The sequence below is a fragment of the Aquibacillus salsiterrae genome, from assembly GCF_028416595.1.
Classification (GTDB): domain Bacteria; phylum Bacillota; class Bacilli; order Bacillales; family Amphibacillaceae; genus Aquibacillus_A; species Aquibacillus_A salsiterrae.
This window is the reverse complement of record NZ_JAMQKC010000003.1, coordinates 115,344-346,029: the sequence shown is the minus strand read 5'-3', so window position 1 is coordinate 346,029 and position 230,686 is coordinate 115,344. Positions and strand designations below refer to the sequence as shown.

The 230,686-nt window shown below is 37.4% G+C and carries 229 protein-coding genes, 2 pseudogenes and 1 other annotated feature (2 of these 232 only partly in view); of the genes and pseudogenes, 213 read left to right on the top strand and 18 right to left on the bottom strand.

Annotation, left to right across the window (positions count from 1 at the left end):
* Positions 1-265: the 5' end (the start) of a mechanosensitive ion channel family protein gene (locus NC799_RS06365; protein WP_272445542.1), read on the bottom strand. It extends 560 nt beyond the left edge of the window; only the first 265 of its 825 coding nucleotides appear in the window; it begins with the start codon at positions 263-265; its stop codon lies off the left edge, out of view.
* A 253-nt stretch (positions 266-518) separates the two neighbouring features.
* On the opposite strand from NC799_RS06365, the pseudogene NC799_RS18400 reads away from it, so the two are divergent.
* The 4 genes and pseudogenes from NC799_RS18400 to NC799_RS06350 form a co-directional block, all read left to right on the top strand.
* Positions 519-1,373: pseudogene (locus tag NC799_RS18400) on the top strand (ABC transporter transmembrane domain-containing protein); the annotation flags it as partial.
* A 12-nt stretch (positions 1,374-1,385) separates the two neighbouring features.
* Positions 1,386-2,270 (top strand): ABC transporter ATP-binding protein, encoded by an 885-nt coding sequence (locus tag NC799_RS18395; protein ID WP_417006670.1) that lies wholly within the window; start codon positions 1,386-1,388, stop codon positions 2,268-2,270.
* Positions 2,271-2,287: 17 nt separating this feature from the next.
* Positions 2,288-4,126 (top strand): ABC transporter ATP-binding protein, encoded by a 1,839-nt coding sequence (locus tag NC799_RS06355; RefSeq protein WP_272445540.1) that lies wholly within the window; start codon positions 2,288-2,290, stop codon positions 4,124-4,126.
* Positions 4,127-4,249: 123 nt separating this feature from the next.
* Positions 4,250-4,924: a potassium channel family protein gene (locus tag NC799_RS06350; protein ID WP_272445539.1), complete on the top strand. Its 675-nt coding sequence runs from the start codon at positions 4,250-4,252 to the stop codon at positions 4,922-4,924.
* Between the two features lie 163 nt (positions 4,925-5,087).
* On the opposite strand, the gene rnjA is transcribed toward NC799_RS06350, so the two are convergent.
* The 3 genes from rnjA to def form a co-directional block, all read right to left on the bottom strand.
* Positions 5,088-6,755 carry a ribonuclease J1 gene (gene rnjA, locus NC799_RS06345; protein ID WP_272445538.1) on the bottom strand — a complete coding sequence of 556 codons (1,668 nt, stop codon included), beginning with the start codon at positions 6,753-6,755 and terminating at the stop codon, positions 5,088-5,090.
* Between the two features lie 3 nt (positions 6,756-6,758).
* Positions 6,759-6,968: a DNA-dependent RNA polymerase subunit epsilon gene (locus tag NC799_RS06340; protein ID WP_272445537.1), complete on the bottom strand. Its 210-nt coding sequence runs from the start codon at positions 6,966-6,968 to the stop codon at positions 6,759-6,761.
* A 591-nt stretch (positions 6,969-7,559) separates the two neighbouring features.
* Positions 7,560-8,114: a peptide deformylase gene (def, locus tag NC799_RS06335; protein ID WP_272445536.1), complete on the bottom strand. Its 555-nt coding sequence runs from the start codon at positions 8,112-8,114 to the stop codon at positions 7,560-7,562.
* A gap of 204 nt (positions 8,115-8,318) precedes the next feature.
* On the opposite strand from def, the gene NC799_RS06330 reads away from it, so the two are divergent.
* The 6 genes from NC799_RS06330 (at position 8,319) to NC799_RS06305 (ending at position 15,691) form a co-directional block, all read left to right on the top strand.
* Positions 8,319-8,975, top strand: coding sequence for a YkyA family protein (locus NC799_RS06330; protein ID WP_272445535.1), 657 nt, complete (start codon positions 8,319-8,321; stop codon positions 8,973-8,975).
* 745 nt (positions 8,976-9,720) lie between these two features.
* Positions 9,721-10,803: a pyruvate dehydrogenase (acetyl-transferring) E1 component subunit alpha gene (pdhA, locus tag NC799_RS06325; RefSeq protein WP_272445534.1), complete on the top strand. Its 1,083-nt coding sequence runs from the start codon at positions 9,721-9,723 to the stop codon at positions 10,801-10,803.
* A 3-nt stretch (positions 10,804-10,806) separates the two neighbouring features.
* A complete protein-coding gene (locus NC799_RS06320) occupies positions 10,807-11,784 on the top strand; it encodes an alpha-ketoacid dehydrogenase subunit beta (RefSeq protein ID WP_272445533.1) in 978 nt (325 codons plus the stop codon).
* Positions 11,785-11,811: 27 nt separating this feature from the next.
* Entirely contained in the window at positions 11,812-13,092 is a 1,281-nt protein-coding gene (locus NC799_RS06315; protein WP_272445532.1) for a dihydrolipoamide acetyltransferase family protein, read from the top strand.
* 4 nt (positions 13,093-13,096) lie between these two features.
* Entirely contained in the window at positions 13,097-14,506 is a 1,410-nt protein-coding gene (gene lpdA, locus NC799_RS06310) for a dihydrolipoyl dehydrogenase (protein WP_272445531.1), read from the top strand.
* Positions 14,507-14,800: 294 nt separating this feature from the next.
* Positions 14,801-15,691: a polysaccharide deacetylase family protein gene (locus tag NC799_RS06305; RefSeq protein ID WP_272445530.1), complete on the top strand. Its 891-nt coding sequence runs from the start codon at positions 14,801-14,803 to the stop codon at positions 15,689-15,691.
* A gap of 157 nt (positions 15,692-15,848) precedes the next feature.
* On the opposite strand, the gene NC799_RS06300 is transcribed toward NC799_RS06305, so the two are convergent.
* Positions 15,849-17,321 (bottom strand): aminotransferase class I/II-fold pyridoxal phosphate-dependent enzyme, encoded by a 1,473-nt coding sequence (locus NC799_RS06300; protein WP_272445600.1) that lies wholly within the window; start codon positions 17,319-17,321, stop codon positions 15,849-15,851.
* 191 nt (positions 17,322-17,512) lie between these two features.
* Here NC799_RS06300 and NC799_RS06295 point away from each other — a divergent pair, with 191 nt between their 5' ends.
* Positions 17,513-17,779: a UPF0223 family protein gene (locus NC799_RS06295; RefSeq protein ID WP_272445529.1), complete on the top strand. Its 267-nt coding sequence runs from the start codon at positions 17,513-17,515 to the stop codon at positions 17,777-17,779.
* 79 nt (positions 17,780-17,858) lie between these two features.
* Here NC799_RS06295 and NC799_RS06290 read toward each other — a convergent pair whose 3' ends face one another.
* Complete coding sequence (locus NC799_RS06290) at positions 17,859-18,476, bottom strand: YktB family protein (protein ID WP_272445528.1); 618 nt, start codon at positions 18,474-18,476, stop codon at positions 17,859-17,861.
* Positions 18,477-18,625: 149 nt separating this feature from the next.
* On the opposite strand from NC799_RS06290, the gene NC799_RS06285 reads away from it, so the two are divergent.
* Positions 18,626-19,432 (top strand): inositol monophosphatase family protein, encoded by an 807-nt coding sequence (locus NC799_RS06285; protein WP_272445527.1) that lies wholly within the window; start codon positions 18,626-18,628, stop codon positions 19,430-19,432.
* A 58-nt stretch (positions 19,433-19,490) separates the two neighbouring features.
* On the opposite strand, the gene NC799_RS06280 is transcribed toward NC799_RS06285, so the two are convergent.
* On the bottom strand, positions 19,491-19,667 hold the full coding sequence (locus NC799_RS06280) for a DUF5325 family protein (RefSeq protein ID WP_272445526.1): 177 nt from the start codon (positions 19,665-19,667) through the stop codon (positions 19,491-19,493).
* 107 nt (positions 19,668-19,774) lie between these two features.
* Between NC799_RS06280 and NC799_RS06275 the strand changes: the two genes are divergently transcribed.
* Positions 19,775-20,143 carry a YlaH-like family protein gene (locus NC799_RS06275; RefSeq protein WP_272445525.1) on the top strand — a complete coding sequence of 123 codons (369 nt, stop codon included), beginning with the start codon at positions 19,775-19,777 and terminating at the stop codon, positions 20,141-20,143.
* Between the two features lie 145 nt (positions 20,144-20,288).
* Here the strand turns inward: NC799_RS06275 and NC799_RS06270 are convergent, their stop codons facing one another.
* From NC799_RS06270 to NC799_RS06260, 3 genes are all read right to left on the bottom strand, one after another.
* Entirely contained in the window at positions 20,289-20,492 is a 204-nt protein-coding gene (locus tag NC799_RS06270) for a YlaI family protein (protein WP_272445524.1), read from the bottom strand.
* A 180-nt stretch (positions 20,493-20,672) separates the two neighbouring features.
* On the bottom strand, positions 20,673-21,266 hold the full coding sequence (locus NC799_RS06265) for a YhcN/YlaJ family sporulation lipoprotein (RefSeq protein ID WP_272445523.1): 594 nt from the start codon (positions 21,264-21,266) through the stop codon (positions 20,673-20,675).
* A 182-nt stretch (positions 21,267-21,448) separates the two neighbouring features.
* Positions 21,449-21,931, bottom strand: coding sequence for a ubiquitin family protein (locus NC799_RS06260; RefSeq protein ID WP_272445522.1), 483 nt, complete (start codon positions 21,929-21,931; stop codon positions 21,449-21,451).
* A gap of 187 nt (positions 21,932-22,118) precedes the next feature.
* Between NC799_RS06260 and NC799_RS06255 the strand changes: the two genes are divergently transcribed.
* Both NC799_RS06255 and ftsW read left to right on the top strand, forming a co-directional pair.
* Positions 22,119-22,400 carry an Fpa/YlaN family protein gene (locus NC799_RS06255; protein ID WP_272445521.1) on the top strand — a complete coding sequence of 94 codons (282 nt, stop codon included), beginning with the start codon at positions 22,119-22,121 and terminating at the stop codon, positions 22,398-22,400.
* A gap of 200 nt (positions 22,401-22,600) precedes the next feature.
* Positions 22,601-23,803 carry a putative lipid II flippase FtsW gene (ftsW, locus tag NC799_RS06250; RefSeq protein WP_272445520.1) on the top strand — a complete coding sequence of 401 codons (1,203 nt, stop codon included), beginning with the start codon at positions 22,601-22,603 and terminating at the stop codon, positions 23,801-23,803.
* 197 nt (positions 23,804-24,000) lie between these two features.
* Here ftsW and NC799_RS06245 read toward each other — a convergent pair whose 3' ends face one another.
* Positions 24,001-24,900 carry a COX15/CtaA family protein gene (locus tag NC799_RS06245; protein ID WP_272445519.1) on the bottom strand — a complete coding sequence of 300 codons (900 nt, stop codon included), beginning with the start codon at positions 24,898-24,900 and terminating at the stop codon, positions 24,001-24,003.
* 481 nt (positions 24,901-25,381) lie between these two features.
* On the opposite strand from NC799_RS06245, the gene cyoE reads away from it, so the two are divergent.
* From cyoE to NC799_RS06205, 8 genes are all read left to right on the top strand, one after another.
* Positions 25,382-26,320 (top strand): heme o synthase, encoded by a 939-nt coding sequence (cyoE, locus tag NC799_RS06240; protein ID WP_272445518.1) that lies wholly within the window; start codon positions 25,382-25,384, stop codon positions 26,318-26,320.
* 70 nt (positions 26,321-26,390) lie between these two features.
* A complete protein-coding gene (gene coxB / locus NC799_RS06235; protein ID WP_272445517.1) occupies positions 26,391-27,452 on the top strand; it encodes a cytochrome c oxidase subunit II in 1,062 nt (353 codons plus the stop codon).
* A gap of 45 nt (positions 27,453-27,497) precedes the next feature.
* Positions 27,498-29,354, top strand: coding sequence for a cytochrome c oxidase subunit I (gene ctaD / locus NC799_RS06230; RefSeq protein WP_272445516.1), 1,857 nt, complete (start codon positions 27,498-27,500; stop codon positions 29,352-29,354).
* Positions 29,354-29,971: a cytochrome (ubi)quinol oxidase subunit III gene (locus tag NC799_RS06225; protein ID WP_272445515.1), complete on the top strand. Its 618-nt coding sequence runs from the start codon at positions 29,354-29,356 to the stop codon at positions 29,969-29,971. The genes ctaD and NC799_RS06225 overlap by 1 nt, the downstream gene beginning before the upstream one ends.
* Before the next feature lie 3 nt (positions 29,972-29,974).
* Positions 29,975-30,295, top strand: a complete 321-nt coding sequence (gene ctaF / locus NC799_RS06220; RefSeq protein WP_272445514.1) for a cytochrome c oxidase subunit IVB — start codon at positions 29,975-29,977, stop codon at positions 30,293-30,295.
* Positions 30,296-30,628: 333 nt separating this feature from the next.
* Complete coding sequence (locus NC799_RS06215) at positions 30,629-31,084, top strand: DUF420 domain-containing protein (protein ID WP_272445512.1); 456 nt, start codon at positions 30,629-30,631, stop codon at positions 31,082-31,084.
* Positions 31,085-31,134: 50 nt separating this feature from the next.
* The gene (locus NC799_RS06210) at positions 31,135-31,611 is read left to right on the top strand and encodes a GNAT family N-acetyltransferase (RefSeq protein ID WP_272445511.1); all 477 of its coding nucleotides are present in this window, start codon (positions 31,135-31,137) and stop codon (positions 31,609-31,611) included.
* A gap of 1 nt (position 31,612) precedes the next feature.
* Positions 31,613-32,788, top strand: coding sequence for a GNAT family N-acetyltransferase (locus NC799_RS06205; protein WP_272445510.1), 1,176 nt, complete (start codon positions 31,613-31,615; stop codon positions 32,786-32,788).
* Between the two features lie 67 nt (positions 32,789-32,855).
* Here the strand turns inward: NC799_RS06205 and ytvI are convergent, their stop codons facing one another.
* Together ytvI and NC799_RS06195 are read right to left on the bottom strand one after the other, a co-directional pair.
* Positions 32,856-33,944 (bottom strand): sporulation integral membrane protein YtvI, encoded by a 1,089-nt coding sequence (ytvI, locus tag NC799_RS06200; protein WP_334313845.1) that lies wholly within the window; start codon positions 33,942-33,944, stop codon positions 32,856-32,858.
* Between the two features lie 336 nt (positions 33,945-34,280).
* Positions 34,281-34,643 carry a YugN family protein gene (locus tag NC799_RS06195; RefSeq protein ID WP_272445508.1) on the bottom strand — a complete coding sequence of 121 codons (363 nt, stop codon included), beginning with the start codon at positions 34,641-34,643 and terminating at the stop codon, positions 34,281-34,283.
* A 229-nt stretch (positions 34,644-34,872) separates the two neighbouring features.
* Between NC799_RS06195 and NC799_RS06190 the strand changes: the two genes are divergently transcribed.
* From NC799_RS06190 to coaD, 7 genes are all read left to right on the top strand, one after another.
* Positions 34,873-35,301, top strand: coding sequence for a CBS domain-containing protein (locus NC799_RS06190; RefSeq protein WP_272445507.1), 429 nt, complete (start codon positions 34,873-34,875; stop codon positions 35,299-35,301).
* Between the two features lie 224 nt (positions 35,302-35,525).
* A complete protein-coding gene (ylbD, locus tag NC799_RS06185; RefSeq protein ID WP_272445506.1) occupies positions 35,526-35,951 on the top strand; it encodes a YlbD family protein in 426 nt (141 codons plus the stop codon).
* Positions 35,952-35,965: 14 nt separating this feature from the next.
* Positions 35,966-36,199 (top strand): YlbE-like family protein, encoded by a 234-nt coding sequence (locus NC799_RS06180; RefSeq protein WP_272445505.1) that lies wholly within the window; start codon positions 35,966-35,968, stop codon positions 36,197-36,199.
* Between the two features lie 60 nt (positions 36,200-36,259).
* Complete coding sequence (locus tag NC799_RS06175) at positions 36,260-36,703, top strand: YlbF/YmcA family competence regulator (RefSeq protein WP_272445504.1); 444 nt, start codon at positions 36,260-36,262, stop codon at positions 36,701-36,703.
* 25 nt (positions 36,704-36,728) lie between these two features.
* Entirely contained in the window at positions 36,729-37,004 is a 276-nt protein-coding gene (locus NC799_RS06170) for a YlbG family protein (protein WP_272445503.1), read from the top strand.
* A gap of 451 nt (positions 37,005-37,455) precedes the next feature.
* Positions 37,456-38,028 (top strand): 16S rRNA (guanine(966)-N(2))-methyltransferase RsmD, encoded by a 573-nt coding sequence (rsmD, locus tag NC799_RS06165; protein ID WP_334313844.1) that lies wholly within the window; start codon positions 37,456-37,458, stop codon positions 38,026-38,028.
* 5 nt (positions 38,029-38,033) lie between these two features.
* Positions 38,034-38,513, top strand: a complete 480-nt coding sequence (gene coaD / locus NC799_RS06160; protein ID WP_272445502.1) for a pantetheine-phosphate adenylyltransferase — start codon at positions 38,034-38,036, stop codon at positions 38,511-38,513.
* 45 nt (positions 38,514-38,558) lie between these two features.
* On the opposite strand, the gene ylbJ is transcribed toward coaD, so the two are convergent.
* Positions 38,559-39,776, bottom strand: a complete 1,218-nt coding sequence (gene ylbJ, locus NC799_RS06155; protein WP_272445501.1) for a sporulation integral membrane protein YlbJ — start codon at positions 39,774-39,776, stop codon at positions 38,559-38,561.
* 203 nt (positions 39,777-39,979) lie between these two features.
* Here ylbJ and NC799_RS06150 point away from each other — a divergent pair, with 203 nt between their 5' ends.
* Together NC799_RS06150 and NC799_RS06145 are read left to right on the top strand one after the other, a co-directional pair.
* Positions 39,980-40,768: a patatin-like phospholipase family protein gene (locus NC799_RS06150; protein WP_272445500.1), complete on the top strand. Its 789-nt coding sequence runs from the start codon at positions 39,980-39,982 to the stop codon at positions 40,766-40,768.
* Positions 40,765-41,790, top strand: coding sequence for a SepM family pheromone-processing serine protease (locus tag NC799_RS06145; RefSeq protein WP_272445499.1), 1,026 nt, complete (start codon positions 40,765-40,767; stop codon positions 41,788-41,790). The genes NC799_RS06150 and NC799_RS06145 overlap by 4 nt, the downstream gene beginning before the upstream one ends.
* A 152-nt stretch (positions 41,791-41,942) precedes the next feature.
* Here NC799_RS06145 and NC799_RS06140 read toward each other — a convergent pair whose 3' ends face one another.
* Positions 41,943-43,160, bottom strand: a complete 1,218-nt coding sequence (locus NC799_RS06140; protein ID WP_272445498.1) for a nucleotidyltransferase — start codon at positions 43,158-43,160, stop codon at positions 41,943-41,945.
* A 239-nt stretch (positions 43,161-43,399) separates the two neighbouring features.
* On the opposite strand from NC799_RS06140, the gene NC799_RS06135 reads away from it, so the two are divergent.
* The 44 genes from NC799_RS06135 to pyrE all read left to right on the top strand — a co-directional run bounded on the left by NC799_RS06135 (position 43,400) and on the right by pyrE (position 89,760).
* The gene (locus NC799_RS06135; protein ID WP_272445497.1) at positions 43,400-43,930 is read left to right on the top strand and encodes a YceD family protein; all 531 of its coding nucleotides are present in this window, start codon (positions 43,400-43,402) and stop codon (positions 43,928-43,930) included.
* Positions 43,931-44,002: 72 nt separating this feature from the next.
* Positions 44,003-44,176, top strand: a complete 174-nt coding sequence (rpmF, locus tag NC799_RS06130) for a 50S ribosomal protein L32 (protein ID WP_272445496.1) — start codon at positions 44,003-44,005, stop codon at positions 44,174-44,176.
* Positions 44,177-44,508: 332 nt separating this feature from the next.
* Entirely contained in the window at positions 44,509-44,988 is a 480-nt protein-coding gene (locus NC799_RS06125; protein ID WP_272445495.1) for an RsfA family transcriptional regulator, read from the top strand.
* A gap of 223 nt (positions 44,989-45,211) precedes the next feature.
* Complete coding sequence (locus NC799_RS06120) at positions 45,212-46,093, top strand: ketopantoate reductase family protein (protein ID WP_272445494.1); 882 nt, start codon at positions 45,212-45,214, stop codon at positions 46,091-46,093.
* Between the two features lies 1 nt (position 46,094).
* Positions 46,095-46,478 carry a DUF3397 family protein gene (locus tag NC799_RS06115; protein ID WP_272445493.1) on the top strand — a complete coding sequence of 128 codons (384 nt, stop codon included), beginning with the start codon at positions 46,095-46,097 and terminating at the stop codon, positions 46,476-46,478.
* A 77-nt stretch (positions 46,479-46,555) separates the two neighbouring features.
* Entirely contained in the window at positions 46,556-48,178 is a 1,623-nt protein-coding gene (bshC, locus tag NC799_RS06110; protein WP_272445492.1) for a bacillithiol biosynthesis cysteine-adding enzyme BshC, read from the top strand.
* 488 nt (positions 48,179-48,666) lie between these two features.
* On the top strand, positions 48,667-49,098 hold the full coding sequence (gene mraZ, locus NC799_RS06105) for a division/cell wall cluster transcriptional repressor MraZ (RefSeq protein ID WP_272445491.1): 432 nt from the start codon (positions 48,667-48,669) through the stop codon (positions 49,096-49,098).
* 66 nt (positions 49,099-49,164) lie between these two features.
* Positions 49,165-50,139, top strand: a complete 975-nt coding sequence (gene rsmH / locus NC799_RS06100; RefSeq protein ID WP_272445490.1) for a 16S rRNA (cytosine(1402)-N(4))-methyltransferase RsmH — start codon at positions 49,165-49,167, stop codon at positions 50,137-50,139.
* Positions 50,139-50,525 (top strand): cell division protein FtsL, encoded by a 387-nt coding sequence (ftsL, locus tag NC799_RS06095; protein WP_272445489.1) that lies wholly within the window; start codon positions 50,139-50,141, stop codon positions 50,523-50,525. The genes rsmH and ftsL overlap by 1 nt, the downstream gene beginning before the upstream one ends.
* Before the next feature lie 33 nt (positions 50,526-50,558).
* Positions 50,559-52,745: a penicillin-binding protein gene (locus NC799_RS06090; protein ID WP_272445488.1), complete on the top strand. Its 2,187-nt coding sequence runs from the start codon at positions 50,559-50,561 to the stop codon at positions 52,743-52,745.
* Between the two features lie 92 nt (positions 52,746-52,837).
* A complete protein-coding gene (locus tag NC799_RS06085) occupies positions 52,838-54,775 on the top strand; it encodes a stage V sporulation protein D (RefSeq protein WP_272445487.1) in 1,938 nt (645 codons plus the stop codon).
* A 73-nt stretch (positions 54,776-54,848) separates the two neighbouring features.
* On the top strand, positions 54,849-56,321 hold the full coding sequence (locus NC799_RS06080; protein WP_272445486.1) for a UDP-N-acetylmuramoyl-L-alanyl-D-glutamate--2,6-diaminopimelate ligase: 1,473 nt from the start codon (positions 54,849-54,851) through the stop codon (positions 56,319-56,321).
* Between the two features lie 40 nt (positions 56,322-56,361).
* Complete coding sequence (locus NC799_RS06075) at positions 56,362-57,717, top strand: UDP-N-acetylmuramoyl-tripeptide--D-alanyl-D-alanine ligase (RefSeq protein ID WP_272445485.1); 1,356 nt, start codon at positions 56,362-56,364, stop codon at positions 57,715-57,717.
* A 41-nt stretch (positions 57,718-57,758) separates the two neighbouring features.
* Positions 57,759-58,745, top strand: a complete 987-nt coding sequence (gene mraY, locus NC799_RS06070; RefSeq protein WP_272445484.1) for a phospho-N-acetylmuramoyl-pentapeptide-transferase — start codon at positions 57,759-57,761, stop codon at positions 58,743-58,745.
* Complete coding sequence (murD, locus tag NC799_RS06065; RefSeq protein ID WP_272445483.1) at positions 58,742-60,091, top strand: UDP-N-acetylmuramoyl-L-alanine--D-glutamate ligase; 1,350 nt, start codon at positions 58,742-58,744, stop codon at positions 60,089-60,091. The genes mraY and murD overlap by 4 nt, the downstream gene beginning before the upstream one ends.
* Positions 60,092-60,195: 104 nt before the next feature.
* Positions 60,196-61,269 (top strand): stage V sporulation protein E, encoded by a 1,074-nt coding sequence (gene spoVE, locus NC799_RS06060; RefSeq protein ID WP_272445598.1) that lies wholly within the window; start codon positions 60,196-60,198, stop codon positions 61,267-61,269.
* 380 nt (positions 61,270-61,649) lie between these two features.
* Complete coding sequence (locus tag NC799_RS06055) at positions 61,650-62,450, top strand: cell division protein FtsQ/DivIB (RefSeq protein WP_272445482.1); 801 nt, start codon at positions 61,650-61,652, stop codon at positions 62,448-62,450.
* Positions 62,434-63,126 carry a DUF881 domain-containing protein gene (locus NC799_RS06050; protein ID WP_272445481.1) on the top strand — a complete coding sequence of 231 codons (693 nt, stop codon included), beginning with the start codon at positions 62,434-62,436 and terminating at the stop codon, positions 63,124-63,126. The genes NC799_RS06055 and NC799_RS06050 overlap by 17 nt, the downstream gene beginning before the upstream one ends.
* Positions 63,127-63,141: 15 nt before the next feature.
* Positions 63,142-63,861, top strand: a complete 720-nt coding sequence (locus tag NC799_RS06045) for a DUF881 domain-containing protein (RefSeq protein WP_272445480.1) — start codon at positions 63,142-63,144, stop codon at positions 63,859-63,861.
* Positions 63,861-64,211 carry a small basic family protein gene (locus NC799_RS06040; RefSeq protein WP_272445479.1) on the top strand — a complete coding sequence of 117 codons (351 nt, stop codon included), beginning with the start codon at positions 63,861-63,863 and terminating at the stop codon, positions 64,209-64,211. The genes NC799_RS06045 and NC799_RS06040 overlap by 1 nt, the downstream gene beginning before the upstream one ends.
* Positions 64,212-64,402: 191 nt before the next feature.
* Entirely contained in the window at positions 64,403-65,683 is a 1,281-nt protein-coding gene (ftsA, locus tag NC799_RS06035) for a cell division protein FtsA (protein WP_272445478.1), read from the top strand.
* A gap of 100 nt (positions 65,684-65,783) precedes the next feature.
* Complete coding sequence (ftsZ, locus tag NC799_RS06030) at positions 65,784-66,923, top strand: cell division protein FtsZ (protein WP_272445477.1); 1,140 nt, start codon at positions 65,784-65,786, stop codon at positions 66,921-66,923.
* Between the two features lie 367 nt (positions 66,924-67,290).
* On the top strand, positions 67,291-68,211 hold the full coding sequence (gene spoIIGA, locus NC799_RS06025; RefSeq protein WP_272445476.1) for a sigma-E processing peptidase SpoIIGA: 921 nt from the start codon (positions 67,291-67,293) through the stop codon (positions 68,209-68,211).
* 101 nt (positions 68,212-68,312) lie between these two features.
* On the top strand, positions 68,313-69,032 hold the full coding sequence (gene sigE, locus NC799_RS06020; RefSeq protein WP_272445475.1) for an RNA polymerase sporulation sigma factor SigE: 720 nt from the start codon (positions 68,313-68,315) through the stop codon (positions 69,030-69,032).
* Between the two features lie 120 nt (positions 69,033-69,152).
* On the top strand, positions 69,153-69,932 hold the full coding sequence (sigG, locus tag NC799_RS06015; RefSeq protein ID WP_272445474.1) for an RNA polymerase sporulation sigma factor SigG: 780 nt from the start codon (positions 69,153-69,155) through the stop codon (positions 69,930-69,932).
* Between the two features lie 222 nt (positions 69,933-70,154).
* A complete protein-coding gene (locus tag NC799_RS06010) occupies positions 70,155-70,421 on the top strand; it encodes a YlmC/YmxH family sporulation protein (protein WP_272445473.1) in 267 nt (88 codons plus the stop codon).
* Between the two features lie 68 nt (positions 70,422-70,489).
* Positions 70,490-71,299 carry a peptidoglycan editing factor PgeF gene (gene pgeF, locus NC799_RS06005; RefSeq protein WP_272445472.1) on the top strand — a complete coding sequence of 270 codons (810 nt, stop codon included), beginning with the start codon at positions 70,490-70,492 and terminating at the stop codon, positions 71,297-71,299.
* A gap of 15 nt (positions 71,300-71,314) precedes the next feature.
* The gene (locus NC799_RS06000) at positions 71,315-71,989 is read left to right on the top strand and encodes a YggS family pyridoxal phosphate-dependent enzyme (RefSeq protein WP_272445471.1); all 675 of its coding nucleotides are present in this window, start codon (positions 71,315-71,317) and stop codon (positions 71,987-71,989) included.
* Between the two features lie 14 nt (positions 71,990-72,003).
* Positions 72,004-72,432, top strand: coding sequence for a cell division protein SepF (locus tag NC799_RS05995; RefSeq protein ID WP_272445470.1), 429 nt, complete (start codon positions 72,004-72,006; stop codon positions 72,430-72,432).
* Between the two features lie 4 nt (positions 72,433-72,436).
* Positions 72,437-72,700, top strand: a complete 264-nt coding sequence (locus NC799_RS05990; RefSeq protein ID WP_272445469.1) for a YggT family protein — start codon at positions 72,437-72,439, stop codon at positions 72,698-72,700.
* Positions 72,701-72,929: 229 nt separating this feature from the next.
* Positions 72,930-73,703 (top strand): YlmH family RNA-binding protein, encoded by a 774-nt coding sequence (locus tag NC799_RS05985; protein ID WP_272445468.1) that lies wholly within the window; start codon positions 72,930-72,932, stop codon positions 73,701-73,703.
* Positions 73,704-73,867: 164 nt separating this feature from the next.
* The gene (locus tag NC799_RS05980) at positions 73,868-74,389 is read left to right on the top strand and encodes a DivIVA domain-containing protein (protein WP_272445467.1); all 522 of its coding nucleotides are present in this window, start codon (positions 73,868-73,870) and stop codon (positions 74,387-74,389) included.
* An 85-nt stretch (positions 74,390-74,474) separates the two neighbouring features.
* Positions 74,475-74,702: a binding site (T-box leader), on the top strand.
* 154 nt (positions 74,703-74,856) lie between these two features.
* On the top strand, positions 74,857-77,610 hold the full coding sequence (gene ileS / locus NC799_RS05975) for an isoleucine--tRNA ligase (protein ID WP_272445466.1): 2,754 nt from the start codon (positions 74,857-74,859) through the stop codon (positions 77,608-77,610).
* A gap of 191 nt (positions 77,611-77,801) precedes the next feature.
* Positions 77,802-78,272 carry a signal peptidase II gene (gene lspA, locus NC799_RS05970; protein WP_272445465.1) on the top strand — a complete coding sequence of 157 codons (471 nt, stop codon included), beginning with the start codon at positions 77,802-77,804 and terminating at the stop codon, positions 78,270-78,272.
* On the top strand, positions 78,269-79,180 hold the full coding sequence (locus NC799_RS05965; protein WP_272445464.1) for an RluA family pseudouridine synthase: 912 nt from the start codon (positions 78,269-78,271) through the stop codon (positions 79,178-79,180). Before lspA ends, NC799_RS05965 begins: the two co-directional genes overlap by 4 nt.
* Before the next feature lie 197 nt (positions 79,181-79,377).
* Complete coding sequence (pyrR, locus tag NC799_RS05960) at positions 79,378-79,920, top strand: bifunctional pyr operon transcriptional regulator/uracil phosphoribosyltransferase PyrR (RefSeq protein WP_272445463.1); 543 nt, start codon at positions 79,378-79,380, stop codon at positions 79,918-79,920.
* 373 nt (positions 79,921-80,293) lie between these two features.
* Positions 80,294-81,226: an aspartate carbamoyltransferase catalytic subunit gene (locus NC799_RS05955; RefSeq protein ID WP_272445462.1), complete on the top strand. Its 933-nt coding sequence runs from the start codon at positions 80,294-80,296 to the stop codon at positions 81,224-81,226.
* Entirely contained in the window at positions 81,183-82,478 is a 1,296-nt protein-coding gene (locus tag NC799_RS05950) for a dihydroorotase (protein ID WP_272445461.1), read from the top strand. Before NC799_RS05955 ends, NC799_RS05950 begins: the two co-directional genes overlap by 44 nt.
* Positions 82,460-83,575, top strand: a complete 1,116-nt coding sequence (carA, locus tag NC799_RS05945; protein ID WP_272445460.1) for a glutamine-hydrolyzing carbamoyl-phosphate synthase small subunit — start codon at positions 82,460-82,462, stop codon at positions 83,573-83,575. Before NC799_RS05950 ends, carA begins: the two co-directional genes overlap by 19 nt.
* Positions 83,554-86,754, top strand: coding sequence for a carbamoyl-phosphate synthase large subunit (gene carB, locus NC799_RS05940; protein ID WP_272445459.1), 3,201 nt, complete (start codon positions 83,554-83,556; stop codon positions 86,752-86,754). The genes carA and carB overlap by 22 nt, the downstream gene beginning before the upstream one ends.
* Entirely contained in the window at positions 86,754-87,524 is a 771-nt protein-coding gene (locus NC799_RS05935) for a dihydroorotate dehydrogenase electron transfer subunit (RefSeq protein WP_272445597.1), read from the top strand. The genes carB and NC799_RS05935 overlap by 1 nt, the downstream gene beginning before the upstream one ends.
* Positions 87,524-88,459 (top strand): dihydroorotate dehydrogenase, encoded by a 936-nt coding sequence (locus NC799_RS05930; RefSeq protein WP_272445458.1) that lies wholly within the window; start codon positions 87,524-87,526, stop codon positions 88,457-88,459. The genes NC799_RS05935 and NC799_RS05930 overlap by 1 nt, the downstream gene beginning before the upstream one ends.
* On the top strand, positions 88,431-89,144 hold the full coding sequence (gene pyrF / locus NC799_RS05925) for an orotidine-5'-phosphate decarboxylase (protein ID WP_272445457.1): 714 nt from the start codon (positions 88,431-88,433) through the stop codon (positions 89,142-89,144). The genes NC799_RS05930 and pyrF overlap by 29 nt, the downstream gene beginning before the upstream one ends.
* The gene (pyrE, locus tag NC799_RS05920) at positions 89,128-89,760 is read left to right on the top strand and encodes an orotate phosphoribosyltransferase (RefSeq protein WP_272445456.1); all 633 of its coding nucleotides are present in this window, start codon (positions 89,128-89,130) and stop codon (positions 89,758-89,760) included. Before pyrF ends, pyrE begins: the two co-directional genes overlap by 17 nt.
* A gap of 25 nt (positions 89,761-89,785) precedes the next feature.
* On the opposite strand, the gene NC799_RS05915 is transcribed toward pyrE, so the two are convergent.
* Complete coding sequence (locus NC799_RS05915; RefSeq protein ID WP_272445454.1) at positions 89,786-91,492, bottom strand: Rqc2 family fibronectin-binding protein; 1,707 nt, start codon at positions 91,490-91,492, stop codon at positions 89,786-89,788.
* A gap of 191 nt (positions 91,493-91,683) precedes the next feature.
* On the opposite strand from NC799_RS05915, the gene NC799_RS05910 reads away from it, so the two are divergent.
* From NC799_RS05910 to spoVM, 14 genes are all read left to right on the top strand, one after another.
* Positions 91,684-92,571 (top strand): YicC/YloC family endoribonuclease, encoded by an 888-nt coding sequence (locus NC799_RS05910; protein WP_272445453.1) that lies wholly within the window; start codon positions 91,684-91,686, stop codon positions 92,569-92,571.
* Between the two features lie 127 nt (positions 92,572-92,698).
* On the top strand, positions 92,699-92,959 hold the full coding sequence (gene remA / locus NC799_RS05905) for an extracellular matrix/biofilm regulator RemA (RefSeq protein WP_272445452.1): 261 nt from the start codon (positions 92,699-92,701) through the stop codon (positions 92,957-92,959).
* Between the two features lie 15 nt (positions 92,960-92,974).
* Complete coding sequence (gene gmk / locus NC799_RS05900; RefSeq protein WP_272445451.1) at positions 92,975-93,595, top strand: guanylate kinase; 621 nt, start codon at positions 92,975-92,977, stop codon at positions 93,593-93,595.
* Positions 93,592-93,798, top strand: coding sequence for a DNA-directed RNA polymerase subunit omega (gene rpoZ / locus NC799_RS05895; protein ID WP_272445450.1), 207 nt, complete (start codon positions 93,592-93,594; stop codon positions 93,796-93,798). The genes gmk and rpoZ overlap by 4 nt, the downstream gene beginning before the upstream one ends.
* Before the next feature lie 188 nt (positions 93,799-93,986).
* The gene (coaBC, locus tag NC799_RS05890) at positions 93,987-95,192 is read left to right on the top strand and encodes a bifunctional phosphopantothenoylcysteine decarboxylase/phosphopantothenate--cysteine ligase CoaBC (protein ID WP_272445449.1); all 1,206 of its coding nucleotides are present in this window, start codon (positions 93,987-93,989) and stop codon (positions 95,190-95,192) included.
* Positions 95,189-97,597 carry a primosomal protein N' gene (gene priA / locus NC799_RS05885; protein ID WP_272445448.1) on the top strand — a complete coding sequence of 803 codons (2,409 nt, stop codon included), beginning with the start codon at positions 95,189-95,191 and terminating at the stop codon, positions 97,595-97,597. Before coaBC ends, priA begins: the two co-directional genes overlap by 4 nt.
* A gap of 13 nt (positions 97,598-97,610) precedes the next feature.
* Complete coding sequence (fmt, locus tag NC799_RS05880; RefSeq protein WP_272445447.1) at positions 97,611-98,558, top strand: methionyl-tRNA formyltransferase; 948 nt, start codon at positions 97,611-97,613, stop codon at positions 98,556-98,558.
* Position 98,559: 1 nt separating this feature from the next.
* On the top strand, positions 98,560-99,909 hold the full coding sequence (gene rsmB, locus NC799_RS05875) for a 16S rRNA (cytosine(967)-C(5))-methyltransferase RsmB (protein WP_272445446.1): 1,350 nt from the start codon (positions 98,560-98,562) through the stop codon (positions 99,907-99,909).
* Positions 99,910-99,979: 70 nt separating this feature from the next.
* Positions 99,980-100,741: a Stp1/IreP family PP2C-type Ser/Thr phosphatase gene (locus tag NC799_RS05870; protein ID WP_272445445.1), complete on the top strand. Its 762-nt coding sequence runs from the start codon at positions 99,980-99,982 to the stop codon at positions 100,739-100,741.
* Positions 100,735-102,732, top strand: coding sequence for a Stk1 family PASTA domain-containing Ser/Thr kinase (gene pknB / locus NC799_RS05865; RefSeq protein WP_272445444.1), 1,998 nt, complete (start codon positions 100,735-100,737; stop codon positions 102,730-102,732). The genes NC799_RS05870 and pknB overlap by 7 nt, the downstream gene beginning before the upstream one ends.
* Positions 102,733-102,736: 4 nt before the next feature.
* Complete coding sequence (gene rsgA / locus NC799_RS05860; protein WP_272445596.1) at positions 102,737-103,618, top strand: ribosome small subunit-dependent GTPase A; 882 nt, start codon at positions 102,737-102,739, stop codon at positions 103,616-103,618.
* A 2-nt stretch (positions 103,619-103,620) separates the two neighbouring features.
* Complete coding sequence (rpe, locus tag NC799_RS05855) at positions 103,621-104,268, top strand: ribulose-phosphate 3-epimerase (protein ID WP_272445443.1); 648 nt, start codon at positions 103,621-103,623, stop codon at positions 104,266-104,268.
* Between the two features lie 181 nt (positions 104,269-104,449).
* Complete coding sequence (locus NC799_RS05850) at positions 104,450-105,103, top strand: thiamine diphosphokinase (RefSeq protein ID WP_272445441.1); 654 nt, start codon at positions 104,450-104,452, stop codon at positions 105,101-105,103.
* Positions 105,104-105,232: 129 nt separating this feature from the next.
* Positions 105,233-105,313: a stage V sporulation protein SpoVM gene (gene spoVM, locus NC799_RS05845; RefSeq protein ID WP_272445595.1), complete on the top strand. Its 81-nt coding sequence runs from the start codon at positions 105,233-105,235 to the stop codon at positions 105,311-105,313.
* A gap of 47 nt (positions 105,314-105,360) precedes the next feature.
* On the opposite strand, the gene rpmB is transcribed toward spoVM, so the two are convergent.
* The gene (gene rpmB, locus NC799_RS05840; RefSeq protein ID WP_272445440.1) at positions 105,361-105,549 is read right to left on the bottom strand and encodes a 50S ribosomal protein L28; all 189 of its coding nucleotides are present in this window, start codon (positions 105,547-105,549) and stop codon (positions 105,361-105,363) included.
* A gap of 313 nt (positions 105,550-105,862) precedes the next feature.
* Between rpmB and NC799_RS05835 the strand changes: the two genes are divergently transcribed.
* The 9 genes from NC799_RS05835 (at position 105,863) to rnc (ending at position 114,801) form a co-directional block, all read left to right on the top strand.
* Positions 105,863-106,225, top strand: a complete 363-nt coding sequence (locus tag NC799_RS05835) for an Asp23/Gls24 family envelope stress response protein (protein ID WP_272445439.1) — start codon at positions 105,863-105,865, stop codon at positions 106,223-106,225.
* Between the two features lie 85 nt (positions 106,226-106,310).
* Complete coding sequence (locus tag NC799_RS05830; RefSeq protein ID WP_272445438.1) at positions 106,311-107,978, top strand: DAK2 domain-containing protein; 1,668 nt, start codon at positions 106,311-106,313, stop codon at positions 107,976-107,978.
* A 261-nt stretch (positions 107,979-108,239) separates the two neighbouring features.
* Positions 108,240-110,270 carry an ATP-dependent DNA helicase RecG gene (gene recG / locus NC799_RS05825; RefSeq protein ID WP_272445437.1) on the top strand — a complete coding sequence of 677 codons (2,031 nt, stop codon included), beginning with the start codon at positions 108,240-108,242 and terminating at the stop codon, positions 110,268-110,270.
* Positions 110,271-110,370: 100 nt separating this feature from the next.
* Complete coding sequence (fapR, locus tag NC799_RS05820) at positions 110,371-110,952, top strand: transcription factor FapR (protein ID WP_272445436.1); 582 nt, start codon at positions 110,371-110,373, stop codon at positions 110,950-110,952.
* Positions 110,949-111,953, top strand: a complete 1,005-nt coding sequence (gene plsX / locus NC799_RS05815) for a phosphate acyltransferase PlsX (RefSeq protein WP_272445435.1) — start codon at positions 110,949-110,951, stop codon at positions 111,951-111,953. Before fapR ends, plsX begins: the two co-directional genes overlap by 4 nt.
* A gap of 1 nt (position 111,954) precedes the next feature.
* On the top strand, positions 111,955-112,896 hold the full coding sequence (fabD, locus tag NC799_RS05810; protein WP_272445434.1) for an ACP S-malonyltransferase: 942 nt from the start codon (positions 111,955-111,957) through the stop codon (positions 112,894-112,896).
* Between the two features lie 2 nt (positions 112,897-112,898).
* Complete coding sequence (fabG, locus tag NC799_RS05805; protein WP_272445433.1) at positions 112,899-113,639, top strand: 3-oxoacyl-[acyl-carrier-protein] reductase; 741 nt, start codon at positions 112,899-112,901, stop codon at positions 113,637-113,639.
* A gap of 128 nt (positions 113,640-113,767) precedes the next feature.
* Positions 113,768-114,001, top strand: a complete 234-nt coding sequence (locus tag NC799_RS05800) for an acyl carrier protein (RefSeq protein ID WP_272445432.1) — start codon at positions 113,768-113,770, stop codon at positions 113,999-114,001.
* 110 nt (positions 114,002-114,111) lie between these two features.
* Positions 114,112-114,801, top strand: a complete 690-nt coding sequence (rnc, locus tag NC799_RS05795; RefSeq protein ID WP_272445431.1) for a ribonuclease III — start codon at positions 114,112-114,114, stop codon at positions 114,799-114,801.
* A gap of 66 nt (positions 114,802-114,867) precedes the next feature.
* Here the strand turns inward: rnc and NC799_RS05790 are convergent, their stop codons facing one another.
* Entirely contained in the window at positions 114,868-115,089 is a 222-nt protein-coding gene (locus tag NC799_RS05790) for a DUF1128 domain-containing protein (RefSeq protein WP_272445430.1), read from the bottom strand.
* A gap of 211 nt (positions 115,090-115,300) precedes the next feature.
* Between NC799_RS05790 and smc the strand changes: the two genes are divergently transcribed.
* The 114 genes and pseudogenes from smc to NC799_RS05220 form a co-directional block, all read left to right on the top strand.
* A complete protein-coding gene (gene smc, locus NC799_RS05785) occupies positions 115,301-118,867 on the top strand; it encodes a chromosome segregation protein SMC (RefSeq protein WP_272445429.1) in 3,567 nt (1,188 codons plus the stop codon).
* A gap of 18 nt (positions 118,868-118,885) precedes the next feature.
* Entirely contained in the window at positions 118,886-119,887 is a 1,002-nt protein-coding gene (gene ftsY / locus NC799_RS05780) for a signal recognition particle-docking protein FtsY (protein WP_272445428.1), read from the top strand.
* Positions 119,888-119,962: 75 nt separating this feature from the next.
* Positions 119,963-120,289, top strand: a complete 327-nt coding sequence (locus NC799_RS05775) for a putative DNA-binding protein (RefSeq protein WP_272445427.1) — start codon at positions 119,963-119,965, stop codon at positions 120,287-120,289.
* Between the two features lie 13 nt (positions 120,290-120,302).
* Entirely contained in the window at positions 120,303-121,655 is a 1,353-nt protein-coding gene (gene ffh, locus NC799_RS05770; protein WP_272445426.1) for a signal recognition particle protein, read from the top strand.
* 77 nt (positions 121,656-121,732) lie between these two features.
* Positions 121,733-122,005 carry a 30S ribosomal protein S16 gene (gene rpsP / locus NC799_RS05765; RefSeq protein ID WP_272445425.1) on the top strand — a complete coding sequence of 91 codons (273 nt, stop codon included), beginning with the start codon at positions 121,733-121,735 and terminating at the stop codon, positions 122,003-122,005.
* 14 nt (positions 122,006-122,019) lie between these two features.
* The gene (locus NC799_RS05760) at positions 122,020-122,247 is read left to right on the top strand and encodes a KH domain-containing protein (RefSeq protein WP_272445424.1); all 228 of its coding nucleotides are present in this window, start codon (positions 122,020-122,022) and stop codon (positions 122,245-122,247) included.
* 115 nt (positions 122,248-122,362) lie between these two features.
* Positions 122,363-122,749: a YlqD family protein gene (locus NC799_RS05755; protein ID WP_272445423.1), complete on the top strand. Its 387-nt coding sequence runs from the start codon at positions 122,363-122,365 to the stop codon at positions 122,747-122,749.
* An 11-nt stretch (positions 122,750-122,760) separates the two neighbouring features.
* Positions 122,761-123,276 (top strand): ribosome maturation factor RimM, encoded by a 516-nt coding sequence (gene rimM / locus NC799_RS05750; RefSeq protein ID WP_272445422.1) that lies wholly within the window; start codon positions 122,761-122,763, stop codon positions 123,274-123,276.
* Complete coding sequence (trmD, locus tag NC799_RS05745) at positions 123,276-124,028, top strand: tRNA (guanosine(37)-N1)-methyltransferase TrmD (RefSeq protein WP_272445421.1); 753 nt, start codon at positions 123,276-123,278, stop codon at positions 124,026-124,028. The genes rimM and trmD overlap by 1 nt, the downstream gene beginning before the upstream one ends.
* A gap of 172 nt (positions 124,029-124,200) precedes the next feature.
* Positions 124,201-124,545 carry a 50S ribosomal protein L19 gene (gene rplS, locus NC799_RS05740; RefSeq protein ID WP_272445419.1) on the top strand — a complete coding sequence of 115 codons (345 nt, stop codon included), beginning with the start codon at positions 124,201-124,203 and terminating at the stop codon, positions 124,543-124,545.
* A 147-nt stretch (positions 124,546-124,692) separates the two neighbouring features.
* Positions 124,693-125,250, top strand: coding sequence for a signal peptidase I (gene lepB / locus NC799_RS05735; RefSeq protein ID WP_272445418.1), 558 nt, complete (start codon positions 124,693-124,695; stop codon positions 125,248-125,250).
* Between the two features lie 16 nt (positions 125,251-125,266).
* Positions 125,267-126,112, top strand: a complete 846-nt coding sequence (gene ylqF, locus NC799_RS05730) for a ribosome biogenesis GTPase YlqF (protein WP_272445417.1) — start codon at positions 125,267-125,269, stop codon at positions 126,110-126,112.
* A gap of 257 nt (positions 126,113-126,369) precedes the next feature.
* Positions 126,370-127,146, top strand: a complete 777-nt coding sequence (locus NC799_RS05725) for a ribonuclease HII (RefSeq protein ID WP_272445416.1) — start codon at positions 126,370-126,372, stop codon at positions 127,144-127,146.
* 15 nt (positions 127,147-127,161) lie between these two features.
* The gene (locus tag NC799_RS05720; protein WP_272445415.1) at positions 127,162-128,727 is read left to right on the top strand and encodes a hypothetical protein; all 1,566 of its coding nucleotides are present in this window, start codon (positions 127,162-127,164) and stop codon (positions 128,725-128,727) included.
* Positions 128,724-129,002, top strand: coding sequence for an EscU/YscU/HrcU family type III secretion system export apparatus switch protein (locus NC799_RS05715; protein ID WP_272445414.1), 279 nt, complete (start codon positions 128,724-128,726; stop codon positions 129,000-129,002). The genes NC799_RS05720 and NC799_RS05715 overlap by 4 nt, the downstream gene beginning before the upstream one ends.
* Before the next feature lie 118 nt (positions 129,003-129,120).
* Positions 129,121-130,281, top strand: coding sequence for an ADP-forming succinate--CoA ligase subunit beta (gene sucC, locus NC799_RS05710; RefSeq protein ID WP_272445413.1), 1,161 nt, complete (start codon positions 129,121-129,123; stop codon positions 130,279-130,281).
* Positions 130,282-130,336: 55 nt separating this feature from the next.
* A complete protein-coding gene (gene sucD, locus NC799_RS05705; protein ID WP_272445412.1) occupies positions 130,337-131,239 on the top strand; it encodes a succinate--CoA ligase subunit alpha in 903 nt (300 codons plus the stop codon).
* Between the two features lie 183 nt (positions 131,240-131,422).
* Positions 131,423-132,343, top strand: a complete 921-nt coding sequence (gene dprA, locus NC799_RS05700; RefSeq protein WP_272445411.1) for a DNA-processing protein DprA — start codon at positions 131,423-131,425, stop codon at positions 132,341-132,343.
* A 203-nt stretch (positions 132,344-132,546) separates the two neighbouring features.
* Positions 132,547-134,625, top strand: coding sequence for a type I DNA topoisomerase (gene topA, locus NC799_RS05695; protein WP_272445410.1), 2,079 nt, complete (start codon positions 132,547-132,549; stop codon positions 134,623-134,625).
* A 351-nt stretch (positions 134,626-134,976) separates the two neighbouring features.
* Positions 134,977-135,888: a tyrosine recombinase XerC gene (xerC, locus tag NC799_RS05690; protein WP_272445409.1), complete on the top strand. Its 912-nt coding sequence runs from the start codon at positions 134,977-134,979 to the stop codon at positions 135,886-135,888.
* A 23-nt stretch (positions 135,889-135,911) separates the two neighbouring features.
* Positions 135,912-136,457 carry an ATP-dependent protease subunit HslV gene (gene hslV, locus NC799_RS05685; protein WP_272445408.1) on the top strand — a complete coding sequence of 182 codons (546 nt, stop codon included), beginning with the start codon at positions 135,912-135,914 and terminating at the stop codon, positions 136,455-136,457.
* A 62-nt stretch (positions 136,458-136,519) separates the two neighbouring features.
* Positions 136,520-137,917, top strand: coding sequence for an HslU--HslV peptidase ATPase subunit (hslU, locus tag NC799_RS05680; protein WP_272445407.1), 1,398 nt, complete (start codon positions 136,520-136,522; stop codon positions 137,915-137,917).
* Between the two features lie 31 nt (positions 137,918-137,948).
* Positions 137,949-138,728, top strand: a complete 780-nt coding sequence (codY, locus tag NC799_RS05675) for a GTP-sensing pleiotropic transcriptional regulator CodY (RefSeq protein ID WP_272445406.1) — start codon at positions 137,949-137,951, stop codon at positions 138,726-138,728.
* 464 nt (positions 138,729-139,192) lie between these two features.
* Complete coding sequence (flgB, locus tag NC799_RS05670) at positions 139,193-139,588, top strand: flagellar basal body rod protein FlgB (RefSeq protein ID WP_272445405.1); 396 nt, start codon at positions 139,193-139,195, stop codon at positions 139,586-139,588.
* Positions 139,589-139,590: 2 nt separating this feature from the next.
* Entirely contained in the window at positions 139,591-140,046 is a 456-nt protein-coding gene (flgC, locus tag NC799_RS05665) for a flagellar basal body rod protein FlgC (protein WP_272445404.1), read from the top strand.
* A gap of 25 nt (positions 140,047-140,071) precedes the next feature.
* Positions 140,072-140,374: a flagellar hook-basal body complex protein FliE gene (gene fliE, locus NC799_RS05660; protein ID WP_272445403.1), complete on the top strand. Its 303-nt coding sequence runs from the start codon at positions 140,072-140,074 to the stop codon at positions 140,372-140,374.
* A 76-nt stretch (positions 140,375-140,450) separates the two neighbouring features.
* Complete coding sequence (fliF, locus tag NC799_RS05655; RefSeq protein ID WP_272445402.1) at positions 140,451-142,052, top strand: flagellar basal-body MS-ring/collar protein FliF; 1,602 nt, start codon at positions 140,451-140,453, stop codon at positions 142,050-142,052.
* A 13-nt stretch (positions 142,053-142,065) separates the two neighbouring features.
* A complete protein-coding gene (gene fliG, locus NC799_RS05650) occupies positions 142,066-143,079 on the top strand; it encodes a flagellar motor switch protein FliG (protein ID WP_272445401.1) in 1,014 nt (337 codons plus the stop codon).
* A complete protein-coding gene (gene fliH / locus NC799_RS05645; RefSeq protein WP_272445400.1) occupies positions 143,072-143,836 on the top strand; it encodes a flagellar assembly protein FliH in 765 nt (254 codons plus the stop codon). The genes fliG and fliH overlap by 8 nt, the downstream gene beginning before the upstream one ends.
* Positions 143,833-145,146: a flagellar protein export ATPase FliI gene (gene fliI / locus NC799_RS05640; protein WP_272445399.1), complete on the top strand. Its 1,314-nt coding sequence runs from the start codon at positions 143,833-143,835 to the stop codon at positions 145,144-145,146. Before fliH ends, fliI begins: the two co-directional genes overlap by 4 nt.
* A gap of 2 nt (positions 145,147-145,148) precedes the next feature.
* A complete protein-coding gene (fliJ, locus tag NC799_RS05635; RefSeq protein WP_272445398.1) occupies positions 145,149-145,595 on the top strand; it encodes a flagellar export protein FliJ in 447 nt (148 codons plus the stop codon).
* A 4-nt stretch (positions 145,596-145,599) separates the two neighbouring features.
* A complete protein-coding gene (locus NC799_RS05630) occupies positions 145,600-146,181 on the top strand; it encodes a MotE family protein (RefSeq protein ID WP_272445397.1) in 582 nt (193 codons plus the stop codon).
* 190 nt (positions 146,182-146,371) lie between these two features.
* Positions 146,372-147,562, top strand: a complete 1,191-nt coding sequence (locus NC799_RS05625; protein WP_272445396.1) for a flagellar hook-length control protein FliK — start codon at positions 146,372-146,374, stop codon at positions 147,560-147,562.
* Between the two features lie 10 nt (positions 147,563-147,572).
* Entirely contained in the window at positions 147,573-148,010 is a 438-nt protein-coding gene (gene flgD / locus NC799_RS05620; protein WP_272445395.1) for a flagellar hook assembly protein FlgD, read from the top strand.
* Between the two features lie 14 nt (positions 148,011-148,024).
* A complete protein-coding gene (locus tag NC799_RS05615; RefSeq protein WP_272445394.1) occupies positions 148,025-148,396 on the top strand; it encodes a TIGR02530 family flagellar biosynthesis protein in 372 nt (123 codons plus the stop codon).
* Between the two features lie 82 nt (positions 148,397-148,478).
* On the top strand, positions 148,479-149,381 hold the full coding sequence (gene flgG, locus NC799_RS05610) for a flagellar basal body rod protein FlgG (protein WP_272445393.1): 903 nt from the start codon (positions 148,479-148,481) through the stop codon (positions 149,379-149,381).
* A gap of 45 nt (positions 149,382-149,426) precedes the next feature.
* Positions 149,427-149,648 (top strand): flagellar FlbD family protein, encoded by a 222-nt coding sequence (locus NC799_RS05605; protein WP_272445392.1) that lies wholly within the window; start codon positions 149,427-149,429, stop codon positions 149,646-149,648.
* Positions 149,638-150,060 carry a flagellar basal body-associated FliL family protein gene (locus tag NC799_RS05600; RefSeq protein ID WP_272445391.1) on the top strand — a complete coding sequence of 141 codons (423 nt, stop codon included), beginning with the start codon at positions 149,638-149,640 and terminating at the stop codon, positions 150,058-150,060. Before NC799_RS05605 ends, NC799_RS05600 begins: the two co-directional genes overlap by 11 nt.
* A 30-nt stretch (positions 150,061-150,090) precedes the next feature.
* Positions 150,091-151,089, top strand: coding sequence for a flagellar motor switch protein FliM (gene fliM, locus NC799_RS05595; protein WP_272445390.1), 999 nt, complete (start codon positions 150,091-150,093; stop codon positions 151,087-151,089).
* Positions 151,086-152,240 (top strand): flagellar motor switch phosphatase FliY, encoded by a 1,155-nt coding sequence (gene fliY, locus NC799_RS05590; protein ID WP_272445389.1) that lies wholly within the window; start codon positions 151,086-151,088, stop codon positions 152,238-152,240. Before fliM ends, fliY begins: the two co-directional genes overlap by 4 nt.
* A gap of 21 nt (positions 152,241-152,261) precedes the next feature.
* On the top strand, positions 152,262-152,624 hold the full coding sequence (locus NC799_RS05585; protein WP_272445388.1) for a response regulator: 363 nt from the start codon (positions 152,262-152,264) through the stop codon (positions 152,622-152,624).
* Between the two features lie 12 nt (positions 152,625-152,636).
* Complete coding sequence (locus NC799_RS05580; RefSeq protein ID WP_272445387.1) at positions 152,637-153,290, top strand: flagellar biosynthetic protein FliO; 654 nt, start codon at positions 152,637-152,639, stop codon at positions 153,288-153,290.
* Positions 153,283-153,948 (top strand): flagellar type III secretion system pore protein FliP, encoded by a 666-nt coding sequence (gene fliP, locus NC799_RS05575; protein WP_272445386.1) that lies wholly within the window; start codon positions 153,283-153,285, stop codon positions 153,946-153,948. The genes NC799_RS05580 and fliP overlap by 8 nt, the downstream gene beginning before the upstream one ends.
* A 46-nt stretch (positions 153,949-153,994) precedes the next feature.
* On the top strand, positions 153,995-154,264 hold the full coding sequence (gene fliQ, locus NC799_RS05570) for a flagellar biosynthesis protein FliQ (protein WP_272445385.1): 270 nt from the start codon (positions 153,995-153,997) through the stop codon (positions 154,262-154,264).
* 2 nt (positions 154,265-154,266) lie between these two features.
* Complete coding sequence (gene fliR / locus NC799_RS05565; RefSeq protein WP_272445384.1) at positions 154,267-155,046, top strand: flagellar biosynthetic protein FliR; 780 nt, start codon at positions 154,267-154,269, stop codon at positions 155,044-155,046.
* On the top strand, positions 155,047-156,126 hold the full coding sequence (gene flhB / locus NC799_RS05560; RefSeq protein WP_272445383.1) for a flagellar biosynthesis protein FlhB: 1,080 nt from the start codon (positions 155,047-155,049) through the stop codon (positions 156,124-156,126).
* A 25-nt stretch (positions 156,127-156,151) separates the two neighbouring features.
* Positions 156,152-158,185 (top strand): flagellar biosynthesis protein FlhA, encoded by a 2,034-nt coding sequence (flhA, locus tag NC799_RS05555; RefSeq protein ID WP_272445382.1) that lies wholly within the window; start codon positions 156,152-156,154, stop codon positions 158,183-158,185.
* Positions 158,182-159,300, top strand: coding sequence for a flagellar biosynthesis protein FlhF (flhF, locus tag NC799_RS05550; RefSeq protein ID WP_272445381.1), 1,119 nt, complete (start codon positions 158,182-158,184; stop codon positions 159,298-159,300). The genes flhA and flhF overlap by 4 nt, the downstream gene beginning before the upstream one ends.
* The gene (locus NC799_RS05545) at positions 159,293-160,153 is read left to right on the top strand and encodes a MinD/ParA family protein (RefSeq protein WP_272445380.1); all 861 of its coding nucleotides are present in this window, start codon (positions 159,293-159,295) and stop codon (positions 160,151-160,153) included. The genes flhF and NC799_RS05545 overlap by 8 nt, the downstream gene beginning before the upstream one ends.
* A 176-nt stretch (positions 160,154-160,329) precedes the next feature.
* A pseudogene (locus NC799_RS05540) lies at positions 160,330-161,571 on the top strand (chemotaxis protein CheA); the annotation flags it as partial.
* Positions 161,572-161,709: 138 nt separating this feature from the next.
* Positions 161,710-162,489 (top strand): FliA/WhiG family RNA polymerase sigma factor, encoded by a 780-nt coding sequence (locus tag NC799_RS05535; protein WP_272445378.1) that lies wholly within the window; start codon positions 161,710-161,712, stop codon positions 162,487-162,489.
* A gap of 178 nt (positions 162,490-162,667) precedes the next feature.
* Positions 162,668-163,177 carry a DUF6115 domain-containing protein gene (locus tag NC799_RS05530; protein WP_272445377.1) on the top strand — a complete coding sequence of 170 codons (510 nt, stop codon included), beginning with the start codon at positions 162,668-162,670 and terminating at the stop codon, positions 163,175-163,177.
* Positions 163,178-163,327: 150 nt separating this feature from the next.
* A complete protein-coding gene (rpsB, locus tag NC799_RS05525) occupies positions 163,328-164,074 on the top strand; it encodes a 30S ribosomal protein S2 (RefSeq protein ID WP_272445376.1) in 747 nt (248 codons plus the stop codon).
* A gap of 260 nt (positions 164,075-164,334) precedes the next feature.
* Positions 164,335-165,219, top strand: a complete 885-nt coding sequence (tsf, locus tag NC799_RS05520) for a translation elongation factor Ts (protein ID WP_272445375.1) — start codon at positions 164,335-164,337, stop codon at positions 165,217-165,219.
* A gap of 97 nt (positions 165,220-165,316) precedes the next feature.
* Positions 165,317-166,039, top strand: coding sequence for a UMP kinase (gene pyrH / locus NC799_RS05515; protein WP_272445374.1), 723 nt, complete (start codon positions 165,317-165,319; stop codon positions 166,037-166,039).
* 1 nt (position 166,040) lies between these two features.
* Positions 166,041-166,598: a ribosome recycling factor gene (frr, locus tag NC799_RS05510; protein ID WP_272445373.1), complete on the top strand. Its 558-nt coding sequence runs from the start codon at positions 166,041-166,043 to the stop codon at positions 166,596-166,598.
* A gap of 151 nt (positions 166,599-166,749) precedes the next feature.
* Positions 166,750-167,511 (top strand): isoprenyl transferase, encoded by a 762-nt coding sequence (locus NC799_RS05505; protein ID WP_272445372.1) that lies wholly within the window; start codon positions 166,750-166,752, stop codon positions 167,509-167,511.
* A gap of 15 nt (positions 167,512-167,526) precedes the next feature.
* Positions 167,527-168,315, top strand: coding sequence for a phosphatidate cytidylyltransferase (locus tag NC799_RS05500; RefSeq protein ID WP_272445371.1), 789 nt, complete (start codon positions 167,527-167,529; stop codon positions 168,313-168,315).
* Positions 168,316-168,343: 28 nt separating this feature from the next.
* Complete coding sequence (gene dxr, locus NC799_RS05495) at positions 168,344-169,489, top strand: 1-deoxy-D-xylulose-5-phosphate reductoisomerase (RefSeq protein WP_272445370.1); 1,146 nt, start codon at positions 168,344-168,346, stop codon at positions 169,487-169,489.
* 15 nt (positions 169,490-169,504) lie between these two features.
* Entirely contained in the window at positions 169,505-170,761 is a 1,257-nt protein-coding gene (gene rseP / locus NC799_RS05490) for an RIP metalloprotease RseP (protein WP_272445369.1), read from the top strand.
* Positions 170,762-170,919: 158 nt separating this feature from the next.
* Positions 170,920-175,212 (top strand): PolC-type DNA polymerase III, encoded by a 4,293-nt coding sequence (locus NC799_RS05485; RefSeq protein WP_272445368.1) that lies wholly within the window; start codon positions 170,920-170,922, stop codon positions 175,210-175,212.
* Between the two features lie 449 nt (positions 175,213-175,661).
* Entirely contained in the window at positions 175,662-176,135 is a 474-nt protein-coding gene (gene rimP, locus NC799_RS05480; RefSeq protein ID WP_272445367.1) for a ribosome maturation factor RimP, read from the top strand.
* Positions 176,136-176,148: 13 nt separating this feature from the next.
* Positions 176,149-177,270 carry a transcription termination factor NusA gene (gene nusA, locus NC799_RS05475; RefSeq protein ID WP_272445366.1) on the top strand — a complete coding sequence of 374 codons (1,122 nt, stop codon included), beginning with the start codon at positions 176,149-176,151 and terminating at the stop codon, positions 177,268-177,270.
* A 14-nt stretch (positions 177,271-177,284) separates the two neighbouring features.
* Entirely contained in the window at positions 177,285-177,563 is a 279-nt protein-coding gene (gene rnpM, locus NC799_RS05470; protein ID WP_272445365.1) for an RNase P modulator RnpM, read from the top strand.
* A complete protein-coding gene (locus tag NC799_RS05465) occupies positions 177,560-177,877 on the top strand; it encodes a YlxQ family RNA-binding protein (protein ID WP_272445364.1) in 318 nt (105 codons plus the stop codon). The genes rnpM and NC799_RS05465 overlap by 4 nt, the downstream gene beginning before the upstream one ends.
* Before the next feature lie 4 nt (positions 177,878-177,881).
* Positions 177,882-180,017 (top strand): translation initiation factor IF-2, encoded by a 2,136-nt coding sequence (gene infB, locus NC799_RS05460; RefSeq protein ID WP_272445363.1) that lies wholly within the window; start codon positions 177,882-177,884, stop codon positions 180,015-180,017.
* Positions 180,014-180,292 (top strand): DUF503 domain-containing protein, encoded by a 279-nt coding sequence (locus NC799_RS05455; RefSeq protein WP_272445362.1) that lies wholly within the window; start codon positions 180,014-180,016, stop codon positions 180,290-180,292. Before infB ends, NC799_RS05455 begins: the two co-directional genes overlap by 4 nt.
* A 41-nt stretch (positions 180,293-180,333) precedes the next feature.
* Positions 180,334-180,684 (top strand): 30S ribosome-binding factor RbfA, encoded by a 351-nt coding sequence (gene rbfA / locus NC799_RS05450; RefSeq protein ID WP_272445361.1) that lies wholly within the window; start codon positions 180,334-180,336, stop codon positions 180,682-180,684.
* Between the two features lie 192 nt (positions 180,685-180,876).
* Positions 180,877-181,776: a tRNA pseudouridine(55) synthase TruB gene (gene truB, locus NC799_RS05445; RefSeq protein WP_272445360.1), complete on the top strand. Its 900-nt coding sequence runs from the start codon at positions 180,877-180,879 to the stop codon at positions 181,774-181,776.
* A 5-nt stretch (positions 181,777-181,781) separates the two neighbouring features.
* The gene (gene ribF / locus NC799_RS05440; protein ID WP_272445359.1) at positions 181,782-182,726 is read left to right on the top strand and encodes a riboflavin biosynthesis protein RibF; all 945 of its coding nucleotides are present in this window, start codon (positions 181,782-181,784) and stop codon (positions 182,724-182,726) included.
* 147 nt (positions 182,727-182,873) lie between these two features.
* Complete coding sequence (gene rpsO / locus NC799_RS05435) at positions 182,874-183,143, top strand: 30S ribosomal protein S15 (RefSeq protein ID WP_272445358.1); 270 nt, start codon at positions 182,874-182,876, stop codon at positions 183,141-183,143.
* A 266-nt stretch (positions 183,144-183,409) separates the two neighbouring features.
* Positions 183,410-185,524 (top strand): polyribonucleotide nucleotidyltransferase, encoded by a 2,115-nt coding sequence (pnp, locus tag NC799_RS05430; RefSeq protein WP_272445357.1) that lies wholly within the window; start codon positions 183,410-183,412, stop codon positions 185,522-185,524.
* 364 nt (positions 185,525-185,888) lie between these two features.
* Positions 185,889-186,851 (top strand): polysaccharide deacetylase family protein, encoded by a 963-nt coding sequence (locus tag NC799_RS05425; RefSeq protein ID WP_272445356.1) that lies wholly within the window; start codon positions 185,889-185,891, stop codon positions 186,849-186,851.
* A 35-nt stretch (positions 186,852-186,886) separates the two neighbouring features.
* Positions 186,887-188,104, top strand: a complete 1,218-nt coding sequence (locus NC799_RS05420) for a M16 family metallopeptidase (protein WP_272445355.1) — start codon at positions 186,887-186,889, stop codon at positions 188,102-188,104.
* Between the two features lie 83 nt (positions 188,105-188,187).
* Positions 188,188-188,418 (top strand): YlmC/YmxH family sporulation protein, encoded by a 231-nt coding sequence (locus NC799_RS05415; protein WP_272445354.1) that lies wholly within the window; start codon positions 188,188-188,190, stop codon positions 188,416-188,418.
* A 196-nt stretch (positions 188,419-188,614) separates the two neighbouring features.
* Positions 188,615-189,508, top strand: coding sequence for a dipicolinate synthase subunit DpsA (dpsA, locus tag NC799_RS05410; RefSeq protein ID WP_272445353.1), 894 nt, complete (start codon positions 188,615-188,617; stop codon positions 189,506-189,508).
* Positions 189,509-189,512: 4 nt separating this feature from the next.
* Positions 189,513-190,097, top strand: a complete 585-nt coding sequence (locus NC799_RS05405; RefSeq protein WP_272445352.1) for a dipicolinate synthase subunit B — start codon at positions 189,513-189,515, stop codon at positions 190,095-190,097.
* 186 nt (positions 190,098-190,283) lie between these two features.
* Positions 190,284-191,333: an aspartate-semialdehyde dehydrogenase gene (gene asd / locus NC799_RS05400; protein WP_272445351.1), complete on the top strand. Its 1,050-nt coding sequence runs from the start codon at positions 190,284-190,286 to the stop codon at positions 191,331-191,333.
* A 15-nt stretch (positions 191,334-191,348) separates the two neighbouring features.
* On the top strand, positions 191,349-192,578 hold the full coding sequence (dapG, locus tag NC799_RS05395; protein WP_272445350.1) for an aspartate kinase: 1,230 nt from the start codon (positions 191,349-191,351) through the stop codon (positions 192,576-192,578).
* A 90-nt stretch (positions 192,579-192,668) separates the two neighbouring features.
* Positions 192,669-193,535 carry a 4-hydroxy-tetrahydrodipicolinate synthase gene (gene dapA, locus NC799_RS05390; RefSeq protein ID WP_272445594.1) on the top strand — a complete coding sequence of 289 codons (867 nt, stop codon included), beginning with the start codon at positions 192,669-192,671 and terminating at the stop codon, positions 193,533-193,535.
* Positions 193,536-193,811: 276 nt separating this feature from the next.
* Positions 193,812-194,531, top strand: coding sequence for a ClpP family protease (locus NC799_RS05385; RefSeq protein WP_272445349.1), 720 nt, complete (start codon positions 193,812-193,814; stop codon positions 194,529-194,531).
* Positions 194,528-194,740 (top strand): YlzJ-like family protein, encoded by a 213-nt coding sequence (locus NC799_RS05380; RefSeq protein ID WP_272445348.1) that lies wholly within the window; start codon positions 194,528-194,530, stop codon positions 194,738-194,740. Before NC799_RS05385 ends, NC799_RS05380 begins: the two co-directional genes overlap by 4 nt.
* A 155-nt stretch (positions 194,741-194,895) precedes the next feature.
* Entirely contained in the window at positions 194,896-197,238 is a 2,343-nt protein-coding gene (locus NC799_RS05375) for an FtsK/SpoIIIE family DNA translocase (protein ID WP_272445347.1), read from the top strand.
* Between the two features lie 230 nt (positions 197,239-197,468).
* Complete coding sequence (locus NC799_RS05370) at positions 197,469-198,185, top strand: GntR family transcriptional regulator (protein ID WP_272445346.1); 717 nt, start codon at positions 197,469-197,471, stop codon at positions 198,183-198,185.
* A 169-nt stretch (positions 198,186-198,354) separates the two neighbouring features.
* Positions 198,355-199,488: a BMP family lipoprotein gene (locus NC799_RS05365; RefSeq protein ID WP_417006669.1), complete on the top strand. Its 1,134-nt coding sequence runs from the start codon at positions 198,355-198,357 to the stop codon at positions 199,486-199,488.
* A 277-nt stretch (positions 199,489-199,765) separates the two neighbouring features.
* Complete coding sequence (locus NC799_RS05360) at positions 199,766-201,274, top strand: ABC transporter ATP-binding protein (protein ID WP_272445593.1); 1,509 nt, start codon at positions 199,766-199,768, stop codon at positions 201,272-201,274.
* On the top strand, positions 201,274-202,323 hold the full coding sequence (locus NC799_RS05355; RefSeq protein WP_272445344.1) for an ABC transporter permease: 1,050 nt from the start codon (positions 201,274-201,276) through the stop codon (positions 202,321-202,323). Before NC799_RS05360 ends, NC799_RS05355 begins: the two co-directional genes overlap by 1 nt.
* Position 202,324: 1 nt before the next feature.
* Positions 202,325-203,284, top strand: a complete 960-nt coding sequence (locus NC799_RS05350; protein ID WP_272445343.1) for an ABC transporter permease — start codon at positions 202,325-202,327, stop codon at positions 203,282-203,284.
* A 161-nt stretch (positions 203,285-203,445) separates the two neighbouring features.
* Positions 203,446-204,732: an EF-P 5-aminopentanol modification-associated protein YfmF gene (gene yfmF / locus NC799_RS05345; RefSeq protein ID WP_272445342.1), complete on the top strand. Its 1,287-nt coding sequence runs from the start codon at positions 203,446-203,448 to the stop codon at positions 204,730-204,732.
* Complete coding sequence (gene yfmH / locus NC799_RS05340; protein ID WP_272445341.1) at positions 204,725-206,014, top strand: EF-P 5-aminopentanol modification-associated protein YfmH; 1,290 nt, start codon at positions 204,725-204,727, stop codon at positions 206,012-206,014. The genes yfmF and yfmH overlap by 8 nt, the downstream gene beginning before the upstream one ends.
* 2 nt (positions 206,015-206,016) lie before the next feature.
* A complete protein-coding gene (gene ymfI / locus NC799_RS05335) occupies positions 206,017-206,724 on the top strand; it encodes an elongation factor P 5-aminopentanone reductase (protein WP_272445340.1) in 708 nt (235 codons plus the stop codon).
* 126 nt (positions 206,725-206,850) lie between these two features.
* On the top strand, positions 206,851-207,111 hold the full coding sequence (locus NC799_RS05330; protein ID WP_272445339.1) for a DUF3243 domain-containing protein: 261 nt from the start codon (positions 206,851-206,853) through the stop codon (positions 207,109-207,111).
* A 161-nt stretch (positions 207,112-207,272) separates the two neighbouring features.
* The gene (locus NC799_RS05325) at positions 207,273-208,064 is read left to right on the top strand and encodes a YmfK family protein (RefSeq protein ID WP_272445338.1); all 792 of its coding nucleotides are present in this window, start codon (positions 207,273-207,275) and stop codon (positions 208,062-208,064) included.
* Positions 208,065-208,082: 18 nt separating this feature from the next.
* Positions 208,083-208,982: a helix-turn-helix domain-containing protein gene (locus NC799_RS05320; RefSeq protein ID WP_272445337.1), complete on the top strand. Its 900-nt coding sequence runs from the start codon at positions 208,083-208,085 to the stop codon at positions 208,980-208,982.
* A 72-nt stretch (positions 208,983-209,054) separates the two neighbouring features.
* Complete coding sequence (gene pgsA, locus NC799_RS05315; protein WP_272445336.1) at positions 209,055-209,633, top strand: CDP-diacylglycerol--glycerol-3-phosphate 3-phosphatidyltransferase; 579 nt, start codon at positions 209,055-209,057, stop codon at positions 209,631-209,633.
* Positions 209,630-210,880 carry a competence/damage-inducible protein A gene (locus tag NC799_RS05310; RefSeq protein ID WP_272445335.1) on the top strand — a complete coding sequence of 417 codons (1,251 nt, stop codon included), beginning with the start codon at positions 209,630-209,632 and terminating at the stop codon, positions 210,878-210,880. Before pgsA ends, NC799_RS05310 begins: the two co-directional genes overlap by 4 nt.
* 185 nt (positions 210,881-211,065) lie before the next feature.
* Entirely contained in the window at positions 211,066-212,106 is a 1,041-nt protein-coding gene (gene recA / locus NC799_RS05305) for a recombinase RecA (protein ID WP_272445334.1), read from the top strand.
* Between the two features lie 318 nt (positions 212,107-212,424).
* Complete coding sequence (rny, locus tag NC799_RS05300) at positions 212,425-213,987, top strand: ribonuclease Y (protein WP_272445333.1); 1,563 nt, start codon at positions 212,425-212,427, stop codon at positions 213,985-213,987.
* A 213-nt stretch (positions 213,988-214,200) separates the two neighbouring features.
* On the top strand, positions 214,201-214,998 hold the full coding sequence (locus tag NC799_RS05295; RefSeq protein WP_272445332.1) for a TIGR00282 family metallophosphoesterase: 798 nt from the start codon (positions 214,201-214,203) through the stop codon (positions 214,996-214,998).
* A gap of 106 nt (positions 214,999-215,104) precedes the next feature.
* Positions 215,105-215,365, top strand: a complete 261-nt coding sequence (gene spoVS, locus NC799_RS05290; RefSeq protein WP_044157499.1) for a stage V sporulation protein SpoVS — start codon at positions 215,105-215,107, stop codon at positions 215,363-215,365.
* Between the two features lie 82 nt (positions 215,366-215,447).
* Positions 215,448-216,374: a dipeptidase gene (locus tag NC799_RS05285; protein ID WP_272445330.1), complete on the top strand. Its 927-nt coding sequence runs from the start codon at positions 215,448-215,450 to the stop codon at positions 216,372-216,374.
* Between the two features lie 210 nt (positions 216,375-216,584).
* The gene (gene miaB / locus NC799_RS05280) at positions 216,585-218,162 is read left to right on the top strand and encodes a tRNA (N6-isopentenyl adenosine(37)-C2)-methylthiotransferase MiaB (protein WP_272445329.1); all 1,578 of its coding nucleotides are present in this window, start codon (positions 216,585-216,587) and stop codon (positions 218,160-218,162) included.
* A 2-nt stretch (positions 218,163-218,164) separates the two neighbouring features.
* Positions 218,165-218,599 carry a YlbF/YmcA family competence regulator gene (locus tag NC799_RS05275; RefSeq protein WP_272445328.1) on the top strand — a complete coding sequence of 145 codons (435 nt, stop codon included), beginning with the start codon at positions 218,165-218,167 and terminating at the stop codon, positions 218,597-218,599.
* A 399-nt stretch (positions 218,600-218,998) separates the two neighbouring features.
* Entirely contained in the window at positions 218,999-219,562 is a 564-nt protein-coding gene (cotE, locus tag NC799_RS05270) for an outer spore coat protein CotE (protein WP_272445327.1), read from the top strand.
* Between the two features lie 331 nt (positions 219,563-219,893).
* On the top strand, positions 219,894-222,488 hold the full coding sequence (gene mutS / locus NC799_RS05265) for a DNA mismatch repair protein MutS (RefSeq protein WP_272445326.1): 2,595 nt from the start codon (positions 219,894-219,896) through the stop codon (positions 222,486-222,488).
* Positions 222,489-222,501: 13 nt separating this feature from the next.
* Positions 222,502-224,373, top strand: a complete 1,872-nt coding sequence (gene mutL, locus NC799_RS05260; protein ID WP_272445325.1) for a DNA mismatch repair endonuclease MutL — start codon at positions 222,502-222,504, stop codon at positions 224,371-224,373.
* Positions 224,374-224,528: 155 nt separating this feature from the next.
* Positions 224,529-224,852 (top strand): DUF2680 domain-containing protein, encoded by a 324-nt coding sequence (locus NC799_RS05255; protein WP_272445324.1) that lies wholly within the window; start codon positions 224,529-224,531, stop codon positions 224,850-224,852.
* Positions 224,853-224,885: 33 nt separating this feature from the next.
* Positions 224,886-225,179 (top strand): hypothetical protein, encoded by a 294-nt coding sequence (locus NC799_RS05250; RefSeq protein ID WP_272445322.1) that lies wholly within the window; start codon positions 224,886-224,888, stop codon positions 225,177-225,179.
* Positions 225,180-225,329: 150 nt separating this feature from the next.
* Positions 225,330-225,782 carry a Dps family protein gene (locus tag NC799_RS05245; RefSeq protein WP_272445321.1) on the top strand — a complete coding sequence of 151 codons (453 nt, stop codon included), beginning with the start codon at positions 225,330-225,332 and terminating at the stop codon, positions 225,780-225,782.
* Positions 225,783-225,891: 109 nt separating this feature from the next.
* Positions 225,892-226,827 carry a tRNA (adenosine(37)-N6)-dimethylallyltransferase MiaA gene (gene miaA / locus NC799_RS05240; RefSeq protein ID WP_272445320.1) on the top strand — a complete coding sequence of 312 codons (936 nt, stop codon included), beginning with the start codon at positions 225,892-225,894 and terminating at the stop codon, positions 226,825-226,827.
* Between the two features lie 38 nt (positions 226,828-226,865).
* Positions 226,866-227,090: an RNA chaperone Hfq gene (gene hfq, locus NC799_RS05235; protein ID WP_272445319.1), complete on the top strand. Its 225-nt coding sequence runs from the start codon at positions 226,866-226,868 to the stop codon at positions 227,088-227,090.
* Between the two features lie 181 nt (positions 227,091-227,271).
* Positions 227,272-228,399: a tyrosine-type recombinase/integrase gene (locus tag NC799_RS05230; protein ID WP_272445227.1), complete on the top strand. Its 1,128-nt coding sequence runs from the start codon at positions 227,272-227,274 to the stop codon at positions 228,397-228,399.
* Positions 228,389-230,383: a tyrosine-type recombinase/integrase gene (locus NC799_RS05225; RefSeq protein WP_272445226.1), complete on the top strand. Its 1,995-nt coding sequence runs from the start codon at positions 228,389-228,391 to the stop codon at positions 230,381-230,383. Before NC799_RS05230 ends, NC799_RS05225 begins: the two co-directional genes overlap by 11 nt.
* Positions 230,383-230,686 carry the 5' portion of a DUF6262 family protein gene (locus NC799_RS05220; RefSeq protein WP_272445225.1) on the top strand. It continues 77 nt past the right edge of the window, so 304 of the gene's 381 nt are visible here — the first part of the coding sequence; it begins with the start codon at positions 230,383-230,385; the stop codon falls past the right edge of the window. The genes NC799_RS05225 and NC799_RS05220 overlap by 1 nt, the downstream gene beginning before the upstream one ends.

Genomic DNA, 230,686 nt, shown 5'->3' with positions numbered 1-230,686 from the left:
GACCTAAAGGAAGTCCAATGATTCCAAATATAGTGACAATTAAAATGAAGAATAGAGCATAGGAATATAAGTTTATCAGTAGTTTCTCTAACGTCTTGATTCTCCCGGCAGAAACATTCTCTCTATTACTAGCTTTGGCAAGTGTGGAAGTAATTATTTTTTTTCCAATTGGTGATGCGATAAAGTAAGCAACGAGAAAGATAATAATTTCTAGACCGGTTTTAATAAAACTCTCCAAATCAATGTCTAGTATGTTTCCTGGCATAAGTATTGTAATCTCCTTTCAAATATAGCCTGTTTGTTTTTATTTTTCATACCTTAATAACAAATACACTATAAGAATAAGCGAAAATCGACATATTAATCAAATCATTGACATTAATTTATCTACTCATTTACTGCCGACAACTTGTACAATAAATTTTTTTCGGAAAGTTAAGTAAAAAGGGTGGAAATTTATTTCGGAACCCGATATATTAATTAATACGGTAAAAAAACATCTTAAGGAGGGAGACAGTTTGGAAACTTTTAAAAAGCTTAAACAATTTTACTGGCCATTTAAGAAATATTTCTTTTATTCCTTAATTTTTATGTTGCTGGTAACAGGAATAACTGTCTTATATCCAATTATTTTGCAAATTACAATTGATGAGGTGGTGTTAGGTTCAAATTATGGGTTAATTCCCTATCTAGCTGTTGGATTTATCTTCGTTATGATTGTTAAAGGAATTGCTAACTTTTCGCAGCAGTACTTAGGTGATTTATTTGGTGTTAAATCAGTTTACACGTTAAGAAATGGTCTGTACAAAAAATTGCAAAGGCTTTCTTTTACTTATTACGATAACGCTCGGACCGGGGATTTAATGTCCCGCTTAACAATGGATGTGGAAGGGTTTAAATTCTTCCTTGCTGCTGGATTCAAGGAATTATTAAAAGTCTCTTTATTAATTATCATTAGTTTAAGCGTTATGTTTTGGTACTCGGTACCTTTAGCACTTGTTACAATGGCAGCAATGCCTTTTTTGGCAGTTGTAGTGTATCGTTTTGATCGAAAGGTCCATCCAGCATTTAGGGCTATTAGAAAATCGCTTGGGAGATTGAACACACGAATTCAAGAAAATGTGAGTGGAATGAACACGGTAAAATCTCTATCTAAGGAAGATTATGAGATTGATAGGTTTACAACCAATAATGGAAATTACCGAGAAGTTAACATCGAAACAAGTAACATTTGGGCAAAATACTTTCCGTTTATGGAGTTCATCGGGAACATTTGTATGGTGGCATTGCTTATTTATGGTGGTCATTTAGTCATAACAGAACAACTCCAACTAGGTGAGCTAGTTGCCTTTTTTAGCTTAGTAACGTATATTTTAGGGCCGTTAATGCAATTAGGATTTATTGTTAACATGTTCTCACAGGCAAAAGCATCAGGCGAACGTCTGTTAGAAATTTTAGAAGCGAAAGAAGATATTGTTGAACAAGAAAATCCCGTATATCCTACCTGCTTAAAAGGGCATGTGACTTTTAATAACGTTACACTAAGTTATACAACTGAGGACGATGCAGCATTAAGAAATATTTCCTTTGATGCACCCCCAGGAAAGGTTATTGGGCTAATTGGACCAACTGGATCGGGTAAAACAAGTATTACGCAATTAATTACCCGTTTTTATGAGCCAGAACTTGGCGAAGTGCTGATTGATGGTGTACCAACATCAGAATATAACTTAAAAGAATTAAGAAAGCATATCGGTTTCGTTCTACAAGAGTCTTTTTTATTTTCTACTACAATCAAAGAAAATATTGCTTACGGTAATCCAAATGCATCAATGGACCAAATCGTTGATGCGGCAAAAAGAGCTCAAGCACATGATTTTATTATGGAGATGCCAAAAGGATATGACACAATGCTCGGCGAACGAGGAATGGGACTGTCTGGTGGTCAAAAGCAACGAATTGCGATTGCACGTGCCATTTTAATTGACCCAAGTGTACTTATTTTAGATGATGCAACTTCGGCAGTTGATATGGAAACAGAGTTTAAAATTCAAAAGGCATTAAAAGAGGTTATGAAAAACAGAACTACTTTCATTATTGCCCACCGAATATCCTCGTTAAAACATGCAGATGAAATTTTAGTTCTTGAAAATGGAGTAATAGTGGAGCGCGGTAAACATGAGCAATTGCTCAATAATGGAAAAACATACCAACGAATTTATGATATACAATATCAGGATAAGCAAGCGATTATGAATACTGCAAATTGATGAAAGGGGGAGAGAGTATGGCTAAACAATTAACTAGTCGCCTATCCAAAAAAGAAAGTCCACATTTGAAACGGTTTTATTACCCTTTGGACACAGCAGTAGAGAAACCCTTTAACTGGAAACAAATGTTAAGATTGTTGGGCTACATTAAGCCCTATAGAAAAACATATTTACCTGGTGCGATGCTTGTGATGTTAATTTCGACAATCATCCGTTTAGTTGTACCAATATTGATTGGTAAAGTTGTTATTGACGTTGCGATAGCTAATCGTGATGTTGGTTTATTAACACAACTAGTTATTGGGATTTCCCTGCTATATTTAGTAAGTTATCTTGCGAATATGTTTAGGATTAAATGGGTGAATATACTTGGGCAACGAGTTATCTATGATTTAAGAAAAACATTATTTTCTCACGTACAACGATTATCCCATAACTTTTTTGATAAGCGGTCTGCAGGCTCTATTCTTGTTAGAATTTTAAATGACGTTAATTCTTTACAAGAATTGTTCACGAATGGGATTATCAATTTATTGATGGACTTAGTTATGCTAGTCGGTATCGTTGTTATCTTGTTTGTTCTTAGTCCACCGCTAGCGTTAGCTGTATTAGTCATTTTACCGATTATGTTTTATATATCTACAAAGTTACGTCGGAACATTCGTCGTGCTTGGCAAGATGTACGAATTCAAAAATCAAGGTTGAATTCACACCTGAATGAGAGTATGCAAGGAATTCGAATCACTCAATCGTTTTCACAGGAACAAGAAAATACTGAATTCTTTGATGGTGTAAATACTGACAATTATGAAACAGAACGTAACGCAATGAAAAAAAGTGCTTATTTTGGTCCATTTGTGGAGATGAGTAATGCCATTGGTACAGTGATTTTAATTTCTTATGGGGCAAATTTAATCATTTCAGAACAAATTGAAATTGGGACATTTGTTTCCTTTGCCTTTTTCTTAGGTATGTTCTGGGAGCCTATTTCAAGACTTGGCCAAATATACAATCAACTACTTGTCGCCATGGCTTCTTCAGAAAGGATTTTTGAATTCCTGGATGAGCAGCCAAATGTTGAAGAAAAGAAAAATGCTCTAGAATATTTAGATATGAAGGGGAATATCGTGTTTGATAAAGTTCAGTTCTCCTACGATGAGGACCGAATTGCCTTACATGAAATTTCCTTAGAAATGAAGCAAGGGGAGACAGTTGCATTAGTTGGTCACACTGGGTCAGGTAAATCAACAATCGCAAACTTAATTAGTCGTTTTTATGATCCAACTAGTGGTGTAGTTAAAATTGATGGCTATGATATTAGAGACATGAAGTTAGACAGTTTACGAAAAAATATTAGTGTAGTATTGCAAGATACTTTTATTTTTTCTGGTACCATTATGGAAAATATCAGATTCGGTAGACCAGAGGCAAGTGATGAAGAGGTCATCGAGGCTGCTAAAGTAGTTGGGGCCGATGAGTTCATTTCCAAGTTAGCTAAAGGTTATGAAACAGAAGTAGAGGAAAGGGGTAACATTCTGTCAGCCGGTGAAAGGCAGTTATTATCCTTTGCTCGTGCACTACTAGCAGACCCGAGAATTTTAATTCTTGATGAGGCTACAGCAAGTATTGATACAGAAACAGAAGTGAAAATACAAAAAGCGTTAAAAACACTGCTAAAAGGCAGAACAGCAATCATGATTGCTCACCGACTTTCTACAATAAGAGAAGCGGATAACATTATTGTGCTTGAACATGGTCGTATTTTAGAGCAAGGGAACCATCAGCAATTGATGGCTAAGAAGGGCGAATATTTCGACTTAGTCAAATCACAATTCCAAATGCTTGACGCTCTATAGTCAAAAAAGCCTTTATCGTACTATGTACTATGGTATGGTAAGGGCTTTTTACTATTCCATTTGGTAATAAACTTGTGGTAGACTAGTGAAAGCAAATGTTTCTTGAATATGGAGGAATTAATCGTGAAAAGAGAGTTCGCTGTTATTGGTCTAGGACGGTTTGGCGGAAGTATTTGTAGGGAATTGAGCAGTGAAGGAATGGAAGTCCTAGCAATTGATACAGAAGAAGATAAGGTTAATGAATTTAAAAATATTGCTTCTCATGCCGTCATCGCCGATGCAACTGACGAAAAGGTTCTAAAAGAATTAGGAATAAGAAATATTGATCATGTAATCGTAGCTATCGGTGACAATATACAGGCAAGTATATTAACAACGTTAATGCTAAAGGAGCTAGGTATTAAGAAAATTACTGTAAAAGCTCAAAATGATTACCATGAAAAGGTACTTAATAAAATTGGGGCAGACCAAGTCGTCCACCCGGAGCGAGATATGGGAAAACGGATTGCGCATAGCATAATATCTAATAACATTCTTGACCATTTAGAGCTTTCTGATGAGCATAGTATTGTCGAGGTGAAGGCTGGGGCGAGAATGAGTGGAAAAACATTGATTGACCTCGATATTCGTGCCCAATACGGATGTAACGTTGTCGCAATCAAACCAATAAACAAAAAAGAAATTAATGTATCGCCAATGGCAACAGAAGTTATAAATAAAGGGGACATTTTAATTGTTATCGGTGCAGATAAGGATATTTCTAGATTTGAAAAACAGTTAGTAGTAGATGATGAATAAAAGAATAAGTAACAAGAGGTGAGAGAATGCGCGTGATTTTTGTGCATTTTGTCCATTAAGGGTAACGTAAAAACCCCCGACCTAATCACTAATCAGGGTCGGGGGTTTTTTTAGAAGGATAAGGACTTTAAACATTCAAGAGCTGTCTAACTATCAGTTTTTCTTACACTTCCATAATAATTGGAAGTACCATTGGTTTACGTTTTGTTTTTTCGTACAAGAATGGCGCTATTGTATCAGTTATTTCATTTTTTATTTCAGACCATTGTGTTGTCCGTCTTTCCATCACTTTTTGTAAGTGTGAAGAAACTATTTTTTGCGCTTCATTAATTAAATCCTCAGATTCTCTCATGTAAACAAAACCACGAGAGATGATATCAGGACCAGAAGCAATTTTAAATTCCTTCATATTAATACTAACAACAACGATAACTAGACCTTCTTCAGACAGAATACGTCTATCTCTTAAAACGATATTGCCGATATCTCCTATGCCACTTCCGTCAACATAAATAGATCCAGATGGTATTTTACCAGCAATAGCTGCGTTATCCTTTCCTAGTGCAAGTACATCGCCGTTATCCATAATAAAACAGTTGCTAGGGTCTATATCGCACAATTGCGCCAATTTCGTATGTTCTTTTAACATACGGTATTCTCCATGAATTGGCATGAAGTACTTTGGTTTTATTAGGCGTAACATTAGTTTTTGTTCTTGTTGTCCACCATGTCCAGACGTGTGGATATCGTTTAGTGGACCATGAATAACGTCTGCACCTGCACGATAGAGCATATTGATTGTCTTACTAACACTGACGGTGTTTCCAGGGATTGGAGACGATGAAAATACAACCGTGTCACCAGGGATAATTTGAATTTGTCTATGAGTACCATTTGCAACTCTAGATAGAGCCGCCATTGGCTCTCCTTGTGATCCGGTACATAGAATGGTAACCTCTTGCGCTGGTAATCGGTTTATTTGTTGAGCGTCAATGAAAGTGTCTTTAGGTGCCCGAATATATCCTAATTCTAATCCGATATTTATTGCTGCTTCCATACTTCTTCCGAATACAGCAACCTTCCGATTGTGTCGAACTGCAGCTTCAACTACTTGCTGGAGCCGATGGATATTTGAAGCAAATGTAGCAAAAATGAGTCGACCTGATATTCTATTAAATATATCGTTAATACTTTCTCCAACTACTCGTTCGGACATAGTAAATCCAGGAACTTCGCTATTTGTACTGTCTGATAATAAACAAAGAACCCCTTCTTTACCTATTTCAGCCATTTTTGCTAAGTTAGCAGGTTCGCCAACTGGTGTGAAATCAAATTTGAAATCACCAGTATGGACAATGTTTCCTGGCGGTGTTTTGACAACGATTCCGTATGAATCAGGGATGCTATGGGTTGTTCTAAAAAAGGTTACAGATGTCTTTCGGAACTTGATAATATCATCTTCCTGAAAAGTATTAAGTTTCGCGCTCCGTAAAAGACCGTGTTCATCCAATTTATTTTTTATTAGTCCGATCGCAAGTTTTCCAGCATAGATTGGGATGTTGATCTCTCTTAAAAGGTAAGGAATACCTCCAATATGATCTTCGTGCCCATGTGTAATAAATAATCCTTTTATTTTATCTTGATTTTGCACCAGGTAGGTATAATCAGGAATGACATAATCAATACCTAAAAGTTCGTCCTCAGGAAATTTTATTCCAGCATCAATTAAAATAATTTCATCTTGAAATTGTACTGCATAAGTATTTTTCCCAATTTCTCCTAATCCGCCTAGCGCAAAAACAGCAGTTTGGTCATTTTTTACAAACTTCATCTGTTATGCTTTCTCCACAACAAAATCTTCAGATTGTTTCTCGTATTCTAAATGAGTTTCATCTAGCGACTGGATGTGTTCAATGTTTAATTTGCGATCGGAGAGTAGTTTACGCACTTGTCTTTCTGATTCTGCTTCAACGTACAAGCTTTTCGTACGTTCACGCACAGGAACTTCATCGGGAAGCTCCTGATAGAGTACTTTGTATATCATGTAAATCTCTCCTTAGTTGGTTCATCTAAATAGTGAGTTAGCATCTCGATTTAAAGTAGTAGTTTGGTTTTAGTTTATCAGTTATTAACGACTTTCATTTTTGTATGCATTTGGAACCCGTTGACGTCTTAACAATTCTTTCCACCGTTTCTTAAGCTTTTCTTTTAGTCGTTTTAACATTATTTCTTACAGCTCCTTTCTTTATACTATAAAAAAAGAAAAGCAAAAACGTATACCGATCCAATCCCTCTTAACTTTAGTATAGTATGAATTAGCTATTTTTGAAATAGAAACGTAAAAATATTTGTTAAAAATTACTAAGGAAAACTGAAAAAGCCGATGTTGGTAGGTCTATTTTTCACAAAAACTGCTAAAAATATGCACTAGTAACCCCAGCTTTATAGAGTTAAACACATTGCTGTTTTCGTAACGTTTGTTGCTTTTATCGCACATTAGATGACAACTGCGCAGGTAGGAACATTCCTTTGGAAAGCGGCCAACAAAAAAAGCTTAGTTGGTTATGACTAAGCTTTTTTTATATAGTAGTTTGATATGGAAGAAGATGTCATCGAAGAGTTTTGTCACACTCTTTTATCTGTCAACAGGTTTTGCGTCCTCTGGAATCTTAAAGGGGTCGTCTTTATCGATATGGTCAAAAAACATAACACCATTTAAGTGATCAATTTCATGTTGGAATACAATTGCTGCAAATCCTCTAAGCCGTAGTTTTATTTCGTTTTCATCGATATCTGTTGCTTTAACAGTTATACGTGCATACCTTGGGACATAGCCGGGCACTTCACGATCAACAGATAAACAGCCTTCCCCAGTGGAAAGGTAAGCCTTTTCTACAGAATGACTTATAATTTTTGGATTGAATAAACCGTAACTATAACTTTTTTCGTCAAAATCATCAAAATGGACAGCAATCATTCTTTTTGACAATCCAATTTGAGGTGCAGCTAATCCTACACCCGGTCTTAGTCCATATTTTGTTGCAATTTCTTCATCTTGGCTATTTTTTAAATACATTAGCATGTCTTGCAAAGTATCTATGTCTTCTTGACTTGCCGGAAGTGTTACTTCTTTTGCAACTTGATAAAGAATGGGGTTTTCTTCTCGGACAATATCGTCCATTGTAATCATGTTATCAGCTCCTTCTGCCACTAGCCTTTTTGCTGATTAATAGTGTATCACATGAGTGGTTAAAATGGATACAATATCGTCGTTTCAGTAGCATGTTTGACTAATTTATATCATACAATACATAGTAAAAATATATGATATGTTATACTTATCCAAAATGCAAGTCAACAATATCGACATGCAATCATCGAGGAGGAAATAGTAGTGCAAGGTAGAACAAAATTCATCTTATTAGCTTTAACGTTGTTGCTGTTAGTAGCTTGTAATGGAACATCTACTGCCGAAAAAATGTACGAGCATATGGAAGAGGCAGTTACTTTGGAAGAAACGTTTGCAAACCAACAAGCCCCTCTTGCACAATTGGAGGAAGAAGAGAAAAAGTTGTATGACGAGATTATAACTCTCGGAATGGAAGAAATGGACAAAGTCAAGGACTTAACCGAACAAGCATTAACCAATATTGAAGAGCGTAAAGAAATACTAGAAAAAGAAAAGCAAAGTATTAGTGATGCGAAAGAAGAATTTGATCTTGTAAAACCGATGGTAGAAGAGATAAAAGAAGATGAATTGAAGGCAAAAGCTAAAGAGCTTACTCAAGTAATGGATGAAAGATACCAAGCGTATGAGTCCTTAAACGACACATATTTAAAATCTTTAGATATGGATAAGGAACTTTATCAAATGTTAGAGCAAGAAGACTTACAAGAAGAATCGCTTCGTGCTCAAATTGACAAAGTCAACAAGACATATGATAAGGTGATTGCAGCAAATAACCAATTTAATGAAAAAACAGAAACATATAATCAGCTAAAAAAAGAGTTTTATGATCTAGCTGAGATTAATGTCAATTATAGTGAGTAACGAAAAATTAAAAAATGATTAATTGTTGTTGTACATTTAATAAATGGAATAGTGTTTCTTCATATAATCGCTTGGTTAGAGATAATCTAACTAAGTGATTATTTTTTATGAAGATCAGAAAGTGTAAAAGATTCAAGCGTGGATAACATCCAGCGACAGCCGCGTCACTTCATTCCCTAGCCCTCTTGAGGTTTATTAGTAGTTCAGTGCAATCTGTTATCCTAAGTATAACGGTCATATCAAGCAAAATGTATGTAGAAAACAGGGATTAGTACAGTGTTTACTTTGTTATGAAACAGATGCAATTGGAAGAGGGAAAAACTTGTGAATTTTTTCAATATTTCACAACAAAATGTTTTAAAAATGCTATCAAAGTGTTTGACCAGTCGAAATGAATGAGCTAAACTAATAAATGAATAAAAATTGTACCAGTCATTTTTATTTATCAATATGTAACAGTTTTTAATTTATCTATTGAATGATGGGAGATTAAAAAATAATTGTTAGGGGTATCGTAAGTATATTGATTGGTGCATCGCTTTGTAAATGAAATGAAGAGGTATCTACTTTGAGTTTAGGAATATTTTCATCTTTTTTCATTATTTCTACAAGTAGTTTCATTTCCAGGATGATTTGGTAAGATGCAAGTTAGCAATCTTATACTACATGGTTTAAATAGAGCACTTTCGGTGTTTCATAAACCGTGAATTAAATTAAAAGGAATCGAAAGGAAGAGGTGATCCACTTGGAACGTAAGCTTGAGAACATCGAAAATCAGTTTGAAACGTTTCAAATTCTGAATGAAGAAGGCAAAGTGGTAAATGAAGAAGCGATGCCTAATTTGTCAGATGAAGAATTAAAAGAATTAATGCAACGAATGGTTTACACTCGTATCCTAGACCAACGTTCTATCGCTCTGAACCGCCAAGGTCGTTTAGGTTTCTATGCGCCAACTGCAGGTCAAGAGGCTTCACAATTAGGAACACAATTTGCTCTTGAAAAGGAAGATTTTATCTTACCTGGATACCGTGATGTACCTCAATTAATTTGGCATGGTTTACCATTATACCAAGCATTCTTGTTCTCACGCGGGCATTTTCATGGAAATCAAATGCCAGAAGGTGTTAATGCTTTAAGTCCGCAAATCATAATTGGGGCACAATACATTCAAACTGCTGGTGTAGCTTTAGGGATGAAAAAACGTGGAAGTAAATCTGTAGCTATCACATATACAGGAGACGGTGGTACTTCACAAGGTGACTTCTATGAAGGAATGAACTTTGCGGGTGCTTATAAGGCTCCGGCGATTTTTGTCGTACAAAATAACCGCTTTGCCATTTCTGTACCAGTTGAAAAGCAAACAGCAGCTAAAACACTAGCACAAAAAGCTGTTGCAGCAGGTATCGAAGGTATTCAAGTAGATGGAATGGATGTACTTGCAGTCTATGCTGCAACAAAGCAAGCACGTGAACGCGCTGTTAATGGGGAAGGTCCTACGTTAATTGAGACACTTACTTATCGTTATGGCCCACACACGATGGCTGGTGATGACCCAACTCGTTACCGTACCGATGAATTAGACAATGAGTGGGAGAAAAAAGATCCACTTGTTCGTTTCCGTAAGTACCTTGAAGGAAAGGGATTATGGTCTGAGGACGAAGAAAATAAAGTAATCGAAAAGGCAAAAGAGGAAATAAAGGCTGCTATTAAAAAAGCTGATGAGCAACCGAAACAAAAAGTAAGTGATTTAATTAAAAATATGTACGAAGAACTTCCAGCTCACTTACAAGAACAATTGGAAGAATATGAAGCAAAGGAGTCGAAGTAAATCATGGCTCAAATGACAATGATTCAAGCAATTACTGATGCTTTGCGCACAGAATTGAAAAATGATGAAAACGTCTTGGTTTTTGGGGAAGATGTTGGTCAAAATGGTGGAGTTTTCCGTGCTACGGAAGGCTTACAAGCAGAATTCGGTGAAGACAGAGTATTTGATACACCTTTAGCTGAGTCCGGTATTGGTGGTCTTGCGTTTGGTTTATCCATGCAAGGGTTTCGCCCTGTACCAGAGATCCAATTTTTTGGCTTCGTATATGAAGTAATGGATGCTATCAATGGTCAAATTGCTCGAATTAGATATCGTTCTGGTGGAACGCAACATGCGCCAGTAACTTTCCGTTCTCCGTTTGGTGGTGGGGTACATACACCAGAATTACATGCGGACTCTTTGGAAGGCTTAGTTGCTCAACAACCCGGGTTAAAAGTTGTTATTCCTTCTACCCCTTATGATGCAAAAGGGCTTTTGATTTCGTCTATTCGCGATAACGACCCTGTTGTTTTCTTAGAGCATATGAAGCTATATCGTTCTTTCCGAGGGGAAGTACCAGAAGAAGAGTATACGATTGAATTAGGTAAGGCAGATGTGAAGCGTGAAGGAAGTGATGTAACGCTTGTCGCATATGGTGCAATGGTTCACTCATGCTTAAAAGCAGCAGAGGAATTAGAGAAAGATGGTATCCAAGCTGAAGTCATTGACTTGCGAACAGTAATGCCGATTGATTTAGAAACAATTTTAAAATCAGTGGAAAAAACAAACCGTGTTGTCGTCGTCCAAGAAGCACAACGTCAAGCGGGGATGGCATCTTATATTGTATCCCAAATCCAAGAACGTGCAATTCTACATTTAGAGGCACCTATATTAACTGTTGCAGCGCCTGATACCGTTTATGCATTTACACAAGCAGAGGAAGTTTGGTTACCAAACTACAACGACATCATTGAGAAAGTAAATAAAGTAATCAATTTTTAACAGAACATAAGACGGGAGGTAACAGAAATGGCATTTGAATTTAAACTACCAGACATTGGTGAGGGCATTCATGAAGGTGAAATCGTTAAATGGTTTGTAAAGCCAGGTGACGAGATCAAAGAAGATGACGTCCTTTGTGAAGTGCAAAATGACAAAGCTGTTGTTGAAATCCCTTCTCCAGTAGAAGGAACTGTAAAAGAAATTCATTTTGATGAAGGCTCTGTTGCTACAGTAGGTCAAACAATTATTTCGATCGATGCAGAAGGTTACGAAGACCAAGGGGCAAGTGAACCTAAAGCAGAGGAAGCGAAGGAAGAAAAATCTGAAACAGAGGAAAATACTGCTCCTGTGACAACAGATGAAAGTCCTGCAGAACCTAACAAAATTGTAATTGCTATGCCATCTGTAAGAAAATACGCGAGGGATAACAATGTTAATATCCAAAACGTACAGGGAACCGGAAAAAATGGTCGGATTCTTAAACAAGATATTGATCAATACTTAAATGGTGGTCAACCTGCTTCTGCCAAAACAGAAGAAACTGCTCAAACAGAAGAAGCTGCTCCTAAAGCAACGGCTTCAACACAAGCAGTTCCAACAGGTCAATATCCAGAAACACGTGAAAAAATGAGTGGAATCCGTAAAGCTATTGCCAAGGCAATGGTAAACTCTAAGACAAAGGCTCCACACGTAACATTGCATGACGATATTGACGTAACTGAACTTGTTGCACATCGTAAGAAATTTAAAGCTGTTGCAGCAGAACAAGATGTTAAATTAACTTATTTACCATACGTTGTTAAGGCATTAGTTTCAGCCTTGAGAAAATACCCAATTTTAAATGCTTCCATAGATGATGCAACAGATGAAATAGTTCAAAAACACTATTACAACATTGGTATTGCTGCTGACACAGAAAAGGGTCTTTTAGTCCCAGTGGTCAAAAACGCTGATGCCAAGTCAATCTTTGCTATATCAAAAGAAATTAATGAGTTAGCTGTTAAAGCTAGAGAAGGAAAACTTGCCCCTGATGAAATGAAAGGTGCTTCATGTACAATTTCGAATATCGGATCTGCAGGTGGCCAGTGGTTTACACCAGTAATTAACTACCCAGAGGCAGCAATCTTAGGAATTGGACGCATTGGTGAGAAACCTGTCGTTCGCGACGGTGAAATTGTCGTAGCTCCAGTATTATCATTGTCATTAAGCTTCGACCACCGTATCGTTGATGGTGCTACAGCACAATTAGCTTTAAATCAAATTAAGAGATTGTTGAACGATCCACAATTAATCATGATGGAGGCGTAAGGTTATGGTAGTAGGAGATTTTCCGATTGAATTAGATACTCTAGTTGTTGGTGCTGGTCCAGGGGGATATGTTGCTGCAATTCGTGCTGCACAAACTGGACAAAAGGTAACAATTGTTGATAAAGGTGCACTTGGAGGAGTTTGTTTGAATGTCGGTTGTATTCCATCAAAGGCATTAATCCAAGCTGGTCACCGTTATGAATACGCTCATGGTTCTGATGACATGGGGATTAAAGCTGAGAACGTAAGTGTTGATTTTAGCAAGGTGCAAGAGTGGAAGGCAAGTGTTGTAAATAAGCTTACTTCTGGTGTTGAAGGCCTATTGAAAGGAAATAAAGTGGACATCGTTAAGGGAGAAGTTTATTTCGTTGACAAGAATACAGTAAGAGTTATGGATGATAAGAGCTCTCAAACTTACACATTTAAAAACTGTATTATCGCAACAGGCTCAACACCAATCGAGCTACCTACTTTTAAATACTCAGAGCGTGTATTAGATTCAACAGGAGCGTTGAATTTAAAAGAAATTCCTGAGAAAATGGTTGTTATTGGTGGCGGATATGTTGGAACAGAATTAGGCACTGCATATGCAAACTTCGGAACAAAAGTTACAATTTTAGAAGGTGCAAGTGATATTATTAGTGGATTTGAAAAGCAAATGACTTCGCTTGTCAAACGTAACCTGAAGAAAAAAGGTGTCGAGGTTGTAACAGAAGCTATGGCTAAAGGTGTAGAAGAAACAAAAGATGGTGTTAAGGTTACTTATGAAGTAAAAGGTAAAGAAGAAACGATTGATGCTAATTATGTCCTCGTTACTGTTGGTCGTCGTCCTAATACAAAAGAGATTGGACTCGAGCAGGTAGGTATTGAACTGGATGATAGAGGACTAATCAAAATTGATAAGCAATGTCGTACCAACTTGGAAAATATTTTTGCAATTGGAGATATTGTTGCTGGACCTCCACTAGCACACAAGGCATCGTATGAAGGAAAGGTTGCTGCAGAAGCAATCGCAGGGGAAAATGCAGAAATAGATTACCTTGCAATTCCAGCTGTTGTCTTCTCTGAACCGGAATTAGCATCGGTTGGATATACTGAAGCAGAAGCAAAAGAGCAAGGATTTGAAGTTTCTTCTGCAAAATTCCCATTTGCGGCAAATGGTCGTGCACTATCATTAAATAATAGTGATGGTTTCTTAAAACTTGTTACTCGAAAAGAAGACGGCTTATTAATTGGTGCACAAATTGCTGGACCTGGTGCAAGTGATATGGTTGCTGAACTTGGTTTAGCTATTGAAGCAGGAATGACAGCTGAAGATTTGGCACTTACCATCCATGCACACCCAACCCTTGGTGAGATTGTAATGGAAGCTGCTGAAGTAGCAATTGGTTCACCGATTCATATTATTAAATAAAGAAAGATTATAGATTAAATAAAAGACCAGTGCTCTGAAATGATAGAGCACTGGTCTTTTTAGTTTAAAAAAATCCAAGAGCTGTCTTTGCTCCGGGCACCTAGCCCACCTGAGGTCTGCACCTCTGGGAAATGAACTCCTACGAGTTACCCATTTTTATAATTCCAGGCATATTGTCTTTACTTCTCTTAATAAAATAAATTAAGGGAAAAGTTGTCCTAAGTTAATTATTTATGCTCCGGAAAAGGACTTTTTCATTTATAATAAAATAAAACAAACGAGGGTGGGATAAAATTGAAAAGTAAATGGCACTATTTATTAATAGCTATCCTTGTACTACTCGTTGGTTGTGGACAGAGTGTGTCTAAGGGTGTGGAAGAGAAGGGAGAAACTACTTCACAACAACTAAGTAATGACCAAGAACAAAAATTAGAGAATGTAGAAAAGAAAAGAGACGATTCAGCTGACAAGGCGGAAGAGAAAGAAGAGACAACTGTAGATAAAAACGAAGACGAGCCAAATGAAGTTGATGAGCCAGAGGAAGCTGAAATAATAGAGCCTAAGTATCAGTTAACAGACTACTGGAGTGTTAAACCAATTGATGATGCACCTGAACAAGTTGTGTTACTAACTATTGACGATGCACCTGATAAATATGCATTACAAATGGCAACAACGTTGAAAGAGCTTAACGCAAAAGCAATCTTTTTTGTCAATGGACATTTTCTCAATACTGAAGAAAAAAAAGAAGTATTAAAACAAATATATGACATGGGTTTTCCGATTGGAAACCACACGATAAATCACCAATCATTACCGGATTTATCGGAACAGCAACAAAGGGAAGAAATTGTCAAACTAAATGATATAGTAGAAGAGGTAACTGGTGAAAGACCAAAGTTTTTTAGAGCACCATTTGGACAAAACACCGAGTTCTCCACTAAACTTGCCGCAGAAGAAAATATGCTGTTGATGAACTGGTCATTTGGATATGATTGGGAAAAGGATTATCAATCAGAAGAGGCAATAGCTGATATCATGATCAATACAGAACTTCTCGGCAACGGCTCCAATTTATTGATGCACGACCGGGAGTGGACTGCAAAGGCGCTTGATAAAATTGTTAAGGGATTAAGAGACAAGGGATATACGATGGTTGACCCAGCTCTAATAAAAACTCCTTAAGAAAAGTGCAAGTCGCGCTGTTCAAGCTTAAGACCTCAGGCAGGATAGGCGCCCGGAGCTAGACAACTCTTGATCTTTTAATACTATCTTATTTCTAAAAAGGCAATTACGGTATGACCCGTAATCGCCTTTTTAGGTTTTAAACATAGCTAAGTGGTTATCTAAATGGGTGATGCTCCTTAATCACGTAGATGTTTTTCAATGACTCATCCTCTAATCCTTGGACAGGCAACCCTGCATCAAGGTTTTGCTTGATGTATTCAATATTGTCAAAAGTAATAATTTCCCCTGGTATAAAGATCGGGATCCCTGGAGGATATACCATAATAGATTCTGCGCTAATTCGACCGGCGGCATCTTCTAATTTAACTGTTTCTGTTTCAGCATAAAAAGCATCGCGCGGAGATAGAGCCAATACTGGTATATCAGGGATTTGTACGTGAATTTCTCTTTGAACAGCAGTATATTCCTTGTCACTAGCTAATTTTTGAAGTGCTTCAATGAGTAAATCCGTCTGTTTTTTCGAATCTCCTGGAGTAATAATACATAAAATATTATATAGGTCTGACAACTCTACTTCAATGTTATAGTGTTTCCGTAACCACATTTCAACGTCGTAGCCAGTTATACCCAGATCTTTTACCGAAATAATTAATTTGGTTGGATCGTAATGAAAGGTAGATTGACTTCCAAGTATTTCTTCACCAGGACAGTATAAGTTAGGAATAAGGTTAATTTGTTCTCTAGTTGCTTTTGCAAGTTGAATTGTTTTGTCGATTAACTCTTTCCCATGAATTGCTAACTGTTTTCTCGCTGTATCAAGTGATGCGAGCAAAATATAGGATGTTGATGTCGTCGTTAGCATGGAAAGTACACTCTGAACACGTTCGTGTGAGACGAGACCTTCTTTTAGATTTAAGATAGAGCTTTGGGTCATTGACCCACCTAGCTTGTGAACACTAGTTGCTGCAATGTCAGCACCCGCTTGCATGGCTGACATAGGTAATTCATCATGGAAATGAATATGTACCCCATGAGCTTCATCGACAAGAACTGGAGCACCATGGTCATGTGCAATTTCTACTATTTTTTTTAAATCAGCTGCCACACCAAAGTAAGTAGGATTGATAACGAGAACAGCTTTTGCATCTGGATGTGCTTGAAGTGCATTTTGGACAGCATCTGGCGTAATTCCGTGTGATATACCTAATTTTTTGTCAATTTCCGGATGAATGAATATAGGTGTTGCACCAGAAAAAATAATAGCGGTAGTTACCGATTTGTGAATATTTCTAGGAACAATTATCTTGTCACCGGGTCCACAAACACTAAGTACCATAGTCATGATTGCTCCACTCGTTCCTTGGACTGAAAAGAACGTGTGGTCAGCATGAAACGCTTGTGCAGCTAAATCTTGTGCTTGTTTGATCATTCCGTGTGGGTGATGTAGATCATCTAGCGGTTGTATATTAATTAAATCGATAGACAGGGCATTTTCACCGATAAACTGACGGAAGGTAGGATCCATTCCTGTACCTTTTTTATGTCCAGGAATATGAAATTGGGTTGGATTTTTTTTTGCGTGATCGAGTAATCCAGTAAATAATGGCGTGTCATATTGTGAATACATCATTGTAACACCTCTTCAATAATTCTTGAAAACAAAATTATAGCAAATACTGCGGCTAATAGCTAGTTTTAGCCAAAAATGCCACTTTCATGATAAGCTATTTAATAGGGTTGGTTTTTGGAAATAATTATGATGGATTAGGTGGTTAATATTCGTTGAAATAAGCCACTCTATGTATGGGAGGAAAATTGATGAACTATAGTTATCCAATTGATGAATCTTGGTCCAAACAGGAGATAATTGACGTAGTTAATTTCTTTTCTATGATAGAAAAGGCCTATGAGGACGGGGTAAAGGCGGATGATATCCTGATTTCTTATACTCGCTTTAAGCAAATCGTACCATCAAAGAGCGAAGAGAAAAAAATTTGTGGGAAATTTGAGAAGGAATCTGGATATTCCTGTTATCGTACTGTCAAAAAAGCACGAGAGTCTAATTCAAATAAAATTAAAATGTAGTCAAGCATACATAAGTATCCTCAAATCATCGTTAGCTAATCAGTAGGAAAGGAGAGCGCATAATGCTCTCCGCAAGTGCTTAATCTGATTTCAGTGCCTGCTTGTAAAATGGGAGTAGGTGATCAAAGGTATCCTTGATATGTTTTAACAATTCTTCACCATTTGTTATCAGTTTGTTTGTAGCAGCTACATGACGTCCTATTAAGAACTCAGCTTTTTTTACATCACGAAATCGCTCTAAATGGTTAAATTCCAAGCTTGTAACAGGAAAGGAGCCTTTTTTTGTATGATCTAAAGAGAATACAAAATCACTTGGAAGCTGTTTAAGACTTCCTAACTCATTTATGAATCTCTGTGCAATTTCAGACTTGTTTGGTAATTCATAAATTAAAGCAAACCAGATGAAGAGGTGGTCATCGAATAAGCCAACTTGAAAATGCGGGTGCTTTTTGTATCCCCGTTTGTTTTCGGCGATTGCAAGCCACGTATCCTTTGGTGGGTTGACAGACCTTCTAGCGTGCCTGGCAATGTGTAAATACAATTCATCGCCTAATGATGATGACAGGTGTTGAACTAATTCGTCACCAATCATTTTAAACTTTGGCTGAATCCGGGAACGAATAGCTTCCATCCGTTCGTCTAACCCTTCTATTAAAAATGTGTCAAAGTCTTCTTGAGTAAAACCATTAAAGGCCAAGATAATCTTCCTTTCTAATTGTTATGAAAAGGCTTATGCATGCCTATTTTATCATAGCTTGTTTTTAATACTAAAATTATTTTACTCGTAATCATGAGTCTGACCAAGGCGCCTACGCTTTTCTAAAATGGTATTGGAGGAGTTACGAAATGAAGGATCAATTAAGACAAGATATTTATAATCATGCAAAAAACTGGATATTAGAAGCTGGAAAACATCTGCGAGACGTTATTGATGAGCCGCTTTATATAGACACTAAGTCTAATCCTAATGATCTAGTTACGCAAATGGATAGAGAAACAGAACAATTTTTCACCAAACATATAAAAGAAACCTATCCAGACCATCGGATTTTAAGTGAAGAGGGATTTGGTGATGACGTTACCTCGCTAGAAGGTTTCGTATGGATCATTGATCCGATTGACGGAACGATGAATTTTGTTCACCAAAAAAAACATTTTGCTATTTCAATTGGCATTTATCACGAGGGCATTGGGCAAATAGGTTTGATTTACAATGTGATGGAGGATATATTATACAGCTCTATAAAGGGACAGGGAGCTTATAAAAATAATAAACGACTACCGAAGCTAGATACTAATTTAACGTTAGAGGAGTCGATACTAGTACTGAATAGTTTTTGGGCATGTGAAAATTCACGGATTAACGAAACAAAGATTCAACAATTAATTAAAAAGGTTAGAGGAACTAGATCCTATGGGTCTGCTGCACTGGAATTTGCATATGTTGCAGAAGGCATTGCCGACGGATATCTATCCATGCAACTAGCTCCTTGGGATTATGCTGCAGGAGTATTAATCATGGATGAAGTTGGCGGAATTACTACAAAGGCTGACGGTGCACCAATTGACATTCTCCATGATTCAACTATTTTTTCATGTAATAGGGAATTACATGATGAAATAACTGTTAATTATGTAGAGCTAAAACAATAGTCTTAACTAAAAAGCGTAAGAGTACTATTCGTGGTTAGTACCCTTACGCTTTTTAAACTTAATAGGATTGTCTTTTTCTTTTTAAAGAAATTCCGTATCCCATTAACCCAAACCCTAGGGCAATAAGTACGATAATCCAAAATATACTTCGAAAAGCAATCGCAATTCCAACTCCACTAAATGAAAAAATCACGAGACAAGCTAGTAGTAATTTAGAGAATTGAATAGTACGCATAATTTTCACCTCTTATTTTAATACATTTTATAATAATGCTAGCACCTTTACAACACTTCTAGTATGATAGAAAAGATGAAGAAGTGTAGTTTAGGGGGAAGACAGTTATGCAAAACAATTCAGTAATGCAAGTGCCAGATAATTTATGGCCCGTTGCAGATTTTTTTATGAAAGGTCTTGGGAACGAGATTGACTTTAATAACGAAGCAGATTTGACTATTCTTATTAAAGGTTTTTTCTTCCTATACTTAACCATTGTTATTTTAACTATTTTAGCATTTAAATTTGGATTTGCAAAAAAATTACCACCTTTGAAATCGGCCGTTGTATATCTAGTTCTAATCATAGGTACTTTCTTTATTACATTACTATTCGGAATGAACTTACCTATTGCAGAAAGTTTATTTGTTATTGCTTCAGTACTCGGACTATATCGGTATAGATTATATCGTGAAAGAAATAGTCAAAATTCATAATTAAAAACAGGGTCTACATTCTGTCTCGAGAACTAGACCCTGTTATTTTAAAAGATAAGAAAGTGAAAAAAATCCAAAAGCTGTCTACTTCATCGCCTACCCCGCCTGAGGTCTTAAGCTGGGCTAAGGCGCGACTAGTTGTCTTCTATATTAAACTATCTTGTTTGATCTTGAAATTGTATAATTTGAAATTCCCTGTTGCATGTCTTTTCTTAGTTTTTTCTTCTATTCTTTCGTCACATGTGGGACAAAGGTACATATGGATACGTCTATTTCGTAATCTTTTCGCTTGCAGTGAATTACTATTTATTGATTCAATTGAATCACATAAAACACATTTTACTCTCATTTATCTCTTCACCTCGATTAAAGAGTTTCTCTAATCGTAACATATTTTCCTCTATAAGATAATAATTTTTTGTTTTGAACCAATTATTTCACTGACCACCAAAACCTGATGTTAAAATCCGCGAAAAAAGGGAATAGCGCATTAACTGGAGTTTAATGCGCTAGTGAGGTGAAAATAAAATTACTTATTCATTTGTTGATTTGATTGATCTTCTTGGATTTCATCAAGCTTGTTTTCCTCTCGTTCATTAATCAATTCTTCATTGTCATCGGGCACTTCTGATTGGTTTTCTTTTACGGGCATTTCAGGCATGTATCTTCCTACGATTGCGGCTAACTCGTCAACGACACCTTCAATCGGGTGTCCTTGCTTTATTTTGTCAGCCATATTACGAATTCTTTCTGTTCCATCAGCATCTGCTACTACTATTGCTGTTTTTCCATAGGGATCATCTTGGAGTGCTTCGGCAACTGAGAACTTTACTGTACCAACTCTTGATCTGTCAAAATCTTTGTCTAAATCAACCCCAACAACAGCATATGGTCCTGCAACAACAGCATATGCCCCGTTTACATTAGGTACTTTGCTAGCAATGTTAGATAAGTGTTGAGCGATTTCTTCGTTCGAATAATCCTCTCTTTCCATCGGTGCAGTATTTTTAACTTGGATTGGTTGGTCACGTTTTTCACTTTGATTAGCTAAATTACTATTTTGCTGACAACCAATAAGAAAAACGGAGATCATAAGGATCGTACCTAGTGAAAGTTTGGTCATGTAAAACGCCTCCTTTAATTAAATGGCTAGGTGAAGTAAAGCAATTTGTGCTTTTTTCGTATTTTTTGTAAATTGACTACGTTTATACATGTACGAAACAAACAAAACGACGAAGTAATCTTCCTACTTCGTCGTTTTATTAGAAAAATAAGAAAAAATCCAGGATCTGCCTTGCGCTTTTCTTATTCAATGATTATTTTTTTTATGTTTTTAAATGGGCTGTGCTTATTGGAACCATCTCCGAAATACAAATGAATTGGGCCATCTTCTTTCAATGGCTTACCGTCTTTAGCAAACAATAGAAGGCTATTACGTAACTGGTCAATTGTAATTCTATGCTCATCATCAATTGTCTGCAGTCGAGCTACGGTTGCATTAGGGGCAACCTCTACTGTATTTATAAAATCTTTTATCGGCATTACGTATGTATTAGTTAATAACTTGCTTCGTTCAAATTTATCAATACTTCTGTTTACAGGTGGTTTGATAAAAGTTTCTCGGGCAAATCGGTCAGCCGTTCTTTTTAGCTCATCTTCAATGGAAGAATCTTTATCAGCCTTATCTAGAAATGCGTCATCAAACAATATTTTACGATCATCGAAGATCCAAACAGTTGGATCTATGGTGATTGGGTAAGTTAGATTTCCTACTAGTTGAACTATCATTACGTTTCCACCCTTCTATTTCTAACTAGTACCATCATAGCAAAGATTCCTGTTGTTTTCAGCTTTGGTGATTTTTTATACTAGCGCTATGTAAAAAAATAAAATGATTATTCGCTGATATCTTGCATTTTTATGTTATTAACGCTAATATAAATAAAAGAAAGTTAGTTTAACGGAGGGGATTTTTTTGATACCTGAAGTGGCTGTTACTGATCAAGAAAAAGCCTATGCCCTTCTAAAGGCCGATGCAGATAAAATTTTAAAGTTGATTAAAGTTCAGATGGATAACCTTACCATGCCACAATGCCCATTGTATGAAGAGGTATTGGATACACAAATGTTCGGTTTATCTAGGGAGATAGATTTTGCAGTGCGTTTACATTTAGTTTCTGAAGCTGATGGTAAAAAGCTTCTTGAAAACCTCGAAAGACAGTTAAATGTCCTTCATGAAGCTGCACAAAAGTCTTAGTAGTATTGAATAAAAAGAGCTTTGCCTAATTGGCAAGGTTTTTTTGATAGATAAGAAAGTTTATACTCAAGCCCGCCTGAGGACATAAGTCTCCTTTCTGTGGCAAAGGTTTGCCACGTTTTATCTTATGCCTGTCGTGCTGGCTAAGCGCGACCATTTCATTGTTTGATTAAAGATAATTTGATATAAGGGGTATACATATGAAGCAAAAATGGAAAACGTTCGATTTTACCCTTGTCTTTGTTCCATTACTCCTTGCTGCTTTCGGGTTAGTGATGATTTATAGCGCAAGTATGGTCACATCTGTTGTTGTCTATGATGTACCAAGTAATTTCTTTTTGTTACAACAGTTCAGGTGGTACATAATTGGAATTATCGGATTTATTTTTTGTAGTTTTTTTTCTTACCAAAGATACCAAGACATTATGAAATTTATTATTATTGCAATGACTGTCATGTTAATCCTTGTACTGTTTGTAGGGAAAGAAGTAAATAATGCACAGTCCTGGCTTAGTTTTGGCGGTATACAAGTCCAACCTGCAGAATTGGTTAAACTCGGTATCGTCTTGTACTTAGCATCCGTCTATTCGAAAAAACAAGATTACATATCTGATTTTATGAAAGGTGTATTACCTCCATTAGTGGTAACAATGTTTCTCTTAGGATTGATCGTCTTGCAGCCTGATGTTGGTACAGCAGCAATTATCTTTCTTATTGCATGTTCAGTTATTTTTAGTTCAGGCATTAAATTTCGCCACTTATCACTATTAATTATTACCGGTATCATTATGGTTGGGTTGGCAGCCACGCAAATGGTTACAAAAGAACGGTTAGAAAGATTTACCGGTGCCTATCAGCCTTTTTTAGACCCAGAAGACAGTGGCTATCATTTAATTCAATCGTATATTGCCATCGGTTCAGGTGGGTTAACAGGAGAGGGGTTAGGTCAAGGAGTTCAAAAGCTAGGGTATTTAACCGAGCCACATACTGATTTTATTATGGCAGTGATTGCTGAAGAATTGGGATTTTTTGGTGTTGTGTTAGTCCTCGGAATGCTTGCTACTATCGTGCTTCGTGGACTATATATTTCTCGCCGTTGTAAGGATAGTTTTGGTTCATTACTTGCGATTGGGATATCATCTATGATTGGTATTCAAGCATTTATCAATTTGGGTGCTATAAGTGGCCTTCTACCAATAACAGGAGTCCCTTTACCGTTTGTTAGTTACGGTGGCTCTTCTTTATTTATTCTATTGCTATCAGTCGGTATTCTGAATAATATTGCTAGACATGTAAAAGTTAGAGAAAAAGAAAATGCAGTTAAAAAAAGTGATATCGATACGAAAGGCAGTGCAATATCGGTTGCCCAAGCAAAATTACGAGGTGGAAAAACGATTAATTAAAGATTACATATGTAAAGGGGTACCAATCCAACTGGACTGGTACCCTTTTATTAATATTTAAAGGAAGATACCGAGATGGTAGTTTATGCTGCCCCGCATAAGGTCTTTTTTAAAAGAAAAGTATAAAGAAATCCAAGCGCAGCTAACAACAAGCGAAAGTAGCCATGTCCGGCTTCGGCGCTCTTGTTCAGAGATAGTTACTTTTGCTTTTGAAGGGTACTTCTTGAGCAAAGTAAAACAAAATAACATACAATACCAAAGTAAAGCGTGATTGCTAAGGAGTGAAGTAATGCAATAACAATATTGGCGTATGTAAATATGATGAATGCTCCCAACAACACTTGAACAATGATAAGTGCAAGTGCAACTGTCCACCCGTAATACATCACACGTCGATGTCGATAGTGATTTTGAATTCTAAAAAATAAGTAAATTGTCCAAAGAAAAGCAATTCCAGCAATGATTCGGTGTCCCATTTGAACCCATTGGCCAAAATGCATAGTAAAGCTAAATGGGTTTTGGTTGTCGCAAAATGGCCAACTTCCACAAGCTAGACTCGAATCAACATGCCTAACTAATGCTCCTGTATAAACGACCACCAAGATGTAAATAGCTAATCCATATATATGTTTACGTAACCCCTTATCAATAGTGAGTGATTCTGCATCAAACTTGTGATCGATTTCATGAATTAAGAGTGTAAGTAAGAATATAGCTGCAAAGGAAATTAACGAGATTCCAAAGTGAAGTGCTAAAACGAAATCGGATTGTGACCATAGGACCGCTGCCGCCCCGATTAACGCTTGAAATACTAGAAAGAATAAGGAAATAAACGACAAAAGCTTTACTTCTCTAATATGTCCAACATACTTAAAAGCTAAGACGGATAACAAGAGGACAACTAGCCCGGTAATACCCGAAACAGCTCTATGACTTAGCTCAATAATTAATTGCGCGTTAATTGTCCCTTCACATAACGGCCAGCTTGCCCCACATCCCATTCCAGACCCGGTTTTGGTAACGAGGGCACCTCCAATTAAAACTAAAATCATCGAAATTGTTGCTACTATGGATAATCTTTTTAAAAGTTTAATCATTCATATTGCCACCTCAAAATTTGTCATTCAACCAAAACGTAAAGAATTTGGGTGTGAATTGGATTTAATAATTCAATAGCCACAAGATATACTACCATGATTACAAACAATTTTCACTAAAAAGTGTAAAAAGGGTTGCATTGTCGACCTTTGTTTGCTAGAAATAAATAAGGGGATTTCAGAGTTTGACCAAATTTGCTGAAAATAGTCAAATAATTCCTTTATTCCAATCTGATGGTAAAGGCGATGGTGCCCTTTTCATTTGGTTATTGGGTAACATTTCACGAAATCGTCACAATATATATGATAAAGAGTAGTAAAATAGATTGGTATGTAATATCGTGATACAATAGGCTTGCAAGCTATGGACAAAATAATTAAAGATTAATTTATGTCGGAATTGGAAACGATAGAAGATAAGTGTGCATGTTTGTAAGTTCCTAAGGTTGTCAATGGTTTTTGGAAGGGGGAGAACTTATTAATGAACAAGGTGGAAACAACATCAACACAGATTTTACACAATTCAGAGAAAAATGAGAATACTACTACCTTGTGGATGGATCTCAAAGCGCTTTTGAAGGTAGGGATAATTAATTCTAATGTAATGACTGCCTTTGCTGGTTTTTGGTTAGCGCTTTATTTTACGGGAGCCTCTTTTACGGACCATCTCGTCACATTGTTGTTTGCAATGATTGGTACTGCTCTAGTTATTGCAGGAGCCTGTGTGCTAAATAATTATTATGATCGAGATATAGATCCAGTAATGCAAAGGACAAAAACTCGTCCTACAGTTACAGGAAGCATACCACTTGCTTATATTTTATTACTTGGTATATTACTTTCGATACTCGGGGTTGTTTTGTTAGCTCTTACTACAATTCAAGCAGCTATATTTGGTTTAATTGGATGGTTTGCGTATTTTGTTTTATATACAATATGGTCAAAACGAAGGTACACGATTAACACTGCAATCGGCAGTTTATCGGGTGCTGTACCACCTGTTATTGGGTGGACTGCAGTTGAACCTCAACTTGATATTATTCCAATTGCCCTTTTCTTAATTATGTTTATATGGCAAACACCACATTTTTTAGCATTAGCAATGAAAAAGAGTGAGGATTACCGAAAAGCGGGGATACCTATGTTGCCAGTAGTATATGGTTTTCCTATCACCAAGAGACAAATTGTGGTATATGTAGCTTGTTTACTACCATTACCATTTTATCTATATTCTTTGGGCAAGGTATTTATTATCCTTGCTACGCTATTAAATGTTGGATGGTTAATTTTAGGGGTTCGAGGCTTCTATTCAAAAGATGATTTGAAGTGGGCCCACGGAATGTTCATGTATTCGTTATTTTATTTAACTATTTTCTTTATATCGATGGTATTACTTACATTTCTACCTGTGGTTAGTTAAATTAGAATATTTATAATATTCTAATTGAACAATATATTAAGAAGGATTTTAAAGAAAGAGAGGTATTTGCATGAAAGGTTGGATGGGAAAAATCCGTGCTCTGTTTTTGTTAAGCTCACTTGCGCTTATTCTTTCAGGTTGCGGAAGAGAGAACTTGACCGCCTTTTTACCGAAGGGTTATGGGGCAGAAGTATCATTAAATCTAATAATTATTTCATTAGCTGTAATGATATTTGTGTTTATTGTCGTCATGATTATTTATACGGTTGTTTTAGTGAAATACCGTAGAAAAAAAGGCCAAGAGGATTACATTCCGAAACAAACAGAGGGGAACAAAGCGTTAGAAATTATTTGGACTGTTATTCCGATACTACTATTAGTAATTATTGCAGTTCCAACTGTATCTGCAACATTCGATCTTGCAGATGAGTCAGAAAAAGAGGATACGTTAAACATCAAAGTAACTGGTAACCAGTATTGGTGGCATTTTAGTTATGAAGACGAAGAGATCCAAACAAGCCAAGATCTCTACATACCTGTAGGAAAACGAATTTATTTGAACATGGTTTCTAGTGATGTTCTTCATTCTTTCTGGGTACCTTCAATAACAGGTAAGATGGATACCAATCCTGAAAATGAAAACACCATGTATATTGAAGCATACGAAGAAGGGGTATATTGGGGTAAGTGTGCTGAATTATGTGGACCTTCGCACTCTTTAATGGATTTCAAAATTGTAGCTGTTAGTGAAGAGGAATACAATCAATGGGTTACAGACATGCAGAATTTTGATGCTGAAGCAGTACCTGAAACTGCTAGTGCACAAGAAGGACAAGAATTATTCCAAAATAATTGTATCTCATGTCATGCGTTAGGATCGAGCCCTGTTGCGGTCGCGCCTAATTTAACAGATTTTGGTAATCGAACAAAAATTGCTGGGGTACTAGATTTTGATAAAGAAACATTAGTGGGTTGGATTTCAAATCCAGAAGAGTTTAAAGAGGGCAATAAAATGACAAACGCTGAATACTTAAAGAATGGCTCTTTAAGCGAAGAAGAAATAAGTAAAATTGCAGATTATTTATTACAATTAAAACCAACAACAATTACTCCGGAAAGCGCTACTAACTAATGAGTAATAAGGGATGGAAGAGGTTTTTAAGGGAGGTAAAATAGCGTGAGCACAACAATTGCGCAGAATCGTAGCTTTGGCGCAGCCTTGTGGGATTATCTAACTACTGTTGACCACAAAAAGATAGGAATTCTTTATCTTGTTAGCGGTGGATTTTTCTTTCTACTTGGTGGACTTGAAGCAATGGCGATTCGAATTCAGTTAATTAAACCAGCAAATGATTTTGTAAGTGCAGGTTTTTATAATCAAATTTTAACGATGCATGGAACAACAATGATTTTCTTGGCTGCAATGCCACTGATATTTGCCCTAATGAATGCAGTAGTACCGCTCCAAATAGGAGCAAGAGACGTAGCATTTCCATTTTTGAATGCATTAGGCTTTTGGCTGTTTTTAGCTGGTGGCTTAATTTTGAATGCAAGTTGGTTCTTGGGCGGGGCACCTGATGCGGGGTGGACTGCTTATGCACCCTTGTCAACAACATCTCCTGGACACGGAGTGGATTTCTATGTTCTAGGACTGCAAATATCTGGTGCTGGAACGTTAATTGCAGGAATTAACTTTCTGGTTACTATCGTAAATATGCGTGCTCCAGGTATGACATATATGCGAATGCCTTTATTTACATGGACTACTTTTGTGGTGAGTGCACTTATCTTGTTTGCTTTCCCGGCACTTACAGTAGGACTTTTCTTGTTAATGTTTGACCGGTTATTTGGTTCCGGTTTCTTTGACGCCAGTATGGGAGGGAACTCTGTTATTTGGGAACATTTATTCTGGATTTTTGGCCACCCAGAAGTTTACATTCTTATATTACCGGCCTTTGGTGTGTTTAGTGAAATCCTTCCTGTTTTCTCTAAAAAACGTTTATTTGGTTATACTGCAATGGTGTTTGCAACAGTACTAATCGGGTTCTTAGGCTTTATGGTATGGGCACACCATATGTTTACCGTAGGTTTGGGTCCTGCAGCAAACTCTATTTTTGCAGTAGCAACGATGGCAATTGCTGTCCCGACGGGTATAAAGATCTTTAACTGGTTGTTTACCCTTTGGGGAGGTAATATCACGATTAATACAGCAATGCTATACTCGCTCAGTTTTATTCCAACGTTTACAATTGGAGGTATGACTGGGGTTATGTTAGCAGCAGCAGCAGCAGATTATCAGTTTCACGATACATACTTTGTTGTTGCACACTTCCACTATGTTATCGTTGGTGGGGTAGTATTTGGTATCTTTGCCGGTCTACATTATTGGTGGCCAAGAATGTTTGGTAAAATTTTAGATGAGAAATTGGGTAAATTGACGTTCTGGACATTCTTTATTGGTTTCCACTTAACTTTCTTTATTCAGCACTTCCTTGGTTTAATGGGTATGCCAAGAAGATATTGGACGTTCCTACCTGACCAAGGCTTAGATACAGGAAACTTAATTAGTACTATTGGTGCCTTTTTGATGGCCTTTGGTACGATTGTCTTCGTGATCAACGTTATTGTTACTTCAGTAAAAGGTGAAAAAGTAGGCGGGGACCCATGGGATGGTCGTACGTTAGAATGGGCAATTGCTAATCCAACTCCTCACTATAATTTTAAACAAACACCTTTAGTACGTGGTTTAGATGCATTTTGGATTGAGAAAATGGATGGACGTAAAGAAATGACTCCAGCTGAACCTGTTGATGATATTCACATGCCTAATTCATCAATCTTACCATTTATTATGGCACTTGGGTTGTTTATAGCTGGATTTGGATTTATTTACCAAGTGGATAACAGTGCTTGGTTGGCAGCTGTATTTATTGGAATGGGTATCTTATTAGGATGTATGTTTATTCGTTCAGTTAAAGATGACCATGGTTATCATATCCATAAAGAAGATTTAGATAAGGGGGCTGGGTTGTAATGAGTAATGATACACTAAATCCAAAGGTTATGCCTGAGGAACCCGAAAAAGCTACCCTTGAGGGAAAGAATAAATTTTTAGGCTTTTGGTTTTTCCTTGGAGGAGAGACCGTGTTGTTTGCGAGTTTATTTGGTACTTTTCTTGCCTTAAGAAACTCAACGAACGGCGGACCTTCATCACAAGAATTATTTGGACTTGATTTGGTGTTCATCATGACTATGTTGCTACTAACTAGTTCATTGACTAGTGTAGTGGCAATATATCAAATGAAAAAAAATAACTTTGCTAAAATGCAAGCATGGCTTGCAATTACTGTCATTCTTGGTTTTGGATTTCTTTCATTAGAGATTTATGAGTTTTATGAGTATATTACCCTTGAAGATTTTACCTTCCGTTCTTCTGCATTTGGATCAGCCTTTTATACGCTAGTCGGATTTCACGGTGGCCACGTTCTATTTGGTTTACTTTGGATTTTAACATTGATGATTCGAAATGCGAAAAGAGGATTAAACTTATATAATGCACCGAAGTTCTACGTTGCAAGTTTGTACTGGCACTTTATTGACGTTGTTTGGGTATTCATCTTTACGGTTGTATATCTAATGGGGGTGATTTAGACAATGACTGAGAACATCAATTCGACAAACAGTGATGGGTACTATGAACAAAAGAAAAAAGAAGAGATGAAACATCAACTAATTACCTTTGCTTTAATGATTATCTTTACATTTATAGCATTTGGAATGGTACTTGCAGAATTAGATAAGTTGTTTGTTATTCCGATTATCATTGTTTTAGCGATAGTTCAAGTAATCTTTCAACTATATTATTTCATGCACATGAGTCACAAGGGACATGAATTACCATCAATTATGATTTATGGTGGGTTAAGTGTAGCGTTTTTAACCATCCTAACATTTTTAGTTTTGATTTGGTGGTAAAGATAAATGAGGTTCGGGTTACCCCCGGCCTCTTTTCTTTAAAAGATAAGAAAGTTTAAAAAAACCAAGAGCTGTCTAGCGCAGAATGCCTAACGGTCTGAGGTCTTAAGCTGACCAAGGCGCTCGCTTTTCTTTTCAAACTAGTAAGAAACATTGTCACAGGCCGTCAAGAAGTGGTTTTACTCATTTCTATCCTATTGATAAACACATAGAAAATAGTTTATAGAAGTATATTTGGGAAGATATCCTTTGATATGGTATGGAAAGTCAAATAACATTGACCCAATCCCCCGTAGTTAAACAAAACTTCCCGAGAAGGAAAGGAACGATTATATGCCGTTATTACCTACGTTAAGTACATTTTTTATTGTGCTCAGTGCCATCCTTGTTGCGGTTGGTTGGGTATTGATTGTTAAAAAAAATTACACTGCTCATAAAAAAACAATGATTAGTGCTGCAATTAGTGCTCTTCTATTTTTTATTATTTACCTATCGCGAACAGTATTTATTGGTAACACAAGCTTTGGTGGACCAGAACAATTGGAATTGTACTACACCATTTTCTTGATTTTTCATATTATTCTTGCAACAACAGGTGCTGTCTTTGGAGTAGTAACGTTGAGGTTGGCATTTAAACGAAATATAAAAAGGCATGAGAAAATTGGACCAGTTACAAGTATTATTTGGTTCTTTACTGCCGTTACTGGAGTTGCAGTATATTTACTACTTTACATTATTTATCGAGGTGGAGAAACAACTAGCATGATAAAGGCGATATTAGGTTTTTAAAATAGGATCACTTTGTGGTCCTATTTTCTATTCAGAAAGAAGGAATTTAATTGTATGTTATTTGTAGTAATCGATTGAGAATTAAATCACTTCCCTTTGAAATGGCAACTCACTTACTTTTAGACAGAAAAACTAGATTCGATGATTCTTGCTTTAGCCTTGAGTTTCCCTCATTTGGCTTTAAAGCAGCACTTCCACTTTATCTAGAACAAAGATCTCCACTTCAATATGGATTGTGGTTAATTAGAAGTAATGAAGGTACTTGTATTGGCGAGATAGTGACGAAAAGGGATGAATCAAACGCAATAGAAATTGGATATCTTATTTTCGAGCAATTTAGAAAAAAAGGTTATGCAACAGAGGCTGTCAAAATGTTAGTAGATTGGTTAAAGACACAAAAAGTACAAAACTTTGTAGCCTATTGTGATATCCATAATAATGCTAGTCAACGAGTTCTTGTGAAAAACGGCTTTACTATTACGGACAGAAAAAAAATGATCCTTACTTTCGAAAAAGGAGTGGAATAGTGTGAGGCGAGAAATTAGGACTATAGGGCAAAGTGGCTATAATGAATGCATGAGACTTGGAGAATATGCCTTCCAATATAAGTTATCAGAACACGATACATTAGATGGAAAACTTGAAATGGAAAAGCAGCTATTACTTGGTTCTTATGTGGATAATCAGTTAGCAGCAAAGCTTCATATTCTTCCGTTGGAGTTGTTTCTTGGGAATAGGACGATTACATTTGGTGGGGTTGCAGGAGTTGCAACGTGGCCGGAGTACCGAAGGCAGGGGCATGTTGATTCTTTAATAAAACATGCGTTAGTAGAGATGAAGAAAAATGATATGGCTGTTTCAATGTTAGCGCCATTTTCGATTGATTTTTACCGGAAGTTTGGCTATGAACTTAGCCATTACAAGGACAGAGTAAAGTTGAAACCCAGTGATATCGGACAAGCAAATGGAAACGGGAGTTGTAGAAGGGTTTCTTTTCAACAAGCGAAAGAAACATTACAACAACTTTATGAAAGAATAGCCAAACAGTATAGTCTAATGATGAAAAGGGAGGATTGGTGGTGGGATAAAAGAGTTCTGACCAAAGATGATACAATTATCGTTTATTATAACCAAGAAAAAAATCCAACTGGTTATTTAATAGCTAAGATGCAGGATAGAGTGTTATATATTAATGAATTTATCTATTTATCAGAAGACGCGTTTCTAGGCATGTTAGAATGGATAAAAAATCACGATTCTATGACAGAACAAGTCGAGATTGTTTTAATGCCAAATGACCATTTAGCATTCTATTTGAAAAATCCCAAAATATCAATGTCTAAAGAATCTTATTTTATGACAAGAATTGTAGATGTTGAATCGTTATTAAAACAATATCCTTACTACACTGCAAAAGAAGAGAAAGTAATCCAATTAACAGTAACGGATAGTATAGCCGAGTGGAATGAGGGAAATTGGACGTTAACATTAAAAAATGGTGAATTAGCTGATTTAGTAAGAACTAAGGATGAGAAAGCATCGGTGAAAATTTCAACTGATATTCAGTCATTGTCTGCATGGTTATTCCAAAGTGAATCATTGGAGCGTCTCCAATTTTTTGGTAAGATTCATGTGGAAGGAAGTACCGAGGATATTAAATGTGCAATTAAGCCGTTAAAGCCAGCTCTTTTGGACTTTTTTTAAGGAGGATTGGTAGAATTTCATTGCAAATTATCAGTAAGGGGAGAGATGTACCCCTTACTGATAGGCATTATAGTTTAAAATTCCATTTTATAATCCCTGCTTCTTTTGCAGAATTAAACGCAATAACCATTATTGGACCTATAATAAAGCCTAATATACCTAATATCTGTAAGCCTAAATACATTGCAATTAACGTTGCAAGTGGAGAGAGTCCAATATGCTTCCCCATAACTTTAGGCTCAACGGTACGACGAATTGCCAGCAAAATAATTGCTAATATGGCTAATTCTGTTCCAATCACCACTTCTCCAGTTATCAACATGTATAATGCCCACGGTCCAAGTATGACAATCGAACCAATGATAGGTATAAAATCGATGAGCCAAATAATGAGAGACATAAGAACAGCGTATTCTGGGACAATGATTAAAAGCCCTATTAATGAGACAATGAAGATGATGATACTAACAAGAAATTGGGCTTTTAAAAAACCAATAACAACGTATGCTAGGCGTGCATTCATAAACTTTACCTTTTCAGCTGTTTCTTCAGTTAGGTTGTTATAGAAAGCTGTTTTCAACTTCGGTAATTCGAGCATAACCATAAATAGCGTGAGTAAATAGACAATTAGGCTCACTAAATAATCAGGAACGACGCTAACAGTTGAAGCAATTTTTTCTAATTGGAATTTATCCTTCACAGAAGTACTTAAATCCTGAAGACTATCTTCTACACCTTGCTTTACCTCTTTAACAAAATCCGGAGGCAAATCCTGGGTAAGATGATCTAAATCAGACTCCCATTTTATAAATTGTTCGTTTATTTGGTTAACATAATTTGGTCCATTTTCAGCAAAGTTAACAACATGTGTAACAGCACGGGTAACAAAATAAGATCCAATAATAGTTATACTAATGAGAAACACTAAAAAGACAACGATCACAGCAAATTTCCGATTAACTTTAAATCTGAATTGCATCCACCTAATGGCTGGATTTAAAAATAAGGCTGTAAAAAAAGCCAAAACTAAGGGGATTGATAAAGGTAATATGAAATATCCTGCTATGATTGTAACTAATAAAAGTATGGTAATTATCCATTGACGTTTTGAGAAATATCGGAACAATTTAACTATGTAACTCCTTTCATGGGACACAACTCTGACAAAAATAGTAAATAACTTACGTATTTAATTTTACCATTTTAGTCGGTAATTTTGTTAAAGAATAAAAGGATTATTTAACAAAAATTTCGTTTTACCTAATTAAAGATAGGATAAGGACAAAAGTGCAAGTCGCGCCTTCCGAGATCACTCGTTGCGTGAAGTCAATTCTTAGAAGTGTTCCTTGTAAACCCCGAGGTTCTAGGAAGTAGAGTAGACAGCTCTGGATTATTCTCATCTTTTCTAAAAAAGCGTGTGCCGCGGCTATTTCGGAATGTTTCCACTTGCAAAAAAGACTGTTGCTAACTGGATAACAACAGCCCTTCTTACTTATTTCTTATACTTGTCTACTTCATCTTTAACTTTAGTCAACATAGTATTTGCGCGTTCTATAACAGACTTAGGAAAAGTTTCCTTTTCCCCATATTCGATTCCGTGAGGATAATAATGCTTTCCAATCAATGGTGTTAATAATTTGATTACTGCATCGCCGCGGTCGACGTCTCCTTCGAGTGCATATCCTTGAACCCTTATGTAATACGTTATATTTTTCTCTTTAGACCCAATTTTATAATCATATGTTACTCTCTCGTAATCCCATTGTCCTGCTCGAACAAAATTTGCTGCCTCCATAACATGGTCTAAAGGCTTTAAATCAATAATCGTATCTGCAATTCCTACTTCTATTTTCATACTTCCACCTCACAAAAATGTATAAACTAAACTTATCATAGTATGAATTAACAAAAGTTGCAACGAATTACAAGTATTTTTCATTAAAATAGGCACAGAATTTTTTTGTGGATGTTCTTTTAAATTATGTACCTGATTTCTTGTTAGTATGCAAGTTATCCTTTTATTTGGGTAACACTAATGAACGAATGGATAATTATCCATTACAAAAAAAAGGGAGGAACTGCACATGAAATCAGTAAAAGATATCATGTCTACAGATATTTCTTTTTGTACTCCAAACGACTCAATCGTAGATGCTGCAAAACGCATGAGAGACATTAACGTCGGTGCAATTCCTATTTGTAGCTCTAATAAAGAATTATTAGGGATGGTAACTGATAGAGACATTGTTATCCGTGCAGTTGCAGATGGTAAGATTGAAAATGTTAAAATTAGTCAGGTTATGAGTAACGAGTTGATTTCTGTAGAACCAGGAACTTCCATCCAGGAAGCAAGTGACTTGATGGCGAGACATCAAATTCGCCGGTTACCGGTTGTAGAGCGTGGGGAAATAGTCGGGATGATTGCTTTAGGTGACTTAGCTCTAGAAGATAAGTCAAATGAGGCTGCAGGAAGAGCGCTTGAAGAAATTTCTGAGCATGACGAGCTTCACTAAAAAAATAGGCCCTTAGGGGTCTATTTTTTATGCGTCAGTACTGACGATGTTAACGCCCGAACACGCTCAAGCTGCTAAGCAAACGGTAGTTAACCCTCTTAACCCTCAAAAAAGAAAGTGGGTAAACGACGCTATCCTTCTTATTAATTCTCCTATGCATTTGTCACGTTAAATTTATTATTTCATAAACTATTACAAACGTTACTTGGACTGAGGTGAAGTCTATGAGCAAGAAAGATCTGCATCCAAGCATAAAAGAATTTAAAGCATTTGTACAAAAACATCCAGGTCTTATCAAAAACGTTCGTAGCGGAAATGAAACCTGGCAAGGTTATTATGAGAAATGGATGTTACTTGGTGAAGATGATCCGTCATGGGAAAGATTTAAAAATCAATCAGACTCAAAAGACGATGTAAAAGGAGAAACACAAGGGGGAAAAAAGACCAATAGTAAGAAAGAGAAAAAGGAACTAATGAATTCCCTAATGAAGATGGTGGAAACAATTGATTTAAATAAAGTTGAGGGACATATCAACCAATTAAATGGTGCAATCACCAACATACAAACCTTAATTAATCAATTTCAGGATGTAAAGAAGAAATCCCCAACAAACGGTAACAAACCACCGTTCTATTTTAATCAAGATTAGGAGGGATTTGTCTAATGCAACCGGATTTATATTACTATCTTCAACAAAGAGCTGATTTATTACATTTTGTTCGGATGAATCCACAATGGTATAGAGAGTTAACAAGAGACCCAAGTCGAATATATGACATAGAAAAAGAAGCAAAGTATTTCTACGGCAAAACGGTACCACAACGAATTGAAAAGCTTTCAAGTCAAATGCAAATGGTTTCGATGATCATACAGATGGCAGGAGCAATGAAAGATTAGTCCTGCCTCTTTTATTTATCGTGAATTATTGGTATGATAGTAGAAATGGAGGTGGATCAATTGTTTGCCACATTAGAAATAGTTGACTTACTTGAAAAGTCAGATGAAATTAGTCAGTTTATACTTAAATCCGATATGATGGATGATTATATAAACGCTAAAGCGCAGCTAGAAAACGATGAAAAGGCCAAGCAGCTAATTAGCAGATTTAATAAGGTAAAGGAGGAATATGAAGAAGTTCAGCGATTTGGACGGTATCACCCAGATTACAATCAAATCATGAAAGATATTCGTGCAACCAAAAGAGAAATGGACATAAATGATAGTGTAGCTAACTATAAGATTGCTGAACGTAATTTACAAGAGTTACTTGATGAAATTAGTCAAATTTTAGCTTTTAGCGTTAGTGATAAAATAAAAGTTCCTACGGATGGTGCTCTTTTAAAAGACGGTGGCTGTAGTTGTGGCTCAGGCAGTAGCGGTTGCGGTTGTAGAGCTTCTTAGGGGCAAGATATAAGAGAGGTTTGCTATGCTAACAAAACGACAAGGTCTTATTGTATGGTTTCAACATATGAAAAATGTAAAACAAATAAAACGATATGGCCATTTAATCTACGTCTCCAAAGAATTACGCTATGCAGTTATATATGTACACCAAGAAGAGATCGATGATAAACAAGAGAAACTAAATCGTTTACCATTTGTTTCTAAAGTTGATTTATCTTATAAGCCTATGATCCGGACCGAATATGAAAATTCTAAGGTGGATAAGGCTAAACAATATGATTATAAAATGGGAATTTAACAAGTTAGTTAAGTTAGGGAGGTACTCTCTAATAAAGTAGAGGATTGGCGCCGTGGCCTAGGCGCCCTGCGCTAGACAGCTCTTGGATCTTTTTATTCATTTTTATCTTTGAGCTTAAGCAAGCGCTGAAGCTGGACGTGGCTGTCACTGGATGCTATCCACGCTTGGGTTTTTTAACTTTCTTTTCTTATAAAAAAAGCCTGCAGATTAATAAAAATCTGCAGGCCCTTTTTGCTTTCTTAATAGAAAACAAAAAGGCAAAGGGAGAGGAGAAACCGGAGGAAGAACTTATGGGGAAACGTAAGTCTTCTCCGTCTTCAGAAGTAACCAATTCAAGTTGGCTACTACAGTAAAGTAGTATCGCCAAAATTGTTTGTTTTATACATGTGTTTTAAAAAAATTCCTGTCAGGAAAAAAGTATGATAGGATAAATTCGACGATAAAAGAAGAGGTGGATATAATGCGAGTTATTTCTGGAAAATATAAAGGACATCCACTCAAACCAGTCCCTAATCAATTGACACGGCCAACAACAGACAAAGTCAAAGAAGCTCTGTTTCAAATCATTGGTCCATATTTCGAGCAGGGCTATTGTTTAGATTTGTTTGCAGGAAGTGGTGGATTGGGAATAGAGGCATTAAGTAGGGGTATGGAAAAAGCAATTTTTGTTGATAAACACCCGAAAGCGATACAAACAATACATATGAATTTAGGAAAACTAGGAATAGAAGAAATGGCAGAAGTTTACCGGACAGATGCGTTACGAGCAATTAAAGCTGCAGCAAAAAGACATTTACAGTTTGACCTTATTTTTCTCGATCCGCCATATACGAAAGTCTCTTATGAGAAAGTGTTGGATTTAATAGCAGAGCACCGTCTATTGAAAGACAATGGAACAATCGTCTGTGAACATGATGCTAGCCATGTGTTACCGGAGGAACATTATCCATTTGTACAGTTTAAAAAGGAATGGTATGGAAGCACAACTGCTATTTCTTTATTTAAAATGGGAAAAGAGGTATAGAAGGTATGGAACGTTTAGCAATATGTCCTGGGAGTTTTGATCCTGTAACAAATGGTCATTTGGATATCATTCAAAGAGGAACAAAGGTATTTGATCAAATCATTGTAGCTGTTCTTAATAACCAATCAAAGGCCCCGCTTTTCTCAGTTGAAGAAAGAGTGCACCTATTACAGGAGGTAACAAAAGACTTTCCAAATGTTGTCGTTGACTCTTTCAGTGGTTTATTAGTCGATTATGCAAAAGCAAAGAAAGCTCAAGCGATATTACGCGGCCTCCGTGCTGTTAGTGATTTCGAATATGAACTTCAAATTGCATCAATGAACCGGAACTTAAATGATGAGATAGAAACATTTTTTATTATGACGAACAATCAATATTCCTTTTTAAGTTCTAGTATGGTAAAAGAGGTGGCGAAATACCATGCAAGTGTTACAGACCTTGTTCCACAAGCAGTGGAAATCGCGTTAAAAGCGAAATTTAAATAAACGAAAAGCTTTAAGGAAAGTTCCTTTAAGCTTTTCGTTTCCTTTTTAAAAAAGATTCTCTCTGTTTATCGAGCGTAAAAATAAAACAACAATCGCAATTCCAATGGAAAATAGGGTAATGATTGGTCCGATTGATTGGAACCATTGGTAAAAATCTGTCCATTGGTTACTAGTTAACTGGTTAAAGACCGGAGTAGTCTGCCAATTCATCACTTCTTTATTAAGATAAAGTGGTTTGAATAATAGAATTGCTAAAATACTAGCGAATATCCCATGTAATATTCTTGCGAAAAAATAAGGTGCAAATCGAATGTCAGTTTCAGCGAGAATGCTTGCAACTTGTGCTTGGACGGAGAACCCGTTAAACGCAAGGATAAAACTTAGAACAACTACTTGTGGTAGTAACGAGGTGACACTAGATTCAGAAATCAATTGTGCACCTAAAGTAATTTCAAATAATCCTGAAAACATTGGTAACGCGAGTTCAGAAGGAAGTCCTATTAAATTAAGCAGATAAGCTAATCCTGTAGCAAATATATCTGCTATGCCGAATTCCTGAATTAATTTGGTGAACACGGAAAACATGATAATAAATCCACCAATCATAAGTAAGGTTTGGACCGAATTAACAACAGCGTCACCTAAGATTTTCCCGAATGGACGTTTATCCTCAATTCTTGTCTTGTGAAGTTCTTTAAAAGCTTTCAAGATGGATAATTTACTTGGTTTTTTTTTCGAACTTTCAGGAGGATTTTTTCCGTAGAATCGCATGCATACACCAACAAGAGCATTGCCTAAGTAGTGACAGATAGCAAGTAAAATACCTAGCTTCTCATTATGGAAAAAACCTACAGATACTGCAGCTATTATGAATAACGGGTTGGATGCATTTGTAAAAGACACTAATCGTTCTGCTTCAATTTTTGTTAATTGCTGTTCTTGTCTAAGTCTAGTCGTTAGTTTTGCACCCGACGGATATCCACTTGCCATTCCCATTGCCCAAACAAAACTTCCAACACCTGGCACGTTAAATAATGGACGCATAATAGGTTCAAATAGCACACCGATAAATCTGACCACACCAAAACCGATTAGTAATTCTGCTGTAATAAAAAAAGGTAGCAGAGAAGGAAAAACTGTTCCCCACCACATATCGATTCCACGAATACTTGCATTTAATGCTTCCTTTGGGTAGTTAATTAAGGCCATAGCTATAAATAACGCTACTCCTGCTAATAAGATTGACTTGATTTTAGATTTCAACTTCTTGGCCTCCCTAATGTAAAACCGATAGTAAGTCTTAATTAGCTATTTTGACTTCACATTTCTGTACTTATTTTTTTAGTAATAGTAGAATAGGCCTATCCTTTTCGTACAAGCAATTCTATACAATATACGCTCATAGATGCTTTTTTTATGCCATATTATGATAAAAAACAGCTTGATTTTTTTAAGGAGAGTATAAGGTGAATAATCCAAAAATAGGCTTAGCATTAGGGTCTGGCGGTGCAAAAGGATTTGCACATATAGGAGTATTGAAAGTGCTTTTAGACAATGGAATTAACATTGATTATGTTGCAGGCAGTAGTATGGGTGCACTAATTGGGTCCTTCTATTGTGCGGGACAAGAAGTTGATCACTTATATCAATTAGCAAAAACATTTAAAAGAAAATTCTTTTTGGATTTTACTGTACCTAAAATGGGTTTTATCCAGGGGAAAAGGATCGAAGAATATATTCAATTATTTACTTATAACAAAAATATTGAAGATTTTCCTATTCCGATTGGGATTGTTGCTACAAATTTGTATACAGGTAAAAAAAAGGTGTTTTATCAAGGGATCGCTGCAGAAGCTGTGAGAGCAAGTATTTCAATTCCTGGAATTTTCATCCCTAAGGAATTGGACAATGAATTATATATTGACGGTGGTGTCATTGACCGTGTTCCTGTTTCTGTAGTTAAGGAAATGGGGGCAGATATCGTGATTGCCGTTGATTGTTCCCGCTTTTCTGAAAGTACCGAGATCCAATCGATTTTTGATGTTATGCTTCAAAGTATAGACATCATGCAGGATGAATTGGTAAGGAATATAACAATCGATGCTGATGTGATGCTTACACCAGACGTATCAAAATATAGCTCGCGAGCATACACTAACATTTTAGAAATTATCAAAGCGGGCGAAAAGGAAGCAGAAGAAAAAGTGAATGATATACTCCAGTGCATAGAGAATTGGAAGGGGCATAAGGGATGAGGTTTAATCGTCGGAGTTTTTTATTTTTAATCATAACTATGATAATTATATTATTTTTATTTGGTTATCGGCTACCATACTACATATACAAACCTGGAACAGCTGATCCGCTAAATCCTGTTGTTGAGGTTCAAGATGGATATAGTAGTGAAGGCGACATGCATTTGGTTACAGTAAGGGGAGGGCAGGCAACACCGATTGAATATGTTCTTGCCTCTATTTTTCCGCATCGGGATATAGAACCGGTGGAGAATGTATTTCCAGAGGGAATAAGTAAAGAGGCTTATTTTCAGGCACAACTTCAAATGATGGAAAGTTCTCAACAGGCATCAACAGTAGTTGCCTATCAGGCTGCAGGTAAAGATATTACTATCTCTTACAAGGGTGTATATGTGGTTGCCGTCATTGAAGATATGCCTGCCGATGGGGTTTTAAAATCTGGTGATAAAATTGTGAAAGTTGATGATGTTGAAATTGAACAAACAGATAGTCTAATTGATTATGTTATGTCCAAATCACCTGGTGATACGGTCAAATTAACGATAGAACGAGATGAGAAACAATTAGAAAAGACGTTGAAATTAGATACGTTTCCAGGGTCTGAAGAAAAAATTGGTATAGGAATTCAACTGGTTACAAATCGAGAAGTCAAAGTTGACCCGCCACTTGAATTTTCTAGTGGCGATATCGGTGGGCCGAGTGCGGGACTGATGTTTTCTTTGGAAATATATGACCAGTTGACTAAAGAAGACTTGACAAAAGGCTACCAAATTGCTGGTACTGGAGAAATAAGTTACGAAGGTGAAGTTGGACGAATAGGTGGAATTGATAAGAAAGTTATTGCTGCAGATAAAGAAGGCTGCGATATCTTCTTTGCACCCAACGAAAAAGGAGCAGAGAATTCTAACTATCAAATTGCTTTGAAAACGGCAGAGGAAATTGGAACGAAAATGAAAATAGTGCCAGTAGATACGTTTGAGGATGCTCTTAACTATTTACAGCAATTGGAGCCTAAACAGTAAAAGATTGGAGATTGTTTGGCTACAGTAACAACAAGGTCATAAAGAAAAAGGCAGGAGCTGTTTGATAAGGCTCCTGCCTTTTTAACAGATACAAAAGTATAAAAAAATCCAAAAGCAGTCTAGCAAGGCTCTTGCGCTTTTGTTCTGGAAAATTACTTAAAATGAATGAACGGGGGAGTTACTTCTTGGTGTACAAAGCTAAGTCGACTCTGTGGGGGAAGGATACTATAATAAGCATTCGTTGCTCTTCTTTCGATCGAATAAAACGGATTATTACTTTTTTTCATACCACTAATAATAGGTACTGCCATTTCTTTTTTCTGCTTATTTAAGTAGGATTGCCCGGTTTTGGTCATTCCAAGTAATCGAATATAAGGTAAGCTAGGTTGTTGTATGATTGAGCTTACTTCCGCTTTCTTTGTATTCGTTAGGATATGTACGAACATTCGTTGCAACCTTGTCCACGTATAACGCTTTGACTTCAACCGGCCCATCCAATCGCTGAAGCTAGTTGCATCGTTGGCGGTAGCTAGAATTCGATATTCGATTCCTTCATCGACTCCGTGAATTTGCTTCAGTTCCTCTATCCCCATCGTGAGAACCCGGTAATGGAGATAAGGAAAATAGTCTTCCCATTCATGCCAATAACTAGATTTCTCTTTATAGGAGTTAAGTTCTGCCTCGGATGTCTGTGGTAAGGCAGTTAATGCTTTGCTCGTTAATGAATGATGTGAAAATATTTCTTTTCTTATACTTGTCGCACTAGCAATATCATTCCTAATAGAAGTCTCGTGATAATCGTTTTTTATTCTTTGAATGGTCACTGGTAGAATTGTTGGAGAAAGTTGTGCTATATTTTTGATATAGCTAAAGCCTAAAATGTTATTCGGTTTGGAAAGGTCCAGGCCCCCAGTTGTTAAGCCAATAGCTTGGTATGCACGTTTACTTGCTTCTGGGAATGCTAGTCCGTTTGCTAGTTCTTTTTTTAAAGTTACTCGGAATAATTCATCATTGTCTTGGAATGTTTCATAGGCATCAGTAAATGATTTGATATTACCATTTTCACTTCCAAAACATATCGAAGAAACCCCGAGTGTGCCAAGGGTTAGGATCGCTCCACGAGCAAATAAATCACTATTTTGAACTGTATAGACGAAGGGAAGTTCAACTACTATGTCTGCCCCTTGTTTAATCGCCATTTTTGTGCGATGAAACTTATCGATGATAGCTGGTTCTCCACGTTGTAAGAAATTCCCACTCATAACTGCAATGATACAGTCCGCCTTTGTTACTTTTTTTGCTGTATCTAAATGATATTTATGGCCATTATGGAATGGATTGTACTCTACAATTAAACCGCAAGCATGCAATAGACCACCTCCTATTAGTTACTGTTTATTTTACCATAGCTAAATCTGAAAGTTCATGGATTTCTAACTTTACATTTGATTTTAGACTAGTTTGAGTTAGGAAGCTAAACGTGTTATGATAAAAAAATATACCCATTAAAATGACCAGTTTTGGTTAAACTTAAAACGTGTAAAGAAAAAATATTGACAAATGAGTAAATACCTTTTAAAATTACCTTTGTTGCCTTGAGGTGGTATGAATGAAATTTTCAGTTCAAAAACTAAAAATTACTGGTTCAGAGCCTTTACATTTTGAAGAAGATGTAGATATATCTGATGTAGTCCAGATGAACAATGATATTCGGAAAATTGATCCAGTCCATGTAAAAGGTTTTGCAACCATGCAAGGAAATGAAATTACTTTTTCATTTTCCGTTGACGGTACAATGATTTTACCTTGTGCAAGAACACTCGTCGATGTAACATATCCGTTCCACATTAATGCTGTGGAAGTTTTTTCTGTGTCATCTTATTATAGTGAAGGGGATGAATCAGAAATTCATCCAGTTCATGGAGAAATGCTTGACTTAGACCCATATATAAAGGAAAATGTTTTATTGGAGGTTCCTTTTCGAGTATTTTCTGATGACAAGAAAGCTCAGGAAAACGCGTTGACTGAAGGGGAAGGCTGGGAACTATCTTCAGAAAAGAAAACAGAGAATAAAATTGACCCACGCCTACAGAAACTGCAATCATTATTAAAAGATGACGATGAACCAGAAAATCGTTAAAGTAAGATAGTGAAACCATCTTCCTTTGTAGATTTAGGGGATGTTGTTTCTTTATTGAAGGAGGTGTAAGGCATGGCAGTACCTAAGCAAAGAACTTCGAAAAAAGTTAAAAACCAACGTCGTACACATAAAAAGCTGCATGTACCTGGTATGATTGAATGTTCGAACTGTGGTGAATACACTAAGCCACACCATGTTTGTAAATCATGTGGACATTATGATGGCAAACAAGTGGTTGAACAATAAAACAAGTTTATCAGCAAGCTGAAAAAATGACTCATAAAGAGTCATTTTTTTTATTTTTTAGGATAAGAAAGTATAAAAAGATCCAAGAGCTGTCTAGCTCCGGGTGCCCTGCGCTTTTCTTAAAAGATAAGAAACAACCATGGCTACGCTTCTCTCTTCCTTGGATTTTTGCCCACGTTTTTTGGTGAGCTTGGCTTGATTTTCTTTGTCTAGAAACTCTATTAATCAAAAAAAGCGCATTATTCTTCCTCAAAATAGTAAGAAAATAGTCTATCACCCCTAGTTTGTGCATACATTGATAGCAAACACACACTATAAAGAGGAGGGCTGTAATGACAAATTCTAGACAAGATGCTTGGAGTCAAGATGAAGATGTGCTCTTAGCAGAGACTGTATTAAGGTATATAAGAGAGGGTAAAACCCAACTAGAAGCATTTAGAGAAGTTGGTAAAAGATTATCTAGAACACCAGCAGCTTGTGGTTTTAGATGGAATGCTACTATTAGAAAACAATACCAGCAAGCTGTAGAATTAGCAAAAAAAGATAGAAAGAAACAAACAGAATCATATGCTAACCTACTACATTTAGAAGAAAGAAATGATGAAGGGGCATTAGATGCTGCCATATCATTACTAGAAAAAATGAAAGTGAACTATTCTGTCAATAATAAGGAAAGCTTAACAACAGCAGATAAAGTAGAGTTGTTAGCAGATGAAAATAATGAATTGAGGGAACAGCTTAAGCGATACCAGCAAGCGTGGCAAGAAATGGGGAAACTTTTGCAGTGGGTGGAAAAGGACGAAAAAGGTTAATAAGGCACTTATATAATAGTTAAATCGATAAGCACGCTATTGACTAAGGTCGATAGGTGCTTTTTAATTGTGTGGTATTCTATAGACGTCTCGTCGTTTGTTGTAACTAATTATGTTAGAGTTGTTGATATAAATAAACTTTTAGAAGAAGCAAAAAAATAGGTAATGCGTCTGGTTTTTGATATTATCAGAGTAATGCGTCTTAAATAAGGGGGAAGTAGGTATGCTTCATATTGGCGTTATCGGTGGTGGTGCAGTTGGACTTTTAATTGCTGCACATCTATCAGATCAACATCGCGTAACGGTCTATGTTCGAAGCGCAAATCAATGTGCTAAACTAGAAGAAAATGGTATAAAGGTATCCTCTTGGGAAAAACCTGCACATATAACAGTTCGACAAATAGATGAACTCAAAAATGAAGATATCCTATTTGTTTGTGTTAAACAATATCAACTTGAAAGCTTACTTCCTAAACTTAAGCGCGTTCAATCCCTTTTAGTTTTTCTGCAAAACGGAATGGGGCACGTTGATTTAATAAAAAAAGAGCAATGGAAAAACTCAATTGTTTTAGCGACATGTGAACACGGGTCTTTGAAACGAAATGAATTTTCGATAACACAAACAGGTTTTGGGAAAATCAATACAGCTTTCTATTGTGGCAGCTATGAAATGTATGAGAAAGCTATCGAAAAGATAAATGAAACGACTTTTCCGTTCGAAAACTTTCCTGATTGGTATGAAATGCTTGCGCATAAATTAGTTGCAAATGCGGTGATTAATCCGTTAACAGCTCTTTTTCAAATTCCAAATGGGGAAATTTTAACGAATCCGGATGTGTTACCACTTGCGAAACAGCTATGTCATGAAGCTTGTCTTGTGCTAGATTTAGTCGAAAAGGAAGAATGGGAAAACGTTCGAACAATTGCTACTGTTACCAAAACAAATTATTCTTCCATGTTAATGGATACTAAAAATAAACGAAAAACAGAAATTGATGGGATTAGCGGGTTTATTCTGACACATGCGAAGACAAAAGTACCGTATACCGAATTTGTTTATCACGGTATGAAGGTAATAGAATCGCGAGCAATGGTGGGGGAATAACATGGTAGACTTTTTAGCGAACAGTATAGCTTTTTTGGTAACCTTTCCACTAATCGCTACAATAATAGTGTATAAAATTTGGGTCACGTTGATACGAAGTAAGAAGCGAGCGATTCATGCCACCGTCAATGTTACGACAGTCTTTTATATAGTGTCTGTTATAACTGTTCTATTTCAGCTAACTAATTATCTTTTGCTTGCCCACACACTTATTTTGTTAATCATTTTACTTGCGTGTTGTGTCGTTGTTCAGTGGAAAACAAAAGGCGAAATTATTTTTACATATGCATGGAAAGTGTTTTATCGTACTTCATTTTTATTATTTTTAGCCTTACATATATGTGTGATGATAGTAGGGCTGGTCGTAACAATTTTACGGATTTAGGACTTAATGTGTGAATTTACGCGTTCTTTTTTGTAAAATACACAGTAGTAGACAATGATAAGAAGGAGCAGGTATCCATGCGGATCGATGCAATAAAACTTAAATTAGAAAACCGGTTGGCAAACGATTACTATGCCAGTAACCCAACCATCATTAATCATTTTGATTATTCTCCTTACCAAATAGATGTGTTCAACCAACGATTAAATGACTTGAAAGAGAGAACTTTTAACCGAACAGAGCTTTCTGATACGTTAAAGTCCCTTAATGAAGAGTGGGGTGCACCTGAGTCAACGTTTGAAAATATTGAACGATTAAAAATAGAAAATAGTGTGGTGGTGATTGGAGGGCAACAAGCAGGTCTATTAACTGGACCATTATTTACTATTCATAAAATAATTTCTATTATCCAATTAGCTAAGCAACAAGAAAAGTTGTTAGGTGTACCTGTTATACCTGTCTTCTGGATTGCTGGCGAAGACCATGATTTTGAAGAAATAAACCACGTGTTTCATCCAAATGGACAACGAATGAAAAAACACAAAATAAGGCAACATCTTACTGAAAAGCTGCCTATGTCAGCATTAGACATAGATAAAGAAGAAGCGAGCATTTGGTTAGCTGAACTTTTTGGTGAGCTCCCGGAAACAAAATATACGTCAAACTTGTATCAGTCGATATTCAACCTATTGCAGGCTTCGAATACATATGTTGATTTTTTCGCTCGGTTAATTTTTAATTTTTTCGAGAGTGAAGGATTAGTGTTGATTGACTCAGGCAATAGCAAAGTGAGAGGAATGGAAAGCGACTTTTTTTGTCAGTTAATTAACAAGCAACCGAAAATAAGTGAAAGGGTTTTTAACACACTTCAAGAGTTGAGAAGTGCTGGATATTCTCTTTCTGTGGATGTGGATGAAAATGAGGGACATCTATTTTATCATAAAAACGGTGAGAGAATCCTTCTCGTAAAAGAAGGGGAACTTTGGGTGGGAAAACAAGGAGAGTGTAGTTTTAATACCGAGGAATTGTTAGCAATTGCTAAAGAGTCACCAGAGCTGTTAAGTAATAATGTGGTGACAAGACCGTTGATGCAGGAGTATCTGTTTCCAAGCCTTGCCTTTATTGGTGGGCTAGGAGAGGTTGGGTATTGGTCTATTTTAAAACCTGCTTTTCACGAGCTCGGAATGAAGATGCCTCCTGTTTTTCCGAGACTATCATTTACGTTAATTGAACCTTTTGTTGATAAGCGACTGAAACGTTTCGGTTTAGAAATAGAAAGGGCAGTAAAACAAGGGGTTGAACTTAATAAAGGGAATTGGCTTGCAAACCAAACGAATCCACCAATTTCTTTAGTTGCGGAGCAAGTAAAACAAGCATTTGACCAAGCACATCTCCCGTTACGTCATCTAGCTAGCCAACTAAGTCCTGCATTAAGAGACCTATCGGAAAAAAATTTGGAATATATCTATGAAGATTTAGCGTTTTTAGAAAAGAGGTTATTGAAAGAAGTTGAACGAAAGAACAAAGAAGCGATTCAAGCCTTTAATTATATTCAATGGAGTCTCAGGCCGCAACAAGGGCTTCAGGAGCGGTCTTGGAATGTTATTCCTTTCCTTAATAAATACGGAAAATCTTTCATAAAAGATATGCTAAGCTACCCACTAGATCTACAAGAGGAACATTTCTTGGTATATTTATAATTTTTTTATTACGAGTAAAGCGCCGGAGCTAATGAATTGATAGCTCTGGCGCTTTTTTATATAAAGATAAAAGATTAAAAAACTCAATAGCTGTCTAGCTCCGAGCGCCTACCCCGCTTAAGCTTGTCGGGGGGTGATCAAGGCGCCCTGCGCTTTTCTTATCTGTAATCATTCCACCACTTTCCACCACTTATCTGGGATTTTATACATTTATGCTATGTTGCGTCGGCTGACATAGCATTTTTTGCTGGATAAGATAATGAAAAATCCAGGAGCTGTCTTGCTCAAGGGAATAGCACCAAGGAATACTTCTAACAACATCGCAACAAATGTTGAATGATGGTGTGTTTTTGCGGGTTTTCTCGTTTTTATTTACTTAAATAGTCGAAAAAAAGGAAACTGATTTCTGCAGGAATAAATTGTGGAAAATCAGTGGTGGAAGGTGGGGGATTGTGGTAATATAGTTTAAGAAAGTGGGGGCGGTTTACATGTTCATGGGCGAGTTTCAACATAACATTGATTCAAAAGGTCGTATTATCGTCCCTGCGAAATTTCGTGAAGGTTTAGGCGATTTATTTGTTTTGACTAGAGGACTTGATCAATGTTTGTTTGCATACCCCATGAATGAGTGGCGTGTATTAGAAGAAAAGCTAAAGAAACTACCGTTAACGAAAAAAGATGCCCGTGCATTCACCCGATTTTTCTTTTCTGGTGCTGTTGAATGTGAGGTGGACAAGCAGGGGAGAATCAACATCCCCGCACCACTTCGTAAATATGCAGCCTTGGATAAGGAATGCGTCGTTATTGGCGTTTCCAACCGAATTGAATTTTGGGCTAATGAAGAATGGGAAAATTACTTTGAAGAGTCTGAGGAGTCTTTCGCTGAAATTGCTGAAAATATGTTGGATTTTGATATCTAATTATTCTCATAAGTAATAGCGTTTTTAGTCATCCTAGAGAACAAACGTAGAAAAAGGAGATTAGATATGTTTGAACATTATAGTGTGTTGAAAAAAGAAGCAGTAGATGGTTTAAATATAAAACCGGATGGTATGTATGTGGACTGCACACTAGGTGGTGGAGGTCATTCTGAACAAATTGCCGCGCAACTAACAAATGGTATGCTGTTTGCATTTGACCAGGACCAACAAGCGATACATGCAGCAAAGGAAAGACTAAGCAGGTATGAACATCGAATTACTTACATCCATTCTAATTTTCGCCATTTAAAGGAAGAACTACATGAATTCTCCATTACTGAGGTTGATGGGATTTTATTTGATTTAGGAGTATCCTCTCCACAATTAGATCAAGGAGATCGTGGGTTTAGCTACCAACAGGATGCCCCTTTGGACATGAGAATGGATCGAACACAAAAAATAACTGCTTTTGATATTGTTAATCAATGGCCATATGAAAAACTTGTTAGGATTTTTTTTAGATATGGAGAAGAGAATTTCTCGAAACAAATCGCTCGTAAAATCGAACAAACAAGACAAAACCGCGAGATTCACACTACGTTTGAATTAGTTGAAATCATCAAAGAAGCAATTCCAGCACCTGCAAGAAGAAAAGGTGGTCATCCAGCTAAACGTGTTTTTCAAGCTATCCGAATTGCTGTGAATGATGAGTTAAATGCTTTTTATGATGTGTTACATCAAGCTGCAGAAATCGTAAAGGTTGGTGGGAGAATATCGGTGATTACCTTTCATTCATTAGAAGACAGACTTTGCAAACAAGCTTTTAAAAAATGGAGTACTACTCCACCACTTCCAAGGAATATTCCAGTTATTCCTGAAGAACTTAAGCCACCATTCAAACAACTTAGTAAGAAGCCTATTTTACCTGGTGAAGGAGAACTAGAGGAAAATAGACGCTCTCGTTCAGCAAAATTGCGTATTGTTGAGAAACAAAAGCCTTGGGATAACAAATTTTTATATCAGGAAGGATGGAATCGATAATGGCAACGAGTGAAGCAAGAAATTGGCAACAATCATGGCAGGAACAAGTAACAACACGACAGGTAGAGCCCGAGCGAAAGGTGAAAGTCAATGGACAAAAACGATGGATAACAACAGGTGAAAAGTTTATCTATTCGATTGTTAGTGTGCTAACTGTTGTCATGCTGCTATTTACAGTCAGTTATAGTATTTCATTAGATTCTTTAAATCGTAATGTTCAGCAACTAGAACAAGATGTCGAACAACAACAAGTTCAAAATGAAAATCTTTCCTATAAAGTAAAGGAATTTAGTAATCCAAGTCGAATATTACGTATAGCAAAAGAAAACGGCTTACAAATCCAAAACGCTAGTGTGAAACAAGCGAGTCAGTTTACCGCAAACTAGGATAATAAGCCAAAGTAAGGGCGGGGAATAGCATTGAGAAAAAGCAAGACTACACAAGTTATGTCAACGGTGTTAATGCTTCTGTTTGTGGTTGTGTTTTTAACCCTGTTAGGACGCTTCTTATACATACAAGGGACTGGGGTAGTTTCTGGAGTTTCATTAGAGGAATGGGCGGATAAGCGCCGGACAAATTCATATCGTATTGATGCACAACGTGGTACTATTTTTGACCAAAATGGAATGGCCCTCGCGCAAGACCGAGCTGTTTACCGGTTGTACGCAATCGTGGACCAGTCTTATACATCTAACCCCAAGGAGCCTAGGCATGTTGTTGATCCGCAAAAAACTGCGGAAATGCTTGCTCCTTTATTAAATATGGATGCTTCAGACATTATTGCACGAATAGAGGCGGGAATAGAAAGAGAACAATTCCAGGTCGAATTTGGCCAGAATGGAAAAGGATTAAGTCAGGAAAGTAAAGATAAAATAGAAGCGCTTGATTTACCTGGGATCAATTTTATGAAAGAAGCAGAAAGGTATTATCCAAATGGTGTCTTTGCCTCTCAACTAATAGGATTAGCCCAAAGAAAAAATGACAAGATAGATGGTGTAACAGGAATAGAATTGCAGCTTAACGAGCAATTATCTGGTAAAAGTGGTTCTATCTCTTATAAGCGGGATAAATACGATACAAAGTTGTTGGAACCTGAAGAAGTATTAAAGGAAGCAAAAAATGGAAATAATGTATATTTAACAATAGATCAAAAGATTCAAACGTTTTTAGAGGATGCAATGGGGCAAGTTGACGAACAATATGAGCCAGAGAGAATGACAGCTGTCGTTATGGATCCCAAAACTGGAGAAGTTTTGGCGATGAGTAATCGTCCCTCCTATAATCCAAACCAATTAGGACAAGTGGAAAATTGGTATAATGATGTAATTTCTACTCCGTTTGAGCCGGGGTCTACAATGAAAATTTTCACACTCGCAGCTGCAATCGAAGAAGGTGTTTATCAGGCTGATGAGACTTATCAATCTGGTCAATATAAGATTGATGAAATAAGTAGGCCGATTAATGATCATAATGCTGGGAAAGGATGGGGCGAAATAACATACGAAGAAGGGATGCAACGTTCTTCTAACGTTGCTGCTGCTAAGCTTGTATGGGAGAAGATGGGCCCAGATAAATTCTTAGATTATTTAGAAGCCTTTCGTTTTAATCAACCAACAGGGATTGATTTACCTGGTGAGCGCCCTGGTAAAATACTATTCAATTGGCCAATTGAAAAAATCACGACATCTTTTGGACAAGGCACAACGGTAACACCCATTCAACAAATGATGGCAGCAACGGCTGTTGCTAATGACGGTAAAATGGTACAACCATATGTTATCTCTAAAATAGAAAATGCAGAAACGAACGAAATTATTACTGAAACGAAACCAAAAGTTGTGGGTGAACCAATTTCTGCATCAACAGCAAAAAAAGTAAGGGACACCCTCGAGACAGTAATAACCTCTGAAAATGGAACAGGTAAAGTGTATCGATTAAGTAATTATTCTGTAGCAGGAAAAACAGGTACAGCACAAATACCAGATCCAGAAAATGGCGGATATTTGTATGGTAATGAAAACTATATTTTTTCCTTTTTAGGGATGGCTCCAAAAGAGGAACCTGAACTAATGATGTATATTTCAATAAAACAACCAAAGTTAGAAGGAAATGAATTAGGATCAGAACCAGTTTCCTTCATTTTTAAAAATGTAATGGAAAACAGTCTTCAATACATGAGTATTGAACCTGATATACAAGAGAACACAAATGTAGCAACTGTTGAACTCCCGGACATTAAAGGGTCTAGTTCAGAAGATGCAAAAAAAGAGTTAGAAGAGATAGGATTGAATGTAACGGTAATTGGTGATGGTAACATAGTAACGACCTATCCGAAACCAGGTACTCAACTCCTTCCAATGGAAAAGGTTTATGTTGTTACAGACAATCCTAAAATGCCAGATATGACAGGCTGGTCCTTACGAGATGTTCTCAAGTTGAAAGATTTAATTGGACTAGATGCAGAATTAATTGGAAATGGTTATGTAACAAAGCAAAATATCAAACAAGGAGAAATTATAAAAAAGGGTAACTATTTAGTTGTTGAACTAAGAAAGCCAAACCAACAAGAGCAAAGTGAAAAATCAGAAAACAGTACAACTGAGTAAGGATATGTAAGGTGGGAAATTAGCAGTGTTCTAATCGTTATTGATTGCTCATATATTGGATACAAGCATACCTGTTAGTAAGGAGATGTACTATGAAACGAGTATCCAATGTTACAATGAGAAAACGATTAGTCACTGTTTTTTTATTAGGAATTGTTGTTTTCGGCATCATCGATTTAAGGCTAGGTTACGTTCAATTTATCATCGGGGACGAGCTGATGGAAAAGGCGAAAGCTTCCTGGAGTAGAGATATTAAATTTGAACCGGAGCGCGGAAAAATTCTTGATAAGAACGGTGAAATACTTGCAGATAATGTATCTGCTCCAACCGTAATGGTCGTTCCACGCCAACTAAAGGAACCTCAGAAAGTTGCAGAAAATCTTTCGAAAATATTAAATGTTCCTGTTGATCAGATGTACGATGAAATTACCCAAAACAGGCGGGATGTTACATTAAAGGCTGGTCGAAAAATTTCAGAACAAAAGGCGAGCGCTATACAGGAATTGGGCATGGATGGTGTTTACATTGCTAAGGATTCAAAAAGGTACTATCCAAATGGTTCCTACCTTTCCCATGTGCTAGGTTTTAGTGGGATAGATAATCAGGGGTTGATGGGATTAGAACTCTATTATGATGAATTACTAAATGGTGAACAAGGAAGCCTTTCCTATTTTTCAGACGCTAAAGGTAAAAGAATGCCTAAAATTGCTGATGTATATACTCCACCAAAGGATGGTAACAATTTAAAGCTAACGATTGATTCAAAAGTTCAAACAATAATTGAACGAGAGTTAGACTTAGCTGAATCTAAATATAATCCAGACGGGGCGCTAGCCATTGCGGTAGACCCAGATACTGGTGGGATTTTGGCAATGTCATCAAGACCAAATTTTAATCCGGAAAAATATCAAGAAGCAGACCCTGACGTGTACAATCGTAATTTGCCAATTTGGAAAACGTACGAACCAGGTTCAACGTTTAAAATTATTACTTTAGCTGCGGCATTAGAAGAGCAGGCTGTCGATTTGCACAAGGATGAATTTACCGATAATGGTGCTATTAAGGTAGGTGGTGCTACGATTCATTGTTGGAAGAGTGGTGGCCACGGTAAACAAACCTATTTAGAAGTTGTGCAAAATTCATGTAACCCAGGTTTCGTTAAACTTGGTGAGAAATTAGGGAAAGAAAAATTATTTACGTATATCAACGATTTTGGATTTGGAAAGAAAACTGGTATTGATTTGAATGGGGAAGGAAACGGAATTCTTTTTAAACCAGAGCAAGTTGGTCCGGTTGAATTAGCGACTACAGCATTTGGCCAGGGGGTTTCTGTGACGCCAATCCAACAAGTAATGGCTGTTTCTGCAGCTATAAATGGAGGCTATCTGTATAAACCCTATTTAGCGGATGAATTTATTGACCCAGTCACAAACGAAGTAGTCAAAAAGAGTACCCCAACTTTGAAAGACCGTGTCATCTCAGAGGAAACCTCTGCAGAGATCAGAGAAGCACTTGAAAGTGTCGTTGCAAAAGGTAGCGGTCGTGGAGCTTATGTGGAAGGTTACCGTGTTGGTGGTAAAACAGGTACAGCGCAAAAAGTTGGTGAAGATGGAAAATACATGAGCAATAATTACATTGTATCATTTATTGGATTTGCTCCAGCAGACGACCCGGAAATCGTCGTTTATTTAGCGATTGACAACCCGAAAAATACGCTTCAATTTGGTGGTGTCGTTGCAGCACCGATTGTTGGAAATATTATTGGTGACAGTTTGCGAGCACTAGGAGTTGAAAAACGCGACGGCGGGTTGGAGAAAGAATATCAGTGGCCAGATAAACCGTTAGTGGAAGTGCCAGATTTAAAAGGATTAACAAAAAAAGACTTACAAAAGTATCTAGTTAATTTGTCTATTGAGGCAAGTGGTTCAGGTGACTATATTATAGACCAGGCACCAAAAGCCGGTGAAATGATCGAAGAGGGTAGCGAAATCCGGTTATATTTTGGTGAAAAAAATGATGATGAATCATAACAACATCATGTAAGTTCTGTTATAATCTAGAGTGTTAGAAATTGGAATACAATTAATGTTAGGATGGAAAAATATGATTCTACGTGAACTAGCTGATGCTTTTGGCAAATTTACAAAACAACGTAATACCGATGACATTGAGGTAAAGGGGCTTGAAATCGATTCTCGAAGTGTAAAACCAGGGGATTTGTTTTTCTGTATAAGTGGCTTTACCGTTGATGGGCACCTTTTTGCTGAGGATGCGATAAACAGTGGTGCTGTCGCGATTGTTGCTGAGAAAGAGCTTGATGTTTCTGTTCCGGTTATTGTGGTGCGGAGTACAACAAAAGCTCTTGCTCTTGCTGCGAACGTTTTTTATGATAACCCAACGAGTAAGTTACAGCTTTTTGGTGTTACAGGTACTAATGGTAAAACAACTGTGACCTATTTACTAAATGAAATATTTAATCATTATCAAAAGAAAACCGGATTAATCGGTACTATTCAAATGAAAATCGGGGAAAAGACGTTTGATGTTAAAAATACAACACCAGATGCATTATTTCTTCAAAAGAATTTTCGCAAGATGGTCGATAATCAAGTAAATGTTGCTTTTATGGAAGTTTCATCTCACGCACTTGATCTTGGTAGAACACATGGTTGTGAATTTGACATTGCCATTTTTACTAACCTATCCCAAGATCATTTAGATTACCATAAGAATATGGAAGATTATTTACATGCAAAAAGTTTGTTATTTTCTCAGCTTGGAAGTGGAATAAATAGAGAATATCCAAAGTTTGCTGTGATTAACGAGGATGACCCTGTCAGCCAATACCTGATAAAAAGTACAGCACAACAGGTTGTTACTTATGGAATAAATAGTAAGAAAGCAAATGTAACTGCTACAGACATTATACTAGATGCGAATGGCTCGCGCTTTACCATTAATGTGAATGGGGACAAATGGCATGTTGCTAGTAAACTAATGGGAAGGTTTAGCATCTATAATATGCTTGCTGCAACTACTGCGGCTTTTTGTGCCGGGGTACCAATTAATGTCATAAAAAGTGCATTGGAAAAGACAGAAGGTGTAAGAGGGCGATTTGAACCGGTTGACGGGGGTCAGCCTTTCGGTGTGATCGTCGATTACGCTCATACGCCTGATTCATTAGAAAATGTTCTAACAACGGTTCGTTCCTTTGTTAAAGGGAAAGTATATGTTGTGGTTGGATGTGGTGGTGACCGGGACCGAACAAAGCGTCCACTTATGGCAAAGATTGCTGTTGACCAGGCAGACCTCGCCATCTTTACCTCAGATAATCCAAGGTCAGAGGACCCTAACCAAATTATTAATGATATGGTTGAGGGAATAGATAAGGAGAACTATCAAGTAATTCTTAATCGGAAAGAAGCTATAACTAAATCGATTCAACTTGCTAAAAATGAGGATGTAGTTTTAATAGCAGGTAAGGGACATGAAACCTACCAAATTATAGGGGAAGATACATTCGAGTTTGATGACAAGCAAGTTGCGCTTGAAGCGATTCAGGCTAGAAAAAATTAAGAATTGTTATGTTATCTTTGCTAAGATAAAGGAGCAGGTTATGTTATTTTCTACAGATTTTTTAACTAAATTATTTCCTAATCACAAAGGTGTTGTTGAAGATGATCTACCAATTCTTCAAGTAACTACCGATAGTAGGGAAAAAACAAAAAAATCCTTGTTTGTACCGTTAAAGGGTGACTCTTTTGATGGGCATGATTTTATTAAAGATGCCTTTACTAATGGAGCAGTAGCAATCTTATGGGAAAAGGACAGAAAGCTCCCAAGCTTTTTGCCAACACAATTCCCTGTCTTTTTTGTCGAGGATACTTTACAGGCACTCCAGCAGCTAGCCCATCGATATCGATGGTTAGTGAATCCTATCGTTATTGGCGTAACAGGATCAAACGGCAAAACAACGACAAAAGATATTATTGGTTCAGTTTTAGAAACGAAATACAAGACCTATCGCACAGAAGGAAACTACAATAACCATATTGGGTTACCGCTAACGATTTTGTCCATGGCACGTGATACAGAAGTCTTAGTAGTTGAAATGGGAATGAACCATTTTGGCGAAATTGAGCTACTTTCCAAAATAGCAAACCCGAATTTTGCAGTTATTACGAACATCGGGGAATCCCATATTGAATTTTTAGGTTCACGGGAAGGTATTGCACAGGCAAAAACAGAAATTGTCGCTGGACTAGATCAAAAAGGCACTTTGTATATTGATGGAGACGAGAGGTTGTTAGAAGGATTACATAGCAACGACAACGTAGTAACCATTGGCTTTAAGGAGAATAATGATCTTTTCATTAATAATTATCAGATGAATGCAACGTCGTCCTCTTTTCATTTAGATGACGATTCATTTGAGCTTAATATGTTAGGGAAACATAATGTGAAAAATGCAGCTTTTGCTATTGCAATTGCTAAAAAGTTAGACGTATCAAAGGAACAAATCCAATCGGCATTAAATAAACTTACGTTAACAGGGATGCGTTTTGAATTAATCAAAGGAAAGAATAATGCAACCATTATAAATGACGCGTATAACGCATCCCCAACTTCCATGAAAGCATCGATAGAGATCATTAAACAAATGACCTCTTATCAAAAAAAAGTGTTAGTCTTAGGTGATATGTTTGAAATGGGCCAACAGTCACAAGAACTTCACCGTTCTGTTGTGGATGCAATTTCAAGTGATATCGACGTTGTTTATACAATAGGCTCCGACTCGAAAGTTATTTCCGATGAAGTTGCCAAGCTTTTTCCAACAGCAAAATCAATGCACTTTGATGACAAGGAAAAGTTGATTCCACAGCTAGTATCTATCCTTAATGGACAAACCGTCGTATTATTAAAAGCGTCACGTGGAATGAAATTAGAATCTATTGTCGAGGCTTTACGTTAAACAATGTTTGGGACGGTTACGTACTAAAGGAGGAAATAATGATGAATGAATATGTCTTAATAGTTACTATGGCAATCGCTTTTTTGATTACCGTCCTTATCTCTCCAATTATTATTCCGTTTCTACGGAGATTGAAATTCGGTCAAAGTATTCGAGAAGAAGGTCCAAAATCCCACATGAAAAAAATGGGTACCCCTACAATGGGGGGAGTTATGATCCTTTTTAGTGTCGTGGTTACAACTGTTATTATGACAGGGAAGTTCAACCCGAATCCAATCAGTTTTGAAATATTTTTATTGTTGTTTGTACTCATTGGATATGGTGTTCTCGGCTTTCTCGATGACTTTATTAAGGTAGCCTTAAAGCGAAATCTTGGTCTTACATCTGCACAGAAGATGATTGGACAAATTATTATTGCACTCGTATTTTATTTTATTTTACGTCAGAATGATTTTCCAACCTATATTCAGATTCCGGGGACAAGCATACAGTGGGACCTCGGGTATTGGTATGCAGCTTTTATTATTTTTATGTTAGTTGGGGCTTCAAATGCAGTCAATTTAACAGATGGGCTTGACGGTTTATTAGCTGGAACGGCTGCAATTGCCTTTGGAGCATTTGGGATTTTAGCTTGGTATGGTTTCCCGCAGTTTGAAATAACGATTTTTTCACTGTCCGTTGTTGGTGCCTTACTTGGTTTCCTAGTGTTTAATGCCCATCCTGCAAAAGTGTTTATGGGGGATACAGGATCTTTAGCTTTAGGTGGTGCAATAGCAGCCGTTGCTATCCTAACTAAATTAGAGTTTTTATTAATTATTATTGGTGGTGTGTTCGTTTTAGAAACACTATCTGTTATCATTCAAGTGATATCTTTCAAAACAACTGGTAAGCGTGTCTTTAAAATGAGTCCTTTACACCATCATTATGAATTGATGGGTTGGTCTGAATGGAGAGTTGTAAGTACGTTTTGGTTAGTTGGTTTAATTTTTGCTGCGTTAGGCATATATATAGAGGTGTGGGTATATTGAAAAAATTAATAGATTTTCCATACAACAGCATATTAGTACTTGGGCTTGCGAAAAGCGGCACTGCAGCAGCTAAACTGTTAGCAAACAACGGAAAACGAGTGATTGTGAACGATTTGCATGCAAAAGACACCGATCAAGCTGTCCAGCAGTTAAATAAACTAGGTGTTCAGGTTGTGACCGGAGCACATCCAACTTCTCTTTTAGATAAAGTAGATGTAGTTGTCAAGAATCCTGGAATTCCTTATGAAAATATTATTGTAAGTGAAGCAGAACTACGAAACATTCCAGTTATTACTGAGGTAGAATTGACTAGCTATTTAATCACTAATCCAATTATTGGGATTACAGGTTCCAATGGGAAAACAACGACAACAACTCTGATTCATGAAATGCTTCTCCGCAGTAGTAAACAAGCAAAAATTGCTGGTAACATCGGAAAAGTTGCAACCGAAGTAGCAGAACACCTTGAAGAAGACGAAACGATGGTGATTGAGCTATCTTCATTTCAGCTTATGGGTATTAAGACGTTTAAGCCAAAGGTAGCTGTCTTTCTCAATTTATTTGAAGCGCACTTGGATTATCATAAGACATTAGAAAATTATGCAAATGCTAAAGCTAACATATTTCAAAATCAAGATGGCGACGATTTTATTGTCTATAACGCGGATGACCAAAGGGTTGTAGAATTAGTTAGTCAAGCTAGATCGACAAAGGTCCCCTTTAGTAGGAACAATGTTTCTATTGACGGAGCCTGGTGTGATCAGGACTATGTATATTTCCGAAAAGAAAAAATTATCGCACAAAAGGATGTAGCCTTAGTCGGAACGCATAATCTAGAAAACATATTAGCTGCTGTGTGTGCGGCTAAATTAATGGGAGCAACAAATGTAGGAATTGCTCATGTGTTATCAACGTTTACTGGGGTAAAACATAGATTGCAATTTGTTAAGAATATAAATGGTCGCCTGTTTTATAATGATTCAAAAGCAACGAATGTTTTGGCTACATCAAAAGCGCTAGCATCATTTTCACAACCAACCATTTTGTTGGCTGGAGGTCTTGATAGAGGAAATTCATTTGATGAATTAATCCCATATCTAAAACACGTGAAGGCGCTGGTTGTTTTTGGACAAACAGCACATAAGCTTGAAGAAACAGCAAGTAAAGCAGGAATAGAGATTGTCGAGTCTGTCGATAATGTTAAACAAGCAGCACAAACAGCGTATCAGCTTTCATCACCAAAAGATGTCATCCTCCTTTCTCCAGCATGTGCAAGTTGGGATCAGTATCGAACTTTTGAAGAAAGAGGAGACATGTTTGTTGATGCGGTGCATACATTAGAGTAGGGGCTTGTCTTATCTAGGTCGAAAGAAAGCCCTGATTCCAATGTATTAGGAAAAGGGGTGTTGTTTGCTTGAAATCAAAACAGAGAACAAAGAACGCACCAGATATGCTGCTTACTATCTCGATTATTGGTCTACTCATCGTTGGGGTAGTAATGGTATATAGTGCATCAGCTATTTGGGCAGATTATAAATTCGGGGATTCGTTTTACTTTGCAAAAAGACAGTTGTTGTTTGCAACTGTTGGTATTGTAGCAATGTTTTTTATTATGAACATCCCATATTTAACTTGGCAAAGGTATGCAAAACCAATTTTATTCATTTGTTTTTTGTTATTGATTGCTGTTCTTATTCCTGGAATTGGTATGGTAAGGGGTGGGGCACGAAGTTGGATTGGTGTTGGAGCATTTAGCATTCAACCTGCGGAATTTATGAAGCTCGGTCTAATTATTTTTCTATCGACTTATTTAGCTTCAAACCAAAAGTACATCACCTCATTCAAAAAGGGTTTTTTCCCATCACTATTGCTCGTATTTGTTGCCTTTGGTTTAATTATGCTTCAACCCGATTTAGGAACAGGAATGGTACTTGTTTTGACCTGTTTGGTCATGATATTTGTTGCAGGGGCTAAAATCTCCCATTTTGTTGGACTAGGCATACTTGGAGTTATTGGCTTTCTTGGTTTAATCATTTCTGCACCTTATCGGATTAATCGGATTACAGCATTTTTAAATCCTTGGGAAGACCCACTAGGGAACGGTTTCCAGATCATTCAATCCCTCTATGCAATTGGCCCAGGTGGATTAATGGGGATGGGACTTGGTCAAAGTCTGCAAAAGTTCTTTTACCTACCAGAACCACATAATGACTTTATCTTTGCCATATTAGCTGAAGAACTTGGCTTTATTGGTGGGACGTTTGTGTTACTATTATTTTTACTAATGTTATGGCGAGGAATACGAGTTTCCTTAGCGGCACCTGATACATTCGGTAGTCTTTTAGGACTAGGTATTATTGGGATGATTTCGTTGCAAGTAATGATTAACATTAGTGTTGTGATCGGTTTAATTCCAGTCACAGGGATTACCTTGCCATTCTTGAGTTATGGAGGGTCTTCACTTACCTTGATTTTGTGTTCGATAGGTATCGTTCTCAACATTAGTAAATATGCAAAACTTTAAGTGCGTATTCAACCTCTTTAAGTTCGATTGACATAGGTCAGTCGGACTATTTTTTTTTACAAATAAGAAAGTAAAAAAAATCCAAGAGCTGTCTAACTCCGTTCGCCCTGTGCTTTTCTTATTTTCTAGGAAATTTATATCATCCGTTTGTTGTGGACGACATGTAAAGTCAGCCACGACCAGTTTGGCGTTTTTGTTTTTCTTGAAATATAATTATATTTCCAATACGATAATCAAAAAATATGATATAATTTTCTTGTAACTATTAAAACGGCATCTCGTATGCCGTTTCCTTGTTTTACAGGGTCTGACTCCCTTAATAACTGGAGTAGATTTCATACTTCGACTAATCTGTTGAAAATAGAAAAGGAAGAATTGGCATGGCCGAGAAAAAAGTTGTCTCGATAGAAGACCGGATTCCCAAACTAAAACAAGCAAGAAAGAAAAAAGCGAACAGAAGGTTAATCTTTTATTTATCTTTATTTTTCATTTTAATTGGTTTGGTTGGATATCTTCAGTCTCCATTGAGTCGTGTTCATACTATAGAAGTAAGTGGGAATAACTATGTTGACGAAGAAGATATCATTGATTTAAGTGGATTATCAACGAGTCAAAACTATTTCAGTGTTAATACAGATGAAGTGGAAAGTAAAGTAAAGAAACATCTAGAAATTGAAAAGGTTAGTGTCAGTAGAAAATTCCCTTCTACGATAATAATATCTGTAGAAGAATTTAGCAGAATTGCCTACATACAAGAGGACAATGACTTTTATCCACTATTAGAAAATGGTGCAACATTAAAATCTTACCCTCTTGAAACGATGCCTGGAGATGCTCCATTGCTCGTCAATTTCACAAAACAAACCTATTTGCAAGAAATGACAAAAGAACTTTCTGAATTGCCTTCTAGTATTACTAATTTAATTTCCGAAGTTCATTGGCAACCGTCAGAAGGCAACCCATACAAGGTTTGGTTATTTATGAGCGACGGCTTTGAAGTCGATGGATCAATCAGAAACTTTGCAAATACAATGAAAGCATATCCTTCCATTTCTGCACAGTTAGACAGAAGTACAAAAGGTGTTATCCGCATGGCTGATGGAGGAGCTGTGTTTGATCCTTATGAAAACATCGAAAAGCAAGGCAACGACGGGGAGAATGAAGATGAAGTTGAAGGGTAAACATGTTATTTTATCTTTGGTGTTATTGGTTTTTGGCTTTCTCTTATCCTTTAGTTACCAACAGACGAAAAACGATTCAAAAATCACTCAATTATCTAATCAATCATGGGAAAGAGGCTACTTTTATCGCCAACAGTTAATTGATTTGGAAGGTGAAAATAAAGAATTACGAGCAGAACTAGACAGAAAGCGACAAGAAATCCAACGTTTTGAAGAAACGTTAGGACAGCAAAAATCTGTTATACGTGATTATGTAGAGACAAAGAAAAACTTGCAAATGTTTACTGGTGAGCTACCTATAAAAGGGGAAGGAATAAAAGTAACTTTACGCGATGCAAACTATATTCCTTCCGAAGCAAATGCAAATCAATACATCGTCCATGAGCGACATGTGCAGTTAGTTTTAAATGAGCTAAATAGTGCAGGCGCAAAAGCTCTTTCGATAAATGGGCAAAGGCTTTACAAAGATAGTTATATTTCTTGTGTCGGACCAGTTATTTCTGTAGACGGTAGACAACACGCTGCCCCTTTTGTCATTGCTGCAATTGGTGAACCTGAAGTGTTAGAGTTAAGTATGACACTTTCAAATGGAGTTATTGACCTGTTAGTTAGTGATAACGTTGAAGTTGAATTGGAACCAGTTGATACCATCGAAATGAAAGCTAGGATAAGTTAAGATAGGTGATGTAGCTTGAAAGGAAGACAAATCATAATCATTTCTTTGGTGTGTGCAGTTGTTGGTTTAATGGCTGCCATTCAGTTTCAATCGGTAAACGAGCCCACCCAAAGAGACACAAGAGATTTATTTGAAGTTCGTACGCAAATACAAGTGGAGCAAAAAAAACAACAGCAACTATATCAACAAATTGCTGAGTCAGAAAAAATAATAGAACAGTATCAAGAAAAAACGCAAGAAGAGCAAATCGCCACGTTAAAAAATTCTATTGAGGAATTAAAGCGTAAGGCAGGCTTGACAGAAATAACAGGTAGTGGGGTTTTAATTACAATAAAACCGATTTTCTTTGATGGTGAAGCAGGACAGCTTTATCCGACAATAACACCAGAACTATTGCACAGACTAGTCAACGAGTTAAATAGTTATGGTGCAACGGATATAGCAATTGAAAACGAAAGAATTATCAATACAACACCGATTAGGTATGTAAATGGTGAAACGTATGTGAACAATCATGCCCTTCGAAAAGTGCCAGTACAAATAAAGGTGTTGTCACAAAACCCAAGTCGATTATTGGATTATATACAAGTAAGTAAGTCAAAAGATTATTTTGCAATCGAAAATTTGGATTTAATTGCTAACATAAAACAAAAATTAGTTTTACCCAAATATGAAGGAATGATTAATGTAGAGATGCTAGAAGTAAATGAAATTGAAATGTCGGGTGAGCAATAATGTGGCTACCTGTACTTTTTTTACTAATTGGCTTAAGCTTAGGTTTATTGACAGATATAACAATTCCAGAACAATTTTCAGATTATTTATCGATCGCTGTTTTGGCGGCCTTCGATACCTTATTTGGTGGGATTAGGGCGCACTTGGAAAAAAAGTTTGACGAACGGATTTTTTTGTCTGGCTTTTTCTTTAACATAAGTTTAGCTGCATGCCTTGCCTTTATAGGTGTTCAATTAGGAATTGATCTTTACCTTGCTGCTGTGTTCGCTTTCGGTGTGAGACTTTTTCAAAATATTGCAATCATTCGCAGGCTCGTTTTAGATCAACAAAAGAATTCAAAACAAAAGTAAAAAACCGAAAGAAAATAGAGGGATTAGTCGGAATATGCCGAATATTGTTAGTTAGATTATTTTTGTTTCCGCTTTGTGGGTTGGTAAATTTTACAATTAGCTAGATATTATGCAAAATAGATTGTAATTCTATCGATTTTTCGTTAATATTTGTACTATTCAGATGCCTTAAGATTGGGAGGTGCCTTATTTTGAACAACAATGAAATTTTAGTCAGCCTGGATATAGGTACATCAAAAATAAAAGTTATTATCGGTGAAATCCTTAATGATTCTCTAAACATAATAGGAGTAGGAACAGCTAAATCGAATGGGATGAAAAAAGGTGCCATCGTCGACATAGACCAAACAGTTCAATCCATAAAAACAGCTGTTGAGCAAGCTGAGAGAATGGTAAATATGAAAATTGAACGGGTGGTTGTTGGGGTAAATGGTAACCATGTTCAATTACAACCTTGTCATGGAGTTGTCGCTGTATCAAGCGAAAATAGGGAAATTGGAAATGAGGACATTCGAAGAGTCATCGATGCTGCTCAAGTCGTTTCCATCCCGCCGGAGCGAGAAATTGTTGATGTTGTACCTAAACAATTTATTGTCGACGGATTAGATGAAATTAATGACCCAAGAGGTATGATTGGAGTCCGTCTAGAAATGGAAGGAACAATCATCACTTGCTCCAAAACAATGCTACATAATGTGTTGAAATGTGTTGAAAGAGCTAATTTAGAAATACAAGACATTTGCCTTCAGCCCCTTGCATCAGGAGCAATTGCTTTGTCGAAGGATGAGAAAAACTTAGGTGTTGCTCTAATTGATGTAGGCGGTGGTAGTACAACCATTTCCATTTTTGAGAATGACCATCTTGTTTCCACAAGCGTCCTTACATTAGGTGGAGACAATATAACGAAGGACCTTTCTATCGGGCTTCGAACCTCTTCTGAGGAAGCAGAGGATATCAAGCTAAACCATGGTCATGCGTTCTATGATGATGCAAGAGAAGAAGAAACATTTGATGTATCGATAATTGGAAGTAATAAAAAGCAAACATTTAATCAATTACAAATTTCTGATATGATTGAAGCAAGATTAGAAGAAATATTTGCTTTCGTCGATAGGGAAATACGTAAAATAGGATATCAAGAGTTACCAGGTGGTTATGTATTAACTGGAGGATGTGCTAACATGCCAGGGACGCTTGAATTAGCACAAGACCTTTTTGTCTCAAGTGTTAGAATTGCGACGCCAGATTACATAGGAGTTAGGGAGCCACAATTCACTTCTGGTGTTGGTATCTTGAAGTTTGCTTATCGGAATGCGAAAATACAAGGTAAAGAGATTGTAGAATCTGTTACACTTAAAGATCATGAAGAGCAAGTAAAAAAGCCAAAAAGGCAGGTTAAGCAAAAAGAAGTAAATACGAATAAGAAGAAAGAATCAGGGATTGCTAATATTTTCAAGTATTTCTTTGATTAACATTCCAAAAGGTTAGGTTCAAAACGTGTTTTGGACTTTCTCTAACAGATAGATACGACATCAATGAAACTTGTAATCTTGCAAAATAGGAGGAACAATTATGTTAGAGTTTGATATGAATATGGACCAGCTCGCGACGATTAAAGTAATCGGTGTTGGCGGTGGGGGTAGTAATGCGGTAAATCGAATGATCGAGCATGGTGTACAAGGCGTAGAATTTATCGCAGTGAACACAGATGCTCAGGCACTGAATCTTTCTAAGGCAGAAGTGAAAATGCAAATTGGAACCAAACTGACGCGTGGGCTAGGTGCAGGAGCCAATCCTGAAGTAGGTCGAAAAGCGGCTGAAGAAAGTAAAGAACAATTAGAAGAAGTACTAAAAGGAGCAGACATGGTTTTCGTCACTGCAGGAATGGGAGGAGGAACCGGAACAGGAGCAGCTCCTGTTATTGCACAAGTTGCTAAAGAACTTGGGGCACTAACCGTCGGGGTTGTCACTCGTCCGTTCACCTTTGAAGGTAAAAAACGTTCTACACAAGCAGTTTCTGGAATTGATGGACTAAAGGGTAGCGTCGATACACTGATTGTTATTCCTAATGACCGTTTATTAGAAATTGTTGATAAGAACACACCTATGCTTGAAGCATTCCGTGAAGCTGACAATGTTCTTCGTCAAGGTGTTCAAGGTATTTCTGATTTGATTGCCGTTCCTGGATTAATTAACGTTGACTTTGCTGACGTAAAGACCATTATGTCTGATAAAGGTTCAGCATTAATGGGAATAGGTATTGCTACTGGAGAAAATAGAGCAACAGAAGCTGCGAAGAAAGCTATTTCTTCCCCGTTACTTGAGACTTCAATTGATGGTGCACACGGTGTATTAATGAATATTACTGGTGGGACTAATTTAAGTTTATATGAAGTCCAGGAAGCAGCGGACATTGTTACTTCTGCTGCGGACCAAGAGGTTAACGTAATTTTCGGTTCTGTCATTAACGAAGATTTAAAAGACGAAATTGTTGTTACTGTGATTGCTACCGGTTTTGATGAGGCTCAATTAAAAGCTTCTCAATCGAAACAACGTCCACCAATCAATAATACTAGTCAGCAGCAACAAACAACAACTAGTGAGCGTCGACGGGACGAAGGAGTAAGAGAACCTGTTCATCAAAGAGTTAAACAAGAGGAAGAAACACTAGATATTCCAACATTTTTACGAAATAGAAACAGAAGAAGATAATCCTTTAGGGAGTAGTAAATTGTATTAAACAATTTACTACTCCCTTTTTTCATAGATTAAGAAAGTATAAAAAAATCCAAGAGCTGTCTTAGCTTCAGCGCTTTTCTGAATAGATTTACTACTTAAGCTTGCCTTAGGCTTTTCTTCGTCCTGTGTTTTTATTGTCGAATGGCTCATAGTGTTGTTGTTTAGGTTTTTATGAGCGGTGTTGATTTTGATATTGTCTTTCGAATGAAAAATTATGACAAATTATCTAATAACATCTAAAAATTAGTTGTTGCTATCACACAAAATCTGACAGACTTCTATTTCTAACTCCGCTATACTTACTTTAAATCACTATTTGTAACTTGAAAGGAAGAATAAAGTGACTATCTATTTGGATGCTGTTTGGCTGTTGAACTTTTTACTAGATTTTATGATTTTGATGCTAACTCAGTATATTACAAAAGCTAATACTAGTCGTCTCAAGCTTCTTTTTGGAGCCTTTATTGCATCCGTTATTGTTCCAATAACTTTATTTTTTCCTAATTCCCTGTTAACAGCACCGATGGGTAAAATTATCTATTCCCTATTTATTATTTTATGTACATTTGGATATGAAAATACCCGTCAATTTTTGAAAAAACTTTTATTTTTCTATTTTATTTCTTTTGTTTTAGGAGGTGGATTGATTGCATTGCACTTTCTATTAAATAAGCAAATGTACACCAATGGTAGTGGAGTATTAACGTATCAAACCGGTTATGGTGATCAAATTAGTTGGTTATTCATTGGGTTTGGATTTCCTTTAATTTGGTATTTTACGAAGGAAAGACTGGACAAGCATGCATATGAAAAATTTAGACATGACCAGTTGTATGAAGTTGATATTCAAATACTTGGAAAAACTTTCTCGACAATTGCTTATGTGGATAGTGGCAACCAATTAGTAGACCCTTTTTCACGAAAACCAGTGGTCATCTGTGATCAAGCGTTTATGGAGAATTGGTTTTCTAAAGAGGAAATACGTATCCTTGAACAAGCACAAGACAAATTAGTGTTCGAAGGGTTTCCAGATAAGCTGGAATCACTTATGAATATTGTTCCATATCAAGGTGTTAACGGGAATCGTACCTTCATGATTGTTTTGAAACCAGAAAACATGTTAGTAAAATACGAAAATAAACAAATATCAACAAACAAATTATTGATTGGAATTCAGTTTGGAGAACTAGCCGCAGATGGAAGCTATCACTGCTTATTACATCCAGAACTATTTAAACATTCGGTTGCAACTTCAGCCTAGTTTAAGGAAGGGTGCTGAAGTCAGAACCACCTGTAATGAAAGAGTGAAAACCTGTAACCGTATAAGGATAAAAAAACTAGAGCAAAAGGAGAGGATAGCAGATGAGAAAATGGAAATTAAAAATACAATTGTGGTGGTACAAACTTTTAATTAAGCTTGGTTTTAAAACAAATGAAATATATTACATAGGTGGAAGTGAAGCGTTACCTCCTCCGTTATCTAAAGAAGAGGAAGCTGAATTATTAAAAAGGCTACCTGTCGGCGATGAAGCAGCACGGTCAATGCTCATTGAAAGAAATCTTCGTTTAGTTGTTTATATTGCAAGAAAATTCGAAAACACAGGAATAAACATTGAGGATTTAATTAGCATAGGCACAATCGGATTAATTAAAGCAATTAACACATTTAATCCAGAGAAGAAAATAAAGCTTGCAACTTATGCATCTCGCTGTATTGAAAATGAAATATTGATGTATTTAAGAAAAAATAATAAAACTAAATCGGAAATATCATTTGATGAGCCGCTAAATATAGATTGGGATGGAAACGAGTTACTTCTATCAGATGTGTTAGGGACAGATGATGATGTAACGGTTAAGGACTTAGAAGCCAATGTCGACAAGAATTTACTAAAAAAAGCCTTATCACATCTAAATGACCGGGAAAAACAGATTATGGAACTACGCTTTGGTTTAATTGGAGAGGAAGAGAAAACACAAAAGGATGTTGCAGACATGTTAGGAATTTCTCAATCCTATATCTCGAGACTCGAAAAAAAGATAATAAGACGGCTAAAAAAAGAATTTAACAAAATGGTATGATCTTACTATCATAGCGATTAACAGAATATGGTACTGTAGATTGTTGAACCGTCTTGCATAAAAATTCCTTCTCTCGGTGATACTGTTCATTGAACAGCATCTCCAATGGGAGGGTAGAGTATGACAAGACATAAAGTAGAAATTTGTGGAGTCGATACATCAAAATTACCAGTATTAAAAAATGATGAAATGAGAAAGTTGTTTAAACAAATGCAAGAAGGTGATGATTCAGCCAGAGAACAACTTGTAAACGGTAATTTACGCCTAGTGTTAAGTGTAATCCAACGGTTTAACAATCGTGGAGAGTATGGCGACGACCTGTTTCAAGTCGGCTGTATTGGATTAATGAAATCCATAGACAATTTTGATTTAAGTCAAAATGTTAAATTCTCAACATATGCTGTACCAATGATTATTGGTGAAATTAGAAGATACTTAAGAGATAATAACCCGATAAGGGTATCTCGTTCATTAAGAGATACTGCTTATAAAGCACTGCAGGTCCGTGAAAGACTAATTAGTAAAACGTCAAAAGATCCAACGCCAATGGAAATTGCTGAAGAAATGGGAGTGCCACATTCTGACATTGTCTTTGCGATGGATGCGATTCAAGATCCGGTTTCCTTGTTCGAACCGATATACAATGACGGGGGAGACCCGATATTCGTCATGGACCAATTAAGTGATGATAAAGATAAAGAGTCAAATTGGTTGGACAAACTGTCTTTAAAAGAAGGCATGCACCGTCTTAACGAAAGAGAAACCATGATCTTAAACAAGCGCTTTTTTCAAGGTAAGACACAGATGGAAGTTGCTGAAGAAATTGGTATATCACAGGCCCAAGTATCTAGGCTTGAAAAAGCAGCTATCCATGAGATGAATAAGGAAATGTTTGAATAAAAGTAAAAGTACTAAAAAAGCCTTATCCTTCTACAAGGATAAGGCTTTTTTTTACAAGTTAAGAAAGAATAAAAAAACAAAGAGCTGTCTAGCTCCGGGTGCCTACCCTTTCGAAGTCTTAAGTCGAAATTTTAAGTTTTATCATACTTGCTCACGGATTTTTTTAAAAAAAGAAAATATCTTTTTTCTTCTGCATATAGTAGTAAAAAGGTAGGTGTTTGGATGATAACATTAACAGAGTTACAAATAAAAGACATCATCATGATGGAAGACGGTCGAAAAGTAGGAAATATAACTGATCTAGAAATTGATGTTGACAAAGGGAAAATACTTTATTTAATTATTGGGACAAAAGGAAAAGTGATGGGATTTTTTGGGAAAGATGAAGAGGTGATGATTCCTTGGGAAAATATTGTTACGATTGGTTCGGATGTCATTTTAGTAAAAAAAGACAAGAATCCGCAACTTTTTTCACAACGAATGGAGTAATCAGGTGAATTCTACAAGAAATCCCTAGATAATTGTGGTAAAATGGTGAAAATAGAGGAGTGTTGCAAATGGAGCCTTTTCAAGCTAAAGATCCATCATTTTTAATGATTGATAAATGGAAGCGAATATCCCCGCGCCTTCAAGCAGGTATTTCAACAAGATTTGGCGGGGTAAGTCCCGATTCATTTTCATCATTGAATTTAGGATTTCATGTCCCGGATTCTAAGAACAATGTTTTGCAAAATAGACGTATCTTAGCTGAAAAGCTGAACATTCCTTTACATAGCTGGATTATGGGCGAACAAATTCACGGGACAAGTATTTCAGTCGTTTCTAAGGGTCAAGCAGGACTAGGGGCGTTTAATCATGCTGATGCCTTGGCTGGTGTAGATGGTATGATCACCCAAGATTCAGGTGTTTTGTGTGTTGCTATGTTTGCAGACTGTGTTCCGTTATTTTTCTTTGATCCCGTCAGTGGCTGGATAGGAATAGCTCATGCTGGATGGAAAGGGACTGTAAATAAAATGGCTAGTAAAATGGTTGAAGCAATGTCTGAACATGGGGTAAATACAAATGAAGTGGAAGTAGTTATCGGTCCGTGTATAAGTCAGGCTCATTATGAAGTAGACCAACATGTGATCCAATACATTCCTGACGATGTTTACGATAGCGTCGTTATCAATAATGGTAATGGTCATTTTATGTTAGATTTAAAAGAATTGAACTATCAATTACTTGTTAAAGCGGAGGTAAAACCGCAAAACATAGCTAAAACCAATTATTGTACATTTAAAGATGATATCTTTTTTTCACATCGCAAAGATAATGGAATAACCGGTAGATTTGTCGGTTTTATCGGATACGAGGAAAAGACTTAGAAAGGAGATAGATCATTGACTGTACAAGCAAACTTCCACGATATTAAAACACAAGTGGAGCAATCGTGTAAAAAGATTGGTAGAAATAAAGAAGATATAACGATCATTGCTGTTACCAAATATGTTACTGCTGAACGCGCAAAAGAAGCACTCGATGCAGGACTGTGCCATCTTGGTGAAAACAGACTTGAAGGTCTTCTTGAGAAATATGAGGAAATCGGTAATCGTGCTACCTGGCATTTTATTGGTTCTTTACAATCGAGAAAGGTAAAGGATATTCTACCACATGTTGATTATATCCACTCATTGGACCGGGATTCATTAGCTAAAGAAATTAATAAGCGCGCAGACCGTCAAGTCTCCTGCTTCGTACAAGTTAATGTTAGTGGAGAACAATCAAAACATGGACTTGACCCTAGCCAAGTTGTTCCCTTTATTGAAAAATTAAAAACCTATCCTAACATAATAGTGGTTGGGTTAATGACAATGGCTCCATTGGTTGATAATGAAGAAATAGTAAGGAAAACATTTCGTCAATTAAAACATATTCGTGATGAAGTAATGGACAAACAATGGGCGCATGCACCATGCCGTTACCTTTCCATGGGGATGAGCAACGATTTTCATATTGCGGTAGAAGAAGGTGCTACACACATTCGGATAGGTACGAAGCTAGTCGGTTTAAATTAAAAGAGGTGAAACCCATGAGTATTAAAAATAAGTTAAAAACATTTTTTGCTGTTGATGATGAATATGAGTATGAATATGTAGAGGAAGAGGAATTGCAAGTACCAGAGGCTGCTTCTAGGAAAGAAAGACGAGAAAATGTCGTTAGCCTGAAGGCGATGACCAATAGTTCAAAAGTTGTTTTATGTGAACCAAGGTCATATAGTGAGGCGCAAGAAATTGCAGATAATCTAGTTAATCGTAGATCTGTTGTGATAAACCTCCAACGAGTAGAACATCAACAAGCGAAACGAATTGTTGATTTTTTAAGTGGCACAGTATACGCCATATCTGGTGAAATCCAAAAGCTTGGTCCGCACACATTTCTATGTACGCCAGATAACGTAGATGTATCGGGTTCGATTACAGAAATGCTAGAAGAAGATAATAGAGAGAAAGGATGGTAATATAATGTCACAGATCTTTAGTTTGCTTTATTCATTAATCGAGATCTATAGCTTTGCTTTGATTGCCTATATTTTATTGTCGTGGTTTCCTGGTGCAAGAGAGTCTTCGATTGGGAGTTTATTAGCTCGCATTTGTGAACCATACTTAGATCCATTTCGGAAAATCATTCCCCCTTTAGGCATGATTGATATGTCACCAATCGTAGCAATCTTAGTGCTTCAATTTGCAACAAGTGGCTTAGGTGTGTTGCATCAAATGCTTGTCTAATTTAAGTATTTAGAAGTGGAAAAACTTGGCTGCAGTGCCAAGTTTTTTGATGGTAATAGATAAGTAAAAGATACTTAAGGTGTAAGAGGTTGTTCAAAAAGGCCAGTGAAAATGACACATTATCGTTTCTTCGTTAGCTTGCTTTTGCGAAGTTCGTGTGCGCCCCCCCCTGAACCTAAGGGAAGTTAATTCCTCGGTCCTTTTTAACCGTATGATAAAGGAGATCGATATGGAAGTTTACCAACATTTTCGTAAAGAAGAGCATCCGTTTATCGACCAAGTGCTTTCCTGGAAAGACCAAGTAGAAAGAAGTTTTCAACCTAAACTTAGTGATTTTTTAACTCCTCGTGAACAGACAATCTTTCAATCAATTATCGGAAATAATAGTGATATGAAGCTTTCCTTTTTTGGAGGGAAAGAAAGTGCTGAGCGAAAACGCGCAATCCTAGCCCCCTATTATGAAGAAATAGCAGAGGATGATTTTCAAATTTCATTGCTTGAGGCGACGTATCCAATCAAATTTATCTCTATAGAACATCGAGATGTTCTTGGAGCATTTTTATCCTTAGGGATGAAGCGCAAAAAACTTGGAGATTTGGTCGTCTATGACGGCACTATCCAATTATTGGTTGACCAAGAAATAGAATCCTATGTTAAAGTGAATTTAACCGAAGTAAAAAAAGCAAATGTATTATTTGAACAACAGCCATTCTCGCACTTAATCGAAAGTCAGGAGAAATGGGAGCAAAAGCTAGTAACTGCTTCTTCTTTACGACTTGATGCGGTATTAAAAGAAATTTATCAATTATCTCGTCAAAATGCTGCAGCAGCTATCCAAAAAGGATTAGTGAAAGTAAATTATCAATCAATTGAAAATACGTCTTTTTTGGTCGAAAAGGATGATTTAATTTCATTTCGAGGCAAAGGGAGAAGTAAAATTGATGAAGTCCATGGATTATCTAAAAAAGACAAATGGAAAATGACAGTTGGTATATTAAAATAAGAAAAGCGCAAGGCCCTGGAGCTGAGCTAGACAGCTCTTGGATTTTTTATACTTTCTTATCTTTTAAGAAAAACTTGAATTTTTTGCAGGAATTTACGAAAAAATGTCGAAATTTTAAGTAGCAAATAGAATGGAAATATGATTGTTGACAGGAGGTGGCCAAAGTGCCATTAACACCATTAGATATTCATAACAAAGAGTTTACTCGAGGCTTTCGTGGGTATGATGAAGATGAAGTAAACGAATTTTTAGACCAAGTTATAAAAGATTACGAATTAGTTATCCGTGAAAAAAAGGAATTAAAAGAAAAGGTTGAACAGTTAAGTGATAAATTAGGGCACTTTTCAAATATTGAAGAAACACTGAACAAGTCAATTCTTATAGCGCAGGAAACGGCTGAGGAAGTAAGGGGGAATGCTACAAAGGAATCTAAGCTTATCATCAAAGAAGCCGAAAAAAATGCAGATCGTATCATTAACGAAGCATTACAAAAATCGCACCGAATTGCGATAGAGGTGGAAGAGCTTAAAAAACAAGCAAAAGTATTTAGAACGCGATTAAAAATGTTAGTCGAAGCACAATTAGACTTGATAGAGAACGAAGATTGGGACGGTTTAATCAATACAGATATCGGTGAAGAACAAGAAGAAGAATTTAGAAGAGAATCTTATGAGAAAAATTATTAAGCCTTGACGTTTGCTAAATAATTACATATAATTCATTAACATAAGTCTATTGTTTAGGATTACTGAAAAAATAAGTACTGATAGTGTAAATACAATGACAGGGAAAGTATAAAAGGTAAGTAAGCTGTTACAAGCGAGTTAGGGACGGTGGAAGCCTAATCAGCACCCTTTTAAAAAATCACCCTCAAGTATCCATCTGAACGAATAGTAGGAATGGACGGTTCATTCACGTTACGAATTCTTGAGAGGATAGAATTTAGTTGCTACATTCTATCTATTAAGGGTGGTACCGCGAGTCTTTCTCGTCCCTTTTAGGGATGTGAAAGGCTTTTTTTGTTGTCTAGGAGAAAATTATAAAATCTAACTTGATATGGATAACAAGTAAAGTCAGCTACGGCGCCACCCCCCTCAGAGGTCTTAAGTCAACTAGAATTTGTTTTTAGCAATAATGTAGGAGGAGAATGTAAATGGATTACAAACAAACATTGTTAATGCCTGAAACTGAGTTTCCAATGCGTGGTAATTTACCAAATAAAGAGCCAAAAATGCAAGAAAAATGGGATGAGACAGATATCTATGCTCAAGTCCAAAAACGTACAGAGGGTAGACCGTTATTTATTCTTCATGATGGTCCTCCATACGCAAACGGTGACCTACACATGGGGCATGCGCTAAATAAGATTTTAAAGGATTTCATCGTTCGGTATAAATCAATGGCTGGATTTCATGCACCATATGTACCAGGGTGGGATACACATGGGTTACCGATTGAGTCTGCCTTAGCAAAAAAGAAAGTCGACCGTAAAAAAATGTCAGTTGCTGAATTTCGCCAAAAGTGTGCTGAATATGCACTACAACAAGTTGATAATCAACGAACACAATTTAAACAGTTAGGTGTTCGAGGAGATTGGAACAACCCATATATTACTTTGACGAAAGATTATGAAGCAGCCCAAATAAAAGTATTTGGTGAAATGGCGAAAAAGGGTTATATCTACAAAGGTTTAAAACCTGTCTATTGGTCTCCATCTTCTGAGTCAGCCTTGGCTGAAGCAGAAATTGAATACCAAGATAAGCGCTCTGCTTCTATCTATGTAGCTTTTGAGGTGAAGGACGGGAAAGACTTGTTAGATGGTGATGAGAAGTTTATCATCTGGACAACAACACCATGGACAATTCCTGCCAACCTAGCCATCTCGTTGCATCCTGACCTAGAGTACGCAGTAGTTAAAGTTGATGGGAACAAGTATGTGATTGCCCATGATATGTTAAAAGAAGTAAGTGATATGTTAGAATGGGAAAATTCAGAAGTTATCAAAACGTTCAAAGGTCAACAAGCGGAAAACATAGTTGCAAAGCACCCATTCTATGATCGTGATTCTCTCATCATTTTAGGCGAACACGTAACCACAGATAGTGGTACAGGGCTTGTTCATACGGCACCTGGACACGGGGAAGATGACTTTTTTGTTAGTAAAAAGTATGGCTTAGATGTGTTGTGTCCTGTCGATGAAAAAGGATACTTTACAGAGGAAGCACCTGGGTTTGAAGGCCTGTTCTATGACGCGGCTAATAAAGAAATTACCCAAAAGTTAGAAGAGGTAGGAGCTTTGTTAAAGCTTAACTTTATTACTCACTCCTATCCACACGATTGGAGAACGAAAAAGCCAACCATCTTCCGAGCAACGAACCAATGGTTTGCATCGATTAAAGATTTCCGGGACGATATTTTAACAGAAATTAATCGTGTTAACTGGTATCCAAAGTGGGGCGAAACGAGACTGTATAACATGGTTCGTGACCGTGAAGATTGGTGTATTTCTCGTCAACGTACGTGGGGGGTTCCTATTCCGGTATTTTATGGAGAGGATCGTACTCCAATTATTACCGATGAAACAATTTCCCATGTTTCGGATTTATTTCGCCAGCACGGGTCAAATATTTGGTTTGAATGGGAGACAAAGGATTTATTACCAGATGGCTTTACTTCAGAACATAGTCCAAATGGCACATTTACAAAGGAAACTGATATTATGGATGTTTGGTTTGATTCTGGTTCCTCTCACGAAGGTGTTCTTGTGGAACGACCTGAATTACGTAGACCAGCAGACGTTTATTTAGAGGGTTCTGACCAATACCGTGGCTGGTTTAACTCATCTATTTCAACAGCAGTTGCAGTCACTGGTAATGCTCCTTATGAAACAATTATTAGTCATGGATTTGCTTTAGATGGCGAAGGCCGTAAGATGAGTAAATCTGTCGGTAATGTTGTCGTACCTGCAAAGATTATGAAGCAATACGGTGCTGATATTTTACGTTTATGGGTAGCCTCCGTAGACTATCAAGCGGATGTGAGAATCTCTGATGATATTATTAAGCAAACGTCTGAAGGATATCGCAAAATTAGAAATACGTTCCGGTTTATGTTAGGAAATTTACATGACTTTGATCCGAAAACAGATGTTGTACCAGAAGAAAGTTTACAAGAAGTTGATCGTTACATGCTAATTCGATTACAAGAACTAATTGAAAAAGTAAGATATGCCTATGACAATTATGAATTTTCAACCATTTATCATAACGTTCACAACTTCTGTTCGATTGACTTAAGCTCCTTCTATTTGGATTTTGCCAAAGATGTTTTATACATCGAAGGTAAAGACAGTGAGCGGAGAAGAAGCATTCAAACAGTTTATTTTGAAACGGTTACGACAATGGTCAGATTACTTGCACCAATCCTTGCCCATACTGCAGAAGAAATTTGGGGTTATATTCCTGGAGTAGAGGAAGAAAGTGTTCAGTTAACAGATATGCCAAAGCCAAAAGAAATCAAAAATAAAGAAGAGCTTAAGGCAAAATGGGATCAATTTATGGAAGTAAGAGATGATATCCTAAAAGCATTAGAAGAAGCACGTGCAAATAAGGTAATAGGGAAGTCATTAGAAGCACGCATTGTTGTTGTTCCAAAACATGAGAAGACGAAAGAATTACTGGAAACAATCGAACATTTACATCAACTATTAATTGTTTCAGGACTTGAACTTGTAGACGAGAATGAAAATGCGAAGGAATTTGATCATGTTTCAGTCCTGGTTGAGAAACACACTGGTGAAAAGTGTGAACGTTGCTGGGTTGCATCAGATACTGTTGGATCGAATGAAGCATACCCTGAGTTATGTAATCGCTGTGCCGATATCGTCACAGAGCATTATGCGAATTAAAAATGATTGACCAAGAAGGCTGGACGTAATGTTCAGCCTTCTCTGATGAATAAAATTAAAAAATGAACAAAAATTAGCACATGCTCTGTACATACTCTTTTGATCTTCAATAAGGATGTCATTTATTTTATTTCTGTTTTTGTGATAAAATGCTATAGAATGTAGAAAGTAAAGAACGGGGGATTTTAGCTATGCTTTACTATTTAATTGCCTTACTTGTCATTATTATTGATCAACTAACAAAGTGGTGGGTTGTTACTAGAATGGAGTTAGGTGAAAGTATTACTGTCATTGAAGATGTGTTTTACATAACCTCCCACCGTAATACGGGAGCCGCGTGGGGAATATTAGCTGGACAAATGATTTTTTTCTACATAATAACAGCGATAGTTATCGTGGTGGTCATATACTACATGAACAAGTTTGCCAGAGAAAGTAAGTTGATGGGATGGTCATTAGCACTCATTCTAGGGGGAGCAATTGGAAATTTTATTGATCGCCTCTTCCGTAAGCAAGTTGTAGACTTTTTTAATACGTATATCGGTAGTTATGACTATCCTATTTTTAATGTGGCAGATTCTGCCCTAGTCGTCGGAGTGATTCTAGTCTTACTAGTAACATTTTTAGACGAAAAGAAGAAGAAGGGAAGTATGAAGGCATGACCGACTTTAGTCATGAGGTTCAAAAAGAAGAAGCAGGTCTACGAATTGACAAATTATTGGCAAGTCTTAATCAAGATGCCTCAAGATCCCAAGTTCAAGCATGGATTAAGGGCAATTATGTTGAAGTAAACCAAGTAGAGGTCAAAAGCAATTATAAATGTCAAGCAGGTGACCATATTTCTTGGGAAATACCTGAGCCAGAAGAGTTAGATGTTATCCCTGAAAATATTCCACTTGAAATTGTTTACGAAGACGAAGACGTGTTAGTTGTAAACAAGCCAAAAGGAATGGTCGTTCATCCATCACCTGGTCACCCAAACGGTACATTAGTCAACGCGTTATTGTACCACTGTAAGGATTTATCAGGAATCAATGGTGTCATTCGTCCTGGTATTGTCCATCGGATTGACATGGATACAAGTGGATTATTAATGGTAGCTAAAAATGACGCGGCCCATGAGTCATTAGTCAACCAATTAAAGGAAAAAACAGTCAAACGTTCTTACCAAGCAATTGTGCACGGCGATATTACGCATGAAGTTGGAACGATAGATGCTCCACTTGGAAGAGACCCGCGTGATCGGCAAAAGATGGCTGTAGTTGATGATGGACGGCATGCGGTAACCCACTTTGAAGTGTTAAAAAGGTTTGGCCATTTCACTCATGTTAAGTGCGTACTTGAAACAGGAAGAACACATCAAATTAGGGTTCACATGCAATATATCGGCTTTCCACTTGTAGGAGACCCTAAGTATGGTCCAAGGAAAACTCTAAATAGTAATGGACAAGCCTTGCATGCAGAAGTAATCGGGTTTAACCATCCGAAAACAAAAGAATGGTTAGAATATCAAATTGCTCCACCTGAGGAATTCCAACACCTATTAAAAGAAATTGAAAAGATGAGTTGACAGATAGAACAAACTTTGGAATAATTGTATGTAGAATATAATAGAACCTTTAACGCAGTCCCGTGAGGCTGAAAAGGAAACGGTAGTGTTAGACGCTTAAAAGGATACGTCTATCCAACCCCCCCTTTTTCTTCGCGGAAATGGGGGTTTTTTGCTGAAATTATATCCAGTTTCCGTCTCAGAGAGGAGCAGATCCCGTGAATAAAAAAGCAACGGTTTTAGATGCGTCAGCAATTAATCGGGCACTTACTAGGATTGCACATGAAATATTAGAGAAAAATAAAGGTGTTGAAGGATTGCTGCTTGTTGGTATTAAAACAAGGGGGATTCCCTTAGCTAAGCGACTTAAACAGAAAATTGTTGATATAGAAGGGATAGAACCGCCATTTGGAGAGTTAGATATCACTTTATATCGTGACGATTTAAATCATGTGAATAATAGCAAGGAACCAAAAATTCAAGATACAAGAATCGATGACCAGATCTCAGGTAAAAAAGTCATCCTTGTTGATGATGTGTTATTTACTGGTAGAACAGTTCGGGCTGCCATGGACGCGATCATGGACCAAGGTAGACCATCACAGATCCAACTTGCTGTGTTAGTCGATAGAGGGCATCGTGAATTACCAATTCGAGCAGACTATATTGGTAAGAACATTCCTACTTCACAAGACGAAGTGATCGTAGTGCAGCTAGATGAAACAGATAAACAAGATGAAGTGAGTATTTTTGAAAAATAATAGAATAGAACCTTTAAACTAAGTCCTGTGAGGCTTAAAAGGTTGCGACAGAATACGTGTGGAAATTTGTACACGTCTACCTCTTTGCAGCCTGCAAAGAGGTTTTTTATTGTCTTGATAAGAAACAATTTAAACGTGGATAACATTCTAGATAACCACGTCAGGTCTTGTCTTATGCCTGTCGGGTCTAGCAAGGCGCCTGCGCTTTTCTTGATTGTCTAGCTTCAGCGCCTAGCCCCTCGGGGTCATAAGTCAATCCCTTGTGTGGCAAAGACCGCCACGTCAGGTCTTGTCTTATGCCTGTCGGGTCTAGCGAGGCGCCTGCGCTTTTCTTAGTGTAAAAAAATACGGTGATGGAAATGGGAGTGACTTGATGAAAAATTTTGTGTCAATGAGACAGTTTTCTGAACATGAGATGTTGCAGTTAATAAAGTTTGCCGATGACATTCAGCAACATGGTATAAAGCCTTTTAATGAGCAATTGTTCGCAGCAAACCTCTTCTTTGAGCCGAGTACACGAACAAAGATGAGCTTCATTGTTGCACAAAGGAAATTGGGGATTGAGGTACTGGATTTCATGACTGACAGCTCAAGTGTGAAAAAAGGCGAAAGTGTTTATGATACAGCACGAACATTTGAATCAATTGGCGCCTCCCTGTTAGTTGTTAGGCACCCTAAAGATAATCTTGTAAAAGAGCTTGCTGAGCGAGTTTCTATCCCAGTGATTAATGCTGGTGATGGGAAGGGTGAACATCCAACCCAGTGTTTACTTGATTTGTTAACCATCTATCAAGAATATCAGAAATTTAGGGGCTTAAAGGTTGCGATTGTTGGAGATATCAAGCATAGCAGAGTTGCTAGGTCGAATGCATTTGCTCTTTCGACAATGGGGGCAGATGTCTATCTATCCTCCCGACCAGATTGGTACGACGAAACGCTTCCATACCCATACATTGATATTGATGAAGCAATTGATACGTGTGATGTCATCATGTTGTTAAGAATTCAACACGAACGTCATCAGACAGAATCAACGCTAAACAAACAACAGTATCTTGAGGCTTATGGATTAACAGTAGAAAGAGAAAAGAGAATGAAACAGCACGCAATTATACTTCATCCTGCCCCAGTAAATAGAGGTGTGGAAATTGATGATAGATTAGTTGAAAGTAGTAAATCTCGAATTTTTAAACAAATGACAAACGGGGTGTCAGCAAGGATGGCTGTCATGTACCGAATCTTAGAAGACGGAGGCGTTTTACATGCGAACGATTTTAACAGGCGGAATGCAGTTAACAGCAGATAATGAGTGTAAGCCTTGTGAGATTGCCATTAAAGATGGTGTGATTGAAAAAATAGGAGATAAACTTGATCTCGAAGCAGACCAGACTATTGATTGTCAAGGGAAATTAATATCTCCAGGTTTCGTTGATGTCCATGTTCACCTACGTGAGCCGGGAGGGGAAAAGAAGGAGACAATTGAAACAGGAACAAAAGCAGCTGCACGTGGTGGATATACAACCGTTTGTGCGATGCCAAATACAAGACCAGTTCCAGATAGTGTAAACACATTACAAGATATTAATGAGAGAATTAAAGAAACGGCATACGTTCGTGTGCTTCCTTATGCATCGATTACCGAGCGATTGCTTGGCGCGACGCTTACAGATATGGAATCTTTGAAAGAAGCGGGTGCTTTTGCATTCACAGATGACGGTGTTGGTATTCAGACAGCTGACATGATGCTAAAAGCAATGAGTCAAGCAGCTAAAATCAATATGGCAATTGTTGCACATTGTGAAGACAATTCCTTAATTCACGGTGGGGTAATCCATGAAGGAAAGACAAGTCTACAATTAAATATTCCAGGCATCCCCTCGATATGTGAATCTGTCCAGATAGCTAGGGATGTGTTGTTAGCGGAGGCTACAGGATGTCATTACCATGTATGCCACGTAAGCACAAAAGAATCTGTTCGAGTAATTAGAGATGCAAAACGTGCAGGAATTCGTGTGACTGCAGAAGTAACACCACACCATTTGCTTCTTACTGAGGAAGATATTCAATCCGAAGATGCCAATTTTAAAATGAATCCTCCGTTGCGTGCAAAAGAAGATAGACAAGCCTTACTTGACGGTTTATTAGATGGAACAATTGATTTTATTGCTACGGACCATGCACCACATACAGCTGAAGAGAAGCAACTAGGACTTGATTTAGCGCCATTTGGTATTGTTGGATTTGAGACAGCATTTGGCCTTCTATATACACATTTGGTAAAGACTGGTGAAATTTCACTAAAACAACTAATTGATTGGATGACAATTAAACCGAGCCAAGTCTTTGGTTTACCGTACGGAGAATTAAAAGAAGGAGCGCCTGCTGACATAACAGTTCTTGACCTTCAAAAGCAAGAAGTGATAGATAAAGAAAGTTTTTATTCTAAAGGAAAAAATACACCTTTTGATAAATGGGAAGTGACTGGTGTTCCAGTGCTGACTATCGTAGAAGGGAAAATCGTCTTTCAAGGAGGATTCACATGGAAAAACGACAACTAGTGCTTGAAGATGGCACCGTATTTACAGGAGTAGCATTTGGTAGTGGACAGGCAAGTGTAGGTGAAGTTGTTTTTAATACAGGAATGACCGGCTACCAAGAAATCTTATCTGACCCATCTTATTGTGGGCAAATCGTAACGTTAACTTACCCGCTAATTGGAAATTACGGAATAAACCGAGATGACTTTGAAACCATTACACCTTCGATTCATGGACTTATTGTAAAAGAGGTTTGTGATTACCCATCAAACTTTCGAAGTGATGAAAGTTTGGATAGTTATTTAAAAGCCAACAATATCCCGGGTATTTCAGGGATTGATACAAGAAAATTAACGAAAATACTGCGCAAACATGGAACGATGAGAGGTATTTTTACGGCAATCGGACAATCCACAGAGGAAGCCTTAGCGATGATTAAAAAGACACCAATGATAACAGATCAAGTGAAAAGAGTTTCCACTGTAAAACCATATGTCGTCCCAGGTCGAGGAAAACGAATTGTGTTAGTAGATTTCGGCATGAAACACGGTATTTTGCGTGAATTAACCAAGCGGAATTGTCATGTAACAGTTGTTCCTTATAACTATGATGCAGAAAGTATTTTACGCTTAAAGCCTGATGGAGTCATGTTGACAAATGGACCAGGCAATCCGAAAGATGTACCAAGTGCAATAAAGATGATTAGTCACGTTATTCAGGAGGTACCAGTATTTGGTATCTGTTTAGGTCATCAATTACTTGCATTAGCATGTGGAGCCAATACAGAAAAACTTAAATTTGGTCACCGTGGCTCTAATCATCCTGTGAAGGACGTAATGCTAAATAAAACATATATTACATCACAAAATCATGGTTATGCTGTCACGGTTGATTCGTTAAATCATACAGATTTGGAACTTACGCAAATTGCTTTAAACGATAACACAGTAGAGGGAATTAAGCATAAGAACTATCCCGCATTCTCTGTCCAATATCATCCTGAGAGTTCACCAGGTCCAGACGATACGAATCACCTATTTGATGTATTCCTAACAACTATCGATCAACATCATGCATCGACGAAGGAGGAAGTAACATGCCAAAACGTACTGATATAAATAAAATTTTAGTTATCGGTTCAGGTCCAATAGTTATCGGACAAGCTGCTGAGTTTGACTATTCCGGAACACAAGCATGTCAGTCGCTAAAGGAAGAGGGTTACACAGTTATTCTTGCTAATTCAAATCCAGCGACAATTATGACCGACCATACGATTGCTGACACCGTCTATATGGAGCCATTAACCGTTGACTTTTTAATAAAAATCATCCGTAAAGAACGCCCGGATGCGATTCTTCCCACATTAGGTGGTCAGACTGGATTAAATATGGCTGTACAGCTAGAAGCAACTGGTATTTTAGAAGAGTGTAATACGGAGTTACTTGGAACATCATTAGATGCTATCCAACAAGCGGAAGATAGGGAGAAATTCCGTTCCTTAATGAATGAATTAAATGAGCCAGTACCTGATAGTATGATTGTTAACACGGTAGACCAAGCAGTAGCATTTTCTGAAGAAATCGGATTTCCGCTAATTGTTAGACCTGCCTATACTCTTGGTGGTACAGGTGGTGGCATGTGTTATGATGTTCAAGAACTTCGTAATATTACGCGAAATGGTTTAGCGTTATCACCAGTAAATCAGTGTTTAATCGAGAAAAATATTGCAGGCTTTAAAGAAATTGAATATGAAGTAATGCGTGACAAAAACGATCAAGCAATCGTTGTGTGTAACATGGAAAACATCGACCCTGTAGGAATTCATACTGGAGATTCGATTGTAACAGCACCATCGCAAACGCTAAGTGATCGGGAATACCAAATGTTAAGAAATGCGTCTTTAAAAATCATTCGTGCTTTAAAAATTGAAGGTGGATGCAATGTCCAATTAGCATTAGACCCTGATAGCTTCCAGTATTACATCATTGAAGTTAATCCAAGGGTAAGTCGTTCTTCTGCCTTAGCATCAAAAGCAACTGGTTATCCGATTGCGAAGATTGCAGCGAAAATTGCTGTTGGATTAACATTAGATGAAATTATCAATCCGATTACTGGTAAAACATACGCATGTTACGAGCCAGCGCTTGATTATGTAGTGACCAAGTTTCCTAGATTCCCATTTGATAAGTTTACTACAGGGAATCGAACATTAGGAACACAGATGAAAGCAACTGGTGAGGTAATGGCGATTGGTAGGACTTTTGAAGAATCACTATTAAAAGCAATCCGCTCCTTGGACATAAGTGCCGAAGACCTTTGGATGAAACGGTTAACCGAAGCAACAATCGAAGAGCTAAAAGCAAGATTAGTGAAGGCGGATGACGAACGAATTTACGTCTTAGCGGAAACGTTGCGACGTGGAATGTCATTGGATGAGATCTTTGATTTAACAAAAATAGACCGTTATTTCTTAGTTAAACTAAACAAGATTATTGAACTAGAACGAACATTAGCAAATAACAAAGGTTCTTTAGAACTGTTAAGAGAAGCAAAACAATTTGGTTTTTCAGATACACAAATAGCACGCGTGTGGGAGATGGATATGGATGACATTTATCAACTAAGGAAGCTTGAAAATATCCAACCCGTTTATAAAATGGTTGATACTTGTGCTGCAGAGTTTGAATCTGAGACCCCTTATTTTTATAGTACTTATGAAGAAGAAAATGAATCGGTTCGGTCTGAAAAAGAGAAAGTGCTCGTGCTAGGCTCTGGTCCAATCAGAATTGGTCAAGGAATTGAGTTTGATTATGCGACAGTACATTCCGTATTATCTTTAAAAGAAGCAGGCTATGAAGCGATTATCATGAATAATAACCCGGAAACAGTCTCCACTGATTTCAGTGTATCTGATAAGTTGTATTTTGAGCCACTAACGTTAGAAGATGTGATGCACGTCATAGAATTAGAGCAACCAATGGGAGTCATCGTTCAGTTTGGTGGTCAAACTGCTATTAATCTAGCTGAAGGTTTAGAGCGTAGGGGAGTTAAGATTTTGGGTACGGCACTAGAGGCTATCGATGCAGCTGAAAACCGTGATAAGTTTGAACAACTATTAGGGGAATTAAACATTCCACAACCAAAAGGCAAGAGTGTCAAAAAGCTTGACCAAGCAATCAGTGCCGCAAACGAAATAGGCTATCCTGTCTTAGTTCGACCATCTTATGTAATAGGTGGGAGTCAAATGGAAATTGTCTACAATGATGAAGAACTTTATAGTTATTTAAATAAAACGAACCACGTGACCCATAAACACCCTGTATTAATCGATAAATATTTAACAGGGATTGAAGTTGAGGTTGATGCAATAAGTGATGGAGAAACGACAATTATTCCGGGAATTATGGAGCATATCGAACGTGCAGGCGTCCACTCTGGTGACTCAATTGCTGTCTATCCTACACAGCGAATAAGTGCTGTCATTAAGCAAAAATGTGTGGATATAACGATAAAAATTGCAAAACGTCTCCAAGTGAAGGGATTAGTAAATATTCAATTTGTTGTGCATAAGGACGAAGTATATGTACTAGAAGTAAATCCGCGCGCAAGTCGAACAATTCCTTTTTTAAGTAAGATTACCGGTGTAACAATGGCCAACATTGCAACAAAATGTATTTTAGGTCAATCCCTTACTGACATGGGTTATCAAGACGGTGTCCTACCAGAGCCACTACATGTTTCTGTGAAAGTTCCGGTCTTCTCTTTTGAAAAATTACGGAGTGTTGATACGATACTAGGTCCAGAAATGAAATCCACTGGTGAAGCTATTGGACGGGATAAAACGTTAGAAAAAGCTTTATACAAAGGATTAATTGCATCAGGTTTATCGATACCTCAAGAAGGTGCTGCATTGTTAACGATCGCTGACAAGGATAAGGAAGAAGCAGTTGCGGTTGCAACCAGATTCCATCAGTTAGGTTTCACGCTCTATGCAACAGAGGGAACAGCTGCATCGATTAGTAACAATGGTATTCCGGTTCAATCGGTGGGGAAAATTGGAGCGTCTGGAACGAATGTATTATCGATTATTGAAAATGGTGACGTCCAGTTCGTTATCAATACACTAACTTCTGGTAAGCAGCCTCGATCTGACGGATTCAGAATCCGTAGAGAAGCAGTTGAGCATGGGATTGCATGTTTAACTAGCCTTGACACTGCACTTGCGATTATTAATGTGATTGATTCTACCACTTTTTCAGCAAGACCAGTTGTTGAGAGAAAGGCTGTCGTATTGTGATTAATAAACTTGACCTAACAGTAGTAACAAGGCAATCTATTGCCAGAGACACAGTGGAATTAACCCTTCACGGATTCAAGGATATCAATCAAATTAAACCAGGACAGTTTATTCATATTAATGTTGGTTCTGAATCGAATCATATGTTAAGACGTCCAATCTCCATTGCCGATGTAGACCAAACAACAGGTACGATCGTTATCATCTTCAAAATTATCGGTGCTGGAACAGATTTATTAAGTAAAGTATCGGTTGGGGAAAGGTTGGATGTTCTTATTCCTTGTGGTACTGGATATCCGATTGATCAAATCTCTGTAAACCATGCACTTGTTATTGGGGGAGGGATAGGTGTTCCCCCACTTTACTACTTAGCTAAGCAATTGGTTGCAAGAGGCGTGCGTGTCACTTCAATTATCGGGTTTCAAACAAAGGATGCTGTGTTTTATGAATCGAACTTTGCCCAACTTGGTGATTGTTATGTTGTAACAGATGATGGTAGTTATGGACACAAAGGTTATGTGACATCCATTATTGACAAGTACTCAATTGACTACTTTGATTATTTTTTTTCATGCGGACCAACTGGCATGCTCCGTGCTGTATCCAATCAATTACAAGATCATAATGGTTTTATTTCGATTGAACAACGGATGGGTTGCGGAATTGGTGCATGCTATGCATGTGTCGTACCAACCAATGATGATACTAATGGCTTTAAGAAAATCTGTAAAGATGGTCCGGTATTTCGTGCAAATGAGGTGGTTATCTGATGTCTCTACAAACAGTTTTACCAGGCTTACAATTAAAAAATCCAATCATGCCTGCATCTGGATGCTTCGGCTTTGGGCGTGAATTTAGTGATTTATATGACTTGAGTCAGTTAGGAGCTATTATCATCAAGGCGGCAACCAAAGAGGCACGTTACGGGAACCAAACGCCTAGAGTAGCTGAAACAGCAGCTGGGATGCTAAATGCCATCGGCCTACAAAACCCTGGTGTAAATGCAATCATTGACAATGAACTGCCCTTTCTAGCTAACTATGATGTTCCAATTGTTGCAAATGTTGCAGGGAGCACTGTTGAGGAATATGTAGAGGTGACAAGGGCATTTACGAGAACATCTAACATCCAGGCAATGGAGCTTAACATTTCATGTCCCAATGTTAAAGAGGGTGGAATCCAATTTGGAACAGAACCTAGTTTAGCTAAAGAAGTGACACGAAGAGTAAAAGAAGTAAGTCACGTGCCTGTTTACGTGAAACTGTCACCTAACGTCTCTAATATTGTTGCTATGGCTAAAGCAGTAGAAGCTGGTGGTGCAGACGGACTAACGATGATCAACACCGTGACCGGTATGCAGATGAATGCAGCTGCGCGAAAACCTCTACTTGCAAACAAAACAGGTGGATTATCTGGTCCGGCGATAAAGCCTATCGCAATCCGAATGATTTATGAAGTACGACAACATGTAGGGCTTCCAATCATTGGCATGGGAGGGATTGTGTCAGCAGAGGATGTACTGGAATTCTTGCTAGCTGGGGCAAATGCGGTAGCTGTTGGAACGGCAAACTTCCATAATCCATTTGTTTGTCCGGACATAATTAATCAATTACCAACAGTTCTTGAAAAGTACGGATTTGCATCTGTTGAAGATGCAGTTGGAAAGGGGCATGAGAATGCAAACACCTATCTACCTCGCACTTGATTTCGCTAGCGGAAAAGAAGCTTTAGGTTTTATTCGGAATAACGAATTAAAAGGCATACCGATAAAAATTGGTATGGAACTATTTTACAAAGAGGGTCCAGCAATTGTTGATGCATTTAAACAAGATAATCACCCAATCTTTCTTGATTTAAAGCTTCATGATATTCCTACCACAGTAAAAAAAGCAATGAAAAACGTGGCAATCTTAGGAGTAGATATGGTTAATGTTCATGCATTTGGGGGGAGTGAGATGATTCGTGCTGCTAAAGAGGGGTTGTTGGCTGGTACTAATCAGAAAGTCCCAAAGCTTCTTGCTGTAACCCTCCTAACTTCGATGGATGAAGCTACATTAAACAATGAATTACATGTCACAACAGGGGTTGAAACAACGGTTGTTGCCCTTGGCGAACTAGCTAATAATAATGGTGCAGATGGGGTGGTATGTTCCGTTCATGAGGTACCGATGATAAAAGCGGCTTGTGGTCACGAGTTTCTAACAGTCACGCCGGGAATTAGATTAACAGAATCAGCAAGCCATGATCAAAAAAGAATCGCAACGCCGAAAGTTGCCCACCAAAATGGAGCTGATCATATTGTTATTGGCCGCAGTGTAACCCAAGCGCCAAATCCGAAAAAAGCTTACGAACAAGCTGTAGAGGAGTGGAACCATGTCACTAGCAACTGAAATTGCACGAGAATTGTATAAAATAGAAGCGATCCAAATCAAACCAGATCGTTCCTTTACTTGGACCTCTGGAATTAAATCACCAATCTATTGTGATAACCGTTTAACGTTATCTTATCCTGATATTAGAGAAAAAATAGCAGATGCATTTGTTACGATTATCAAAGCGCAGGAAGAACAACCGGATGTCATTGCTGGTTGTGCTACTGCCGGTATTCCACATGCTGCGTGGATAGCTCAAAAGTTGAATCTACCAATGGTGTATGTTCGGTCAAAGCCGAAAGGGCATGGGAAGGGGAATCAAATTGAAGGGGATATTAAAGAGGGGCAGAAAGTTGTTGTTATTGAAGATTTAATCTCAACTGGAGGCTCATCCATTAATGCGGCACTTGCTTTGCAGGAAGCAGGAGCAAACGTAATTGGTGTCCTTGCCATTTTTTCCTATGGATTAGCGAAAGCAACTAATAATTTTAAAGCAAATGGTTTTCCTCTTACAACCATATCTAATTTTGATAGTTTATTAGATGAATTACTTGTAGCGGGAACGATTAACAAGGAAAATAAAGCAGATTTAATTGAGTGGCGTGATTCATTATCAGTGGAATTAACGAGATAATTAAGAAAAGCGCCTTGCGCTTTTCTTAGTTTCTTAATTTATCGATTAGACTTTTATCTGGATCGATATAAATTGTTTTTTGGTTTTCATATGTTACATATCCGGGCTTTGATCCATTTGGCTTTTTTACATGTCTGATTAATGTATAATCGACTGGCACCGAAGAAGAAGCCTTTGATTTACTAAAATATGCGGCTAGGTTAGCTGCCTCTCTAATCGTGTTCTCGCTAGGTGTTGAAGAACGAATGACAACATGTGACCCCGGAATGTCTTTTGTGTGAAACCACAAGTCGTCTTTATGGGCGAGCTTATTCGTTAAATAATCATTTTGTTTGTTATTCTTTCCAACCAAAAGAACGGTGCCATCAGAAGAGATGAATTTTTCGGGCTCTGGCTTTAGCTGCTTGTCCCGTTTATTTTTTTTGTTGGCTTTAATCTTAAGGTAACCCTGTTCTTGTAGTTCTTCTCTAATTTCTAGTATATCTTGTTCTCTTGCACTGTCGATTTGCTGAATAATCTCTTCTAAATAGCTAATTTCTTCTTTTGCTTTTTCTATTTCCTGAAGCACCATTTGTTTCGACTTTTTAAGCTTCTGGTACGTTTTAAAATAGGCTTGTGCATTTTCACTAGGCGTCTTATTAGGGTTTAAAGGAATCGAAATTTCTTGCTGGTTGGGGTCGTAATAATCGACAACTAGAGCTTGTTTATCACCTGTTTTCAATGCATGCATATTGGCAGTCAATAATTCCCCGTACCTTTGAAATTGATCAGCTTTTTCAGCCTTTGTTAAAGTATCCTTGTGCTTTATGATTTTTCTTTCATTTTTATCCCGTTCGTTTTTCAAAAAACGGATTAAGTCTCCTGCTTGTTGTTTAACACGGTCCCGTTTAGCTTTGCCAGAGTAAAAGCTATCAAGCATTTCACTGGTAGATTTAAATAGTTGGACATCGCCACGAATTGACGTTAAGTTTAGGACATAAAAAGTTTCCTTTTCTGATCGAATAATTTGTGGACAATAGTTGTTATTTAAAACAGTCGATTTTATTGATTCAAATGCCTGTTTGTACTGATCTTTTGTACCGAGACTAGCAAGATGGGTAATTTCTGATGCAATTAATGGAGAAAATCCCGTGTACGTATCTACCATCTGTTTCGCTAATTTCCCAGCGTTAAAGTCTAACTTCTTCATAAACGTATCCCCATCAATCGTTAAAGGGTTTATTTTCCCTTGGTCTGGTGGAAGTTTATAAGGCTGTCCTGGCATAATAATTCGGTAGCGGTTTTGGGACGGTGGAATATGCTTAATACTGTCTAAAATGTGTCCCTTTTCCTCGTCAACGAGATGAATGTTGCTATGCTTACCCATTACTTCAATAATTATTGTTTTTCGGGTTTCATCCCCGATTTCATCTTTTCCCTTGAAATGAAACATAACAATTCTTTCATTGTTATACTGCTCCACTTTTTCAACGAAACTTCCTAATAGATGTTTTCTTAATAACATACAAAACATGGGAGGCTCTTTAGGGTTTTGAAAGGAATCTTCGGTTAAATGAAATCTAGAATAACTGGAATGTGCAGATAGCAGTAAGGACTTATTTTTACCAAAGTTTCGAATAGTAAAAACTAGTTCTGTCTCCGTCGGTTGGTGTATTTTTAGTAGCCGACCAGTTGAAAGCTCTGTATTTAATTCTTGTGCGATTGCCCTTGTAACAATTCCGTCGAATGCCATCTGTATCACCTCGTAAAACTTTTAACAAGATCTTGTCAAAGACATTATACCATTTTTTAGCTATAGTATCCTAGCTGCAAAGATTCTTATTACGATAATAGGCATTGTTAGTTTTTTTTGATATGATGAACATAACTGTTAGAAGCCGTGCTTTTTCCGAGCGGAATTAACGATTGGTGGATGTGATGTTTATGATAAAAAGTATGACGGGTTATGGTCGAAAGGTTGTTACCGTTGATCAATTGCATGTTACTGTTGAAATTCGTAGTGTAAATCATCGTTTTTTAGATATATCAACTAAGCTTCCGCATCACTTGTTTGGGATAGAAAACAAAGTAAAGCAAGTCATAAAAAACCATTTTTCAAGAGGAAGGGTCGAGTTATTTCTTTCGGTTGATGGTGAAGGCTATCTTGAACGTAAGCTTCGTGTTGATTGGAATTTAGTCGATCAATATGTCGATCACTTAAAGACATTGAAGCAAAAGTTTTCATTAAGTGGTGAGCCATCTTTAGCTATGATGACGAATTTAGAGAATCTCTTTCTTATCGAAGAAACAGAAAGTCCGGTTGATTCAATCAAAGATAGCATAATAACAGCAGTAGGTTTTGCTTGTGAAGAAGTAGTGAAAATGAGAAAAAAAGAAGGAGAATTACTTGAACAAGATTTACGCAACCGAATTAACTTAATTAAAAATATAGTAAAAATGTTGGGTGATCAGAGAGAAATTGTTATAATAGAATATCAGGAGAGAATTTTGAAACGAATTCAGTCTTACATAAATGACTATAAAGAGATTAGTAGTGAGGACACAAAGCTCGTTCAAGATGTCGCTTTATTGGCTGAAAAAGGTGATATAACAGAAGAAGTAACAAGACTAATGAGCCACCTACAGCAATTTTCAGCTATTTTAAATCAAGAAGAAGCGATTGGGAGAAAATTAGATTTTATCACCCAAGAAATGCACCGAGAAGCAAATACAATTGGGGCAAAGTCGAATGATGCTGAAATTAGTGAATATGTGGTAGAACTAAAGAGTGAGATTGAGAAAATTAAAGAGCAAATTCAGAATGTTGAATAACTTTTTATTTTTCGTCAACCCTTGGTTTATACTATAATAGGCAAGAAGCAAAAAATGTCGTTATTTAAGAGATACATGAATTTATCGGACGTTCGGGAATTTCCCGGAACGGGAGGGGGATCTACGTATGAGTTTGAAACTTATTAACATTGGATTTGGGAATGTGGTTTCGGCGAACCGAATTATTTCTATCGTTTCTCCAGAATCTGCTCCAATTAAACGAATTATTACTGTTGCTAGGGACAATAATAAATTAGTAGATGCTACATACGGAAGGCGTACACGAGCTGTTATCATAACCGATAGTGATCACGTTGTATTATCAGCTGTGCAGCCAGAAACAGTTGGTCAGCGTGTCATTAGTAATGACGAGATCTCTGATGAATAACTAGGAGGACATATGTTGATAAAAGAGAAAGGTATATTGTTTGTTTTATCAGGACCATCTGGGGTTGGTAAGGGGACAGTTAGAAAGGCACTATTTGAAAAAGATACTGAATTAAAATATTCTATATCGATGACAACACGACCAATAAGAAGTGGTGAGCAAGAAGGTATGGATTATTTTTACCGCTCAAAACAAGAGTTTGAACAAATGATTCGAAACAATAAGCTGTTAGAGTATGCAGAATATGTTGGGAATTATTATGGAACACCACGGGATTATGTAGAAGAAACATTAGAGTCTGGCAAGGATGTATTTTTAGAAATTGAAGTCCAAGGTGCCCTTCAAGTGAAAGAAAATTTCCCTGAGGGCGTGTTCATCTTTTTATTTCCACCAAGCTTAGATGAGTTAAAAAACCGCATAATAAATAGAGGAACTGAAACAGAGGATTTAGTTAGAAATAGGCTACTTGCTGCTAAAGAGGAAATTGAAATGATGGATGCCTATGACTATGTCGTAGTTAACGATGAGGTTGAAACGGCAGTTAAAAAGGTTCAATCCATTGTACGCAGTGAACACTGTAAACGTGAAAGAGTTGCCAAACAGTATAAAAAAATATTGGAGGCTGAATTAGGATGATGTTAGAACCTTCTATCGATAAATTGCAACAAAAAATTAATTCGAAATATACGTTAGTTACTTTATCTGCAAGGCGTGCTCGTCAAATCCAAGACACAAAGCGTCATCAGATAGAAAAACCGAAGTCGTATAAATATGTGGGGATTGCACTAGAAGAAATTCAAGCGAATAAGTTAACGTTCATTCCTTCTGATGAAGATTAAATTAAAACCATTTTGTAGTAAAAAATGTAATTGATATACTTTTCCCTCGCTTGCTCATGGCTCGCGAGGGTTTCTTCTATTCGTGTCATTTATCTCCTTTTGATAGGTAGTGTTCAGCTTTGAACAGTGAACGAGGTGAGTGTTAAACTATTTGAAATTTGTTATGTAGTCAGAAAGGGGGAAGTTTTATGCTTGCAGGGACAAAAATAGTATTAGGTGTTGCTGGAGGAATTGCGGCTTACAAGGCCTGTGCGTTAACGAGTAAGTTGACACAGCAAGGAGCTGTAGTAAAGGTGATCATGACAAAAAGTGCCACTGAATTTATATCACCGCTAACATTTCAAGCGTTATCTAGAAATGCAGTTTATACCGATACGTTCGATGAAAAAGATCTGGAAAAAATTGCTCATATCGATTTAGCTGATTGGGCTGACTGCTTTATTATTGCACCTGCAACGGCAAATACCATTGGAAAATTTGCTAATGGAATAGGTGATGACATGTTATCTACTACCATACTTGCAACGACATCGCCTGTCTATATCGCACCAAGCATGAATGTAAACATGTACAGTCATCCGTCCGTTGTTGCTAATATGAAAATACTAGATGGTTATGGGTATCGCTTTATTGAACCAGGAAACGGGTATCTTGCTTGTGGCTGGGTTGGTAAAGGGAGACTTGAAGAACCGGAAACAATTATCCAAGTTGTTGATCAAGATTTATTGACTAACCAATTGTTTGCAGGTAAGAAAGTTCTAGTCACTGCTGGACCAACAAGAGAAAAAGTTGATCCTGTTCGGTTTTTCTCTAACCACTCATCGGGTAAGATGGGCTTTGCTCTTGCTGAAGAAGCAGCCCGTCTTGGAGCAGATGTAACTCTTATTGCTGGTCCCGTCCAGTTACCAACGCCAACAAATGTTGCCCGAATTGATGTAGAATCAGCAGAAGAGATGTATCAAGCAGTTAACTCCTATTATGACGACCAAGATATTGTTATTAAGGCTGCTGCTGTTGCGGACTATCGCCCAATCAATACCTATCAGGAAAAAATCAAGAAAAAAACTGGCAATCTAACAATTGAGATGGAGCGAACGAAAGACATTTTAAAAGAGCTAGGCACTAAAAAACAGGGCCAGTTTTTAGTAGGATTTGCTGCAGAGACAACAAATGTTTTGGACTATGGTAAAGCGAAACTAGTGTCTAAAAACCTGGATGCCATTGTTATTAACGATATAACCGTCGAGGGTGCGGGTTTTACTACGGATACGAATCAAGTGTGGTATCTAAATCGAGAAGGAAAAGAACACTTATTACCACTTGCATCCAAAAGAGATATAGCAAGACAACTATTATTAATTATTGATCAGGAAATAAAGGATGAATCCAAGTGAATATAGCAAAGGTAGTAGTGGATGTTCCAGCGAGTCAAACAAATCGAGTCTTTGACTACAATATTCCAGATAAGTTTACCGACATTGTTCATTGTGGCATGAGAGTAATCGTCCCGTTTGGACCGAGGAAAGTGATGGGGTTTGTATTAGAAATTACTGATCATTCATCGTTTGACAAGCTGAAAAGTATAGACGATTTGTTAGACGTTACCCCAGTCCTTAACAAGGAATTGCTCGAGCTCGGTAAGTGGTTATCTAACCATACACTAAGTTTTTACATATCTGCATTTCAGGCGATGCTGCCACAAGTGTTAAAGGCTAAATATAAAAAGGAGTTTCAACGGAAGAACGGCGCCCAATTACCTAAGGAACTAGAAACGATTTTTGCTGGACGTGATTTCGTGTCTTCTGACGAATTTATTGAGCGAGATGGCAATTATCGATTATTACAACGAATGATAGAAGATGACCAGATAGACGTCCTCTACCATGTTCATTCTAGGGAAACGATCAAAAAAGAAACGATTCTTGGCCTAGCAAAAGAACCACGTGTTTATGCAGAAAAAATCGAAACGCTACCGAAACAAGCGACTAAACAAAGGGAAATACTCGCATACCTACTCGACCAGGGTGGGGATGTTAGCCAAAAGAGACTGATAAAAGACTTAAAAACAACAAGAGCTACGATTAAAACATTAATTGACCAAGGGTTAGTTAAGGAAACAAAAAAAGAAGTTTATCGAAATCCGTATAAAGAAGAGAACTATAAACGGACAACACCACTAGGATTAACCGAGGAACAAACCGAAGTAATCAAACCGATTTGGACATCAATCGATCAAAACGAACATGAAGTGTTTCTACTTCACGGGGTAACTGGTAGTGGTAAAACAGAAGTTTATTTGCAGGCTATCCAAAAGGTATTGGCGCATCAAAAAGGAGCAATTGTTTTAGTTCCTGAAATTTCTTTAACTCCACAAATGGTCAAACGTTTTAAAGGAAGGTTTGGCTCTGATGTAGCTGTCCTCCATAGCGCCCTGTCACCAGGTGAAAAATACGATGAATGGCGCAAAATACAAAGACAGCAGGTGAAGGTTGTCGTAGGGGCACGGTCTGCTATTTTTGCACCATTAAAAAACATCGGTATTATCATCATTGATGAGGAACATGAAACAAGCTATAAACAAGAAGAACATCCACGGTATCATACGAAAGATGTTGCGATCCACCGCGGTGAGGTGCATAAGTGTCCGGTAGTATTAGGGAGCGCTACACCAACATTAGAATCTTATGCCCGGGCACAAAAGAATGTCTATCGCCTTCTAAGTTTACCTCATCGGGTAAACAACCAAGCAATGCCAGAAGTGAAAATAGTTGATATGAGAGACGAGTTACACGCAGGTAATCGGACCATGTTCTCAAGGACACTAAAAGAAGCGATTGAAGAGCGGATAAAACGCAAAGAGCAAATTGTTCTTTTCCTAAATAGACGAGGGTATTCAACCTTTGTAATGTGTCGAGACTGTGGATATGTCCTAGAATGCCCGCATTGTGATATTGCGCTAACGTACCATCGTAAACAAGAGAAGTTAAAATGTCACTATTGTTCTTATGAAGAAAAGATGCCTAGCGCTTGTCCGAGTTGTCAAAGCGAAACGATTCGTTATTTTGGTACAGGAACGCAAAAGGTAGAGGAGGCAATACAAGAGCTAATTCCAACGGCCCGGGTTATTAGGATGGATGTTGATACAACAAGGAAGAAGGGGTCCCATGAAAAACTGTTAAACCAATATGGTAACCATGAAGCAGATATTTTACTCGGGACACAAATGATAGCAAAGGGACTTGACTTTGCGAATGTTACTTTAGTAGGAGTTCTTGCTGCTGATTCGATGTTGCATTTGCCTGATTTTCGCTCATCAGAAAAGACGTTTCAATTGTTGACCCAAGTAAGTGGACGGGCTGGACGTGCGGAGCTACCAGGGGAAGTGGTTGTCCAAACCTATACACCGGAACATTACAGTATTCAATTAGCCAGCAAACATGATTATGATACGTTTTTTCAAAAAGAAATGTCGATGAGAAAAAAATTCCAGTACCCACCGTATTATTTCTTAACGTTAATAACTGTTTCTCATCCGAATCAGGTGAAATGCCAAGAGGTGATTCGAACAATTAGTCAACTTTTGATGAAGCATTTGGCAAAAGAAACAAAAATATTGGGTCCGACTCCATCTCCGGTAACGAGGATCAAGGATAGATATCGTTACCAATGCATGGTAAAATACAAAAATGAACCAAAGCAACGTGAAATACTTAACAAAATTTTGGTTGTATTTGAATCTGACATCCAAAAAAATGATTTGTTAATCCAAATTGATCTACAACCTTATCAACTTATGTAGAAAGGGGTCTAACATGAAGCGAATTGTCTTTATGGGTACACCTGATTTTGCTGTGCCAGTACTCGAACGATTAGTAGAAGAGAACTATGAGGTTGTCCTTGTTGTGACTCAACCAGACCGTCCAAAAGGGAGGAAGCGAGAACTTACTCCACCACCTGTGAAAGTGGCTGCCAAGAAGCACGGCATTCCTGTCTTTCAACCTGAGAAGATTAATGAAGAAGAAGCGTACACACAAGTTCTCAACTATAAACCAGACATAATTATAACTGCAGCCTTTGGTCAAATCTTACCAAAGGCATTACTAGAGGCACCAGAACTAGGTTGTATCAATGTTCATGCCTCGCTCCTACCAGAATTAAGAGGGGGAGCACCGATTCATTATGCTATTATGCAAGGAAAGAAAGAAACAGGGATAACGATTATGTATATGGTTGAGAAATTGGATGCGGGAGATATTATTTCTCAAGACAAGATAACGATAGAAGAAGACGATCATGTTGGTTCCTTGCATGAGAAGTTAGCTAAAGTAGGCTCTAATCTACTAAGTAAAACACTTCCGAACATCTTTAATAAACAAATAACACCATTGAAACAAAACGAAGAATTAGCAACATACGCCTCTAACATAAAGAGAGAGCAGGAAAAAATAGACTGGAGTAAACCTAGCGGTGATATTTATAACCAAATTCGTGGACTTCATCCTTGGCCAGTTGCTTTTACGACATTAGAAGGAAAGACAATCAAAATATGGTGGGCAATTCCTGTAAACAAATCGTATCAGGATGCACAGTACGGTGAAATAGTGAGCAAAGAAGAAGATGGGTTTATTGTTTGCTGTGGTGACCAGTACGGACTAAAAATAACAGACCTCCAACCAGCAGGAAAAAAGCGGATGGATGCTCGCGATTATTTACGTGGTAGTGGAAGTGGATTGCAAGTTGGACAAAAGTTAGGAGTGTAATATGACTAAGCATGCATTACGAACGACTGCTTTAGATATTCTAGTAAGAATTGGCGAGAAGGGTGGCTTTAGCCATTTACTAATCGATCAAGCTATTAAAACAAAAGGGTTAAGTAGCCGAGATGAAGGGTTATTGACCGAAATGGTATATGGTACTATCCAACGTAAACTGACACTTGCTTACTTTTTAGATGCTTTTATTCAAGCGAACAAAAAAATCGATCCATGGGTAAAATGGCTGTTATATATGTCCTTTTACCAAATGGTGTATTTGGACAAGGTTCCTGCCCATGCAATCATTCATGAAGCGGTAGAAATAGCTAAGCATAAAGGACATAAAGGGGTTGCTGGGTTAGTCAATGGAACACTTCGTAATGCGCAACGTAGTGGTTTTCCAAGCTTTGACAAAATAAAAGACCCTATTGAACGCCTAAGTATTGAAACTAGTCACCCGTTATGGTTAGTAAACCGTTGGATAGATTTGTACGGAATGGAAATAACGACAAAAATCTGTCATTCAAATTTACGGCATAAACCAATTTCTGTGCGAATTCAGCCATTAAAAATAAACAAGCAATCAGCAATTAGTCTGTTAGAGGATGAGGGTTATGAAGTCGAATCATCTATTTTTTCTAATCAAGGGTTAATTATTAGACAAGGAAATATTCTTAAAAGTTCTTTATTTAAGAATGGAATGATTACGATTCAAGACCAAAGTTCCATGCTCGTTGCTGAAATGCTAGACCTTAAACAAGACATGGTTGTCCTTGACGCATGTAGTGCTCCAGGTGGGAAAGCAACCCACATTGCTGAGAAAATGGAGAACCGAGGTGCTGTTCATGCGTATGATTTGCATGATAAAAAGGCAAAACTTGTTTCTAAAAAGGCGAAGGAGCTTGATTTAAATATCCTAAAAGTAGGACAAGCCGATTCAAGAAAACTGAAAGATATTCACGGTCCCGAAGAATTTGATAGAATATTACTTGATGCTCCATGTTCTGGACTGGGTGTATTACGTAGTAAACCAGATATTAAATACCACAAAAAGCAAGAAGATATCGACAGTTTAGCTCAAATTCAAGGACAATTAATGGAAAGTGTATCTTCTTTATTAAAAAAAGGTGGTAAACTAGTATATAGTACTTGTACGATTGACAAATCTGAAAATGAGTCTATTGTCCAGGAGTTCTTGGTAAACCATCCAAATTTCAAAATAGATGATCAATTTTTTAAGGAGTTACCAGAAGAATTGAAAACATCTATTGGAATAACCGATTGGGGATTACAATTGTTTCCACATGAATATAATACGGACGGTTTTTTCCTTACAAGATTGATAAAGATGGATTAATCCTGTTTGTTTGAGGAGAAAAAGTGTCTCTTGTTCTTGGTTTTAGACAAGAGGAGCGGGGTGAAAATAGATGGAAGCTTACTTTATGACAGATAACGGTCAAATAAGAAATCATAACGAAGATGATGGTGGTGTCTTTGTCAAATCAGATAAACAAGTCCTAGCGGTAATAGCAGATGGCATGGGTGGCCATAACGCTGGTGATGTTGCTAGTAAGATGGTTATCCAATCACTAAAAGCAAAGTGGTTACAAGTAGAAGAATTTACAACACCAGACCAAACCGAACAGTGGTTACATGATACAATCTTTGAGATTAATAATAAGGTTTTCACTTATGCCAATGAACATGATGATTGTGCAGGGATGGGGACAACAATTGTTGCGGCAATTTGTGCTCAAGATTTTATCACGGTTGCCCATATTGGAGATAGTCGGTGTTATTTACTTAATGATTTAGGCTTTAAACAAGTGACTGAGGATCACTCGTTAGTAAACGAACTTGTTCGGGCTGGTCAGATTTCGAAGGATGATGCAGAATTCCATCCAAGAAAAAATGTCTTAACAAAAGCACTAGGTACAGAACAAAATGTAAAAGCTGATGTTAAAACGATTGGTTGGGACAAGGGGAATAAGGTATTGCTTTGTTCTGACGGTCTTTCAAACAAAATTTCAGAAGCAGAGTTACAAAGCTCGATTGAGCAAGTGTCAAGCCTAGCTTCCATTTCAAGTCAGCTAATTGATGAAGCAAATAATCGTGGCGGGGAAGATAATATTTCTCTTGCTCTAGTATACTATAATGGTTCACAGGAGGAAGGTGAATCAATGTGCTAGATGGCCGTATATTAAACGAAAGGTATAAAATAAAAAAGATGATTGGTGGCGGGGGGATGGCCGACGTTTATCTCGGCCGGGATATCATTTTAGACCGTGATGTTGCGATAAAAGTGTTACGACTAGAATATGCGAATGATGATGAATTTATTGCACGATTCCACCGCGAGGCCCAATCCGCCACAAGCCTTTCACATCCGAATATCGTAAATATATATGATGTAGGTGAAGAGGACAATATTTACTACATGATTATGGAGTATGTGGAAGGAATGACGCTGAAAAAGTACATACAAATGTATGGTCCGGTCGAAGTAGAAGAGGCTATTGATATTACCAAACAAATTACTTCAGCAATTACACACGCTCATGCGAATGAAATCGTGCACAGGGATATTAAACCACAAAATATTCTGATTGATCCTTTTGGACAAGTGAAGGTGACCGATTTTGGTATTGCGATTGCCTTAAGTGCAACATCTTTAACACAAACCAATTCGGTACTCGGTTCTGTTCACTATCTTTCACCGGAGCAAGCGAGAGGTGGAATGGCTAACAAAAAATCAGATATTTATTCTTTAGGTATTGTGTTATTTGAACTATTGACAGGACGACTACCATTTTCGGGTGAGTCAGCTGTATCTATTGCACTCAAGCATTTACAAAGTAACACACCATCGATTCGGAGATGGAATCCAGAAATCCCGCAAAGTGTCGAAAATATCGTTTTGAAAGCTACTGCGAAAGACCCATTTCACCGGTATGATGCAGTTTATGAAATGGAAGATGATTTAGAAACAGCTTTAAATCCTAGTCGGACCAATGAAAACAAATTTATCCCACCTGATGATCATGGAGAAGCAACAAAAGCGATACCTGTGATAACGGATGAGGCGTTTACTAGAAATAAATCGACAGAAAATACAATTATTCATAAAACGGGGAACCATGAACCGGTAAAAGAAAATGGCGTTCAAAAAGGGAAAAAGAAGAGGAAGAGAACAGCGATTATTGTATCAACGCTCTTTTTAATCCTAGTTGCTGCCATGTTCATTGCATTGTTTGTAGTACCTAGTTTGCTTCAACCAGATGATGTTAAAGTGCCTGACCTTGAAGGTGCATCGTATGAGGAAGCTTTTAATGATTTAAATAAGCTTGGGTTTGAAGTTAACCGTGAAACTATCTATTCAGACGATATCGCGGAAGGTTTTGTTATTAAAACAGACCCAGAGGCAGGTACTACCTTAAAAGAAGGCGACGAAATCACTATTTTTACTAGTCAAGGCAAAGAAAAGGTCACCTTTAAGAATTATGTTGGTGAGGATTTTAATCAGATTGAACGGTTATTGCTGCAGAGTGGGTATAAAGAAGTAATTTCGACGAGGGAGAACTCCGATAAGCCTGAAGGACAAATTATTAGCCAAATTCAACCACAGCCAAATACAGAAGTTGTGCCTGAAGAAACAAACGTCTTTTTTGTAGTAAGCAAAGGACCGGAAAAAGTAACATTGGAAGACTTAGTTGGATTGACAGATGAAGAGGCATCTAGCTATTTAGCTAACAATAACTTGTCTGTTAATATTAAAGAAGAAAGCTCAGATGAGGTCCCAGAAGGTCGTGTGATTAAACAAACACCAACAGCGAATACTAAGGTGGATGAAAAATCGATTGTCGAGCTTGTTGTCTCCACAGGACCAGAAGAAAAACCTCCAATAACACATACAGTAACAGTCATGGTCCCATACAGTGGTGAACAAGAGACAACTGATGATGGGTCGACAACTAAAGAGGAACAAGAGGTATACATCTATATTGGTGATATAAACAATGATATTTCTGATTTATATGACCAGGATACCATTGTTGAGGATAAAGAATATCAATTTGAATTAGTTATCCCACCTGGTGGGAAGGGCGAGTATAAGGTTGTCCGAAATGCCGAGGTACTTGTCGACAAAACAATAAAATATGAAGATTTGGAGGGTGAGTGAATGGATGCCTGAAGGAAGAATCGTTAAAGCGTTAAGTGGTTTCTATTACGTGCAAGCTGAAGATGCAATTTACCAATGTAGGGGGAGAGGTGTGTTTAGGAAAAATAAAGTAAATCCTCTTGTTGGTGACTTTGTTGAATTCGAAAATAGTAATCCGGGAGAAGGATATATCACTGACGTAAAGCCCCGGAAAAATGAACTTGTTCGACCGCCAATTGCGAACATTGATCAGGCTATTATTGTCGTGTCTGCTATACAACCGGATTTTAGTCCTTTATTATTAAATCGATTTTTAGTTCTAATCGAATCTAAACACATTGATCCAATCATTGTAATTTCTAAAATGGATATGATTAGTGAAGAACAACTAGAAACGATCGAAAAATATAAAAAGGATTATTTGGAAATAGGCTACAAAGTAATTACGGTATCTACGAAGGATTCAGAAAACTTACTGATTGCGAAGGACCATTTTAAAGAAAAAGTTTCAGTTATTGCTGGTCAATCAGGTGTCGGGAAATCTTCTTTGTTAAATGCCATCCATCCTGTGTTGTCACTAGAAACAAATGAAATCTCTGAAAGCCTTGGGAGGGGAAAACATACAACAAGGCATGTGGAATTGATTCCAATAAATGGTGGGTTGGTAGCAGATACGCCCGGATTTAGTTCACTAGAGTTTACAGAAATTGAAGCAGAAGATTTACCAGACTGTTTCCCGGAGATGCGAGAACGAAATGCAGATTGCAAATTTCGGGGGTGCATGCATCATAAAGAACCGAAATGTGCAGTAAAAAACGCAGTTGAAAACAATGAAATTCCATCGTATCGCTACGATCACTACTTACAATTCTTAGAGGAGATTCAGAATAGAAAGCCGAGGTATTAAAAATGACTAAAATATCACCGTCCATTCTTTCAGCAGACTTTGCAAATTTGAAAGAGGAAATATTAGATGTTGAAAGAGGTGGAGCAGATTATATTCATGTCGATGTCATGGATGGACAATTTGTGCCAAACATTACGATGGGCCCTTTAGTTGTAAAAGCGATTAGACCTGTGACAAAGCTCCCGCTTGATGTGCATTTAATGATTAAAAATCCGGATAAATTTATCCATGAATTTGTAGAGGTTGGAGCGGATATTTTAACTGTGCACGCAGAAGCAAGTCCACATCTTGACAGAACAATTCAAACAATTAAAGATGCTGGAATTAAAGCTGGTGTTGTTATCAATCCAGCGACACCAGTTGCCTTAATACAGCATGTCTTGCCCAATGTCGATTTAGTTTTACTTATGACAGTTAATCCTGGGTTTGGTGGTCAGTCATTTATCCACTACGTTTTAAATAAAGTTGAGGAAGTTGACAAGCTTCGGAAGGAACAAGGGTTACGGTTTGAAATTGAAGTCGACGGTGGTGTAAATGCAGATACTGCGAAATTGTGCAAAGATGCGGGAGTTGATGTGTTGGTTGCTGGTAGTGCAATTTTCAATCAGAGAGACAGAGCTAAGGCCATAGCTTCCATTAGAAACGGATAAGATGGTGGAAAGGGTATCCTTCATTATGATACCCTTTTTAAAAAGAAGTATAAAAAAGATCCAAGAGCTGTCTAGCGCAAGGCGCTCTGCGCTTTTCTTATTGTCTAGCTCCAGCGCCTAGCCCCTCGGGTCTGACCAAGGCGCTTACGCTTTTCTTATGACTTCTCTAAGAGGTGGAAGGATGTCAACAGTAGCAATTGTTGCAGGGGGACCAAAAAACTTAATACCAGATTTAAATCACTATCGTTTGGCTGTAGATTACTGGATAGGAGCAGACCTTGGGGCACTCCTGTTAGTTAATGCCGGTATAAAGCCAAACCTCGCAGTGGGTGACTTTGATTCAATTACACCGGACGAAAAAAAACTAGTTCAAAAAGTGGCCATTCAGTTTGAAGAGCATCCTGTCGAGAAAGATAAAACAGATTTAGAATTAGCCATTTTACATGCAATCAAACAAAAGGCCAGCCGTATTCTTTTGTTCGGGGTTACTGGGGGGAGACTAGACCATAGCATGGCCAGTATTCAGCTTCTTTACCGGTTATTAAAGAAAAATATAATAGGAATAATTATTGATACATATAACTGGTCTGAGCTTTATTTTCCTGGTGTTCACGAAATTGTTAATGATTCTAATTATACGCACCTATCTTTTTTGCCTTTTACAAAAGAAGCTGTAGGGATAACATTAAGCGGTTTTTATTATCCATTAAGTAATGAAACGATTGATTGGGGCTCAACCTTATGTATTTCGAATAAGCTAATTTCTAAAAAAGGTACTTTTTCATTTACGGACGGCATATTATTGGTAATAAAGAGTAGAGAAGTACTTATTTAAGGTTATTATCATAGTATATTGTAAGTGGTCTTGCTCTTTTTCATCTGCATAAAGGTCAAGTCCAAAGCCTCGGTAAACTCTAGAGGTAACCTTAGTTTATCGCTTATTTGAAAAGAGGAGGGGTTCAGCGTGAAATTCTATACCTTTAAACTCCCAAGGTTCATCGGTGGTTTCGTTCGAGCAATTATGGGTTCTATTAAAAAAGATTAACAAAACAAAAAAAGCACCAAATATGGTGCTTTTTTTGTTTTATGTGGTTATACCCGTTCCACTTTACCAGATTTCAGTGCACGAGCAGATACATAAACTTTTTTAGGTTTACCGTCAACTAGAATGCGAACTTTTTGTACGTTTGCTTTCCATTGGCGTTTATTAGCGTTCATCGCGTGTGAACGGGCATTTCCAGATGTAGTTTTACGTCCTGTGACAACACATTTGCGTCCCATATTATATCCCTCCTACCTAGCATGTATATCTTTACATACTAATATAATTTATCATAGCAACATCAGTTTTGCAATGTAATTTTAGTGAAAGTATAACAAGGAGCTTAGTTTCTTTTAATTTGGGGAAGATAGGATAGGGATATTTTGCTTGACAGAATTAATTATTTCCTACATTGTAAAAAAGGGTTTTTTTCTTCCATCGATTGGGTATACTACAGAATTCATCCAATCTTCATGAAGTGAAACTGCTTTCATATTCTATTATAGTATAGTAAAATTACCTTAAATTTAGGCTGAATTAAGGAGGATAATTATGTCCATAGAACTTCATACAAATGATGGTCATGTAACAATAACAAATGAAGTGATCGCAACCGTTGCAGGAGGGGCAGCTATTGAATGTTACGGTATTGTCGGAATGGCATCCAAAAATCAATTAAGAGATGGAATTGCGGAGATGCTTAGAAAAGAAAATTTTTCGAGGGGTGTAGTTGTTCGGCAAGATGGTGAAAACATCCATATTGATATGTATATCATTGTCAGCTACGGAACGAAAATTTCAGAAGTAGCAAATAACGTCCAGTCTCAAGTTAAATATATCTTAGACAAAACATTGGGATTATCAATTAGTTCCGTTAACATTTACATTCAGGGTGTTCGAGTAGCCCAAGAATAGCGACTAGGAAAATTCTGTAGTGCTTTCCCCCTTCCGAACAAGAAGACGGGGTCTGCAAAGCAGATATAGAAGGAGGAAGTTTGAAGTGACAGTTCGAACGTTAGATGGATCTACTTTTGCCAAAATGGTTCTCTCTGGAGCGCACCATTTAACGAATAATGCTAAAATGATTGATGCGTTGAATGTTTTCCCTGTCCCAGATGGTGACACTGGTACAAATATGAATTTATCAATGACAGAAGGTGCAGCTGAGGTTAAAAAAGTTGAAACTGCTACGCACGTAACAGACGTAGCCCAAGCCTTGGCTAAAGGATTGTTAATGGGGGCAAGAGGGAACTCTGGAGTAATATTATCGCAATTATTTCGAGGATTTGCTAAAGGTGTTGAAGGTAAGAGCTCTTTAACACCGACTGATTTTGCAACAGCGCTAGATGTTGGTGTAAAGACAGCTTATAAAGCAGTTATAAAGCCAGTCGAAGGTACAATATTAACAGTGGCAAGAGAAACGGCAAATGATGCTCAGCACTTAGCAGAGTCTACAGATGATATGATTAAGTTCATGGAAGGGGTTATCCAAGCTTCAAAAAAGTCATTAAAGCGAACACCTGAGCTTCTCCCCGTTTTAAAAGAGGTTGGCGTGGTTGATAGTGGTGGACAAGGATTAGTGACGATTTATGAAGGATTCTTAGCCTCTCTTAAGGGGGAAAAACTGCCAGATTCTATAAATTCTGTCGACATGAGTGATATGGTCAATGCAGAACACCATAAGTTAGCCCAGGACTACATGGATACAAAGGATATTGAATTTGGTTATTGTACAGAGTTTATGGTTAAGTTTGAAGAGGATAAGCTTTTAACAAATCCATATGACGAAGAACAGTTTAGAAATGAACTTAGTGAGTTTGGTGATTCGTTATTAGTTGTTTCAGATGATGAAATCGTGAAGGTGCATGTCCATGCCGAACATCCAGGAGAGGTTTTAAATCTTGGTCAACGATTCGGGAGTTTCTTATCTATAAAAGTTGAAAACATGAGAGAACAGCACTCTTCTATCGTTGGTAACAAGGGTAAAACAATAGAAAAATCAAAACAACTGACAGATTATGCCATTGTTTCAGTTGCCATGGGTGATGGTGTTAAGCAGTTGTTTGAAAGCCTTGGTTCAACTGTTGTGATTGAAGGTGGACAGACGATGAACCCAAGCACACAAGATATAGCTGAAGCAATAAAAGAAGCAAATGCAAAGAATATTATCATTTTACCTAATAACAAAAATATTGTCATGGCTGCAAACCAAGCCGCTGAATTAGCCAAAGAGAATGTTGTTGTAGTACCAACCAAAACGATCCCACAAGGAATGAGTGCGTTGTTAGCCTTTCATCCAGATGCAACGTTGCAGGAAAATAAGGAGGCTATGCAATCGGCCAGTGAACAAGTGAAAACCGGTCAAGTAACCTATGCGGTTAGGGATACACAAATCGAAGGTATGACAATTGAAAATGGCAATTTCATGGGCCTTGCTGACGGAAAAATTAAAGCAACAGATAAGGATAAATTTGAGGTTGTCAAACAGTTGTTAGCGGAAATGATTGACGAAAACGATGAAATCATCACTATCCTACAAGGAAAAGATGCAAGTGATGAAGAAATGCAACAAGTACAAACCTATATTGAAGAAGCTTATGAAGATTGTGAATTAGAAATTCATAAGGGTAATCAGCCAATCTATTCCTACATTATTGCCATTGAATAGTCATTAAGGGATGAACAATACTAAGAAAAGCGCGAGGCGCCGAAGCTAGACAGCTCTTGGATGTTGTTATGCTTTCTTATCCTTTTAAAAAGCCTAAATCCACTCCGATTTAGGCTTTTTATTAATTTCCTTCTTTTTTAATATCACAACAGCTATACTAGTGTTAACAACAGACAGTGAATAGAAAAATCAATCAATGTGTAGACGCCTTTAACTTTATTGACAATGTTTACACTGAAATGATAAGAAAGAGTGAGAAAATTGTTAAATGAACCAATCACAGCGATAAAGGGAGTTGGAGATAAGTTACAGCAAGAACTTGAGTTGATTAATATTTTTACAGTGGAAGACCTGCTTTTTTATTTTCCAAATCGCTATGACAGTTATGAAGTTAAACCGATACGTGAACTTCTTCATGAGGAGAAAGTAACAATCGAGGGAGAGGTAATTGGTGAACCTACAGTAACCTTTTATGGTAGAAAAAGGTCTAGACTAGTTGTTAACTTGCAGGTTGAACATCATGTCGTCAAAGGTATAATGTTTAATCGTCCGTTTGCAAAAAAACAACTAAGACCTGGAGATGTTGTTACGTTAACTGGAAAATGGGATCAACATAGACTGCAAATCACTGTCAGTAATTATAAAAAGGGAAAGGCGAAATCACAAGACCAGATCCAACCAATTTATCCTTTAAAAGGTTCGATTACAAACAAACAAATCGTAAAACTGATGAAAGCGGCTGTTAGTCAATACGCTTTTAGTATCGAGGAAATCTTACCGGATGACTATTTGACTAGTTACAAGCTGCCCAATCGAAGTGACGCCTTATGCCAGATTCATTTTCCGACAAGCTTCAACCATTTAAAGCACGCGAAACGACGTTTTATTTATGAAGAGTTTCTTTTGTTCCAGTTAAAGATGCAATGGATTCGCAAGAGGACGAAGGAAGCTACTGTTGGAAATTCCTTGAATTATAATGAAGAGAGAGTCAACCAATTTATTGATAAGCTTCCATTTTCATTAACCAATGCCCAAACAAAAGCATTAACAGAAATTCTGGATGATATGAAATCCGCTTACAGAATGAATCGGTTGTTACAAGGCGATGTAGGTTCAGGTAAAACAGCAGTTGCTGCTATTTGTCTATTTGCAAGTATTACTTGTGGAAAACAAGGGGCATTAATGGTGCCAACAGAAATTTTAGCAGAACAACATTATGAATCATTGAAAAATATGTTTGAAGGGTATGGCAGGGTAGGGTTATTAACAGGTTCAATAAAAGGTAAGGCGAGGAAAGAAATCGTAACTAAGATTCAGTCACATGAAGTTGATATTGTAATTGGTACTCATGCGCTAATACAAGATGAGGTCAATTTTTTTGATTTAGGCTTAGTTATCGTCGATGAGCAGCACCGCTTTGGTGTCAATCAACGGAAGGCGCTAAGGGAGAAAGGGATGCATCCCGATGTTTTATTTATGACTGCTACCCCTATACCGAGAACACTTGCAATTTCGACATTTGGTGACATGGATGTATCAATCATTGATGAAATGCCAGAAGGACGAAAAGAAATTGAAACATACTGGGTAAAGGAAAATATGTTGGATAGAGTTTTACAATTTATCGAAAAGGAAGTCAAGCAAGGGTATCAGGCCTATGTGATATGCCCACTCATTGAAGAATCAGAAAAATTAGACATTCAAAATGCTGTTGATTTGTTTCATCAACTCAGTCATTATTTTAAAGGGAAGCTCGGGGTAGGGCTGATGCACGGTCGGTTACGTTCGGAAGAAAAAGAAGAAGTAATGCAAGAATTTGCGGCCAACCGCATACAAGTATTAGTATCCACAACAGTAGTTGAAGTTGGTGTGAATGTTCCTAATGCAACAGTAATGGTTGTTTATGATGCAGAGCGATTTGGGTTATCTCAATTACATCAGCTCAGGGGCAGGGTCGGTCGGGGGAGTGCCCAAAGCTATTGTATTCTGATTGCCGACCCTAAGGGAGAGGTAGGTAAAGAAAGAATGAGGATCATGACTGAGACGACAAACGGTTTTGAACTTTCAGAACAAGATTTGCAACTGAGAGGACCGGGAGATTTTTTTGGGAGAAAACAAAGCGGCTTACCCGAGTTTAAGGTTGCCGATGTCGTCCATGATTATCGTGCACTTGAAACGGCGAGAAGGGATGCTTGGACCGTAATACAGGACGATTTATTAAAGCTGCCGCCTTTTGAGAAATTAAGGGATTTGCTAGAAGAAATGGATGATGAAGGCGATACATTGGACTAGTTGACTTGCATATTTACGCTAGGTATTATATATTACTATTAGTACCTAGTCATAATTTTTTAATTGCTTGAATCTAGGGTGATGGACGGTGTAGTGATCAATGAAAAGAAGTAAGAAAGAAAGGCAGCAATTACTGAAAGAAACGATTGAGGATATGCCTTTCATTACCGATGAGGAATTGGCAAATAAATTTGGTGTCAGTATCCAGACTATTCGTCTTGATCGTGTTGGGCTGTCTATTCCTGAGTTAAGAGCACGGATTAAATCTGTTGCAACACATCAATGGAATGAAACAGTAAAGGCGCTCCCAATCGATGAAGTGATTGGCGAAATAGTCGATTTAGAATTGGATAAAAGGGCCATATCGATTTTAGATATCCAAATAGAACATGTATTTTCCCGAAATAAAATTGCCAGAGGTCATCATTTGTTTGCTCAAGCAAACTCGCTAGCTGTAGCAGTTATTGACGATCAATTGGCTCTTACAGCAAGAGCAGACATTAAATTTACCCGTCAAGTGAATTTAGGTGAGCGAGTCGTTGCAAAAGCAAAAGTGTTGGAGACAGAGAAAAAGGGAAGAACTACAGTAATGGTAGAAAGTTTTGTCGATAATGAAAAAGTTTTTTTCGGTACTTTTGAAATGTTTCGTTCCAATGAACCAAAAGGAGATATAACATTATGAGAATTGCAATAGATGCTATGGGCGGTGACCACGCGCCAAAGGAGATTGTCATTGGTGCGATGAATGCAGTAAAATCTATCCCGAATTTATCTATTACGCTTGTCGGAAACAAAGATGAAATCGAACCGTTTTTAGCCGATTCAAACCGTATCGAGATCATACATACAACAGAAATGATTACTGGAGAAGATGAGCCTGTCCGTGCAGTTCGTCGAAAAAAAGATGCATCCTTAGTGTTGATGGCAAACGAAGTGAAAGAAAAAAGAGCAGATGCTTGTATTTCTGCAGGGAATACCGGTGCTCTTATGAGTGCAGGTCTTTTTATTGTCGGAAGAATTAAGGGTATCGACCGCCCAGCACTAAGTCCAACGTTACCTACAATCGATGGTAAAGGCTTTTTGTTGCTAGATGTAGGTGCAAATGTTGATGCCAAAGCAGAGCATTTACTACAATATGGGATTATGGGTTCAGTTTATGCGGAGAAAGTTCGCGGGATAGCTGCACCGCGAGTGGGCTTGTTAAATGTTGGAACAGAGCCTGGCAAAGGAAATGATTTAACTAAAAAAGCATATGAGAAACTAAAACAAGCACCGTTAAACTTTGTCGGAAATGTAGAAGCACGCGATTTATTAGAAGGGGTAGCAGACGTTGTTGTTACGGATGGATTTAGTGGAAATATTGCTTTGAAAACAATTGAGGGAACAGCGCTAAGTATGTTCTCGATGATTAAAAATACACTCATGTCATCATTAAAGACAAAACTTGCTGCTGGAATGATTAAATCTGATTTAAGAGGGTTGAAAGACAAACTTGATTACTCTGAGTACGGTGGCGCAGGACTATTTGGCTTATCAGCACCTGTTATAAAGGCACATGGTTCATCTAATCATAGGGCTATCTATAATGCGATTAGGCAAACATGTAATATGGTTGAAAACAATGTTACTGCTACAATTGAACAAACAATGGCAAAAACAGAATTGGTGAAGGAGGAACAATAGCATGAAACGTGTAGCTTTCGTCTTTCCAGGACAAGGCTCCCAAACAGTAGGGATGGGGAAAGCCATGTATGACGCATACCCAGAAGTAAAAGAAGTAGTTAATCAAGCAGACGAATTACTTCGTATCGACTTATCTAAATTAATGTTTGAAGGTCCAAAAGAGGAACTAACTAATACAGAAAATGCACAGCCTGCATTGCTATTAACAAGCACAGTTATTGCAAAGGTGTTGGAGGATAAAGGAATTAACCCAGTGATGACGGCAGGTCACAGTTTAGGCGAGTACAGTGCTTTAGTTGCTTCAGGCTCTATCACAATGGATGATGCTTTACCATTAGTTAGAAAACGAGGTCAATTAATGGAACAAGCATTTCCTAAGGGTCAAGGGACTATGGCCGCTGTCCTTGGGCTTAATGAAGCAACTATTGGAGATGTCCTAACAGAAATTACCGACGACACAAACGTTGTCGATATTGCCAATTTGAATTGCCCTGGTCAAATTGTTATTTCTGGTTCGGCCGAAGGGATTGAGCTAGCTGTAGAAAGGCTAAAAGCAGCTGGAGCAAAAAAAGTAGTACCGTTAAACGTAAGTGGTCCATTCCATTCTAGTTTGATGAAACCAGCAGCAAAAGAATTTGAACGGGTGCTTAAGCAAATTGATATCAATAACGCAACTATTCCTGTCTATGCTAATGTAACTGCTGAGCCAGTAACAGATAAATCAGAAATTGAAAATCTATTAGTTAGACAACTTTACTCACCTGTAAGATTTGAAGAAACGATAAACAATATGTTACAACAGGAAATAGATGCTATTGTTGAAATAGGGAATGGTAAAGTATTAACAGGTCTTATTAAAAAAATAAATCGAAGAACTAAAACCTTTACACTCCAAGATCCGGAATCAGTTCAAGCGTTTATCGAATGGTATGAGGGGGAATAATTATGTTAGCTGGAAAAGTTGCATTAGTTACTGGGGGTTCACGTGGGATTGGGAAGGCGATTGCTTTAGAACTTGCTAAGCAAGGTGCGAAGGTAGCGGTTAATTTTTCAGGGAACGAAGAAAAAGCTCAAGAAGTTGTTGATGAAATTGTTGAGTTAGGTTCAGAAGCTCTGAAAATAAAAGCAAATGTTGCAAACGAGTCTGAAGTAAAGGGCATGATAAAGCAAGTAGTTGAATCTTTTGGCAGTTTAGATATACTTGTAAATAATGCAGGGATAACTAGAGATAATTTATTAATGCGGATGAAGACAGAAGAGTTTGACGAAGTTATTGAAACAAACTTAAAAGGTGTGTTTCTTTGCACAAAAGGTGTAACGAGACAAATGATGAAACAACGTAGCGGCAGAATTATTAATATTTCTTCGGTTGTTGGAGTTAGCGGTAATCCAGGACAAGCTAATTATGTTGCAGCAAAAGCTGGTGTTATTGGACTAACGAAATCTACTGCAAAAGAACTTGCTTCGAGAAATGTTTTGGTGAACGCCATTGCTCCAGGTTTTATTGAGACAGACATGACAGCGAAATTAACCGAAGAACAACGATCCGGAATGATTGGACTTATACCACTAGAAAAACTAGGACAAGCTGAAGACGTAGCAAAGGTTGTTAGATTTTTAGCGTCAGACGACGCTAACTATATCACCGGCCAAACAATCCACGTAGACGGCGGAATGATAATGTAAAGATAAGTAGGAGTCCAGATAGTGTCGGTATGTGACACAAGGAGGAAAACTGCTTATCAAGTAAGGCCCTAGGAGGCATAGCTCGCATAATAATAAAGCGAAGCTGACTTTGAAAGGGGGTGAAGAATATGGCGGATACTTTTGAGCGCATCAAGAAAATTGTTGTAGACCGTTTAGATGTAGAAGAATCTAAGGTTACAATGGAAGCTTCCTTTAAAGATGACTTAGAAGCAGATTCACTAGATGTTGTTGAATTAGTAATGGAACTTGAAGATGAGTTTGATATGGAAATTTCTGATGATGACGCAGAGAATATTGCAACAGTTGGTGATGCTGTAAATTACATAAACAGCAATCAATAATTTTATTAAGGTATTAACAATAGTTACTTTATTAGGTAAGTCAGGTGGGAAGCCTTGTACCCTTCAAGGCTTTCCTATCCTCTTTGTAATGAGAATGGATGTGTAAAACGATGGATTTTGCTAAACTACAACAAAAACTAGGCATTAAGTTTAATAATGAAAGGTTGCTCAGACAAGCGTTTACCCATTCATCCTATGTGAATGAGCATCGAAGAAAAGAGTTTAAGGATAACGAGCGACTAGAGTTTCTAGGAGACGCAGTGTTAGAACTTGGTGTCTCGCAGTATTTATATATAGAGTTCCCTGAAATGGAAGAGGGGGACTTAACTAAGTTACGTGCATCTATCGTTTGTGAACCTTCTCTTGTTCGTTTTGCTAATGATATTGATTTCAGTAGTTACATTTTGCTTGGTAGGGGTGAGGAGATGACTGGTGGTAGAAACCGTCCAGCCTTGCTCGCAGATGTATTTGAATCTTTTGTCGGAGCATTGTACTTAGATCAAGGTTACGATGAAGTTATCACGTTTCTTGAAAAATATGTTTATCCTAAGATTAGTACAGGTGCTTTTTCCCATGCGATGGATTATAAAAGTCAGTTACAAGAAAAAGTTCAACAAAACAAACATAGTAATATTGAATATGTAATAGTCGAGGAGCTGGGACCTGCACACAATCGGGAATTTGTAGCAGAAGTCAGGATTAATGATAAAGTAGCAGGGACAGGTATTGGAAGGACCAAAAAAGAAGCAGAGCAACGTGCCGCTAAAAAAGCTCTTGATGAATTAAATGCCACAAACTGACACTTCTTGCAAGTGTCAGTTTGTCCTATGTGGTAGCTATCTTCGAGCCTGCCTGCGCTTTTCTTGTTATTTACGGCTTGCTGCTAATTCTTGTACAAATGCTTGTGTTTCGGCGACGCTTAACTGTCCCTTTTGTTTAATTAAGTCATAAAGTGATTTCAATTCATTATATTTTGCTAAATCATAATCGTCTGGGTCCATAATTGACCGGTTTACTACCTTCAAAAGCTCAGCCATTTCATTAATGATGAAATCGAGATTTTCTTTTGACGCATCATTTAAATTCATCTTGTTAATTCCTCCTAAGCTAAATATTCCTTTCTTCTATGTCTCCTTCTACTATGATAAAATAAATAAGTTGAAAAGCAAACTATTTATCAAAAATGATTGGTATGTGACCCCTTACTTTTAGCGAAAAAACATCATAGGGCGTTAATTTTTTTCGCAAACTGCTTAATTTTATAAACAAAGAAAAAGAAAGTTATTAGGAGAATGTTTTATGTTCCTTAAACGATTAGATACCGTTGGTTTTAAATCATTTGCAGAGCGAATTTCTGTTGACTTTGTTACAGGGGTTACAGCTGTTGTTGGACCAAATGGTAGTGGGAAAAGTAATATAACTGATGCAATCCGCTGGGTTCTTGGAGAGCAATCGGCCAAGTCGCTTAGAGGCTCTAAAATGGAAGATATTATTTTTCAAGGCAGTGATTCTAGAAATCCATTGAACGTTGCAGAAGTTACACTTACACTTGATAATTCAGATCAAAGGTTACCGGTTGATTATGCAGAAGTGAGTGTTACTAGACGGGTGTTTCGGTCAGGTGAGAGTGAGTTTTTAATTAACAACCAGTCCTGTCGGTTAAAGGATATAATTGATTTGTTTATGGATTCTGGTTTAGGTAGAGAAGCATTTTCCATCATTAGCCAGGGGAAAGTAGAAGAAATTCTTAGCTCGAAAGCAGAAGAACGACGAACAATTTTTGAAGAAGCGGCAGGGGTATTGAAATATAAGCATCGTAAACAAAAAGCTGAGTACAAGCTTGCAGAGACTCAGGAAAATTTAAACCGAGTAGAGGATATCATTTACGAAATCGAAAGCCAGTTAGAACCTCTTAAAGAACAAGCATCAGTTGCTAAGGAATATTTACTAAAAAAAGATCAGCTGAAAGAACAAGAAATTTCTTTGCTTGTATCTGAAATTGAGTTGCTACACGCGGAGTGGAAACAACTACTTGAAGAAATTGAACTGGAGAAAAATAAAGAATTACAATTAAAAACATCGATTCAGAATAAAGAAGCCAATTTAGAACGAGAGCGGACTGAAATCCAAACATTAGACCAAACGATTGAGTCCTTACAAGAGACACTACTTACCTTAACTAAAGAATTAGAGGGTTTAGAAGGTAATAAAAAACTAATCAATGAACGCTTTAAACACTTTGAGGAAAATAAACACAAATTAGAGATGGAAGTAGATACACTATCTGGCAAAATCACTGAGACCGAAAGTAAATATCAACAAGAAAAGGAAAAACTAACGAGCTTAGCCCAAAAACGAAAAGAAACTCGACAAGAACTAGATCAGTTAGCTAAGACATTGTCAACTACAAAAGAAAACATTGTTGACCAAATCGAGGAGCTTAAAAGTGACTATATTGAAAAGTTAAATGAGCAAGCAGCTATGCGAAACGAGGGTCAATCGATTGAAAGACAATTGTTTCAAATGCAACAAAAGAAATTAAACCAGGGTGATAAATTTCAGGATTTAATTACAGAAAGAGAAAAATTAGAGGGAGCATTATTATCTTTAAAGGATGAGCTAGAACAAAAGCACAGGGACCGACTGACTGCAGATGAACACTTGCAACGGTTAAAAGTGGAAATTGAAAATGATAAACAGGTATATACTGACTTACAATCAAAGTTGTATCAAGGCTACCAATTTATTGAAAAGCTTAAATCCAAAAAAGAAATGCTAGAAGAAATGAAAGAAGATTTTCAAGGTTTCTTTCAGGGAGTTAAAGAAATTTTAAAGGCAAGAGATGTCAATGAACTTAAAGGAATAAGCGGTGCAGTGATCGAGTTATTAGATGTGCCATCAGACTATATTACTGCAATTGAAACAGCTCTTGGTGGGCAAGCGCAACATATTGTCGTTAAGGATGAAGCTGTTGCAAGACAGGCAATAAGTTGGCTTAAACGAACAAATAAAGGACGAGCAACATTTTTGCCACTGTCTGTCATGCGTGCAAAATCAATTCCTGATCGTTTGCTACGTGCAGTGAGAAACGATGCTGGCTTTGTTGGGGTAGCATCAGACTTAGTTTCTTTTGATCAGTCATACCACCCTGTCATTACAAATCTGTTAGGTAATGTCGTCATTACAAAGACATTAAAAGATGCAAATGCGATAGCTGTTCCGCTCGAGAGAAGGTATCGAATTGTCACATTGGACGGAGATGTAGTTAATCCAGGAGGGTCGATGTCTGGAGGGGCTCAAAAAAAGACGAATCAATCGTTGTTTACGAGAGAAAGGGACTTACAAGAGGTTTCTACTAAGTTAGCGGATTACGAACAAAAAGCTATCACATTTGAACAAAAGGTGAAGGAACATAAGGATACGCTAGAGAAAAAGGAATCTCAATTAGAAATATTACGAGAAGACATTAATAAGCAAGTGGAATTAGAACAACAAGTAAAATCAAATGTAATGGAAAGGGAAGTAACGCTCGCACATCTAAATGACAGTTTAAAACGTTATGATCAGGATAAACTCCAATATGACGAAGATTTATCTAGCCTTAAAGCCCGAGACAAAGAGTTAGCAGAGCAACTTGAATCCATTAAAACTGAACTAGAGCATGTTCAAGGTGAGATTGACACGCTAACTAACCAAGAGGATAAGTTTCAACAAAATAAAAAGCAGTTACAGGATAGTTATCATCAATATCAATTATTGCTTACGGAGCAGGACAATACACTAAAAAACCAAAAGGAAAAGACGACTGTCCTTCGTGATACTTTGGAGGAGCTAACAGCGTCATTAAATAAGAATCAAGAGCAATTAAAAGCAATGGTTGAATTTTACCAAAATCACGAAACAGAAGAAGAAATAGAAGCGTTGTTACAGTCGAAGAAGAAAGAAAAGGAGCTCACGACTCAGTCGATTCAAGCAAAAAGGTTAGATAGATCAAACCGTACTCAAAGAGCACATGACAAAGAACGTGAATTGAAACAAGAGAATAGGATTCACCAGTCAATGACTCAACAAGTAAAAGATAAGGAAGTGAAATCAACTAGGTTGGATGTGGAACTAGAAAATCGCTTAAATCATCTACAAAGTGAATACATGATGACGTTCGAACGAGCGAGTCAGGAATTCGAAAGAGCAGACGACATAAGTAAGGCTAAACAAGCAGTCAAATTAATAAAACGGTCGATTGATGACCTGGGGACGGTTAACCTTGGTGCGATTGATGAATTTGAAAGAATTCAGGAGCGTTATCATTTTTTAACGGAGCAGCAAACAGACTTGCTACAAGCAAAGGACACACTATATGGCGTAATCTCTGAAATGGATGAGGAGATGAAGCGAAGATTTGAATCCACGTTCACGCAAATTAAGAATGAATTTTCCGAAGTATTCCAGGCGTTGTTTGGTGGTGGAAAAGCTGAACTTAAATTAACTGACCCAAAAAATATGCTAGCTACTGGGGTGGAAATTGTTGCACAGCCGCCTGGTAAAAAATTGCAACACCTCGGATTACTTTCGGGCGGAGAACGTGCTTTAACTGCAATAGCGTTACTGTTCGCTATCTTAAGAATAAGACCGGTACCGTTTTGTATTCTAGACGAGGTAGAGGCTGCACTTGACGAAGCAAATGTCAGCCGCTTTGCTAGGTACTTAAAAGATTATAGTGAAAAAACACAATTTATCGTTATTACACACAGAAAAGGAACGATGGAAGAGGCGGATGTTTTGTATGGTGTAACGATGCAGGAATCTGGTGTATCAAGGCTCGTATCCGTGAAATTAGAAGATACGAAACAATTAGTCCAATCGTAATAGAAAGGAAGATTAGCTTTGAGTTTTTTTAAGAAATTAAAGGAAAAATTTACTGGAAATGATGAGAAAGAAGAAGTCTCTGACAAGTATAAGGAAGGACTAGCAAAAACGAGAGGGTCTTTTTCAGGTAAGATTAATGATTTAATAGCCAGGTATCGTAAAGTGGATGAAGACTTCTTTGAGGATTTAGAAGAAATTCTTATATCTGCAGATGTTGGTATGGCTACTGTGATGGATTTGATTGATGAATTAAAAATGGAAGTAAAAAGGCAAAACATAAAAGATTCAGAACAGGTAAGAGAAGTCATTTCTGAAAAGTTAGTTGAGATTTACTATGGAGATGAGACAGCTCAAGAAGTTGAACAGTTGAATTTAAAAGATGGAGAGTTATCTGTCGTGCTCTTTGTTGGTGTAAATGGTGTTGGTAAGACTACAACTATTGGTAAATTGGCTCATAAATTAACACAAGAGGGTAAGAAGGTGGTGCTTGCAGCTGGAGATACGTTTCGGGCAGGCGCAATCGAGCAACTTGAAATATGGGGTGAACGTGTTGGTGTGGAAGTAATTAAGCATAGTGCTGGAAGTGACCCGGCGGCAGTTATATATGACGGTGTTCAAGCCGCTAAGTCACGTCAAGCGGATGTGTTATTATGTGATACTGCAGGTCGTTTGCAAAATAAAGTAAACTTGATGAATGAGCTTTCTAAGGTGAAACGAGTGATAGAAAGAGAAATTCCTGGAGCCCCTCATGAGGTATTATTAGTCTTGGATGCTACAACCGGACAAAATGCAATGAGTCAAGCAAAAACGTTCCAAGAAGCCACAGATGTAACAGGCATCGTGCTGACTAAACTTGACGGTACGGCTAAAGGTGGTATTGTTTTAGCCATTCGGAACGAGCTTCATATTCCGGTAAAGTTTGTCGGCTTAGGTGAAAAAATGACTGACTTACAATCATTTGATGCACAAGCGTTTGTTTATGGCTTATTTTCTGACATGTTAGAAGAAGTTAATGAGTAAGCTAACCTTGACAGAACGCTAGCTGGCAGGTAGTATTTTTATGTAAAGGTATTTCACTTAACAAGGGGTGTCATTTTGTTAGAAAAAACAACCCGAATAAACTTTTTATTTGATTTTTATCAGGAGCTACTTACTCCAAAACAAAGAAACTATATGGAGATGTATTACTTAGAGGATTTGTCGCTAGGTGAAATTTCCGAATCCTTTGATGTGTCTAGACAAGCTGTTTATGATAATATTCGTCGGACAGAAACAATGCTAGAATCCTATGAAAAGAAACTCCATCTTTATGAAAAATTTGCCGAACGCAGACAAATAGTGGAGCAACTTGAAAGTAGGTTAACAGATACAAATGACTCAGAAATAAAAGAGTTAATCAATTTGCTAAAAGAATTAGAGTAGGGAGGCGAGTTTTATGGCATTTGAAGGTTTAGCCGACCGCCTGCAAAACACGATTCAAAGAATTAAGGGCAAAGGTAAAGTAACAGAACAAGATGTCAAAGAAATGACGCGAGAGGTCCGGTTAGCATTACTAGAAGCAGATGTTAATTTCAAGGTTGTAAAGGATTTCGTTGCACGCGTCAAGGAACGAGCGATTGGTCAAGAAGTAATGGAAAGTCTTACCCCTGGCCAACAAGTAATAAAAGTTGTCAAGGAAGAGCTTACAGCACTAATGGGCGGCGAACAAAGTAAGATAGCTGTTGCTGACCGACCGCCAACAATCATCATGATGGTCGGTTTACAAGGTGCAGGTAAGACAACGACAACAGGTAAACTTGCCAATTTGTTAAGGAAGAAATACAATCGCAATCCAATGTTAGTTGCAGCCGATGTGTATCGACCTGCTGCGATAAATCAGCTTGAAACGCTAGGGAAACAATTAAGTATGCCTGTATTTTCACTAGGCACCGATCGTGATCCTGTCGATATCGCTAACCAAGCGATTGAAAAAGCGAAAGCAGATCATAACGACTACGTGATCATTGATACCGCCGGTCGCCTTCATGTCGATGGTGACTTGATGCAAGAGCTAAAGCAAATCAAAACGGATGTTGCCCCAGATGAGATTTTCTTAGTCGTTGACGCAATGACAGGTCAAGATGCTGTCAATGTTGCGGAAAGTTTTAATGAGCAATTGGAGCTTACAGGTGTTATTTTAACCAAGCTAGATGGGGATACCAGGGGTGGTGCAGCCCTATCTATTAAAGCTGTAACGGAAAAGCCTATTAAATTTGCAGGTATGGGTGAAAAGTTAGACGAGTTAGAAGTTTTCCATCCGGAGCGAATGGCATCAAGAATTCTAGGGATGGGCGATGTTTTGTCCCTTATTGAAAAGGCGCAAGACAACATTGACGAAAAGCGGGCAAAAGAGCTAGAAGAGAAAATGCGTTCTGCTTCTTTTACGTTTGACGACTTTCTAGAACAAATGTCCCAAGTTCGGAATATGGGACCACTCGAAGACTTATTAGGAATGCTACCTGGTGCTAACAAAATGAAGGGACTAAAAAATGTCCAATTTGATGAAAAGCAAATTTCACACGTAGAAGCAATCATTCAATCGATGACTAAAAAAGAGCGACAAGATCCAAGTGTAATGAACGCAAGCCGTAAAAAGCGGATTGCCAAAGGATCTGGACGAACAGTTTCAGAAGTAAATAGACTTCTAAAGCAATTTGATGAGATGAAGAAAATGATGAAACAAATGACGAATATGCAAAAGGGTAAGAAAGGGAAAAAGGGTAAAGGATTCAATTTTCCGTTCATGTAATGGAAAAACACTTTACAGACTTTTAAACATCTGATACAATCTAGACTTGTGAAAAACATTTATTGGAGGTGCAAGACATGGCAGTTAAAATTCGCTTAAAGCGTATGGGTTCTAAAAGAAACCCTTTCTATCGCGTAGTAGTAGCTGATTCACGTTCTCCTCGTGATGGACGTATTATTGAACAAATTGGCACATACAATCCGGTTGCTAATCCGGTTGAAGTGAAGTTAGATGAAGAAAAGGCACTTGACTGGATGACTAAGGGTGCGAAGCCTAGTGATACAGTACGTAACCTATTTTCTAAAGAAGGCATCATGATGAAATTCCACGACAAGAAAAACCAAAAGTAAAGTAGTGTGATAGCATGAAGGCCTTGATTGAATCGATTGTTACGCCATTGGTTGATTACCCAAAAGATATTGTGATAACAGAAAAGGAAGAAGAGCATAAGCTTGTCTACCACTTATCTGTTCATCCAGAAGATGTTGGGAAGGTAATTGGTAAAAATGGCAGAATTGCTAAGGCAATAAGAACTGTTGTTTATGCAGCAAGTTCAGATTCAAAAAAGCGAATCTATCTCGATATTATGTAGTAGTTCATTGGGGGAGGGGACAACCTTTCCCCTTTTTACTATTTTGGAGCTGGCCTGTTTGACTTACTCATATGTAGTTTTAAAAAAGCAACTCCCGGTAGAAAGGTTGAGCGCGTTGAAAATAATTAGAAAAATTCCTGTTAAGCAAATAATGACAGAATCTAGTAAGCGCGAGCTGCACAAGGTTTTTGATAGGCAAAAGCAGCAACTTGAACAAGAGTGTCAACAGCTATTATTTGAACAAAAGAAACTTCAACAAAAGCAAGGTGTGTCAAAGGAAGAGGTATATAAACGATTTCAAGGTGAAATAACTAGACGAAGAGATAAGATGAAGTGGATTGATTTTCAGATAGAGCAGCTAAATATCTTGCCGATTGGTAGTGAGATGGAAGAAGGGGAAGTTGAAGCTCTTGTTGAAGTTACAGAAGGGTCTAACTGGAATGAACTAATGAGTAACAAAGCTATATTTGTAAAAGATGGAATTGTTATAGGAATTAAATAGTAGGTGACGGTATGAAAAGGAAAATGTTTAATGTTGGAAAAGTTGTGAACACTCATGGAATTAAGGGAGAGGTAAGAGTTATACGTATTACAGACTTTGAGGAACGGTTTCAAGTAGGACAAAGATTGTTCTTGTTTACAAAGGACGATGAACAATTTGAAGTAGTTGTAGACGGTCATCGAAAACATAAAAATTTTGATTTATTACATTTTGACTCGTATCACTCGGTTAATGATGTGGAGAAGTTTAAGGAAGGTATGTTAAAAGTGAGTCAAGACCAATTATCATCCTTAGATGAAGACGAGTTCTACTATCATGAAATCATTGGCTGTCAAGTTGAAACGACGTCAGGTGAAGTGCTTGGTGTTGTTAAGGAAATACTATCTCCGGGTGCAAATGATGTTTGGGTTGTAAAGCGTGAGCAGCAAAAAGATTTACTTATTCCATACATTGAAGATGTTGTAACGCAAGTAGATGTGGCTAACAGCAAAATTGTAATTGAACCAATGGAAGGGTTATTAGACTAATGCGGATTGATATATTAACATTGTTTCCTGAAATGTTTGAAGGCGTATTGCAGACTTCCATCCTTAAGAAAGCCATGGAATCAGGTGCATTCCACTACAACTATGTGAATTTCAGAGATTATACGAAAAATAAACATAACAAAGTCGATGACTATCCTTACGGCGGGGGAGCAGGTATGGTGTTAACTCCACAACCCATTTTTGATGCTGTAGAGGATATAACAAAAGAGGTAGAGACAAAGCCAAAAATAGTTCTCATGTGTCCTCAAGGACAGCCCTACAATCAAAAAAAGGCTGTCGAACTAGCCAAAGAAGACCATCTCATCTTTATTTGTGGTCATTACGAGGGTTATGATGAAAGAATTAGACAACAGTTAGTAACAGATGAAATTTCAATTGGCGATTACGTGTTAACTGGTGGAGAACTCGGGGCAATGGTCGTGATTGACAGTGTTATTCGTCTACTTCCAGGTGTTTTAGGAAACGAAGATTCAGCACCTCAAGACTCGTTCTCGCAAGGGTTACTAGAACACCCCCACTATACGAGACCGGCAAATTTCAGGGGGATGAAAGTCCCGGAAGTGTTAACCTCTGGGCATCATGGCAAGATTGAAGAATGGCGAAAAAAGGAGTCTTTGAAACGAACATTTGAACGTCGAAAAGATTTATTAAAAGAGTATCCATTAACAGAAGAGGAAAAAGCGTGGCTAAAGCAATTGGAAGACTTGAAAAATTCAGATTCTATTGTCTAATAGTTTGAACAGCAGCTTAAAATAATGGTAGAATGAAGTTGCGCTTGAAGTAGTTTTCTAAATATGGTATATTATTTGTTGTGCTTAAGGTAAACTTAGGTTTTATAAACGATGTTCCGCTGTTTTATCTGTTTTCAAAATACGAGCATTGGTTTGGAAGGAGTGTGACAGGATGCCTAACTTAATCGAAGAGATTACAAAAGAACAACTTCGTACTGATCATCCTGATTTCCGTCCTGGTGACACGGTAAAGGTTCACGTGAAAGTCGTGGAAGGTAACCGTGAGCGTATCCAGGTATTCGAAGGCGTAGTCATTAAGCGTCAAAACGGCGGAATCAGTGAGACTTTCACTGTACGTAAGATTTCTTACGGTGTAGGTGTTGAACGTACTTTCCCAGTACATTCACCGCGTATAGATAAAGTTGAAGTAAGCCGTCGTGGTAAAGTACGTCGTGCGAAGCTTTACTATCTACGTAACTTGCGTGGTAAAGCAGCACGTATTAAAGAAATTCGTTAATCAAAATGTAATAGTGAAAGGAGCTTGCATTGTCAAGCTCCTTTTCTATTAGTTGGATTTAACCAGTATCTAGCTGACTAAGGATGCCATAAGGTTTACAATAAAAGTTAAAGGCTCTAGTTGGCAGATGTGGAGGGAAAATAGAAAATGGAAAAAAAGAAGAACGAATGGTTTGATTGGATAAAAGCATTATTATTTGCTGCTGTCCTTGCATTGATTGTGCGAATGTTTTTTTTCGCTCCAATTGTAGTAGATGGTCCATCCATGCTTCCTACATTAGAAAATGGAGACTACATGATTGCTAACAAATTAAACTATCTTATCGGTGAGCCAAATCGTTTTGATATTGTCGTGTTTCATGCAACGGCTGACAAAGATTACATAAAGCGAGTCATAGCACTTGAGGGCGAATATGTTGAAATGAAAGGTGATAAGTTATATATCGATGGGAAAGAAGTCGAGGAACCATATTTAAATTCAATCAAAAGCAGTTTTTCTAGTAAACAACCGTATACCTTTGATTTTAAGCTAGAAGACCTACCGGGAGGATATTCCGAAATCCCTAAAGGATATGTATTTGTCTTAGGGGATAACCGAGGAAATTCCACGGACAGTCGGATGCTCGGGCCTATTCCAATCGATCAACTTGTTGGTGTTGCATCGTTTAGATATTGGCCAATTGATCGTTTTGGTATTGTAAATTAATTGTGAGGTGAATCGAATGACAATTCAATGGTTTCCTGGACATATGGCCAAAGCAAGACGTGAGGTTCAAGAAAAACTAAAATTGGTCGATTTTGTGATAGAGTTAGTCGATGCGCGTGCACCTATTGCTTCACAAAATCCTATGCTACATGACGTACTGCAAGAAAAAGCAAAACTAATGGTCCTTATGAAAAAAGATTTAGCTGACCCTGTTCAAACAGAGGCATGGATCAATTATTTTGCAAAAAAAGGGGTTCCTGCTGTTGCTGTTGATGTCCAAGACAAACAGGATATTCAACAAGTCATAACACAAGCAAAAGAACTAGGAAAAGAAAAACTGGAGAAACTACGAAAAAAAGGGGTGCGACCTAGACCATCTCGGGCTATGATTGTAGGTATTCCAAATGTAGGAAAATCGACGTTAATCAATCGTCTCGCTAATAAAAAAATAGCAAAGACCGGTGATCGTCCGGGTGTTACAACGGCTCAGCAATGGATCAAAGTTAAAAAAGACTTTGAATTGCTTGATACCCCTGGTATTTTATGGCCAAAGTTTGAAGATGAACAGGTGGCCTATCGTTTAGCTGCAATTGGAACGATTAAAGATCAGCTTCTACACTTAGATGATATTGCAGTTTTTATCATTGGTTTCATAAAAGAGAATTATCCGTCCATTTTACAAAGTAGATATGAGCTTTCTAATGAAATGACTGATATGCTTGAGATCTTTGAATCGATTGGAAAACGACGTGGTTGTCTTGAAAGTGGTGGTAGAGTGAACATGGAAAAAACGGCTGAAGTAGTAATCCGTGATTTAAGAACAGGGAGATTAGGCCGACTTACGATGGAAATTCCGAGTTGAAGAAAAGCGCCTGGAACTACAGACGGTTCCTCGAATTTTTATCCTTTATTTGATGAAAATTACCCCATTGATACTAGTCAAAACACAATTGCCAAGACAATCAAGCTCGCTGATCTCTAATAATAGTCAACATAGGACAAATAGTATGCCCCATTTAACATTAATCCAATAAGATCGTCTCGAAGAAAATAATGACCAGCTTCTAGCTTAATATGGTTCGAAACACTGAGGTAATAAAAGAAATGGAGAAATTAGTGATGTGGAAAGAACGAACGATTGCTGATATTAAAAAAGCGTTACTAAGTCAAACACTGCCTGTGAATGAGATAAATGAATTAAAATCTGATACTCGAATAGGAGTCCAAAAGCTAGTAACTCAATATGAAAAAATGAGAGAGAAAAAAGAGCAGGAACATACGCGTTTTCTTGACATGATGCAATTTGAACAAGCTCAATATGAAATAGGAAACATATATGTAGCTGGAATCGATGAAGCAGGCCGGGGACCGCTTGCTGGACCTGTAGTGGCAGCAGCTGTCATTCTACCTCAAGACTTTTATCTAGCAGGACTTAACGACTCAAAGCAGATTAGACAGGTACAACGAGAAAAATTCTATGATGAAATAACCAGACAAGCAGTTTCGTATGGAATATCCATGATACATAATGATGAAATCGATGCCATTAACATTTATCAGGCAACAAAAAAAACGATGAAAAAAGCAATTCAATTACTGGATCCTACCCCAGATCATGTCTTAATCGATGCTGTACCACTGGACGATTTACCGTGTACGAGTAAGTCAATCGTCAAAGGAGATCAATTGAGTGTATCGATTGCAGCAGCAAGCATTTTGGCGAAAGTAACAAGAGACAGGTGGATGGCGGAAATCGATCAAGTTTATCCGGTGTATCATTTCGCGTCTAATAAGGGATATGGGACAAAAGACCATTTGGATGCAATTGAACAATTTGGTATTTGTCCTTATCATCGAACATCATTTGAACCAATCCATACTTTAACGAAACGGTAAGTAGGGGGGAAAGCTTTGGCTGGATTATATGTTAATGGAACAAGTGGTTTGCCAGGTAAAGCTGTACAAGGTACTCATGCCAAAACAAAGGAAGTGCAATTAAAAGAAGGCCAAGTACTTATTGGTAAGGTGTTAAAATTATTTCCCAACAACCAAGCGGAGATAATATTAGCTGGTAAACCTATGGTTGCAAAGCTTTTTGCTTCCTTAAGCTCGAACAAACATTATTGGTTTCAAGTCGAATCAACAGGCAATGCACCTCATTTACGCGTAATAAGTAATCAACCAATTACAAGTAGTAATCAAGTGGAGCAGCTTTTATTAGAATTCGGATTAACAAATGCAGAAGAAAATCGACGATTAGTGAGAGGATTAATAGATCGTAAAATTCCTATCGATAAGGCAACATTAATCAAACTAGTGGGAATACTTTCTAGACAAGCAGCAAAAGAAATATCTTTCCAAGCGCTTGAGACAATGCTAAAGCACGAGTTGCCTATAACTAATTCAGTCTATCAAGCAATTCATCATCGATCCTCTTCATCGCTTACAGACCAATTAGTACAACTGTACAATCAGGTAAACGATACGGAAGGCAGTTTAAGACAGCTTCTCGAGCTTTTCGTCCTAGATCCAAGTTATGAAACTGAGCCCCTAGTTAGTACGTTGGTTCATTCAAAAGAACAAGGTCTTTTCGACGATTTGTTAACTAAAGCAAAGTTATTTTCTAGTCGAACCATATCTAGTGGTCAGCTTTTATTAGGTGAAGAGACGGTCCAAAACATAACAAACCAAAGTATGGAAGGAAATCAAAAACGCGATACACAGCCTGTTGTGCGTGAAGCGGATTCCAACAACCTAATGAAGTATTTGCGCCCGTTACTCCGTGAAAAGTTACCAGAATCGTTAGAAAGAGAGTTAGTTCGACTATTAACGGTGTATGACCGTATTCCAACAGATAGTTGGGATGACATGAAATATAAATTCCTTCTTCATCTTAAACAGTTTCGTTTTTTTAGTGGAATTGACCATGAAGGGAACATGTTAAAAAACGAGGGGAAGGCTTACGAACAAACATTGAAGTCTTTAGTCATCCAAGCGATGAAAAGTACCGGAGAAAATAGTTTACTTGAGAGATTACTTCATACCATAAACGGCATGCAACTAACTGGAGTGGAAGAAGGGAATTTCTTATCAAGTCTTTCTTTACAACTACCTGGAAATCGGTTAGGCCTACTAAATGATGTATATTTAAATATGAAAGGCAAAAAGAATAGTTCGAATAAGATAGATACTGATTTTTGCCATATCTACTTTTATTTGCACTTAAAAAATATTGGAGAGACAATCATTGATATGAAGATTCAAAAGCGGTCTGTTAACATGACTGTTAAAAATAAGAATAGTAAAGTAAAACCTATTCTAGCTACATATCGTCCAATATTAAAGGCTTCTTTAGCAAAACTGGATTATCACTTATCTTCGGTGAAATTTGAGAAAATCGAAGAAATTCCAAGCAATCGAACAAACAGTAGTCTAGTATCTTCGCCGCATCAACAAGGAGTCGATTTTAAGATATGACAGAAGAAAAAAGAAAACAAGCAGTAGCTCTGCGGTATGATAAAGAAACTACGCATGCGCCAACAATAACGGCAACAGGCAAAGGGCATGTTGCTGATAACATAATTAAACATGCTATTACCAATGATATTCCTATTCAAGAGGATCCATCACTAGTTGAATTGCTGTCTAAGCTAAACGTTCATCAACAAATACCAGAAGAGCTTTATCAAGCTGTTGCCGAGGTTTTTGCCTTTATTTATCAAGCAGATAAAGAAATGTCTAACAAAAAGTGACATTGGAAGAGACATGTTTTTGCCATGGCACAATAATTAATAATGGTAATCTATGGACAATTTATAACAATGTTTTATACAATGAATTTGCAGTGATTATTTGATGGGAGGATGGAACATGAACATTCACGAGTATCAAGGCAAAGAGATTTTGCGCAATTACGGTGTTGCTGTGCCTAATGGCCATGTCGCATATACAGTAGATGAAGCTGTAGAAGCTGCTGAAAAATTAGGAAGCAGTGTATCGGTTGTTAAAGCACAAATTCACGCTGGGGGTAGAGGTAAAGCTGGTGGAGTAAAAGTCGCTAAAAACCTTGATGAAGTGCGTACATATGCGGATGAAATATTAGGAAAAACGCTTGTGACACACCAAACTGGATCAGAAGGCAAGGAAGTAAAGCGGTTACTAATCGAAGAAGGCTGCGATATTCTCAAAGAATATTATATCGGTTTAGTATTAGACCGTGCCACTTCTCGAGTGACAATGATGGCCTCTGAAGAAGGTGGAACAGAAATTGAGGAAGTAGCAGCTGAAACTCCGGAGAAAATCTTTAAAGAGGTTATTGACCCGGTAGTTGGTTTAAGTGCTTATCAAGCTAGACGATTAGCTTTTAACATTAACATCCCTAAAGAGTATATTTCTAAAGCAGTAAAGTTCATGCTTGGTCTATATCAAGTATTTGTTGAGAAGGATTGCTCTATTGCTGAAATTAATCCTCTTGTAACGACTGGTGATGGAAATGTTTTAGCATTAGACGCTAAGCTAAACTTTGACGATAATGCCTTATTCCGTCACAAAGATATTCAAGCGTATCGTGATCTAGATGAAGAGGATCCAAAGGAAATTGAAGCATCTAAATATGACTTAAGTTATATTGCGCTTGATGGTAACATTGGCTGTATGGTTAATGGTGCTGGTCTTGCGATGGCGACGATGGATATTGTGAAGCATTATGGAGGCGACCCGGCTAACTTTCTAGACGTTGGAGGCGGTGCCACTACTGAGAAAGTTACCGAAGCCTTCAAAATCATTTTGTCCGATTCTAACGTTAAAGGGATTTTCGTCAATATCTTTGGTGGAATTATGAAGTGTGACGTTATTGCTGAAGGTGTTGTCGAAGCGACAAAACAGGTTGGCTTAGAGATCCCACTTGTTGTTCGTTTAGAAGGTACAAACGTGGACCTAGGTAAAAAGATTTTGGCTGAATCTGGTCTTAACATTACTGCTGCAGAGTCTATGGCTGATGGTGCAGAAAAAATCGTTGCATTAGTTAAGTAATAGATTAGAGTGGGTGGTATTCTACCAAACGACAAACAGAAAGGACGGACTATAAATGAGTGTTTTCATTAATAAAGATACCAAAGTATTGGTTCAAGGTATAACTGGTTCAACAGCCCTATTTCATACAAAACAAATGCTAGAATATGGAACAAAAATCGTTGGCGGTACTTCACCAGGTAAAGGTGGAACAGAAGTAGAAGGAGTACCTGTATTTAATACTGTTAAAGAAGTTGTCGATGCTACTGGTGCAAACGCATCTGTTATATATGTTCCGGCACCATTTGCAGCAGATGCAATCTTGGAAGCTGTTGATGCTGAATTAGATTTAGTGATTTGTATTACGGAGCATATTCCTGTTATGGATATGGTAAAGGTAAAACGTTACATGGAAGGTAAGAAAACGAGATTGGTTGGACCTAACTGTCCAGGTGTGATCACACCAGAAGAATGTAAGATTGGTATTATGCCTGGTTACATTCATAAAAAAGGTCACATCGGGGTTGTTTCTCGTTCTGGAACACTAACTTACGAAGCAGTTCATCAACTTTCTGAACAAGGCTTTGGCCAGTCTACTGCTGTTGGTATTGGTGGGGACCCTGTAAACGGTACGAACTTTATTGATGTATTAAAAGCGTTTAATGAAGACCCTGAAACAGAAGCAGTTATGATGATTGGTGAAATCGGTGGTACTGCTGAGGAAGAAGCTGCTGAATGGGTGAAAGCGAATATGAAAAAACCAGTAGTTGGCTTCATTGGTGGGGCAACTGCGCCTCCAGGTAAGCGTATGGGCCATGCTGGTGCGATTATTTCAGGTGGTAAAGGTACTGCCGATGAAAAGATCAAAGTGTTAAATAGCTGCGGAATTAAGGTAGCTGAGACTCCGTCTGTAATGGGTGAAACAATGATTGGAGTTTTGAAAGAGAATGGCTTGTTAGAGAAATGTAAAACACACTAAACTAATGATTGGAGCTGGCTCTAATAAATTAGAGTCAGCTCTTTTTCTATAAGATAAGAAAGTAAATCAATTAATCACTTCTGTGGCAAAGACCGCCACGTCGACGATTGACTTATGCCTGTCGGGTCTACCAAGGCGCTTACGCTTTTCTTAAGAAAGTATATCTATTTAAGGGTGATTAATATGAATAATAAACGCTCACGGCTAATTTGTTTGCATCAATCACGTGCAATGACGAGGCCTGTACTAAGAAAAATGCTAAAGAGTGATCCAAGTCTCATCCAGTTCTTCTCCTATCTTCCTCAAGACTTTATCCACTACTTTGGAATGAAAGTAGAAAGAGCCAACCAGTTGTATAAAGATTTACATGACCCAGAGGCTTGGACTACTATTTATAACGACTCCAATCACTACACAATCATAACGATTGATGATCCGTTTTATCCGTTACCATTAAGAGCTATCCAAGACCCTCCTATCGTTTTGTATGCAAAAGGTAACTTGCAATTACTCTCTCTTTTCCCTTCACTTAGTGTTGTTGGCACTAGATATCCATCAAAGGAAGCAAAGGCAAAAATTAATTACATTATTGGCCCGCTAATTGATCAAGGCTGGACGATTGTTAGTGGAATGGCAAAGGGGATCGATGGGTTAGCGCATGAACTAGCTATAGTAAAACATGGTTACACTATCGCAGTGCTCGGCGGCGGATTTGACTATGTATATCCATCCGAACATAAAAAATTATTTGAAAGTCTCACACAAACACAATTGGTCCTGACAGAATATCCCCCATCTGTACGTCCTATTCGTTACCATTTCCCGGAACGAAATCGCATTATTAGTGGTTTAAGCTTCGGGACAATAGTCATCGAAGCAAAAGCGAAAAGTGGCTCGTTAATTACGGTCGAACAAGCGTTGGACCAAGGTCGTGAAGTATATGCTGTCCCAGGCTCGCCTTTAAGTACCCATGTAAGTGGATGTCATAAAATGATTCAAGATGGCGCAAAATTAGTACAAAATACCCACGATATTTCAGAGGATTGGGAAGCTGGAAAGGAAAAATGGTGTCGCTTTTTAGCAGATTTTGATATTTTTTCTTGAATTTGTCTTTTTGAAATTAGATTTAGGTTTGACAAACGATGGGTAACTATTTAATAATAGGGAAGATTTATCAACTAGTTTTATTTAGAAATTTCAGTAAAAGATACTGTAAATAGAAGAAGATTGGAAAGTTATTGTGTGTCATCAAATAAAATAAAACAAAAATAGATAAAAAGAAGAATCACCTCTTGGGAGGAAAAAATATGGCAGATTATCTGGTAATAGTTGAATCACCTGCAAAAGCAAAAACTATTGAAAGGTATTTAGGTAAAAAGTATAAAGTAAAGGCTTCGATGGGGCACATTCGTGATTTACCAAAAAGTCAAACTGGCGTGGATGTCGAACATGAGTATCAACCTAAGTACATTACTATACGGGGAAAGGGACCTGTATTAAAAGAATTAAAAACTGCTGCAAAAAAAGCAAAGAAAGTATACCTTGCAGCCGACCCCGATAGAGAAGGAGAGGCTATTGCTTGGCACCTTGCCCATAGTCTTGACATAGACCAAAATTCGGATTGTAGGGTAGTGTTTAACGAGATTACAAAAGATGCAATTAAAGAATCATTTAAGCATCCGCGCTCCATTGATATGGACTTAGTTGATGCACAGCAGGCCCGTCGAATTTTAGACCGCCTCGTCGGATATAACATTAGCCCACTTTTATGGAAGAAAGTCAAAAAAGGATTAAGTGCAGGCCGAGTCCAATCTGTTGCTGTTAAAATGATTATTGACCGTGAGAGGGAAATAGAAAAATTTATACCTGAAGAATATTGGACGATAGAAAGTATTTTTAATCATAACAAAGAAGAGTTTGAAGGATTCTTTTATGGAATAGATGGTAAGAAACGAGAATTAAAAACAAAAGAAGAGGTTGACGAAATCCTCCACACCCTAAAGGGGAAAGATTTTAAAGTAGATAAGGTAAATAAACGGGAACGGAAAAGAAACCCTGCTGTGCCATTTACTACCTCTTCTTTACAACAGGAAGCTGCTCGTAAGCTAAACTTTAGAGCGAGAAAAACGATGATGGTCGCTCAACAATTATATGAAGGAATTGACTTAGGTAAAGCTGAAGGCGGTATCACAGGTTTAATTACTTATATGCGTACCGATTCGACCCGAGTTTCTCAAACAGCAAAAAAAGAGGCTGCCGATTACATTACCGAAACATTTGGTAAGGAATATTTAGGTAGTCAAAAACAAGGGAAAACGGCAGAAGGTGCACAAGATGCACACGAAGCGATTCGTCCTACTTCGGTTAACCGGGATCCAAAATCACTGAAAAGTGTTTTATCTAGGGATCAATATCGATTATACAAGCTTATTTGGGATCGCTTCACTGCAAGTCAAATGTCCCCTGCAGTCATGGATACTGTTACCGTCCACCTAGTGAATGAAGGAGTAGAGTTCCGGGCTACAGGTTCACAAATTAAGTTTAAAGGATTCATGAAAGTTTATATCGAGGGAAATGACGATAATGTAAAAGAAGAGGACCGGTTACTACCAGAACTTGAAGAAGGAATGAAGGTTGAAGCAAAAGAGATTAATCCGAACCAACATTTCACCCAACCGCCTCCACGCTACACCGAAGCGCGATTGGTCAAAACCATGGAGGAACAAGGGATTGGTCGACCTTCAACCTATGCTCCAACCCTAGATACGATTCAACGAAGAGGTTATGTAACACTAGATAACAGGCGATTCGTTCCAACGGAATTAGGTGAAATTGTGACAGATTTAATAGCGGAGTTTTTCCCGGAGATTATTGATGTTGATTTCACTGTGAAAATGGAAGATGACCTTGACGCAGTGGAAGAAGGAAAGATTCAGTGGGTGAAAATCATTGATGGTTTCTATCAAGGCTTTGAAAAAAGGTTAGAGACAGCTGAAAAGGAAATGGAAAAGATAGAAATCAAGGACGAACCTGCTGGGATTGACTGTGAAGAATGTGGCCATGGCATGGTTTATAAAATGGGGAGATACGGTAAATTTCTGGCTTGTTCCAATTTTCCAGACTGTAGAAATACAAAACCAATTCTAAAAGAAATCGGTGTTAAATGTCCTAAGTGTAAAGACGGTAACATCGTAGAAAGAAAGTCTAAAAAAAGAAGAACGTTTTACGGCTGCGATAATTTTCCTGAATGTGATTTTATTTCTTGGGATAAACCAATCGCAAGACCTTGTCCTAAGTGTGAATCACTGTTAGTTGAGAAAAAATCAAAGAAAGAGACTCAAATCCAGTGTGTAAATTGTGATTACCAGGAAGAAGCTCAAACTTAAAAATTACGAATCATGCTTAATAAAAGCAAGGCGCTGAAGCTGGCCGTGGCTGTTATCCACGTCCAGTTTTTTGCCATGACTCAATCTTTTTTATCATTTATCCCAAATGAAACAATTGTAAGTATGTCTGGCAAACAGTATTGGTATACTTTAATAGACGCCCAAATACAAACGATTAAAAATTGACAATTAGGTAGGGAAAAGCTATAATTTCCATTCGGTAAGTGATTATACTTGACACACGCGAGCTGTACATAAAACAATTCTGAATTTTGTTACAATTCAGTTACGTTTATTGCGAAAACAAGCTATCCTATGTTACTATTTATACGCCTTGGGCGAGGTGAATTCATGGAGTTTCATTTTGCGAAACAATTATTTGTAGAATATTTACAGATTGAAAAGAATGCATCACCGTATACCATAAAGTTTTATCAGGAAGATATGGAAAGCTTTTTTTCTTTTTTACAGAGTGAGGGGATAAATAAGCTTGATTCAATCAATTATCAAGTTGTCCGCTTGTTTTTAACAGTCTTGTATAAACAAAACCTTTCTAGAAAATCAGTATCGAGAAAGATCTCTAGTTTGAGAAGTTTCTTTAATTACTTAGAAAGAGAAGGCAAAGTAACGAGTAATCCTTTTTTACACGTAACATTACCAAAGGCAGAAATGAAAGTACCCGATTTTTTCTATACACAAGAATTAGAAAAGTTATTTGATGTTAGTGACCTTACTACATCACTAGGGCAAAGAAACTTAGCGCTTATTGAATTGTTTTACGCAACAGGAATTCGGGTAAGTGAATGTATTGGGGTAACGGTAAATGATTTGGATTTTGGCTTGAACACGATATTAGTCTATGGAAAAGGGAGAAAAGAGCGGTATATCCCTTTTGGCGGATTTGCTGAACGCGCTTTAGTTCGTTATATCGAAGAGGGGCGCGAGCAGCTACTATCAAAATCGAAAACCACTACAGATGTTCTGTTTTTGAATGCGAAAGGAATGCCACTAACGACAAAAGGTATAGCGTATATATTTGATAACATGGTTAAACAAGCAGCTTTAACTGTTGATATTCATCCCCATAAACTAAGGCATACCTTCGCGACCCATATGCTGAATGAAGGTGCCGATTTAAGAGTTGTGCAAGAATTATTGGGACATGAGCATTTATCCACTACACAAATTTATACTCATGTTACCAAAGACCGCTTGCGTAATATATATATGAATAGTCATCCCCGTGCAAAAAGTCGGGAATAACCAACCAAGTGAGGTGGATGTAAGTGAATCAACAATTTCATGCAACGACTATCTTTGCTGTCAGGCACAATGGACAATGTGCAATGAGTGGTGATGGTCAAGTGACATTAGGAAATGCGGTAGTCATGAAACATACTGCAAAAAAGGTACGTAGACTATTTAAAGGAAACGTACTTGCTGGTTTTGCTGGGTCTGTAGCAGATGCTTTTACCCTTTTTGAAAAATTCGAAACAAACCTTGAAGCATATAACGGCAATTTATCAAGAGCGGCAGTGGAGCTTGCAAAAGAGTGGAGAAGCGACAAGGTGCTACGAAAACTCGAGGCAATGCTAATTGTAATGAACAAAGAGGAGATGTTATTAGTCTCTGGTACCGGTGAAGTTATTGAACCTGATGATGGTATATTGGCAATCGGCTCTGGTGGTAATTATGCATTAAGTGCAGGGCGTGCGCTTAAACGTTACTCCAAAGAATTGTCTGCAAAAGAAATAGCTCAAGCTGCATTAGAGATTGCAGGGGAAGTATGTGTATTTACAAATGATCATATTACACTCGAGGTTATTGATTAATCGTGCATGTTACCTTATCGGTTAAGAACAAATGGAATGGAAGCTAAGGGAGGCAATAACGGATGGCGACAAATTTAACGCCGAAGCAAATTGTTGAACAGCTAGACAATTATATCATCGGACAAAAAAGCGCAAAAAAGTCGGTTGCAATTGCATTAAGAAATCGTTACCGTAGGATGCAGTTAGATGAGCGGATGAGAGATGAGATTGCACCAAAAAACATATTAATGATTGGTCCAACTGGAGTTGGAAAAACAGAGGTTGCAAGAAGACTTGCAAAATTAGTTGGAGCCCCTTTTGTAAAAGTAGAGGCAACAAAATTTACTGAAGTTGGATATGTAGGTCGAGATGTAGAGTCGATGGTTAGAGATTTAATGGAGATGGCCGTTCGAATGATAAAAGAAGAAAAAATGAAAGGGGTCATGAGTAAGGCAAAGGACTTAGCTAATAAGAAGCTAGTTAAGTTAATTGTTCCTGATAAAAAGAAGCAAAATACCTTTAAGAATCCGTTGGAAATGTTTTTTTCGCCACAAGAAGATGGAGATAATTCTGGGTATGATCAAGAAGATAAAGATCATGAAATTGAAAATAGTCGCAAAAAAATTGCCCACCAACTTGCGCTTGGTGAACTTGAAGATAAAATTGTTAGTGTCGAGGTTGAAGAACAGTCCTCATCAATGTTAGATATGCTGCAAGGATCAGGGATGGAGCAAATGGGTATGAACATGCAAGACATGTTTGGCCAAATCATGCCTAAGAAAACAAAGAAGCGAAAGTTACCAGTTTCTGAAGCGCGGAAAGTACTTACCCAACAAGAAGCCCAAAAATTAATTGATATGGACGAAGTAACTCAAGAGGCTGTCGAAAAGGTGGAGCAGTCAGGAATTATTTTTATCGACGAAATTGATAAAGTGGCAGGGAAAAGCGAGCAATCTGCAAATGTATCACGTGAAGGGGTACAACGAGATATTTTGCCAATTGTAGAAGGTTCTACTGTCGTGACAAAGTTCGGCCCGATTAAAACCGATCATATTTTATTTATTGCAGCTGGTGCATTTCATATGGCGAAACCATCTGATTTAATACCAGAATTGCAAGGCCGCTTTCCAATCCGTGTTGAATTTGATAAATTAACCGTGGAAGACTTTAAAAAGATACTAACAGAACCATCCAATGCACTATTAAAACAATATGAAGCATTGTTAGGTACGGAAGGAATTGAGGTAAGTTTTACTGAAGAAGCTGTAACGCGATTGGCAGAGGTAGCCTATGAAGTCAATCAAGAAACCGACAATATTGGTGCAAGACGCTTGCATACTATTTTAGAAAAGTTATTGGAGGATTTATCCTTTGAAGCTCCAGACATTAATATGGGAACAATCGAAATAACTAAAAATTATGTAAACGACAAACTAAGCTCCATTGCTAAAAACAAAGACTTAAGCCAGTATATATTATAGACTTTAAAACTTAATAGTTTGGAGGAGCAACATGGAATTATTAGACCGTGCAAGAAAAATAAATTCAATGTTACAAAAAGCAACAGGGAAATCAGTTAACTTTAACGATATGGCTGCAACACTACGAGATATTATAACATGTAATATCTTTGTTGTGAGTAGAAGAGGTAAGTTACTAGGATTTTCCATCAATCAGCAAATTGAAAATGAAAGAATGAAAACAATGTTAGAGGAAAGACAATTTCCAAAAGAATATACAGACAGCTTATTTAATATTCAAGAAACAACACCGAATATTGATATAAATAGTCCGTATACAGCTTTCCCAGAGGAAAATCGAGAACTATTTGAAAGTGGTTTAACAACCATTGTACCGATTATTGGTGGCGGTGAGCGGTTAGGAACATTAATCTTAAGTAGATTGACTGACCGCTTTAGCAATGACGATTTACTTTTAGCTGAATACGGGGCAACTGTGGTAGGGATGGAAATTCTTCACGAGAAAACAGAAGAAATAGAAATGGAAGCAAGAAGTAAGGCTGTTGTTCAAATGGCAATTAGTTCATTATCCTATAGTGAGTTAGAAGCTATCGAGCACATCTTTGATGAATTAGATGGGGACGAAGGATTACTAGTTGCAAGTAAAATTGCAGATCGAGTCGGGATTACAAGATCGGTTATTGTCAATGCACTGCGTAAGTTAGAAAGTGCAGGAGTGATTGAGTCTCGCTCTCTTGGGATGAAGGGAACTTATATTAAAGTGTTAAACAACAAGTTCCTAGTCGAGCTTCAAAACATTAAACAAGGTTAACACATAGGGAGGTTTAAGAGTGACCTCCTTTAAATATGTTTCACTATTGTAATATAGGCGATATAAAAAAATAACATATTCAGTCGGATACACGAAAAAAAGCCGTTAAGCGTTTACCACCCTCTCTTCTTTTAGGATGGAAAAACTTAACGGCTTTTTTACATGGTAAAAAGGTATAAAATGAAAAGATAGCTCAACTGGGTTAGGAGCTATTCATTGATAAGCTGGTTAACCTGATACCAAAGTCCTATGTGTACACATTGGCACAGTAACTAAAGTAAGATTGTGCGGAAATAGCATAGACACAAACATCTATTTAAATTACAATATTCGATAAAGATAGACTTTTTATGACTATTTTTTTAAAGATAACAAAGTGAAAAAAGGTTCAATAGCAGTCTAGCTTCAGCGCCTAGCCCCTCGGGGCGCTTGCGCTTTTTCTTAAGAAATGTGGAGGGATTATTATGTCGTTTTTTGGAAAGACCGTTCAGCAGTTAGAACGTTCACTCGATTTTGCTGCATTAAAAAATAAAACAATCTCTAACAATATTGCAAACGCCGATACCCCTAATTATAAAGCAAAGCAAGTTGTATTTAAGGATGTGCTAGAAAATCAACGAACATCATTCGAGGCAAAACGAACAAATCCTAAGCACATTTCATTTCAGCAATCTAATAGCAGTAATTCATTTAAAATAGTTACAAATAATTCGACAACATACAACCACAATGGGAATAGTGTTGATATCGATAAAGAAATGACTGATTTAGCCGAAAATCAGATTTACTACCAAAGTTTAGTCGACCGATTAAACGGAAAGTTTTCAAGTTTAGAAACAGTCATCAGAGGAGGTAGGTAATTATGGGAATATTTCAGTCCTTAAATATTAGTGCTAGTGGACTAACTGCACAACGTTTAAGAATGGATACGATCTCTTCTAACATTGCTAACGCTGAAACAACAAGAAATAGAATAAATGAAAATGGTGAATACGAACCATATCGGAGGAAAATGGTAGTTTTCGAAGCGGAACAACAAGGATTTTCCTCCCAATTAAGTAAAGCTAAAAATTCCTACTCGGACACCGGGCAAGGAGTTCGAGTCAGCAAAATAACAGAAGATGAAGAGCCATTTCAATTGGTATACAATCCGAATCATCCAGATGCTAATGCACAAGGGTACGTCCAGTTACCTAATGTTGACCCTTTAAAAGAGATGGTTGATTTAATGAGTGCGACGAGATCATATGAAGCAAATGTCACTTCCTTGAATGCAACGAAAAGCATGTTGTTAAAAGCACTAGAAATTGGGAAATAAGCCATTCACAATTGGGGGATGAATGATGGAAATCAAAAGTATTAGCACGTATCAAGCAGGTGATGTAACACCAAATCGTCCGAAGACTATGACAGTAAGCGAAGCACAACAAAGCTTTAAAAGTAATTTGAAAAATGCCATTGAGCAGGTCAACAGAAGTCAAATTGAGTCAGACGAAAAAACGACAGCACTTGCAAATGGTCAAATAAATAACTTGCATGATGTGATGATTACAGCTCAAAAGGCAAGTATTACTTTGCAAACGGCAGTAGAAATGCAGAAAAAAGTTATTGATGCATATAACGAAGTAATGAGAATGCAAGTTTAAGCGTGTCTTTTGGATTACACTTTAGTTCAGCTTTAACTAGCTTCCGGTAAAATTACAAGTTGGTTGGGGGCGCACAATGCGACAAACGATAAATCAATACAAAGAAAAAATAATCAACTATTGGTCAACACGAACAAAAAAACAACAAAGATTATACTTGGGTGGTTTCGTTTTATTTCTTTGTCTTATCATCGGCGGGAGCTTTCTTCTGAATACAAGTAGTATGGTTCCTCTTTATAATAATCTTTCTCTACAAGAAGTTGGGCAAATAAAAGCTGAATTAGATACTAGGGGGGTTGACTATGAACTCTCTAGTGGTGGTACGACAATTATGGTGCCAAGTGAACAAGTGAACACCTTATTAGTCGACCTTGCAGCCCAAGGGATACCTAACAGTGGAACAATTGATTACTCATTCTTTAGTTCTAATACTTCTTGGGGAATGACAGACAATGAATTTGATGTGATTAAGTTGGATGCGATGCAAACAGAACTTGGCAATTTAATTAAAAGTATCGATGGTATTGAAGATGCGAACGTGATGATTAATAAACCTGAAAATCCTGTTTTTGTCAGTGATCAAGCGACCGAGGCATCAGCTTCAATTGTTATTCAAACACGACCTGGCTACCAATTTCAACAAAGTCAGATCGTAGCATTATACAATTTAGTATCAAAAACAGTCCCGAACTTACCTACAGATAATATCGTCTTAATGAATCAAAACTTTGAGTATTTTGATTTAGATAATTCTAGTGAATATTCTGTGACAGATACATATACGTATCAACAAAACGTCAAGAAAGATATTGAACGGGATATTCAACGCCGAGTCCAACAAATGGTCGGGATGATGGTTGGTATGGATAAGGTTGTTGCCTCTGTTACAGCAGATGTTGATTTCACTCAAGAAAATAGAGTCGAAGAAATTGTTGAACCAACGGGTGAAATGGGAGTAGATGGTTTACCAGTAAGTATCGAAACAATTAAAGAAACCTATACAGGAAGTCCAAAAGGTGCTAGTGAAATTGGCACAGGTGAGGGTGATATTCCCAATTATCCTGCCGATGGTGAAAGTAGTAACGGAGATTATGAAATGGTCCGGGAATCAATTAATAATGAATATAACCGGATTAGGAAAGAGATTGTTGAAAGTCCTTACAAATTAAGGGATTTAGGCATTCAAGTAGCTGTTGATAAGGCAAAAGAACAAAATGAGACTGGCCAAGTCCAATATTTATCACAAGAAGAACAACAAACAGTAGAAGCAGGAATAGCTTCTATCTTAAATTCAATTGTTATGACTTCAATCGATGGTGCTTATGGACAGGTTGTTCCCGACGAAAAAGTATCGATTGTCTTTCAAGAATTTAATGGAAGACAACCAATTCCAACTAATCCAGCACCATTTATTCCTTATTGGGTGTATGGAGTTGGCGCAGCATTAGTCTTCGCTGTACTAGCTCTTATTTGGATGCTGCGGAGAAAAAGAAGCTTTGAGAATGATGTGTACGATGAGTTTACTGAACAGATGGACGGTCAAACGGTTACTATTCCTGAAATCGAACAAGGGTACGATTCAGAATCTGCGATAAGAAGGAAGCAAATAGAGAACATGGCTAAAGATAAGCCAGAAGACTTTGCAAAACTTCTAAGAACGTGGATTGCTGAAGATTAGGGGGAAGTATTACATGGTAAGACAAAAAGAGGCTTTAACAGGAAGACAAAAGGCAGCTATCTTGTTAATTTCGTTAGGGCCAGACGTATCTGCTCAAGTATATCAACACTTAACAGAAGAAGAAATAGAAAGACTCACCTTAGAAATTTCTTCTGTTAAGAAGGTTGATTCTTCGTTGAAAGAGGATGTTTTAGATCAATTTCATCAGATTGCCTTGGCCCAGGATTATATAACTCAAGGTGGAATAAATTACGCAAAGACGATTTTAGAAAAGGCATTAGGGCAAAATGAAGCAACAAACATTATTAATCGTCTTACGTCATCCTTGCAGGTGAAGCCCTTTGATTTTGCAAGGAAGGCAGAACCATCGCAAATTCTAAATTTTATTCAAAATGAACATCCACAAACGATTGCTTTAATTTTGTCCTATTTGGATGCGGAGCAAGCGGGGCAAATTCTTTCTAATCTTCCACAGGAAATGCAAGCAGATGTAGCTAAGCGGATAGCATTAATGGATTCAACATCACCGGAAATTATTTATGAGGTTGAATCCATCCTTGAGCGGAAGCTATCAACAACTGTAACCCATGACTATACGCAAACAGGTGGAATCCAAGCCGTTGTAGAGGTGTTAAATGGTGTTGACCGAAGTACAGAGCGGACTATTTTAGATGCACTTGAGATTCAAGATCCGGAGCTAGCAGAAGAAATCAAAAAGCGAATGTTTGTATTTGAAGATATTGTAACCTTGGATAATCGAGCAATCCAACGAGTCATTCGTGAAGTGGAAAATGATGATTTACGCCTATCGTTAAAGGTGTCAAGTGAAGAAGTAAAGGATATTGTCTTCAACAATATGTCAACAAGAATGGCGGAAACATTCAAGGAGGAAATGGAATTCATGGGTCCTGTACGTTTGCGGGATGTCGAAGAAGCACAAACTAGAATTGTTGCAGCGATAAGAAGACTAGAAGAAGTTGGCGAAATCATTATTGCTCGTGGTGGAGGAGATGATATTATTGTCTAGCATTTTTAAAACAACTAATGATGATTTTTCCAGCCGAGTGATTGGTATTAAACCAATTTACAAGAAAGAAAATGGAGAAAAACAAGAACAAACAAACCCAAAAGCAGAGGAATTAAAAAAGGTAGAAGAAAATCTTCGTCAAGTACAGCGGCAGCTAGAGTCTACTAAATTAGAAATCAATCAAACTGTCACGAAGGCAAAACAGCAGCGAGAAATGGAAAAAAAACAGTGGGAGAAAGAAAAAGAACAATATAAAGAAGAAGCATATCGAGAAGGGTATGATGCTGGTTTTGAAATCGGCAAACAAAACGGTTACACCGAATATGAACACCTCATATCTGAGGCGCAAGAAGTGATTCGGGTTGCAAAGGCGGATGCTGCTAAGAGGGTTATAGATAGTGAGGCAACTATTTTAGAATTCGGACTAACTATTGCTTCTAAAATTCTAATGATTGAAATTACTGAAAAGGATACTTTTTTATCATTAGTAAAAGAAGTGATTAGGGAAGTAAAGGACCAACCAACCATTGCTTTGTACGTCAATGTAGAAGATTATCAGCAAGTAATCGTTAATAAAGAGGATATCGTAAGTGCAGATAGTAAGGCAGATTTATCTATTTATCCAGACAATTCTTTGTCAAGGGGGAGTTGTATTGTCGAATCACCTTTTGGAAAAATTGATGCAAGTATAGACAGCCAATTAGAAGAGGTGCGAAGCCACTTATTAGAGATGCATAGGGAGCAAGCGAGCAAGTGAAAATACAATATTACCTTGATGAAATAGCAAAAATTAACACATTTAAACGGTATGGAAAAGTCCACCGAGTCATAGGGCTACTGATTGAATCAAAGGGCCCGGAAGCAAGTATTGGTGATGTGTGTTTTATTCATAATGCAAGAGAAAATAATAAAATTTATGCTGAAGTTGTTGGTTTTAATGAAGAAAGAGTTCTCTTAATGCCATATACAGCTATAACGGAAATAGGACCAGGATGCTTAGTGGAGGCAACCAATCACCCATTAACAATAAAAGTGGGCCAAGGCTTAGTTGGAAAGGTCATTGATCCGTTAGGCGTTCCGTTAGACCACTCGCCGCTTCCGACTGGATTATCTTCCTATCCCTCTGATCAGCAACCACCTAATCCAATGGAACGACCGACGATAAACGAACCACTTGAGGTTGGCGTCAAAGCAATTGATACGATGTTAACCGTTGGAAAAGGACAAAGAGTAGGCATTTTTGCAGGTAGTGGTGTTGGAAAGAGTACGTTACTTGGAATGATAGCCAGAAATAGTAGTGCTGATATCAATGTGATAGCACTTATTGGTGAACGGGGCCGGGAGGTTAGAGAATTTCTTGAAAAGGATTTAGGTGAGGAAGGTTTAAAGCGATCGATTATCGTTGTTGCTACGTCTGACCAACCTGCACTAATGCGGATAAAAGGTGCCTATACCGCAACAGCGATTAGTGAGTACTTCAGAGACCAAGGCTTGCAAGTAAACCTAATGATGGATTCGGTGACAAGGGTTGCAATGGCACAAAGGGAAGTAGGGCTCGCAACTGGTGAGCCTCCAACAACCAAAGGCTATACACCATCTGTTTTCGCAATTCTACCCAAGCTACTTGAGCGAACAGGGACTAGTAAAAACGGAACAATTACTGCTTTTTATACCGTGCTAGTAGATGGAGACGATATGAATGAACCAATTGCCGATACTACTAGAGGGATTTTAGACGGGCATTTTATCTTGGACCGAAAGCTAGCAGAACAAGGTCAGTTCCCGGCAATAAATGTATTGAAGTCAGTTAGCCGGGTCATGCCACAGATTGTAACGAAAGACGATTTAGAAGTGATCCAACAAGTTCGTTCGTTATTGTCTACGTATGAAGAAAACTATGAATTAATTCAAATAGGTGCTTACAAGCGTGGAACAAGTTTTAAAGTAGACCAATCGATCTTAATGCAACCTAAAATACTAGCCTTTCTAAAACAGTCTGTCGACGAACAACTGACAAGAGAAGAAGCAATGAATTCGTTAGTTAAACTAATCCAAGGAGGAGCTTAAAGATGGCGGCAATTCACTCCTATCATAAAATACTGACTGTTAGAGAAAGAGAAAAAAATGTTGCCCAGTCTGCTTATTCCCAATCGGTTGAAAGCTTTGAAAAAATAGCCAACCAATTATATGAGTTATTAAAGCAAAAAGAAGCGATGGAAGAGAATTATCAAGTACAGTTGTGCGGAAATGGTACCGTTTCTACCTTGTTGAGTCACTCTGATTACCTTTTAAGATTAAAGGCTCAAATTGCACTATTAGAGAAAAAAGTCAATAAAGCACGTACGGAGATGAACGGAAAACAAGAGGAGTTAACAGAAGCACACAAGGAAGTTAAAAAGATTGAAAAGTTAATGGAACAAAAAAGGCAATACGATTTAACGATAAAATGGAAACAAGAAGCAAATTTGATGGATGAGACATCTGTTTTGCAGTTTATCAATCGTAAAGATAGGTGAGGTCATGGCTCGAGAAACTTATGCAGGACAAGGAAATAAAGCAGGAATAATACAATGGTTCATCGTGATTGTTGTGCCACTTATCTTTGCGATTACACTTGCATTAATTATTTTGACGTTTATGGGGATAAATGTTATCGAAAAGTCCAAGTCTGTTGCTAACAAAATACCGTTTCTATCGTCAGTCGTAGTTACCAATGATGAAAAAGTCGAATTAAACAAAGTCAATCAGTTAGAAGGAACGTTATCGGAAAAAAATACCGAGATTGATAATTTACGGGCAAACATACTTGAGCAAGAAACAGTGATAGAGGATTTGACAGCAGAGGTTAATAGATTAACGAGTCAATTAAATGAATTAGAAAAATCCAAGGAAACAAATGAGGAATTGTTAGGTAATATTTCACGTTCCTTTGCTCAAATGGAGCCTGCTTCAGCTGCGCCGATTATTGCTAATTTGGACAAGCAGCTAGCAATGAAAGTATTGCTTCAACTACCTAATGAACAAAGAGGATTGGTCTTAGGTGAAATGGAACCGAAAGTAGCTGCTGACTTGACTGGATTTTTGTTAAAAGGTATCCAGTAGCAAGGTGCTATGCCTGTCGGGACTGATCAAGGTGCCTACGCTTTTCTTATTTGTCTAGCTTCGGCACCTAGTCCCTCGGGGTCATAAGTCAATCCCTTTTGTGGCAAAGAACGCCACGTCAGGTCTTGTCTTATGCCTGTCGGGACTGATCAAGGTGCCTACGCTTTTCTTTGAGGGGGGGTGATAATTAATGAATGGTATTGAATTAATGGCTAGGGTGGTAACGAAACCTCAGGCTAGTTTTGGAGCTAAAGGTTCTTCTGGATCATTTTCTGCCATGCTTGGACAGCTTAATGATGCAATGCCAACTGATTTGGCGAAAACATCTTTTGATTTTTTAACAAATGAACCAGGAAATGAAGTGAGCAATGGATCAAGTCTTTTGAACCTGTTGCTTGGATCAAGCAGCCAGAGCGAAGTGATTCAACTATTTGCAGTTGATCAAGACGGGATAGAGATAGATGCTAATCAAAACGATGAGGATATCGATGAATTACAACAGGCGTTTCAAAGCTTGTGGCAAGAGTTAAAGCAAATTCTTAGTAAAGTTTTAGACGGTGAACAACGTAAACAAGCGCCAATTGTACTAAAAAATGAAAAAAAATTGCTTCAATTACTTGAACAATGGACGAAATTGGAAAAGAAGATACGTCCAATGGAAGTTAATAAAACAACAGCAAGCAATTCTTCCAAGGAAATGGTCCTGTTCAACAAGCTGTTAGCTAACTATGAAAAGCGAATCCAAATAAGAGACCAATCGACGTATCGACTTAACTCTGAAGTATCTCCAACCGAAATAGGAAAATGGTTAAATAACGCACTCACAAAAATACAAGACGACAAAGATACGTTTAAAACAGCTAGTGTCCAATTAAGTAGTATGCCAATATCGAAACTAGAGCAATTTGTCATTCATGTAAATCAATCGAGCAATGCCAACACGGAAACTAATGTCGAAACTGAAATAGTCGAAAAGATCCAACAAATACTAAAATCAAGCAATTTTTTAGTAAATAAAAATGGATTACAGCAATTAACCATTAAGCTGAACCCAGATTATTTAGGCGATATCGTCTTAAAGTTTTCACAAATAAATGGAGAAATGGTTGTTAAAATGACGGTTACTTCACAGAGTGTAAAGGACCTACTTGACGCAAATTCGAGTCAGTTACGACATATGTTTGCACCAAATCAAGTAGTTGTTGAAAAACAAGAAGCACCAAGCTTTTTGCATGACCAATATCAGGGAAGACGAGAGGGTCAACAAGGTCAAACATTTAATCAACGTGATTCTAATCAGTCGCATGACAGGTCGAACCAAAAAGAAGACAGCACATCACCAAATGATACGTTTCAATTGTTAATGAATGAGAAAGTGTAGGTGCTAACCAATGACAAAAATTGATCCTTCTTTATACATTAATTCTCAAACAAGAGGATCAACGACCTCTTCGCTTGGGAAAGAAGAGTTTTTAAAAATATTAATGGCACAACTTAAAAATCAAGACCCTTTAAATCCAATGGAAGATAAAGAGTTTATTTCACAGATGACTAGTTTCTCGTCTCTTGAACAAATGATGAATATGTCTAAGTCGGTGGATAATCTTGTTAACTACTTAAGTGTAAAACCAGTTTTACAATATAGTTATTTAATAAATAAACAAGTTTCCTATAATCGCTATGATGACACAGGAGCGATGACTACTAGTGAATCGGGTCTTGTAAAAGCAGTAAGGCAGTCGAATGGGGAGGCAATTCTTGAACTAGAAAGCGGAGTTAGTATTAACGTGGATAACATAATCAAAGTAAGTGAGCCGATTACAAAATAGAGAGGAGAAGAACGATGGATATTCGTATCCAACAAATGAACAAACACGCTTTGCTTCCTAAAACTAATACGACAACAAGAAAGGATACAAACTCCGTTCCCTTTAAAGATGTGCTTGATAGTGTTCAGCAATTGAAGCTGAGCAAGCATGCAGAAGGACGGCTTGTCGAAAGAAATATTGAAATTAATCCTAATCAATGGGAAAAAATCAATCAAAAAGTTGGGGAAGCAAAACAAAAAGGAATAACAGATTCATTGATTGTAACAAAGGAAGCTGCTCTTGTAGTAAGTACGAAGAATAATATGGTCGTAACGGCAATGGATCGGATGGAAGCAACTAGTAGAATCTTTACGAACATTAATGGAACGATTTTAATTGATGAATAGGCTGGACCCTAACGGGAGGCCGTGATAACTGCTGAATGATGGACGCAGTTTTAAAATAACGAGATAGAAAGGATGAAGTATGATGCTTCGCTCAATGTATGCAGGAATCTCAGGAATGAAAGGTTTTCAAACAAAATTAGATGTAGTAGGAAATAACATTGCGAATGTCAATACATCAGGTTATAAAAAGGCTCGAGTTTCTTTTCAAGATATGATGAGCCAAACATTATCTGGTGCTGAAGGCCCGACCAATACGCGTGGAGGTGTTAATCCACAACAAGTTGGTTTGGGATCACAGCTAGGTTCGATTGATAACATTCATACCCAAGGAAATCGCCAAACAACTAATCGCATTCTGGATTTAGCGCTCGAGGGTGACGGGATGTTTGTCTTAGGTAAAGATTTGAGCTATAACGCAGGGAATAGGGCAAGCTCTGGGGTAGATATGCAAGATACTCCGTTAAGTTTTACGCGTGCGGGCAATTTTTATTTAGATGATGAGGGATATGTAGTTAATCCGGATGGATTGTATTTGTTAGGTAACGTTAATCCTGATGGGTCTAAGGTGGATGATTACTTAGGGAAAATCCAAATTCCTCAAGATGCAGCAAGTTTTAGTATTCAAGGTGATGGGTTAGTAACCTATGTCAATGGAAGCGGAAATGTGCAATCAGCTGGTCAAATTTTATTAGCGAAATTTTCTAACCCTGGCGGATTACAAAAGACAGGCTCTAATCTTTATCAAATTACGAACAATGCAGGGGTTTTTACCGATGATGGGAATTTTGATACTATCGATGACCTAGTAATCCCAGAAGAAAATGGTTCTGCAACGATTGTATCTGGCGCACTGGAGATGTCAAATGTTGACTTAGCAGAAGAATTTACGGAGATGATTACGGCTCAGCGTGGTTTTCAAGCAAACACAAGAATTATTACAACATCAGATGAGATTCTACAAGAATTAGTTAATCTAAAGCGATAAAAAGGGGGTAGAGAGCTTAAGCTCTGCTTGAGCTCTCGCCATAATATGATTCATCTTACACGTTTAAATGGCGATCCATTTGTACTCAACGGATTATATATTGAACAAGTGCAATCATTACCTGATACGACAATTACTCTGTTTAATCAGAAAAAGTTAGTAGTCCAGGAGTCTGCATCTCATGTAATTGGACAAGTTAGTCAGTTCTATCAAATGATCGGATTACAACATTGTTTACTAGAAACAGGTGATAAAAATGAATCCTAAACTGTTAAAGCTCCTTGTCACTTTACTTGTTATCATAACGATTAGCGGAATTGTTGCAGTTGTCATCGTTCTCAATCTATCTGGGGAGGCAAAAGGCGCCGAGGAACAAACGCTAGACAAAATGGTTGAAAATTCGTTTACTTCTTCCGAGATGAGTACAGATCTCAAAGATGGTAGCTTTGTTAGAATTCAATTTCAGCTCATAACCAATAGCAAGGATGCAAAACAAGAAGTAGAAAAACGCGAATTTCAACTTAAAAATTTGTTTATTAAAGAATCTGTACAACTAACTTCCGAGGACTTTAAAGTTGGTTTATCTACATTGGAAGAAAAACTAAAAGACGAAATGAATCAATTAATGGAAGATGGAGAAATCGTTGACGTTTATATTATAAATAAAATACTTCAATAAGGTAATTTCTCCTAGGCGGAGGTGTTAACGTTGGCAGAGGAAGTTTTGTCACAGAATGAAATTGATGCGTTATTGTCTGCTCTTTCTTCAGGCGAAATGGACGCAAACCAATTAAAGCAGGAAGATAAAGATAAAAAGATTCGAGTGTATGATTTTAAAAGAGCCCTCCGTTTTTCAAAGGATCAAATTAGAAGTATATCAAGGATTCATGAGAACTTTGCAAGGCTCTTAACAACCTTTTTTTCAGCGCAACTTAGAACGTATGTACATATTTCAGTTGCGTCGGTAGATCAGGTTCCTTATGAAGAATTTATTCGGTCGATCCCAACTATGACTATTCTCAATATTTATAGTGTGTCCCCGTTAAAAGGTCGGATTATCTTGGAGTTTAATCCGAACATAGCGTATGCCATGTTAGATCGGATGTTAGGGGGGAGAGGGGCAAGTGTCAATAAAGTAGAAAATTTAACAGAAATTGAGACAACCCTTATGTCGCAGCTTTTTGAAAAAGCACTTGACAATTTACAAGAAGCGTGGGGATCTGTTGTTGAAATAGACCCCGTCTTAGAAGAATTTGAGGTAAATCCCCAATTTCTTCAACTAGTCTCACCGAATGAAACAGTTGTTGTTGTTTCATTAAATACAACAATAGGTGAAAGTAGTGGAATGATTAATATCTGTATTCCTCATGTTGTATTAGAACCGATCATCCCAAAACTATCTGTCCATTACTGGATGCAAAAAGAAAATGCATCACGTGAAGATCATGCTGAGGAATACCAAAACCTTACTAAAACGTTGGAAAAAGCCGTGCTAGATTTGAAAGTTCTCCTCGGTGAAACATCGATAAGTGTGGAGGAATTGCTTCATTTGAATAAAGAAGACATTATTCAGTTAGACCGCCTTATTGAAGACCCATTAGTATTAAAAGTAGATGATGAGCCAAAGTTTCTTGTTCAACCAGGTAAACGAAAAAACAAACTAGCCGTACAGATTGTCGATCAGCTACAGGAAGGAAGTGAATCATGATGAATGATGGAATGTTATCGCAAGACGAAATAGATGCGCTGCTAAGAAGTACAGATGAGTCAATAATTGATGCGGAACGAGAAGAAAGTAAGGACATTCATCCACCAGTTGAGTCTTATCTATCTTCCTTGGAACAAGATGCATTAGGGGAAATCGGGAATATATCCTTTGGCAGCTCTGCAACAACGTTATCTACTTTATTAAATCAAAAAGTAGAGATAACAACCCCGACGACAACAATAATCAAAAGAAGTATGTTAGATAAAGAATTCCAGAAACCGCACGTTGGTGTTGAAGTGGAATACACGGAAGGGTTTAATGGACTTAACATGTTTATTCTAAAAACAAAGGATGCTGCGATTATTGCTGACTTAATGCTAGGTGGACAAGGAAATCCCATTTCAAGTGAATTGAATGAAATACATTTAAGTGCTGTTCAAGAAGCAATGAATCAGATGATGGGTACGGCTGCAACGAGTATGTCAACGGTATTTAATAAAAAAATAGATATATCACCACCAAAAATTAGTATGTTTAACCCTAATGAAAACGGTAATGAGAAGATAAATGATGAGATATTGGTTAAGGTTTCTTTTCAATTAAAGATTGGTCATTTAATTGACTCTAAGGTTATGCAAATTCAACCAATTTCATTTGCCAAAAACTTAGTTGCTGACTTGTTAGACCCGGCAGAGCCCTTAAAGGATAAGGGGCATGACTATTTACCAAATAATCAGACAGAGGATAACGCTTTGGAAGATAACAAATTGTTAAATTCTAATACTACCGGGGAACAACCAAAGCAGTTGGGTACTAGAACTTCACCAAAGGCAACCGTTCAACATGCCACTTTTTCCAACTTTGAAGATGTCACTTTACTGTCGAAAGAGAAAAGAAATCTAGATATGTTATTAGATATACCACTTAAAGTAACTGTCGAACTCGGCCGGACGAGAAGAACTGTTAAAGAAATATTAGAACTTTCGTCAGGGGCCATTATTGAATTAGATAAACTAGCTGGCGAACCCGTTGATATTCATGTTAATGATAAGTTAATTGCTAAAGGAGAGGTAGTCGTCATCGATGAAAACTTTGGCGTAAGAGTTACCGATATCGTTAGTCAATCTGACCGGTTGCGCAAACTGAAGTGATAATGGAAAGGAAGTTTAGCGATGGCTAATAGAATACTAATCGTAGATGATGCTGCTTTTATGCGAATGATGATTAAAGATATTTTAATGAAAAGCGGGTATGACGTGGTAGGGGAAGCACAAGATGGTGTTCAGGCAATTGAAAAATACAAAGAACTTACCCCTGATTTAGTAACGATGGATATTACGATGCCGGAAATGGATGGTATTAGTGCATTAAAACAAATTAAAAATATAGATGCAGATGCTAAAGTCATCATGTGTTCTGCGATGGGCCAACAAGCAATGGTAATTGATGCAATTCAAGCCGGAGCAAAGGATTTTATTGTCAAACCGTTTCAAGCGGACCGAGTCATCGAGGCCATCCAAAAAGCGTTAGATTAATGTTGGTGTCCTATGATTAAACAAATGTTAGTTTCGTTTATTCTTGTTGCTGCCTTGAGTCTGTCTGTAACAACAGTCTATGCAACACCAAGTGTAGCAGATATGTTTGACGGGAAAAATCAAGAGCAATACGAGGATAATTCTAAAACGCAATCAACCGAATCCGAAAGTAGTGGAGAAGCAGTGGAAAACTTACCATCTACCAATCTAGGGGTGGATTTGATTAAGCTTGTCGCTGCGCTTGGATTTGTGCTTGGACTCATTTACCTATTACTTAAATTCTTGAACCAAAAGAACAAACTAGTTCAACAGAATAGAACGTTAGAGAACTTAGGCGGCATTTCGTTAGGAACAAATAAATCGTTGCAGGTCGTTAAAATAGGCAGTAGATTATATGTGATTGGTGTGGGCGATAATGTTGAACTTTTGTCAGAAATAACTGATGAGGAAACAATTCAACAGTTACTGGGAAGAGATGAACCAAATGATCGGACAGCCTCTTCGTTATTCCGGTCATTGTTGATGAAGCAAAATGGTAAAGCTAACAAAACAAAGGAACAAACAAATTCATTTTCAACCGTTTTTAAATCAGAGATGGATAGGTTGGTAGACGGAAGAAAAAAGCTTACGAAAAGACTGGCCGAGAAGGATGATGACGATGAATGAATTTGTTGATATTTTTTCCAATTCTGATCCTGAAAATGTATCTACATCTGTCCGTTTACTGTTGTTATTAACCGTCTTTTCACTTGCTCCTAGTATTTTAATTTTGATGACAAGTTTTACTAGAATCCTTATCGTTCTGTCATTTGTCCGAACATCGCTAGCAACTCAACAAATGCCTCCCAATCAAGTACTAGTAGGAATAGCTTTATTTTTAACTTTTTTTATTATGGCTCCAACTTTTCAAGACATAAACGAAAATGCATTGCAGCCGTTGTTTAACGAGGAATTAACGCTAGATGAGGCATATGAAAAAGCGAGTACACCTATAAAAGAATTTATGGCCCAGTACACAAGACAAAAAGATTTGGCATTGTTTATGAATTATGCTGAAATGGACAAACCGGAATCGATAGCAGATATACCACTAACCACGTTGGTTCCAGCGTTTGCCATTAGTGAATTAAAAACTGCCTTTCAGATGGGATTTATGATATTTATTCCCTTTTTAGTTATCGACATGGCAGTTGCAAGTGTGTTGATGTCGATGGGAATGATGATGCTACCACCAGTTATGATTTCCCTTCCATTTAAGATCCTACTGTTTGTCCTAGTGGATGGGTGGTATTTAATCACCTATTCCTTATTAGAAGGGTTTTAATCATTATGTATGATAACAAGTGTTAAGTAAGGAGAGATCAGTCGACATGAGTGGCGAATTTGTTGTTACGTTAGCTGAACAAGGAATATACACCGTATTAATTGTAACTGCACCGTTGTTAATCTTAGCATTGGTCGTTGGATTACTCGTTAGCATTTTTCAAGCAACAACGCAAATTCAAGAGCAAACATTGGCGTTTATTCCGAAGATAGTAGCAGTCCTTGTCGGATTAGTCTTTTTTGGTCCATGGATGTTAACGAGAATGGTCCAATTTGCGTCCAATATATTTCATAATTTAAATCAATTTGTAGGTTAATGATGCTAGAACTTGTTAACTTTTCATCTGTACCTGGTTTTTTACTCATTTTTGTTCGTTTAACAGCTTTTTTTGCAACGGTTCCTATTTTTTCTTATCGCAATATTCCAAACCAATTTAAGATTGGTGCAGCTTTTTTCTTGTCTTGGATCATGTTTTATACGATGGATATACCAGTCCTATTGTTTGATGAATTATTTATTTTATTATTGGTTAAAGAGGCGCTTATTGGTTTATTACTCGGTCTTATTGCTTATATCATACTCGTAACAGTGCAAGTTGCAGGTGGATTTATCGATTTTCAGATGGGATTTGCTATTGCGAATGTCATTGACCCACAAACAGGTGCACAAAGTCCATTAATGGGTCAATACTTTTATACCATTGCATTATTATTTTTGCTTACGGTTAACGGCCATCATTTATTAATAAATGGGATTTTTTATAGCTATCAAACGTTACCGATAGACAAGTTATACAGTCTAGGTGATGAGTCGTTTGTCCAATTCATCATGGAGTTATTTAACCGAATGTTCCTTATCGCTTTTCAACTATCTATTCCAATTGTTGGTTGTTTATTTCTAGTTGATGTAGCTATGGGAATTGTGGCAAGAACTGTACCACAATTAAACGTGTTTGTTGTTGGAATACCATTGAAGATTTTAGTGGCATTAGTGGCGCTTTTTGTATTTATGGGAATGTACGTTGTCTTGGTTAAAAATATATTTGAATTGATGATCAAGTCGATGGAAAGTCTGATGCAGATACTCGGGGGTACTTAAATGTATGTAAAATTAGACTTGCAGTTTTTTGCAGGTGAAAAAACTGAAAAGGCAACTCCAAAGAAAAGGCAAGATACTAGAAAAAAAGGACAGGTTGCCAAGAGTCAGGATGTTAATACAGCCCTTTTACTTTTTTTTATCTTTATTTTATTTATCGTAATTGGTGATAACTCTAGAACTATTATGACCGATATGTACACGAAGTCATTTACTGAATACATTCATTGGGATGTAACAGAAACTAATTTGTACCAAATACTTATCGAACTGTTTATCGAGGTAAATAAGGCAATGGCGCCGATCATGGCAGTGGCGATTGTTGCAGGATTAGCTTCCAATTTCTTGCAAATTGGTTTCTTATTCACGACAGAACCATTGAAAATGGACTTAAAAAAAATTGACCCGATTCAAGGCGCAAAACGAGTATTTTCAGCACGTGCCTTAGTTGAGTTAGTGAAATCATTATTGAAAATTACAATAGTTGGCGTCATTACTTTTTCTATTATATGGATGAGAAAAGATGATATGTTAATGCTTGCAATGAAGGATATCTATGGATCGTTGGCATTTTTCACTAATACAACGATCACAATGGGGATTGCTGCTTCGATTGCACTTCTTATCTTATCGGTAATGGATTACGCTTATCAAAGATATGATTATGAAAAAAACATTCGTATGTCGAAAAATGACATGAAAGACGAATTTAAAAATATGGAAGGTAACCCGTTAATAAAATCAAAAATAAAAGAAAAGCAACGACAGATGGCGATGCGAAGAATGATGAGTGAAATTCCACATGCAGATGTAGTTATAACTAATCCTACACACTATGCCGTTGCGATTAAGTATGATGAGGAAAAATATGATGCCCCATATATTGTGGCAAAGGGTGTTGACTACGTAGCTTTTAAGATAAAAGAGGTTGCACATGCGAATCAAGTAATCACAATAGAAAATCGTCCACTTGCTCGTGGGCTATATGACAAGCTAGAAATTGGTGACTGCATTAGTGAGGAGTTTTTTCAAGCAGTTGCCGAAGTGTTAGCATATGTATATCGCTTGGAGAAGAAGATTTGATTAGGAACAAAAGGAGGGGAGAAAATTGAAAGCAAGAGACCTATCTGTACTATTAGCTGTTATTTTAATTATTGTAATGTTAGTCGTCCCGTTACCAGGATGGTTATTAAGTATTTTGATCCTTATGAATATCTCACTCGCACTAATGGTTATTTTAGTTTCGATGAATACCATTGAACCATTACAATTTTCTATTTTCCCTTCCTTGCTACTCCTTCTGACTTTATTCAGGTTAGGCTTGAACGTTTCTACTACACGTTCTATTCTTTCCGAAGGGGATGCTGGCGGTGTGGTAGAAACGTTTGGAACATTTGTTATTGGGGACAACCCTTTAGTTGGGTTTGTTGTATTCACGATCCTTATTATTATCCAATTCTTGGTTATTACAAAAGGTAGTGAACGTGTGTCAGAAGTTGCTGCCCGCTTTACGCTCGATGCAATGCCGGGGAAGCAAATGAGTATTGATGCAGATCTTAATGCAGGTATGATTAATGAACAACAAGCGAAGGAACGAAGAGAGAAGATTGAACATGAGGCTGATTTCTACGGTGCAATGGACGGGGCGAGTAAGTTTGTTAAAGGTGATGCAATTGCAGGGATAATCATCGTATTAATTAACATTGTTTTTGGTCTTATTATAGGTGTTATGCAAAAGGGGATGAGCTTCAATGAGGCAATCACCACGTACATGCAGTTAACCGTTGGGGACGGATTAGTGAGTCAAATTCCTGCGTTGTTAATTTCAACAGCAACAGGAATTGTTGTTACGCGTGTTGCTTCAGAGGGAAACTTAGGTAGTGATGTGACCAAACAACTCTTTCGCTTTCCTAAGTTATTGTATATCGCATCTGGTTCCATTTTTTTACTAGGGTTCACTCCAATTAATTTCTTTCTAACAACGATGATAGCGTCTTTGCTTTTGCTTGGGGGTTATTTCTTATCGAGACCTGTTGTGGAATCTTCAGTTGACAGAGATCTTGAAGAAGAACAAGTAGAATCAGATCAAATGAAAGCAAAGGAAAATGTCATTGATTTACTTAGTATGGACCCAATTGAGTTTGAATTTGGTTATGCGTTGATCCCTTTAGCTGATACTACTCAAGGTGGAGATTTGCTTGACCGCGTAGTGATGATTAGAAGACAACTTGCAATCGAGTTGGGGTTAGTCATTCCTGTTGTCCGAATTCGGGATAATATTCAATTAAATCCAAATGAATACCGTTTGAAAATTAGAGGAAACGAAGTAGCCAAGGGCGAATTATTGCTCGACCATTTTCTTGCGATGAGTCCTGGTATAGAGGACGATGACATGGAGGGTATTATAACAACTGAGAAAGCGTTCGGCCTCCCAGCTAAATGGATTAGCGAAGAGGTGAAAGATGAGGCAGAGTTGTCTGGTTATACAATTGTTGACCCAGCGTCTGTTGTTTCTACGCATATCACAGAGGTTATTAAGGGGCATGCACATTTATTGTTAGGTAGACAAGAAACTAAACAGTTAATTGATCATTTGAAAGAAAGTTACCCTATTTTAGTAGATGAAGTAACGCCAGAACCACTTTCAATCGGAGACGTTCAAAAAGTGTTAGCTAAATTATTGAGAGAAAACATTTCTATTCGTAATTTACCTGTTATATTTGAGACATTAGCTGATTTTGGCAAAATGACTAATGATACTGATCTATTAACGGAATATGCAAGGCAAGCTTTAGCTGCTCAAATTACAAAACAATACACGCATGACGACAATGTGTTGAAGGTGATAACGATAGCTAGTGAAGTGGAGCAACTTGTATCCGAGCACGTGCAACAAACAGAGCATGGAAGTTATCTAGCTTTAGATCCAGAATCGCAACAGAAAATTATTCAATCAATCCAAAGTCAAGTAGAACAAGTATCTATTCAAGAAGAAATACCGATTATTCTATGCTCGCCAACCATTCGTATGTATGTAAAACAACTGCTTGATCGTTTTTTGCCGAATATTGTTGTGCTTTCTTACAATGAACTTGAAGCAAATCTTGAGGTACAAAGTGTTGGGGTGGTGAACGTTGCATGAAGGTAAAGAAATTTGTAGCTCCTACAATGCCAGAGGTTATGATGAAAATAAGGAAAGACCTTGGCCCTGATGCGGTCATACTTAGTTCAAAGGAAGTGCAACAGGATGGTTTGATTGGGTTTTTTAAGAAAAAGAATATCGAAGTTATTGCTGCTCTTGACCCTAAACCAGAGGGTAGACAAAAAAAAGAAAAGCCTGTTATACATCAATCAAATAATCGATCGGTTTCAAAGGAAAAACCAGACATTAATGAACAGGTTTTAAGGGAAATTAATCAGCTACGAACATGGATAGAAAGAAATGGTGAATCAAAACCGAAGTTCCCACTAGAATATACACAACTATATGACATCTTAATTAACCAGGAAGTAAAACAAGAGCTAGCAGAAGAAGTGATCAACTCAATTATTGGAGCAAATGAACAAAAGATAAACGCTTCTGTGTCAATCGGGAGGGAAGAGCTAATTAATGAAGTGGCTAAGAGATTAAATACAATTAGCTTGGATGGAATTGATTATCGCAAAAAGGTAGTTCATCTAGTTGGTCCTACAGGAGTAGGAAAAACAACAACCATTGCTAAAATAGCGGCCAATTGTGTGTTAAAGGATAAGAAGAAAGTTGCTTTTATCACGATGGATACCTATCGAATTGCAGCGATTGATCAATTAAAAACATATTCAAAAATTCTCGATGTACCACTTGAGGTTGCATATACGATTGAGGATTATCAACAAGCAAGGAAAAAATTCGAAAATTACGACTTAGTTCTTGTCGATACAGCGGGTCGCAATTTCCGAGATTGGAAATATGTGAAAGAACTTGGGCAGCTGATTGATTTACAGGCAGACTTAAAAACATTTCTTGTTCTCTCGTTGACAACAAGATCAAGTGATCTAGAAACAATTGTTAATCAATTTAAATCTATTCCTATTGATCAGTTGATTTTTACTAAAACAGACGAAACAGAAACATATGGGGCAATCTTAAATTTATGTATGGAAAAAAAGCTAGGAGTTGCCTATCTTACCGATGGACAAAATGTACCGGATGATATTAAAGAAGTTACTCCACAACTTCTAAGTCGAATGATAGTTGGTGAAAAGTCAAATGAATGACCAGGCAGACAAACTTCGTAAAAAAATCGAAATGTTAAAAGCGTATCGTCAAGCAAAGACTATTGCGGTTGTTAGTGGTAAAGGTGGGGTTGGCAAGTCGAACGTTGCATTGAATTTCTCGTTAGCACTGGCAAAAAAGCATAAGAAGGTTTTGATCTTTGACTTGGACATTGGTATGGGGAATATTGACATCCTGTTAGGACTTACACCTAAGTATTCCATTGTCACTATGTTTGACTTGCAATTGTCCATCCATGATATTGTTGAGAAAGGCCCGAATGATATTTCATATGTTGCTGCTGGGTCGGGATTGTCAGAGATATTTCACATGAATGAATTAAAATTTGATTTCTTTATACATCAACTGAACGAATTAATTAATACATACGATTACATTATTTTTGATATGGGTGCAGGAATCTCGCGTGACAGCCTTTATTATATGTTGGCTGCTGATGAATGTTTTGTAATAACGACACCAGAACCTACATCATTAACGGATGCGTATGGAATTATTAAACACATGGTAAATAAAAAGGAAAATGCACCATTATATTTGCTTGTAAATCGTGCACCATCGTCTAAAAGTGGACAAGACACATTAGAACGACTGCAAAAGGTCGTTTATCAATTTTTACAAAAGAACATTTTGGTGCTTGGTGTGATACCGGAAGATAAAACGGTAAGCCAAGCTGTTAGTCGACAAATTCCATTTGTGTTATATAAACCTAATTCACTTGCATCGATTGCTATGCAACAGTTAGTTGATCAATATGTTTCTGACACTATTGATGTTGGGAAAAAGGTCCCGCACTCCTTTGCAAATAAGCTTAAACAGTTTTTCAAAGGATAAAGGCAAATGGGCGAGGAAGTTAAAAAAATGTTGATGATTTACGTTCATGGGTCAAGTAATAAGACATGTAGTACAATGGTATGCTTTATGCTCCTGAAAAAACCTAATTTACTAAATAGCAAACAAGGTTCGTTGAAATTATCATAAAAAACGTTTACTTAAGGGTGAGAGATGAAGTGGAGATGAACGATTATTTAGATGTGTTTATTGATGAAAGTAAGGAACACATCCAATCGTTAAATAGGCATTTGTTAGAGTTGGAGTCTAATCCTACTAGTATAAATATAGTAAATGAATTATTCAGGTCTACCCATACGTTAAAAGGAATGTCTGCAACAATGGGTTACCAGGACCTTGCTATCTTAGCCCATCAAATGGAGAATGTCTTAGACGCTTTTCGAAATAAACAGGTCGTTATAAATTCTGTAGTGCTTGATGTTGTTTTTGAAGCTGTTGACCAGTTAGAGTCAATCGTAATCGACATTGCCAATGGTGGAAGTGGACAAAAGGATGTTATCGCGATTACAAAAAAAATCGAAGCAATCGAACAAGGTGTAGTAGTGGACGTAACAATTCAACAAGAACATCAACTATCAAAAGGCTCGGGTCAAGTCGCAGCAAGTTTAGAGAGTGCAGCTCCAGGTATTCACAATACAACGAAAACAATCGGAAATAAGACCATTCGTGTTAATGTAGAAAGGCTAGATGCCTTGAGGGGCTTGTTAAATGAACTTGTTATGGAACGAGCCCGGTTAGAACAGCTTTCATCCATCCTTAATCATCCAGAGTTACAAGAAACTATCGAGCGAATGTCTCGAATTTCTTTGGATTTGCAGACAATTACAGATAGCATGCGAATGGTTCCGGTCAATCATGTCTTTAACCGGTTTCCGCGAATGGTTCGCCAATTGGCTAAGGACCTTGGTAAACAGATAAGGCTAGAAATTAATGGAACAGATACAGAGGTGGACCGTACGTTAATCGATGAGATTGGTGATCCGCTTGTACACTTGATTCGAAACGCGATTGATCATGGAATTGAAACGCCGGATGTTCGAATGCAACACAGAAAAAGTGAAGAAGGATTGCTTAAATTAAGTGCTTATCTTAGTGGAAATCACGTCTTTATTGAAATTGCCGATGATGGAGCAGGGATTGACGAAAAAAGGGTTATAATAAAGGCGCTTGAGCATCAATTAATAGTAGCTAATCAAGTAAATAGTCTCACATCGATTGATATCTACAAATTATTGATGGAAAGTGGCTTTTCCACGAAGGAAGAAATTTCTAATATTTCTGGGCGTGGTGTAGGTTTAGACGTCGTTAAAAACAGAATCGAATCATTAGGTGGTTCGATTTCGATAAATTCTACAAAAGGTAAAGGAACGATTTTTTTAATTCAGTTGCCACTTACTTTAGACTGATAAACAGTCCCGAAAAATAGTGGTTGAAGTAAGAATGGCGCATGGAATCCTAATTTAAAATCGAGCAACCAAACAAAAGGATGTTGTTAAAAGTAGTAACAGACTTTTGTATAGATATGAGGTGTGTTGTTTTTGTCTAAACGTTATACACAAGCAAGTGAATATTTATGGGAACGGTGGCTGACAAACCAAGACAGTGAAACGGCGGATCAATTGATAGAAGCTTATATGTACCTAGTTTCCCATCATGTAAAGCGAATAGCCATTCATTTGCCAGCAAATATCTCAAAAGAAGAATTAAGAAGTCTTGGTATGATGGGGCTTTACGATGCCTTAAAGAAGTTTGATAAAAATAGGGATTTAAAATTTGATACATACGCTTCCTTTAGGATTCGCGGTGCAATTATTGATGGGTTAAGAAAAGAAGACTGGCTACCTAGAACGATTCGCGACAAGGTGAAACAAGTGAACAAAGCTTCTATCGATTTAGAACAATCATTATCCAGGCAACCAACTTCTAGCGAAATTGGGGAAGCCTTAGGTATGTCGGTTACTGAAGTTGAGGAAGTGATCAAGGATTCTTTGTTTGCTAATTTACTGTCGGTTGAAGAAAAAGTAAAGGAATCGAGTGAAGATTTTAAAGAAGGGATTGGTTACGTTTTACCTGACCAATCTACTCTTTTACCGGAAGCAGAATTAGTCAGGCAGGAAAATTATCAAGAGCTAGAAAAAGCAATTATGAAATTAAATGATAATGAACAACTGGTAGTTAGCTTGTTTTATAAAGAGGAACTGTCCCTCACGGAAATAGGTCATGTCTTAGAATTGACTACATCACGAATATCACAAATTCACAAGCAAGCAATTTATAAGTTGCGTGGTGCTTTATCTTTGAAAGATAAGAAAGTCTAAAAAAATCCAAGAGATTATAGGTGCGGGCGCAGAATCGAGGTTGAATTCGGACAGAAAAGAGTAAATTCCTGCTCCTCCAGGCATTACGAGGCTTGACTTAAACTTGCGCTTTTCTTACAAGATAAGAAAGTATTTTGTTACCATCCCTGCTTAGGGAAAATTGAGGGTGTGACCAATTATGTTATATTTTTTGCTTTTACTAAGCTTTTTACTACATGTTTTTACGTTTATTCTTATAAAAACATTGCGTGATAAGTGGAAAGTTGTTCAAGTGATAGAAGAAACACAAGCGAAAAACAAGGAAGAGCTCGAAAACCTTTTGACTTTTTACTTAATGGAGATAAAAGAAGAAAATGAAAAATTAAACCAAATTTTAAATGAAAAAATTAAAACAAAGCCTGAACAAACGAAACAAGCAGAGTCATTCCCTGACCAAGGTAAAGAACAACAGACAACTTCCACTAAAACGCCCTATCCGTCTCAAAAGAAACCTAATTATGTAAATGAGACTAATTCCTATGTACCACCGTTTGAACTTGTCAACGAGGATACGTTGGAGCAATCACCATCTGCCAAAGTCTTTTCACTGTATGACCAAGGGGAATCAGTCGAAAAGATTGCAAGAAAACTCGGATTAGGGAAGACCGAAGTAGAACTCATGTTAAAATTTCATCGTAAAAACTCATAAATTTGCTTGATTGCTCGAATAGCATATGGTATATTTACTTTTGGTGTTAATACACACGTTCGTGGATAATATAAGCGGTGCTAGCAATAGTCCTTATATTAAAATGAAGTGAGCGGAGGATAAAAAAACCATTTAGGAGGAAACATCATTATGGCAGTAATCTCAATGAAACAGCTTTTAGAAGCTGGTGTTCACTTTGGACACCAAACTCGCCGTTGGAACCCAAAAATGAAGAAATATATCTTCACAGAGCGTAACGGCATCTACATCATCGACTTACAAAAAACAGTTAAGAAAGTTGATGAAGCATACAACTATATTAAGGAAGTGGCTGCTGACGGCGGTACTATTCTTTTTGTAGGTACTAAAAAGCAAGCACAAGAATCTGTAAAAGAAGAAGCGATTCGTTCTGGAATGTACTTCGTTAACCAACGTTGGTTAGGTGGTACCCTTACAAACTTCGAAACTATCCGCAAACGTATTAACCGTTTGAAAGAAATTAAGCGCATGGAAGAAGACGGTACTTTTGAAGTGCTTCCTAAAAAAGAGGTTGTAGGACTTCTTAAGGAAAAAGAACGTCTTGTTAAATTTCTTGGTGGTATTGAAGATATGACCAAGTTACCAGATGCATTGTTCATTATTGACCCACGTAAAGAACGTATTGCAGTAGCTGAAGCTCATAAACTTAATATTCCTATCGTAGGAATTGTTGATACAAACTGTGACCCTGATGAAATTGATTATGTCATTCCAGCTAATGATGATGCAATTCGTGCTGTAAAACTTCTAACAGCTAAAATGGCAGATGCTATTTTAGAAGCTAAACAAGGAGAAGTTATAGAAGAAGCAGCACCTGAAGCAAAGGAAGAAGCTGTAACTGAAACTGTACAAGAGTAGGAAAAGGTTTATTAAGGTGATAAGAGGGGAACCTTTTATCACCTTTTTTAAAGATAAGAAAGAAAAAATGTGGAGTGTCTAGCTCCGAGTGCTTTTTCTGTCTTAGTCTAGCAAGGAGCTTCCGCTTTTCTTTTGTGAATTCAAGAAGGGGAATACGTACATTTTACAGTTTTATATAATGTGTTAAACGAACATACTTATATGTACCAACCTTTTTGCTTTTTTTATATAACGAGTTAATAATAAGGAGGAAATAATAAATGGCTATTACTGCACAACAAGTAAAAGAGCTTCGTGAAAAAACTGGAGCAGGTATGATGGATTGTAAAAAAGCGTTACAGGAAACAGACGGTGACTTAGATAAAGCAGTAGACTATCTTCGTGAAAAAGGAATTGCAAAGGCTGCGAAAAAGGCTGATCGAGTTGCTGCTGAAGGTTCTACACACGTTGAAGTGAATGGAAATACGGCAGTTTTATTAGAAGTTAACTGTGAAACAGACTTTGTTACTAAAAATGATCAGTTTAAAAACCTACTTTCTGAACTTGGAAAACACTTGGTTTCTCAAAAACCAGAATCGGTAGAAGCTGCTCTAGAACAAAAACTTCACGGTGATGGAGATAAATTAGAAGAATTCATCAACGCTAACATTGCAAAAATTGGTGAAAAAATTTCACTTCGTCGTTTCACTATTTTTGAAAAGACCGACAATGATGCATTTGGTGCTTACATTCACATGGGTGGAAATATTGGTGTTGTAACTGTACTTGAAGGAACTACTGATGAAGATATTGCGAAAGATGTGGCAATGCATATCGCAGCAGTTAACCCACGCTTCGTTTCTCGTGATGCAGTTTCAGCAGAAGAAGTTGAAAAAGAAAGAGAAGTATTAAAAACGCAAGCACTTAATGAAGGAAAACCAGAAAAAATCGTTGAAAAAATGGTTGAAGGTCGTTTAGGTAAGTTCTTTGAAGAAATTTGTTTATTAGAACAAAGTTTTGTTAAAGATCCTGATCAAAAAGTTAAAAACATTGTAAATGCAAAAGGTGCTACTGTAAAAGGGTTTGTTCGTTATCAAGTTGGCGAGGGAATGGAAAAACGTTCAGATAACTTTGCAGAAGAAGTTATGAGCCAAGTTAAAAAATAAACCTTTGTTGACTGTATCTCAAATAATAAGGGAACACGTGGTGTTCCCTCTTTGTATAACTTTGGTATAAATATTTTACATATAGATGGAGGTTATTATGACAACTGCTACTTACAGGAGAATTGTGTTAAAATTAAGTGGTGAAGCGTTAAGTGGAGATTTAGGTTTTGGAATTGAACCTAAAGTAATTCAATCCGTTGCATCTCAAGTAAAAGAAGTTGCAGAATTAGGTGTTGAAGTCGCAGTGGTAGTTGGTGGTGGAAATATCTGGCGAGGGAAAGTCGGCAGTGAAATGGGTATGGACCGTGCAAATGCTGACTACATGGGGATGTTAGCCACGATTATGAATGCTTTAGCACTTCAGGATAGCTTAGAGAATTTCGGTATTCCCACTAGAGTTCAAACGTCCATTGAAATGAGACAAGTAGCTGAACCGTATATCCGAAGAAAAGCAATTCGTCACCTAGAAAAAAAGCGTGTTGTCATATTTGCAGCTGGTACAGGTAACCCATATTTTTCAACAGATACAACAGCTGCCTTACGTGCCGCTGAAATTGAAGCTGACGTTATTTTAATGGCGAAAAATAATGTGGATGGCGTGTATACAGCAGATCCGAAAACGAATAAAGATGCAACAAAATATGAGGAATTGTCTTACATGGATATTTTAAACGAGGGGCTAGGTGTGATGGATTCAACAGCTTCTTCATTATGTATGGACAACGATATTCCGTTGTTAGTTTTCTCTGTTACAGAAGAGGGAAATATAAAAAGAGCCGTACTTGGTGAAAAAATCGGAACAATAATAAGGAGGAAATAAAATGTCACAAGATGTGATTAAAGAAACGAACGAAAAAATGTCACAAGCTGTTCAAGCTTTTTCAAAACAACTTGCTACAGTAAGAGCCGGACGAGCAAACCCTTCTTTGTTAGATAGTGTATACGTTGATTACTATGGTGCAACAACACCATTAAACCAATTAGCGACCATCTCAGTACCAGAGGCGCGCCTACTAGTCATTACTCCTTTTGACAAATCATCAACGGCAGATATTGAGAAAGGCATCTTAAAGGCAGACTTAGGACTTTCCCCTTCTAGTGATGGCAATGTCATCCGGATTAATATCCCTGCGTTAACGGAAGAAAGACGAAAAGATTTAGTTAAAGTAGTAGGTAAATATGCCGAGGAAGCAAGAGTGCAAATTAGAAATATCCGACGTGATTCAAATGATAAACTAAAGAAGCTCGAGAAAAATGGTGATCTAACCGAAGATGAATTACGTGGTTTTCAAGATGATGTTCAGCGAGAAACTGATACATTTATAAAAAAAATTGATGAGGTAGCAAAAGAAAAAGAAAAAGAAATTATGGAAGTTTAAGCCAATAAAAGGTAAAATATAAGAAAGATAGAAAGACCCTCTTTACCAAGGGGGTTTTTGCACGTTTTGGAAATAATCTTATCTAAAACGGAATAGTTTATAAAATAAAGAATTCTTGGCTAGTTTTCTAGTCCCTTATGGAGGATAGTGTATGCCGATTATTAATTTTCCTTTCTTTAAAAAGAAAACATCTCAACAAATTGAATTAAAGAAGGATAACTTGCCAGAACATGTGGCTATAATAATGGATGGTAATGGACGTTGGGCTAAGAAGCGTGGGTTACCAAGAATTGCTGGTCATAAACAAGGAATGGATAATGTAAAGCGAATTGTTAAAATTGCAAATAAGCATCAGGTTAAGGTGTTAACATTGTATGCTTTTTCGACGGAAAATTGGAAACGACCGAAAACTGAGGTCGATTATTTGATGAAACTACCAACAGAGTTTTTAAATACATATTTACCTGAATTAGTAGAGGAAAATGTAAAAATACAAACGATTGGTGATTTTGATGTGCTACCAGCACATACAAAAAATGCAGTTGATAATGCAAAAGACCGAACACGTGATAATAGTGGTCTGATTTTAAACATTGCCTTAAACTATGGTAGCCGCTATGAAATAACCGAGGCTATTAAAAAAGTAGTCGAAGATGTAGAAGCAAACAAATATACGTTAACAGATATTGACGAAGAGTTGTTCTCTTCTTACTTATATACATCCAACCTGAAAGATCCCGATTTACTAATAAGAACTAGTGGCGAAATTCGTCTGAGTAACTTTTTATTATGGCAATCAGCTTATACAGAGTTTTGGTTTACTGATGTGTTGTGGCCTGATTTTGATGAAGTTCAATTTGAGAAAGCCCTATACGATTATCAAAATAGAAAGCGTCGGTATGGTGGCATATAAGGTGTTGAAAAAGGAATGAAACAAAGAATTATAACAGCAGTCTTAGCTATTTTGCTATTTTTTCCATTTGTTTTCTATGGTGGCTGGCCATTTCATGTAATTATGTATGTGATTGCTTCGATTGGCGTGCTCGAATTATTAAATATGCGTAAGACAACAAGGTATCCAATTCCTACAATTATTACACTTGTTTTACTATGGGCCTTATTATTCCCTGGTAAGGATGTTCTTTTATTTTCATTAGTCTTTACTAAATCAGAAATTACCTTGTTTATTGTGTTACTTTTATTGGCTTACTCCGTTTTAGTGAAGAATAAGTTCACATTTGATGATGCAGGATTTTTAATTTTAGCTGCTATTTATGTAGGACTTGGCTTTTATTATTTTGTGGAAACAAGAGAAGCCGGCTTGAGATATATTTTTTATGTCATCTTTGTCATTTTAGCCACTGACACTGGAGCCTATTTTTTTGGACGAGCATTCGGTAAGAGAAAGCTGTGGCCAGAAATTAGTCCAAATAAAACAGTTGAGGGAGCAATTGGTGGTATCCTTTTAGCCAGTGTTGTAGCTTTAATATTTCAATGGTTATTACCGGTACACCCTTCCTATATAGTGGTAATAATCGTTACTATTTTGGCTTCTGCATTTGGACAAATTGGTGATTTAGTCGAATCAGCTTTGAAGCGACATTACAATGTGAAAGATTCGGGAAAAATATTACCCGGGCATGGTGGTATATTGGACCGCTTTGATAGTTGGATATTTGTTTTTCCATTATTGCATTTTATCCAATTTATTTCATAAGATTGGAGTAGACGTAGGAGCGTGACACATGAAAAAAATTACACTATTAGGTGCTACTGGTTCTATTGGAATACAAACATTGGATGTTATGAGAGAGTATAACGATAAATTCCAGTTATATGCACTTGCTTTTGGTAGTAACGTACAACAAGCGATCCCCATCATTAAGGAATTTTCACCGAAAAAAGTTGTTGTTAAAGATGAAAAAGTAAAACAAGAGCTTATCGGTCATATCGACCATACCAAAGTCTTAGTTGGTCATGAAGGATTAATCGAGGTCAGTAAGGATGATGAAACAGACATTTTAGTGAATGCCGTGATGGGGAGTGTTGGTCTTAAGGCAACATTGCATGCAATTCAACAGGGTAAGCACATAGCAATAGCTAATAAAGAAACACTCGTAACAGCAGGACATTTGGTCATGGATGAAGTGAAAAAACATCAGGTTTCTTTTCTCCCGGTTGATAGTGAGCATTCGGCTATTTTTCAATGTTTAAATGGTGAAAACAAAGATCAGGTTAATAAAATCATTCTGACAGCTTCTGGTGGGAGCTTTCGAGACAAATCAAGACGTGAACTAGAAGGCGTAACCGTAACAGACGCATTGAAACATCCGAATTGGAGCATGGGAGCCAAAATTACAGTCGATTCAGCAACGATGATGAACAAAGGCTTAGAGGTAATTGAAGCTCACTGGTTGTTTGACGTTCCATATTCTCAAATTGATGTTGTTCTACATAAAGAAAGTGTCATCCACTCGATGGTCGAATTTTCTGACAGTTGTGTCATTGCTCAATTAGGAACTCCAGACATGAAGGTGCCAATCCAATATGCATTGACCTATCCAGACAGACTTGATTTACCACAGACAAAAAAGTTAAACTTAGTAGATATTGGGCAACTTAATTTTAACAAGATGGATTTCAATCGATTCCCTTGTCTTAAAATGGCCTTCGATGCTGGAAGAGAAGGTGGTACGATGACGACTGTGTTAAATGCGGCTAATGAGGTTTGTGTTGACCTGTTTTTAAATGGGAAGATATCCTTCCTTGCAATAGAATCAATGATTGAGCGTGCACTGAATCAACATAAAGTAATAAAAACACCTGATTTGGAAACTATTTTGGAGGTCGACCAACAGACAAGAAAGTTAGTTCAGTCCTACGTAGACTAGAAGGAGAGTGCTAATTTGAACACTATAATAGCTTTTATTTTTATGTTTGGGTTACTCGTGTTTGTCCATGAGTTCGGCCATTTTATTTTTGCGAAGCGAGCAGGAATGTTGGTACGAGAGTTTGCCATTGGCTTTGGGCCGAAAGTATTTTCAACAAAACGATCAGAAACATTATATACAATCAGACTTCTTCCTTTGGGTGGTTATGTGCGAGTTGCTGGAGAAGATCCTGAAATCATTGACCTTAAACCAGGACAGCACATCGGATTAGAGTTTACCCCAACTGGGAAAGTAAACAAAATTATTGTAAATAATAAATCAAAACACCCAAATGCCCATGTTATTGAAGTGGAACATGCAGACTTAGACCATCGTTTAATCATCGAAGGATATGAGATTGATGAAAGTGATAAGCTTCAGTTCGAAGTGGACAGGAAAGCAGTATTTGTGATGGATGAGAACGAAACGCAAATTGCACCTTACGATAGGCAGTTTGCATCCAAAACAATTCCCCAACGTGCGATGCAATTGTTTGCTGGCCCAATGATGAATTTCCTGTTAACAATTTTTATCTTTGCCGTTTTAGGGTTCATTCAAGGTATCCCTACTGATGAAGCAATCATTGGAGACGTACTGCAGGGGAGTCCTGCAGAAGACGCAGGGTTTCAAGCTGGGGATCGCATCATCAAAATTGAAGATAATCCTGTTACAACCTGGGAAGAATTTCAAATGATTGTTCAAGAAAACCCTGAACAAGAACTTGCAATGACGGTAGAAAGAGCAAATGAACAACTAGAATTATCTGTGGTACCAAACAGGGTTGAAACAAAGGATATGGAAGTTGGTCAAATTGGTGTCCAAATCGAATTAGAAAAGTCAATTATTAAATCGATTCCGTACAGTTTAGAAAGAACATATTTAATGGCTAAGTTAATTCTTGTTAGTTTGGCTAATTTAGTTACTGGTCAGTTTTCGATTGATATGTTATCTGGGCCTGTCGGTATTTATGATGCAACAAATCAAGTTGTTCAAACTGGTTTTATGAACTTTTTATCGTGGACTGCAGCGCTTAGTATCAACCTAGGAATCATTAATCTCTTGCCATTACCGGCATTAGATGGTGGACGATTGATATTTGTTGGGTTAGAAGCTGTAAGAGGAAAGCCAATTGACCCTCAAAAAGAAGGAATTGTTCACTTTATCGGTTTTGCTCTGTTAATGTTATTAATGATTGTTGTGACCTGGAACGATATCCAACGATTATTTCTTTAAGTATCCATATAAATAGTACAAAAACCCATGTCGAATTGTGTAATGACATGGGTTTTATTTAGTAGTAAAATAGAACGTGTGCGATTGGAATAGTCTTTTAAGCTATTGAGTATAGCATTATTGGGGACGAAGGTCTGGATACGGGGAGGAAACAAGAAATGAGCATATCCAGCAGTGACAAAATTAATCTTTTGCTAAAGCAAATAGGAATGCCGCAAGAAGCAATCGATCATCACTTTAAACATAGTTCTTTAGCAAAGCTAGAAGTTTCGACAAAAGATAAAGTTTGGCACTTTCATATAAATCTTTCTGAACATTTGCCACCATCTGTTTATCGAATGTTTACCTTAAAATTACGCGAGGCGTTTTCATATATAGCAACAATTGATTGGACGTTTTATACAAGTAATGCTTCGTTAAATGATGAGGATGTAGTTGATTACTGGCATGATTTTATAATATCTATGACGGATATATCACCGGCATATAAAGACTTGGTGCACGAACAAAAACCTCGAATTGAAGGAAATAAAATTAAATTAACAGCAAGGAATGAAGCAGAGGCCACTGCGTTGAAAAAGCGGCTAGAACCAGGCTTCAAAGCGTATTGTAGTAAGCTTAGCATCACTGCTTATACGCTTCATGTTGACGTAGATCAAAACTTGACCGATTTGGAAAAGTTTAGAGAACAAAAAGCCATGGAAGATCAACAATTAGTACTTAAAGCTGTAAAAGACAAGGAAGATAGAGAGAAACAAAAAGGCGACCCGGTCAAAGAAGGTCCTGTTGTGATTGGTTACACGATTAATGATGAGCCAGTCCAAATGGAAGTTATCAAAGAAGAAGAACGAAGAATGATTATTCAAGGCTATGTATTTGATGTAGATGTAAGAGAGTTAAGGTCAGGAAGACATCTATTAATTGTAAAAGCAACAGACTATTCAGATTCCTTTCAAATTAAGATGTTCTCAAAAGGGGATCAAGATATCGATAAGTTCCAATTAATCAAAAAAGGAATGTGGATCAAAGCGCGTGGAAGTATTCAAACAGATACGTTTGCTAATGAATTAGTCATGATGGCTAATGACATTAATGAAGTTAAAGCAAAAATAAGACAAGACTTAGCGGAGGATGGAAGGAAAAGGGTAGAACTTCATGCACATACGACGATGAGCCAAATGGATGCGGTCATGTCTGCTTCTAAACTTGTGGAACGTGCTGCAAGATGGGGACATCCAGCTATAGCAATTACAGACCATGCGGTTGCCCAGTCCTTCCCTGAAGCATATGCTGCTGGTAAAAAGCATGGAATTAAAATTCTTTATGGGATAGAGGCGAATCTTGTCGATGACGGTGTGCCAATTGGCTACAATGAGAAAGATGTCCCATTGGAAGGTGCAACCTATGTTGTGTTTGACGTGGAAACAACAGGCTTATCAGCTGTTTACGATACAATCATTGAGCTTGCTGCTGTTAAGGTGGAAAATGGTGACATAGTGGACAGGTTTGAATCCTTTGTTAACCCACATCATCCATTGTCACAAACAACGATTGACTTAACTGGAATTACCGATGACATGGTCAAAGATGCTCAAGAAGTGGAAAGCGTTATTAAAGAGTTTTATAACTGGATGGGAGATTCTGTTTTGGTAGCCCACAATGCTAGTTTTGATATGGGCTTTTTAAATAATGCACTAAAAAAAGCAGATCTCAACAAAGTGGAAAACCCTGTTATCGATACGTTAGAGCTTGCTAGATTATTGTTTCCGGATTTAAAAAATCACCGGTTGAACACACTATGTAAGCTGTTAGACATTGAGCTAACGCAACATCATCGAGCGATTTATGATGCAGAAGCAACAGGTTATTTGCTATGGAAACTAGTCAAATTAGCTGATGAACAAGGTATCCATAACCACTTACAGTTGAATGAACATATGGGAGAAGGCAATGCTTACCAACGTTCTCGTCCATTTCACTGTACGATTCTTGCAACAAACGAAGTAGGACTAAAAAACATTTATAAGTTAGTATCAATGGCTCATGTTGATTATTTTTATAGAGTGCCAAGAATCCCTCGGTCAAAATTACAGAAAATGCGTGAAGGTCTCTTGATTGGCTCTGGTTGTGACAAAGGTGAAGTGTTTGAGACGATGATGCAGAAATCGAAAGAAGAAGCAGAGACAGTTGCTGCCTTTTATGACTATATTGAAGTTCAGCCACCTTCGAACTATTATCACTTAATCGAAAAAGAGTTAGTTCAAAACGAGGCACAGCTCTATGATATAATTAAAAACTTAACTGAAATGGCTGAACGAATAGGGAAAAAGTGTGTGGCTACTGGTAACACCCATTATATGGAACCCCATGAAAAAATTTATCGACAAATATTGATATCATCACAAAATGGTAATCCACTAAGTCGACAAACGTTGCCGGACGTATATTTCCGTACGACAGAAGAGATGATCGAGTGCTTTAAATTTTTAGGGGAAGCAAAAGCGGCAGAAATAGTTGTTGATAATAGTCAGCATATTGCGAGCCTTATTGAGGAAGTTAAACCAGTTAAAGATGACCTCTACACACCGAACATTGATGGTGCAGAAGATGAAATTAGGGAAATGAGTTATGAAATGGCTAAAAGAATTTATGGCGATCACTTACCCGAACTCGTCGAAAAGCGAATTGAAAAAGAGCTTAAAAGTATCATCGGGCACGGGTTTGCCGTTATTTATCTTATTTCACATAAGCTTGTTAAAAAATCATTGGATGATGGATATCTAGTAGGCTCTAGAGGCTCGGTTGGGTCATCCTTAATAGCGACCCTTACAGAAATAACAGAAGTAAATCCATTACCACCACATTATGTTTGCCCAGAGTGTAAATATAATGAATTTTTCACGGATGGGTCAGTTGGTAGTGGATTTGATTTACTAGATAAAGATTGTCCAACATGTGGTCATGACTTAAAGAAAGATGGACAAGACATTCCGTTTGAAACATTTTTGGGATTTAAAGGGGATAAGGTACCAGATATTGACTTGAACTTCTCAGGCGAATACCAACCTCGTGCCCATAATTACACAAAAGTTTTGTTCGGCGAAGATAACGTATATCGTGCTGGAACAATAGGTACTGTAGCAGAGAAAACAGCATACGGATATGTGAAAGGCTATGCATCGGATCACCAATTACAAATAAAGGGTTCAGAAGTGGATAGGTTAGTCCAAGGCTGTACAGGGGTTAAAAGAACAACAGGTCAACACCCTGGAGGTATTATTGTTGTGCCGGACTATATGGAGGTTTATGACTTTACTCCAATTCAATTTCCTGCAGATGACCGGAATTCAGAATGGAAAACGACACATTTCGACTTCCATTCTATTCACGATAATTTGCTAAAGCTTGATATTCTAGGGCACGATGATCCGACGGTTATTCGTATGCTTCAAGATTTAAGTGGGATTGATCCAAAAACCATTCCAACCGATGACGAAGAGGTTATGAAAATCTTCTCGGGACCAGAAGTGTTAGGAGTAACAGCAGATCAAATTATGTGTAAAACTGGTACATTAGGTGTACCCGAATTTGGAACTCGATTCGTTAGACAAATGCTTGAAGACACAAAACCTAAGACATTTGCTGAGCTTGTTATTATTTCGGGGCTTTCCCATGGAACAGATGTATGGCTTGGGAATGCACAGGAACTGATTAATAATGGCATCTGTGGACTGCCAGACGTTATCGGATGTCGTGATGATATCATGGTATATTTGATGCACAAAGGTTTGGATGCATCTTTAGCGTTTAAGATTATGGAATTTGTTCGTAAGGGTAAAGGGTTGCAAGATGAGTGGATTGAGGAAATGAAAAAACATAATGTGCCTGACTGGTATATTGACTCATGTAAGAAAATTAAGTACATGTTTCCAAAGGCGCATGCGGCAGCATATGTATTAATGGCTGTTAGAATTGCTTATTTTAAAGTACATCATCCCCTTTATTTCTATGCTGCATATTTTTCAGTTCGAGCTGGGGATTTTGACCTTGATACGATGGTAAAAGGTTCAGCTGCAATTAAGAAGCGAATCGAAGAAATATTAATGAAAGGGAACGATGCTTCTCCAAAAGAAAAAAACCTACTAACGGTATTAGAATTAGCCTTAGAAATGAATGAACGGGGATTCTCTTTCCAAAAGGTAGACTTATATCGGTCTAGTGCGACAGATTTTATTGTGGATGGAAATACGTTAATTCCACCATTTAATGCTGTTGACGGGCTAGGAACGAATGCAGCATTGAACATCGTTAAAGCACGCGAAGAGGGAGAGTTTTTATCAAAAGAAGACTTACGCGAAAGAAGTCGAATTTCTAAGACCGTACTAGAATATCTTGATAACCACGGCTGCCTAGAAGGAATGGCAGATGCAAATCAGTTATCTTTATTTTAGTCAAGACACAATAGGGAAACAGATGTGCTTTTATATTTCTTTCATTAAAGTTTAGCATTCTTGCTTTTGGATTGCATAAAAATGGTTATACTATAGAAAGATTGCTCCCTAAGGTAGGTATTCTTGCATAATCTTGAAATATGTGGTATATTTTTCTTGGTAAGTAATGATACGTTGATTAAAAGAGTGGGGAAACCCACTCTTTCTTGCTTGTTTTCCTTTTTATCTGTTACATCACAGCCAAACAGTCCTGTGATAGTTGGAAGCTAATCAGAGTTCCCTTGCCACGATGGCAAGGGTTTTGTAGTTAACGAAGCTTAGTTTTATTCTGAATGTTACTTAGATTGGGTTTTGGTGATAAATGAAAGGATACACACTTGTGCATACTAACTATAATCTTGTTCGTGTTTTATTCAATTTACCAAGCTGCTTAAAGGAGGGAATGAATAGTGAGTAGTAAAATAACAGAAAAGACAGAGGAACTTGTTCGCCCAATTTTAACAGAACTAAACTTAGAATTAGTTGATATTGAGTTTGAAAAGGAAGGGAAAAATTGGTTTCTACGTGTCTTTATCGATAAAGAAGGCGGAGTAGATATTGAAGAGTGTGGGCAAGTATCGGAGCAGCTAAGTGAAAAACTCGACGATACTGACCCTGTAACATTTCCGTATTTTCTCGAGGTTTCTTCCCCAGGTGCTGAACGTCCACTTAAGAAACCAACCGATTTCGAAAAAAATTTGGGGAACAATGTGTATGTAAAGCTATATGAGCCTTTGGATGGCGCTAAAGAATACGAGGGAGTATTAAAGTCTTTTGAAAACAATATAGTTACACTCGAAGTAAAAGTGAAAAGTAGAAAGAGAGAAGTAACAATACCTTACGATAAAATAGCCAAAGCTCGTTTAGCAGTATCTTTTAATTAAAGGGGGAATAAACGTGAGCAGTGAGCTTTTTGAGGCAATTCAATATTTAGAACGAGAAAAGGGGATTAATAAAGATATTTTAATGGAAGCATTAGAGGCAGCACTTATTTCTGCTTACAAAAAGAATTTTAAGTCTGCCACCAATGTCCGAGTCGACTTAAACGAACAATCAGGCAAAATGCAAGTGTTTGCTCGGAAGGAAGTTGTTGAAGAAGTTGAAGATAAACAACAACAAATATCTTTAGAAGAGGCTACCCAAGTCAGTCCTACGTATGATATTGGTGATGTTATTGAGATAGAAGTAACCCCTAAGGATTTTGGAAGAATAGCTGCCCAAGCTGCTAAGCAAGTTGTTACACAGCGAGTAAGAGAAGCGGAACGTGGCGTTATTTTTAACGAGTATATTGACCGAGAAGAAGATGTTATGACAGGCATTATTCAACGGAAAGATCCTCGCTTTGTCTATGTTAACTTAGGTAAAATTGAAGCCCGTTTACCTGAAAGTGAACAAATGCCAACCGAACAATATGACATTCATGATCGATTAAAAGTGTTTATCACAAAAGTCGAAAATACGAACAAAGGCCCACAGGTGTTTATCTCAAGGTCACACCCTGGTTTACTTAAGCGATTATTTGAAATGGAAGTGCCGGAGATTTATGACGGTACAGTTGAAATTAAATCCGTTGCTCGTGAAGCGGGAGACCGTTCGAAAATATCAGTTTACGCAGATAATCCAGAAATTGATCCGGTGGGTTCTTGTGTAGGTCAACGTGGTCAGCGTGTTCAAACGATTGTTAACGAATTAAAAGGGGAAAAGATAGATATAGTCGAATGGTCAGATGACCCCGTCGTTTACGTTTCTAATGCGCTTAGTCCTTCTAAAGTAGTTAAAGTAATTGTTAATGAAGAAGAAAAGGCAACAACTGTTATTGTTCCTGACTACCAGTTGTCTCTAGCAATTGGAAAAAGAGGACAAAATGCTCGGTTAGCAGCTAAACTAACTGGTTGGAAAATTGACATTAAGAGTGAATCAGAAGCTAGAGAAGAAGGCTTGCTAACTGGCAATGAAGCTGACGAAGCAGAACAAGTAGAAGAAGCATATACAGATGTTGATCTAGATTTATTTGATTAAGGAGGTTGGTTTTTATGGCAAAAACAAATAAAAAAACTCCTCTAAGAAAATGTTTAGTTACACAAGAAATGAAAGATAAAAAAGAATTGATACGGATAGTTCGAAACAAAGAGGGAGAGGTCTTTGTCGATCCGACTGGTAAGAAAAATGGTCGAGGAGCATACTTATCAAAAAACTTAGATGTGGTAGAGACAGCTAAGAAAAGTAAAGTTTTAGATCGTCACCTAAACGTTACTGTTGATGACTCCATTTATGAAGATTTAATACAAGTGATAGAAGGTAAAAGGAATTGAGTAATGGAAAGTATTTGAGTCTATTAGGATTGGCGATTCGCGCTAGACAATGTACATTGGGAGAAGAGTTAATCATTCGCGATATTCAGCAACAAAAAGCAAAATTAGTTCTTCTGGCTAAAGACACGGGCCCTCAAACAACAAAAAAAATATCAGACAAATGCCGCTATTATAATATACCACTAAGAATTGTTGATGATCGTGACACGATTTCAAAGGCGATCGGTAAGTCTGGTAGGGTTGCAATCGCCATTTTAGATCAAGGCTTTGCTAATAAAATTACATCGTTACTCGATGAATCTATTCGGGGGTGAACGTATGAGTAAAACACGCGTTTATGAATATGCAAAAAGTATGAATATTTCAAGTAAGGAAGTTATTGATAAATTAAATCAATTAAATATTGAAGTAACTAATCATATGTCAACTATTTCAGATAGTACGAAGAAAAAGTTAGATGAAATTTTTTCAGCTAAGAAAACAGACGCAAATGATACAGAAGACAAGAACAATCATCAAGCTAAACTTAAGACTAAGTTCAATAAAAAGTCTGAAGCTGATAAAGAAACAAATAAGTTAGCTAACAAGGATGGTAACAAATCGCAAGCAAAAGGTAATTCGAAAAATAAAAAGCAACATAACCAACAAAACCAACAAAACAAAAATAACCAACAGCAGCCGAAGCCAAAGCAAAAAGAGGAAATAAATAAAATCACCTATTCCGGCTCGCTAACCGTCGGTGAATTAGCAACAAAACTTGAAAAAGAGACAAACGAAATCATTAAAAAATTAATGTTCCTAGGTGTTATGGCAACAAAAAATCAAGAATTAGATGGAGATGCCATTGAACTTGTTTGTGAGGAATATGGCATTGAAGTAGAGCAGGTTGTCGAGCTCGATGAAAATGACTTAGAAAATTATAATATGCAAGATAAAGAGGAAGACCTAGAAGAACGCCCACCAGTCATCACAATTATGGGTCACGTTGACCATGGTAAAACAACGTTGCTTGACTCGATTCGTAATACGAAAGTGACAGAAGGTGAAGCGGGTGGAATTACCCAACATATCGGTGCCTATCAAATTGTAAATAAAGGGAAGAAGTTAACCTTTTTAGATACCCCGGGCCACGCAGCTTTTACAAGTATGCGTTCAAGAGGTGCTCAAATCACTGATATTGCTATATTAGTAGTAGCTGCAGATGATGGTGTAATGCCACAGACAGTGGAAGCAATTAATCACGCTAAAGCAGCTGAAGTTCCAATCATTATCGCTGTTAACAAAATGGATAAAGAAGGGGCAAACCCTGATCGTGTTATGCAAGAATTAACCGAACACGGGTTGGTTGCAGAAGAATGGGGCGGCGACACTATCTTTGTCCAATTATCAGCGATTAAGGGTGAAGGTATTGATGATTTAATTGAAATGATTCAACTTGTTTCAGAAGTTGAGGAACTTAAAGCCAACCCAAATCGGAATGCTTCTGGTACTGTTATTGAAGCACAGCTTGATAAGGGACGAGGATCGGTTGCAACGTTACTAGTCCAAAATGGTACGTTAAAGATTGGAGACCCAATTGTCGTCGGAAACACATTCGGTCGTGTCCGTGCGATGGTAAATGATTTAGGGAGAAGAGTGAAAACGGCTGGCCCTTCAACACCTGTTGAGATTACTGGTTTAAATGATGTACCACTTGCTGGCGACCAATTTGTTGTTTTTGATGATGAGAAAAAGGCTCGTCAGGTTGGTGAAGCACGTCAGCAAAAGCAAATTGAAGAAAAACGTGGCGACAAAGTAAAAGTGAGTCTTGATGATTTATTTGATCAAATCAAACAAGGTGAAATAAAGGATATAAATCTCATTGTTAAGGCAGACGTACAAGGCTCTGTAGAAGCACTTGCGTCATCCCTTGAGAAAATTGATGTCGAAGGCGTTAAAGTTAAAATTATTCACACTGGTGTCGGGGCCATTACTGAATCTGATATAATTCTTGCATCAGCATCAAATGCCATTGTCATTGGGTTTAATGTTCGACCAGATGTAAATGCTAAAAAAGCTGCTGAATCAGAAAAGGTAGATGTTCGTCTACATCGAATCATTTACAAAGTTATGGAAGAGATTGAAGCAGCAATGAAAGGTATGCTTGACCCAGAATTTGAAGAAAAAGTTATCGGTCAAGCAGAAGTAAGAGAAATCTTTAAAGTATCTCGTATTGGTACCATTGCCGGAAGTTATGTAACAGATGGCAAAATTACTCGTGATGCGGGTGTTCGTGTTATTCGTGATGGAATTGTTATTTACGAAGGTGAAATTGACACATTGAAACGTTTTAAAGATGACGTGAAGGAAGTCGCACAGAATTATGAGTGTGGTATTACCGTAGAGAATTTCAATGATATTAAAGAAGGCGACGTATTCGAAGCATACGTAATGGAAGAAATTAAACGCGTATGATCTTGTATGCACAGGTAGAATGTATTGTTTATGAAGCTCAGTCGCTGAAACAGAAACGTTCTGTGCTAAAAAAAATAATAACAAGAATACAAAATGATTATAATATAGCTATAAGCGAAATGGATTATCAAGATTTATGGCAAAGAACAATGTTTGGTCTTGTTACCATTTCAAGTAATAAGGTTTCGTCGGAAAGGCTTATGAATCAAGCGTTAGCTTTGATTGATTCTTTTCCAGAGATTGAACGTGCGAACACTACATTTGAGTGGTTGTAGTTTAGTTTAGCACCCTCAAGTTACAGAAGAGGTGGTCGTTGATGAGTGATTTACGTGCAAACCGTGTAGGAGAGCAAATGAAAAAAGAATTGGGCGACATTCTTGGTAGGAAAATTAAAGACCCGCGCGTTGGCTTTGTCACAGTAACAGACGTAGATGTTACTGGTGACCTACAACAAGCAAAAGTTTTTATTTCTGTATTGGGAAACGACAAACAAAAGCAAGATACGTTAGTTGGTCTTGCTAAGGCAAAAGGATATATTCGCTCTGAAATTGGAAAAAGAATTCGGTTGCGAAAAACACCAGAACTATTTTTTGAGTTTGATGAAGCGATTGAAAAAGGCAACCGAATTGAGCACATTCTCCGTGAACTAAACAGTACGAGCGATTAATGATGTCTTTGGATAAAACCCTTGTGTAGCGCCGCAAGGGTTTTATCGTTGTTCAAAAGGCATTAAGAAAAGCGCCTGGAGCTAGACCGCTCTTGGATTTTTCTATACTTTCTTATACTTTTGAAAAGCGCAAGGGCCTGTCTAGACTAAGACAGGCATAACTTATCCTTAATAAGGAGGGTGGAAGAATAAATGGATGGAATTATTCCACTATGGAAACCAAAAGGCTATACTTCACATGATTGTGTAATGAAAATCAGAAAACTACTTCGAACGAAAAAGGTTGGGCATACCGGTACATTAGATCCAGATGTGGAAGGTGTCTTGCCAATTTGTGTTGGACAAGCTACTAAAATCGTTCCATTTTTAACAGATACTGCCAAAACGTACATTGCTGAGTTAACACTAGGGACTGCAACAGATACAGAAGACAGCTCAGGGGAAATAATCGAAGAAAAACCTGTCAACAATTCGCTAACAATTGAAGAGATAAACGTAACCTTATCCGGGTTCTTAGGTGTAACAAAACAAGTACCACCGATGTATTCAGCTGTCAAAGTAAATGGGAAGAAATTATATGAATATGCTAGAGCAGGTGTAACAATTGAACGCCCTGTACGAAGTATTTTGATTAAAGAAATTGAGCTGTTGGAACATATTGATAAACGTCGGTTTCGGTTTCTCGTTGTTTGTTCAAAAGGAACGTACATTCGAACATTATGCGTGGATATAGGGAGAGCTTTAGGTTATCCGGCCCACATGTCCCATTTAATTCGTACACAAACAGGTAGTATTAGCGAACAGGAGACAGTTACCTTTGATGAAATAGAAAAAATGCTTGACAACAAAACGGCTGAAAAGGTGTTCCTCCCCATCCAAAAGGGTGTTGAACATTTGGATGCTTTGCTTGTAAAAGATGAGTTGATTGATAAAATATATAATGGGCAAAAACTACCGCTACCAAGTAACTTTAACTACACTAGTCCATTTCGAGTTCAATCAAATGATACATTACTTGCTATCTATGAAGTGAATCCTAAAAATAGCAGTGAAATAAAACCAGTTAGAGTATTCCAGCCCGAAAGTAGGTGAAAAGCTTGAAAACAATTGAACTATCTTATCCACATCAGCTAAAGCATGATCACATACAAGAAACTGTAGCAGCCATAGGCTTTTTTGACGGCATACATAGGGGACATCAAAAAGTAATAATGACTGCTAAAGAAACAGCAAAACAAACGGGGAGATTGTGTGCAGTCATCTCTTTTCATCCTCACCCATCAGTGGTGCTTAGGGAGGATGTCTCACATGTAAACTATTTAACACCGATAAAAGAAAAGGAAGAAATTTTAGAAGCAATGGGTGTCGACTTATTTTATATTATCCGTTTCAATGAGCAATTATCTAAGTTAGCACCGCAGTCATTTATTGATCATTTTATTATCGGACTTCATATAAAACACCTAGTTGCAGGATTTGATTTCACGTATGGTCATAAAGGTTTGGGAACGATGGACCAATTAGCTAATCACCCTAAATTAGCAACTACTATTGTTGAAAAAGTAGAAGTAGAGGGTGAGAAAATAAGCTCGACATTAATTCGTGAACTGTTAGTAGAAGGGCACATCGAAAAGGCAAGTCAATTACTTGGAAGACCGTTACAGGTACGAGGGATAGTTGAACAAGGAGAGCAAATTGGTAGGGAACTTGGCTATAAAACAGCAAACCTAAAGCTTGCAAGTGATTATTTTTTACCGAAACTAGGAGTATATGCGGTAACTATTTACTTAGATGGTCGTGTCCTTTGTGGAATGGCAAATTTGGGTTATACACCAACTGTTCAAATAGATAATATCGAACCTAAACTCGAAGTACATATTTTAGATTATAATAAGCCGATTTATGGGCAAGAATTAGTGATAGAGTGGAACAGGTTTATCCGTTCTGAAGCAAAGTTTAACAGCATGGAAGATTTGACAAACCAGATCAAGTTAGATGAATCCAAGGTGCGGAGTTATTTTGCCAAAAATCGCTCCGTTTAACCACCTTTTTGCTCGATGATTATTTTTCCACTTGCAATTTACGTGGAAAAGTTGTAATCTAAAATACGGAAACCATCTACTTGGCAAAGCGAATCTCCGGCGCTTGCTAGGGGAATGGGGATTTTAAAATAATAGGAGGTGAACAGGATGGCAATTACACAAGAGCGCAAGAATGAAGTCATCAATGAATACAAGACGCATGATAACGATACTGGATCTCCAGAGGTTCAAATCGCTGTCCTTACAGAAGAAATTACTAATCTTAACGAACATTTACGTGTTCATAAGAAAGATCACCACTCACGTCGTGGTCTATTGAAAATGGTTGGTAAACGCCGTAACTTATTGAATTACCTACGTAACAAAGATGTTACACGCTATCGCGAATTAATTCAAAAGCTAGGTTTACGTCGATAAGGTAGCTAAAAGCGGGATTATTTCCCGCTTTTTCTGTATGTAAAAATAATATACATAAAAGTACTACTTCCTCATGGGTCTTTTGCTGTATTTGCCGTGAGAAAGCCATTTGGAGTAATAATCAAGTTAATTTGGGTCACGATAAGAATATCTTAATTTGATTAGATAAGGGTATTACTTTCCCTATGATGGTGTTCTACCTTATTAGAATATCTGTCATTTTGTATATATATTATTTTTGATTGAAGAGAGGAGCCCTAAAAAATATGGCAGAAGAAAAGAAAATATTCTCCACTGAAATATCAGGAAAACCATTTACTGTTGAAATTGGAGAATTAGCTAAACAAGCAAACGGTGCTTGTATGGTGCAATATGGTGATACATCAGTACTTGCAACAGCAACTGCATCAAAACAGCCGAAAGACCTACCCTTTTTTCCGTTAACGGTAAATTATGAGGAACGTCTCTATGCGGTTGGTAAGATCCCGGGCGGTTTTATTAAAAGAGAAGGACGCCCTAGTGAAAAAGCAGTTCTTACATCAAGACTTATTGACCGACCGATTCGTCCTTTGTTCCCGGATGGATTCCGTAACGAAGTCCAAGTTATTAGCACGGTTATGAGTGTGGATCAAAATAATCCATCTGAAATAGCGGCGATGATTGGATCTTCTATTGCACTTGGAGTATCTGATATTCCTTTTGGTGGTCCTATTGCAGGTGTCATTGTTGGAAGAGTTGATGGTGAATTTATCATTAATCCAACAATTGAACAGGAAGAAAAAAGTGATATACATTTAACGGTAGCAGGAACTAAAGATGCGATAAACATGGTTGAAGCTGGTGCTGATGAAGTACCAGAAGAAATTATGTTAGAGGCCATTATGTTTGGTCACAAAGAAATCATCCGCCTTGTTGAATTCCAAGAAAAGATCTTCGAAGAAATTAGCAAGGAAAAGATGGAAGTTACCTTATTTGAGTTAGATAAAGCTTTAACAGAAGAAATTGAGCTTAAAGCAAAGGACCAACTAGTCCAAGCTATCCAAGTCCAAGAGAAACATGCTAGAGAAGATGCAATTAATGCGGCAAAAGAAGCAGTTATTTCTGCTTATGAGGAACAAGAAGCTTCTGATGCGACAATTGGCCAAGTGAAAGGCATTTTAGACAAGTTAGTAAAAGAAGAAGTCCGACGCTTAATAACGAAGGAAAAAATTCGTCCAGATGGTCGAAAAACCGATGAAATTAGACCATTATCTTCAAGAATTGGTGTTTTACCAAGAACGCACGGTTCTGGCCTTTTCACTCGCGGACAAACGCAAGCATTAAGTGTATGTACATTAGGTGCATTAGGTGATGTACAGATTTTAGATGGATTAGATTTGGAAGAGTCGAAACGCTTTATGCATCACTACAATTTTCCATCCTTTAGTGTCGGAGAAACTGGACCAATTAGAGGACCAGGTCGTAGGGAAATTGGTCATGGTGCGTTAGGTGAACGTGCATTAGAGAAGGTAATACCGTCGGAAAAAGAATTCCCTTATACTATTCGTCTTGTTTCTGAAGTGTTAGAATCAAACGGTTCAACGTCTCAGGCAAGTATATGTGCTAGTACGTTAGCGATGATGGATGCTGGTGTGCCAATCAAGGCTCCGGTTGCCGGTATTGCGATGGGTCTTGTTAAATCAGGTGACGACTACACGATTTTAAGTGATATCCAAGGAATGGAAGATTTCTTAGGAGATATGGACTTTAAAGTTGCTGGGACAGCTAAAGGCGTAACTGCTATTCAAATGGATATAAAAATCGAAGGATTGTCTAGGGAGATTTTAGAAGAAGCTCTCATTCAAGCTAGAAAAGGCCGTTTGCATATCCTTGAGCATATGATTGCGACTATTGATGAACCTAAGCAAGAGTTATCACAGTATGCACCTAAAATTTTAACAATGAAAATTAACCCTGATAAAATTCGAGATGTGATTGGACCAAGTGGTAAACAAATTAATAAGATTATCGAAGAAACAGGGGTTAAAATTGATATTGAGCAAGATGGTAATGTCTTTATTTCATCAACTGATGCTGAAATGAACAAAAAAGCGCAAAAAATTATAGAAGATATTGTCCGTGAAGTACAAGTAGGCGAGATGTATTTAGGCACAGTAAAGCGGATTGAGAAGTTTGGTGCTTTTGTTGAACTGTATAAAGGCAAAGAAGGACTAGTTCATATTTCAGAACTTGCTGAGGAAAGAATTGGCAAGGTAGAAGATGTGGTAAAAATAGGTGATAAGATCATGGTCAAAGTCAAAGAAATTGATAATCAGGGCCGTGTTAATCTATCTAGAAAAGCAGTTCTTAAAGAAGAGAAAGAAAAGTCAAATACGAAGTAAGCGCAAGTAAGAAGCTGGCCTGCCAGTTTCTTTTTTTATGCGCACAAGCAATCGATTCGTGGTTTGACTAATCAGTGACTCAAATCTGTCGATAAACCGGATACGTCATTAGCCTATGTAACTTGCCTTTGATCCGTGCTTATTTTTTAGAAGTATTGTGTGATTGTTCTATGTTGTCCATCTCTTTCATAAGTTTTTATGGAGAGGTCGATGAACGCGGCTATAGGAAAGCTTAGAACAAAATAAGATTAAATACTGCTTATTAGAACACAATAAGGTAATCTAAAGGAGGTGAAAACCTGGTAACTAATTTTTATCCTTTTTCAATCTTATTGATACGAAAATTAGTAACCGGGTACGGCTTATGAAGCAATGGATACTGACGTGTATAACTTTCTTTATTTTACTTGGGGTATCCTATGATTATTTAACGAAAAACTATACATATGGTTCCAATTTAGAAGTGAATCAAATTCCTGTAAGTTCACAACCTGTCGTGCAAAAACAAGACGAATTACTAAGAGAAATACAAGCAAAACGCAAACAATATGAGGAAGATCCGGAAGACGCTAAAATCGACAAAGTATGGAAGAAAATGCCTGGAAGAAATGGATTGCAAGTAAATGTAGAGAAGTCATATCAAAATATGAAAGAAGCAGGAAAGTTTAATAAGGATTTACTTGTGTATGACCAAATTGAACCTGAAGTGACATTGAAAGACCTACCTCCATCACCAATTTACCGAGGCCATCCTAAAAAGAAGATGGTATCTTTAAATATTAATGTTGCATGGGGTGGGGAAAATATCCCGAGTATTCTTAGCACGTTGAAAAAACAAAAAGTTAAGGCTACATTTTTTATTGAAGGAAAGTGGGCAAGCAAGAATACAAAGTTAGTTAAAATGATTTTAGAAGAAGGTCATCTGATTGGCAACCATGCCTATGACCATCCTGATATGAATCGTTTGTCAAAAGAAGAAAACAGAAAGCAAATTGCTAGAACAAATGAAATATTAGAGGCTATTACAAATGAAAAGCCAAAGTGGTTTGCCCCGCCTAGTGGAAGCTTTAATAATGGTGTAGTAGAGGCTGCTTCTGAAATGGAGATGGAGACAATATTATGGTCAGTTGACACAATTGACTGGAAAAAACCATCCACCTCTGTTATGGTTAATCGTGTTATGAATAAATTACATCCAGGAGCAATGATTCTCATGCACCCAACTGATGTTATTGAACAAGGACTTGAAGAATTAATTGTGAACATTAAAGATAAAGGGTATAAAATTGGAACAGTAGATAGACTATTAAGTGAGAAACGATATTAGTTAAAATTGTTAGGGATGGATTAGGAGGACTTTAGTTGCTACAAAAACACGAATGTCAAAATGGACTACGGATTGTATTAGAAGAGATTCCAGCAGTAAGATCAGTAACCATTGGAATTTGGATACTTACTGGTTCAAGAAACGAATCCAAGGAGATCAATGGAATATCTCATTTTTTAGAACACATGTTTTTCAAAGGGACAAAAACGCGTTCTGCCAAAGATATTGCCGAGGCATTTGATGCAATTGGCGGACAAGTCAATGCATTTACATCAAAGGAATATACTTGTTTTTACGCAAAAGTACTGGATACACATAAAGAATATGCTTTAGAAATACTAGCAGATATGTTTTTTAATTCAACATTTGATGAGGTCGAATTAGAAAAAGAAAAAAAGGTTGTTTATGAAGAAATTCGCATGTCAGAAGATACCCCTGATGACATTGTTCACGATCTATTATCAAAAGCGTCTTACGGTCATCATCCATTAGGCTATCCTATTCTTGGAAGTGAAGAGACATTGGCCACTATACACGCTGCTGATTTGAAAAAATATATGGCTACTCACTATACACCAAGCAATATCGTTATTTCGGTAGCGGGGAATGTAAATGAGTCTTTCTTTTCGGTGATTGATCAGCATTTTGGGAAATTTCAAGGTGAAGCAGATCAACATTCATACGAAAAGCCAACATTTATTGCCGAGCATGTCGAAAGGATAAAAGAAGCAGAACAAGCGCATTTATGTCTTGGTTATAATGGCTTTTCGATCGATGATGAAAATGTTTATAGTCTTATTGTAATGAACAATGTACTTGGTGGAAGTATGAGTTCTAGGTTATTTCAAGAAGTGAGGGAACAAAGAGGGTTAGCTTATTCTGTCTTTTCTTATCATAATTCTTTTTTAGATAATGGCTTGTTGACCATCTATGCTGGTACAGGAAAACAACATTTATCTGAATTAAAAGATACGATTGAAAAGACAATAGAGGAATTAGTAATGCATGGATTAACAGACAAAGAGCTCCATAATAGTAAGGAACAATTAAAAGGTAACTTAATGCTTAGTCTTGAAAGTACTAACAGCCGAATGAGTCGAAATGGACGAAATGAGCTATTGTTAGGGAAACACCGGACGTTAGATGAAATGATTGAGGAAATTAATTTAGTTACACTGGAGTCTACACATGATGTGATTCGTAACCTATTTTCAAATTCTTATTCGAGTGCTTTAGTGAGCCCACAAAAATAAACCTACTGAGTAATCATAGGTTTATTTTTTTTGCATAGCTATAACAGTAGGAAGATTTATATTTTATTAGGTGGTGATAAAACTTGAGATATAGGGATTTAAGTAACAAGGAAATCGTTAACGTTAAGAGTGGATCACGACTAGGTGTTTTAGGACAAACAGACTTGGAAATAAACGAACAGACAGGTCACATTGAATCTTTTATCGTATCTAATTACAGTTGGTTTGGAATGAAAAGGGAAGGAAATAGCTCAAGAATTCACTGGGATCAAATTAAGAAGATTGGTGATGATATGGTTATTATTGAATCGTAGTTTGAAGTGAATCTAGTTAATTGAAACATAGTATGATAAGAAAGCGTTTGGAGCATTGTTTCCAAGCGCTTTTGTATTGTCTTTTAAGTATAGTGTACAGTGATTTTCCAAATACAATTAAAAATTATAGTCACTAACTAGGGAAAATCTCATACTATATTTACGAATAGTGACTAACGCCAGGCGAGGTGAAATAATGACTACGACTAAAAATATCGCAGTATTAGGCGGAGATGCCAGATATTTAGAAATGATTAGAAGCTTTTCTAAAGCGGAAAACGTAAATATTGAACTAGTTGGATTTGATCAGTTAAAAGAAGGATTTACTGGCGCAAAACAAGTTGATTTTGAAGAGTTGGACGTAAGTAAGTTAGATGCAGTTATTCTTCCTATTCCAGGTACGGATGACGAGGGTTATATAGACACAGTCTTTTCAGATAAACAGATACAAATAACAATGAAGTGGTTAAACCAGTTACCAAAGCATTGCATAGTGTTCAGCGGGATTGCTACTGGTTATCTAAAAGATGCTGTAAAGAAAGCAGATTTGAAATTAATGCCACTTATGAATCGAAACGATGTTGCAATATACAATTCGATTCCAACAGTCGAAGGAACGATCATGATAGCCATTCAAAATACAGATTTCACTATCCATTCTGCAAAAGTGATTGTTTTAGGTCTAGGTAGAGTTGGAATGAGTGTAGCAAGTAAATTTCATGCGCTAGGTGCAAAGGTTTATGTTGGCTCTAGAAATAAAGCAGACTTAGCACGAGCAACTGAAATGGGATTGACCTCTTTTCACATTGATCACTTGCCTGCATATACTTCTGAATGTGACATCTTAATCAACACTGTCCCGGCACTGGTGGTTAATGAAGAATCCATTCAACAAATGAAGTCTCACACGTTAATTATCGATTTAGCATCAAAACCAGGTGGAACAGATTTTGATTTTGCCGAAAAAAGAGGGATAAAGGCATTGCATTCATTAGGGCTACCTGGGATTGTTGCTCCAAAAACTGCAGGGGAAATTCTAGGTTCTGTTATTTTGCAAATTTTAGAAGAAGAGAAGTTAGGGGAGGAGTAATACAATGTCATTAAAAGGCAAAAAAATCGGCTTTGGTATTACCGGGTCACACTGTACGTACGCAGCAGTATTTCCTCAAATAGAGAAACTTGTGGAAATGGGAGCAGAAGTTGTTCCTGTTGTATCCTATACGGTTCAATCAACAGACACTAAATTTGGCAAGGCAGATGACCATATGGAAAGAATCGAAAGCATTACAGGGAGAAAACCGATCACTACTATTGTTGATGCCGAACCACTAGGACCAGCTGAACCGCTAGATTGCATGGTCCTAGCACCACTAACAGGGAATTCGATGAGTCGGTTAGCAAATGCGATTACTGATTCTCCTGTATTGATGGCTGCAAAAGCTACAATTAGAAATGGAAATCCAGTTGTCATTGGTATATCCACTAACGATGCACTCGGTTTAAATGGTGTTAACTTAATGCGTCTAATGTCAACAAAGCTTATGTATTTTGTCCCATACGGTCAAGACGATCCAATTAAAAAGCCGAACTCACTTGTATCTGATATGACTAAAATTCCAGAAACAATTGAACACGCATTAGAATTCAAACAAATTCAACCTGTTATTATTGAAAGATAAAAGCAAATAGCCTTTCTATACCTTACTAGTAGTTTATGTTAGAATAGATATCATTAAGTGTATTTTTTACTACCTGTAAATATGTCTTATTTATTTGGTAGGATTTAGCAATGAAGGCCAAGGGATTAGAGATTAAAACTAAGGCTAATTTAAACACTAGTAAGCAAATAGAGAGGGGAAAAAACAATGGTAAGTGAACAAGGCTATCATATTGCAGTAGTTGGTGCAACAGGTGCTGTAGGACAAAAAATGTTAGAAACATTAGAAAAGAAAAATTTCCCAATAAAATCATTGAAATTGTTATCATCTAGCCGCTCTGCGGGTATAAAAATAAATTTCAAAGGTGAAGAGTTTACTGTTGAAGAAGCAACACCAGCAAGTTTTGAAGGTGTTCAAATTGCATTATTCTCTGCTGGGGGCTCAGTTTCAAAAGCTTTAGCTCATGAAGCTGTAGCCCGTGGTGCAGTAGTGGTAGATAATACAAGTGCATTTCGAATGGATGAAAACGTCCCATTAGTTGTGCCTGAAGTTAACGAACAAGATATTGCAAATCATAACGGTATTATCGCAAATCCGAACTGCTCAACAATTCAAATGGTAGCAGCATTAAAGCCAATTCAAGACAAATTCGGGATTTCGCGAGTGATCGTTTCTACGTATCAAGCAGTTTCAGGTGCAGGAAATGCTGCTGCAGAAGAATTAAGACAACAATCACAAGCGTTTTTAAACGGTGAAGAACTTAATCCAGAACTTCTTCCAGTTAAAGGGGAAAAGAAACATTATCCTATTGCCTTCAATGCCCTACCTCAAATAGATGTATTCCAAGACAATGGCTATACCTATGAGGAAATGAAAATGATTAATGAAACAAAGAAAATAATGCATGCACCTGAGTTGAAAGTTGCTGCTACATGTGTGAGATTACCATTCTTTACTTCTCACGCAGAAAGTGTATATGTCGAAGTGGACGGAGAAAACGTTCAAGTGTCTGATGTTCAGGAAGCACTTCGTCATGCACCGGGTGTTGTACTAGAAGATGACCCGGCGAATCAAGTGTATCCTACACCGTTAAGTGCCTCAAACAAAAGTGATGTATTTGTAGGTAGAATCAGAAGGGACTTGGACAATCCAAATGGTTTCCATTTATGGGTTGTCTCAGACAACTTATTGAAAGGTGCAGCATGGAATTCGGTCCAAATTGCTGAGTCGCTTGTAAACAATAATTGGTTAAAATAATTTAGAGGTGTCTTTATGAAGATATTAGTACAAAAGTTTGGTGGTACCTCTGTAAGGGATAAAGAGTCAAGACAAAGTGCTATTTCACACATCGAAAATGCGATTAATGATGGGTACAAAGTAGTTGTTGTCGTTTCAGCCATGGGAAGGCACCCTGACCCTTATGCTACTGATTCATTACTTGAACTAGTTGGGTATCCTAACACAAGTATTAGTAAACGAGAGCAGGACTTACTACTCTCTTGTGGAGAGACAATATCTTCGGTCGTTTTTTCGAATGAATTAAAAAAGAATCACGTGTCATCGATTGCATTGACAGGAGCTCAAGCAGGCTTCCTTACGAATGATAATTTCACGGATGCAAAGATTAAAGGAATGAATGTCGGTCGTGTCCACGAAGAGTTAATGGAACATGATGTTGTCGTCGTCGCCGGCTTTCAAGGGAAAACAGAAGGCGGCGAAATAACAACCATTGGTCGCGGGGGTAGTGATACTTCAGCAGCTGCGTTAGGTGCAGCACTGAATGCAGAATTCATTGATATATTTACAGATGTGGAAGGCATTATGACAGCCGACCCTAGAGTCGTTAAATCTGCGCGAACGTTGGATGTTGTCACGTATACGGAAATATGTAATTTAGCCTATCAGGGGGCAAAAGTTGTCCATCCAAGAGCCGTTGAGATAGCGATGCAAGTGAAAGTCCCTATGAGGGTTAGGTCAACGAAATCAAAAGATACTGGCACACTCGTTACAAATTCCAGGGAACAAACGAAGGGTAAAGATATACCGGACCGTTTAGTGACGGGAATTGCTCATATGTCAGAGATAACACAAATAAAAGTTCAATCGACAAATGAACCGTATCAATTACATTCAAAAGTGTTTAAAGCTATGGCAGAGGCTGGCATCTCAGTTGACTTTATCAATATATCTCCAAATGGAGTAGTGTACACTATTCCGGAAGTCTTTACAGACAAAGCTGTACCATTATTGCAAGAACTAGGGCTAAAACCCGAGATTACGAACAATTGTGCAAAGGTTTCGCTAGTAGGTGCTGGTATGACAGGTGTTCCTGGTGTTACAGCTAAAATAGTGCAAACATTAACGGATGCTGAAGTGCAAATCCTTCAGTCTGCCGATAGTCACACAACAATTTGGGTATTAATCCGTGAGAAAGACTTAGTGGCAGCAGTTAATGCCTTGCATCAGACATTCGGGTTGGACCTCGTTAAGACCTCGTTGTAATGTAGGATTATAAAAGGGTGTGTAGTCTTCCGTGGCTTTCACACCCTTTTGTGTTCTTGTTTTTGGTTTCAGATGAAAGGAGAATGAAACATCATGAATTTTGGTAAGTTACTGACTGCGATGGTAACTCCATTTGATAGGGAGCTTAACATTGATTTTGAAAAAACAACGGAACTAATCGAATATTTGATAAAAAATGGTACCGATGGATTAGTTGTTGTCGGTACAACTGGAGAGTCTCCTACGCTTTCAGTTGATGAAAAGTTACAACTATTTGAACACGTCGTGAAAACCGTGAATAAACGTGTTCCAGTAATTGCTGGAACAGGCAGTAATAATACGTTAGCCTCTATTAAACTTACGAAAGAAGCGGAAAAACTAGGTGTGGACGCAGCTCTATTAGTGACCCCTTATTACAACAAACCGAATCAAGCTGGTTTATATGAGCATTTTCGTACAATAGCCACTCAAACAAAGTTGCCGATTATGCTATATAACATACCAGGTAGGTCGGTGGTATCTTTAGATGTTGATACAATCGTAAGGTTATCAAAAATCGAAAATATCGTTTCCGTTAAAGATTCTAGCGGGGACCTTGATTCAATAACGAAGATCATCGAACAAACCGATCCAAACTTTTCTCTCTACAGTGGTGACGATAATCTAACATTACCAATTATGTCAGTTGGAGGAGACGGTGTTGTCTCGGTTTCATCCCATGTTCTTGGTAACGAGATGAAGCAAATGATAACAAGCTTTAACCAGGGAGATGTTGGTAAAGCTGCTCTTTTGCACCAACAACTTTTGCCGAAGATGAAAGGCATTTTCATGGCACCTTCTCCAGCCCCAGTTAAAGCTGCCTTGCGGTTAAAAGGGATAGACACTGGGGGCGTTCGATTACCACTAGTTGAGCTTTCCTATGAGCAAGAAGAAGAATTAAAAAATTTGTTTCAATAAAAAATGCCCGGGTTTGATTCAAACAATGGATTAAACCCGGTTTTTTTTATAAGATAAGAAAGTATACAAAAATCCAAGCATGGAAAACATTCAGCAACAGCCACGTCCAGCTTCAGCGCCTACGCTTTTCTTACTGTTTCTAGGTCAATTAAGTCAACTTGGTACTACGAAAAAAAACAACGTAACGTAAATAATTGAAATTACCTTTCTATTTCTTTGTATGTAACAGTTTTTGAATGTTCATACTATTACTGGATAAAGAAAGGAGTACTTACTATGCCAGATAAAGAACCGAATAACGATCAAAACCAAGATCAAAATCAATCATCATTGGTACAAAAGATTCAACAGCTCGGACAATCTTCTGTACCAACAGCACCTGATTCCAACATACACGTTTTGCCAATCATTGGACAAATAGAAGGACATATTCAACTTCCGCCGCAAAACAAAACAACGAAATATGAACATTTGATTCCCCAAATTGTTGCGATTGAACAAAATCCTAAAATAGAAGGGGTCATTGTTCTATTAAATACTGTTGGGGGCGATGTTGAAGCAGGCCTCGCTCTCTCTGAAATGATAGCATCGATTTCCAAGCCTACAGTGTCCATTGTATTAGGGGGTGGGCATTCGATAGGGATACCGATCGCTGTTTCGACCAATTACTCGTTTATCGTTCCTACTGCGACAATGACTATTCACCCAATTAGATTAACTGGATTAGTGATTGGTGTACCTCAAACATTTGAATATTTAGATAAAATGCAAGAACGAGTTATCCGATTTGTTACGGGTCACTCCAATATAAAAGAAGAAAAGTTTAAAGAATTAATGTTTGAAAAAGGAAACCTAACAAGAGATATCGGGACAAATGTTGTAGGGAGAGATGCAGTCGAATACGGATTAATTGACGCAATTGGTGGAGTCAAGGAAGCGATGCATAAACTTAGCGAATTAATTTCAGAATCGAATGATAGGAAGATGATTCAATGATTCTCTATACGCCATTAAGCGAATTTGATATCTTTCCGACGGACCAAGCTAGTTATACTAATCGTCAAATGATCGATGTGGATGAGATGACTGTTGAAATTGAACATATTGAACAAGGATCTTACCGAATTACTCAATTGCTTTCGACTAATCCACAACATTTCTTAAATCAATCGCTGACTCCTGGTACTACTTTTCAGTTATATTAACGCTAACTACTCAACATTTAATAACTCTATGATATAATAATGTATAAAATGGTGAATTGTGTTACTTTGACCAAAATAACGTAACCCTTGTCAATTTTTGACAAGGGTTTATCTCATCACTAGTACATGGCAAGTAATCATAGAGGTGATAACAGTTGGCTAAAAGAAGAAAAACGAAAAAAAAGAAACAACAACCGACATTAAAAGCACAAGTTAAATTAGAACTAATTGGTATTTTACTACTATTTTTTGCCGTTTTGGGGAGTGGGGCTAGCTCGATAAGTGAAGGAGCAATTCCGGCAGGGTTAGAAAATATTTTTAGATTTTTGTTTGGAATGTGGTACTTTATAGCTTCTGTGTTTCTTACTTGGGTTGGATTATATTTAATGATTAAGCGAAAAATCCCATTTCTGTTTCACAAACGTTTAATCGGGACTTACATTATTTTACTAGGCCTTTTATTATTAACCCATATTCAAACGTTTGAGTCTGTATTAATATATTCTGTCGAGCCTTCGATATTAAAAACAACTGGAAGCAACTTTTTTGCATTTATCAATGATGAAGTACCTGCCAGTAATCTTGGGGGAGGTATGGTTGGTGCCTTCTTATTTGCTTTTAGTTACTATTTGTTCTCATCTACAGGTGCTAAGTTTTTATCTGTTCTTGCCATCTTAATCGGTGGATTATTTATTACAGAGTTTTCTATTGGTGACTTTATCGAAAAACTATCAAACTCGTTTCGCTCCTTTGCTAAGAAACAATTAGAAGAATGGAAAGAGTTGCGAATAAATCGAAAAGAAAAGAAGAAAGAGCAAAAGAAACAATCAAAACAGGCCAAAGAGGTTGCGAGCGATTGGGATGATATTGCTGAAGCTAGTGAACCAGTCATTCAAGAATTTACGGATATTGCGTACTCGATGGACAACAAAGCAAAGGAAGAAAAAGCACAGCTTAACCCGATTAGCACTGATTCCAAAGTAACTGCTAATCAACCCAACAATGGCCCAGAAAAAGACAGCAACGATGATCAAGATTTAACAGCGTCGTTACCGTTAGCAGAAATAGAGAACGTCGATTACCATTTACCATCGATGACGTTGTTAACGGAACCGAAACATAATACACAACATCAAGAAAGAGGGCAAATTCAAGCAACGGTAAGGAAACTTGAAAGAACCTTCCATAGCTTCGGTGTGAAAGCTAAAGTAACGAAAGTCCACGTCGGTCCTGCTGTTACGAAGTATGAGGTCTATCCTGATGTCGGTGTAAAGGTAAGTAAAATTGTGAACTTGCATGATGATCTTGCCTTGGCGCTAGCTGCTAAGGATATTCGAATTGAAGCACCAATACCAGGAAAATCTGCAGTTGGTATAGAGGTTCCAAATCAAGAAATTGCTACGGTGTCCTTGCGTGAAGTATTAGAAACAAGACAAGCCCAACAAGGTTCAAAATTAGCTTTTGTTTTAGGAAGGGATATTGCCGGAGATGCAGTCATGGCTGAATTAAATAAAATGCCACACCTTTTAGTTGCAGGTGCAACAGGTAGTGGTAAGAGTGTTTGTATAAATGGAATTATTACAAGTATATTAATGCGGGCAAAACCACATGAAGTGAAAATGATGATGATTGATCCAAAAAAAGTAGAGCTAAATGTATACAATGGTATTCCTCACTTACTTGCCCCCGTTGTAACCGATCCGAAAAAAGCGTCAAGAGCGCTTAAGAAGGTAGTTGCTGAAATGGAAAGAAGGTATGATTTATTTTCAGATACCGGAACAAGGAATATCGAGGGATACAACGACTATGTAAAAAAACATAATGTAACAGAAGGAGAAAACCAACCACTATTACCATACATTGTTGTTTTAGTGGACGAGTTAGCTGATTTAATGATGGTTGCGTCAGGTGATGTGGAAGATGCTATCACTCGTCTTGCACAAATGGCACGGGCTGCTGGGATTCATTTGATTATTGCAACGCAACGCCCGTCTGTTGATGTTATTACCGGGGTCATAAAAGCAAACATTCCTTCTCGAATTGCATTTAGTGTTTCTTCTGCCACAGACTCTAGGACGATTCTTGATTCTGGTGGAGCAGAAAAATTGTTAGGACGTGGAGATATGTTGTTCATCCCTGTTGGCGCATCAAAACCAACAAGAATACAAGGGGCCTTTTTATCTGATGATGAGGTTGAAAAGATTGTTAACCATTGTGTCGAACAACAAAAGGCACAATATCAGACGGACATGATCCCAGATGAAGAGAATGAAGTTCAGTCAGAGGTCGATGATGATTTATTTGATGAGGCAGTTCAAATGATTGTTGAAATGCAAAGTGCAAGTGTATCGATGTTGCAACGTCGATTTAGAATTGGATATACACGAGCAGCGAGGCTAATAGATGCGATGGAAGACCGAGGTATTGTTGGCCCTTATGAGGGATCAAAACCACGGACAGTTCTTGTATCTAACTATTCAGAAGAGAAGTCATCATAAAAAATGGATCATGTGGTTAAAATAGAATTAATCTACCCTTGTCTTATCTAGGCAAGGGTAAAAAAATTGACTTTTTCGATAAATGAATGGAATCGCAAGTTGCGGAATGTGTCGTTTTTTGGCAAAAATGTAATTATTTCTATTTAATTCTAGAATTAAAAGTGTTATATTTAGTGCGGACATTTACGAGATGGTTAAATACAGTTAGTTGTTCATTGGGGGAAATGGGCATGGATGCAAATCACGAGGTGTTTTTACAAGTGTTAGATCAGATAAAGGCTGATATTGAAGCCGGTTTTTTTCGGGAAAAGGCGCCATTGCCATCAGATTTTGAACTGGCAAAACAGTACGGGGTCTCTCGGTCAACCCTAAAAGAAGTTATAAGGGTGTTAGAAGAGGAAAACATTTTGACGACAAGACACGGTTTAGGAACTTTTGTTAATCCAAAACCTATTTTGTCAACAGGGATTGAAAAGCTGGGTAGTGTAACGGAGATGATTCTACAATCGGGCAAAACACCGGGCTCACAATATTTGCTAACAGAGTTATTTCCGCCAACAAATGAGGACAAAGCCCGCTTTGCACCAAAACAGATTGACACTATTGCGCAGATTGAAAGGGTAAGAACTGCTGATGGACAACCTGTTGTATATTGTATAGATAAAGTGGATGAAAATCTGATTCCTGTTGATCAAGTTCATAATCATGGCTCGATTTACCGTTTAGTGGAATCTTATAGTAACAAGACAATTACACATGCAATTACACAAATAGAACCAATCAGCTATCATGAAAAAATTTCACCGATGTTACACTGTGAGCCGAATCAAGCCTTATTGTTACTTAAACAAATGCATTATACAGAAAATGACGAACCAGTACTCTATTCTACTAATTATTTTCGACCAGATGTATTTAGTTTCTCTATTTTGCGAAGAAGAGATTAAGTTATTTCTTCACCTTAGGGAGGTGGTAATTACATCATTGCTACGGAGAAAAATGTATTGATTTAAAATTATACATTTAAGAAGTTGTTCAAAAAGTCACCAAATACTACGCATCTCTTCATCGACTTTTTGAACACGCACTTAAAATAAAAAGGTAATGGAGGTAATTATGTTGAAAAAAAATCGTTTTTTACTGTTGATTGGACTGTTGTTATCACTTAGCTTCGTTTTAGTTGCATGTGGAACTGCAGACAATGAAGAAGATACTGCTACAGATACAGAAGACCAAGGCCAAGCAAATGAAGGTGAAGCTACAGATGACGAAGCTGCATCAGACTTTAGTGTCGGAATGGTGACGGATGTTGGTGGTGTAGATGATAAATCATTTAACCAATCCGCTTGGGAAGGCCTTCAAGCGTTTGGTGAAGAAAATGGAATGGAAAAAGGGAAAGGTTTTGATTATGCACAATCCGATGCAAATGCTGATTATATGCCAAACTTAAACCGCTTAGTACAACAAAATTATAACCTGATTTATGGAATTGGTTATAAACTAGCAGAGGATTTGGGTAAAGTAGCGAAGCAAAACCCTGATACAAACTTTGCTATTATTGACTCAGTTGTTGAAGGAGAAAACGTTGCAAGTATTACTTTTAAAGAGCACCAAGGTTCTTTCCTTGTGGGGGTTGCTGCTGCACTGAAAAGTGAGTCAGGAAAAGTAGGTTTTGTTGGTGGAGAAGAAAGTCCGTTAATTAAAAAATTTGAAACAGGTTTCCGTGCGGGTGTAGCAGCCGTTGACCCTTCTATTGAAGTCAATGTTCAATATGCAGAGTCGTTTGCTGATGCAACTAAGGGTAAAGCCATTGCTTCTAATATGTATAACAGTGGTATTGATGTTATATATCACGCTTCCGGTGCAACAGGTAACGGAGTTTTTTCCCAAGCTAAAGACATTAAGAACGGAAATCCTGATGCGAATGTGTGGGTTATTGGTGTAGACCGTGACCAATATGAAGAAGGTGAAATCGGGGACGCTAATGTCACTTTAACATCGATGATAAAACGTGTTGACGTTGCAGTCCAGTCTGTATCAAAGCAAGCACTTCAAGGGGAGTTTCCAGGTGGTGAGACACTAGAATTCGGTATCGAACAAGACGGTGTTGGTGTTGCTAAGACAAATGAAGAAGCTTATACAGCGGAGATTGATGCAGCTGTAGAAGAGTGGAAGCAAAAAATTGTTGATGGGGAAATTGAAGTACCTTCTACCGAAGAAGAGCTTACTACTTTTCTTGAATCCCTTTAAGTAGGGAAAGGCTTATCTTGAACAAAAGCGCTGAAGCTGGACGTGAATGTCGCTGAATGTTATCCATGCTTGGATTTTTTTATGCTTTCTTATCTTGTAAGAAAAGGCTAGAGTAATCTAGCCTTTTTCCATCATTTTCTTGAAGATGTTAAAAATTAACAAATGAAGAGAAAATAACGCCTCTTCATTTGTTAATTTTTAAATGTAAATCTTTATATTGAATTGATTAGAATATTCCATTTAAGGAGTGGGGATATTGGAAAACTTTGTAATAGAGATGCTTGACATTCGAAAAGAGTTTCCGGGTATTGTTGCTAATAATAATATTACTCTTCAGGTTAAACAAGGAGAAATACATGCTCTTCTCGGCGAGAATGGTGCGGGTAAATCTACATTGATGAATGTATTATTTGGTCTTTACCAGCCTGAAAAAGGGGAGATACGAGTCAAAGGGAAGAAAGTAAATATTACCGATCCAAATGTTGCTAACGATTTAGGAATTGGCATGGTTCACCAACATTTTATGCTTGTTGATACATTTACCGTAACACAGAATATCATATTGGGAAATGAACCAAGAAAATTCGGAATGATAGACATGAAGAGGGCGGAGAAAGAAGTTTTAGAGTTGTCTGAACGCTATGGGTTAAAAGTAGATCCCCAAGCGAAAATTAGTGATATTTCAGTCGGGATGCAACAGCGGGTTGAAATATTAAAGACGCTATACCGAGGGGCTGAAGTTTTAATCCTTGATGAACCGACTGCTGTTCTTACCCCACAAGAAATAAAAGAATTAATAACCATTATGAAATCATTAATCAAAGAAGGTATCTCCATCATCCTTATTACCCATAAATTAAAAGAAATTATGGAAGTGTGTGATCGTTGTACAGTAATTCGTAAAGGCGAAGGTATTGGAACCGTTAATGTTTCGGAAACAAATCCAAACGAATTAGCTTCTTTAATGGTTGGTCGTGAGGTTAATTTTAAAACAGAAAAGAAACAAGCAGAGCCAAAGCATGCCGTTCTTTCCATTACAGATTTGCGTGTTCACGATGCAAGAAATGTGCCGATGGTAAAAGGGTTGAATTTGGAAGTGAAAGCAGGGGAAATAGTAGGGATAGCTGGTGTTGATGGTAATGGTCAATCTGAATTGATTGAGGCTATCACTGGCCTACGAGCTTCTGAAGCAGGCAGAATCATGCTTAATGAGAAAGATATCACGAACTTGACACCGAGGAAGGTTACCCAATCAGGTGTTTCGCATATACCACAAGACCGTCATAAATTCGGGCTTGTACTTGATTTTCCTATAGGTGAGAACATGGTACTCCAGACTTATTATCAACAACCGTTTGCTAAAGGTGGGGTATTATCGTTTAAGAATGTGTATCAACATGCCCGTACATTGATTCAGGAGTATGACGTACGAACACCGAGTGAATATACAAAAGCAAGGGCACTATCTGGAGGGAATCAACAAAAGGCAATTATTGCTAGGGAAGTAGACAGGTCTCCTGATTTAATTATTGCTGCACAGCCCACTCGTGGTCTTGATGTTGGGGCAATTGAATTTATTCACAACAAGTTAATCGAAGAACGAGATAAAGGTAAAGCGGTATTACTTGTTTCTTTTGAACTAGACGAAATTATGAATTTAAGTGATAAGATTGCTGTGATGTTCGATGGAGATATTGTTGCAACGGTTGAACCAGGAGAAATAAATGAGCAAGAACTCGGACTTCTGATGGCTGGTAGTAAGAAAGAGAAAGTTGGTGGAGAGTGATGTTATCTACTAGGATGATAAATCTTATCGTTCCTATTATTTCTGTAGTATTAGGACTTTTGGCTGGTGCCATTATCATGCTGATATTTGGTTATAATCCAATCGCAGGTTATATTGCACTGTGGAACGGCGCTTTTGGAAACGTTTATTTCTTCGGAGAAACAATTCGTCAAATAACACCATATATATTAACTGGACTTGCCGTCGCATTTGCCTTTCGAAGTGGCCTATTTAATATTGGTGCCGAAGGGCAAGTAATTGTAGGCTGGTTAGCATCTGTATGGGTAGGTGCTTCCATTCAAGCGCCAACCATTATTCATTTGCCATTGACAATCATTGCTGCTGCATTGGCTGGTGCACTATGGGGATTTCTTCCAGGTTTATTAAAAGCAAAACGCGGTGTACATGAGGTCATTATTACTATTATGATGAACTATATTGCCCTTCACGTTGCAAACTATCTGATTCGAAATGTGTTAACGGATAAAAGTGACTCGACGGCCCCAATTGAAAACACCGCTTCCTTAGCGTCTGAATGGCTTATGGAAATAACCGGATATTCACGAATGCATTATGGAATATTAATTGCTTTATTTGCTGCGGTTATCATGTGGTTCCTGTTAGAGAAGACAACGATTGGATATGAACTTCGAGCTGTTGGTTATAATCAACATGCATCAAACTATGCAGGGATGAATGTTGGGAAAAACATTATTCTAGCTATGATGATCTCTGGAGGTTTTGCTGGTCTTGCTGGTGCGATGGAAGGATTAGGAACATTTGGATATATGTCTGCTAACTCATCCTTTACTAATTTAGGTTTTGATGGCATTGCCGTTGCATTACTAGGAGGAAATACAGCTCTAGGTTCAGTTATTGCTGCCTTTTTGTTTGGGATATTAAAAATAGGAGCTCTAAATATGCCTACTTCAGCCGGAGTGCCTTCTGAACTGGTGGAAATTGATATCGCATTAATTATTTATTTTGTTGCGTCAAGTTATATAATCCGGTGGACTTTACTTCGCTTCTTCAAGAAGGAGGAGAAATAAAATGACATTTATTGATACGTTACAATCAATTATTCCAATCGCCCTGTTTTACTCCGCTCCTCTTATTTTAACTTCCCTTGGTGGGGTATTTAGTGAACGGTCGGGTGTAGTTAATATCGGTTTAGAAGGGTTAATGGTAATGGGGGCGTTCGTTGGTATAGTATTCAATTTGACCTTTGCTGAAGTATTTGGAGCTGTCACACCATGGATTTCGATACTCGTTGCTTCGATTGTAGGTGCCATTTTTTCTTTATTACATGCGGTTGCATCGGTCACGTTTCGCGCCGACCAAGTTGTTAGCGGGGTTGCAATTAACTTTTTAGCACTTGGGTTAGGTGTATTTTTAACGAAGCAATGGTATGGGAAAGGTCAGACGGATATGGTGGATCAACCATTTTATACAACAGATATCTGGCTATTATCTGATATTCCTATTGTCGGTCCGATTTTTTTCCAAGGCGTTTACGCTGTATCCTATGTAGCTATTCTATTAGCCTTTGTTGCTTGGTATATTTTGTTTAAAACATCTTTTGGTCTGCGATTGAGATCAGTTGGTGAACACCCTATGGCTGCAGACACGAATGGAATTAATGTTTATTTAATGCGGTATATTGCTGTATTTATTTCTGGTGCCTTAGGTGGCTTGGGCGGGTCAGTTTTTGCGTTAACGATCGCCTTTAATTTTTCTCAGGCAACCATTGTCGGACAAGGGTTTATGTCTTTAGCAGCAGTTATTTTTGGGAAATGGCATCCGTTAGGGGCTCTTGGAGCGGCATTATTTTTCGGTTTTGCACAAACGCTAAGTGTCGTTGGTTCGAGCATTCCTTTCTTAGCGGATGTTCCGTCTGTGTATTTAACCATCGCTCCTTACTTACTAACAATCCTAGCGCTAGCAGGATTTATCGGTAGAGCAGAAGCTCCTAAAGCAAATGGTCAGCCTTACATTAAGGGGAGTCGTTAGAAAAAGTGATATTTTAAAATGGATGTTCTTTGAATAAAAGAAACCTGGTAATTGTTACCGGGTTTCTTTTTGGGTATACTAACAAAGACAAAGGCAAGTAATCTTATTAAATGGATGAAAACCTAAATAGAAAATGATGAAATAGGGAGGTATACAAGTTTATGCAACCGATTGAAGAGGAAATCATTATAGAAAATGGCTATAACCTACATCTTATTCCTAGTAAGAAATATAAAACAATTAACATGATTGTCAAATTTAAAGCGCCATTAGAAAGAACTACAGTCACCGAAAGAGCACTGTTGCCCTACATATTGCAGCAAGGTACTGAAAAATACCCATCAGCTAGAGAGTTGCGAACGGCGTTAGATGATTTATTTGGAACAGTTTTCACTATCGATAGCGCAAAAAAAGGTGAAAGCCATATTATAACGGCTCGGATGGAAGTGGCCAACCAAGCTTACCTAACTTCTAATGTTGAAATTATCAAGGAAGCTCTAGCTTTGTTAAATCAGATTATTTTCCATCCAAAAGGAAACAAAGAAAGCTTTGATGAGAAAATTGTCAATCGTGAAAAACAAACATTAAAACAAAAAATCGATTCTGTCATTGATGACAAAATGAGTTATGCCAATATGAGACTAATTGATGAAATGTGTCAAAAGGAACCTTATCAGCTTCATGTTCAAGGCTATGAAGAAGACCTCGAGGCAATTGATGCGAAAAATCTTTTTGACTATTACCGAACCATGTTAGTTGAAGATGAGCTCGATATTTATGTGCTGGGCGACTTAGGGGATTTCTCGATACAAGAATTAATTGCAACTTATTTTGCAAGAGAAAAAGAGGACAGAAATCAACCAAATCCAACGATTACCCAGAAGATAGCGGATGTAAAAGAAATTGTCGAAGCCCAAAATGTTCAGCAAGGGAAATTGCATTTAGGCTACAGAACAAACATTACGTTCAGTGATCCGTTATACCCTGCTTTACAAGTTTTTAATGGAATTTTCGGTGGCTTCCCGAGCTCCAAGCTGTTTATGAATGTGAGGGAAAAACATAGCTTAGCGTATTATGCTTCCTCCAGGTTTGAAAGTCACAAGGGATTATTGTTTGTTTTTAGTGGGATTGACCCAAAAGATTATAAACAAGCAAAGAATATCATTATCGAACAGATGGAAGCAATGCAATCTGGAGACTTTTCTGATGATCAAGTCGAAGAAACAAAACAAATGGTAGTTAATCAGTTTCTTGAGACATTAGACCATCCACAAGGCTTAATAGAAGTGTTGTACCATCAAATTTTAGCTGATTTGACGATTTCACCAGAAGAATTAATGGCCAAAATAAAGCAGGTTAAAAAGCAAGATATATTAGAAGTTGGAAAAAGACTCGAATTAGACACTGTTTACTTCTTAACTAGTCAAGGAGGTAATTCGATTGAATAAACGTTATTACGAGCAACTAAAAGAAACCATTTACTCTGATACATTAGAAAATGGACTACGCGTATTTCTTTTACCAAAACGAGAGATGGCAAAGACATATGGAGTATTTTCGACAGAATATGGGTCGATTGATCAATCCTTCGTTCCAATCGGTGAAACAGAAACAATTACAGTACCTGATGGAATTGCTCATTTTCTTGAACATAAATTGTTTGAAAAAGAAGACCGTGATGTCTTTCAAGATTTTACAAAAAGAGGAGCCTCGGCAAATGCCTTTACGTCATTTACTAAAACAGCTTATTTATTCTCATCAACAAGTAGTATTAAGGAGAATATTGAAACACTGTTAAACTTTGTTCAGGACCCTTATTTTTCAGATAAATCAGTGGAAAAAGAAAAGGGTATTATTGGACAGGAAATTAAAATGTATGATGACCAACCGGATTGGCGAGCATTTTTTGGTACGATACAAAGCTTATATGAAAATCATCCTGTACAAATTGATATTGCAGGAACGGTTGAATCTATCGCAGAAATTACCAAAGAGGATCTTTACACTTGCTACCGGACCTTTTATCACCCATCAAACATGATTTTCTTTGTCGCAGGTAATTTCGAACCAGAAGAAATGATGGAACTGATTCAACAAAATCAATCCGCAAAAAAATTCCCGTCAGTCGAGGAGATAAAACGGTCGTTCCCTGAAGAGCCAGAGCAGGTAGCGAAGAAAAAACATGTCATCGAAATGCCTGTTTCTGTTTCGAAGTGTATGGTGGGCATAAAGGAGAAGATTGATGTTTCAGACAAGCATAGCTTTATTCGGCAGGATTTATTGACAGACATGATTCTTGATCATTTTTTCTCAAAAAGTGGTGAGTTTTACCAACAGTTGTACGATAAAGACCTAATTGATAACAGCTTTGGTTATGAGACAAACCTAGAAAAGGATTTTGGTTTCTCTATTCTTGGAGGTAACACAACAAAACCAGACGAACTAGCTGATGCCATCACCACTATGTTGCAGAAGTTAAAAGAATCACCACTTAATGAGGAAGATTTTGAGCGAATAAAACGAAAAAAAATCGGTCATTTTTTACGTTCACTGAATTCCTTGGAGTTTATTGCGAATCAATTCATCCATTATACGATGCTTGGAATCGACCTATTTGAGGTATTACCTATTATTGAGAACTTAACTTTGGATCAAGCTAATGATTTTCTAACTCATTGGGTAGATGAAAATAGAATTGCTGTATGCCAAATCATCCCTAAAGCAGGGTAGTCATGGGTGGAAAGTGTTTAGTTGTTGGTGCAAGTGGGGATATTGGGTTAGCTATTGTCAAAAAATTAGCTGTTGAAGGACATCGGATTATCCTTCACTATAACCGAGATAAACAGGTATTTAACGAATTAGTAGCAGAATCGATTGATTCAATCGTTCAAGGTGATTTAAGTACATCACAAGGCATCCATCAGTTTCTCGAGCACTTAGATGATTCGATTGAAAATGTTGTTTTCGCAAGTGGGATAAGTCATGTTGGCCTGTTTCAAGATACGACGGAGCAGATAATGGATCGGATGATTCATCTTCATGTTAAGGCTCCGTGGATGATCTCGAAGTATTTACTGCCCAACATGATCACGAATAAAAAGGGAAATATTATACTTATTTCTTCGATTTGGGGAACGAAAGGTGCTAGCTGCGAGGTGGTCTATTCCTCAGTTAAAGGTGCACAAAATACTTTTGTTAAGGCATTGGCGAAAGAAGTTGGACCAAGTGGAATTAGAGTGAACGCGGTAAGCCCCGGGTTTATTGACACCAAGATGAATCAAGTGTTTTCTGCTATAGAAAAGCGGGAATTAATCGAAGAAATTCCTTTACTTAGGTCTGGTCAGCCAGTTGACGTAGCAAACCTGGTTGCCTTCTTGCTTAGTGCAGAATCAGCTTACATTCATGGTGAAGTCATTGAAATTACTGGAGGATGGGATTAGATTATTTTTGGAAAATTGTGGATCTCCTTTTGACGATATGTTTTATTATTCCTTACTTTATTTCATGTATAAAGTTAGCGATATTTCAAATGCTATGGTTGTAAGTTGAATGAAGGAGGAATAAACATGTCTGTTCTTGATAATTTCGAATCATGGAAAGACTTTCTTGGTGACCGTTTACACCAAGCAGAGAGTCAAGGGATGAACCAACAGGCAATTACTGAACTTGCTTATGAAATTGGTGGTTACCTATCAAACCAAGTCGATGCAAAAAACGACCAAGAAGCTGTGTTACGCGAGATGTGGAATGCAGCTAACAAAGAAGAGCAGCACGCAATCGCCAATATTATGGTGAAGCTTGTTCAAAGCGAAGGTACAGGTAGATAATAACAAAATAGTGCAAACAAAGCCCTTGCTATTTACGTTGCAGGGGCTTTGTTCTCGTTAGAATGGTTAAAAACTTCTTTTCAGTTAATTATTACCTTTTCTAATGGAATAAAATCATTTATGATGGTAGTAGTAGATTAGCCTGTCTGAGGAGTTTTACGATGGAAAAAACGGAATGGTACCTAGAATATGAAATTCAACATAATCGCCCGGGGTTATTAGGCGACATTTCTTCTTTGTTGGGAATGCTTTCCATTAACATAATAACGATTAACGGTGTAGAAAATAGTAGACGAGGAATGTTACTACTATCTCGAAAAGATGAACAAATCGAACGCTTAAAGTCGATTTTAAACACAATGGACACGATTAACGTTACAAAATTAAGAAAACCAAAACTAAGAGACAAGTTAGCAGTCAGACATGGACGGTATATTCACAGTGATATTGACGATAAAAAAACGTTTCGATTTATTCGAAGTGAATTAGGACTATTGGTTGATTTCATGGCTGAATTATATAAAAAAGATGGGCACAAACTAATTGGGATAAGAGGATTACCACGAGTAGGAAAAACAGAGTCAATCGTAGCTGCGAGTGTGTGTGCCAACAAACGATGGCTATTTGTTTCGAGTACGTTGCTAAAACAAACCATCCGAAGTCAATTGATTAAGGAAGAATACAGCTTAGACAATATCTATATTATTGACGGAATTGTTTCTACTAGAAGAGCGAGTGAGAAGCATTGGGAATTGGTAAGAGAAATAATGAGGTTACCTGCTACCAAAGTAGTTGAACATCCTGACATTTTTGTCCAACAAACAGAGTATAAATTGGAAGATTTTGATTATATTATCGAACTTAGGAATGATGAAAACGAAGAAATAACCTATGACCCGATTGAGAACAATGGATTTGGCCAATCGAACGGTTTCTCAATGTTTGATTTTTAACAATGGATGGTGTTGAATATGGAAATTGGTACAAGGCTTAAGGAAGCAAGAGAGCAAAAGAAACTGTCATTAGAAGATGTCCAAAAAATAACTAAAATACAAACCCGATATTTACAAGCAATTGAAAAAGGCAATTTCGATATAATGCCAGGTAATTTTTATGTTAGGGCTTTTATAAAGGAATATGCCACTGCCGTTGACTTAGATCCTGATCAGTTAATGGATGAGTATAAAGAAGAGTTACCTGTATCCACAGAGGATAAGACCATCCAATTTTCACGGGTACAGCGTAGTCGTAAAGAGTCAACCTCAACGAAAAGTCCTGCTATCTTTTCTTTTTTACCTACTGTAATTGCCATTTTGCTTATCGTTGGCGTGGCTTTTACTATCTGGTATTTTTATCAACAATCTACAGATCAACCTGAACAACAGGTTGACGTTGAAAAAAATAATGGGGACCAAGTGACCTTGCCACCAGATCAGTCGAGTGAAGATAGTAACGAAAAAGAAATGGGGCAAGAGCAGGCCAAAGATAGTCAAGTAGAAGAGTCACCAACTGAAAACGAAGAACCACCAGCAACAGAACCTCAAATAACAGTAACTAAACAAGATAATGGTCAAACGACCTATGATTTTATCAGTAATTCTGATGACTTAAGGCTAGTGTTCCAGACGACTGATAAAAATTGGCTAGAAGTTGAAAACGGTCTTGGGAAAAGTTTCTTTTACGAAACGTTGACGAAAGACAATTCCCCAGCAGAAATTGACATGTCTGGTGAAAAACAAATTTACTTAAGAGTTGGAAATCCTACCACTATCTCGATTCGTCTTAATGAGATCGAGGTGAAATTCCCGGATGATATCAATCCAAATGAAGTTCAAGAAGTTTGGATTAATATAAAAAGTGAAACACCATAGTATAGTGATAAACCCTTTTCATCATCATGGAAAGGGTTTATCTAACGCACATTACATATTGGAGGAGTTTAGATGAATATTCCTAACCGTATTACGATTTCAAGAATTTTATTAATTCCGTTTTTTATTGCTATTATGACTATTCCGTTTGATTGGGGAAGTTGGAATATTGGGGAGCGCGATTTACCTATAACTCATTTCTACGCAGCACTTTTATTTATTATTGCTTCTACTACGGATTGGGTCGATGGGTATTATGCAAGGAAATATAATCTTGTTACCAATCTTGGGAAATTTTTAGACCCATTAGCAGATAAATTACTTGTGTCAGCTGCGTTAATCCTTTTAGTTGAAATAGGCTTGGCACCTGCCTGGGTTGTTATTATTATTATTAGTCGAGAATTTGCAGTTACTGGATTACGCTTAGTTGCTGCAGGAGAGGGGATTGTGCTTGCGGCTGGTAAGATGGGTAAATTAAAAACAGTCCTTCAAATTGTTTCCATTGCTGCACTATTACTACACAACTATCCGTTTTCCTATATTGGATTACCGTTTGCTACGATTACGCTATATTTAGCTTTAATTGTTACAGTAGTTTCAGGATATGATTATTTCGTCAAAAATTGGCATGTAATGAGGGATTCTAAATGAGAGAATGGAAAGCTGAGATAATTGCAGTCGGAACAGAATTACTTTTAGGCCAAATCGCAAATACCAATGCCCAGTGGATATCACAACAGCTTGCCGACTATGGTATCCATGTCTATTATCATGGTGTTGTTGGTGATAATTTAGAGCGAGTTAAGTCGGTGTTTGAAGATGCTAACAAACGATCAGATCTTATATTTGTGACAGGTGGGCTCGGTCCAACCGATGATGATTTAACGAGAGAAGCATTTGCCGCTATTACGAACAAAACAATAAAAGAGGATACTGTTACAATGGATAAAATTGAACAGTATTTTGTCAAAGCCAATCGTCAAATGACACCAAATAATCGGAAACAGGCCCACGTGTTTGAGGATGCATATGTTTTTCAAAATCCGGTTGGTATGGCACCAGGGATGTATGTCGAAACAACAACAGCGAGATGGATCTTCATGCCTGGGGTTCCAAGGGAAATGAAGTCATTAATGACAGAAGGTGTATTACCATACTTAAAACAACAATTACAGTTAAATACGGTAATCAAATCACGAATGTTAAGATTTATTGGAATTGGGGAATCTCAATTAGAACATGATTTAAAACAGATTATTGATCATCAATCAAATCCTACGATCGCACCCCTTGCACAGGAAGGGGAAGTTGCCTTAAGGTTATCAGCTAAGGCAGCAAATGATCAGGAGGCAAATCGTCTCATTGACGAAACAGAAAAGGAAATTCTCAATCGTGTTGGGCAATATTTCTATGGTTATGATGAAGTATCGATTCAACAACAATTAGTAAACGTGCTGAACGCTAAATCTCAATCGATTGCTGCAGCGGAGAGTCTCACGGGCGGAAAGTTTGTGGAGGGTCTTGTGTCGATTCCAGGTGCTTCATCGGTTGTCCAAGGTGGGGTTGTTTGTTACGCGCCTAGTGTCAAACAGAACGTATTAAATGTACCGAAAGAAATCCTTGAACAGTTCGGTACTGTTAGCCAGGAATGTGCCAACGAATTAGCTCGAAACGTTTGTTCGCTACTAAATGCAACGATTGGCATTAGTTTTACTGGTGTCGCAGGACCCGACAAGGTAGAGGGAAAAGATGTTGGACGTGTACATATTAGTATCTTTCATGCCTCAGGGAAACTAATTTCGGAAAAATTTGATTTCCAAGGTGACCGTGAAGCGATTCGCACACGAACGGTCAAGAAAGGATACGAATTATTGTATACCTTTGTAAAAAATCTTTAAATCAGTTAAAATTGAAAGTTCGAATGATTAACTACTATTAAAATACGAAAACTTCCTAGTGGTTATTTGATTTTCTATGTAAAATATAGTTGGAAAATAAGGGAACATTTATTCGGTTTTTTGCTTGTTAAATCTCAAAAAACAAGTTATGATGGTATTAGTTAATATTTAAAGGGGGAAGTAAATTGAGCGATCGTAAACAAGCCTTAGATATGGCTTTAAAGCAAATAGAAAAGCAATTCGGTAAAGGATCTATTATGAAATTAGGGGAACAGGCTGAACAGAAGATTGCGACTGTCTCTAGCGGATCGCTTGCTTTAGACATAGCACTAGGAGTTGGAGGCTATCCAAGAGGGCGAGTAGTGGAAATATATGGTCCGGAATCTTCAGGTAAAACGACAGTTTCCCTGCACGCCATTGCAGAAGCACAAAGACAAGGTGGACAAGCCGCTTTTATCGATGCCGAACACGCACTTGACCCTGGTTATGCACGTAATCTAGGCGTTAATGTTGATGAATTGTTACTTTCACAGCCTGACACTGGGGAACAAGCATTAGAAATAGCAGAAGCATTGGTAAGAAGTGGAGCAGTTGACATGATTGTTATTGACTCTGTTGCTGCTTTAGTTCCTAAGGCTGAAATTGAGGGTGAGATGGGAGACTCGCACGTTGGTCTGCAAGCTCGTTTAATGTCCCAAGCGCTAAGGAAGTTGTCGGGTGCGATTAATAAATCGAAAACAACAGCAATCTTTATTAACCAAATTCGTGAAAAAGTTGGTGTTATGTTTGGGAACCCAGAAACAACACCAGGTGGACGTGCGCTTAAATTCTATTCATCTGTAAGACTTGAAGTTAGACGTGCAGAAACATTAAAGCAAGGTAATGATATGGTCGGTAATAAAACAAGGATTAAAGTCGTGAAAAATAAAGTTGCGCCTCCATTTAAGCAGGCCGAAGTGGATATTATGTATGGTGAAGGTATTTCGCGTGAAGGTGAGCTTATCGATATTGCTTCTGATTTAGATATTGTGATGAAAAGTGGCGCTTGGTATTCATACAATGATGAGCGTTTAGGCCAAGGTCGTGAGAATGCAAAACAATTCCTTAAAGAAAATGAAGCGATGGCAAATGAAATTTACCAAGCGGTAAGAACACATTATAATTTAGATACGTTACCACCAAAAGCGGCTGATCAAGAGCAAGCACAAGAAGTATTAGATATGTAAAATAGTTAATGAGATCCTTGTTGTTTAGATGCAACAAGGATTTTTTTTATAGATAAGAAAGTATAAAAAGATCCAAGCGCTGTATAGCTCTGGGCGCCTTACGCTTTTCTTGTTCGACGGATTCCAACATTTTTTGTTTATTTTATTACATATATTGGACGATTCCTTGACATTATATACCCTCGGAGATTAAAATTGTTTATGTATAATATTATTATTCATTATACATTCTTTTAATGAAAAGATTGATGACGTGTAAGAATGTACATGCCGACTTTAAAATGATTGTACAAGTTTATAGCAAGAGGAGGTGAAACCATGGAAGTATTTATTTTTATCATCTCCATTTTGCTTACCCTAATCGTCGGTATTGTTGTTGGTTATCTGATTCGGAAATCTATTGCTGAAAAGAAAATTTCTAGTGCAGAAGATTTGGCCAAACAAATTGTCGAAGAAGGACATCGAAATGCTGAAGTAGCTAAGAAAGAGGCATTGCTTGAAGCTAAGGATGAAAATCATCGTCTTCGTCAACAAGCTGAACAGGAACTTCGCGAGAGAAGATCAGAATTGCAGAAGCAAGAAAGCCGTCTGATGCAAAAAGAAGAGAATCTGGACCGTAAAGATGAAACGCTGGATAAGCGTGAGCTCATGTTAGAGAAAAAGGAAAGTTCGCTAGCGGAAAAACAACAACAAATTGAAGAAATGGAAAGCAAAGTGGAAGCTATGTTAAGCGAGCAGCAAGCTGAGCTAGAACGCATTTCCGGTTATACAACTGACCAAGCTAGACAGGTTATTTTAGAACGTGTGGAAAAAGAGGTAAGCCATGAGTCAGCAATATTAATTAAAGAGGCTGAAAATCGTGCAAAAGAAGAGGCTGATAAAAAAGCCAAGAGCATTCTATCTCTGGCAATTCAGCGTTGTGCAGCAGACCATGTTGCCGAGACAACTGTATCTGTTGTAAATTTACCAAATGATGAAATGAAAGGCCGCATCATAGGGCGAGAGGGACGAAACATTCGTACACTTGAAACTCTTACTGGAATCGATTTAATTATAGATGACACACCAGAAGCTGTTATTTTATCTGGATTTGATCCGATTAGAAGAGAAACAGCTCGGATAGCCTTAGAAAAACTCGTTCAAGACGGACGTATTCACCCAGCGCGAATAGAAGAAATGGTTGATAAGTCTAGACGAGAAGTGGACGAGTATATTCGAGAAGTTGGTGAACAGACAACGTTTGAAGTAGGCGTACATGGCCTACATCCTGACCTTGTTAAAATACTTGGTCGTTTAAAATATCGAACGAGCTATGGTCAGAATGTATTAAAGCATTCAATGGAAGTAGCGTATTTATCAGGTTTACTTGCTGCAGAGCTTGGTGAGGACCAGAACCTTGCAAAACGCGCTGGCTTGCTTCACGATATCGGAAAGGCGATTGATCATGAAGTGGAAGGAAGTCATGTCGAGATTGGTAAAGAATTGGCAACGAAATATAAAGAAAATGCGACAGTCATTAATGCCATTGCTTCCCACCATGGAGATGAAGAACCAACTTCCGTGATCGCTGTTTTAGTAGCAGCAGCAGATGCATTATCAGCTGCAAGACCTGGTGCCAGAAGTGAAACGTTAGAAAACTATATTAAGCGACTTGAAAAGTTAGAAGAAATATCGGAATCCTATGATGGTGTCGAGAAATCTTTTGCTATTCAAGCAGGTCGTGAAGTTAGAATTATCGTTAAACCAGATGAAATCGATGATCTAGAATCATTACGAATAGCTAGAGATATTAGAAAGCGGATAGAAAATGAACTAGATTATCCAGGTCATATTAAAGTAACGGTTATCCGTGAAACAAGAGCAGTAGAATATGCCAAATAACAAAAAGAGCGACCTTGATTAAGAGGTCGCTCTTTATTTACAGATAAGAAAGTATAAAAAGATCCAAGAGTTGTCTAGCGAGGCGCGACTTGCGCTTTTCTTAAAATATTGCACAATGTATGAGTCTATCATGCCTATGGTTGCGCTTTCTTTGACTTTTTGAAGTAACTATGTAAAACTTAACTTAATTCAAAAGTAGAAAGGTACATAAAAATGAGAATATTATTTGTCGGAGATGTTGTTGGTTCTCCTGGAAGAGACATGGTTCAACAATATTTGCCGAAACTAAAGCAAAAGTATCAACCTCATATTTCCATTATTAACGGCGAAAATGCTGCTTCTGGTAAAGGGATAAATGAGAAAATATATAAAAATTTCTTAGCTTGGGGAGCACAAGCTGTAACGATGGGAAACCATACGTGGGACAAAAAAGAAATATTTGAATTTATTGATGATGCGAAAAACATGGTTAGACCTGCCAACTTTCCCGAAGGTACCCCTGGTAAAGGTTTAATTTTTATCAAATATAATTCATTTGAAGTGGCAATCATTAATCTACAAGGAAGAACATTTATGCCGCCTCTAGACGACCCGTTTAGGAAGGCTGATGAACTGATAGAGGAAGCTAAAAAGAGAACAAATCTCATTTTTGTCGATTTTCACGCAGAAGCAACAAGTGAAAAGCTTGCAATGGCTTGGTATCTTGATGGCAAGGTAAGTGCTGTAATTGGAACACATACCCATATACAAACCGCTGATGAACGGGTACTACCAAAAGGAACTGCCTATTTAACAGATGTTGGCATGACAGGTCCATACGATACTATTTTAGGTATGGAAAAGGAAGCAGTCATTAAGAAATTTTTAACAAGTCTGCCCGTAAGATTTGAAGTTCCAAAAGACGGAAGAACACAGTTAAGTGCTGTCATTATTGACATTGACCAAAATAGTGGGCAAGCAAACAAAATCGAACGTGTGCTGATTAATGATGATCATCCATTTTTTAGTTGAAATTTGAATTTTTTGAAAAATTACTTCATAATAAAGGTAATACACAGTCATCTCCAAGAATATAGTAAAAGTGGAACAACTTTAGTAAATCAAGGAGGTACTAGGAATGGAAATATTAAAAGTTTCAGCCAAATCAAATCCTAATTCAGTAGCAGGAGCACTCGCGAATGTGCTAAGAGAACGTGGCTCAGCGGAGATTCAGGCGATCGGTGCTGGTGCATTAAACCAGGCCGTCAAAGCAGTAGCAATCGCACGAGGATTTGTTGCCCCAAGTGGAGTTGACCTAATTTGTATCCCGGCTTTTACAGATATTATGATTGATAATGAAGAACGAACAGCAATAAAATTAATTGTCGAACCTAGGTAACTAATAATCTACCTGTTTGCCGGACTTGCAAGCAGGTTTTTTTCTGTGCAAAAAGGTAAACGATCTGACTGGAGGTTAGGTTATGATAATAGATGCACATTGTGATGCATTGTTAAAACTATGGGAAAAAGGTGTTTCCTTTCATGATAGTGACGAATTACAAGTAAACTATATAAAATGGAAGAAAAGTTCCGTTAAGATACAATGTTTTGCCATTTTTGTACCTGATTATGTCCAAGAAGAGACACAATTTTCGGTAGCATTACAAATGGTTGACTTATTTTTTGAGCAAATTATTAAGCCTTATGATGATGTTACATTCATCTCTAATAGACAAGACTTATTGTCATTAAAGGAGCATGAAAAAGGTGCAATACTTACCTTAGAGGGATGTCATTCGATTGGACGTGATATAAATAAGCTACAAACACTCATTCGACTTGGGGTGAGAGCGGTAGGATTAACATGGAATCAAGCAAATGCGACGTGTGACGGAATCGGTGATTCAAGAGGGGCAGGCCTTAGTGACTTTGGAAATCAGGTAGTAACACTATTAAATGAAGAAAAAATCTGGACAGATGTCTCCCACATCTCTTACCAAGGCTTCTTTGATGTCATGAGTATGGCACATTATCCGATGGCTTCCCATTCCAATGCAAAGGCACTATGCGGACACCGGAGAAATCTTGATGACAAACAAATTAAAACATTGGTCGATAAAAATGGATGGATTGGTGTTACGTATGTTCCTTACTTCTTATCAGACTCCACAAAGGCAAGTGTACAAGATGTGTTGAAGCACGTAAGCTATTTTATAGCAATGGGGGCAGAAAACTGTTTAGGATTAGGGTCAGATTTCGATGGTACCGATCAATTTGTAGCTGGGTTGTATGATCATGCAGATTATGATTCGTTTATTCAATTACTAATGAAAAGATTTACGATTGATCAAGTAGAAAAGATTAAATATTATAACTTTGTTGACAAGTTTCCAAGAATTGATGGGTAAAAACTATAAAATTGTCACTATTTTTGTTTGGTTTTAGAATGGTTGTGCTCTATAATGGTAGAGATGCGAGGAAGATGTCTGTTATTTGACTTGATTTCTTCGTACTAGCTAACAATTATCTTTATTTTTAACTTGATTCCTTGATATAATAGTTAAATTGGATAGATTCTTAATTAAAGAACTACGTTTCTACATGAAAGGAGTATAACGATGAACGAACAACAAAGGAAACAAACCGACCAAATAAAACAAGTAGCTCCATCGGACTTAAAATCCGAAACGGACACAAACCTTGACAGACTGAAACAACTTGATTCAGATGAGTTGATCGGGAAATATTTCCAAGCCACATATGAACCACCTAACTTGAAAAAAGCTAGGAAAAGATTGAAAAAGACAGCTGATGTTCATTATGATTTCGGTATTCCTGAAGAAATGAATACCCTTGGTAAGGGGAAGAAATTTCTTATTCGGACGTATGGCTGTCAAATGAATGAACATGATACAGAGATAATGGCCGGGATTTTAACGAATATGGGCTACGAATCTACCGACAATACAAATGATGCAGATATTATTTTACTTAACACATGTGCGATAAGAGAAAATGCCGAAAATAAAGTGTTCGGTGAGATTGGTCATTTAAAACCATTGAAGCTTGAAAAGCCTGATTTAATTGTAGGGGTTTGTGGCTGTATGTCACAGGAAGAGGCTGTAGTTAATCGAATTCTAAAGAAACATCCTTTTATAGATATGATCTTTGGTACTCACAATATCCACCGCTTACCAGCACTCTTAAATGAAGCTATGCTGAGTAAAGAGATGGTAGTTGAAGTATGGTCGCAAGAAGGAGATATTATTGAAAATCTACCAAAAGTCCGCAAAGGTAAAATTAAAGGCTGGGTTAATATTATGTACGGCTGTGACAAATTTTGTACGTATTGCATCGTACCATATACCCGGGGGAAAGAAAGAAGTAGACGACCAGAAGACATCATCCAAGAAGTTAGACACCTGGCTGCACAAGGTTATCAAGAAATTACCCTTCTTGGTCAAAACGTCAATGCGTACGGAAAAGACCTTGACATTGAATACGGATTAGGGGATTTGATGGAGGAAATTAGTAAAATCGATATCCCAAGAGTACGTTTTACTACTTCTCATCCTAGAGATTTTGATGATCGATTAATTGAGGTACTTGCTAAGGGTGGAAATCTTCTTGACCACATTCATCTGCCAGTTCAATCTGGAAGTTCCGAGGTTCTGCGGGTGATGGCGCGAAGATACACACGTGAGGATTATCTTGAATTGGTTCGGAAGATTAGAACGGCAATGCCTAATGCCACACTGACAACAGACATTATCGTCGGTTTTCCTAATGAGACAGACGAGCAATTTGAAGAAACTTTATCCCTAGTTGAAAAAGTAGGCTTCGAAAGTGCTTATACATTTATTTACTCACCACGAGAAGGAACGCCTGCTGCTAAGTGGGAAGACAACATTCCGATGGAAGTAAAAAAAGAACGGCTACAACGTTTGAACGCGTTGGTAAACAAACAGTCAGCAGAGGCAATGAAACAGTATCAAGGACAAACGGTGAAAGTGCTTGTTGAAGGTGAAAGTAAAAAAGATCCTGACGTGTTGTCAGGTTACACAGAAAGAAACAAATTAGTCAATTTTGTTGGACCAAAATCAATCATTGGACAAATTGTTGAAGTGAAAATAAATCAAACAAAAACATGGACTCTAGACGGAGAACTTGTTGAACAAGCAGTTGAGGTGAAATAAATATGGCACAGTACACTCGTAAACAAGTTATTGAGGAAGCACATAAGTTAGCCTTGATGATGGCAAACATTGAAGAGATTGATCGATTTAAACAATTAGAAGCAAAGTTGAACGAGAACCAAAAAGTTCAAATTATGATTAAAAAAATTAAAGCATTACAAAAACAAGCTGTTAATTTTCAAGCGTATGGAAAGGAAGAGGCTCTTAAAAAGGTAGAGTCAGAAATTGATCGCCTGCAGGATGAAATTGATTCCATACCTATCGTTCAAGAATTTAAAGATTCACAGCTCGTTATTAATGATATCCTCCAGTTAGTAACAAACACTATTGCCCGCGAAGTAACGAATGAAGTTATTCGTTCGACTGGTGGGGATGTATTAGCGGGAGAAACTGGATCAAAAGTAGCCACAAATACAAATAGCTGTAGTAGCCATTAATTTTCAAAAAAAACACGTAAATTCCTACTTGGAATTCACGTGTTTTTTTTGAAAAGAATAAGAAAGAAAAGTGCAGGGCTACGCAGCTCTTGGATCTTTTTATACTTTCTCATCTGTTAATAAAAGTGCTGCGACAAAATTTTTGTTATCACCTACGTAGAAATATATCTAGCGCTTGTCACGTTCTAGGATTAACAAGTTGTTACCTTAAATCATAGCCTAATTTTGCAGGGGTAAATAAGTTTTTTATTAGTTTTTCTTGTTATATTCGTACACATTGGTAGGCTACTGCATAGGATGAACTAGAAACCTTAACGGGTGACATTAAAGTTGTTATGCACTTTAGGTAGGTACCCTGCATAAAATGACTATGAAAAAAAAGAGGAGGTTTTGGTTCTTATGTCTTTTCTTGATCAGGAATATCGGGAAATAATCACAAAAGCTGTCATTGGTAAGGGACGTAAATTCACTCAGGATACCAACACAATTACACCATCACATAGACCATCAACAATTTTAGGGTGCTGGGTAATTAACCATCTTTATAATGCAAAGAAAAAAGGAGACGACATCGTAGAGGTTAATGGTAGCTATGATGTAAACATTTGGTATTCTTACAATGACAACACGAAGACAGAAGTAGTAACTGAGCGAGTGTATTACACGGATCATATCAAACTATCAGTCAAAGATGAGCAAACGCTTGGCGATGAGTGCGAAGTATTTGCTAAAGTAATTCAGCAACCGAATTGCTTAGAGTGCAAGATTAACAGTCACGATCACAAAATCGTTGTTGAAGTCGAACGTGAATTCTTGGTGGAAGTAATTGGGGAAACAAAGATAACAGTCAAAGTAGATCCTAATGGTACTGTTGCTGATGATGATGATTGGGATTTTGAGTTATCTGATGATGAATTTGATGACTTAGATCCAGACTTTTTAGCCAATGTAGAAGAAGAGTAAGGAATGAATGTTAATAAACAGGCTGTCATTAAAGGAAAAACTTTGATGGCAGCTTTTTTTTGCATGATGAAACATAAAAAATCCGAGAGCTGTCTAGCTCCGGGCGCCTACCTCCTTTGGGTCATACGTCAATCCCTTTTGTGGCAAAGAGCGCCACGCCACGTCTTGTCTTATGCCTGTCGGGTCTTGACCAAGGCGCTTTCGCTTTTCTTGTTTGGTTAGGTGTGTTTGTGAGAACATACCAATGATTTTTCGTTTGTTCTAAAGCCGTTGTGCTGATTAGATATGGTATAATAAAATCATAATTTTGATGTTGGAGGATGAAAGAAAGATGGCAGGATATACACCAATGATACAACAGTATCTAAAAATAAAAGCCGAATATAAAGATTGTTTTTTATTCTTTCGTCTAGGTGATTTTTATGAAATGTTTTTTGATGATGCACTAACTGCTTCAAGGGAATTGGAAATTACACTCACAAGTAGAGATGGTGGGGGAGAAGAACGGATACCGATGTGCGGAATCCCTTATCATTCAGCTGAGAATTACATAAAGAATTTAGTGGACAAGGGTTATAAGGTTGCAATTTGTGAACAGGTAGAAGACCCAAAAATGGCAAAAGGTGTAGTCAAACGAGAAGTAGTCCAGCTTATCACGCCTGGGACAGTTATGGAAGGTGCGATGCTCGATGAAAAAGAAAATAATTACTTAGCTAGCATATCCCGGTTCCAAGATGACGTGTACGGGGTTGCCTACAATGATTTATCTACCGGTGAAAATCATGTTGCCTTAATTACAGATGGATGGCAAGCGGTAGTGAGTGAACTATTCAATCGTCCTATTAAGGAAATTGTCGTTTCGAGCGAGCTAGAGGAATCCTTCCAGCAAGATATTAAGGACCGACTCCGTGCGACGATCTCCTACCAGAATGGCATGGACATAGACGATTCGTTTACTCATCTTATTTCAGCTTTACCCGATGAGCGTTATGTGCAAGCTTTTGGAAGAATGATAAACTATTTACAATCAACCCAAAAGCGGTCCCTGGACCATTTAAAACCAGTTCAAGTAATTCAATTAAAACAGTTCATGTCCCTAGATATGTATTCAAAACGAAATCTAGAATTGACCGAAACAATCATGCGCAAAGGAAAACACGGGAGTCTCTTATGGGTACTTGACCAAACCGTTACAGCAATGGGTTCTCGTATGTTAAAAAAGTGGATGGAGCGACCATTGCTAACCAGAAGTGCAATAGAAGAACGGTTTAATTTAGTAACAGGTTTCCTTGATCAATTTATCGAACGTGACATGATTAGAGAGGCGTTAAAGTCCATTTATGACTTAGAGAGATTATCTGGGAGAGTGGCTTTTGGGAATGTGAATGCGAGAGATTTAATTCAATTAAAAGTTTCGTTAAGCAAAATACCAGAAATAAAACAAATTTTACAACAGTTTACTAGCCAAAGGATTCAAAGGTTAGCTGAAGATATAAACCCATTAACCGATTTATATCAGTTGTTAGAGACTAGTTTAATCGATGACCCACCGATTAGTGTCAAAGATGGTGGAATGATTAAGGATGGTTTTAATGAACAGTTAGACAAATATCGGGATGCGTCAAGAAATGGCAAGCGATGGATAGCCGAATTAGAACAAAAAGAAAAACAAGCGACCAAGATAAAGTCATTAAAAATAGGCTACAATCGTGTTTTTGGGTATTACATTGAGGTAACAAAGGCAAACTTGCACTTACTACCAGAAAACAAATATGAACGAAAACAGACGCTAACGAATGCAGAACGATTTGTCACTCCTGAATTGAAGGAAAAGGAATCACTAATACTAGAAGCAGAGGAAAAGAGTGTTGAACTAGAATATCAATTATTTTCAATGATTCGTGATCAAGTCAAAACGTTTATTCCCCCACTACAGGAACTAGCGGACCGATTAAGTCAAATTGACGTGCTGCAAGGGTTTGCCACTGTTAGTGAACTGAATAATTATCATCGACCGACTTTTAACGAGGAAGGAACCTTTGATATTTATCAAGGGAGACACCCCGTTGTTGAAAAGGTAATGAAGCATGGTGCTTTTGTGCCAAATGATGTAAAGATGGACCCGGAAAAAGACATTTTGCTGATTACTGGACCGAATATGTCAGGGAAAAGTACGTACATGAGACAGTTAGCCTTGATTGCTATCATGGGACAAATTGGTTGTTTTGTTCCGTGTGAATCTGCCAATCTGCCAATCTTTGATCAAATTTTTACTAGAATTGGAGCAGCGGATGATTTAGTTTCTGGACAAAGTACGTTTATGGTAGAAATGCTCGAAGCCCGTCATGCCATTGCAAATGCAACGGAAAACAGCTTGATTCTTTTTGATGAAATTGGTAGAGGGACGAGTACTTATGACGGAATGGCTCTAGCGCAAGCAATCATTGAATATTTGCATGATCATGTTCGGGCGAAGACGTTATTTTCAACTCACTATCATGAGCTAACTAGTTTGGAGCAAACATTGGATAAGCTAAAGAACATTCACGTTCGAGCTGAAGAATATCAAGGAAAAGTGATCTTTCTTCACCAAATCCAGGACGGGCCAGCAGATGAAAGTTACGGAATCCATGTAGCAAAATTAGCAGATTTGCCAGATCAGTTAATCAAACGAGCTTCTGTTATTTTATCGGAATTAGAAAACAAACAGGATAGTCTGTCAGAAGTAGTCGAGAAGAAAAGTGACGATCAACAGCTTACTTTCTTTGTTTATGAAGAAGATAAACCTTCCGCCGATCGTCAACCTAAAAATAAAGCGGAAACTAAACTAATTAACGAACTAAAACATTTAAATTTAATGGAAATGACTCCAATGGAAGCGATGAATGAATTGTATCGTCTAAAGAAGAAGGCCGCGGAAGAATGAAAGGGGAATTTTAATGAAAATCTTTCAAATGCCTGATTCTCTAGCTAACAAAATAGCTGCTGGGGAAGTAGTAGAAAGGCCGGCGTCCGTCGTCAAGGAACTAGTCGAAAATAGTATCGATGCTAATAGTACCTGGGTTAAAGTAGAGGTAAGTGAAGCTGGATTAGAATTAATCAAGATAACTGACGATGGGGATGGGATGTCTCATGAAGACTGTGAACTTGCCTTTTTTCGTCATGCTACAAGTAAAATTCGTAATGAGAATGACTTGTTTCATATCCATACACTTGGTTTCAGAGGTGAAGCATTAGCGAGTATTGCAGCTGTTAGTCGCTTAACATTAAAAACGTCTACTGGTGAGTCTGCTGGCACGTTAGTTGAACTAGAGGGTGGCAAGATTGTCAATAAAACGAAAAGTGATGCTCGAAAAGGAACAGAAATTACTATCCGAGATTTATTCTTCAACACGCCTGCTAGGTTGAAATATATGAAGACAATTCACACAGAGCTCGGCCATATCACTGATGTGATTAATCGGATGGCCTTATCTCATCCCGATATCCGATTTGAATTATATCATCAGGATAAACCAATCTTTCGATCACCAGGTAGAGGCGACTTATTACAAATTGTTGCCCAAGTATATGGCATGAATGTTGCCAAAAAAATGATTCCTGTTAAGCAGGAAACCCTTGATTTTAGTATCGAAGGGTTTATTGCTAAACCAGAAATAACGCGGGCTTCAAGAAACTATATTTCTACGATAGTAAATGGCAGGTTTATTCGAAACATTCCACTTAGTAAAGCAATTTTAAATGGATATCATACACTTTTGCCAATTGGGAAAAATCCGCTTGTCGTCTTAAAGATTGACATGGATCCGATTCTTGTTGATGTGAACGTCCATCCGTCAAAGTTAGAAGTTCGCTTCAGTAAAGAAAAAGAGTTATTTGAAGCAGTTGAATCAACAATTAAGCAAGCTTTTAGAAAAGAAACGTTAATTCCTAATGTTTCTCAACCGAAGAAACATAAAGATGACAGTAAGCAGCATTCATTTTCTTTCTATGATCAACCGACAACTACCAGGCAAATTGATCCATTTCTAGCTGAACGACCAATTAATAGCGGAAATGACCAACAACTAGTAGAAGATACTTATCTGGTAGCACAACAATCGGCTAAGGAAGCGGTAGACCAATACGAAGTTCGCTACGAGGAAATTCCACCACCACAAGTCGGTCAATCGATGGAGAGTTTTGATGAACCGATTAGTCAAATGGAACAGGCCGAGGTAGCACAAGAGCGGGTACCTGTTATGTATCCGATAGGACAACATCATGGCACCTATATTCTCGCGCAGAATGAAGATGGCCTCTATATTATTGATCAACATGCTGCCCAGGAACGAATTAAATACGAATATTTTAGAGATAAAATCGGGGAAGTAGCTAACGAGGTTCAAGAATTATTAATCCCGTTAACATTTGACTTTTCAAAACAAGAGTCGTTACTGATTGATCAGTACCAAGAGGAATTAAAAAAAGTGGGGCTATTCTTTGAACACTTCGGCCAACAGAGCTATGTTGTCCGGTCACATCCGCAATGGTTTCCAAAAGGATTTGAAGAAGAAGTGATCAAAGAAATTATCGAACAAGTAATAACGGAAGAAAAAATAGATATTGCTAAAATAAGGGAAGAAGCAGCCATATTAATGTCTTGCAAACGATCGATTAAAGCAAACCATTATTTAAATTACGATGACATGTTTAGACTGCTTGAAGATTTACGTCAGTCAACAGATCCGTTTACTTGTCCGCACGGAAGGCCCATTATTATCCACTTCTCGGAATATGAAATGGAAAAAATGTTTAAACGAGTAATGTAATAAGAACAGCTTGGGGCGGATCCCTAAGCTGTTCTTATGTTTTAGCAGCGGTATTTCTTTTTCAAGGTCAAAAAATAATTTTCACTACTTTTTCAGTATTATTTCATCTGGTTAGCAGATTCTAAAATAAATAAACATAAAAGGAGGATGAAAAAATGGTTAAGAAATTTATGGCAAAGGCGATGGTTGTTGCTTTACTTTTAGTAGGAGTTGGGTTTACTACTCCCTCATTAAGCCATGCAGAAGATTCTAAAGACATTACCTTAACAGAAGAACAAATAAAAGAATTAAGGGATTTGCATAGTAAAATGTTGGAACAAAAGAAAACAATTATTGAAAAGTATGTTGAATACGGAGTCATTCCTGAGGACAAGGCGACTAAAATAATCGAACACATGGAAGAAAAATATAAACAGTTAGAAGAAAGTAAATTTGTGCCTAATTGGGAAAAGAAACATCATAACAAACACAAGCATTAAGAGGTAGATTCGAGAAATATTGGGTGATAGGAAATGAAAGCAACCGAATTAGAAAGTAAACGCTTTGATAAAGCACTGGATGAAATGATTGACTTGTTTAATAATTTGGAAAGTGATGAACCAATCATTCGTTTTAGTCCAGACGTATTAGTTGATATAGAACGAGCGAAAAAGAAGTACGGACATGATATGGTTCATGAGAAAATTAATCGTGTAGTATGCGAAATGCTTTCTTGGCTTGACTTAGATGATGTTCGTTTAGACGAGGAAGAAGTAGAAGATGAGGTAGAAGAAGCGGAGCAAGAGACAGACGATGAAAGTGAATAGATTATCAACACGTTTTATTATCGAAAAAAGCGGAATATTGCGGTTTCCCGGGCAATATCCAATTTATTGGCCCTAACTCATCCTGGAATAAAAAATAGTATAAAAGCTAAACTAGTGATGGTGTGATATACAAGTAGGAAGGGTGATACAATGGATGATAATAAACATTTGATAAATTTTTTAAATCAAGAGTTATCTAACTTTGCGGTACTTTACGTTAAATTGCATCGTTATCACTGGTTCGTCCAAGGAAGACACTTCTTTAAACTCCATGAAACGTTTGAGGAGCTTTATAATGAAGCGGCGAGAGACCTAGACGAAATCGCTGAGCGCATTCTTTCTATTGGTGGTAAACCATTAGCGACGATGCACAAATATATTAAAGAAACGACATTACATGAAGCACAAGCAGATGATAAAGAAAATGAGATTATCCATCAGTTATCAGAGGATTATCAAACAGTAATTAAAGAAATTAAGGAAACGGGTGTTCCGTTAGCGGAAGAAGTTAACGATAATCCAACCATCGATTTACTTAACGGAATCCAGAGCCGGTTAGAAAAACATGTTTGGATGTTAAAAGCATACATTGCATATGAATAAAAATTTGGATTGTCGTTTTATAAGCGGCAATCCTTTTCGTAAGTAATTGCGGTTCGATCGTTATCCTGTATAATGAGACATACTAGTGAAGGTTTAGGGGAATAAATATATGAAAAAAACAGTTGTGGCAGTAGTAGGACCAACTGCTGTAGGAAAAACAAGCTTAGGTGTACAAATAGCAAAACGATTTAAGGGAGAAGTAATTAGTGGAGATTCCATGCAAATTTATAAGGGGATGGATATTGGTACTGCAAAAGTAACGGAGGATGAAAAGCAGGGTGTCCCTCACCATATGATTGATATAAAAGATCCTGAACAATCATTTTCTGTTGCTGAATTTCAGGAGTTAATTGACTATCATGTGGACGCAATTGGTTCTCGTGGGCATCTACCTGTTGTTGTTGGCGGAACTGGTTTGTATATTCAGGCGGCTTTATATGGTTATCATTTTGCTGAGAAAAAACGTGATGATTTTTATCAACAGCAAATCGAGCAAGAAATCGAACAACACGGGATGGATCAAGTGTTTAGTCGTTTAAAGCAGTTAGACCCTGAACAAGCAGAGAAAATTCATCCTAATAATCGTCGTCGAGTCATTCGTGCTCTGGAAGTTTATGACAGAACTGGACACACGATGTCTGAGTATCACGAGCAACAGAAAGAAGAATCCGAGTATCGTCCGATCATTATTGGACTTGAAATGGAGCGAAATGAATTATATGAGCGAATAAACAACCGTGTGGACATCATGATTGAGGAAGGATTATTGGAAGAGGTTAAGCATTTTTATGATTTGGGTTTGAAGGATGCCCAATCGATGAAAGCAATTGGTTACAAAGAGCTGATCCCGTATTTCGAGGGGGAGTCATCATTAGAAGAGTGTGTCGAGCTGTTGAAACGTAATTCGAGACGATACGCAAAGCGACAATACACTTGGTTTAAAAATAAGATGGATGTAAACTGGTATTCGATTACGAGTTCAAAAAAAGACGAAAAGTTTAAAATTATTTTGGACGATTTAGCAGGAAAGCTTGAAAAAAAATAGAAATAAATACATATAGAAAGAAAGAGGAGGAAATGGGTATGTCTCAATCGGTGAATATACAAGATCAATATTTAAATCAATTACGAAAAGAGCGTATACAGGTTACTGTATTTTTAACAAACGGCTTTCAATTACGAGGAACAGTTAAGGCGTTTGATAATTTTACAGTTTTATTCGATACAGATGGTAAGCAACAATTAATATTTAAACACGCGATTTCTACGTTTGCACCAACAAAAAACGTTACAATTGAAAAAGAATAACCTAGAAAAAAGACACCTTTCTTAAAACAATACTATAATTAGGGATAGACCTTAACGTATTTTACGTAGGGTTTATCCCTTTTTATTTTACTTAATTGGCAATAAAACACTATTCAAATAACAAAGTATTTAAAGTAAGATACGAAGGTGAGTTCTAATCACATTAGGGGGAATTTTTAATATGAGGGTTCAAGAGATTATTACCTCCGGTAATAAAAAGAGATATTTACTTGTAGACCAAAATGGGGAATTTGTAAAACCTGTTGTTAAGTTCCTAAAATATAAAGACAACACAGGTTCTGCTAGAAATACATTACGCTCCTACAGTTATGCATTGAAATTATTTTTTGAGTTTCTAGAGCAAAAGAAGGCAGATTACAGAGACATCGGAATTGATGATATGGCGGAATTTATTAGGTGGCTTCAAAATCCCTATCGGGATGTAAAGGTGACCAGCATATCCCCGATTGATACCAAAAAGAGAAAAGCCCGTACTATTAATATCTATTTAGACAAAGTCTATGCCTTTTATGATTATCTTATGAGGCATGAAGACCATGCATTGGATTTATCTGATCGACTGAAAAGGCAAATACTTGCTTCTCGTAGTAACTTCAAGGGATTTCTTCACCATACCCTTAACAATAAGACAAAAAGTTATAAGATATTGAGACTAAAAGAACCAAAGGAAAAGTTAAAAGTAATGACAGCAGAACAAGTACAAATATTGGTTTATGCATGTCAGAATATAAGGGATAAATTTTTACTGGCCCTTCTCTATGAGACAGGCATGCGGATTGGTGAAGCTCTATCACTCCATCTTTCTGATGTTCTTCCAGCGGCAAAGAAAGTCACTATATGTGATCGTGGGGAACTCATTAACGAGGCAGAAATTAAGACCGTATGTAGTCCTCGTACACTTGATATATCAAGTGAACTGGCTAACCTTTATCGAGCTTATATTTTAGATAGCCATACAGATGAGGTTGATACTAATTTTGTTTTCATAAAACTTATGGGCAAACAAAAGGGGTTTCCCCTTGACTATCAAGCCGTACAAGCACTTTTCACCCGTCTTAAATTTAAAACTGGAATAGATGCGACACCTCATATGTTGCGTCATACTAATATAACGGAGTTATGGAAGACAGGGGAAATGCGCCCAGAAACTCTTCAAAAGCGGGCAGGGCACGCCCATGTGCAGACAACTATTCAAATGTATGTTCACCCTTCTGACGAGGATATACGGAAGGATTGGGAAAATGCCATGGAACAAAAACAATTATGGGAGAAGAAAAATGATGACTAGAACTGCCTATCGACCTAGTGTAACAACTGAGAAAATGGCGATCATTCGTGGGCAATTACAAGGATATTTGGATAATGATGTATGGGATGTAACAGACCCCCTTTTTGAAAAATATGGTGGTGGCGATTCTTGGACCGGATTGCTAAAAAGAATAACCTTTTCGTCCTTACCCGTTTCAATTCGGGATGAGGTCAAATTCTTCTTCGCTAACCAATTAGTGAATGAGAGTCTATCCCTTAGTACGATGTTAAACTATTCATCTTCACTTGGGCAGCTAAATCTATTTTTGGAGAAATATTATCCTAGAATTGAAAGTTTAGTAGACATACCCTACACCCAGGGCTTGATGAAATACAAAACTACTTTGACAAACACAGGTATCAGAATAACGAACAAAGACGGTTATAATACTGCTCCTATCACTACTTTCAATTCAATTTTTAAGTTTTTATCACACTTCTACGATACAAGGGATGAGGTAGAGAAAGATGTATGGGATCTGCGAAAGATACCGAACGCCAGGTACACAATAAACAAAACCAGTTATCTGATTTCATTTGAAAAAATCCCTCCCTTATTCCGCCAAATTGTAAAAGACTATTGTATGTTCGCCTTAACATATTTAAGTCAAGGTAAACTTGCCGAGCAACTTAGAGGAATTAGTTGTTATATAGATTTCATTTATAAAAATTATCCAGATTGGAAGGATTTCAACCAATTAAAAAGACAGGACGTTGAAAAATATTTCATTTACTTTAACAAAAAAAATGCATCGTTAAGCGCAAGTTATAAATATAAGCTGCTTTCATCAGTAAAAAACTTTTTAGAGTATCTTCAGCGCTCTGAGCGTTCCGAATCCCCTTTAAAGTTTATAAGTACGTTGTTTTTCAAGGAAGATTTTCCCAAGATATCAAAACAGAATGAAAATCAAATCAAATATATTCCTGAAACCGTCATGAATCAATTGGAACTTCTTATAAAACTGAACCCATTGGAAATAACCCCACCGATGGATGATAATGAAAAGGAATATATTCCTATTGTAATGTTACTCATGGCTACTGGCTGGCGAATTAGTGATATTTTAAACCTTCGGTTCCAAAATTGTTTGATAACCACGAACAAAGGATATTATTTACAAGGGGATATTCCCAAAACAGATGTGAAAAACCATCGTGTTCCTATAGATAGGGAAATAGCAAAGATTATTCAATTCATAATCAAACAAACAGAAGACAAATCGACAAAGGAAAACAATCCCGAAGGGTATTTATTTGTTCGCACAAAAGGGAAACGTAGAGGTAAGCCTTTCACAGGAGCAAGCATACAAAATGCATTAAACCGTTGGGCTACAAGATACAACATTGTTGATCAAAACGGAGAAACTTATCATTTTGGAAATCATGCCTTCCGACATACAAAGGGCGTGGAATTAATTAACCTTGGGATGAATTTAACTCATATTATGAAATGGTTTGCGCATGCCTCACCAGAAATGACATTAATGTATGCCAAAATTGCGGATGATACACTTAGAAAAGAGTGGGAAAAGGCACAGGAAAAAAAGGGACCGCTCTTACGAGTTGATCTTGGGGACGCAAGAGTATCGGAAATGAATTTAGATGATGACCTGATTCATTGGGAATACATTCGGAGTAACATAGAGGCGGTTCGGGTTCCTTTAGGCTATTGTTTAGCGTCTAAGAAAGAGGGGTGTCCCTATGTAGTAACACCTTGTTTAACATGCCCAAACTTTTGTACAACACCCGAAAATCTTCCTGACTTTGAGAGGGAAATTGAAAAAATTGAAGAGCATATAGAAATGACGAAACAATACCCTATATACAACGAAAAGACAAAAGAGCAATTGACAAATCTGACGAAGATTAGGGATCAACTTAACGAAGGGAAAATGCATCGTGGCGACAGTGCTAGAAAAACGCTCTTACAAGCTCAAAAGGGAAAAGAAAGTGTAGTGATATAATGAAACACAAAAGGAATACGGATGCGGTAGTTGCATTTGCCAAACAGAAGAAAAAGGAAACCGCTGAAAAAGTTGACCAAGCGATAAAACAATTAATTAGTCAGAAAGAACGAATCAACTTCAATACTGTTGCCACTGCAGCAGAAGTTTCCAAGTCTTACCTTTACAACCAACCTGAGATAAGAAATAGGATTGAAATTATTCGTCAAAAACAACAGGAAGTGACATCTCCAAAGAATATAAAAAGAAATATGAATGACGAGAGCAAAGATAGTTTAATCCAAGTGTTTCAAGAACGTATTC

Bases quoted from the DNA above. Each gene is read 5' to 3' on its own strand.
- NC799_RS18395 (WP_417006670.1), top strand. From the start codon at position 1,386: ATGCAATTAGGATTTATTGTTAACATGTTCTCACAGGCAAAAGCATCA.
- NC799_RS06355 (WP_272445540.1), top strand. From the start codon at position 2,288: ATGGCTAAACAATTAACTAGTCGCCTATCCAAAAAAGAAAGTCCACAT.
- rnjA (WP_272445538.1), bottom strand. From the start codon at position 6,755: ATGAAGTTTGTAAAAAATGACCAAACTGCTGTTTTTGCGCTAGGCGGA.
- NC799_RS06340 (WP_272445537.1), bottom strand. From the start codon at position 6,968: ATGATATACAAAGTACTCTATCAGGAGCTTCCCGATGAAGTTCCTGTG.
- def (WP_272445536.1), bottom strand. From the start codon at position 8,114: ATGATTACAATGGACGATATTGTCCGAGAAGAAAACCCCATTCTTTAT.
- NC799_RS06320 (WP_272445533.1), top strand. From the start codon at position 10,807: ATGGCTCAAATGACAATGATTCAAGCAATTACTGATGCTTTGCGCACA.
- NC799_RS06315 (WP_272445532.1), top strand. From the start codon at position 11,812: ATGGCATTTGAATTTAAACTACCAGACATTGGTGAGGGCATTCATGAA.
- lpdA (WP_272445531.1), top strand. From the start codon at position 13,097: ATGGTAGTAGGAGATTTTCCGATTGAATTAGATACTCTAGTTGTTGGT.
- NC799_RS06300 (WP_272445600.1), bottom strand. From the start codon at position 17,321: ATGTATTCACAATATGACACGCCATTATTTACTGGATTACTCGATCAC.
- NC799_RS06295 (WP_272445529.1), top strand. From the start codon at position 17,513: ATGAACTATAGTTATCCAATTGATGAATCTTGGTCCAAACAGGAGATA.
- NC799_RS06285 (WP_272445527.1), top strand. From the start codon at position 18,626: ATGAAGGATCAATTAAGACAAGATATTTATAATCATGCAAAAAACTGG.
- NC799_RS06280 (WP_272445526.1), bottom strand. From the start codon at position 19,667: ATGCGTACTATTCAATTCTCTAAATTACTACTAGCTTGTCTCGTGATT.
- NC799_RS06275 (WP_272445525.1), top strand. From the start codon at position 19,775: ATGCAAAACAATTCAGTAATGCAAGTGCCAGATAATTTATGGCCCGTT.
- NC799_RS06270 (WP_272445524.1), bottom strand. From the start codon at position 20,492: ATGAGAGTAAAATGTGTTTTATGTGATTCAATTGAATCAATAAATAGT.
- NC799_RS06265 (WP_272445523.1), bottom strand. From the start codon at position 21,266: ATGACCAAACTTTCACTAGGTACGATCCTTATGATCTCCGTTTTTCTT.
- NC799_RS06260 (WP_272445522.1), bottom strand. From the start codon at position 21,931: ATGATAGTTCAACTAGTAGGAAATCTAACTTACCCAATCACCATAGAT.
- ftsW (WP_272445520.1), top strand. From the start codon at position 22,601: ATGAAGCAAAAATGGAAAACGTTCGATTTTACCCTTGTCTTTGTTCCA.
- NC799_RS06245 (WP_272445519.1), bottom strand. From the start codon at position 24,900: ATGATTAAACTTTTAAAAAGATTATCCATAGTAGCAACAATTTCGATG.
- cyoE (WP_272445518.1), top strand. From the start codon at position 25,382: ATGAACAAGGTGGAAACAACATCAACACAGATTTTACACAATTCAGAG.
- coxB (WP_272445517.1), top strand. From the start codon at position 26,391: ATGAAAGGTTGGATGGGAAAAATCCGTGCTCTGTTTTTGTTAAGCTCA.
- NC799_RS06225 (WP_272445515.1), top strand. From the start codon at position 29,354: ATGAGTAATGATACACTAAATCCAAAGGTTATGCCTGAGGAACCCGAA.
- ctaF (WP_272445514.1), top strand. From the start codon at position 29,975: ATGACTGAGAACATCAATTCGACAAACAGTGATGGGTACTATGAACAA.
- NC799_RS06215 (WP_272445512.1), top strand. From the start codon at position 30,629: ATGCCGTTATTACCTACGTTAAGTACATTTTTTATTGTGCTCAGTGCC.
- NC799_RS06195 (WP_272445508.1), bottom strand. From the start codon at position 34,643: ATGAAAATAGAAGTAGGAATTGCAGATACGATTATTGATTTAAAGCCT.
- NC799_RS06190 (WP_272445507.1), top strand. From the start codon at position 34,873: ATGAAATCAGTAAAAGATATCATGTCTACAGATATTTCTTTTTGTACT.
- ylbD (WP_272445506.1), top strand. From the start codon at position 35,526: ATGAGCAAGAAAGATCTGCATCCAAGCATAAAAGAATTTAAAGCATTT.
- NC799_RS06180 (WP_272445505.1), top strand. From the start codon at position 35,966: ATGCAACCGGATTTATATTACTATCTTCAACAAAGAGCTGATTTATTA.
- NC799_RS06170 (WP_272445503.1), top strand. From the start codon at position 36,729: ATGCTAACAAAACGACAAGGTCTTATTGTATGGTTTCAACATATGAAA.
- coaD (WP_272445502.1), top strand. From the start codon at position 38,034: ATGGAACGTTTAGCAATATGTCCTGGGAGTTTTGATCCTGTAACAAAT.
- NC799_RS06145 (WP_272445499.1), top strand. From the start codon at position 40,765: ATGAGGTTTAATCGTCGGAGTTTTTTATTTTTAATCATAACTATGATA.
- NC799_RS06135 (WP_272445497.1), top strand. From the start codon at position 43,400: ATGAAATTTTCAGTTCAAAAACTAAAAATTACTGGTTCAGAGCCTTTA.
- rpmF (WP_272445496.1), top strand. From the start codon at position 44,003: ATGGCAGTACCTAAGCAAAGAACTTCGAAAAAAGTTAAAAACCAACGT.
- NC799_RS06125 (WP_272445495.1), top strand. From the start codon at position 44,509: ATGACAAATTCTAGACAAGATGCTTGGAGTCAAGATGAAGATGTGCTC.
- NC799_RS06120 (WP_272445494.1), top strand. From the start codon at position 45,212: ATGCTTCATATTGGCGTTATCGGTGGTGGTGCAGTTGGACTTTTAATT.
- NC799_RS06115 (WP_272445493.1), top strand. From the start codon at position 46,095: ATGGTAGACTTTTTAGCGAACAGTATAGCTTTTTTGGTAACCTTTCCA.
- bshC (WP_272445492.1), top strand. From the start codon at position 46,556: ATGCGGATCGATGCAATAAAACTTAAATTAGAAAACCGGTTGGCAAAC.
- mraZ (WP_272445491.1), top strand. From the start codon at position 48,667: ATGTTCATGGGCGAGTTTCAACATAACATTGATTCAAAAGGTCGTATT.
- rsmH (WP_272445490.1), top strand. From the start codon at position 49,165: ATGTTTGAACATTATAGTGTGTTGAAAAAAGAAGCAGTAGATGGTTTA.
- ftsL (WP_272445489.1), top strand. From the start codon at position 50,139: ATGGCAACGAGTGAAGCAAGAAATTGGCAACAATCATGGCAGGAACAA.
- NC799_RS06085 (WP_272445487.1), top strand. From the start codon at position 52,838: ATGAAACGAGTATCCAATGTTACAATGAGAAAACGATTAGTCACTGTT.
- NC799_RS06080 (WP_272445486.1), top strand. From the start codon at position 54,849: ATGATTCTACGTGAACTAGCTGATGCTTTTGGCAAATTTACAAAACAA.
- NC799_RS06075 (WP_272445485.1), top strand. From the start codon at position 56,362: ATGTTATTTTCTACAGATTTTTTAACTAAATTATTTCCTAATCACAAA.
- mraY (WP_272445484.1), top strand. From the start codon at position 57,759: ATGAATGAATATGTCTTAATAGTTACTATGGCAATCGCTTTTTTGATT.
- spoVE (WP_272445598.1), top strand. From the start codon at position 60,196: ATGCTGCTTACTATCTCGATTATTGGTCTACTCATCGTTGGGGTAGTA.
- NC799_RS06055 (WP_272445482.1), top strand. From the start codon at position 61,650: ATGGCCGAGAAAAAAGTTGTCTCGATAGAAGACCGGATTCCCAAACTA.
- NC799_RS06050 (WP_272445481.1), top strand. From the start codon at position 62,434: ATGAAGTTGAAGGGTAAACATGTTATTTTATCTTTGGTGTTATTGGTT.
- NC799_RS06040 (WP_272445479.1), top strand. From the start codon at position 63,861: ATGTGGCTACCTGTACTTTTTTTACTAATTGGCTTAAGCTTAGGTTTA.
- ftsZ (WP_272445477.1), top strand. From the start codon at position 65,784: ATGTTAGAGTTTGATATGAATATGGACCAGCTCGCGACGATTAAAGTA.
- sigE (WP_272445475.1), top strand. From the start codon at position 68,313: ATGAGAAAATGGAAATTAAAAATACAATTGTGGTGGTACAAACTTTTA.
- sigG (WP_272445474.1), top strand. From the start codon at position 69,153: ATGACAAGACATAAAGTAGAAATTTGTGGAGTCGATACATCAAAATTA.
- NC799_RS06010 (WP_272445473.1), top strand. From the start codon at position 70,155: ATGATAACATTAACAGAGTTACAAATAAAAGACATCATCATGATGGAA.
- pgeF (WP_272445472.1), top strand. From the start codon at position 70,490: ATGGAGCCTTTTCAAGCTAAAGATCCATCATTTTTAATGATTGATAAA.
- NC799_RS05995 (WP_272445470.1), top strand. From the start codon at position 72,004: ATGAGTATTAAAAATAAGTTAAAAACATTTTTTGCTGTTGATGATGAA.
- NC799_RS05990 (WP_272445469.1), top strand. From the start codon at position 72,437: ATGTCACAGATCTTTAGTTTGCTTTATTCATTAATCGAGATCTATAGC.
- NC799_RS05985 (WP_272445468.1), top strand. From the start codon at position 72,930: ATGGAAGTTTACCAACATTTTCGTAAAGAAGAGCATCCGTTTATCGAC.
- ileS (WP_272445466.1), top strand. From the start codon at position 74,857: ATGGATTACAAACAAACATTGTTAATGCCTGAAACTGAGTTTCCAATG.
- lspA (WP_272445465.1), top strand. From the start codon at position 77,802: ATGCTTTACTATTTAATTGCCTTACTTGTCATTATTATTGATCAACTA.
- NC799_RS05965 (WP_272445464.1), top strand. From the start codon at position 78,269: ATGACCGACTTTAGTCATGAGGTTCAAAAAGAAGAAGCAGGTCTACGA.
- NC799_RS05955 (WP_272445462.1), top strand. From the start codon at position 80,294: ATGAAAAATTTTGTGTCAATGAGACAGTTTTCTGAACATGAGATGTTG.
- NC799_RS05950 (WP_272445461.1), top strand. From the start codon at position 81,183: ATGCGAACGATTTTAACAGGCGGAATGCAGTTAACAGCAGATAATGAG.
- carA (WP_272445460.1), top strand. From the start codon at position 82,460: ATGGAAAAACGACAACTAGTGCTTGAAGATGGCACCGTATTTACAGGA.
- carB (WP_272445459.1), top strand. From the start codon at position 83,554: ATGCCAAAACGTACTGATATAAATAAAATTTTAGTTATCGGTTCAGGT.
- NC799_RS05930 (WP_272445458.1), top strand. From the start codon at position 87,524: ATGTCTCTACAAACAGTTTTACCAGGCTTACAATTAAAAAATCCAATC.
- pyrF (WP_272445457.1), top strand. From the start codon at position 88,431: ATGCAAACACCTATCTACCTCGCACTTGATTTCGCTAGCGGAAAAGAA.
- pyrE (WP_272445456.1), top strand. From the start codon at position 89,128: ATGTCACTAGCAACTGAAATTGCACGAGAATTGTATAAAATAGAAGCG.
- NC799_RS05915 (WP_272445454.1), bottom strand. From the start codon at position 91,492: ATGGCATTCGACGGAATTGTTACAAGGGCAATCGCACAAGAATTAAAT.
- NC799_RS05910 (WP_272445453.1), top strand. From the start codon at position 91,684: ATGATAAAAAGTATGACGGGTTATGGTCGAAAGGTTGTTACCGTTGAT.
- remA (WP_272445452.1), top strand. From the start codon at position 92,699: ATGAGTTTGAAACTTATTAACATTGGATTTGGGAATGTGGTTTCGGCG.
- rpoZ (WP_272445450.1), top strand. From the start codon at position 93,592: ATGATGTTAGAACCTTCTATCGATAAATTGCAACAAAAAATTAATTCG.
- coaBC (WP_272445449.1), top strand. From the start codon at position 93,987: ATGCTTGCAGGGACAAAAATAGTATTAGGTGTTGCTGGAGGAATTGCG.
- fmt (WP_272445447.1), top strand. From the start codon at position 97,611: ATGAAGCGAATTGTCTTTATGGGTACACCTGATTTTGCTGTGCCAGTA.
- rsmB (WP_272445446.1), top strand. From the start codon at position 98,560: ATGACTAAGCATGCATTACGAACGACTGCTTTAGATATTCTAGTAAGA.
- NC799_RS05870 (WP_272445445.1), top strand. From the start codon at position 99,980: ATGGAAGCTTACTTTATGACAGATAACGGTCAAATAAGAAATCATAAC.
- rsgA (WP_272445596.1), top strand. From the start codon at position 102,737: ATGCCTGAAGGAAGAATCGTTAAAGCGTTAAGTGGTTTCTATTACGTG.
- rpe (WP_272445443.1), top strand. From the start codon at position 103,621: ATGACTAAAATATCACCGTCCATTCTTTCAGCAGACTTTGCAAATTTG.
- NC799_RS05850 (WP_272445441.1), top strand. From the start codon at position 104,450: ATGTCAACAGTAGCAATTGTTGCAGGGGGACCAAAAAACTTAATACCA.
- rpmB (WP_272445440.1), bottom strand. From the start codon at position 105,549: ATGGGACGCAAATGTGTTGTCACAGGACGTAAAACTACATCTGGAAAT.
- NC799_RS05835 (WP_272445439.1), top strand. From the start codon at position 105,863: ATGTCCATAGAACTTCATACAAATGATGGTCATGTAACAATAACAAAT.
- fapR (WP_272445436.1), top strand. From the start codon at position 110,371: ATGAAAAGAAGTAAGAAAGAAAGGCAGCAATTACTGAAAGAAACGATT.
- plsX (WP_272445435.1), top strand. From the start codon at position 110,949: ATGAGAATTGCAATAGATGCTATGGGCGGTGACCACGCGCCAAAGGAG.
- fabD (WP_272445434.1), top strand. From the start codon at position 111,955: ATGAAACGTGTAGCTTTCGTCTTTCCAGGACAAGGCTCCCAAACAGTA.
- fabG (WP_272445433.1), top strand. From the start codon at position 112,899: ATGTTAGCTGGAAAAGTTGCATTAGTTACTGGGGGTTCACGTGGGATT.
- NC799_RS05800 (WP_272445432.1), top strand. From the start codon at position 113,768: ATGGCGGATACTTTTGAGCGCATCAAGAAAATTGTTGTAGACCGTTTA.
- rnc (WP_272445431.1), top strand. From the start codon at position 114,112: ATGGATTTTGCTAAACTACAACAAAAACTAGGCATTAAGTTTAATAAT.
- NC799_RS05790 (WP_272445430.1), bottom strand. From the start codon at position 115,089: ATGAATTTAAATGATGCGTCAAAAGAAAATCTCGATTTCATCATTAAT.
- smc (WP_272445429.1), top strand. From the start codon at position 115,301: ATGTTCCTTAAACGATTAGATACCGTTGGTTTTAAATCATTTGCAGAG.
- ffh (WP_272445426.1), top strand. From the start codon at position 120,303: ATGGCATTTGAAGGTTTAGCCGACCGCCTGCAAAACACGATTCAAAGA.
- rpsP (WP_272445425.1), top strand. From the start codon at position 121,733: ATGGCAGTTAAAATTCGCTTAAAGCGTATGGGTTCTAAAAGAAACCCT.
- NC799_RS05760 (WP_272445424.1), top strand. From the start codon at position 122,020: ATGAAGGCCTTGATTGAATCGATTGTTACGCCATTGGTTGATTACCCA.
- rimM (WP_272445422.1), top strand. From the start codon at position 122,761: ATGAAAAGGAAAATGTTTAATGTTGGAAAAGTTGTGAACACTCATGGA.
- trmD (WP_272445421.1), top strand. From the start codon at position 123,276: ATGCGGATTGATATATTAACATTGTTTCCTGAAATGTTTGAAGGCGTA.
- rplS (WP_272445419.1), top strand. From the start codon at position 124,201: ATGCCTAACTTAATCGAAGAGATTACAAAAGAACAACTTCGTACTGAT.
- lepB (WP_272445418.1), top strand. From the start codon at position 124,693: ATGGAAAAAAAGAAGAACGAATGGTTTGATTGGATAAAAGCATTATTA.
- ylqF (WP_272445417.1), top strand. From the start codon at position 125,267: ATGACAATTCAATGGTTTCCTGGACATATGGCCAAAGCAAGACGTGAG.
- NC799_RS05725 (WP_272445416.1), top strand. From the start codon at position 126,370: ATGTGGAAAGAACGAACGATTGCTGATATTAAAAAAGCGTTACTAAGT.
- NC799_RS05715 (WP_272445414.1), top strand. From the start codon at position 128,724: ATGACAGAAGAAAAAAGAAAACAAGCAGTAGCTCTGCGGTATGATAAA.
- sucC (WP_272445413.1), top strand. From the start codon at position 129,121: ATGAACATTCACGAGTATCAAGGCAAAGAGATTTTGCGCAATTACGGT.
- sucD (WP_272445412.1), top strand. From the start codon at position 130,337: ATGAGTGTTTTCATTAATAAAGATACCAAAGTATTGGTTCAAGGTATA.
- dprA (WP_272445411.1), top strand. From the start codon at position 131,423: ATGAATAATAAACGCTCACGGCTAATTTGTTTGCATCAATCACGTGCA.
- topA (WP_272445410.1), top strand. From the start codon at position 132,547: ATGGCAGATTATCTGGTAATAGTTGAATCACCTGCAAAAGCAAAAACT.
- xerC (WP_272445409.1), top strand. From the start codon at position 134,977: ATGGAGTTTCATTTTGCGAAACAATTATTTGTAGAATATTTACAGATT.
- hslU (WP_272445407.1), top strand. From the start codon at position 136,520: ATGGCGACAAATTTAACGCCGAAGCAAATTGTTGAACAGCTAGACAAT.
- codY (WP_272445406.1), top strand. From the start codon at position 137,949: ATGGAATTATTAGACCGTGCAAGAAAAATAAATTCAATGTTACAAAAA.
- flgB (WP_272445405.1), top strand. From the start codon at position 139,193: ATGTCGTTTTTTGGAAAGACCGTTCAGCAGTTAGAACGTTCACTCGAT.
- flgC (WP_272445404.1), top strand. From the start codon at position 139,591: ATGGGAATATTTCAGTCCTTAAATATTAGTGCTAGTGGACTAACTGCA.
- fliE (WP_272445403.1), top strand. From the start codon at position 140,072: ATGGAAATCAAAAGTATTAGCACGTATCAAGCAGGTGATGTAACACCA.
- fliF (WP_272445402.1), top strand. From the start codon at position 140,451: ATGCGACAAACGATAAATCAATACAAAGAAAAAATAATCAACTATTGG.
- fliG (WP_272445401.1), top strand. From the start codon at position 142,066: ATGGTAAGACAAAAAGAGGCTTTAACAGGAAGACAAAAGGCAGCTATC.
- fliJ (WP_272445398.1), top strand. From the start codon at position 145,149: ATGGCGGCAATTCACTCCTATCATAAAATACTGACTGTTAGAGAAAGA.
- NC799_RS05630 (WP_272445397.1), top strand. From the start codon at position 145,600: ATGGCTCGAGAAACTTATGCAGGACAAGGAAATAAAGCAGGAATAATA.
- NC799_RS05625 (WP_272445396.1), top strand. From the start codon at position 146,372: ATGAATGGTATTGAATTAATGGCTAGGGTGGTAACGAAACCTCAGGCT.
- flgD (WP_272445395.1), top strand. From the start codon at position 147,573: ATGACAAAAATTGATCCTTCTTTATACATTAATTCTCAAACAAGAGGA.
- NC799_RS05615 (WP_272445394.1), top strand. From the start codon at position 148,025: ATGGATATTCGTATCCAACAAATGAACAAACACGCTTTGCTTCCTAAA.
- flgG (WP_272445393.1), top strand. From the start codon at position 148,479: ATGCTTCGCTCAATGTATGCAGGAATCTCAGGAATGAAAGGTTTTCAA.
- NC799_RS05605 (WP_272445392.1), top strand. From the start codon at position 149,427: ATGATTCATCTTACACGTTTAAATGGCGATCCATTTGTACTCAACGGA.
- NC799_RS05600 (WP_272445391.1), top strand. From the start codon at position 149,638: ATGAATCCTAAACTGTTAAAGCTCCTTGTCACTTTACTTGTTATCATA.
- fliY (WP_272445389.1), top strand. From the start codon at position 151,086: ATGATGAATGATGGAATGTTATCGCAAGACGAAATAGATGCGCTGCTA.
- NC799_RS05585 (WP_272445388.1), top strand. From the start codon at position 152,262: ATGGCTAATAGAATACTAATCGTAGATGATGCTGCTTTTATGCGAATG.
- NC799_RS05580 (WP_272445387.1), top strand. From the start codon at position 152,637: ATGATTAAACAAATGTTAGTTTCGTTTATTCTTGTTGCTGCCTTGAGT.
- fliP (WP_272445386.1), top strand. From the start codon at position 153,283: ATGAATGAATTTGTTGATATTTTTTCCAATTCTGATCCTGAAAATGTA.
- fliQ (WP_272445385.1), top strand. From the start codon at position 153,995: ATGAGTGGCGAATTTGTTGTTACGTTAGCTGAACAAGGAATATACACC.
- fliR (WP_272445384.1), top strand. From the start codon at position 154,267: ATGCTAGAACTTGTTAACTTTTCATCTGTACCTGGTTTTTTACTCATT.
- flhB (WP_272445383.1), top strand. From the start codon at position 155,047: ATGTATGTAAAATTAGACTTGCAGTTTTTTGCAGGTGAAAAAACTGAA.
- flhF (WP_272445381.1), top strand. From the start codon at position 158,182: ATGAAGGTAAAGAAATTTGTAGCTCCTACAATGCCAGAGGTTATGATG.
- NC799_RS05545 (WP_272445380.1), top strand. From the start codon at position 159,293: ATGAATGACCAGGCAGACAAACTTCGTAAAAAAATCGAAATGTTAAAA.
- NC799_RS05530 (WP_272445377.1), top strand. From the start codon at position 162,668: ATGTTATATTTTTTGCTTTTACTAAGCTTTTTACTACATGTTTTTACG.
- rpsB (WP_272445376.1), top strand. From the start codon at position 163,328: ATGGCAGTAATCTCAATGAAACAGCTTTTAGAAGCTGGTGTTCACTTT.
- tsf (WP_272445375.1), top strand. From the start codon at position 164,335: ATGGCTATTACTGCACAACAAGTAAAAGAGCTTCGTGAAAAAACTGGA.
- pyrH (WP_272445374.1), top strand. From the start codon at position 165,317: ATGACAACTGCTACTTACAGGAGAATTGTGTTAAAATTAAGTGGTGAA.
- frr (WP_272445373.1), top strand. From the start codon at position 166,041: ATGTCACAAGATGTGATTAAAGAAACGAACGAAAAAATGTCACAAGCT.
- NC799_RS05505 (WP_272445372.1), top strand. From the start codon at position 166,750: ATGCCGATTATTAATTTTCCTTTCTTTAAAAAGAAAACATCTCAACAA.
- NC799_RS05500 (WP_272445371.1), top strand. From the start codon at position 167,527: ATGAAACAAAGAATTATAACAGCAGTCTTAGCTATTTTGCTATTTTTT.
- dxr (WP_272445370.1), top strand. From the start codon at position 168,344: ATGAAAAAAATTACACTATTAGGTGCTACTGGTTCTATTGGAATACAA.
- NC799_RS05485 (WP_272445368.1), top strand. From the start codon at position 170,920: ATGAGCATATCCAGCAGTGACAAAATTAATCTTTTGCTAAAGCAAATA.
- rnpM (WP_272445365.1), top strand. From the start codon at position 177,285: ATGGCAAAAACAAATAAAAAAACTCCTCTAAGAAAATGTTTAGTTACA.
- infB (WP_272445363.1), top strand. From the start codon at position 177,882: ATGAGTAAAACACGCGTTTATGAATATGCAAAAAGTATGAATATTTCA.
- NC799_RS05455 (WP_272445362.1), top strand. From the start codon at position 180,014: ATGATCTTGTATGCACAGGTAGAATGTATTGTTTATGAAGCTCAGTCG.
- rbfA (WP_272445361.1), top strand. From the start codon at position 180,334: ATGAGTGATTTACGTGCAAACCGTGTAGGAGAGCAAATGAAAAAAGAA.
- truB (WP_272445360.1), top strand. From the start codon at position 180,877: ATGGATGGAATTATTCCACTATGGAAACCAAAAGGCTATACTTCACAT.
- rpsO (WP_272445358.1), top strand. From the start codon at position 182,874: ATGGCAATTACACAAGAGCGCAAGAATGAAGTCATCAATGAATACAAG.
- pnp (WP_272445357.1), top strand. From the start codon at position 183,410: ATGGCAGAAGAAAAGAAAATATTCTCCACTGAAATATCAGGAAAACCA.
- NC799_RS05425 (WP_272445356.1), top strand. From the start codon at position 185,889: ATGAAGCAATGGATACTGACGTGTATAACTTTCTTTATTTTACTTGGG.
- dpsA (WP_272445353.1), top strand. From the start codon at position 188,615: ATGACTACGACTAAAAATATCGCAGTATTAGGCGGAGATGCCAGATAT.
- NC799_RS05405 (WP_272445352.1), top strand. From the start codon at position 189,513: ATGTCATTAAAAGGCAAAAAAATCGGCTTTGGTATTACCGGGTCACAC.
- asd (WP_272445351.1), top strand. From the start codon at position 190,284: ATGGTAAGTGAACAAGGCTATCATATTGCAGTAGTTGGTGCAACAGGT.
- dapG (WP_272445350.1), top strand. From the start codon at position 191,349: ATGAAGATATTAGTACAAAAGTTTGGTGGTACCTCTGTAAGGGATAAA.
- NC799_RS05385 (WP_272445349.1), top strand. From the start codon at position 193,812: ATGCCAGATAAAGAACCGAATAACGATCAAAACCAAGATCAAAATCAA.
- NC799_RS05380 (WP_272445348.1), top strand. From the start codon at position 194,528: ATGATTCTCTATACGCCATTAAGCGAATTTGATATCTTTCCGACGGAC.
- NC799_RS05370 (WP_272445346.1), top strand. From the start codon at position 197,469: ATGGATGCAAATCACGAGGTGTTTTTACAAGTGTTAGATCAGATAAAG.
- NC799_RS05365 (WP_417006669.1), top strand. From the start codon at position 198,355: ATGTTGAAAAAAAATCGTTTTTTACTGTTGATTGGACTGTTGTTATCA.
- NC799_RS05360 (WP_272445593.1), top strand. From the start codon at position 199,766: ATGCTTGACATTCGAAAAGAGTTTCCGGGTATTGTTGCTAATAATAAT.
- NC799_RS05355 (WP_272445344.1), top strand. From the start codon at position 201,274: ATGTTATCTACTAGGATGATAAATCTTATCGTTCCTATTATTTCTGTA.
- NC799_RS05350 (WP_272445343.1), top strand. From the start codon at position 202,325: ATGACATTTATTGATACGTTACAATCAATTATTCCAATCGCCCTGTTT.
- yfmF (WP_272445342.1), top strand. From the start codon at position 203,446: ATGCAACCGATTGAAGAGGAAATCATTATAGAAAATGGCTATAACCTA.
- ymfI (WP_272445340.1), top strand. From the start codon at position 206,017: ATGGGTGGAAAGTGTTTAGTTGTTGGTGCAAGTGGGGATATTGGGTTA.
- NC799_RS05330 (WP_272445339.1), top strand. From the start codon at position 206,851: ATGTCTGTTCTTGATAATTTCGAATCATGGAAAGACTTTCTTGGTGAC.
- NC799_RS05325 (WP_272445338.1), top strand. From the start codon at position 207,273: ATGGAAAAAACGGAATGGTACCTAGAATATGAAATTCAACATAATCGC.
- NC799_RS05320 (WP_272445337.1), top strand. From the start codon at position 208,083: ATGGAAATTGGTACAAGGCTTAAGGAAGCAAGAGAGCAAAAGAAACTG.
- pgsA (WP_272445336.1), top strand. From the start codon at position 209,055: ATGAATATTCCTAACCGTATTACGATTTCAAGAATTTTATTAATTCCG.
- NC799_RS05310 (WP_272445335.1), top strand. From the start codon at position 209,630: ATGAGAGAATGGAAAGCTGAGATAATTGCAGTCGGAACAGAATTACTT.
- rny (WP_272445333.1), top strand. From the start codon at position 212,425: ATGGAAGTATTTATTTTTATCATCTCCATTTTGCTTACCCTAATCGTC.
- NC799_RS05295 (WP_272445332.1), top strand. From the start codon at position 214,201: ATGAGAATATTATTTGTCGGAGATGTTGTTGGTTCTCCTGGAAGAGAC.
- spoVS (WP_044157499.1), top strand. From the start codon at position 215,105: ATGGAAATATTAAAAGTTTCAGCCAAATCAAATCCTAATTCAGTAGCA.
- NC799_RS05285 (WP_272445330.1), top strand. From the start codon at position 215,448: ATGATAATAGATGCACATTGTGATGCATTGTTAAAACTATGGGAAAAA.
- miaB (WP_272445329.1), top strand. From the start codon at position 216,585: ATGAACGAACAACAAAGGAAACAAACCGACCAAATAAAACAAGTAGCT.
- NC799_RS05275 (WP_272445328.1), top strand. From the start codon at position 218,165: ATGGCACAGTACACTCGTAAACAAGTTATTGAGGAAGCACATAAGTTA.
- cotE (WP_272445327.1), top strand. From the start codon at position 218,999: ATGTCTTTTCTTGATCAGGAATATCGGGAAATAATCACAAAAGCTGTC.
- mutS (WP_272445326.1), top strand. From the start codon at position 219,894: ATGGCAGGATATACACCAATGATACAACAGTATCTAAAAATAAAAGCC.
- mutL (WP_272445325.1), top strand. From the start codon at position 222,502: ATGAAAATCTTTCAAATGCCTGATTCTCTAGCTAACAAAATAGCTGCT.
- NC799_RS05255 (WP_272445324.1), top strand. From the start codon at position 224,529: ATGGTTAAGAAATTTATGGCAAAGGCGATGGTTGTTGCTTTACTTTTA.
- NC799_RS05250 (WP_272445322.1), top strand. From the start codon at position 224,886: ATGAAAGCAACCGAATTAGAAAGTAAACGCTTTGATAAAGCACTGGAT.
- NC799_RS05245 (WP_272445321.1), top strand. From the start codon at position 225,330: ATGGATGATAATAAACATTTGATAAATTTTTTAAATCAAGAGTTATCT.
- miaA (WP_272445320.1), top strand. From the start codon at position 225,892: ATGAAAAAAACAGTTGTGGCAGTAGTAGGACCAACTGCTGTAGGAAAA.
- hfq (WP_272445319.1), top strand. From the start codon at position 226,866: ATGTCTCAATCGGTGAATATACAAGATCAATATTTAAATCAATTACGA.
- NC799_RS05230 (WP_272445227.1), top strand. From the start codon at position 227,272: ATGAGGGTTCAAGAGATTATTACCTCCGGTAATAAAAAGAGATATTTA.
- NC799_RS05225 (WP_272445226.1), top strand. From the start codon at position 228,389: ATGATGACTAGAACTGCCTATCGACCTAGTGTAACAACTGAGAAAATG.